This window comes from Paraburkholderia sp. 32, from assembly GCF_050435345.1.
Classification (GTDB): Bacteria; Pseudomonadota; Gammaproteobacteria; order Burkholderiales; family Burkholderiaceae; genus Paraburkholderia; species Paraburkholderia tuberum.
In genome coordinates, this window is record NZ_JBNDKD010000001.1 from 2,696,128 (window position 1) to 2,926,813 (window position 230,686).

Consider the following 230,686-nt stretch of genomic DNA (forward strand, 5'->3'; position numbering starts at 1 on the left):
GGGATGTTGCGCCACGTCGGGGTGACGCGCGCGCAGATTCTCGCGATCCTCGCTTCGGAGGGCGGTCTGCTCACCGCATGCGGCATTGCGCTCGGTTTCGCGCTTGGTTTCGCGATCAGCCTGATTCTCGTGTTCGTCGTCAATCCGCAGTCGTTTCACTGGAGCATGTCGCTGCATGTACCGTGGTTCGTGCTGGGCACAGTCGCGTTGGTAATGCTGGTGCTGTCGTGTACGACGGCGGTGGTCGCGGGACGCGGCGCGGTGTCGGTGGATGCAGTGCGCGCGGTGAAGGAGGACTGGTGATGCCAGTTGCGCGGCGTGCGTGGAAAATTCGGTTGATCTGGGATAGCGCGGCCATGCGCGAGCTTTGCTCTGCGCTTGATGGCTGCGCGACGTGCATCGCGCGCCGACACGGCGGGTCACCTCCGCGGCGCCTTCAGCTTTTTTTCCGAGGGCTACTTTGGATTGGCATAGCCGCTGTGTCGCCCTCTTTCGCCGCTAGTAGCGACTCCACTGGATCCACCCCGGTCGCCTTCGCGGCAGTCACGCCAGACCATCCGATCTCGTTTCCGCGGGACAGCGGTGCTCATCCGGCTTTCCGCACCGAATGGTGGTACGCGACAGGCTGGCTCACGACGCCCGACAACCGACCGCTCGGATTCCAGATCACGTTCTTCCGTACGGCGACTGGTCACGATGCCGCCGATCCCAGCGATTTCGCCCCGTCGCAACTGATCATCGCGCACGCTGCGCTGAGCGATCCGGCCATCGGACACCTCGTTCACGATCAACGCATCGCTCGGCAGGGTCTCGGGCTCGCCTACGCGAAGACCGCCAACACCGACGTCAAACTCGACGCCTGGAAAATGATTCGCGCCGCGGACGGCCACTACGACGTCACCGCCGATGCAAGTGGATTCTCGCTACACCTCCAACTCACGCCAACGCAGCCTCCGCTGATTCAGGGCGAGCGCGGCTACTCGCGCAAAGGACCGCGGCCCGAACAGGCGAGCTATTACTACAGCGAACCGCAACTCCGCGTGACGGGCACTGTGGTGCGCCCAGCCGGAGGTGAAAACGACACGATGCGCGATGCAGCAGTGACGGGGACCGCATGGCTCGATCACGAGTGGTCGAGCACGTTGCTCGACGCCAATGCGGTCGGATGGGATTGGCTCGGCGCCAATTTGACGGACGGCTCGGCGCTAATGGCATTCAAGATCCGCAACCGCGACGGACATGCAATATGGGCCCACGCGACGCTTCGCAGACCCGATGGTCAGGTAACGAATTTCAACCCCGGTGAAGTCGACTTCACGCCGCGTCGCATGTGGCGCTCGCCGCACACGAATACTTCGTATCCGGTCTCGGTGACGGTTAGAGCGGGAACGCTGACATGGCAACTCGATCCGCTGATGGACGATCAGGAACTCGACTCACGACAGTCGACCGGTGCCGTGTATTGGGAAGGCGCGGTACGGGTGAGTCAACAGAATGCGGATGTAGGGCGAGCCTATCTGGAACTGACGGGTTACGCGGATGCGTTGCGGATCGGAAAGTAGTGAAGCGCGCAAAGTTGGCCGCGTAAACGCAAAAACCCCACCGCGGCGGGTGGGGTTTCTGACTGGGGGGGAGCCTGACGATTACCTACTTTCACACGGGCAATCCGCACTATCATCGGCGTGGAGTCGTTTCACGGTCCTGTTCGGGATGGGAAGGGGTGGGACCGACTCGCTATGGTCATCAGGCATGACGGGTTGCTGCGTCGCAGGGCTGGAGTCAACCGGTTGCGCCACAGCCAATCGGGAAGAAGCGTAAAGGATTCGAGTGGGGAGGGTTGTGTTGTTTCTGGCACAACACTGAATCCCAACCGGGCGTTTCTGTGAGCTCCCGCGGGAGTTCACACCAATCCCCTTCGGGGATCGGACCCGCGTAAGTGCTGAAGCACTACCGCGGGTCGAGACACACCTGTTATAGGATCAAGCCTTACGGGCAATTAGTATCAGTTAGCTCAGTACATTACTGTACGTGCACACCTGACCTATCAACGTCCTGGTCTTGAACGACCCTTCAAGGGGCTCGAAGCCCCGGGGATATCTCATCTTAAGGCGAGTTTCCCGCTTAGATGCTTTCAGCGGTTATCTCTTCCGAACATAGCTACCCGGCGATGCCACTGGCGTGACAACCGGTACACCAGAGGTTCGTCCACTCCGGTCCTCTCGTACTAGGAGCAGCCCCCTTCAAATATCCAGCGCCCACGGCAGATAGGGACCAAACTGTCTCACGACGTTTTAAACCCAGCTCACGTACCTCTTTAAATGGCGAACAGCCATACCCTTGGGACCGGCTACAGCCCCAGGATGAGATGAGCCGACATCGAGGTGCCAAACACCGCCGTCGATATGAACTCTTGGGCGGTATCAGCCTGTTATCCCCAGAGTACCTTTTATCCGTTGAGCGATGGCCCTTCCATACAGAACCACCGGATCACTATGACCTGCTTTCGCACCTGTTCGACTTGTCAGTCTCACAGTCAAGCACGCTTATGCCATTGCACTATCAGCACGATTTCCGACCGTACCTAGCGTACCTTCGTACTCCTCCGTTACACTTTGGGAGGAGACCGCCCCAGTCAAACTGCCTACCATGCACTGTCCCCGACCCGGATCACGGGCCAAGGTTAGAACCTCAAACAGATCAGGGTGGTATTTCAAGGACGGCTCCATTGAGACTGGCGTCCCAACTTCATAGCCTCCCACCTATCCTACACAGACCGGTTCAAAGTCCAATGCAAAGCTGCAGTAAAGGTTCATGGGGTCTTTCCGTCTAGCCGCGGGGAGATTGCATCATCACAAACACTTCAACTTCGCTGAGTCTCGGGAGGAGACAGTGTGGCCATCGTTACGCCATTCGTGCAGGTCGGAACTTACCCGACAAGGAATTTCGCTACCTTAGGACCGTTATAGTTACGGCCGCCGTTTACCGGGACTTCAATCAGGAGCTTGCACCCCATCATTTAATCTTCCGGCACCGGGCAGGCGTCACACCCTATACGTCCACTTTCGTGTTTGCAGAGTGCTGTGTTTTTATTAAACAGTCGCAGCCACCAGTTTATTGCAACCCTTTCACCCTTCTGGCGCAGGCCAGTCAGGCTATGAGGGCGTACCTTATCCCGAAGTTACGGTACCAATTTGCCGAGTTCCTTCTCCCGAGTTCTCTCAAGCGCCTTAGAATACTCATCTCGCCCACCTGTGTCGGTTTGCGGTACGGTCACTGTGAAACTGAAGCTTAGAGGCTTTTCCTGGAACCCCTTCCAGTTGCTTCGCCACCGAAGTGGCTCGCCTCGCACCCTTGAATTCTGCGCCCGGATTTGCCAAAGCGCCTTCTCCAATGCAAGGACCGGGACTTCCAACACCCGGACAACCTTCCGCGATCCGTCCCCCCATCGCATTTCACAATGGTGCAGAAATATTAATCTGCTTCCCATCAGCTACGCATTTCTGCCTCGCCTTAGGGGCCGACTCACCCTACGCCGATGAACGTTGCGTAGGAAACCTTGGGCTTACGGCGAGGGGGCCTTTCACCCCCTTTATCGCTACTCATGTCAGCATTCGCACTTCCGATACCTCCAGCACACTTTCCAGTGCACCTTCGCAGGCTTACGGAACGCTCTCCTACCATGCACATTACTGTGCATCCGCAGCTTCGGTATATGGCTTAGCCCCGTTACATCTTCCGCGCAGGACGACTCGATCAGTGAGCTATTACGCTTTCTTTAAAGGGTGGCTGCTTCTAAGCCAACCTCCTGACTGTTTTAGCCTTCCCACTTCGTTTCCCACTTAGCCATATTTGGGGACCTTAGCTGGCGGTCTGGGTTGTTTCCCTCTTGACACCGGACGTTAGCACCCGATGTCTGTCTCCCGTGATTGCACTCTTCGGTATTCGGAGTTTGCTATGGCGTAGTAATCCGCAATGGACCCCACAACCATGACAGTGCTCTACCCCCGAAGGTGAGACACGAGGCACTACCTAAATAGTTTTCGGAGAGAACCAGCTATTTCCAGGTTTGTTTAGCCTTTCACCCCTATCCACAGCTCATCCCCTAACTTTTCAACGTTAGTGGGTTCGGTCCTCCAGCACGTGTTACCGTGCCTTCAACCTGGCCATGGATAGATCACCTGGTTTCGGGTCTACACCCAGCGACTGGACGCCCTGTTCGGACTCGCTTTCGCTACGCCTGCCCTAATCGGTTAAGCTCGCCACTGAATGTAAGTCGCTGACCCATTATACAAAAGGTACGCCGTCACCCCTTCGCAGAGGCTCCGACTGTTTGTATGCATGCGGTTTCAGGATCTGTTTCACTCCCCTCCCGGGGTTCTTTTCGCCTTTCCCTCACGGTACTGGTTCACTATCGGTCGATCACGAGTATTTAGCCTTGGAGGATGGTCCCCCCATCTTCAGACAGGATTTCACGTGTCCCGCCCTACTTCTCGTACACCCAGTTCTTCCATGCTGTTTTCGTCTACAGGGCTATCACCTGCTATGGCCGCACTTTCCAGAGCGTTCGACTAACAATACAGATAACGTGTACCGGCTGATCCCATTTCGCTCGCCACTACTCTGGGAATCTCGGTTGATTTCTTTTCCTGCGGTTACTTAGATGTTTCAGTTCACCGCGTTCGCCTCACGCAGCCTATGGATTCAGCTACGGATACTCCATTAGGAGTGGGTTTCCCCATTCGGACATCTCCGGATCAATGCTCGTTTGCCAGCTCCCCGGAGCTTTTCGCAGGCTACCGCGTCCTTCATCGCCTGTGATCGCCAAGGCATCCACCACATGCACTTGTTCGCTTGACCCTATAACGGGTGTGTCTCTGTGTCGACCCACGTTAGCGCTTTAGCGCTTACGTGGGTCCCATCCCCGGAGGGGATAGACGCACTCGCTACAGGTTGAGTATTCGTGTTGCGCCGTATTCCAAAGCGATCTCTCGATCACCTTTAAAATACATCGATACAATCACAACCCTGATTCACCTACTCACACACCCATCTCCAGGTATGCTTTCGTGAATCTCTTTACTACTTCTTCCTGATTGTTAAAGAACGGCAGCCGGTATGAAGCCTGTGCCTCATACCGCTCTGACTGGCTCAATCGCCAATGCGCAACGCTCTGCCTTCATGCAGAACCCTGCGCATTGAGGATTGGTGGAGGATGACGGGATCGAACCGACGACCCCCTGCTTGCAAAGCAGGTGCTCTCCCAGCTGAGCTAATCCCCCAGTCCCACAGATACTCCAGCGGCCCCAGCCCTTCAGCTCACCAGACAAGACACTGGTGGGTCTGGATGGATTCGAACCATCGACCCCCGCCTTATCAAGACGGTGCTCTAACCGGCTGAGCTACAGACCCCTGAGCCTGTCTGCGTTTCTTCTAACCACAGCCGATAAGCGTGAGCACTTGAGTGCAATGAATGCACAGCTCTGGAAAGGAGGTGATCCAGCCGCACCTTCCGATACGGCTACCTTGTTACGACTTCACCCCAGTCATGAATCCTACCGTGGTGACCGTCCTCCTTGCGGTTAGACTAGCCACTTCTGGTAAAACCCACTCCCATGGTGTGACGGGCGGTGTGTACAAGACCCGGGAACGTATTCACCGCGGCATGCTGATCCGCGATTACTAGCGATTCCAGCTTCACGCACCCGAGTTGCAGAGTGCGATCCGGACTACGATCGGTTTTCTGGGATTGGCTCCACCTCGCGGCTTGGCAACCCTCTGTTCCGACCATTGTATGACGTGTGAAGCCCTACCCATAAGGGCCATGAGGACTTGACGTCATCCCCACCTTCCTCCGGTTTGTCACCGGCAGTCTCCCTGGAGTGCTCTTGCGTAGCAACTAGGGACAAGGGTTGCGCTCGTTGCGGGACTTAACCCAACATCTCACGACACGAGCTGACGACAGCCATGCAGCACCTGTGTTATGGCTCCCTTTCGGGCACTCCCGCCTCTCGGCAGGATTCCATACATGTCAAGGGTAGGTAAGGTTTTTCGCGTTGCATCGAATTAATCCACATCATCCACCGCTTGTGCGGGTCCCCGTCAATTCCTTTGAGTTTTAATCTTGCGACCGTACTCCCCAGGCGGTCAACTTCACGCGTTAGCTACGTTACCAAGCCAATGAAGGCCCGACAACCAGTTGACATCGTTTAGGGCGTGGACTACCAGGGTATCTAATCCTGTTTGCTCCCCACGCTTTCGTGCATGAGCGTCAGTATTGGCCCAGGGGGCTGCCTTCGCCATCGGTGTTCCTCCACATCTCTACGCATTTCACTGCTACACGTGGAATTCCACCCCCCTCTGCCATACTCCAGCGCTGCAGTCACCAATGCAGTTCCCAGGTTAAGCCCGGGGATTTCACATCGGTCTTACAGCACCGCCTGCGCACGCTTTACGCCCAGTAATTCCGATTAACGCTCGCACCCTACGTATTACCGCGGCTGCTGGCACGTAGTTAGCCGGTGCTTATTCTTCCGGTACCGTCATCCCTCACGGATATTAGCCACGAGGTTTTCTTTCCGGACAAAAGTGCTTTACAACCCGAAGGCCTTCTTCACACACGCGGCATTGCTGGATCAGGCTTGCGCCCATTGTCCAAAATTCCCCACTGCTGCCTCCCGTAGGAGTCTGGGCCGTGTCTCAGTCCCAGTGTGGCTGGTCGTCCTCTCAGACCAGCTACAGATCGTCGGCTTGGTAGGCCTTTACCCCACCAACTACCTAATCTGCCATCGGCCGCCCCTTGAGCGCGAGGTCCCGAAAGATCCCCCGCTTTCCTCTCCCGAGCGTATGCGGTATTAATCCGGCTTTCGCCGGGCTATCCCCCACTCCAGGACACGTTCCGATGTATTACTCACCCGTTCGCCACTCGCCACCAGACCGAAGTCCGTGCTGCCGTTCGACTTGCATGTGTAAGGCATGCCGCCAGCGTTCAATCTGAGCCAGGATCAAACTCTTCAGTTCAAACCTGTTACTGTGTTCGGGCTCTCTCGAACCCGGTCGCTCACTCAACGTACTGACGATGATTGATCCGTCTTTCGACAGACAAACCTTCCTCCAATACTGTGTGAGGCTTCTGATACTTCTGCCTGACAGCAGATTCCGGAGAATCCGCCGCCGCATTCCGCATCAAGCGCCCACACTTATCGACTGTTAGTTTTTAAAGATCGGTCCGCCAAACCCGCCGCGCCTGAACCACCACTACCCGGCACCGCTTCGTTTGCGTCGCTGCGTCTGCAGCAGAGAAACGAGATTATGGAGAGCGGTCGACAACACGTCAATACCCTTCTGCGAATTTCTTTGTGAGCAAAGACTGCCATCTCCATCGCATTGCCGCCAGCCCTAAAAAAGAGTCAACTCTGGCCAGACCGAAAATCAGCGGAAATAGTTAGTCATCCGATTCAACCCGCCGAAGTCCCAATACCGACAAAACAAAGTAGTCCGAGCACGACTCGAACTCACCAACGCTCCCCAAATTAAAGTTCTACCCTTCCCCGCCGTCAATCAGATCATCCCGCCACTTAAATTAGCTGCCGACTATGGACAATCTCGTCGACGCACACGTCGAGGACACCCAGCCCGCCGCGGCATCCCCGATGCTCGAGCCTGGTACGGTGCCGGTAGGCACGCCGCTCCCATGGCCGATCGTCGATGCCGACGGCACGCTGCTCTTCGCAAGCGCGACGACGCTCGCGACCACCGACGAGCGCGCCTTTCTGTTTCAACACTTCCGCCCGCAACGCGGCGACCTGTTCGACCTCGGCGCACAACAACCGCCGGCGCCAACCGCCCAGCCTGACCACGCCGGTGAGTTGACGCTGAAGGACATGCACCTCGAGATCGGCACATTGATCGGCATGCGTTCGCAACCCGGCAGCGGCGCGCCGATGCAACCTTGCGGCATCATCGGTTTCGCGCCGAATCATGCGCTGTTCGTCACGCCGCCGATGCTGCAGGGCCAACCGCTGCCGCTCACGCCCGGCGAGAACGTCGAGGTCGTCGCGATCGCGAGTCAGGCCGTGTTCCGTTTCGTCTGCACGGTCGAAGCGGTCTGCCGCGTGCCGTTCGACTATGCCGTGTTGTCGAGGCCCGGTATGGTCCGCCGGCTCCGTGAGCGCAAATCGATCCGCGTCCATGCGCACCTGCCCGTGCGGTTTGGCATCGGTGGGAGCGGTGACACTTACGAAGGCCTTGGACTCGCCAAGGGCATCAGCGCGCTCGGCATGTCGTTGAGTGCGTCATGGACACTGGGCGAAGTCGGCGAGCGACTGCGCATCGCGTTCCGGCTGAAGTCGGCCGAATACGATTCACAGATCGAGACGACGGCGGTGATCCGCAACGTTCAGAAGGGCAAAACGCCTGGCGAGCCGTCCATGCATGGGCTCGAACTGGATCAACTCGATTCCGTTCAACAGATGGCGATGAAGGTGTTCGTGTTCGATCGTCAGGAGGATGTTCAGCACTGGTCCAACGGACTGAAATAAGCGGTACGGCCACAAAAGCAACGCGCGTGCGGACACAGCAGCGTCGACCTCGCTGCGCACACATCGATCAGCCGAGCAACTCTTCCGGCGTCAACCGCCGCGCTCCCCAGGCATTGGCGAGCACCTCGCAACGACCGAGCCGTATCGCACCACGCTCGAAATCGACGAACACGACTTCATCGACGTCGGCCGGCCGCGCGGGTTCGTCGCTCGTGCGGCCGTCGGTCAGAATCCATAACCAGCGCTGCTGGGCCGGCCGTCGCCGCGCGCAGCGTTCGAGCAGTTGCGCGGCGCGGCGCACGCCCGACGCGAGCGGCGAACCGCCGCCTCCGCCCACGGGCGCGAGCCATCGCTCGTTCCACCAGCGCGGCACGGCCGGGCCGAAGCGCACATCCGCTCCCGCACCGCCGAAGCAGATCAGCGCAGCCTCGGCGCGCATTCCACTCGCACGGTCGAACAAGGCAGTCAGTAGACCCTTCGCCAACGCGAGGCGTTGGCCCGCCAGCATCGACCCGGAGCAATCGAGCACGAAACAATGCAGCACACCGCCACGCGGCACTTCCCGTACGAAGCGCAGATGCTCACGACGCAGCGTGTGCTCGCGCATCGCGGCGAGCGTCGGTGGCCATGCAATGCGCCTGCCCGGTTCGCCGCGCGACGTGTGGCGCGAATCCGCCCCCACGCCTCGTCGCCATCGAAAACCGCTGCGCGAGTCAGCGGCGGCGCCTTTCCGATGGCTCAGCGTTTTTTTGCGTCGAGCGCAATGACGCCTTTGACAGGCAAAGCCGCCGTCGGCTCGGGCGGCAGGTAGCCCCAGTCGGAGTCGGCGGAAGGTGTCGTGGATCCAGCCGTATCGCCAGACGCACCCGCAGCGACGTCCCGTGTCGGCGCCTCGCTTTCTGGCCGGCGCTGATTCGCATGTTGCGAATCATGCTGACGCCGCCGATGAAGCAGCACCGGATCGGCAACGCGCTCCACATGCCGCACCGTCACCGCACCTGCCCGTTCGAATGCGGCCAGCGCGCGCGCCGCGCGCAGCATCACGAGGTCGGCGCGCAAACCGTCGACGGCCGCGTCGATGCATAGCGCGCTCACGCGCGCATGGACGGCGTCATCGAACGACAGCAGCGGCAGCGCCGCACGCGCCGAGCGAATTCGCTGCACGTATGAAGCCTGCTGCTCCGCGTAGACGGTACGAAACCCAGCGGGATCGAGATCGAACGCGAACCGCGCTTTGACGATCGCCTGCCGCACCTGCGGCTCGAACGCGTTCTGCAACTCCACCATCAGACCGAAGCGGTCGATCAATTGCGGCCGCAACTCGCCCTCTTCGGGATTCATCGTGCCGATCAGCACGAAGCTCGCGTCATGACTATGCGACACGCCATCGCGTTCGACGGTATTCACGCCGCTCGCCGCCGCATCGAGCAACGCATCGACGAGCGCATCGGGCAGCAGATTGACTTCGTCGACGTACAGCACGCCGCGATGCGCCTTCGCGAGCAGCCCCGGCGAGAAGCGCACCGAGCCGTCGCGCAGCACGCTTTCGATATCGAGCGTGCCGATCAGACGATCCTCGCTCGCGCCAAGCGGCAGATTCACGAGCTCTCCCTCCGGCAGCAGTTCCGCAAGCGCGCGCGCGGCAGTCGACTTCGCGGTGCCACGCGGTCCGCTGATCAATACGCCGCCCAAGCCCGGGTCGATCGCCGCGAGCACCAGCGCCTGCTGCAACGAGGCCTGGCCGATCAGCGCCGCAAACGGAAAAACGGGCCGCGCCGCCGTACCCGATACACAGGCGGAGCTACCTGCGTCGCCCGCTCCTCGCATCGCTCCATTCATGTTTGTCTTCCTTCGATCTGCTGTTCGCTCGCAAGCAGATGCGTTTCCACCTGCGCGCGATAGTCACCCGGCTGCTGCCACAGCCCCCGCTGCATCGCCTCGAGCAAACGCTCGCAGATCGAATGCAGCGCATGCGGATTGTGCCGTTGCATGAACGCGCGCGTATCGGCGTCATTCAGATAAGCATCGGCGACGAGCGCGTATTGATGATCTGCGATCACGCGCGCGGTCGCGTCGTAGCCATACAGATAATCGACGGTCGCGGCGATCTCGGCCGCGCCCTTGTAGCCGTGGCGCTTCACGCCGTCGAGCCATTTCGGATTGACCACGCGCGAGCGGATCACGCGCGCGATCTCCTCCTGCAACGTCCGCACGCGCGGCGCGGCCGGATTGCTGTGATCCGCGTGATAGACGCGCGGCTGCCGACCTGCCAGATGCCGCACCGCCGCGACCATGCCGCCCTGAAACTGGTAGTAGTCGTTCGAATCGAGCACGTCGTGCTCGCGGTTGTCCTGGTTCTGCAGCACGAGGTCCATCACTGCGAGGCGCGTGCCAAACGCTTGATGCGCCTCCTCGCCCGCGCTCTTCTGCGCGTACGCATATCCGCCCCATGCCTGATACGCGTTCGCGAGATCGGCGTCGGTCTGCCATTGGCGCGAGTCGATCATCTGCTGCAGACCCGCGCCGTACGTGCCCGGCCGCGCGCTGAACACGCGCCAGCCGGCGCGCTTGCGCGCTTCGACCGGGTCCATGCCGCGCGCGATCAACGCATCGCGTTCGCGCTGCACGCGCGCGCGAATCGGATTCAGCTCCGCGGGCTCGTCGAGTTCGGCAACCGCTTGCACGGCCGCATCGAACAGATGCATCACGTTCGCGAACGCATCGCGAAAGAAACCGGATACGCGCAACGTGACGTCGATACGCGGCCGATCGAACGCGTCGATCGGCATGATCTCGAAGTCCGTCACACGGTGGCTGCCTGGCGCCCATTTCGGCCGCACGCCGAGCAGCGCGAGCGCCTGCGCGATATCGTCGCCGCCGGTGCGCATCGTCGCGGTGCCCCAGACCGACAGGCCGATCGCGCGGGGATAATCGCCGTGCTCCTGCAGATGCCGCTCGATCAGTTGCTGCGCCGATTTCAGGCCGAGTGCCCACGCGGCTTGCGTCGGCACCGCGCGCGTGTCGACCGAATAGAAGTTGCGGCCGGTTGGCAGCACGTCGGGCCGACCGCGCGACGGCGAACCGCTCGGACCTGGCGGCACGAAACGTCCTTCGAGGCCGCGCTTTAGCTGCGTCATTTCCTGCGGGCCGCAGGCGTCGAGACGCGGCAGCACGTCGTCGCGCAGGCGTGCGATCACCTGTGCCGCTTGCGGCAGACTTTCGTCAGCTACGGGGACGGCCTGCGAACGATCCGCATCATCGCAATCGACACCGCAGACGCCGCGCAACAGCTCGCCCGCGAGCAATTCCAACCGCTCGCGCGTATCGCCGTAATGTCGCCACGGCGCATCGCTGACCCGCTGCAATACCTCGGGTTGCGGACCGTCCCATGCGGCGGCCCAATCCACCGTCAACGGGTCGAACCGATGATCGATGCGCAGATCGCGCGCCAGCGCGTCGACGAGCCCCGCCTTGCCGCCCTGCCCATCGCCGACCGGAAAGCGCCCGAGCGCGAGCAGCGTGTCGCGCCGCTGCACGCCGCGCGGCGACTGCCCGAACGTATGCAGGCCATCGCGAATCTGCGCTTCCTTCAGCTCGCACAGCCACGCATCGACGCGAGTGAGCAGCGCGTCTTCATCGTCCTGTCGGTTCGGCGCCGCGAGACTCAGCTCTTCGTGCAACCGATGCTCGACGATCGTCGTCAGAATCGTGCGACGCAAGAGCTTCGCGCGACGCGAATCGACCATCAATGCTTCGTAGTATTCGTCGACCTGGCGTTCGAGGTCCTGCAGCGGCCCATAGTTTTCGGCGCGTGTAAGCGGTGGCATCAGATGATCGATGATCACCGCCTGCGCGCGCCGCTTCGCCTGGCTGCCCTCGCCCGGATCGTTGACGATGAACGGATACAGATGCGGCATCGGTCCGAGAATCAGATCGGGCCAGCACGCGTCGCTCAAGGCGACGCTTTTGCCCGGCAGCCATTCCAGGTTGCCGTGCTTGCCGACGTGCACGACCGCGTCGATGCCGAACTGATGGCGCAGCCAGAAATAGAACGCGAGGTATGCGTGCGGCGGTACGAGCTCCGCATCGTGATAGCTCGCGTAGTCGCCGTGCTCGCGCGAACGCGCAGGCTGAATGCCGACGAACACCTGGCCGCAGCGCCAGCCGGCGATCATGAAGCGGCCGCGCCGCAGCGTGGGGTCCTGCTCGGGCTTGCCCCAGCGAGCGTTCAACGCGTCGCGCACGCTCGCCGGCAACGCGTTGAAATGCGCGAGATAGTCGTCGAGTGCGAGGCTTTGCAGGGCCGGACGCAGATCGCGTACGACCGGATCGTTGGTCACGCCTTCGGTCAGCCTGTTCAACAACGCGTCGCCGTTTTCGGGTAGTTCGCCGACACGATAACCTTCATCGCGCAGCATCGACAGAATGCCGACCACCGACGCCGGCGTATCGAGCCCGACGCCATTGCCGATGCGCCCTTCGCTCATCGGATAGTTGGCGAGAATCAACGCGACTTTCTTGTCGGCGTTATCGAGCGAACGCAAACGGCACCAGCGCCGGCTCAGCTCGGCGAGAAAGCCCACCCGTTCGAGGTCGGGCTGATAGCGGACCACGTCGACCTGCGTATGCGCACAGCGATACGCGAGCCCCTTGAAGCTGATCGCGCGCGTGATGATGCGCCCGTCCACTTCGGGCAGCGCGATATGCATCGCGATGTCGCGCGAATTGAGGCCGTGGTTGTCCTTCAGCCAGTCTTCGCGATTGCCGCCGCTCAGGATCACCTGAAACACCGGCGCGTCGCCGGCGAGCGCGAGCGGCTCCGGGTCGTCGATCGCGGAAGCGGCGAACGCGGTCGTGTTCAGCACGAGCGCGACACCATGTTGCGCGCACAGCGACTGCACGACATCGCGGCTCACCGCATCCTTCAGCGACGTGATCGCGAGCGGCAGCGGATTGAGCCCTTGCGCTTCGAGCGCGTCGATCAGCGCATCGAACACCGCGGTATTGGCGGCCTGCAGATGCGCCTTGTAGAACAGAATCGCGACGACCGGCGCGTCTTGCCGCCAACGCGCCTGCCAGTCGGCGACGATGGGGGTATCGCGCTCGGGGTGATACAGCGACGCGGCCGGCAACGCGCGCGGCGGATCGGGTTCGCGCCCCCAGTCGAGCGCGCGATACGCGATGCAGCGCAAAAACGCCTCGGCGTTCTGCGGACCGCCCTCGCGCAGATAGCGCCACAGCTGCTGACACAACTCGGCGCTCGCGGTGCTGCGCGCGAGCAGGTTCGGGTCTTCCTGCAGATCGCCGGAAAACATCGCGAGTGTTTGCTGTTTGCGCTGCGCGAGCGCGACCACCTGCTCGATGCCGTACGGCCAATACGTTTCGCCGCCGAGATGATCGACGACGACCACGCGCGCATGCTGCAACACGTCGTCCAGATAGAAGTCGACCGAGGCAGGCTGACGCAGATACGTGACGTTCGCGAGCCGCACGCTCGGAAAGCCGTCGCCGAGACGCGGCACTACGCTCGCGAGCAGCGACAGCGTGGTGTCGGCGGAACTGAGCACGACGATCTCGGCGGGCTGCTGATCGATGCGGATCACGCCCTGCGTATCGTCGACGAAGCCGCCCGGCGTCGTGCGCAGCAGATGCATGCTGGTGCGCCCGTTTATGCCGTCGCGTTCGACGTCGCGCCGAGCGCCGCGTCGAACGCCTGTTGCAGCGCGTGCTGGTCGAGGTCTGCGCCGATCAGCACGAAGCGGCTCAACGCGCCGTCGCCATTTTCACCCGCTTGCCAGCGCCGGTCGAAGTAGCTGTCGAAGCGCCGGCCCACGCCCTGGATCACGAGACGCATCGCCGCGCCCTGCAGTGCCGCGAAGCCTTTGACACGGTAAATCGTGTGGGTTTCGACGAGCGTCTGCAAGGCGGCGAGGGCCGCGTCGCGCGACGGTACGGATGCCTGCACGACGACCGAATCGAATTCATCGTGGTGGTGATTGGGGTCGTCGGCGGAACCGTGGTGGTCATGACGCAGGTGGATCGTCTCTTCCGACGCCGCTTCGAGGCCCAGCAGCGTATGCAGGTCGAGCCGCCCCTGCTGCGCGCGCACGATCTTCACCTGCGGCGGAATCTCCGCGCGGATCGCGGCTTCGACCTCGTGCTGCCGCGCGTCGTCGATCAGATCGGTCTTGTTCAGAATCACCAGATCGGCCGCCGACAACTGGTCTTCGAACAGCTCGTGTAGCGGCGACTCGTGATCGAGATTCGGATCGGCCTTGCGCTGTGCATCGACGGCGAGCGGGTTATCGGCGAACTGGCCGCTCGCGGCGGCCGGGCCGTCCACCACCGTCACCACCGCGTCGACCGTGAAGCCATTGCGGATCTGCGGCCAGTTGAACGCCTGCACGAGCGGCTTCGGCAACGCGAGCCCCGACGTTTCGATCAGCACGTGATCGAGTTCATCGCGGCGCTCCGCGAGCTTTTCCATCACCGGGAAAAATTCTTCCTGCACTGTGCAGCACAAACAACCGTTCGCGAGTTCATACAATTGCCCTTCGGTCTCGACGCCGTTTTCATCGCAACCGATGCCGCAGCCCCTGAGGATTTCGCCGTCGATGCCGAGCTCGCCGAACTCGTTGACGATCACCGCAATGCGCTTGCCGCCCGCATGCTGAAGAATGTGCCGCAGCAGCGTGGTTTTGCCGCTGCCGAGAAAGCCCGTGACGATCGTGACGGGGATCTTGCGCAATTGAGTTTGCATCGTGAGGTCCATCCCTTGGCGTTGATCGGTATGCCGGAAAGTCCGCGCGTGGGTCCGCGTCGGCTGGCGAATGGAGCGAATGAAGCACGCGCAGCAGTACCAGCGATCACCAGACACGGGGACGAACGACGGCATTGCCGCGACAACGGAAATACAGAAAGCGGAACTGAGGTCATGAACGCGCCGCCGCATCCCCGCGGCGGTCGTTCTGCTTCTTTGGGCCGGTATCCGGGCTGGCGAAAGCGCCGCTTCCCCTTCCCGGCCGAGTGGTTTCTCGTCCAGTGGTGAAATGTCCACGCGAGCTTGCGCGAGGACATCGAAGCCGGCACTGCGGTGCCCGGCTATCAAGCCGGAACCGCTTTTCGCTTACCGTTGCGGGGACAGCACAGGTTAGCCGCTCCAGAGCAGGTGGCTCCCTGTTTCCCGTTTAACTGCATGCGCACGAGCGCGCACGCGAGCACCCAAAGTGCGTGCGAGTGTAGGCCCGCGGCGTTGCGCAGTCAAGCAACGCACAGAGCCGGAAAGCGCCGCCGAGGCTTATCCGGCAAGGCGCCATGTGCTATCGTATGCGCGCGTTTGGTGCCCGCACATGCGCTCGCGTGTGCAGTTAAACGGGAAACAGGCAGCGCCTCGCGCGTTCAACCTGTGCTGTCCCCGCAACGGTAAGCGACCTGCGGCGCGCGATTCGATTCGCCTTCGATTCCGACGTGCCGCGCATGCGTTTTTTGATGCCACTGTCCCGCGAATCCACAAACCGGGACGGGAAGGCGAAGCGCATGAGGCCGCCAGCCCGGATACCGGCCAGACGCGGAGGCGGTGCCGCATTGCATCCGTGCATCACGTGGCGCCGCCGGCCGCCGGAATCCGCGGGGAACGGATGTGAAGGCGTAGCAGCGCGGCATCGCGCGTGCCCGGATTCGCAGTTGCGCATGACCTCTATATTCACCGCCGCGCGCGCTGTCGCACGCCGCTTCTCTTCTTCCATCACCGCATGGCGCGCGCCATGCACGCCGCGATGACGCGCGCCTGGCTGATCGGCGCCGGTCCCGGCGACGTCGAACTGATCACGCTGAAGGCCACCCGTGCGCTCGCGCAGGCCGATGTCGTGCTCGTCGACGATCTGGTGAATCCCGACGTGCTGCAGTTCGCGCGCACCGACGCGCAAGTCGTGTACGTCGGCAAGCGCGGCGGCCATCCGTCGACGCCGCAAGCCGACATCGTCGCGCAAATGCTCGGGCATCTGCGCGCGGGGCGCAGCGTCGCGCGGCTCAAGGGCGGCGATCCGTTCGTGTTCGGCCGCGGCGGCGAAGAGTTGCAGGCGCTACAGGCCGCGGGTATCGAAGTCGACGTGATCAACGGCATCACGGCCGGCATCGCGGCGCCCGCGGCGCTCGGTATCGCGGTCACGCATCGTGATCTCGCGCAGGGCGTCGTGTTCGTCACCGGCCACGGCGCCGGCAGTGGCGAACCGGACTGGGCCGCGCTCGCTGCGACGCGCATGACGCTGGTGATCTACATGGGCATGCGCCGGCTCGGCGAGATCGCCCGCGCATTGCTCGCGGCCGGCATGTCCGCCGACACGCCGTGCGCGGCGATCGAGTCGGCGACGCGGCCTGAGCATCGTCATGTGCTCGCGCCGCTTCGCGAGTTCGCCGAGGCGGTGGCGCGCGCGGGGCTCGGCTCGCCGGCGATCGTCGTGATCGGCGGTGTGGCGTCGCTCGCACTGGCGCGTGATGCGGCCAAACGCGACGCCGGCGTTGCTCACGAACTGGCAGCGAGCGCGACACGACACGGACTCGGACGCGCGATCAAAACGCTGAGCGTCGGCATCGGTTGCCGCTTGCACAGCGAAGCCGCTGAGATCGAAGCCGCCGTGCGCGCAGCGCTCGGATCGAATGCCTTCGAGCAGATCCGCGCGATCGCGACGATCGACACCAAAGCCAACGAAGCCGGTCTGCTCGAATTCTGCTCACGTCATCAACTGCCGCTGCAACTGTTCAGCCGCGAGCAGATCGCCGCGGTACCGGTCGCGTCGCCGTCGGCGGCGGCACACGCGCATCTCGGTGTCGATGGTGTGTGCGAGCCGTGCGCGCTGCTGGCGGCAACGGCGCCGGACTCCACCACAACCGCACAAAACGCCCGTCTAATCGTACGCAAGACCGCGCACGCCGGCATCACGGTGGCGATCGCAGCGGCGAACAACGCTGCCCTTAGCGACGCGCCCCCATCCCATCCCGCCTCTCAAAACCAGGACCCTCGATGAAAACCGATCCGGAATCGCATCAACGCATGACCGAACGCCGCCGCGAAGGCCACGAAAAGAAGCAGGCCGGCGCGACCGTCGAAAAAGGCCTGCTGATCGTCAACACCGGCACCGGCAAGGGCAAGAGCACGGCCGCGTTCGGCATGGCCGTGCGGGTGCTCGGCCACGGCATGCGGCTCGGCGTCGTGCAGTTCATCAAGGGCGCGCTGCATACGTCGGAGCGCGATTTCCTCGGCGCGATCGCGCAATGCGATTTCGTCACGATGGGCGACGGCTACACGTGGAACACGCAGAACCGCGAGGCCGACATGGCGACCGCGCGCAAAGGCTGGAACGAAGCGCGGCGGATGATCGAAAGCGGCGACTACCAGATGGTGATCCTCGACGAGCTGAACACCGTGCTGAAGTACGAATACCTGCCGCTCGACGAAGTGCTCGCGGTGATCAACGCGCGTGCGCCGATGTTGCACGTCGTCGTGACCGGACGCCATGCGCCGGACGCGCTGATCGAAGCTGCCGACCTCGTCACCGAAATGCGCGCGATCAAGCATCCGTATCGCGAGCAAGGTGTGAAGGCGCAGCGCGGCGTGGAGTTCTGAGCGATGTCGACGTCCCCCAACGGGGCTTCGTCCGGGGCGCCCCCCCAGGGGACTTCCTTCGGGGCGTGCCCCGCGCTGTTCATCAGCGCGCCCGCGTCGGGACAAGGCAAAACCACGATCACCGCCGGTCTCGCGCGCTATCACCGGCGGCTCGGACGTCGCGTGCGCGTGTTCAAGACCGGGCCGGATTTTCTCGATCCGATGATCCTCGCGCGCGCGAGCGGCGCGCCGGTGCTGTCGCTCGATCTGTGGATGGTCGGCGAAAGCGCATGCCGCAACCTGCTCGCGCGGGCGGCGCAAGAAGCCGATCTGATCCTGATCGAAGGCGTGATGGGCCTGTTCGACGGCACGCCGAGCAGCGCCGATCTGGCGACCACGTTCGGCGTGCCGGTGCTCGCGGTGATTTCCGCGCAGGCGATGGCGCAGACCTTCGGCGCGCTCGCGTTCGGCCTTGCGCGCTTCAGGCCGCAACTGCCGTTCCACGGCGTGCTCGCGAATCGCGTCGGCTCCGCTCGGCACGCGCAGATGTTGCAGGAAGCACTGCCGCCCGAGTTGCGCTGGTGCGGCCACCTCGCCGCGAGCGACGAGATCACGCTGCCCGACCGCCACCTCGGCCTACACCAGGCCGATGAAATCGACGATCTCGAAGCGCGCCTGGAACGCGCGGCGGATACGCTCGCGTCGACCGCGCTCGCCGAACTGCCGCCGCCGGTCGATTTCGGCGTGCCCTCGCCCGAAGTGCTGCCGCGTCTGCTCGAAGGCAAGCACATCGCGATCGCGCGCGACGCCGCGTTCTCGTTCATCTATCCGGCCAACGTCGCGCTGCTCGAAGCGCTCGGCGCGCGGCTCAGCTATTTCTCGCCGCTTGCCGACGAAGCGTTGCCCGCCGGCACGCACGCGCTCTATCTGCCGGGCGGCTATCCCGAGCTGCATCTGGCGACGCTCGCGGGCAACTCGACCAGCGCGGCATCGATCCGCGCGCACGTCGAGGCGGACAAACCGGTGGTCGCCGAGTGCGGCGGCATGCTCTATCTGCTCGACACGCTGACCGACGCGCAAGGCACTAGCACGCCGATGCTGGGCCTGCTGCCCGGTCACGCGACGATGCAAACGCGCTTCACGTCGCTCGGCATGCAGCAGATCGATGGCGTCCACGGCACGCTGACCGGCCACACGTTCCACTACTCGAAGCTCGCGACGCCGCTCGCGCCGCAGCGCTTCGCCACGCGCGCGCACAGCGACACGCCCGGCGAAGCGGTGTTCCGCGTGGGCCCGATTGTGGCAACCTATATGCACGCTTACTGGCCCTCCAACCCGGCTTTCACGGCCGCCCTCTTTCATGGCGAAGCCTTTTGACGACTCCGAGCGCGAAGCGGTCTATCGCGCGATTTACGAACGCCGCGACATGCGCCACTTCGTGCCCGATCCGGTCGATCCGGCGGTGCTGCGGCGTCTGCTCGACGCGGCGCATCACGCGCCGAGCGTCGGCTACATGCAGCCGTGGCGCATCGTGCGCATCACCGACGCGGCGCTGCGCACGGGCTTGCGCGACATCGTCGAGCGCGAACGGCTCGCCACCGCCGATGCGCTCGGCAAGCGCCGCGACGAGTTCATGAAGCTGAAGGTGGAAGGCATGCGCGAATGCGCGGAGCTGCTGGTGATCGCGTTGATGGACGGGCGCGAGCGACACGTCTTCGGCCGCCGCACGCTGCCGGAGATGGATCTCGCGTCGGTCGCGTGCGCGATCCAGAACATGTGGCTCGCCGCGCGCGCGGAAGGACTCGGGCTTGGTTGGGTGTCGCTATTCGATGTCGACGCGGTGCACCAGCTACTGGGGATGCCGGAAGGCGCGCGGCCGGTCGCGATTCTGTGCCTCGGCCACGTCGCTGCCTTCTATAGCGAGCCGATGCTCGAAACGCAGCGCTGGGCGAGCCGTCTGCCGCTCGCCGATTGCGTGTTCGAAAACCGCTGGCCGCAAGACGAGCCGGCGCAGGAATAACTGATACTCGCGGCCCCGGCGACCTGAGGCTGCGTTTTAACGCTGCAGCGGCTCCATCGAGTCGACGTTAGGCACACCGCTCGTCTTGTCGATGCTGAGCTTCACACGCCAGTCGGCCGGCGCGTCGAACGGCAGCTTCGCGAGCGCGGTTTTCACGAGCAACGGCAGTGCATGCAGCGGGTCCGCGTCGCGATCCATGAACACCGCGCCGACCTTGTAGCGCTCGGCGCCGCTCGCGTAGTCGAAAAAGCGCAGCGTCAGCGCGTGCTGATACTTGCGCCCAAACAACAGCGCGCCTGGACCGTCGCTGCCCGCGCCGCAATCGGCGGGCGCGCAATCCTCACCGCCGATGCCGATCGACGCCGGCCGCGTGCTATACGCCATCGACAGCAGATAATGCGCGGGCTTGCCCGCCGTATCGACGAACCCGTGTTTCGCCAACTCGTCGCGCAACAGCTTTTCGACTTGCGGATGATCGACGCTGTCGTCCTGAGGCTGCGTGCGAGCGAGCGAATAGGTCTGCTCGCCTTGCAGCGCAACGGCGTGGTCGGCGCCGTTAGCGGAGACGGTGTGCACGTCGGCGCTCAGGCCCGCGCAAGCGGTGAGGCTCGCCGCGGCCAGCGCGGCACAGAGGTGAGCGATCTTTGCCATTGTTTGTTTTCTCTCTAGTACATCGAATACATCAAAGGCGCATCAGACGCGCGGTGCGATCGATTCGTCGAGGGGCGCGTCGTCGAGCGCGGGCAGCCAGATCGTGAAGGCCGTCCCCTCGCCGGGCGCGCTGACGACTTCGACGCTGCCACCGTGGCGCGTGACGACGGTTTTGACGAACGCCATGCCGAGTCCCGCCCCGCCCACTTCCGGCCGCTCCGCCTCGTGAAAACGGCGAAAGCGCTCGAACAATCCCGCTTGCTGCTCCTCAGGAATGCCATAGCCCTGGTCGCGGATCGTGCACGACACGCGCGGCGCCTCGCTGCCCGCGCGCTTTGCCGCCGGCTGGCCAGCGAAGCTGCATACGATGCGCGTGTCGGGCGGACTGTACTTGACCGCATTGTTCAGGATATTGACGAGCGCGCGTGTCATCAGCGAGCGGTCGGCGCAGATCCAGGGATCGTCGTCGGCGTCGTCGGCGGATTCCGTATGCAGCGCGATGCGCTTCGCATGCGCCTGCGGCCAGACCTCGTCGCTCGCATCGATGACGAGTTCGGTCAGACTCAGCGGCTCGAGCACATAGGCCTGCGATTCGGCGCGCGCCAGTTGCACGAAGTCGTCGGCAAGCGTGAGCGCGCGTTGCGCGTAGCGTTCGATGCGCTCCAGCACGCTGCGCGCGAGCGCAGGCTCGGTCCGCGCGCGCTCGATCTCGACCAGCGCAATGATCGACGCCTGCGGCGAGCGCATGTCGTGCGACAGCAGCCGCAGCGCGTCTTCGCGCTGACGCTCGGCCGCATGGAGCGCCGACACGTCGACGAGACCGGCGATCCAGCCGGTCGTCTCGCCCTGCGCGTTGGTGCAGGTCGCATAGCGCAGCAGATGGTCGCGCTCGTTCGCGTCGCGCACCTCGACGCCCTGCGCCATCAGCGCCGCGAACTCGCCGCGCGTCGGATCGAGGAGCGCCGGCCAGTGCGCGTGCGCGGACAGACTGCGCTCGTTGTCCGTGGCCGCGCCGGTATCGATCGTCTTCACGAGCGTGAGACCGCCGAGCACGCTCTGCATCGGCTGGCCTTCGGGCATCGGCGCGCCTAGCCGAGCGAAATGCGCTTTCGCCGCGTGATTCGCGATCAGCACGACGCCGGCCACGTCGCTGACGAGAATCGGCTCCGGCACGCTATCGAGGCTGCCCCACACGAAGCGCTTCATGTCCTGCACCCGTTGCGCGGCCTGCGCCATCAGCGCCATGTGCTGCGCGAGCACGTCGCCGCCGAACTCGCGGCGGCGCTTCGGCGTCTCGGGCAGCAGATGCGGCTCGTCGGCGAGACGTTGCAGTTCGCCGCGCAGATACGCCATCGTCATTTCGAGGCGTCGCCAGTTCCAGATCGGATAGACGATCACGACGCCGAGGATCGCCGGCACCGGCGAGATCCACAGCCTGCCGCCGTACAGCAGCAGCGCGCTGCCGGTCGCGGCGAGCAGCACCAGCGCGCCGGTCAGCAACAACGAGCGGCGCGGCGACAGTACGAGGAAGCCGGCGAGCAGCGCGGCGAGCGGCCCGAGCGCCGCCGCGAACACGACCCACAGCGCGACCGGCTGGATCTCGCGGCCCCTCAGCAGCGTGTCGAGCACGTTCGCGTGGATGTAGACGCCGGGCAGCGGACCGAGCTCGCCCGATACCGGTGTCGCGAAGCGGTCGTACAGACCCGACGCCGTCACGCCGATCACGACGATGCGCCCGCGCAACTGATCGGCCGGCACCTTGCCGGCGAGCACGTCGGCGAAACTGAGCTTTGGGTAGTTCGCGGCGTTCGGGCCGAACGGAATCAGGAAGCGCTCTTCGCCGCCGCCGTCGCTGCCGCGTGCGGGCTCGTTCGAGGGGCGCGGCGGCAGGCCGCCGCGCAGATGCAGCTTGCCGTGTTCGACCGCGTCGGCGACGAGCACCGTCAGTTGCGGCCAGCGCGAGCGCTCGTCGCCCTGGAAGCGCGCGACGCTGCGCACGATGCCGTCGCTGTCCACTTCGAAATTGATATGACCGAGCCCGGCAGCAGCCTGCGCGAGCGGCGCGACGGGTTCATCGACGGTGCGCTTGCCGCTCGCATCGGGCGGCGTCAGCAGCACGGGCAGATAGGTCGGGCTCAGCGCAATTGCGTGGGCGAGCTGGGCGTCGTCGACATTGGGCTCGGTGAACAGCACGTCGTAGATCACCGCGGCAGGTCTGGCCGCGGCGATCTGCTCGAGCAGCCGCGCGTGCACGCTGCGCGGCCACGGCCAGCGGCCGAGTGCGTCGATGCTCGCGTTGTCGATCTCGACGACGACGATGTCGGACAGCCGCGGCTGCTCGCGCAGCTTCAGAAACTGGTCGTACACCAGCAGATCGATGCCGGCGCCGACGCGCCCGAACGACGTCAGCAGGATCACCACGAGACCGAGACAGCCAACGCTGACCCATTCGATCAGAAAGCGCCGGCCGGCGCGCCGTCCGAGACGGGCGCGCGGATCGAGGCTCATTCGCGTAGAAGTGGCGGGCACGGGACGATGTAGTCGGGAACGGAAGGACGGACCGGCCAGCAGGCCGGCCCCGAGAATCTACCAGCGTCAGCGCGCAAGCGTAAAGGAGCGGACCGGACTGCTCTTTTCGTAGAAGCGGCCGTTGTCGGACTGCTCGGCGACGATCGTCCAGTAGTAGACGCCCGGAGGCAGATCGCTGATCACGAGTTCGCCGCCCGGCAGATCGGGGCGATCGATTACCGGATGGCTCAGTTCGGCCGTGTTCGCGAGCAGGAAGCGGAAACGGGTCGGCACGTTGCTGCGGCTGACGAACCAGCGGAACTCGTAGTCGCGGCTACCCGCGCGCTGCGCGGCCGAAGCGTCCAGCCCCAGCTGGCGGCGCTCGAACGCGTACACGTTCGGCAGGCCGTCGAGACCGTTGCTATCGGTCGACGCGACGCGCACGAAGTACGTGCCGTCGGGCAGATCGCCGAAGTCGGCATGCGGCGCGCTCACGCGCAGGTCTCGCACCAGGTCCAGTTGATCGGCGTCGTGCGAAATCTGCAGCCGATAGCCGACCGCGTGCTCGGCCGGGTTGACGTCGAACGCGACGCTCTTGCCGTCCTGCACGCGCGCCGGCCGCGCGAGCGCGGGTGCGGGCAACAGCTGGACCGGACTGCCGACCGCGCCGCCCGAGTGCGTGACGTTGCCGAAGCTTGCCTCGACTAGCTGCTCGGACGCCTGCAACGGCCTGCCTGGCGCCGGCGCGGCGCTCTGGCCATGCTGCGTGGCCGGATCGACGCCGACCGCGCCGTCGAGCACCGCCACCGCGGTGGTTTGCGTGTCGCCGTCGTAATCGACGCGAAAACGCGTGCCGCGCACTCCGGCGACCACCGAAGGTGAACGGATCTGGAAGCGATCATCGCGTCGCTTCGCATGCGTGACCTGGCTCTCGACCTCGCCGGCGCGCAGCTCAAAGACGCGATCGGCGACGCCGGTCAGCGTGACGTGCCGCAGTCTCTCGATATTGAGTTCGCCGTTCTGCGCGACCGTCACGTATGAGCCGCCGGGCAGCTCGAGCGTCGCGAACCCGTTCGCGCCGGTGCGCAAGCGATCGCCTTCGGCAAGCGTTTCACCGGTTTTCAGCGGCAGATAGGGGCTTGAGTCGAACGCGTGCTCGACTGGACCGCTGGTCGCGATCACGCGAGCCGTGTCCCGATCCTGGCGCAGCCTTCGGGACGGCAAACGCAGCACGATGCCGGCCGCCATGCGGCGCGGCGCGGGCACGTGATTGAGGCTGCTCAACAGCGCCCAGTCGGTCGGATCGGCCATGTAGCGGGCGGCTATGTCATACAGCGTGTCGCCCTCGTGCGTCGTGTACGAAGCGTAGACCGGCGACGCCTTCGCTCCGGTCTTGCCGCGCGCGGGCTGCGCGTGCGCGAGCGCGCTCCAGCCGGTCGCGCCCGTTGCCATCAGACAGGCCGCGGCAAGCCACGCGGCGGCGCGGCGGCCGGGCATGGCGGCGCTGCCCGATGCCGCCCCATCCACGCAGACCGTCACGCTTGCCCCGCTTCTTCAGTGGGTTCGTCGTCGGCGGCCGGTGGTGTGCCGGTTTCGATCCGTTCGAGGCGGTAGCCATAGCCGTAGATCGGCGTGAGCCGATAACCGTGCTCGGGGCGCAGACCGAGCTTGCTGCGCAACATCGACACATGAGTGTCCATCGTGCGCGACGGGATGTCCGTGGCCTGCTTCCAGATCACGTCGAGAATGTGTGCGCGCGACAACGGCCGGCTCATATGCTGGAACAGCAGCAGCGCGAGTTCGAACTCTTTCTGCGTGACGGAGACCGGGGTGCCGCGGACCACGACGTGCTTGACGCTCAGGTCGAACTCGAAGTCGCCGAATACTTCCCTCGTTGCCGGCGGCTTCAGGTAATACGCGCGCCGCAGCAGCGAACCAACCCGCGCGAGCAGTACGGCGCCCGACACGGGCTTGACGAGATAGTCGTCGGCACCGGTATTCAGAATCGAAGTGATGTCGGTTTCGCGGCCGCGGCTCGTCATGAACAGCACCGGCAGGCGCTCGGACAGGCTTTCGCGCACCCAGCGAAGCACTTCTTCGCCGGACATGTCGGGAACGTTCCAGTCGAGCACGAGCAGATCGAACGTCTGACGACGCAACTGGCGCACGAGTTCGCGCCCTGCGCCATACGCGTGACAGACGTGTCCAGCGGCGGACAGCGTTTGACACACAAGGTCGGCCTGAGCCGAATCATCATCGAGGACTGCAATTCTCATAACACCCCACAACGCAACAGCGCCTTCATGGCTGACGGCCGGTATACCGGCTGACGACCGGGATGACGGCGCAGCACCGCCGATCCGGCTTCCCAAAAAATTCCGGCTGTTACTTTCTGATTAATGGTCCCTCGCCGTCCCCCGCCATGACGCTGCTTTCATGAAGCGGAAATCAGCGCATAAATGTAATTTCCATAGCGATTATGCAGGGCAGATCATGATAATCGAAAACCTTCTTTCTTCCCGTTTGCCGTGTACCGGCAATCCGTCGCGAAAAACCCTAATCAGGAATGGCTGACGCGCTTTTCAGGTTTTTCTGGTCTGCCACCACTAGCCGGCGCCGGAAGGAAGCGACACTGTGGACGGAAGATCCTTGCTGGAGCGGCTTTTTGACCATGCTCGCTTATCGGCTTTAAGATTCCTTTCAGGTACTCTTATTTAACAATTGCGCGTTCAGTATAAGAATAATCTCAAAATAAATCGTTTAAACATTGTTAGATTTTGTCCCGGTCGAGTTGTCATTCGAGGCAGTCGGCCTGGTCGGGCGAGCGACTCAAAGCCCTCGTTTTGCATGAGGCATTCGACTGCTTCACATTGTTGGCCGACGCGATCACGCGCCGCGAGACGGGCCGTCAGCGGGTGATGCGCAGCGTTAGGGTCGCCGGCAAAAAAATGCGGCGCTGCCCCTGTCGAAGCAACGCCGCCCACAAACACTACACACGCTCGCCGGGGTCTAACCGCACGAGTAACGTCACGTTAGCTGGAAGAACAGCCGTGCTCAAGATGAAAGAACTTCCTTTGTAACCGTTGGCGAAGTAGTTATTACGCGCCGCACCAGCGCGCGCGACGCGCAAGCCTTACACAGCGCGAGTTCGAAATTGGTATGAGTTTGAAGTCCCATCGACGGTAATTTACATACACAGACGCTTTGTTACAGTGTGGCCCCGATTGTCGTTGCCGCGGCGCGTCAGATTTCCCCCTTGCGTGTCTGCGTGGCCCGTCTGCGTTGCCTCGTTCGGTCGCTTGCCCACGCGTTCAACGCGCGCCTTCGAGGTCCGGCATAGGCGCGAACAGCGCGTCGAGATCGTCGTCCGAGAACTTTGCGGCGCCGGCCGCATCTTCCGCGAGAATGCTGTCGGCGAGCCCGGCCTTGTGCTCCTGCAACGCGACGATCTTTTCCTCGATGCTGCCGGCCGCGATCAACTTGTACACGAATACCGGCTTGTCCTGTCCCAGCCGATGCGCGCGGTCGGTCGCCTGGTTCTCGGCGGCCGGGTTCCACCACGGGTCGTAGTGGATCACCGTGTCGGCGGCGGTCAGGTTCAGCCCCACGCCGCCGGCCTTCAGGCTGATCAGGAACAGCGGCACCTCGCCCTGCTGGAACCGCTCGACCGGGCTCACGCGATCGGCCGTGTCGCCCGTCAGCATGACGTACGGGATCGCGGCTTCGTCGAGCGCCTCGGCGATCAACGCGAGCATGCCGGTGAACTGCGAGAACAGCAGCACGCGGCGTCCCTCCTCGATCAGCTCGGGCAGCATCGACAGCAGCAGATCGAGCTTGGCCGAGCGTATCGCGCGCTCGCCGCCGCCCGTGGCAGCGCCGTCCGCGATACCGCTGGCGGTGCGCACGAGCCGTGGATCGCAGCACACCTGGCGCAGCTTCAGCAACGCATCGAGCACGATGATGTGGCTGCGCGCGAGCCCCTGCGCGCTGACCGCCGCGCGCACCTTCTGCTGCATCGCGGTGCGCACGGTTTCGTACAGGTCGCGCTGCGCGCCTTCGAGATCGACCGGACACACGATCGTCGTCTTCGGCGGCAGCTCCTTCGCGACCTCGTCCTTGCGACGGCGCAGCATGAACGGCCGGATGCGGCGCGCGAGCAACGCGCGGCGCACGTCGTCGCCGTTCTTTTCGATCGGATTGCGCCAGCGTCGCGTGAAGTCCTTCTGGCTGCCGAGAAAGCCCGGCAGCAGAAAATCGAATTGCGACCACAGCTCGCCGAGATGATTCTCGAGCGGCGTGCCCGTCAGGCACAGCCGATGCCGCGCCCGCAAGCCGCGAATCGCCTGGGCGGCTTTGGTGGTCGCGTTCTTCACGTACTGCGCCTCATCGAGAATCAGCAGATGATAGTCGTGCTCGGCGAGCACCTTCTGATCGCGCCACAACAGCGCATAAGTGGTCAGGATCAGCTCGGCTTCGCCGATCTGCTCGAAACGCTCCTTTCTCTGCGGCCCGTTCAGCACCAGCACTTTCAGCTCCGGCGCAAAGCGGCGCGCTTCCTCGCGCCAGTTGTGCACGAGCGTGGTCGGCACGACGATCAGCGCGGGATGCGTGAGCCGCCCCGCTTCCTTCTCGGCGAGAACGTGCGCGAGCGTCTGCACGGTTTTGCCGAGGCCCATGTCGTCGGCGAGCACGCCGGCCAGATCCTGTTCGCGCAGGAACTGCATCCAGTTCAGGCCCTGGTGCTGGTACCCGCGCAGCTCGGCCTTCAGCCCGCGCGGCACCGGCACTTCGCGCAGGCCCGGACCGGCTTGCAGACGGCGCGCGAGCTCGCGGATCGAATCGTCGCCGCTGAACTGCCAGCGGCCGGTGTCGTGCAGCGCATCGAGGCGACCTGCATCGACCGCGGGCACGCGCAGAGGCGCGCCTTCGGCAAGCGCGCCGCCGAGCGAATCGAACAGATCGACCAGCACGCGCACCACCGGCTTCAGACGATCGGCGCGCAACCGCAGGCGCTTGTTCTCCTCGGTCTTCAGCTCGATCGGCTCGTCGTCTCGAATACGCTCCAGCGCGCCGGAGAGCCAGCGCCGGTCGCGCCGGAACAGATCGGCCAGCAGCGGTTCGAGCCGCACGTTGCGCTCGCCGACGCGGATGCCCATCTCCAGATCGAACCAGCCGTCGCCGGCCTGCTGCGCGGTGCCGTCGATCGCGTCGATCTCGATCACGTTGTAGCGGAACTCGGGCGCCATCGTCACGCGCCAGCCCTTCGCGACCAGATCCGGCACCGCGTCGTTGACGAACTCGGACCACGCGTCGGTGTCGGGCAGTCCGAGCATCGTGTCGGGCAACAGACGCGACGCATGCAGGTTGCGCGTCGGCACCTTTTGCAGACCGGTCTTGCGCAATTCCAGCAGACGCTTTTTCTCGGCGTCGTAGCGCCGGCGGATGTGAATCACATCGCCGCCCGGCAACGGCACCAGCGTCACGCTGCTGTCGGCGTTGATGCTGACACCGTCGTAGTCGAAGCTCGCGGCGGCCAGTTCTACCGCGGCGGACTTGCGCTCCGCGGCCTTCGCGGCCTTCGCCGTTTTCGCCGTTTTGATGCCCTTCCCCGAGCCGGGCAGCGCATGGCTGTTCAGCGTCAGCACCGGCACCGGTTCGACGTCGATCACCCGAATCGCGGGCGCGTCGTGGGTCGGCGGCAGCGGCAGCTCGGGAGCGATCTCGCGCAGCACCGACGCGACGAGCGGCGCCTCGGCGAGCGAGATCGGCGGCATCGCGAGGTAGTCGGGCAGTTGCTGGAACGGCAGCGACAGTGGCACGACGCCCGCCTCGTTGGCGACGCCGTCCACGTACCAGACCGGCTCGGTCGGCAGCACCATGCTCGCGCGCGGTTCGGTGCGCAGTACCGGGCGCAGGCGCTCGTCGGCGAGCGGCTCCCATTCGATGCGCCCGAGGCGGTCGGCGGCGCGCGTGAGCGGCGTCGGTCCGGCCTGGCCCGGCGCGATCCCGAAGTCGAAGAACAGGCGCCCGGTCGCGATCAGCTTCTGCAGCGTTTCCGCGCCACTCGTGCCTCGCAGCACGAACTGGCCCAGGTCCTCGCGCGAGCGACCGAGCCATAGGCCGCGGAGGATCGACAGGTCTTCGTCGGACACGAAGCGCGGCTGCCTGAGCAGCGCGCCTTCGACGTCGCCCCAGCTGTCGCCGACTTCGACGATCACGCCGTCCGCGTCGCAACGCGCGCGATGCAGCACGACTTCGTGGCGCATATGAAAACGCGACCAGTTGAGCTGATAGGCGAGCGTTTCCTTGCGCGTGGCGTCGAGCTGCCGGGCGGCGTCTTTTCCGGCGGCGTCGGCCACGCGGGCGCGCGCGCGAAAACGCTCGAGCCAGCTGACCAGTTCGGGTCGCACACCTTGAGATGAAGATGGAGACGGTGACGGCGCCGGCGGCGCGCCCGGCACCGTAATCCGTCGCGCGATGAACACCTCCGACCTCGCCGGGTCACTGCCGTCCTCGACCTGCGTGATGTGATCCATCTCGTCGTGGTAGTGGAGTTCCGCGAGCAGTAGCGCCGCGACGTGCTTGCAATTGCGGCCGACCGGGCACGTGCATTTGCCTTCGGCCGACGGCGACCCGCCATCGGTACGAAAGCGAACCCGCGTCAGGTACGGCCCCGGCTGCGAGCCCTGCACGTCGCCCGACAGCGTGTCTCCCTGCCATTTGACGTTGCTGACCGCGCCCACCGAGCGCGCCTTGGCGACGGTGCGCTCACCGAGCCATTCCGCAATCCTTTCCCGATCGAAGAAAACTGATGACATCCGCGTGCATTCCTGTTCAAACCGGCGAAGGCAAGCGCGCGTGGACCATGACGGGGCGCCGCGCGACGCCCGGCCGATTCTGTCCAGTTGCGATTTGCCAGTGATAACCGGCCATTTTACGCGTTGGACGAAAATCGCCAGGGCGGGCGATCTGGACAGTTCGGGAGCAACCCGGTCAAGCCGCGGTTCGACCCATATCAGCGTTCGCCGCGGGCCATGCTGCCCCACACTCCGTCGCGCAGGATCAGCCCATGCAACAACGCCGCCGCCAGATGCAGCAGCACCGTCGCGAACAACGCGAACGCGAGCCACGTATGTAGCGCGCGCAGCAGCGCGAACAGCGCGACGTTGTGCGGTGCGATCGGCGGCAGATGCAGCGGACCGAACAGCGTGACCGGATAGCCGGCCGCCGATAGCATCGCCCAGCCGATCAGCGGCATCGCGAGCATCAGCCCGTACAGCACGAGGTGCGACGCATGCGCCGCGATTCGTTGCGGCTTCGACATGCGCGCGGGCAATGGCGGACTGCCGCGCATCACCCGCACCGCGAGCCGCACCAGCACGAGCAGCAGCAACGCGATGCCGAGCGGCCGATGCAGCGCGACCAACGCATCATGGGCACGCGATACCGTCGCCACCATGCCCACGCCGATAAACAGCATCGCGACGATCAGCGGCGCCATCGTCCAGTGCAGCAGCCGCGCGAGCGGACTGAAATGAGTGTGGGTGCGCGTCATGAAGGCTCTCCGTTTGGCTGGGTTCGATGGATCTCGGGATGCAGCGCCTCCTCGCGCGTGCGGCGTTGGAACGACTGTGCGTAGGCCGCAGAGCGCGCGGCGAGCAGCGGATCGTCCGATGGCGCGATGCCGGCGGGCACGATCGTCGGATCGAAGTTGATGTCGCGGCAGGCGCCGTCCTCCTGCGACGTGGTGCGTTCGATCACGAGCGTCCCCGCGTCGACGCGCTGGCGGTCGTCGGGCCACTGCAGCGTCGCGTCGCTGGTCGGGTCGCCCGGTTGCGCGACGGTCAACAGCAGATGCCAGCGCAACGGTCCGTGTTGCAGACGCTCGTCGAGATCGGCGGCGAGGAAGTTCTTTTCGGCCTGCTGCGCCGCGGTGATCGGCGCGTAAGGCGTGTCGGGCACGACGGCCCAGCGCACGGCGCGCGTCGTGCCGTGGGCATCGGTAAACAGAAACGCGTCGATGCCGTAGTATGCGGCGTTCGCGAGGCTCGACGACGGCGCGTGCGACTTGACCCAGCGCTGGAACGGCTGCGTCTCGGGATTGGCCGCGTAGAACGCCTTCAGCTTCGCGGGGTCCGGTTTGCCGGTCGCAGGGTCGGGCTTCGCGGCCAGCAATTGCTGATAGAACTGCGCTGGCGTATGCACCGCGAACACCGGCGTCGAGTTCATGCCGGTACGCCACTGTTCGCCATCGCGAAGCCGGAACTGCAGCGCGAGACTGCGCACCGGCGAGCTCGTATCGGGCGCGGACGGATTGCCGCCGGGCACCGCGAAGCGACCCGACACCGGCGTGCGGCCCGGCGCGAACACTGCCGCGTGCGACAGCGCCGCGCCATTGCCGTTGCTGTCGAAATAGCCGTCGACGCACAGGCCCTTGGCGTGATTGCGTCGATAGCCGGGATGCGGGCCCGCGACCGCCTCGAACGTATCGATGACGCGCGGGGCGGTCAGACGCGCGGGCGTCAGCCACCCCGCGGTGTAGGCGAAGCCGCCCGCGAGCGCGAGCGCGACCGCGCCGATCGCGGCGAGCCGGCATGGCACGCAGATCGGCCGCGGGTCGGAGCCGGCGGGGTTGGGTTTGGGTGCGAAGGGTGGTGTCACGGAAACTCCTTGCCTGATGGATCGATGATTCGATCGATGGGTCGATCGACTCATCGACCAACGTACGGGCGAACACGCCTCGCTACGGTCTATTCCATCCGGCCCTGGCGCGCACATTCAAACCCATTCGCGCGCCAGTGGCCGATGCTGCTTCAATGGGTGCCAACAGCCGGCGCTCCCGAGTTCGCGACGTGGCTCGCGGCGAGCGCCGCTTGCGCGGCGAGCGCCTGCTTGCGCTGCTCGACCTGACGTGCGAACACGGGACTGACATCGGGATACGACGCGTCGGTGATGTAGTCGAGACCGTTCTGCTGCGCCTCGATCAGTTCCTGGTACACCTGAGCGCGTGTCTTGCCCTGCGCAAACGCGCTCGACGAAGCGGCGAGAACGACGAACGACAAAGCAACCAACGAAAGCTTTTTCATGATCGACTCCTTGGAGAGTTGTGCGGGTTCGCACCAGGGAGAACCACGGGTGGGCAGCGTTTATTCCTGTATTCGCGGCGTGAAAAAAACATCGCCGGCGCGGGGAATAAATGTCTCCGCCGCCGTGTTTGCCGTCCGATAGCATCAATCAAGACCGCGCGTCATCATGACCTCGACTCACCGCCCCTCCGGCGCTCCGCTCTCCGAAGACGACATCCAGGCCTATGCGGACGGCACGCTGACGCCCGAGCGCGCCGCGTCGCTGCGCGACTATCTCGGCAAGCATCCGGCGGAAGCACGGCGTGTCGCCTTTTACGACCGCTTGAACGCACAGATCCAGGCCACGTTTCAGACCGCCGAGGAGCCCGCGCCTGGGCGCCTCGGCGGATCGCGCCCGCTGCGCATGCGCCCGCAACCGGGTGGTCGCGCACGCCGAACGCTTGTCGCGCTCGTCGCGCTCGCGCTGATGCTGAGCGCCATCAGCGGTTGGCTCCTGGCGACTCAGGTGTCGGCACGAGCGCTCGATAATGCCGCCGTGATGGCGCTCGCCGAAGCCACCGCACGGCCCTTTTCCTCGGCATCGCCGACGCGCGTCGATCCAGCCGCGCCGGATCTCGGCGCGATCGGCCTGCGCCTCGTCGAGCAACGCGTGCTGCGGCTCGGGCCATTGCAGCGCGCGGACGAACTCGTCTATCTGAACGGCGATCAGCAACCGGTGGTCGTGCTGTCGGCCGCGGCGCCGTTTGCGCGGGAAGAGCCGCAGTGGGCCGCGCGCCGCATCGGCGAGCTGCGGCTGTTGACGTGGACCGCGCAGCGGCAGCGTTTCGTCGTCGCGGGCAATGCGCGCACCCACGGCCTGATGCGCGCCGCCGACGTGATGAGCGCGCGCTGACGCCGGTGGGCGCGGCCCTCGCGGAATAAAATGCGCTGACAGGTGTTTGCAGTTCGAACGCATCGTGCGACGGAAGCCTCCGCGACCGGCCCGGCGCGTATCGATACCGACGCGAGTGAAGCCGATGCCACCCCCACGCCCCTTGACCGGGATCAACCATGGATGTCCGTGACGAGTTGATCGAGCATGTGCCGCGTCTGCGGCGCTATGCGCGGGCGCTGATCAACAATCGGGAGCTCGCCGACGACCTCGTGCAGGACACGCTCGAGCGCGCGCTCGGCCGCACCCGTCTGTTCCAGCCGGGCACCGATCTGCGCGCGTGGCTGTTCACGATCATGCACAACGTCTTCGCGAATCAGGCGCGCAAGGCGTCGGCACGCGCAGTCCACGTCGCGGTCGACGACGACAGCATCGCCGAAAGCGAGCTCGCGGTGCCGTCGGGCCAGACGCGTTCGCTCGAAATGCGCGACCTCGACTACGCGTTGCAGCGGCTGCCGGTCGAACAGCGCGAGGTGGTGCTGCTGGTCGGTCTCGAGGAGATGAGCTATGCCGATGTCGCGCTCGCGCTGAACGTTCCGATCGGCACGGTGATGTCGCGGCTCTCGCGCGGACGCGAACGGCTGCGGGCTTTGATGGCGGGCGCCCAGCCCGGTGCGAAATTACAGGTGGTGCGATGAGCGAGCCGCAAATGCCGATCGGCGAAGAAGACTTGCACGCGTACGTGGACGGCACGCTGTCCGGCGAGCGGCGCGACGAGGTGGAGCGCGCGCTCGAACAGAATCCGGAGCTGGCCGCGCGCGTCAGCGATTACTTTTCGCTCAATGGTCTGCTTCACGAGCGCTACGACCGCGTGCTCAGCGAGCCCGTGCCGAAGCGTCTGCAGACCGGTGTGCCGCGCCGCGCGCGAGCGGCCGCGAACTGGCCGCGTTTTGCCGCGCAGTTCGCGGGCATGGCCGCGGCGCTCGTGCTCGGCGTGGGCATCGGCATGCACAGGAACGATCTGATTGCACCGGTTGCGATCGATCGAACCGACCCTGGGGCCGAAACGCAAGCCGGAAATCGTCCGGTCAGCGCGGACAGCGCCGAGGGCTTCGCGCGGCAGGCGGCGCTCGCGCACGTCGTCTACATGCCGGCGATCGACCGGCCGGGCGACATGAGCGCCGATCGCGAGCAGGACTTCGTCCAATGGCTCGCGAACCGGCTCGGCACCGAGGTCCATCCGCCGATGCTGTCGAAGAGCGGATTCATGCTGTCGGGCGGCCGCCTGCTGCCCGGCGACGACGGTCCGACCGCGCAGTTCATGTATCGCGGACCGAACGGCGAGCGCGTCACGCTGTGCATCTCGCATCGTCGCGAGAACGCGAATACGACCGCGTTCAAGCTGTATCAGGCGGGGCCCGTCAACGTGTTCTATTGGGTCGACGGCGATTTTGGCTATGCGGTGTCGGGTGGGATCGATCGCAAGGAGCTGCTGCAGCTCGCGCATGATGTCTATGCGCAGTTGACGGGGGCCGCGCCCGGTTGAAGCGGATGGGTTCCGCGCCGCGCGGTTCGCGCATCAACGTCGTGTCCTCTCCTGCCCCGACATGGCCGCGTCATCGCGCGCGGCGCCGCGCAGTTCACGCGGCGTTGCACCGAGCAAACGCAACATCCAGTGCGCCATATGGCTCTGATGCGCAAAGCCCGTTTCGAGCGCGATCTGGCTTGCGCTGAGGCGTCCCTGCAGCAGCAGCGTTCGCGCGCGCTCGACCCTGCGCTGTACCACGTACTGATGCACGGGCACACCGAGCGTGTCGCGAAACAGCGCCTTGAAATGCGGCACGCTCAGTTGCGCCTGCGCGGCGAGCTCGTCGAGCGTCAGACGCTGATCGAGATGCGCGTCGATAAACTCGATCACACGTGCGGCCGTGCGCGGCGCGAGCGTACGCCGCCGGTTGCCCGGCATGGGTTCGACGCCGATCAGACGCACCAGCATCGCCGTACACAGACTTTCGGCGTAGAGCGGATCGGACGCATCCTCCGCTTCGAGCTCCGCGCGCAGCGCCCAGGCGAGATGCTGAAAGCGCGGATCGCGCATCTGGAAGCGCGGGCGCAGCTGCGCGTCGGCCGAGTTCAACGCGAGTTGCTCGACCGTCCGTCGCGCGAAGTCCTCGGCAAACCAGACGCTGAAAATCGTGCAGGCGGCGTCATCGTTCCACTGACCTTCGAGCCCCGCGGGGATCACGTCGGCGTCGCCGTGCGCCTGAATCCGCGTGTGGCGGCGCGCATCGCACAGACAGCGCGCAGTCACCGGCGCACCAACGTGCACGCCCACGCGATGATGGCGAAACGCGGGCATCCGATGCAAACCGGCCGACACGTTGAGCAGCTCCGCACCGAAGCCTTGCCAGCCAAGCGCCCTGCTCGTGCGCACGGCGATGCGCGAGCCGCTGTGCGGCGCAGGCGCGGGCATCGGGGTGACGGCGTTCATCGCTTGTCTCCTGAGTGAGCTGAATGACGGCGAGATGCCTGCATTGTGCGGCGTTTTTGGCAGGTTCGCCGGCGTGACGGAATTTCGTAGCTCGCGAACAGCCAACGCGACTCGCGCGACCTGGGCGACCTGCGCGGCATCGGCGTAAAAAATCATCCAGATCTGCGCAAAGTCATCCAGATCTGAGCGCCTCGCGAGCACCGCGTCCCTACCATCACGTCATAGCGATCCTCAAAAGGAGCACAACGTGTTCGTCATTTTCGGAGCGACCGGTCACGTGGGACACGCGAGCGCAACCGCCTTGCGTCGCGCGGGCCGCCAGGTACGCGCGGTGGTGCGCGACGCCACGCAAGCCGAAGCGCTCGCGGCAATCGGCTGCGAGATCGCGATCGCCGACCTGAACGACCCACAGCTGGTCGCGCGCGCGATCGACGGCGCGCAGGCAGTGCAATGGCTCTGTCCGGTGCCGCGAGCGCATGACGATCCCGCGGCCGCGATGCGGCGCATCATCGACGCGGGCGTCGTGGCTTTGCGCATCAGCGCGCCACCGCGGCTCCTCGCGCTGTCCGACTACGGCGCCGAGCACGCGGATGGCACCGGCATCACGACGCTGTTCCACTACCTCGAAACGCGGTTGCGCACCGTCGCGTCGTCGCTGATCTTGTTGCGCGCCGCCGAGCACATGCAGAACTGGGCACGCGTGCTGCCGGTCGCGCTCGGCCGGGGCGCGCTGCCGAGTCTGCATGATCCGCTCGACAAGCTGTTTCCGACCGTCGCGGCGCAGGACGTCGGCGAGCTTGCCGCGCAGTTGCTGCTCGATGAAGGGCCTTCGCGCGCGACGCCACGGGTGGTCAGTATCGAAGGGAAAGAGCGGGTAAGCGCGCTCGACGTCGCGCGTACCTTGGCGGAACTGTCCGGGCGGCCGGTTATCGCCCACCGGGTGCCGCGCGACGAATGGAGTGCCGTGCTGCGCGGCGCCGGGCTCGGCGAGCGGCACGCCCAACTGATCGTCGATCTGTACGACGCGCACAACGCTGGACGCATCGACGTCGAGGCGAATATCAGCGAGCGACGCTTCGGCGCCACCACGTTGCGACAGGTGTTGAGGGCGCTGCTATCGGGCGTGGCCGGTACGGCAGCGGCGGCGCGGTGATCCGCGTGGATGTAGGGCAAGCGGACGGCGTGGCGCGGCGCGAACAGCGTCGAAGGCGTTCAACACTGGAGAGACAGCATGCAGACCTGCCCGTTGCTTCGCGCATCGATCGACGCCAGATCAACGAAAAACGCAATGCGACGGATGCAGTGCGTAGCGTCAACACCGTCAACGCACCCGAGCTCACACGCCGAGCGCTGGCTGCGCATAGCGATAAGGCTATCGAGCTTCATGGGCTGGCGCGCGCTTGCCAACCTGCTCGCCGCGATTCCCGACAGCAATGACGATTTCGGCGTGTTCCAGGTTCTCAGTCATGAGCCGCGGGCGGGTCAAGCGGCGCTGAAGGTGCCGGGCTGGTGGCAAGCACCGCGCCGCAAGCCGCCACCAACCCTCTTATCGAGCCGGTTTACTCGTTCTCGTCGAAATAGTGACCCGGGCGAGCTTTCTCGTACAAACCTACGCCAACGCTTACGCCGGACCACTGACTGAGAGGTTGATACCGTCAGCGATACAGTCGGGTCACGGCCTTTTTCAACGCGATCAACCCTGAGCCACGGTTCGAGCTTCTCTGACCACAACGACGACTTTTAAGGTACAACCACGCCACTTGCCTAACTGAGTCGGCCGGCGGGTGGTCTTGAGGTTTGTTCGACGCCTGCCCGTCTCCGCGGACTCACGAGCGCGTGAAGTCGCACGTTGGTTGTATTGGGGGTGAGGTCCAGATTACTACGGTCATCCGGCATCCATCACAATGCACGTTTTGTCCGGGTGAACGCGTTTGGGACGCAGCTAGTATCCAATCGCCGCACATCCTGTGGGACCGCCTTCACGTCAGTTGCGATTTTGCCTGTCGCCATCAGCGCCCTTTTCGCTGAGGGTTTGGTCTACATCTTCTCCTTCACACCGGAACGAATCAGCCACCAGTTCACAGGGTAGCTCGTTACGAAGCCCGCGAGCATGGCGATCTGCATGGCGAACCAGAACTCCCAACTTGTAACGTTCGCGATGCCGCCAAAAACCGGCTTGAACCATAGGAACTGAATGATCGCCATTGCTCCATACATGCCAATCTGCCACGCGGTTATCGAGGCAATATCCGCTTTGACTGCAGCGATCACGCCCTGTCCAATTGACAGGTCGCGCATCGGCTTGATGGTGAAGTACTGAAAACCGATTCCTAGCAGAAAGGCGATCATGAAGTCCGGGATCCAGACGGCAAAAGTTTTCTCGTTGAATACGCTGTGCCATCCGAACCACACCGCCAACCCTGGAAACGCAAACGCTGACCATTCGACAACAATGTCGCCGAGTGTGCAACCAGCGCCGCAATGACTAGTGCCTTTCATCACGATCACTGTGAACGGTTGCGTTTTATCGCCAGCTTCGGCGGCGAGCACGTTGCGTCCCCATGCATAATAGGCAGCAAGCCAGAGAACTGTGCCGAATAGCGTGGTCAGCGGCCAAACCAGGCTCATGATCCACATCTTCTGCGGATGTCTTACCTCGTCAGTCACAATGATGGCGGCACACACCACGCCTAACACAATCCAGGTGATTGACAGACTATGGAGCCAGGCTGGAAAAGTACCGTAAGTCATCGTTGGTCTTGAAAGGCTTTGCACCGATAGCGCACAGAAGAGCAACTGCCGTTCCGGCTCTGCAAGATTGGCTGATGAACAACGGCTCGATTCGGGCAGACGCCCGGGTTACGGGTCTCCTGATGACCAAGCGAGATTCCACGTCAACCGAACGGTCGCGATGCATCGTTAAGCACGTCGTTTGTCGTGGACCGTTTGTCGTGAACACTTGTAACGTCGACCGATGTAGGCTTAACGCATGGGAAACGTGCCGATCCTGGGCAGCTCGGACAATATTTCGCCGCGCGCGAAAAAGACGATCAGAGAGTAGCGACGATGACAGCGCTCTGACCACGTAACGTCAATCAGATAGCCCTCCGCAATTGCCCATCGGGTTTTTCCAATCGTTTCTGTGAAACCGACCTTCTCTGAACCCTGCGTCGCACGACGTGCCCATTGCGGTGCTGCGACGCGCATGCCAGCGTCGCCGCCCGAAGCTAACGGCTGCAGACCTGTAAGTTGTGCGAGCTTCGCGATGCGGACCTGGACCCTTATCTACCCAGGGACTGCTCTGTCGATAGGCTCCTGTTCGCAGTGATCTCCCGCTCGGCACGTTGCCCGGGCCATCGGTCAGAATCGCAAGAAGTGAGTTTGGCCTCGCGTTGGCGCGGCCTCCGAAACGCGCCGACAGATCAAACCAGCAGGTCGAGCGATCGACTCTGCCGTCAGAAGAGCGACTGCGCCACCTGTCTCGACTTTAATCCGGCGTTCGTCTCCGGCCCGCGCTGTGCGAGTGGCGAGAGGTCGCGCCGGTTCAGAACAGCTGGTGCAACAGAAAACACCTTACATCGGCATCCCATCACAAGTCGCGCCAGCTCATTCCTGTCTTTTCACCGCGCTATTACGCGTATTGCGTTCGATCGCTGTGAGCAGTAGCAGCAAAGTCAGGAAACCTGTCAACGCGAGAAGAATTCCCAGCGACGAACCGAACTGAGCGTTTTTGCCCTCTGCCGCCTGAACGGCGCTTTGGGCCGCATCAATCCGCCCAATCTTGACACGGGCATACTGATCCATGGCCGCTGCAACATACCGCTCGCGGTTGTCCCATTCCCACGTAGCAGCGTGCTGCCCGGCAGCCGCAACGACGTCGGACAGTTCATCCAGGAACTGCTGTCGGTCGGCTTGGGGAATACGCTCGAGCCACGCCTTGAGCAGCGGTTGGCTTGCATTATTCTGGTTCAACAAGGCATTAAGCGGAGCGGGGATAATTAATCCCGCGGCGCCAGCGACATCCGCCATGGCGTTGCCGTTCGCGCTGCCGATCTTCAGACCGTCGTTGGCCGCCTCCGAACCCGCTATCGAAGAGAGTACCTCGCTCGCGCTGACGGGCGGATCTGTGATAACAGCTGCCGTCCTCGGAACGCCAAGCGCAAACATTAATGCGATCATCGCCAGGATGGCGCCAACTAGCGCGATGAGAGATAGCACGCGCGCCATGCCCAATAGACGCTTTTCGATTCTGTCTGCGATCCCCATATGAACTCCGTCGATGTCTGTTCGACCTACCGTCGCCTTTGCCTCACGGCTTGCGCAGATAACGCTCCGAGAGCGCCTCGTACAGCGGTGGCGCAAAAAAGCGCGAGACCCGACTCGCGATGAGCGCCGTGGCCATCAGCGAGATAACGAGCGCGTGCCCGTTGATCATCTCGATGACGATCACGAACGCCGTGATTGGGCTCTGGGTGACCGCCGCCAGATAGCCGACCATGCCGAGCGCGATGAGCATCGGAAGCTGGATCTGCGAGAACGCCATGTGAACCGTATTGCCGATGCCAGCCCCGATCGCGAGCGACGGGGCGAACAGGCCTCCGGGCGCGCCTGGCAGATACGACCCCACCATCGAGACCATCTTCAGGAGCGGGTATGCCGCGCTGACATGCGCGCTGCCTTCCAGCATGCTCCGCGCTTCGGCATAGCCGCTGCCAAATGTATGGCCATTGGCGCTCACGCCGACGACCGCAATGACCAGGCCGCATAGCGCGCCGAATAGCACAGGCCGCTTCACGCGCAGTTCGAGCAGAACTTCGGGCATCCAGCGCTTCGTGTTGAGCAACAGCCAGCAGAAGCATCCCCCTAGCGCGCCCGCAAGGACACCGATCAGCACTACGGCGAGGCTAATCCATCGGGGCAATCCCGACCCGATATCGATCGTGCCGAAATACACATAGTTTCCCTGAAGCCCAAGTGAAACGACGCCAGCGAAGATGATTGCCGTGATCAGCACGCCGCTCGCGCGCTCCTCGAAGCTGCGCATGAGTTCCTCAATGGCGAACACCACGCCTGCGAGCGGAGCATTGAATGCCGCCGACAAACCGGCGGCCGCACCCGCGAGCGCGAGTCTGCGCTCCAGCACGCCCGGCCGGATCGCCAGAAAACGCCTCGGGTAAAAGCGCCTCAGGCTGAACATCAGGGCGGCGCCAACATGAATGGTCGGACCTTCGCGGCCGATGGTAAAGCCACCGAGCAGGGCCTGGAACGAGACCAGAATCTTTCCAACGAGAATACGCAGTGTAAGCAGCCGTGGCCCGAGTTCGTTCGGCCCGTGCAGCATGGCGATCACCTGGGGGATACCGCTGCCCTCGGAACCGTCAAAGAAGCGCCGTGTAAGCCACACCGTAACGGCGCCGGTTGCGGGCGCCACGATCAGAGGCAGCCAGAACCGGTCAGCCGCATAGCGAAGGAATACCGCGTAGCCGAAATCGATCAGCTTCGCGTAAAGCACCGCGACCAGGCCTACGGCGATCGCCCCCAACCAGAACACGCCATAGTGGAGCCATAACCGGTTGATGCGCTGCAGCTTTCGACGGTCCATCAGCGCGAGAATGCGCACGATCTGTTCCCCTGTTTTTCTTCTGGGTTTTCTCCGGCGACGCCCTCACCGGCTGCATTTCGCGCCAGAAGCGCGACTCAGGCTTTCCGCGGTGACGGAACCTTCATATTGAACGCGATTGCGAGCCAGCACAATACGAGCCCGGAGCACGCGTAAAACACCGCGTTCGCGCCATTGTGTTTTAGAAGCCAGCCGCCAACCACGCCGCCGAGGGCAAGGCCGATCGACTGCGTGGTGTTGTATACGCCCGTGGCCGCACCCTTCCGATCGCCCGGCGCGAGCTTCGAGACGAGCGAGGGCTGCGACGCTTCGAGGATGTTAAAGCCGAGGAAATACACGAACAGGACGGCGGGCACGATAACGAGTGTATGTTCGAGCGAGCCAAGCAATAGCTGGCCAATGAGGATCAGACCGATTGCAGAGACGACCACGGCCTTCATTTTCCCCCGCTTCTCCGCGGCAATGATGGCCGGCACCATCATGACGAACGCAATACCCATGACCGGCAGATAGACCTTCCAGTGCAACGAGACCGGCAGCCCTGCGTCGACGAGCAGGCGAGGCACCACAAGGAACAGCGCCGTTTGCGTGGCGTGCAGTACGAGCACGCCGAAGTTCAGGCGCAGCAGCTCGACGTTGTGGAGCACTTCGGCAAATGGCGCCCGCAAGTGGACGGGCCGGTTCGGCGAATCCGGCACGACCCAGATCACGACGCCCACCGCGAGAATCGAGAGCGCGCCGACCAGCGAGAACAGGCCGCTCATCCCGAGCCAGTGGAACACCAGAGGCGCACCCACGATCGCCACCGCAAAAGAAATGCCGATCGAGGCACCCACCATCGCCATTGCTTTTGTGCGGTGCTGCTCGGCAGTGAGGTCGGCAATAAAAGCGAGCACCGCGGAGGAAACGGCGCCCATTCCCTGGATCACGCGACCGACGATTATCCACACAATATCGTGCGCCCCCGCGGCGACGAAGCTGCCGATCGCAAATATTACGAGACCCGTCGCGATAACTGGCTTGCGGCCAACCTTGTCGGAAACCCAGCCGTAGAAGATATAGAAAAGCGATTGAGTGACGCCGTACGCCCCCAGCGCGATGCCGACCAGCAGGAGATTGTCGCCGCCGGGAATGGTTTTCGCATACACCGAAAACACCGGCATGATCATGAAGAGACCGAGCATGCGCAGTGCAAAGATCGCTGCGAGCGACAGCGTCGCTCGCAGCTCGAGCGCACTCATGCGCGAGCGGGAAGTGGCCGATGTGGAAGTTGCGCTCATATCGTGTAAAAAAAAACCCAGCAGTCGCTGGGTGAAGATAGCTGCCGATGCTGCAGTCGGACGTGCTTGACCGGCAAGCTGAGGACACGTCGAAGTCACGCGATTCCGCGCCGCACCCGCTGAAAGCCTGGTGCAATATTATGGCACGACATGACATTTTTCAGAATTTAGACGCGAAAACTTAAACGAAACTTAAAACCCGGCCCGTGAGCCCGCCGGCGTGCTGCTTGAGACCCTGGTGATCTGGGACGGCGTGCTCTTTTATGCGGCCTTCAACGATCCCCAGGCGGTCATTGGAACCCTGAGCGCCGCGAGGGCTCCCGCTCCCGGAAGCGGTTCGGATGCGGCCAGACCTCTCGTCCTACGGCCGCACGACGAAGGGCACGCGCGATTTACCGCTCGCGCAGATTACGTCGGATCGCAATCATTTAGCTTCGCGACATGTCGAGAATTATTGGTCCGATGCGGCAGGTCGCTAATAAATGATGCGTCGGCGCTGGGTTCGATGCGCGTGGCGACGATGATCCTTTGAACGTCAGGTCGCATCTGCAGACTTATCGCGTCTATCCCCTGGAACGCCCTTGCGCTGACAACGGCATCGGCGCTGTCTCGCGATAACGAGAAGACATGCGCCTGCGCCGCAGCGCTCCAACGGTCTAAATACCCCAGAGAATATCGTCGCCATGGCGATGGGCCTCGCGCATCATGTCGAGCAATGGCCAGGCGCGATGTTCGACGGTCGCGGCCGCACTGTTTGAACTATGGTCGTTCGGCACGTGATGGAGGACGTTGAGGGCTAATTCAGTGCGTGCCTGATCTTCGATAGCGCGTTCAAGCCGCGTTATCACCGTACCCAGTTCATCGTGGCTGATGACGCCACGAGTGGCGACTTGCTTACCAATGGCTGCGAGGAGATATTCCGCGAGGTTCCGCAGCATGACGACGTCCGGAGTTGAACGGCACTTGAACGTAACAAGCATACAGACCTCTCCGCGAAGGACAACTGTGCCGTTGCGACGGCCGCCGAGACGGCCGCCTGATGCAATCGACGCTTATAAGCAGCAACGAGGCTTGCGCCAATCTCGATATCCAAAGTGTAGGCCAATATGTCACATTGTGCTATATAAAGATCAGATGCGCGGACCATACCTTACCGGCGCGCAGGCAGGTCGACATGAATCTAACTGCGGGCAGCGCTCATTAGCTGCGCACGACGTTCGTCGTGTCGTGGCATAAGCGGAGGCAATAAATGCCATGATCGACTGCTCTTTGGGGGCGTGATGACCCTTCAGAATAAGCTAACGCTAAATTGTCCCTCTGTACCGCCAGGGACGCTTTGGCATCGCGGACAGATTCATCGTGCGCTCGCGGACGAGGCGGGATGCTCGGCAGGCTTCGAAGCCATTTGTGCGGTTTGTGCGTGCTGAGGAATGGCGTCCAGGTCGACCCAGTCATACCGCACGCTCGCCACCGCCTGCCGGAGGGCGTCATTTGCTTGATAGTACTGGTGATGAGAGATCAGCCTCGCAGCGTCATTGACGTCCGCGATCACCAGTTTTAGCGGAACGAGTTCCATGGTGTAGGCAACGTTAATATTCGCGACCTTCAGGGCGTTGAGCGCCTGATCCCGCTGACCTTGCTTGATGTGCTCATTCGCGGATGCCACCGCTTTGGATTTCTCGGAAGACTGCGCGAGATTGTCGGTGATAGTTACGTCAGCGCCAACTGGAAGCCACATCAACTCCTGCGAAGCGCGAGCGACGTCCGCTTGGACATGCGGCGCGCTGGAAGCCGTGGGTGGAAGTTTCAAGTCTTTTTCAGCCTTGGTAAAAGCAGTATTGTCAGCCTGCGCTTCCTGCAGTGATTTCTGGGCGGCTTTTACAAGCGTGGCGGCCTCCGAACCGTTACCGTTGAAGATTGCGAGCCGCGCAAGTTCGATCTGCTGGAAGGCCTCGTTTCCTTTCCCCGAGACTTTGCCCATGTCCGACGCGACGGCCCGCGGGGACTCGGCGGCCTGCACGGCCGCACCACAATAGGCGGCGGAGAGCAACGCGCACATGACAGCGATAACCTGATGCCTTTTCATGGTTCATTCTCCTCAGCGAGTGTCCAGTTCCAGACGTCGCATGCGGCCTTGCGCGCTCACATCGGCGGCGCATATGGCATGCGAGACTTTCACAGGGCTTGAACTTCGAACAGTTGACGCTTTAAAGCTAGGCCGTGGTGCTTAAAGGACGCTTAAGAAGGAGCCATCCGGACGCAAGGCGGCAGCAGTGGGTAGTGCGAAGAACCGGACCTCGCCAGTTAGCGTTCGCATGATGTGGTAGCAGCGCGAAGCGACCACTGCCGCTTCTGATGCGCAATGACGTCAGGTTCATCGCACATACTCGTGATCATCGGCGTTAGAGGGCGCTCATTCTGCCCTTCGCTTCCGGTTAGACAAGTCTTGCTCGATCTCCGCTCATTACATGAGCGCGACTCCCTGACCAGATCTCACCGTTGGAAGTCTGGCTTGCAGTTCAGGCGGGTACTCGGGTTGTCCCTTCAAGCGCCCCGCTAACGGATAGAGCTTCCGTTGACTCCTCCCTCGCTGAACGATGGCGTTGCCAGTCAACTCGTCGCGTCCATTCGCTCCATCATTGCTCGCGTCTGCTCGACGCCCAACGCGCAGCGCATTGCGAGCCTCATCACGATCACGCTCCAGAGCGCCACTAGAAGAATGTCCCAACCGAATCCGATCACACCGAGTCCGCCACCGACGCCGCCGAGCCACGACAATAACCAGATGCCCCCAAACCACGGCAACAGCCACGCAATGTTGTTCCAGCCGAAGTCTTTCGCCGCTTTGCGCAAGACGATGTGGTAGTACGCCGCGTAGAGTACGAAACCGATCGCCACCAGCGCAAACAGAAAGGTGTTCGTTGCAAAGCCAGTCCAATATATTACGAGGTTGCTGCAGATAAATGCGACTGGCGCCAGCACGGGCGCGGCCCACATGCGAAATGGACGATGCAGTTCCGGAAGGTTACGGCGCAACACCAGCAACGCGACCGGACCAAGACCATATGTCAGCACCGTAACCGACGTAATGTAGTCGACCATCTTCTGCCATGCAGGAAACGGCAGCAGGAAAATGGTGCCAACCACCCACATCACGAGAACCGCCAGCCATGGCACCTTGTTGCGGTTCAGCCTTGTCAGCACGCGGGGACCTGCCTCCATTTCGCCCGTAGCAAAGAGTACGCGCGATCCGCCGGTTACATACATCAGCCCCGTGCCGCCAGGCGATATATAGGCGTCGATATAGAGAAGCGTCGCCATCCAGCCGAGCCCGAGCGTCGCGGCAAGTCCAGCGAACGGTCCCATTTCCCCCTTGAAGCTGAGGCGTGCCCATCCGTGCGCGAGATCGACCGGCGACAGCGCCCAGATAAAGGCCACTTGCAACATGATGTAAACCACTGCAGCGAGCACGACCGAGCCAATCACGGCTAGCGGAATGTCGCGATGTGGATTGGCCGTTTCGCCGCCGAGGTCGATCGCAGTACGGAAGCCCAAATAGCTGAAAACGATACCTGCTGCGGGAAGTGCCGTGAACATGCCGGAGAGCTTGTAGGTGTCAGGCGCCGCACGCACGACATCCCAGTGGGTGCTCGCTGCCATCAAGCCGACGATGGTCAGTATCGGCACCAGAATTTTCCACCACGTAATGGTTGAATTGACGTTGAGCAGCCATCTGATCACCATCAGATTCAGCAGCGCGGTTATTCCGAGCAAACCGGCGCACACGAAGAAGCCCGCCAAACTCAGCACCCCGGCGGAGCCAGGACGGATCAGCCATGGCAGATAGTTGCTTGCATAAGTGACGATTGCTTCGGCTTCGACTGCAGGCACCGGGACATAGGCGAGGAAGAGCAGCCAGCACCACAACCTTCCAAGTCCGTCGCCATGGCTCGCGTGGCTCATATGAACCAGCGCCCCACTACGAGGAAAAACGGCGGCAAGCTCCGCGAAACATAGCGCAATCAGCATGATGATGACAGCGCCAAGCGCCCAACTGCCTATGCTCAACGGACCGGCTATTCTCGATGCATGGTAGGCGCCGAACAGCCACCCTGAACCAATCATGCTAGTGGTGCTTGCGAACAGCAACCCCACTATCCCAGCATCGCGACGCAGTTTGCCCGATAGCGTCAGGTCGGAAATCGTGCTCATTTCTGGTCTCCTTGCGCCTGCCCCGAAGTTCGGCTTTGAACCGGCGTTGCGCGAAAGAGGCGGTGCGCATCCGCGCACCGTCATACATGAACGGCTCACCCTGAACGCTTCGACCGCAAAGACGGCGATAAAATTCCCGCCGTGAGCCGAAGCAACAATTAAAGGGCTTGGAAATGCCTGTGCGCTTCGACGAGCGTTAGTTCACACTGTGCCATTTCATATTCGTGGCATGGCTTCATGCGATTCAAGCATCGTCGAGCATGCGCCAATCGCTCGCACTGGCCCCGGCCAGAGTACGCACACGAGCTTCGTCGCGCGCAAGTTCTCGCGCGGATCCGGAAAAAACGACCCGACCATCGTCCAGCACGCAAGCCGCGTCGGCAATCTCGACAGCCGCTCGAACGTTCTGCTCAACCAGAAGCACCGACATGCCTTCGGCGCGCATTCTGACGATAACATCAAACACTTCCCGCACCATCAGCGGTGCGAGACCTTGAGACGGCTCATCGAGAAGCAGTACGCGTGGGTTGAGCAGCAGGCCGCGTGCGATCGCGAGCATTTCCTGCTCCCCTCCGGAGAGTTGCCGGCCCTTGCTGTTCCGACGCTCGCGTAACCGGGGAAAAAGCTCAAACACACGTGCGATCGTCCAGGGACCGGTGCGCCCGTTGGGCACAAGCAGATTTTCTTCCACGCTGAGACCCGCGAATATGCGCCTACCCTCCGGCACATATCCGACACCGAGCGCCGCGACCCGGTCTGGCGGCCAGCCGGTCGTTTCGCGGCCTAGAATGTTCACCCTTCCCGCGCGTGGCCGGGTCAACCCCATCAGGCTTCGCATGGTTGTCGTCTTGCCGGCGCCGTTGCGCCCTACCAGGGCGACAATCTGGCCGTCGTCAACGTCCACCGATACGCCATGCAGAATGTGGCTCTTGCCGTACCAGGTCTGCAGTCCCTCGGCAATCAGGGCACTCATTTTGCTGTTCCCAGATAGGCTGCTTGCACGGCTTGATTGCCGGAGATTTCTTCGGGCGTTCCTTCTGCCAGAATCCTGCCTTCGGCGAGCACCATGATGCGCTGTGCCAGCTGGAAGATGACGCGCATGTCGTGCTCGATCAGAATCATCGTCAGCGATCGATCGCGGTGCAGGCGTCGTATCAGTTGCGTCACGTCGTAGGTTTCCTGATCTCCCATCCCCGCGGTCGGTTCGTCGAGGAGCAGGAGCCTGGGTTCGAGTGCGAGCGACATGATGATTTCCGTGGCTCGCTGGTCGCCAAGCGACAATTCACCCACCAACCGGCGCGCACGCTGCTCGAGTCCGCCGAGCACGAGCAATTCTTCCAGCCGCTGGTTGACGGTCGCGCGCGCCGCCCTCGATAGCCACGGCGAGAGCCTGTGCCCGGCCCGAAGTTCGACCGGAATCCGCAGATTATCGCGAACGGACAACTCAGGAAAAACTTCCGTAATCTGGAAAGTCCGCGCCATTCCCATGGCAACGCGGCGATGAGGCGCAAGCCGGGTCACGTCGCGTCCGTCGAACACGATACGCCCCGACGTAGGCGGAAAGAACCCACTGATCAGATTGAAGAACGTCGTCTTTCCTGCACCGTTAGGTCCAATTACCGCGCGAAGCTCACCGGCTTCCACAGTCAGGCAAACATCGCTAACCGCGCGAAGATTGCCGAACCGGTGAGATACGTGATCGACTACGAGCAGGCTCATGACCGCCCCCCGCCCGTCCGGATGCCCAGCACGCCACGGGGAAAGAACAGAACGACGAGGATGAACAGCAGGCCGATAAACGACATCCAGTTCTCAGTCCGTGTGGAGATGTAATCCTGAACCAGCACGAAGACGGCCGCGCCGATCAGCGGTCCCCACAACGAGCGCATTCCCCCCAGCACGGCCATGATCACAAAATCGCCTGACTGGTCCCACCGCAGATCATGCGGATCGGCGAAGTTGTTGAGCAGCGCGTACAAGGTACCGGCAAAACTCACGAAAAAGCAGGAGATCACGAACGACAGCCAGATATGCTGCTCCACCGGCAGCCCCAGGAAGCGCGCCCGTTTTTCGTTCTCGCGTATCGCCAGAAGCGTACGGCCAAACGGAGAGCGCAACAGCGCAGTCATGACGCCAACCGACACGGCAAAGCAAAGCAGAACGAAATAGTAAAACACGGTGCTGTTGCCAAGAATGTCGATTCTCTGCTGGCCAAAGTGGAGAGGCATGCGATGCCATCCGGAGAGTCCATCGTCGCCGCCAGTCACGGCGTTCCAGCGAAAGGCGACGAAGTAGAACACCTGGCCGAATGCGATCGTCGCCATCGCGAAATAGACGCCCCGAAGCCTGGCAATCAGCGCGCCGATGAGCGCCGCCGCCAGCGTGCCGGCCGCGACCCCAATGACGATACCAAGCGGCGTATTCGGCACCAGATAACGGATCGTCATACCAACGCCATACGCGCCGAGACCAAAATATGCCGCGTGACCGAACGACAACACGCCAGTAAAACCGAGTAGAAAATTGAGCGCCATCGCCGCCAATGCCATTACTACTACGCGTGTACCAAGTGCCGTATAGCCGCCGAGCCAGGTGATCCAGTACGGCATGGCTGCGAGCGCCAGCCAGACCGCCGCATCCCCCGCGAGTTGCAGTGATGATCTCACTGGACCCTCCCTTCCTCACCCAGCAGTCCGCGCGGACGTACGAGCAGCACTAGACCCATCAGGACGTAAATCACCGCTTCGGTCGCGGACGGGAAAAAGACAGAAGTCAGGCCAGAAGCGACGCCAATGAGAATGCCGCCGAGCAGCGTACCCGGCAGGCTGCCCAGTCCCCCGACGATGATCGCAACGAAACTCGGCATGATGAGCGAATCCCCGATTGTCGGTTGCAGTCCGAGCATGCCGGCTGCCAGTACGCCAGCCAGCCCCGCGAGAAAGATGCCGAGGCCGAAATTCATGCTGCGAAGCCACCGTACATTCACGCCCAGTGTCGCGACCGTTTCGAGGTCTCCGACACCAGCGCGGATACGAATGCCGGATCGAGTGAACTTCAGGAACATGAAGAGCGCCGCCACGACGATCACAACCAGAACGACCATGAACACACGATAGCCCGTTAGAAAGAAGAACGAGGACGTCAATGGCTGGTTCAGCGCGTCCGGAATCTGGTATGGCAATGTCTGAGGCCCCCAGATATAGCGGCTACCGTCCTGCAGCAGAAACGCGAGCCCGAACGTGAGCAGCAGACTGTATAGGGGATCTCTTCCATACAGCCGGCGAATCAGTACCCGCTCGATCAGCAGTCCGAGAGCAGCCGTCAGCAAGGGTGCAATAACAAGCGCCGCCCAAAAGCCGACATACGGCATGATCGTGTAGGCGAGGTAAGCGCCGATTGCCAGGAATCCGCCGTGCGCGAAGTTGATGACACCGCTCAGATTCAGGATCAGCGACAGGCCAAGCGCCATCAGCGCGTAAAACGCGCCAATGACGATACCGTTGAAAACGTTGAACAGGATCAGTTGCGTCATACCGTTACCTGTGCTGCCGACGTCCGCTTCCGATGTCCCGGCTCATCGGTCGCGCGGCCGTTGCGGCAGCGCGACATCATTAGGCACTCAGCCCCCTGTCTGGCTCCCCGAACCGGTCATGCCCATGTGAGACGGCAGCCGGTTTCGCCGACCGGCAGCGCCGCGTCGATGCCCTTTACCAGTTGATCGACGTGGAATAGATCATCAGGTCTAGGTCCCTGCGCTACCGCATGTCCCACATAGAGATCCGGCATGAGCTGATGGTTGCCGGCCCGATAGAACGGTGTGTCCGGCATCAGCCCTACGTCCGGCGGCAACTTGAAGCCTTCGAGCGCCCGTGCCAGTTTCACCGCGTCAAGCGTCTTCTCCTGATTAGCGACGAGTGCAACGCTATTGACAGCGACGTGCCCGAACCAGTGTCTGGCAGTCGGCACTCTCCCGGCCTTCTTACGGATGCCGGCCACGTATTCCGCTACGTGGGGTACGTTGGGCTGGTCCCAGTACCATTCGAATACCCACGTACCGATTCGCGCATCCGGCGGCAAGCCCTCGAGCACCTCCAGTTCCTGCTGCGCCCCGGCGATGTGGAAACGCTTGTTAAGGCCGAACTGCACCGCCTGCTTAAGCGAATTGACAGCATCCTGACCTGCGGTAAGAAACAGGATGACGTCAGGATCGGCAGCCTGCGCCTTGATCAAATATGACGAATAGTCGGTGGTGCCAAGCGGCGCCAACGCGGCTCCAGCCTCCACCCCTCCGAACTTCTTCAGGCTCGCCTCGAAGCCGAGTTGCAAGGTGTGGCCAAATGCGTAATCGGGGGTGATGAAAAACCATTTTTTTCCGTACCGGTCGAACAGGACCTTCGATACCGAGTTGGTTTCCATCCTCGTCGTATTGCAGACCCGAAAGACGTTCCAGTGACAATCTGTACCGGTCACGGCGTCGGTATGCCCACCCGTCACAATATGCAGTGTTTTCAATTCGTTTGAAACCTGCCCGATCGCAAGCGCCATAGCCGAGTTGACATTGCCAAGCAGGAAGTCCACCTTGTCACGTTCGATCAGCTTGCGCGCCTTCTGTACAGCAGCGCCAGTATCCGCGCTGGTGGAATCCTCCACGATGAGCTGAACCGGACGACCCAATATGCCCCCGCGCGCATTGATCTGATCGATCGCGTATTCGCAACCCATTTGCTCGTTCTTGCCGAGTTCGGCATAGGTACCTGTCAACGGATCGTCGAGCCCGAATTTGATTGGAACCTCTCCGCGCGCCTTGATGATGAAGGGTGCGCCGATCTGCGCAATTCCGGCTGCGGCAGCAGCCTTCAGTACGAGCCGGCGATGCCGTCGGCCCGCGGTCGATAGTCTTCCCATTTCGGTCTCCCACAGAATGGACACGTCCGAGCAATGCTCGCGCTCTCCTCCTGGGAAAGCTGGGTCCGATTTCTACGCTTCGGATTTCCAACGCATATCAAATGTTAGTGCACGATATGACATAATTCCATGAGAGGTAACGAAACCTCTGAGTGCCAGCCGGTCTATCGCGGTGATTCAACGCACACCGGCGCGGTGCGCGGGTAAAGCGCTTCAGTAAATGTCCCGGGATGCGCATGAAAGAGACTCGGGAAAACCTCCACTCTGAAGAACCCTTCCTCCATTGAGGCATCTGGAACAACCCCGATGCTCGCGCCGGGTGTTGGGAGATCTGGCAGCATCGTAGGCAGTGGTCGCGCTCGCAACCGATTCGCTTGTCAAAGATTGCGCCAAAGCGAAGGCAAAATTGTGGGACCACATCGGCGTTTCGTGCGCGGCGTCCGTTACAGAGATGGCCGATTTCGAATGGGTGAGCTCCCCTCCGCAATCAGGCAAGACGAGCCACGGCCCTCGCTACCGCGATTGAGTTGATTAATCGAGGCTCGAAGCCCCGAAACCCAACGCGCTGAGTGCGAAACTTCCTGCGCCAAACGCATTACGTGACGGCGTGTACGCATCGTCAAACGCCAGGATTTCGCCGTGCGCTGCCAGCGATATGTCCGCCAAAGAAGACCGGGAATACGGATCGGCGCGCTCCGGATACCATGGTGTCGTTGGAGAGGATACTGCCTCAGAGGTCGAGCCTCTGCTCGAAGACCTCATCTTGGCCCATGGACCAGAGGAATCCAGCGGCACTAACTCGTCCAGCATACGATCACCTGTCATCGCGTTCACGCTGCCGCAAATGGCTGTCGCGACCAACAGCACGGCCTTGGTGAGCTTGCGAAGGAGTTTTGATGAGTCTGGCGCAGACTTCATGAATGATCGCTGTGTCACTTCAGAATTCAGACGTTTGGAACTTGCCGCGTCACGGCACAGTCGCTGCATGATAGCGGGTGGCCTCTGCCAAATAAATCTATGTTTACTCCCTATCTGCGAGTGCAGCGCACCGATGGATCCCGCACCCGGTGCTCCCTATTGATCATCGCGATGACAATCACGAAGGCCTTGCCAACCCGGAGATGACGCCGATCAGCAGCACCGCGACGGCGAGCAGACCGGGCATGTAATTGCCTACTTCGATTGCGCCGTAATGATCACGCCGCTCATGCGTGCGTCGAAGCTGCGGGTCAATTCCTTGATGGCAAAGACCGCGTTCACAAGCGGCGCATTGAACGCCGCCGACAGACCTGCGGGGGCGCCGGCGAACGCGAGCCTGTGCTCGAGATCGACGCCGCGGATGGTCCGAAATCGCGCGCGATGGAAGTGCCGCAGGTTAAGCATCAGCGATGCGCCGACGTGGATCGTCGGCACGCCGCAATGTGTCACAATCTGCATCAATCAGATGCGCTTCCAGCACTGCGACGAGAGCGGTGACCAACGGCCCCACCCAGAAGATTCCATAGTGGAACCAAAGCCGCCGAACATCTTGCAGCGTTCTTCTGTCCAGGACGCGGAAGAAAGTGGCAGACGGTTTCAACGTCAGATAGGGATCAACGCAAAAAAAGCCCAGCCGTGAAGCTGGGCGGAGGGGAATCGCCTTCTGTCGCCTGAAAACGAGTGGGCTTGCTGCCGGACCATACGCCATAACATGCAATATCGGCACGCCAGATCCCACACCACTAGCCCCTAGAATAAGCACGTTGTGACATTTATTCAAGCGATTCCTGCACCTTTTTCGTAAAGCCAGGAAGGGGGAACACGGCAGAAGTTCATTCAGATGACCTTCGCGAGATAACGGCGGCTGCTCCGATGGCGGCATCGCCTGGGAAAATACGGAGGCACACCACGCAAACGCCACATAGACTTCAAGACGTCGCTTCCCTCAACGTACTGCCCTGCTCCACGTCGTCACTTTTCTGGGAGATGGTATGGACGCCTCCCTCCCGCGTCGGATAGGAGAGGCAGTAGGAACGGCGGAGCCCTCGCTATACCCGACGGCATCAGAGTGCCAAAGTGGTGGTGTCAAAACGACCAGGAAGGGTAAGGAGGGCTCGAAATGAAGACTACGACATTTGGCGTGGACCTGGCAAAGCGGGTCTTTCAGGTGCACTGGGTAGACATGGACACAGGCGAGATCAACCGTCGTCAGCTCAAGCGCGAACAGCTCGTGACGTTCTTCGCGAAGCAGGCGCCCGCGCTCATCGCGATGGAAGCGTGCGGCAGCGCCCATTACTGGGCACGCCGCTTCGCGAGCTTCGGTCATCAAGTCCGGCTCATTGCGCCGTCATTCGTCCGACCGTTTGTGAAGCGCAACAAGACCGATGTGGCAGACGCGCAGGCGATCTGGGAAGCTGCACAACGGCCGGAGATGCGTTTCGTCGCTGTGAAGAGCGAAGCGCAGCAAGCGGTGCTGACGCTGCACCGCGTGCGCGCACAACTGCTCAAGATGCGTCGCATGCAGATTAACCAGACGCACGGCTTGCTGTACGAGTTTGGCGCGGCAGTGCATCGCGGCTCGCACAGCATGAACGACGCGGCCCGCATGCTTGGCGAGCTGGCCGACGCTTTGCCCGCCATGGTCATCGACACGCTTCGCGAACAACTGCAGCGTATCGAAGCGCTCACGCGCGACATCCGTGCCATTGAACACCGGCTCGCAGCATGGTTGCGCCAGGACGAAGGGGCCACGCGGCTCGCCGCCATTCCGGGTGTGGGCCTGCTCACGGCGACTGCCGCCATTGCCACCATCGGCGAGGCGAGTACGTTTCGCTCCGGGCGCGAGTTCGCCGCGTTCCTCGGTCTGGTGCCACGGCAAAGCGGCACGGGAGGTCGTGTCAAGCTGCTGGGCATCAGCAAAAGAGGCGACGTGTACTTGCGTACCTTGCTGATTCACGGCGCGCGCGCAGTGCTCTCGCATCCGAAGCGCCTGAGCGACGCGCTGCAACGTTTGCTCGCGCGACGACCGTTCAATGTAGTGGTCGTCGCGCTCGCAAACAAAACGGCACGCACGATCTGGGCGCTGCTTGCCCACGCTCGAACGTACCAATCTGGTTACGTGGCTCACGCTGCGTAGAAGATCAACTAACTATGGAGACGTGGTCGCTAATAGGTTGCGCAGGTTGATATACATGTGATGGCGAAACAGGTCGGACCGCGGGGAAGCAAACCTGAATTCTGTCTTGTCCTTCGAGGACTCGCAGGAGATGAGGACTTCCCCGGCAGATTCCATCAGGGCCAGCGGATCACCATCCGCACCACAGGCCGGATATAAGTCTGCAACCTCATCCTGTCCGTCACACACCGAATATCACCTGGCAAACCGGGAGGCGTCCATATAAGACAGAATGAAAAAATGCACGATCCGGCTCACGTTCGTGATGCTCGCGCTGCTCGCCGGATGTCATGAAACGAAAACGCCGCAAACGGTCACATCGAGCGGCCAGGCTGCCAATGCGTCGGCGCTCAGTACCAGTCCCTCGACGATCGACGAACTGAACAATCCCAACAGTCCGCTTGCAAAGCGAAGCATCTATTTCGATTTCGACAGCTATACGGTCAGGGATGACTATCAGGCGCTACTCCAGGCACATGCGGACTATCTGCGCCGGCATCCGTCCCAGCATGTGCTGATACAGGGCAACACCGACGAGCGCGGCACCACCGAATACAATCTCGCCCTGGGCGAGCGGCGCTCGCAGGCCGTCATGCGTGAGTTGGAAACGCTTGGCGTGCCCGGGACGCAACTGGAAGCCGTCAGCCTGGGCAAAGAAAAACCGGTTGCGCTGGGGCACGACGAGGCGTCGTGGTCGCAGAATCGCCGCGCCGACCTGGTGTACCGCTAATCGCGCGGCGCACGACGCGCGGACCAGTTCAAAGCCCGAAGTACCAGAGCCGCACGTCCTCTTCCTCCGACCATATCTGCACGTCCAGCATCTCGTCGAATTCGACCGGCTCGCCGCGGTACATGCAGCAGAACCCGCGCTCGGTGCGATAGACGATCACCCACTCGCGCGGGTCGCGGGTTGCGTCGGGCGAACGGTCTTCCCGTGTGCTCCCGGAATCCGCAAGGTGCGCCGCGGCCTTGAGCCGCTCGCGCAACGTCCGCCACTCAGTTTTCAGCTTCACGGTCGCTCACCTTGAGACCCCTGCCGTGCACGGCATACGAAGCGTCGTTGACGCGCACGGATTGCATCGACGTGGAGGTCCTTCCGCGAGCCCGGGGCTGGAAAATATCGATACTGCGGGCGACGGCGTCCGCAATATGCTCCTTCGCAATCACGCCGGACACGTCGAACGCGCCATCGACAGCGGCATCGACGAGGACCACGGCCATCACCGCGCGGCGCTGCCGGAGTTCGCTGATCACTTCGAACGCCGCATCGGATCGCTTCACGACGATGAAGTTGCGATGCGCGAGTTGCCCGATCGTGACCGTCGGATTGTCATGGCTGACCGCGCGGCGCAGGCCGGTGTTGATGCGCAGCACGCCGTACAGCATGCCTGCCTTCGTGACGACGATGTGCCGGAACGGCGCGACGCCCATGCGATCGAGGAGATCGCGAAACGGGACGTCCGCGTCGAGCACCAGTATGTCGGCCTCCATGATCGCCCCCGCGTTCTGCACGAGAAACATATTGGCGTGCAACGCATCTGGAATGACATGACCGCGCCTGACGAGTTTCATCGTGTAGATCGTCTCGCGCGAGAGGAGCCGGCGGGTGCCGATGCTGAACGCAACCGCAAGTATCATCGGCAGCACGATGTCGTAATCGCGCGTCATTTCGAAGATCATCGCCACTGCCGTCATCGCGGCACCCGTGCCGCCCGCGACCACCGCCCCCATGCCGACCATCGCGAATGCAGGCACGCTGACCGGAGCGGCCGGCACCAGCAGATGGAACAGGGACGCCAGTGCGGCGCCCAACGTCGCGCCGATGAACAGCGACGGCGAGAACACGCCGCCCGACGAGCCGGAGCCGAGGCTAACCGACGTCGCGGCCATCTTGCACAGCGCAAGCAGCAGCAGGAATAGGCCACCTTGCAACTGTTCATTGAGCGTCGCCTGGATCGTGGCGTAGCCCACGCCTTCCACGTAGTAGTGGCCTGCGTAGCGCATCAGCAGATACATCATTACGCCGACGAACAGCATGCCGAGCGCGTGGCGCGCAAAACGCCCCGGAACGCGATCGAAGGCGTCCTCCGCCCAGTGCAATCCGCGAATCAGAAACGCGGCCGCCACGCCGGCCACGACCCCGAGCAGCGCGTAAAGCAGCAGCGTGAAGCCGCTCGCGAGATGGTTATCGAGCGCTCCGAGTTGAGGGGGAACCAGGAAAGCCGCTGCTCCGCCAAGGAACAGCCGTCCCACGAACGTGGCAGTGCCCGTTGCCAGTGCGACGGGCAGAAAAGTCCCCACGCTGATTTCCGGCATCATCAGCTCGGTCGCGAACAGTACGCCGCCGATCGGCGTATTGAACGTCGCGGCAATGCCGGCCCCCGCGCCGCTCGCAACGAGAATGATCCGCTGACTGGCGGGCATCCGCAGCCACTGACCCAGCGTCGAGCCCAGTGCCGAACCGATCTGGATGATCGGACCTTCCCGGCCCACCGCCGCACCGGTGCCGATCGCGATGGCCGATGCGAGCGACTTGACGACCGCCACGACCGGACGGATCACGCCGCCCCCGAAATAGATCGCGTCCATCACTTCTGGCACGCCATGCCCTTTTGCTTCCGGCGCGAAGCGGCTTACCAGCCACGTGACCACGAAGCCGCCTGCTACCGGCACGAGAATCACCCATGCGCCCCACGGCGACGGCGGGGTAAACTGGCTCGCGTCGTAGAGCGGCGAAAGGCGTCCGAGAAACGCCGCATTATGGATAGTGCCGATCAGCATCCTGAACACGACCGCGCCAAAACCGGTCACGATCCCGAGGCAGAACCCCAGCATGCTCATGCGATAGAGGTCGAGCGGCTTCACGACTTCTTGCGCGTTTTCAGGAGGCGCCGAATCTCCTTCCTTGCCGTCGAGCTTCGTGGGGGCCATATCCCGCTTCTCCTCGCATGACAACACCGCGTCATCGTTCGGCGCGGGGGCCTCGATCGGTCCCATGCACGCAATACAAGGTCCACGCAGAAAGAAGCCGAGCGGTCTTGGGGGGATGATCGAACATCGCACCGCCCGCCTGAATCGGTCGGTGCGACCGGGTAGACAGGCCTCGGCAATCATGTCATGCCGTGCCATGCACTATAGTCCTATCAACGCGTGTTCACCAACCTTGACGCTCGTGGCGATACGGAACACCCACCGTTCACCGCATCCAGATCCGGCGCGGGCACGCAATCCATCTGATACGATTTTGCGCTGTCACCCCGTCACGCCGCATTGCCGGTGCGCCTTGCGATAGAGCAACAGGATTTCAGCAAGGCTGCAGAGAATCCGGTTTCAGGCGCCTGGTCCATGTTCCGAACGAGACAGGTAGCAAAGTGAAGCAAACATCACCGCACATCCGGGTCGGCATGCCCAACAAGCAGGATCTCGAAGCCATGTCGGCATTCCGTTACCAGTTACGCAGGTTCCTGCGGTATTCGGAAGAAATTACTCACGCGGAAGGAGTCACGCCTCTGCAATATCAGATGCTCCTTCACGTCAGGGGATTTTCCGAGCGCTCCTGGGCCAGTATCGGCGAACTGGCTGAACGGTTGCAGGCAGCGCCCAACGGCACCGCGGCGCTCGTGTCCCGCTGCGAAGCCGCCGGGCTCGTCGAGCGTCGCCCCGACGCTTCCGACCGGCGACTCGTGCAGGTCCACCTGACGGAAAAAGGCGAGCGGTGCCTGTTGAAGCTCGCGATGCTGCACAAGCGGGAAATCGAGTCATTCGGTTGGGCGCTGGGGCGGTTTCAGGTTCAACAGACACCATTGGTTGGCGGAGCGGCCAAATCGCCAGATTGGTGATCATGCAGCGGCGCCAGGGATGAGCATTCGTCGACGGCCGGCGCGCCAGCGACGATCTCCGCGTGCCAGCCCTTTGGCCCGTGTCCGTACGACCCATTCTCAAGACATCCAAGACCGCTTGGGCTAATGGGTGATTACCCTCGCACGGACGCGCCAGAAGCTTTCAGGCCTGCCTTAATTGGGGCGATCGTACTTGTCACGCCAGGAGCGGCGCCTGTGGCGCGAAGTCCGCTGGATGACATTTTCCGATGGACGCGAGTGGTTCGACGCCCCTCAGCGGCCACCGCTCGCCGCTTCGTGCGCAGCCGCACTGGACGCGCCTTACGATTCGGCGGCACGTTCGACAGGTGGCCGAAGTGCCTTGCTAAATGCCCTATCGTGCGCTAAAAAATATTTACTTCCTTCGCGTGTCTACTGGCCGTCCGGCCAATGCCATGGACGCCCCCACTCCAGCGAGCACGACTGTCCATGAGTCTTCTTGAGCTCAGAGGCGTTTCCAGGCATTTCGGCGCCATTCAGGCCCTGACCGACGTGACGCTCAGTCTGGAGTCAGGTCAGGTCGTGGGGCTCATGGGCGATAACGGGGCCGGGAAATCGACTTTGGTGAAGGTCGTCGCCGGCAACTTTCCACCTTCGCACGGCGAAATTCTCATCGATGGAAATCCCGTGCATTTCAACAAGCCGGTCGACGCGCGCGCGCGCGGCATCGAAGTCGTCTATCAGGATCTCGCGCTCTGCGACAACCTGACGGCAGCCGCCAACGTTTTCCTTGGCCGCGAACCGCGGGTCGGGTTCGGGCCTATCCGCGTGCTCGATCACGCGACCATGTATCGGCGTGCGGGTGAACTGTTCAAGGCACTGAAGTCCGAGACGCGTCCGCGCGACCTCGTCAGGCAAATGTCAGGGGGGCAGCGGCAGGCGGTGGCCATCGCCCGCACGCGCCTCTCGGAAGCGAGGCTCGTTCTCATGGACGAGCCGACCGCCTCGATCAGTGTGCGCCAGGTCGTCGAGGTGCTCGATCTCATCAGACGCCTGTCCGAACACGGTATCGCCGTCATCCTCATCAGCCACCGCATGCCTGACGTATTCGCCGTCGCCCACCGGGTGGTTGTCATGCGGCGCGGGCGCAAGGTCGCCGACAAGAAGACCGAAGAGTCCTCCCCGGAAGAAGTGACCGGACTGATCACCGGCGCCATCGCCGCTGCCTGAAACTGCCTCGCATCGGAGCCACCACATTGAACGACGCGCCGCGAAGGCCCCCTACAACCCCGCCATTGCTCGATGATCCACAGTCCGCGAGGACGCATACTCGCTGGTCGGGAATGCTCGCAAGCCAGGTGTTCTGGGTCGTGCTGGCAACGATCGTCGCCTGTATCGCCCTGTCTTTCGCGACCTCGACCTTCGCGACCTCCGAGAATCTTTTCAACGTTACGCGAAACTTCGCCTTCGTCGCCATCGTGGCGCTGGGAATGATGGCGGTGATCGTCACGGGCGGCATCGACATTTCGGTTGGCTCGACGATCGGCATCAGCGGTATCGTGCTCTCGGTCGTCATGAACGCGGGCTACCCGATCTGGGCCGGTATCGGCATGGGACTACTGACCGCCGGGCTGGTCGGCCTCGTCAACGGCTTGCTCATCGCGTATCTCGGCATGCAGCCTTTCGTCGTGACGCTCGCCATGCTGAGCGTCGGCCGCAGCCTCGCACTCGTGATCTCCCGCAGCCGGACCATTTTCGATTTCGGCCCCGACGGGAGCAAGCTCCTCGCGCTCGGCGGCGGCGCGACGCTCGGCGTCGCCAATCCGGTGTGGTTCCTGATCCTGCTTGGGCTGTTGTTCTGGTTCGCGTTCGGCTGGACCCGCTGGGGCCGCTATGTGTTCGCGATCGGCGGCAACCGTCATGCGGCGACTCTCACCGGCGTACCGGTGCGCCGCATCGTTTGTTCCGTCTACATGCTCTGCGGCCTCATGGCGGGCGTCGCGGCGATTCTCGAAGTCGGCTGGCTAGGCGCGGTGACGACAGGCCTCGGCACGGGGGACGAACTGCGCGTGATCGCTGCTACCGTGGTCGGCGGGACCAATCTGATTGGCGGGGTTGGCAGCGCCTTCGGCACGATCGTCGGCGCGGCGCTCATCGAGGTCATCCGCAACAGCCTGATCCTGCTCGGCGTCGACGCGTTCTGGCAGGGCACGGTCGTCGGCAGCTTCATCGTCGTCGCGGTGCTTTTTAACAGGCTCGGTGGCGAGCGGCAAGGAGATTGAAATGTCGTTGGACGCGCCGGCCGCTTCCCGGCCGGTGCCGCGGGAAGCGGGTGCGGCCGGATCAGGCGCGGAACTGCCGCACGCATGGGTTCACAAGACCGCGAGGATCCGCTCCAAGGCCGAGTTCCGATTTCGGGCCTGTCGTTCGATCGTTAAAGACTGTGTAGGCCCACATGGGCACCGTAGAGCCGGCGCCGAACAGGAGGAAGCAATGAAGAAACTGTGGATGTGTCTTGCCGCGGCTGGAGGACTCGCGATGCTGGCGTCCTCTGGCTTCGCGGCCGATAAGACCCTTGCGCTGGTGGTGAAGGGTCTCGACAACCCGTACTTCGACCTCATGCATCAAGGATGCGAACGGGCGAACAAGGAACTCAACAAGCAAGGCTACAACTGCTACTACACCGGTCCCGCGACCGCCGCGGACGAGAGCGCGCAAGTGCAGATCATCGACGATCTGCTGACCAAGGGCGTCGCGAGCATGGCGATCTCGCCCGCGAACGCGCCGGCTGTGGCGGAGGTGCTGCGCCGCCGCGGCGGATCGGTCCCGGTCATCACCGCGGATGCCGATCTGCTGCCGAAGGATGCGTCACTGCGCAAGGCCTATGTCGGCACCGACAACTACGAACTGGGCGCCAAGCTTGGCGAGCAGTTGAAGATGCTGATGCCGAAAGGCGGCAATGTCTGCCTGGTGATGGGCAATCCGGCAGCGGAGAACATCAACCAGCGGGCCCAGGGCGCGCGCGATGTGCTCTCCGGGAAGAAAGGGATCACGAAGCTCGCTGGCGAGAACGGCTGGCATGAGATCAGTGGCTGTCCGCTCTACGTGAACGACGACGCCGCCAAGGCGAACCAGATGATGCAGGACACGCTGACCGCCCACCCTACCGGTCTCGACGCCTTTCTGCTAGCGGGCGGCTGGCCTCTCTTTGCGCCGCAGGCCTTTTCGCAGGTTGTCGCGCCGATAATGGACAAGATCAAGAACGGCAAGTTCGTGATCGTCTCGGCGGATACGCTCGGGCCCGAACTGCAAGCGCTCAAGGAACACAAGGTGAATGTGCTCGTCGGCCAGCGGCCCGAGGAAATGGGCTACCGCGCCGCGATGGTCATGCGTGACCTCGCGGAAGGGAAGTCGGTACCTCCGGTCATTCACACCGGACTCGACGTCTGCACATGGAAGAACGCCGACACTTGCCTGAAGCATTGAAGGCCGGCGGCCCACATCATCACGATAACGCGGGAGCCGGATCGACACCGAGCCGACTCTGCGCTGCCTCAATGCATCGACGACACCATTTGCCTGCTCTTCCTGAAAGAGGCCGGGCGCGGCATTGAACACCAATAGCGCGCCGACAATGCACGCTTCGACACGTTCGCCGTTGATGCGCATCGTTAACCTCGCCTTAAGTTGCCCAGGAGTACGCTGATTACATGAGAAATCCCATGGCTCGAAGCATCGCTCCGGTTTGTTCAGTCATCCCAAACATGACTTCGCCAAGCATCAGATAAGCTTCGCATCCTGGACTTCTCTCACGTTCTTCTCATTGCACCGCAGGGTTTTGACGTTGGTCAAATGACCCGGCGTCTCCGCATTCGAGCAACCACAGGCCAGCTCGCCTGAGCGAATCCTGCACGGCGAGAACCGAGTCCCAAGGAAATTCATGGACCGAACCTCCTTATGAGCGCCAGTAGCCCATCGTTCGTCTCCTGCAAATCACAGCTTTTGAGCCAAATGTCGCTGGGTCGCGATAACTAAACAGAGCGTCTTGAATAATGCAGCATAATCTTCGCAAAATCTCGTTTGACCTGATCCAGTGTCGGAAACAGGCCTCGACGACCTCAAGCCCTTCGACGAGCGTGGAAAAGTAGCGGTTGCGCAATTCGCCAGTGGCGTGCCGCGATCGCGGCGCGGCTGACAGAATGGCACCGGCCATTTCGTACAGCAGGAGATTGTCTGAGTGAGACCCATCTCCTTCCGATAAAGTAGGCGTCTAGCATGAGTGAATCCTTCACACCTCTGTCATGCATTTGCGCGCCCAAAACGACGTTCGCGCGCCCGATATGATGCGAGTGCGGCATCAAGCGCGGCGTCGTCAAAATCTGGCCAGAATATGTCGGTGAAGTAGAGTTCAGTGTACGCGAGCTGCCATAGCAGGAAGTTGCTGATGCGCTGCTCACCTCCGGTCCGGATCAGCAGATCGGGTTCCGGCGCGTACGCCATCGCCAGATATTGCGCGAAGCTGGCTTCGTCGACCGGCACGGCGTGACCATCGACGGCACTCCGTGCGGGTAGCTCGCTTATAGCGTGAAGGATATCCCAGCGACCGCCGTAATTCGCCGCAATGGTCAGCGTCATACGTGTATTGTGGGCGGTTCTGATTTCCCCTCGCTTCACGAGCGCCCGAAGGTGCGCATCGAACGCCGATAGATCACCAACGACGCGCAAGCGGATGCCATTCTTGTGCAACCGTGCCGTTTCACGCTGTAGCGTCGCCCCGAACAGACGCATCAGGAACGACACTTCGTCCTCCGGCCGGCGCCAGTTCTCCGAACTGAATGCAAACAGCGTCAGGAATTCGACGCCGCGCCGCGCGCAGCCCTCGACGATCGCGCGGACCGCTTCGACACCCTTGACGTGACCGGCCACTCGGGGCAGCCTGCGCTGCGCCGCCCAGCGGCCATTGCCGTCCATAATGATTGCAATGTGCCGCGGCACATCGGTCACGGCCGGTACGCTAACGGTCGAACTTTTATGGATCATGGGAACCGCCGCGAGTCAGGCGGAACACGAAAGTCCCCGAAGGTCATGAAGGTGCCCCTGGACTCTTTTCCTGGTGATCAACTCGACCGCCACCAAATCACGTGGACATCGGCTGGGCCACCGGACGAAATGGACAATCGTATGGTATGCAGACGAAACTGAAAGGATGCTTAAGACGGAGATACTCTCCAGGCTTTGTTCACGTATTGGCAGGTTTAAGGGGGCCCGGCGATGATTTCGTTCATGAAAGCAGCCGCCCAACAGAACGATACCGCCGTCGACAACCCGCTCTCCTATGTTGGCTATCGATTTCCACCCGACGTGATCAGCTACGCGGTGTAGTGGTATACCGTTTCCCGCTAAGAGTCGTTAATACAACCTGGACAGCGCGGCTGGGCCCAGACGCCATATCCTGGCAGGATGACAAGACGAAAAATAAGCAACGAGATCTGGGCGGCGCTGGAGCCGCCAGGCGATGCGACAGCTGCGTGAGCCACTCACGCCTTTCCCTGTGATAAGTATCGCGGTTGTAGACGCCGATGATTCCGGGCTGTACGTGGCCGAGGACTGCCTCGGCAATATCGTTGGGACATCCCAGCGTTGCAAGAAGCGTCCGAGTTGCGCGTCGAAGGTCGTGGGCGGACCAATGCGTGACGGGCAAGCGCGGGGGGTGTCCGGAATTTTGTGTAAACGGGTTGAGGCTTAACCCGGCACCAGCCGCTCTTCGAACTGGATCGTGAAGCGGTTCAGTGCGGCCTTCCAGTCGCGGATCGGCATCGTCCACTTCTTGCTGATGTTGTTCAGGAAGACGACCAGCATCAAGCGCGTAATGCCAGGCGCTACCCAGTTCCATGCGAAGGCGCGAGGCGAGCACCGGCGTCGACCGGTACGACTCGAGGAAATCGAAAGCCTGGGCGCGTGTGACGGCTGTGACGCGCATATCCCCTATAGGCCCCAGCTTCGCCTTGAATATACGTGCGACCTCGACCGCTCCCTTTGTCTTCCGATTTACTTCTACATACCCTTCCAGATAGTCGCGGCACCGCTGTCTGACGGTGTAATCGCCTGGGTGCGCAGCCGCTGATTCCCGTTCTCCGCAGTGTCGAAGGTTCGGCTCCGGAATCGCGTTCGACGCGCTTCGTTTGCCACGCAGCGATCGCTGCGGCAAATGAGGTCGACGGCCACTCACGAGCTTCACCTGTCGCATGCGACCGTCGATCGGCGACTTATAGCGATACCTCCATGACTTGCGGCTCGTTGAAGCATGGTAGGCGTAGGCCTGGAAATCCCTCAAACGTCATGTGCTTGCCGCTCGGCAGCTTGGCCACGGCACGTGCATCAAAGCGCATTCTTCCCTCGGCGCAGGTTTTCTGCATAACGGCACAAAAACCTATGCCAGCATCACAAGTTTGGGTAAGCGGAGACACGCATCGACACACGAACCGACGGGCCTGAGCCGCTAATATTTTTCTTAAAATTCAGTTACTTGCAGTATATCCCGGGAAGGCTTTGGGCTTGCCGAGACAAGCCTGAAAACATGGCTATTCATTCTCGTCGAAGTAATGCCCGAACTTCAGCTGCTTCGTGCGGATATACCGCTCGTTTTCCTCGCGCATCGGAATCGCGAGCGCGACACGCTCGCACACCGGAATGCCGTGCTTCGACAGCGTGTCGAACTTTTCGGGATTGTTACTCATCAGCCGCACCGACGTGACCTTCAGCGTGCGCAGGATGCCCGCGGCCGAATCGTATTCGCGTGAATCGTCGGGCAGGCCGAGATCGAGGTTGGCTTCGACGGTATCGCGCCCCTGCTCCTGCAGCGCATACGCGCGGATCTTGTTGGACAGACCGATGCCGCGTCCTTCGTGGCCGCGCAGATACAGCAGTACGCCGCAACCCTCTGCTGCGATATAGCGCAGCGCGAGATCGAGCTGCTCGCCGCAGTCGCAGCGATAGGAGCCGAGCACGTCGCCCGTCAGACATTCCGAATGCAGGCGCGTCAGCACCGACGACTGGTTGGCGACATCGCCCATCACGAGCGCGAGATGTTCGGCGCCGCTGTCGACCACGCGAAACACATAGGAAGTGAACGTGCCGTAGCGCGTGGGCAGCGTGGCGGTGGCGTCGAGCACGACGCATTCGCCGGTGACGGCGCCGTCCGCTGCGGGCGATGGATCCTGAGACGTGAGCATGGCGTTGAACAATGGTGCTGGCATGAACCCGGTCGAGCCGGGGATAAGGTGTGGACTGCGAGTTTACCGCTAATCCGCATGCAGCACGTGGATGCCCCTTCGCTTGCACGGGACGCTGCCCCGCGACAAGCCGCACCCGGCACACGCGCATCACGCGAAACACGAGCCCGAGACCCGAAACAAGCCCGCGCGGACCGCGTCAATCCAGCGCGCATCGTCCGGCGCGCCCGAGGTATTCCCGGTGTACCGCGGGCGCACGTCGCGCCTATACTGGTATCGCCTGTCCCTCACGACAGTGCGCCACTTCGGCGTGCTGCATTGCGAAACGGAGCCGCTCCATGACAAGCGTTGCACAGCTTCTTAAAACGAAACCGAACCCCTCCGAGGTCTACACGATCGGCGCCGACGATTCCGTCTACGAGGCGATCCGGTTGATGGCCGAGAAAAGCATCGGCGCGCTGGTGGTGACGGACGGCGACAGCATCGCCGGCATCATCACGGAGCGCGACTACGCGCGCAAGATCGTGCTGATGGACCGGTCGTCGAAGGCGACGCCGGTGCGCGACATCATGAGCAAGGCGGTGCGCTTCGTTCGTCCGGACCAGACGACCGAAGACTGCATGGCGCTGATGACCGAGCGGCGCATGCGTCACCTGCCTGTCATCGACAACGAGAGGCTGGTCGGCATGGTGTCGATTGGCGACCTCGTGAAGGACATCATCGCGGAACAGCAGTTCACGATTCAGCAACTCGAGTTCTATATTCACGGCGAACGGCTCTGACAGGCAGCACGGTTTTAGCTGAGCGACACCGCATCGATCATCCGCGCGGGACCAGGCGCAAAAAAAGCCCAAACCTCTAAGAGCTTGGGCCAAGCTACCTTGCGGCAGCGGAGGTTCCTTCGGAAAGAGGAACGCTACGCGCGCGGATCACACGCTCTCGGGCGCATGAGTGCGGCGCGCTCGTTTGAAACAGTACCGGGTATGAAACGCTGTGTGCGCCGTCAAACGACGCGCACACAGATTCTGCTGCCTGCTTAGTTACCGAAATTAGTTACCGAAATTAGTTACCGAAATAGACGCTCTTCGGGCCGCTCATCGGCTGCTTCATGCCGCCCGCCTGGGTCGATCCGCTCATCGGCGCGCCGTAACCGCTGGTATCAGCGCTCGGCTGGGTTTGCGCGACGGTCGGATTTTGCGCCTGCACGCGCTGCTCGGCGGCCTGGATGTCGGCCGGATATTTCGGGTCGCTCGAGGTCGCCGGGTTGTAGCCCGCGTGCTCCAGCTGGATCAGTTCGCTGCGGACTTCCGCGCGGGTGACCGGCTGCTGGCTCGACTGCGCGAACGATACGACTGGCGCGGCGACAAGGGCCGCAATGGCAACTGCCTTGATCAGCGATTTCATGGTGACTTCCCTCCAATGTGGTTTTATCTGCATCGCCGACACCTCGGTGTCCAGCGAATGACTTGAGTCTAGTCACCGCAGCGCCAAGGGAAAACCCTTAATTTCGAGATAGAAAATTGCTCGGTTCGCAACGATCTCGGGAAATATCGTGGAACCGCCTCCGTTAGCATGATCTTCGGGGTAACAATTGCCCGGATCGTCACCTTTGCGTCTGATGTTTCCGAAATACGTCTGATCGAAGAAAAAATTCGCCCGCACGCACGCCGAAACGTCTGAATCGATGTACGCGCGTAGCTGCGACGTCATGCGCCCGAATGCGGAATCGTCAGTAGCTTGCGCGGGCCGCTGACGAACGCGCTGCCCGGCTCGAAAAATCGCAACGGACGGTGCATCTCGCGCGACAGGCCGATGCGCGTCGTCACGCCGATCGGCGCGTCGCCAGTCTCGATCACGCCGATCCATAGCCCCCGCCCCGTACACAAATCGCGGCCGTCGAGCGCCTGGCCGATGCCGAACGCCACCGTCAGCCGGCCGGGTCCGCGCGCAAGATCGCGCAGCGGCACGCCGGGACGGCGCGCTTCCATCAGCGCGAGTCCTTCGAGCGGTTCGATCGCGCGCAGCAGGATGCCGGCGCCGACCTCCTCCGCTTCGGACGACATGTTGAGCATGTAAGACACGCCGTAGGTGAGCCGCACATAAGCATGACCGCGCGCGAGGAACATCGACCCGTTGTACGGACGACGTCCGATGAACGCATGGCTCGTCGAGTCGCCGAGCGGATACGCCTCGGTCTCGACGATGCGTCCGCTCAGGCGTCCTTCGGGCAGATCGTGCACGAGATATTTGCCGACCATGAAGCGCGCGAGTTCCACGGTATCGATCGGCAGATCCTCGCGGCGCAACGGTCGGATCGGAAGAGCTTCGTTTCGCATGCGCTGGGTGTCCTTGAGTCGGTGCTGAAATCGGTGCTGAAACCTACGGCCTCGCGACAAGCGCGCAGTCGCCCCACTCCCACGTCATCGACCGGTTGCGCTCGACAAATTCGTTGTACCGAAGCCTCATTTTCTGCGCCATGGAAGTCAACATGGCACCAATTGTTGTATTGTGTTCATCCGGCCGGTCACACGGCCGTTTGCATGTTTCGGCGCGCGCTTCGCGGCTCGCTGAAACCGCGTGTCGGCTGAAAGCGTTCGCAGACTGCTGTACCTGTTCCATTGGCATTGAATCCCGCCGTACCCGCTGGTGTAAAAAAATCGACCCCATCCGGGGATCGACGTTCTACGACAACAGGAGATGGTTGAATGAAAGCATTCTCGGCAATCAAGATGATCGGCGGCGCGCTAGTCGTTCTCGCTTCCCTCAACGCGTACGCGCAAAGCAGCGAGGCGGCCGCGACCGCAGCGCCGGCGGCAACGGCACCGACCACCAAGCAGACTCGCGCGGCTAATCGCGCGCTGCAGAAGAAGGTCCGCGCGACGCTCGCACGTACGAAGGGCCTGACCGTCGGCAACATCACCGTGCGCGCACGCGAAGGCGCCGTCACGCTGGAAGGCTCGGTGCCGGAACAGGCTCAGATCGAACTCGCGACGAACGCCGCTCAAGGCGTGGCAGGCGTGACGTCGGTGAAGAGCGCACTGTCGATCCGCGCCATGGGCCAGTAATCCGGTCGAACGGCCGAAGAAGTTGCGGTAACAGCAGCAAGCTGGCGTCGACGGCGGAAAGCTCCGCCGCGACGCCAATTCCCCCTCCGATGCAGCGCTCGACACCATTGCCTCACGGTGCGGCCATCGCACCATCCGACGCGGCGATTCCCCGCGCCCCCGAAACCGCGATATTTTCAATGCGCTACGCGCGTCGCGATGACGACCCGACCGCGTGGCGACGGCTTCTCGTAACGAGTTATCCCCGATAATTTAATAGCTTAACGTCACTTGTTAAGATATTACTTCAGGTTCACATACGCACCGAAAGGAAGGCCGCATGACTTCGTCCGCGACCGTCTTGCCTCGTTGGACCCTCGTCGCGCCGATCGTTAGCTGGATCGTGCTCGCCGCCGCCTACGCGATGCCGGGCAACACGCTGCTGCTCGCACTGGCCGGCATGTCGCTATGCGCGGCCGTGTTTGCCGCCGTGCATCATGCCGAAGTGGTCGCGCATCGCGTCGGCGAGCCGTTTGGCACGCTGGTGCTCGCGGTCGCCGTCACGGTGATCGAGGTGGCGCTGATCGTCTCGGTGATGCTGACGTCCGGTCCCGAGAAAGCCGGCCTCGCGCGCGATACGGTATTCGCGGCCGTGATGATCGTCTGCAACGGGCTCGTCGGGCTGTGTCTGCTGGTGGGCGGCATCCGCCATCTGGAACAGGACTTCCAGAGCCGCGGCGCGGCGGCCGCGCTGGCGGTGCTCGCATCGCTGTCGGTACTGACGCTCGTGATGCCGAATTTCACGACCACCAGCCCCGGGCCTGTCCTGTCGCCGTCGCAGCTCGCGTTTGCCGGCGTGTCGTCGCTGGTGCTGTACTGCGTGTTCGTGTTCGTGCAGACGGTGCGCCATCGCGACTACTTCCTCGCCGGCGTGCCCGACGAAGACGTCCATGCCGAGCCGCCCGGCGCGCGCCTCGCAGCCATCAGCGGCGCGCTGCTGCTCGTGAGCCTCGTCGCGGTCGTGCTGCTCGCGAAAGTGCTGTCGCCGGTGGTCGAGTCAGCGGTGCTGAGCGTGGGCGCGCCGCCAGCGGTGGTCGGTATCGTGATTGCGTCGCTGGTGCTGTTGCCGGAAGGACTCGCGGCGCTGCGCGCGGCGCGCGCCGACCGTCTGCAGACCAGCCTGAACCTCGCGCTCGGCTCGTCACTGGCGAGTATCGGCCTGACCATTCCCACCGTCGCCGGCGTGTTCCTGTACATCGGTCAGCCCATCGTGCTCGGCATCGATGGCAAGGACATGGTGCTGCTCGCGCTCACGCTGGTGGTCGCGACGCTGACGCTCAGCACCGGGCGCACGACGATTCTGCAAGGCGCCGTGCATCTGTCGCTGTTCGCGGCTTATCTGTTTCTGTCGTTCGCGCCGTGACGCGATGCCTTATCCGGCACGGGCGGACGGCAACCTCACTCTTCCCAATGCTCGGCGATCCAGTCGCGGAACAGATTCAGCTTCTGCTGTTGCGCGACTGAGTCCGGATACACGAAGTAATAGCGCCAGCCGGTCTTCAGCACGGTATCGAACGGCCGCACGAGGCGCCGGGCGGCGACGTCCTCGTCGATTAGCGCGAGGTCGCTGATCGCGACACCGAAACCCTGCGCGGCGGCGTTGGTCGCCATGTCGAGCGTATCGAAGCTCGGGCCGAGCTCCGCGTCGATCGTCGCGGCGCCCGCCGAATCGGCTTCCGCGACTTTCGCGAGCCACATCTTCCAGTCGCGGTGATCGCGCGTCGGATGCAGCAGCGTGTGGCGCCCGAGATCGGCGACCTGCGCGAGCGGCTTGTCCTTCAGCAGCTCGGGCGTGCAGACCGGCGTCAGACGCTCCTCGAACAGCGACACCGCCTGCACGTCCGCACCGGGCGACGAACCATAGATGATCGCCGCGTCGAACGGCTCGCTCTGGAAATCGACGTCGTGCTGCCAGGTGGTCGTGATCTGCACGTGCAGATCGGGATAGTCGGACTGGAAGCGCATGATCTTCGGCAGCATCCAGCGCATCACGCAGGTCGGCACCTTGAGCGCGAGATCGGTGCGCTGCCTCGTCAAGCGCAGCGACATTTCCTCGATCCGCGCGAAGCTCTCCTTGACCGCCGGCAGCAGCATTTCGCCCTCGGCGGTCAGCGTCAGCCCCTTTGCGTGACGCTTGAACAGCGGAAACTTGTAGTACTCCTCGAGCGCGATGATCTGCCGGCTGACCGCGCCTTGCGTCAGGCACAGATGATCGGCGGCACGCGTGAAGCTGCGATGGCGCGCGACGGTTTCGAAAATCTGCAGCGCGTTGAGCGGCGGTAGGCGTCGCATCGAATGTCCAGGATCAGAAAAAATCATTGCGTGGCTGCGGCAGCGCCCCTCGCCGCCCTGCCCGTCAAGCCCACAGCATACGCGATCGGCTATGCGCGCACGAGTGGGCGCGCAGGCAAACCCGCATGCGTTCGACTCATGGCATGCGTGAAAAACGCCCGTACCGAGGAATGTCGCACCGGCGCGGTGCAAAGAAGCCTTCGGCAATCGCACCAGAACCGAGCTTTCCTCATACCTCGACGCACCCTGGGATTCCTCAGCCAGATCTGGACGTTAACCCGCATAAGCCATCGCCCGTAGCTTCCCGGCGCGTCGCCAAATCGCTCGCCACTGCGTTCGCCGGCGGCGAGCCATGAGCGTACGTCATGCGATCCATGCGCATATTTCGATTGTTGCGTGATTTTGGCAAACCTACAGTGCATCCACGCACGGTATATCCGGCAGCGGTCACGGCGAATCATGGGCAACGGGCGTTCAACACAGGAGACCGCCATGCAGCAGATCAAACGGGGTAGAAGGCAGGCCATCAAGACGATCGGTACGGCGCTCGCGGCATCCGCGCTGCCGATGCCGTTCCTCAATCTGCGCGCACAGGAGCACAACTTCAGCGGCAAGACGCTGCGCATCCTGACGTGGTCGGACGATACCGGCACGGCCGCGCTGCGCAACATCGCCGCGACCTTCACCGCGAAGACCGGCGCGAAGGTCATCGCCGATCGCGCCGACGGCACCTCCGGCATGGTCGCCAAAGTCAAGGCAGCGGGCGAGCGCCCCACCTATGACGTGATCACGCTCGCCGGCGTCGGCGCCTCCGGCCTCGCCGACGCGGGCCTGCTGATGAAGCCCGACCTCGAGCGCCTGCCGAACCTGAAAGAAGTCGCGCCGCCATACCGCACCGGCGCGAACGGTTTCGGCGTCGGCTATCTGCTGTGGTCCGACGGCCTCATCTACAACACCGCGACGGTCAAGACGCCGCCTTCGTCGTACGAGGCGCTGTGGGACCCGAAATACGCCGGCCGCGTTTTCCTGCCGCCGCCCGAGTGGGCCGAAGCGGTCGATCTCGCGATCATCGCCGCGAAGATGAACGGCGGCTTCTATGGGGACTTGTATGTCAAGCCGTTTTTGATCACGTGAAGGGCTTGGATTTCATGGTGGCTCCTGTAGGTTGTTGAGCGCGTGATGCCTTGGCGCGACATGGCTGTGCCATCCTGGTCCGGGGTCGGGGTGTGATGAGCGTTCGAGCCAGTGCCCGAACGAACTTCTATCCGTGCAGGGCGCCAACACCCTGCACCTCATGCAGCATGCGCGCAAGGCGCGCTGGCAAACCCCGGTTATGGGCGCGCCCCATCTCTGCGAGACGGTCACGGGGTGCCGTGACCCGCCGACGTTCCGGGCGCGTCGACCCTGGATCATGATGACGTGTTGCGTGCGAAGGCGTTGCGTGGTACCCGTGCTGCCCGGAATTTCAGGCAGCTGCCGGCTTGAGCGAGGCGCCGGCCGGAATCTCGCCGTGCTCGAGGTAGTGCCACAGCGCGATAGCCAGGCGCCGCGCCAACGCCACGATGCCCACGCGCCGCATGCGCTTGCCGCCGCCGGCAAAGCGCCGGTTGAACCACTGGGTCAGGAGGCTGTCGGGCTGCAGCTGCAGCCAGCGCCAGGCGAGTTCGACCAGCATCGTGCGCGCTCGCTTGTTGCCCGCCTTGCTGATGCCTTGCTCGATCTGACTGCCGCCACTGTCGTAGGGTGTCGGCGTGAGCCCCAGGCTGCCGGCCAGCTCGCGCCGGTTGGCGAAACGTCGCCAGCCAAACACTTCCTTGACCAGCACCCAGGCGCCCTTGGGGCCGATCGCGCGCAGCCGTGCCAGTTGCGCCACCAGCGGATGCTTGCCCTCGGCCAGTTCCTGGCGCCGCGCCGCTTCCAGCACCTTGAGCTGCTGCCTGACCAGCGCCAGCCGCGCGCTCTCGCGCTCGATCTCGCCGCGCAACACCGGCGGCACCTGCTCGCGATGGCGCTCCCACCACGCCGCCCAGTCGCGCCCGCCGACGATGACCGGCACACGCAGGTTGTGCAGCACCAGCAGGGAGCGGATGCGGTTCGTGTGGGCGGTACGCTCCTGGCTCAGCCGGGCCAGTTCACGGTGCGTGCGGCGCGCGTCTTCCTGCTCGGGCGTGGGCTCGTGCACCACCGACCAGATGCGCTCGCCAGCGTGGTGGCGCCTGAGCATCACCAGCAGCTTATCGCCGTCGAGCCGGTCGGTCTTGGCCCGTCTGGCGCGTCGGTTCACTTCGATGCTCGCCGGGTCGACCACGAGGTTGTCAATGCCTTGCCCGCTCAACCAGCGATGCAGCCACCAGCCATCGCGGCCGGCCTCATAGCACGAATGCACCGGGGCCTGCGGTTCGAGCTGGCAGCGCTCCTTGGCGCGGCGCACGCAGTCGAGCACCGCAGCCGTGTCGCCGGCGTGCACGCTGAAACGGCTCGGGCCGCGCCGGCCATCGCTGGCCGTCAACTTCCACGACTTGTCGCCGAGTTCGAAGCTCATGTAGAGCTGGACTTGGATCGCCGTATCATTGCCTTGTGGGACTGTCTGGGTCGCCGACATTTCCGTCTCCTTTGCACAGGGTTGGAAATTCCGTTTTAGCTAAACGGGTCTGGCTTGGGTAGTCCCACATAGCATCTCGCAGCAGAACATCGAGCCCGGCTTCAAGAAGCTCGCGCAGCTCAAAGACCACGTGATGACGCTCGGCGAGAACCCGAACCAGGTGGCCGACCTGTTCCGCACGGGCTCGCTCGACATCGGCGGCATCTACTCGCCCGCGTTTTTCCCGGATCAGATCCGCAAGCCCGAATACAAGATGGGCGTGACCTACGGCATGAAGGAAGGCTTCGCGACGCAACTGATGTTCACGGTGATTCCGAAAGCGCATCCGGGCGACACCGACCTGATCCACGCGTTCATCAATCACTCGCTCGACGCCGGCGTGCAAGGCCGCATGGCCGCCGATGTGCTGAACGGCCCAGTCAATTCGAAAGCGATGATTCCGGCCGAGAGCCGCGCGTTCGTGCCGAGCCCGCAGCAGATCGCCGAGAAAGCCGTGCTGCATGACGACAAGGCGCTCGCCGCCGTGCAGCCGGCATGGATCAAGCGCTACACCGAAATCTTCTCGGCGTAACCACGATGCTCGCGCGCTTCCCGCGGCGTGCCGCGATGATGCCGGACGAAGCCGCGCCGGGCCCAGCGCCCGGCGGCGGCGCCTCCGCTTCCGCAGTGGTTGCGACGGCCGTGACCGACCCCGCTGCCGGCGCAACGACGCTCGCGAAAGCGCGCCCGTGGCTGCTGCTCGCGCCGATCCTTTTGTTTCTGGCGATACTCGGCGCGGCCGCGCTGGTCGTGCTGCGCATGAGCTTCGGCACGTCCGGCAACGAATGGCGCAGCTTCACGCTGCAGAACTACGCGGACCTGCTCGACGGCTACTTCCTGAAATCGTTGTGGCTAACGCTGCGGCTCGCGTTCCAGAGCATGCTGTGCGCGGTCGTGCTCGCGATTCCGGTCGCGCTCGCGATGGCGCGCACGACATCGCGGCTCGCGCGCCGGCTGCTGCTCGCGGGTGTGCTGCTGCCGCTGCTCGTCAATCTGCTGCTGCAAGGCTATGGCTGGCTCGTGATCCTCGGCCCGGCGGGTCTGCTCAATCACGCGCTGCTCGCGAGCGGACTGGTCGAGCGTCCGGTGATGTGGCTGTATCGCGAGCATGGCGTGTTGCTCGGGCTGATCCAGACCGCGTTTCCGCTCGCCGTGCTGCCGCTGTCCAGCGCGATGCGCGCGGTGTCGCTCTCGTACGAGGAAGCCGCCGCGACTCTCGGCGCGACACGCTGGCAAACGCTGCGTCACGTGCTGCTGCCGCTCGCGATGCCGGGCCTCGTGTCGGGCGCGCTGCTGGTGTTCGCGTACAACGCGAGCGCGTTCGCGGTGCCGCTGCTGCTCGGCGGCCGGCGTGTGCCGATGCTCGCGGTGCTGGTGCACGATCAGGTCGCGCCGCTCTTGAACTGGCCGGCCGCCTCCGCTTCCGGCGTGGTGCTGATGATCGCGACGCTCGCCGTGATGGCGCTGTCGCAACGGCTCGTGCGCCGCACCCAACGCCTGACCGGGGAGCCTCACGCATGAGCACGCCGCTGCCGACCTCGCACCTGCCGCGCACCGAACCTCGTTCACCGCGCTTCCCGCGCCTGCCGCAGACGATGCCCGGCCAGCTCGGCCGCGCGACCGCGCTCGTCGCCGGCGTGGTGCTGTTTCTCGCCGCGCTGCCGATCCTGACGATGATCGCGATGTCGTTCAGCGCGGCCGACACGCTCGAATTCCCGCCTCACGCGTACAGCCTGCACTGGTACCGCGCGGCGTGGCACAGCTTCGTGTCACCGGACGCGACCGATACGCTGTCGATGGGCGCCGCGCTGAGCACGAGTCTCGTCGTCGCGCTATCGACGATGCTGATCGCGACGCTGGTCTCCGTGCCCGCCGCGTACGCGCTGTCGCGCTACCGTTTTCACGGCAAGCCGGTGGTCGAGCAACTGGTCGCGCTGCCGCTCGTCTATCCGCTCGTGATGCTCGGCCTGTCGCTGCTGCTGGTGTTCAACGTGCTGCCGGTCGAGCTTGGCGTCGGCCGGCTGATCATCGCGCATGTGATCCTGGCGCTGCCGTTCACGGTGAAGAACTGCGCGGCGTCGGTCGCGTCGATCGGCCCCGAGTTCGAGGAAGCCGCGCTCGTGATGGGCGCGAGCCCCGGCCGCGCGCTCATCGACGTGGTGCTGCCGCTGATGCGCCCCGGCATTCTCGCCGGCATGCTGTTCGCCTTCATCGTGTCGTTCAACGAGTTCACGGTGACGTTCTTCCTGTACAGCATCGATACGATCACGCTGCCGGTGTGGCTCTATAGCCGCACGGTGTCGTCGCTCGATCCGACCGTGTTCTGTTTCGCGGTGGTCATCGTCGCGATCGACTTCGCGCTGATCTGGCTGCTCGAAAAGCTGATCGGCGACGAAGGCGTCGCGCTGTGAACCCGCCACCTTGCTGGAGCCTCCGATGACCCCTCTGACCTTGCAGGCCGTCACGCGGCGCTTCGGCGCCGTGCATGCCGTCGACGACGTCGACCTGAGCGTGCCCGACGGCAAGCTCGTGTGCTTTCTCGGCCCGTCCGGCTGCGGCAAGACCACGCTGCTGCGGATGATCGCAGGCCTCGAAACGCCGACCGAGGGCAGCATCCATTTCGCCGGCCGCGACATCACTCGGCTGCCGGCCAATCGGCGCGACTTCGGCATGGTGTTCCAGTCGCTCGCGCTGTTTCCGCATATGACGGTCGCGCAGAACGTCGCGTATCCGCTGAAGCTGCGCAAGGTCGCGAAAGACCGGCAAACGCGCCGCGTCGCCGAACTGCTCGAACTGATCCAGCTGCCGCACATGGCGAACCGGCCGGTCACGCAACTGTCGGGCGGTCAGCGCCAACGCGTCGCGATCGCGCGCGCGATCGCTTCGGAGCCGCAACTGCTGCTGCTCGACGAACCGCTGTCCGCGCTCGACGCGAAGCTGCGCGAAGCGATGCAGGTCGAAATCCGCCTGCTGCAGCAACGCCTCGGCATCACGACGATCATGGTCACGCACGACCAGCGCGAAGCGATGACGATGGCCGACGAGATCGTCGTGATGGAGAAAGGCCGCATCGCGCAGGTCGGCAAGCCGCTCGACATCTACCGCGATCCGGTCAGCGAGTTCGTCGCCGACTTCATCGGGCTCGGCAACATTCTGCCGGTGAGGTACGACGGCGCGGGCGTCGTGAGCCTGCCGGGCGGACGGCGCATCGCGGTGACGCCGCACCCGAGCGCGCCGCTCGCCGATGCGCGGCAGCCGGGTGCGGCCGGCGACGCGATCCGCCTGCTGATTCGCCCCGAGGACATCTGCGTGAAGGCGGCCACGGAAGCACCGAACCCGAACCGGCTGCCCGGTACCGTCACGTTCATTCGCGACGTCGGCGCCTCGCTCGAAGCGACGATCGATTGCGTGGGCTTCACGCTGACCGCCGCAACCACGCCGCGCGAAACGCCCGGGCTCGCGCTCGGCATGCCGGTGCTCGCCGAGCTGCCGCCGCACGCGTGCAAGCTGATCGCCGCGCGCGCCGCCTGATACCCGAATCCATCACACGGCTTTGCCTGAATAACTACCGTATTACGACAGAGGAACCCATCATGAACCAGCGCCCCGCTCTCCAATCGACCCGCCGCGTGTTCGCGACGCTCGCCGCGACACTCGCGATGACCGCGCTCGGCGCGCTGTGCGCGCTGCCGTCGGCCGCGCATGCCGACGCGCTCGACGACATCGCGAAGTCGGGCACCGTGCGCATCGGCGTATTCGAGGACTATCCGCCGTTCGGCTCGATCGGTCCGGACATGAAACCGGTCGGCTACGACATCGACGTCGCCAATCTGATCGGCAAGGCGCTCAACGCGAAGGTCGAACTGGTGCCGGTCACCGGCGACAACCGCATGGCCTTTCTCGCCGACCACAAGGCCGACATGTTGCTGTCGGTCGGCCAGACGCCCGAGCGCGAAAAAGTGATCGACTTCTCGCAACCCTACGCGCCGTACTACCTCGCGGTGTTCGGCCCGAAGTCGCTGCCGGTGAAGACCGCCGCCGACCTCGGCGGCAAGTCGATCTCGGTCGCGCGCGGCACGCTCGAAGACCTGAGCGTGACGAAGATCGCCCCGCCGTCGGCGAACATCAAACGTTTCGACGATCCGAACGGCGCTATTTCGGCGTTTCTTTCTGGTCAGGTACAGTTGATGGTGGTCGGCAACGACGTCGGCGCGACGATTCTCGCGCGGCATCCGGCGAACGATCCGGAGCAGAAGTTCGCGCTGTTCAGCTCGCCCGATCACGTCGGTCTGAACAAGAACGAGCCGCGCCTGAAGGCGAAGGTCGACGAAACGATTGCCAAGGCCCGCAAGGACGGCACGATGAACGCGATTTCGCAGAAGTGGCTGCGCGCGCCGCTGCCGGCCGATTTTTGAAACCTGTGGCGTGGCGCCGTGAAGGCCGCGCCGCGATCTGATCCTACGATGGGCACGAGGCCATGACTTACGCGTTCGATTTCAGCGGCTTCGGCCTGTATGCGGGGATGCTCGCGCGCGGCGCCGCCGTGACGCTCGGCCTCACGGCCGTGTCGACCCTGGCGGGCGGGATGGTGGGGATCGCCGGCGCGAGCATCGCGGCGGCCGGGCCGAAGTGGGCGCGCTGGCTGGTCGCGAGCTACGTCGAGCTGATCCGCAACACGCCGTTTCTGGTGCAGTTGTTCTTCGTGTTTTTCGGCCTGCCGAGCCTCGGCATTCATATCGACGAGATACAGGCCGCGATTCTTGCGATGACCGTCAATCTCGGCGCGTACGCGATCGAGATCGTGCGCGCCGGCATCGATTCGATTTCGCGCGGCCAGGTGCAGGCCGCCCAGGCGCTCGGCCTGCATGGGCGCCAGGTGTTCCGCTACGTCGTGCTGCCGCAGGCGCTCGCCAACGTGTTTCCCGCGCTGCTCGGCCAGGTGCTGATCGTGATGCTCGGCTCGGCCGTCGTGTCGCAGATCTCGGTGCCCGACCTGACCTATGCGGCGAACTTCATCCAGTCTCGCAACTTCCGCTCGTTCGAGAGCTACGTGATCATCACGGCTGCCTATCTGCTGATGTCGATCGTGTTGCGGCAGCTGTTGAACCGCTTCGGCCGCGGGCTGTTCGCGGGCCGCGCGGCGCGAGGTAACAACCGCAGTAGTAGCGGCAACGACGGCTTGCCGCGCAACTGGCGCAGCCGCCTGATGTGGCGCGGCGCGCGCACCCTGCCGACGGAGCGCTGATCATGGTCGAATTCACGCTGTGGGACATCGCCCGCAACCTGCTGCTCGCCGCGCGCTGGACCGTGCTGCTGTCGCTGATCGCGTTCGTCGGCGGCGGGATCGTCGGGCTCGTGCTGCTCGCGATGCGAGTGTCGCCGATCGCGTGGCTGCGCCGCATCGTCGTGCTGTACGTCGAGGTGTTTCAGGGCACGCCGCTCTTGATGCAGCTTTTTCTCGCCTTCTTCGGCTTGCCGCTCATCGGCATCGACGTGTCGCCGTGGGCCGCCGCGACCGTCACGCTGACGCTCTATACGAGCGCGTATCTGGTCGACATCTGGCGCGGCTGCGTCGAAGCGGTGCCGCGCGGTCAGTGGGCCGCGGGTGCGAGCCTCGGCATGACGTTCGGCCAGCAGTTGCGCTACATCGTGTGGCCGCAGGCGCTGAAGATCGCGGTCGCGCCGAGCGTCGGTTTTCTCGTGCAGGTGGTCAAGAGCACCGCGCTCGCGTCGATCATCGGCTTCGCCGAACTGACGAAGACCGGCACGATGATCACGAATGCCGCGTTCCGGCCGTTTCCGATCTACGGCATGGTCGCGATGATCTACTTCGCGATGTGTTTTCCGCTGACCTGGTATGCTCGCGTGCTCGAAAAGCGGCAGAAGGTGGGACAGCATCGGTGAGGTGATTCGCGCTCTGTAGTTCAAGTCACGGATACGTGCTGCCGGGAAGCAATCTTGATGCGCGAGACGAACCACGCCGCGAGCACGAACCACCCTGCTGCGACGACGAACGCGACGACATAGGCGGGTCCGGCACCGGCAAACGCCTTGACCCATGACAGCATCCACCCGGTCGCGGCAGGGCCGAGGATCTGCGGTAGCACCATCGACACTTGCCAGATGCCCATGTCCTTGCCGCTGGACGCATCGTCGGGCAACACTTGCAGCGCGAGTGCCCAGTCGACGGCTTGATAGGTTCCGTAAGCGGCGCAGAAAACCAGCCCGACTGCGATCACCAGCAACAGGTTTGGATGCAACGCCAGCAGGACAAAGCCAATCGCAGCTCCGGCCATGATCCAGCTGGTCAGGCGGACAACGGGAACGACGCCGTGCCGGTCGGCGAGCCGTGCGCCCAGCAGGCTGGCCGGGATCGCTAGCACCACGCCGACGCCAAGCAGCCCATTCAGGAGACTGGTCGGATGACGAATGCCGATCACGTCCTGCAGGTAGTACAACATGAAGGCGAAGATCGACCAGATTCCCATGTTGCCGAACAGACGGGTTACCAGCACCCAGTAAAAGTTTCGGTGCAGGCGTGGATCGAGATAGAACGAGCGCATGAACGTGACGAGCTCGAACCGTTCTCGGGATCTGACAGGTGTCGGCTCGCGCGAGCCGCGAATCGTCAGCCAAAGGCAGAGCAACATGATCGCAATGAACGCGGCAACCGTAGGATACAGGTGGCCCGGCGAATAGAGGGCAACGAGCACCACGTTGCCAGTGATCGTGCCGAGCACGGTCATCACGTTGAGCCACGCGCTCGCGCGGTTGGTTTCCTGTTTTGGCACGACATCGGGCACCAGCCCGGCGTACGGCCCCGCCGCCCAGTTCCACCAGAACTGGAGATGCAGGAACGCGAGTGTATACATCCCTACGCTCCCCCCGCCGTTGAATGAACCAAGCCATACCAGTGCAACCGCAATGCCGAACACGCCGGTGACGAGAAACGGTCGCCGACGTCCATGTTTTGCAGAGCAGCGATCTGAAAGCGCGCCGGCCAGTGGCGCCACGATCATCGCAATGAATGCGCCGGACGCAATGACGGAGCCGGCCACGCCTTCTTTCAACGCGGCATCGCGTCCGAGCATATCGGCGACCTGTGCCGGCACGAGCACCGGAACGACCGTCATCCATTGGGTAAAGAGCGCAAACCACAGCGACGCGATCTGTATGTGACTGAGCGTCGACAGGCGAGAAGCCGACGGTGTGACCGACACGTTTCGGGCTTGACTGGATAGGGTCATGTCGGAAGACCATAAGCTTCGCGCAGAGACTTCGACGCCGCACGGCGGACGAAGGTCGTGGCCAATTCCGAGAGCCGTTCGAACACGACGGGGACTCCCATAGGACCAATGCGCCTGTATCGGTCGTGGTGCAAATGTCGGCATTGGCCGACGGCGAGTCATCGACGAAGGCGCGGTGTGGCCGCCCCACTATGATAGCTGCCGTCGGTTGGCCCACAACCTGAAACGGCGCGAGGTCGGCAAGCGCGCTTCTGCGCCGCACTTAGCGACCGATCAACGCCCCGCCTGCGTCGACTGCCGCAACTTCGCCACCTCCGCCGCACCGACCGCCGGCGCGCCGTTGTTCCAGCCAGCCCGCACGAAGCTCAGCACATCGGCGATCTGCTGATCGTCGAGCACCGCGGCGAAGCCGGGCATCGGAAACGGCGACGGCACGCCGTCGATCACGAGATCGCCGGTGCCGTTCAACGTGACGTTGATCAGCGACGACGCGTCCTTCGCGAGCACGTTCGGATTGCCGGCGAGAGGCGCGAGCATCGGCGCGAAGCCGTGCCCGTCGACGCCGTGGCAATGCATGCAATACGCCGTATAGACGCGTGCGCCGGCATCGTTCGCGGGGCGATCGAGCGACACCTTCGTCGCCTGCGGATCGTACGTATAGGCCGCCGCGCCGGTGCCGCCGACCGGCGGCAGCGACTTCAGATACGTCGAGACTGCCGCGACGTCCTGATCGCTCATCGCTTGCGTGCTGTTGTTGATCACGCTCGTCATCGCGCCGAACGCCGATGCATGGCGATTCGCGCCGGTCTTCAGGAACGTGCGCAGATCCTCGTCGCTCCAGCGGCCGAGCCCGGTGTTGTGCTCGCCCGTGAGGTTCGACGCGAACCAGCCGTCGAGCAGCGCGCCGCTCAGGAATGCGCTGCCGCTTTCGTCGAGCGCACTTTCCTGGAACGCAACACCGCGCGGCGTGTGACACGACCCGCAATGTCCGAGCCCTTGCACCAGATACGCGCCGCGATTCCACGCGACGTCCTTGCCCGACTTGTCGCGATACGCACCCTTCTCGAGAAACGCCATGTTCCAGAACATCAGCGGCCAGCGCATGTTCAACGGCCACTTGATGTCGGACTCGCGATTCGCCTGCTGCACTGGCGCGACGCCGTGCATGAAGAATGCGTACAGCGCCTTCACGTCGTCGTCGTCGACCTTCGCGTAGGACGGATACGGCATCGCCGGATACAGGTTGTGGCCGTCTTTCGCGACGCCCTCACGCAGCGCCCGCGCGAAGTCGGCTTCGGTGTAGCCACCGATGCCGGTCCGTGCGTCGGGCGTGATATTGGTCACGTAGATGCGGCCCATCGGCGTGTTCATCGGCAGGCCGCCGGCGAACGGCTTGCCTTTCGGCGCGGTGTGGCAAGCGGCGCAATCGCCGAGTTGAGCGAGGTAAGCGCCGCGTTGCACGAGGGTTTGATCGGCTGCGCCGGTGGCTGACGCAGTTGCGGCATCAGCAGGCGCCTGGGCGATAAACGGCAATGCGACGCATAGCGCCGCGCCAAGACCCTTCAGCATTTTTTTCATGTCGGGCTCCTTTCGCGTCAGGCGTTGTGCAGTTGGCGGCCAACCGGCAATTGCCGCAGCCGCGTGCCGGTGGCCGCATAGATCGCGTTGGTCAGCGCGGGCGCGAGCGCCGCGGTGCCGGGTTCGCCGATGCCGCCGGGCGCCTCGCCGCTCTTCACGATGTGCACGTCGATCGGCGGCGTCTGGTCGATGCGCAGCATCCGGTAGTCGGTGAAGTTGTTCTGCTCGACGCGACCGTCCTTGATCGTGATCTCGCTATAAAGCGCCGCCGTGATGCCGAAGATGATGCCGCCCTGCACCTGCGCTTCGATCGTGTTCGGGTTGACGAACATCCCGCAATCGACCGCGCAGTTGACGCGCTTGACCGTCACTTCGCCCTGCTCGACCGCGGCCTCGACGACGATCGCGAAGAAGCTGCCGAACGCGTGCATCACCGAGATGCCGCGCCCTTGCCCCTTGGGCAGCGCGCTGCCCCAGTTGCCCGCTTGCGCGGCCAGGTTGAGTACGTTCAACGCGCGCGGCGATTTGCCGAGCAGATCGCGCCGGTACTGCACCGGATCGATCTTCGCGTGCGCGGCGAGTTCATCGATGAAACTCTCGACGACGAACGTGCCGCGCGTCGGCCCGACGCCGCGCCAGAACGCGGTGGGCACCGCGTGCGGTTCCACGCGCACGTAGTCGACCAGCTGGTTCGGCAGGTCGTACGGCAGATCGGCGGCGACCTCCACCGCATCGGGGTCGAGCCCGTTCTTGAACGCGGGCGGCGCGAAGCGCGCCATGATCGACGACCCGGCGATGCGATGCTGCCACGCGATCGGTTTGCCGTTCGCGTCGAGCCCGGCGGAGATCGTGTCGTAGTAGTACGGTCGGTACATGTCGTGCTGGATGTCCTCCTCGCGCGTCCACAGCACCTTGACCGGCGTCGACACCTGTTTGCCGACCTTCACGGCCTGCGTGACCATGTCGGTTTCGAGCCGCCGTCCGAAGCCGCCGCCGATCAGATGGTTATGCACGATGATCTTGTCGGCGGGCAAGCCCGTGACCGCGACCGCCGCATCGACGACACGCGTCGGCACCTGCGAGCCGAGCCAGATTTCGCAGGCGTCGCCGCGCACGTGGACCGTGGCGTTGACCGGCTCCATCGTCGCGTGCGCGAGGAACGGCTGCTGGTAGACCGCGTCGACGCGCGACTTCGCATCGCCGAACGCGCGGCCGACGTCGCCGTCCTTGCGCGCCACCGCGCCGCCATGTTGCGAGGCCGCCGCGAGATCGTCGACGATGCGCTTCATCGATACCTGCGCGCCCGCGCCTTCGTTCCACTTGATGTCGAGCGCCTGCAGGCCGCGCTTCGCGGCCCACGTGTGAGCGCCGATCACCGCGACCGCGTTGTCGAGCTTGATGACCTCGCGCACGCCGGGGATCGTCTTCGCATGCGTATCGTCGACGCTCGCGAGCGTGCCGCCGAACACCGGACAGTTCGCGATCGCCGCGTAAACCATCTCGGGCAAGCGCACGTCGAGGCCGAACTGCGCGGTACCGTCGACTTTCTCCGGCGAATCGAGACGCTTCGCCGGCGTGCCGATCAGCTTGAAGTCCTTCGGGTCTTTCAACGGCACGTTCTGCGGCGCGGGCAGCGCGGAGGCGGCCTGCGCGAGCTGACCATAGCTCGCGCTGCGATTGCTGGCCGGGTGGATCACCTGACCGGCCTGCGCATGACAACTCGCCGGATCGACCTGCCACTGCTGCGCGGCCGCGTTGATCAGCATCACGCGCGCAGTCGCGCCCGCGCGGCGCATCGGCTCCCACGCGAAGCGGATCGACGTCGAGCCGCCGGTCAACTGGCCGCCGAGCAGCGGGTCCATGAAGAGCTTTTCGTTGGGCGGCGCGTGATCGAGCGTGACCGTGCCGAGCGGCACTTCGAGTTCCTCGGCGATCAGCATCGGAATCGACGTATAGACGCCCTGACCCATCTCGACCTTCGGTATCACGAGCGTGACCTTGCCGGCGTTGTCGATCTGGATGAACGCGTTCGGCGCGAACACGCCGCTTTGCGGCGCCTCGTTCGCATCGCCGCCGATCACGCTCTTGCCCGCCTTCTGATCCTGGCTCGCGGCCGGCATGCTGAAGCCGAGCAGCAGACCGCCGCCGGCCGCGGCGCCGACCGTCACGCCGAATTTGAGGAAGCCGCGCCGCGAGATGCCGCGTGCATGCCGCGTGTCGGTGTCAGCCGGCTGCGCGCCGTTCTGCGCATCGAGCAATCCCTGGGACATGTCAGGCCCCCTTCGCGGCGTGCTTGATCGCCGCGCGCACGCGGTGATAGGTTCCGCAGCGGCAGATGTTGCCCGCCATCGCGGCGTCGATGTCGGCGTCGCTCGGATTGGGATTGCGCGCGAGCAGCGACGCCGCCGACATCACCTGCCCCGACTGACAGTAGCCGCATTGCACGACGTCGAGCTCACGCCAGGCCTGCTGCACTTTCTGGCCCGTGGGCGTGGCGCCGAGCGCTTCGATCGTGACGATCTTGCGGTCGCCGACCGCCGCCGCCGGGAACACGCACGAGCGCACCGCGACGCCATCGAGATGCACGGTGCATGCGCCGCATTGCGCGATGCCGCAGCCGAACTTGGTGCCGGTCAGCCCGACGAGATCACGCAGCACCCACAGCAGGGGCATGTCGGGCGGGGCATCGACGGTATGGGTTTCGCCGTTGATATTGAGCGTTGTCATGAGCGGCTCCGGGTGGGGACGTTGTTGTGGTCACGCGGTTTAGATCGCGACACCGCACCAGACCGCGGACATGCACCGGTTTTGTTCGGCGTGTCGCGCTAATAAGCCATGAAATGCGGCCTGTGAGCGAGCGGGTGTCGCAAGAAAACCGGCCGATTGTAGTCGTGTCGAAAGAAGTTCGCTTTGGCGGTGTCAGGCGGCACATCGCATGCTGTGCGCGGTGGATCGCATGTGTGGGCTGGAGCGATGCGTTACCATCGACGGATCGATCCGTTAGCGTGATCGCGCGACCCGCTGCATCGCACTGCGTGGTGTTGCGACGCACGATTCCGTCGAATCACCTCAGCCGCTGGAGCCGCCGATGAACGACCCGCAATGCACTCAATTCCTCACGGACATTCGCCGACCATTGCTTGCGCTGCACAAGGCGATTCTCGATCACGAACGCGCCGCGTACGAAAAGGAGTTCGGCCCGGTAACGCCGGCGGCATTCCTGCAGGTGCTGATCAACGGCTCGGGGTTTCGTTGGCTGACGCCGCTGTCGACGGTGATCGCGAGCGTCGACGAAGTTCTCGACGACGCGGAAGCCGAGGCCGGCGACCGTCTCGCGACCGCCGAGGCCGTGGTCGGACTGTTCTCGCCCGATCAACCGCACAATCACTTCCTGCCGCGTTATCTGCCGCTCTTGCAGGCCGATCCCGCGATCCTGCATTACCACGGTGAGGTATCGCGGCTGCTGCGCGGAGGGCAAACGACGTAACGGCGATTCGCACCAGGCACGGCGGCGGCGCGTGCGCTGCCTGCCGGCTCCTGCATTGCCTCACCGTTCATAAACGGCTGCGGGTCGTGGCCGCATGGTTGATCGTCGGTATTCTTGCGCAGATCGAGCGGAATGCTCTGACGTGAAGGTACTTTTGCAACGATTCGTCGACCGCCGGAATGCGCGGTCGATCAAATTACCTGGTTTAGCTGAATAAATTCAAGGTGAGCTTTTCCGGGAACGTGGAAGCTCAGCCGCGCCCCTGCGGCAGATAAGGCAGCGGATCGACCGGCTTGCCGTCGCGCCGCACTTCGAACCCCACCGACACACGCGAGTTGTTCTCGTCGCCCATCTCCGCGATCTGCTGTCCCTTGCGGACAATGTCGCCCATCTTGACCATCAGCTTGCGGTTGTGCGAATACGCGGTCAGAAAATCCTTGTTGTGCTGGACGATGATCAGACTGCCGTAGCTGTTCAGTCCGGTGCCCGCGTACATCACCTTGCCGTCGGCGGCGGCTCGCACTGGATCGCCCGCGTTGCCGCCGATTTCGATGCCGCGTGTTTCGCCGGGCTGGAACGCTTCGACGACGCCGCCCGCGGCAGGCCATGCGAGCGTCACGCTGCTCGCGTGCCGGCGGGTTTCCTGCGTGACTTCGCGCACTGCGGTGGCATCCGCAGCCGGCGCGGCGGACTGTGTCGAAGCTTGCGCAGACGTTTGCGCTGTCGCTTGTGACGCACGCTGCGCCGCGGATTGCGCCGCCGCCTTCGCGGCGGCCGCCGCATTGGCCGCCTTCACCGCGCGCACCGTTTCCGGCGACGCAACGTGCAGCACCTGCCCCGGCTTCAGCCGCGCCGACGCCTTCAACCCGTTCCATGCCTGCAACTGCTTGACGCTGATGTGATGATGCTGCGCAACCCGCGCGAGCGTGTCGCCGCGCCTGACCCGATACACGAGCGGCGGCGATTTTTTCAGCGGCGCGTTATCGCTGGCGTCGATCGACAGCGGCGCGGCTCCCGCCGGGTCGCCGGACGCCGCTCCCGTCGCATTCGCCGCCGGCACGCCGGACGCCGCGTTGGCGCTGGTTGCCGCACCGTTCTGCGCATTGGGCTGCCCGACGTTCGCACAACCGCTGACGGCCAGCGCGACCCACGCGCCAGCGAGACTTGCCAATAACGTTCTGTCGAAACGCTTTCTCATCCTGTTCGACTCCTGCTCTATGAATGCGCAAGCCGGATAGCCCGATGCCGCGGACGAGGTGCGCGATCTTCGGCCGCGCGGCCTTCCCGACGGCACGGCGAAGCCGCCTCGTATGGCGCTCATTTCCTGCCTGCTTGCCGATTGAATTTCTCGCGGAATTCTAAAGTGTCGTTTAACAAAAACGCCCTGCCCCACACACTCTGATACAGACGTTACGAGCCGTATTTCCGCGTTACGACCGCACGTGTATTGGGACGCCAACGACGCACACATCACCGCTTCGCCGCGGCGCGTTCAGACTTGTTGACATTCGACATATCGGCAGGCGCGAGGGGAACTTGAATAGCCATGCGTCGCGTCGGAGGGCGCAAAAAAGGCCAGCCTTCGAAATCCGAAGGCTGGCCGATCTGTGTTTGAAGGGCAGCGAACTAGAACTTATGCCGGATCGCCGCGCGCACGACGACCTGCTTCGACGTCGACGACGGCGACTGCGTGCCGGGGATGAATGCGAAATCGAGGATCGATAGCGTGGAATCGCCGGTGACCTGTTGATAGGCGCCCTGCAGATAGAGGTCGGTGCGCTTGGACAGGTTGTAGTCGGCCATCAGGCCGAACGTATGGATGCGCGGCTTCACGCCGCCGTTCGATGCGTCGTAGGTTTCCATCGTGTACACGTACTGCGCGCCGACGAACAGCACCGGCGAAATCTGATATTTGCCGTTGATCTCGAAGTTCTGATACTTGAGCGAATTCAGCAGCACGCCCGGCGGTGTGACGGGCACGAGCGGCACCAGCGGCTCGATGCCGAGATAGCCGTTTGCGGTCGGCTCCAGGTAGTTCGAGTTGCTATAGACGAAGCCCGCCGTCGCCGGTCCGAACGTATAGGTGATGCCGCCGCCGAACACGCGCAGGCGCGTCGCGACGAAGCCGGCGTCGTTCGCGGTGATCGCCCCGTTCGAGCCGTTGCCCGGATTGTCGGCCTGCAGATAGGCGGCCGCGACCAGCAGCCCGCCGTACGTGTACTGGCCGCCGAAGCTGTAGGCGCGATTGTTGGCGAAGTTCGTGTCGTTGCTGAAGCTGTAGGTGCCGCCGAACTGGAAGCCCGAGATCGACGGGGTCGTGTACTTGACGGTGTTGTCGAGGCGGAACGTGTTGTCGGTGTTGTCGTTGTCGTACGGATGCGAGAACAGCTCGCCGCCCCAGTTGCCGTTGGCCGTGGTCTGCGCGAGATAATCGACGACCGAGTCGTATTGCCGGCCGAACGTCAGCGTGCCGTACGCCTCTGAACTGAGTCCGACGAAAGCCTGCCTGCCGAACAGGCGGCCGCCCTGCCCGAGCCGCCCGGAATTCAGATCGAAACCATTCTCGAGCTGGAAGATCGCCTTCAGGCCGCCGCCGAGATCTTCGGAGCCCTTCAGGCCCCAGCGGCTTCCCTGCGCAAGACCGCTGGCGAGTTCATAAACATGGCCGTGGCCGACATTGTTCGTGTAGTTGATGCCTTCGTCGATCACGCCGTACAGCGTGACGCTAGTCTGCGCGGCGGCAGGCGCGGCAAGAACGGCAGACGCAGCAATGGAGACAGCCAGCGCGAACACTTGCTTGTTCATGATGATCTCCCTGCACCGCGAGTGATAGGACAACTCGATCCGGCCGCTTTGTTCTCTTTGCTCTTTATTCTCGTCACTTTTCCAGCAGTTCTGAAGACTGCTCCAATGGCTGCGCTTTTCCGGAAATCCTCACATGACATCGTCCGGGCGTCCATGAGTGGATGCGCCAAGCATCGAGAATGTTGCTAATTCTCCACTGCGTGTTGCTGCCTCTTTTTTCGTAACGGCGCTTCAGGTAAACAGCAGCCGCTGCTGCCCGTCTCGCTGCGTCATTGTCATGAAAAGAAATATAATCCTGCGCCTTGCTGCGATGCAACGGAACTCGGCGTCACAGCGAAGGTCATCTTCACAGCCCGCTGACACGGCCGCCTTGCGATACCGGTCGAGCGTGGCGAGATGGGCCGCAGGCGACGCCAGCACGGATCACCTCACCGCCGCAGCACCCAATCCCATATTAAAAAGCCTTGTGAGACGCCCGCCGCGCTGGATCAGCGCGCCGTCGCACGGGGCTGCTTTTGACGCAAACAATGGCCAAGTCATCTTCCCGCCTGATCGAGCTCGACTTTTTCCGCGGACTGGTTCTGCTGATCATCGTCGTCGATCACATCGGCGGCAGCATTCTGTCGCGCGTGACGCTGCACGCGTACGCGCTGTGCGATGCCGCCGAAGTATTCGTGTTCCTCGGCGGCTTCGCGACCGCCACCGCCTATGCGACGCTCGCCGAGCGGCGCAATGAGACGATCGCGCGCGGCCGCTTCCTGCGCCGCTCGTTCGAGATCTATCGCGCGTTTCTCGTCACCGCCGGGCTGATGTTGCTGGTCAGCGCGGTGCTAACCGCATTCAGCATCGACGGGCCGAATCTCGCCACGACCGATCTCGACGACCTGATCGACACGCCGCTTGCCGCGCTGCGCGACATCGTGCTGCTACGCCGCCAGCCGTACCTCGCGTCCGTGCTGCCGATGTACGCGTTCTTCGCGCTGCTGGTGCCCGCGATCCTGCCGCTCGCGCGCAGCAAGCCTTGGCTGCTGGTCGCCGGCAGCGTCGCGCTGTGGGCCGGCGCACCGGCGGTCAGCCAGTACCTTCCCGCCGCGCCCGACATGCACTGGGACTTCAACCCGTTCGCGTGGCAACTGATGTTCGTGCTCGGCGTGCTCGCGCGCTGCCAGCCGGTGTATCAGCGCACCAGCGCGCATCGATCCGGATGGCTCGTCAGCGTGCTGGCGTTCGTGGTGGTCGTGGGCGCCGCGTACTACAAGCTCGTTCTGCTGCATGCGCCACTTGCCGCGAGCCTCAAGCAGAACCTGTCCTACCTGCGCGCTGGGAACTTCCTCGCGATCGCGTGGCTCGTCGCCAATCTGGTCGAGCTCGGCTGGGCGAAGAAGGTCGCGCGGCGGCTGCCGTGGGTCGGCGCGATCGGGCGTCAGGGTTTGCTGTGCTTCATTGCCGGCGCGGTGATTTCGCTGGTGATCGACTCGGTGCTCTACGCGGCGACCGATGGTTACCTGAACTATCCGCTCGGACTGCTCGCCGATGCGGCCGCGGTCGGCGCGCTGTTTGCCGTCGCGTTGGCCGTGGAACCGCTGAAGCGGGTCGTCGGGCGGCTCGTGGACGGGCGGCTGCGGACGTCGGGCTGAAGAACTTTTCGGCAACGTTTCGAGCGCCCTTCGAGCGCGTCCCTGACGCGTCGCGATTTTCGGGGCACTTGACGTCCCCTTGGCGCCCGAAGAACTTTGCGCGCATAAAGCGCCGTCCTTCTCTGCGCCACTTTCCATCTCAAATCTGGCGCCAATGCTGATAGCATGACGGCCGCGCGCGAGTCCCGCGCCCGCCGTCCTTCCCTACTGACATGCGTCGATTCCTCAGTTTCGCCCTCGCACTGCTTGCCTGCGCCGTCGGCGCGCCCGCATTCGCGAGCACGGTCGCGAGCCGCAGCTTCCATTCCGATGCGCTCGGCCGCGACTGGAACTACACGATCTACCTGCCGGGCGGCTATCGCGCGGACGGTCCGCGCCTGCCGGTGCTCTACCTGCTGCACGGCAATAACGGCGACGCCAACGACTGGCTCACGCAAGGTCATTTGCAGAACGCCGCGGACACGCTGATCGAGCGCAAGGAGATTGCCCCGGTCGTCATCGTGATGCCCCAAGGCGGCACGGACTGGTACGTCGACCGCAAGGAAAAGATGGAGAGCGCGTTCTTCGACGATCTGCTGCCCGAGATCGAAACGCACTACGCGGTCGCGACGCAGCGCGGAGGCCGGATGATCGGCGGTGTGTCGATGGGCGGCTTCGGCGCGCTGCGCTACGCGCTGACGCAGCCCGAGATGTTTTGCGGCGCGCTGCTGCTCAGTCCGGCGATCTACGCGAACGAGCCGCCGCGCGCGTCGGCGGCGCGGCGGGTCGGCGTGTTCGGCGAGCGCCAGTTCGATCCGCGCGTGTGGCACGAGCTCAACTATCCGGCGCAGTGGGACCGCTACATGAGCCAGGCGTATCGCCTACCGATGTTCATCGCATCCGGCGACGACGACCTCGACATCCAGGCCGACGCCTCGCTGCTGTACACGCATCTGCGGCTCGCGGGCAATCCGGCGGCGCTGCGCATCATCGACGGCGGCCACACGTGGGACGTGTGGAGCGCGCTGTTGCCCGCCGCGCTCAAATACACGCTCGGCTGCGTGAAGCCGCCGGCGCAGGAGCATCCGTCGAATCAGCGCCCTTGAGTCGGCGCGGCACGCGAGGCGCACGGCCGCCCAGCCCCGCGGCCCTCGACGCCCGCGCTACTCCACGAGATCGGTCCACAGCACCATCAGCACCGTCATCAACGCGGGGCCGATGAAAATCCCTAGCAGCCCGAACGTCTCCGCGCCGCCGAGAATGCCGAACAGCACGAGCAGAAACGGCAGGCGCGTCGAGTTGCCGATCAGCACCGGCCGCACGAAGTGCTCGGCGACGAACACGACGACCGCGCCGAATACCAGCAGCCCGGCCGCCGCGACCATCGAGCCCTGCACGAGCAGCCACAGTGCCGCGAGACCGAACACGATCGGCGCGCAGAACGGCAGCATCGCGGCGATCGCCGTGACGAAGCCGAGCAGCGCCGCATGCGGCAGCCCGGTCACGAAGTAGGCGACGCCAAGCAACAGGCCTTCGCCGACGCCGACCACGATCAACCCTGACACAGTGCCGCGCACCGCGGTACCCATATGCGCGACGAGGTCCGCGCCGCTATCGCCGAAACCGCGTCGCGCGGCCTTCAGCAGCGAGCCGGACAGCCGCGGCCCCGCCTGAAAAATCACGAACAGCGTGACCAGCATGAACGCGAACACCATTGCCGCATGCGCGGCGCGCGCGCCGAAATGCCGGCCGAGCGTCATCACCGTATTGCTGTGCAAGCCTTTCATCGCGGCCGAGTCGCGCAGCGGCTGAGCAAGATTGGCCTGCCACCAGGAAGTGATCTGCTGCACGCCGAAAGGCAGACGGTTGATGAAGTCCGGCAGCGCGATGCCGTTCTCCTGCACGCTGCGGAACCAGTCGTTCAGATCGTGCGCCTCGCGCAGCGCCTGGGCGATGCCGAGCCCGACCGGCAGCAGCACGAGCACGGCGATCACCAGCGTGAAGACCGTCGCGAGCAAGGTCGCGCGCCCCTTGAACCAGTGGCTGCCCGCCACCTTGTGCAGCAGCGGCCACAGCGCGATCGCGACGACCCCGGCCCACGCCACCACCACGATGAAATCGCGCACCACCCACAATGCGAGCAGCGCGAGACCGATATAGAGCACGATCGATGCGGCCTTCTGCTTTTTCAGGCGCTCGGCGGCGACGGACGACGCTTCGGGAGAGTTGGGAGGGGCTGGAGGGCGTGGAATCATGTGAACTCTTGTGTTTTTGAACGGTGTGCGCGCGAGCCGACCTGAAAAATTCAAACCCGCTACACTGACGGCTCAGTTCGCCGCCCGACATTCGACATCTTAAAGGAAGCGTTGCCGCCTCTTTCCCGGCCGCCCTCCCCGTCGCGCCACAGGCAACACAGCGTTGCAAAAATATGCCTTATTAAAAAATCACATAAAAAATGCTTGCAACGCCTGTCATTTCGGCGAATCGCTAATGTCAAGTCTGATTATTGCTAATTCCGGAACGGTGTTTCAACGGTGACACAATAGCTATCCGGCGCGCGCGGGACTACATTCGGCACTCCACAACACGGAGCCGATGATGACCCTGGAGTCCATCCCCCTCGACGGTAGCAATGGCGTACGCATCGAAATTCTCGAGAGCTCCGACACGACGCTGGTGATCCGCTGGGTCGAGCCGGGCCGCTGCCACTACGGTGAGCAGCGCTGGCGCCGTCGCTCGGCGCATTCTTCCGGCACCTGCGCGGTGTCGCGCCGCAAGATCCGTCGCGGTGACCCGGTGTTCAAGCCGGCCGAGCGCCCGGCGCCGTCGAATGCGTCCGCCATGATCTGCGCGGAAATCCTCGAACCGCTGCTTGAAGCGGCCTGACGCACGGAACGTTCCCGAGTCCCGCGCACTAAGCGCGGTTTTCAACCCGTTGTTCCGGGGGCGATCTCCCTACTGCCCACGTGCCCTTAGCGAGCGCGTGCCCGGCGGCCGCGGCATCGCACGATGCGGCGCCGCGCCGGCCCCGCTGCCGGTTGCCGCCCCGCGCCTCGTGCGTTAAGGTGGACTCGTTGCGCCCGCCCGACCGCCGGCTCGCTATCCGGTGCCGGCCGCGCGCCTTCCACCACCGCGCCGCGCCCGCCGCGACGCCGTTTGAGGGCCGATCATGGCAGAAGACACGCCGCAAACCCGCGCGGCCAACGCCGCTTCCACGCCTCCCGCCTCCTCCGCTCCTCCCGCTTTGCTAATCCCGCCGCAGCAGTTCTCTCTCGACGTGCTGCTCGAAAAGTATGCGAAAGGCGACGAGCAATCGGCCGACGATGTATATCGCCGCGTCGCGCGCGGCGTCGCCGAGGCCGAGCAGCCCGAGATGCGCGCGTCGGTCGAGGAACAGTTCGTCGACAACATGCGCCACGGCGCGCTCGGCGCGGGCCGCATCATGAGCGCGGCGGGCAGCGGCATCGCCGCGACGCTGATCAACTGCTTCGTGCAGCCGGTTGGCGATTCGATCCAGGGCGTCGATGAACAGGGCTTGCCCGGCATCTACGTGGCGCTGCTGCAGGCGGCCGAAACGATGCGGCGCGGCGGCGGCGTCGGCTACAACTTCTCCGCGATCCGGCCGAAGGGCGCGCGCGTTCACACCACGAGTTCGGCCGCCTCGGGTCCGTGCAGCTACATGGACGTGTTCGACGCGTCGTGCCGTACCGTCGAAAGCGCGGGCTCGCGGCGCGGCGCGCAGATGGCGGTGCTCGACTGCGACCACCCCGACCTGCTCGAATTCATCGAGGCCAAGCATTCGAAGGGACGCTGGAACAACTTCAACGTGTCGGTCAGCGTCACCGACGAGTTCATGCGCGCGGTCGAAAACGACGAGCCGTGGCAACTGGTCCATCGCGCCGAGCCGTCGCCGGCGCTGCGCGCGGCCGGCGACGTGCGGCAGCGCGAAGACGGCCTGTGGGTCTACAGCGAACACCCGGCGCGCGCGATCTGGGACCGCATCATGCGCTCGACGTACGACGTCGCCGAGCCCGGCATCGTGTTCATCTCGCGGATGAACGAGGACAACAATCTGCGCGCCGTCGAAACGATCCGCGCCACCAATCCGTGCGGCGAGCAGCCGCTGCCCGCGTACGGCTGCTGCAATCTGGGGCCGCTCAATCTGACGCGCTTCGTCGTCGATCCGTTTGCGCAGTTGCAGGGCCGCCAGCCGTCGTTCGACTGGGACGGCCTCGCGCGGCGCACCCGCACGCAGGTGCGTTTTCTCGACGACGTGCTCGACGTCACGCTGTGGCCGCTGCCGCAGCAATACGACGAATCGCGCGCGAAGCGGCGCATCGGCGTCGGCTTCACCGGCCTCGGCGATACGCTCGTGATGATGGGCCTGCGCTACAACTCGCAGGAAGGCCGCGATTTCGCGGTGCGCATCGCGCGGCTGATGCGTGACGAGGCGTATCGCGCATCGGTCGAACTCGCGAAGGAGCGCGGCGCGTTCGAGCTGTTCGACGCCGCGCGCTATCTGGAAGCCGGCACGTTCGCGTCGCGCCTGCCCGATGACATTCAGCAGGCGATCCGCCGCGACGGCATTCGCAACAGCCACCTGCTGTCGATCGCGCCGACCGGCACCGTGAGCCTCGCGTTCGCCGACAACGCGTCGAACGGCATCGAGCCGGCGTTCTCGTGGACTTATACGCGCGTGAAAGTGATGGCCGACGGCGGCCGCGAATCGTTCGACGTCGAGGACTACGCGTACCGGCTCTATCGCGAGCTCGGCGGCGACGTGAGCCGGCTACCCGACTATTTCGTCAGCGCGCTGCAGATGTCGGCGCGCGACCATCTCGACATGATGGCGGCGGTCCAGCCATACGTCGACACGTCGATCTCGAAGACCGTCAACGTGCCAGCCGACTATCCGTTCGACGCGTTCGAAAGCCTCTACTTCGATGCATGGAAAAGCGGGCTGAAGGGCCTTGCCACCTATCGCCCCAACGACACGCTCGGCGCGGTGCTGAGCGTGACGCCCGCGCAGGCCGACGACACGCTCGCCGAGATGGACCAGGACCCGCTGCGTATCGCGATCGATCATCGGCCCAGAGGCGAGTTGCCGGCGATCATCGAGAAGGTCGAGTATCTGACCCAGGCGGGCAAGAAGTCGCTGTATGTCGCGGCGTCCTTCATCGAGGTGACGGGGCGGCTCGGCGGCGAGGACGTGACGATCGAGCGGCCGATCGAGTTCTTCATTCCGACCGGTCAGCGCGACGAGTCGCAGCAGTGGATCACCGCGACGATGCGTTCGCTGTCGCTGGCCGCGCGCGGCGGCTTCGTTGCGCGCAATCTGCAGGATATGCGCAAGGTGTCATGGGATCGCGGACAGGTGCGGCTTGGCGACGTGCAGCGTCTCGACGGTCATCGCGCGCCGCGCTGGCACGATTCCGAAGTGGCGGCGCTCGCGTTCGCGATCCAGCAAATCCTGTATCGACGCGGCTTTCTCGACGCCGAGGGCAATCAGGTCGCGTCGCGGATGCTCGCGCGTTTGCCGCGCGGGCACATGAAAACCGACATGGCGCTGTCCGCCGATTTCGGCATCCGTCCGAATCCAGCGGATAGCGGCGACACCTTGCTGCAGCCGAACGGCACGCAAGGACTGCACACGATGCTCGGACGCAAATGCGCTTCGTGCGGCGCGAATGCGGTGATTCGCAAGGACGGCTGCGATTTTTGTACTGCGTGTGGGGAGGTGGGGGCGTGCGGGTAGTGTGAGGCGACGAGCGCGCTGGCACCCAGGCCGAACGCGCTCGTTGAAGGCTATGCCTCACCCCACCCTCGCGTAGTAAAGATTCTGCGGATGCTTCGCCTCCGCGAAGAAAAACCAGCGCTCCGCCACGAGCCCCGCATACTGCACGAGACAAGCCGCGGCCAGCAAGCCGAACGACCCGCCAGGCGAACGCAGCCCCGCGCCCAGCACGATCAACACGACCGGCACGACGAACGCACCCACGAGAAAGCCCCATTTGACGCCACGCAACGTCCGCGCCGATTTGCCGTGAAAGAACTCGCGCAAATTGAACGCACCGGCGGTGAAGCCTCGTGACACCTGCACGAGCTTCGGATTGCGGATGCCCGTTGCGCTCTGCACCGTCGATTTCGGCCGCAAGCGCGCATTGCGCATGAGCGACGCGTAGCGGCTCGCGCAACCGGCGAGCGTCAGCAGGCACGCGCAGACCGCCAGTCCCGCCGTCAGCGCGGGCGCGAACCATGCGCTCAGTGCGGTCGCGAGCGTCAAGCCCGATGCGCAGCCGAGCAGCACGAAGTTCACCAGCGTCAGCGGCGTCGCCCACTCCTGCAGAAAGCGCAGGCACGCATAGATCATCGCGGAGCAGACGAACAGCGCGGCGCTCGCGAGCACACCGAGCCAGCCGAGCGCGAGCGACCACGGCGAGCCGAGCCAGTGCGCGACGCCATACAGGAACGCGCACGCCAGAAACGCCGGCAGGCACAGGCATTCGCGCGACAGCCACGAGGTGCGCCACATCGCGATCGCGCGCCACGCGCGTTCCGGATGGCCCAGATGGAAGAACGACGCGATCAGACCAAGACCGCCCAGCAGCACCGCGAGCGCTGCGCCGCTCACGTAGAACGCGGTGGCGGCGGGTTGCGCAACGACGCCCAGGCACGCCGCACTCTCGACGCCGACGAGCGCGATCAACAGCCCCTGCGCCGCGCCGCTCAGCGTGGTCAGGAAGACTACGGAAAAAGCCGGATTCATCGTATGGCCTCGTTGTCGTTCAAATGCGCTTCGCGATCGACGCGAGATGCACTTCGCCATGCGCGAGCTGCCCCTCGAGCTGCGAGTCGGGCGAGCCCGGCGTGTGCGTGGCATCGCCGGTGGTCGTTCCTGACGATTTGCACGAGCACCCGTCGCCGCCGCAACTCGCGGACGTGATCGGCACGCGCGGCAAATAGTGATTCGCGGGGCGCGTGCCCCACTCCGGCATCAACTGATAGCCGCCGCGCTCGCGGATCGCTTGCGACACCACCGACTCCGGATCGTGGATATCGCCGAACAGCCGCGCGGATGTCGGACATGCGAGCACGCAGGCCGGCTTGCGATCGCGCTCGGACAGATGCTCGTCATGAATGCGATCGACGCACAGCGTGCACTTGGTCATCTCCTTGCGCGCTTCGTCGAGTTCGCGCGCGCCGTACGGGCACGCCCACGCGCAATACTTGCAGCCGATGCAGCGATCGAAATCGACCAGCACGAGACCGTCTTCCTTGCGCTTGTAGCTCGCGCCCGTGGGACACACCGGCACGCACGGCGGGTCCTCGCAATGCAGGCACGACTTCGGGAAATGGATCATCTCCGTATCGGGGAAACTGCCCGCTTCGAAACTCTGCACGCGGTTGAAGAACGTGCCGGACGGGTCCGCGTCGTACGGATTGAAATCGGCGAGGCTGCCCGATTCGCCTGACGTGTTCCACTCCTTGCAGCTCGTCACGCACGCCTGGCATCCCACGCATACGTTCAGATCGATCACCAGCGCCATCTGGGTCATTGCAAGCTCCTTGCCGTGGCTTTAGCGGTCGTCGCCGTTATGTTCGGCGCGGCGCAACGTCCCGCGCAGGCGAGCCGCGAATTCTCCGCGTCCCGCGAAATAGGTCTGGACGATGCGCGACACCACACTCTTCTGTGCAACCGCGCCGGGCAATTCGGGCATCGCCTCGAACTGCGGCAGCGTGTGCCGCGCGTCGGCTTCGGCCGGATAGATGCGCACGCGCACGTCGTACCAGGCGGCCTGGCCCGTCACCGGATCGGAGTTCGACATGCGCGCGGGTGCCTCGTCGCAGCCCGGCAGTTCGTCGGTGATCAGGTGATTGAGCAGGAAGCCGCGCTGCGATTCGTTCGCGTCCGGACCGAGATTCCATGCGCCCGCCGCTTTGCCGATCGCGTTCCACGTCCATACGGTGCCCGGTTCGACGGTCTCGCTGTAGCGCGCCATACAGCGAACGCGGCCCCATTGCGATTCGACGTAGATCCAGCTGCCGTCGGCGATGCCGTTCGCGCTCGCCGTTTTCGGATTCACATAAAGGTAGTTTTCCCCATGAATCTGCCGCAGCCACGCGTTCTGCGAATCCCACGAGTGATACATCGCCATCGGCCGCTGGGTGACCGCGGCGAGCGGGAATCGCGCGAGATCCGTCGCCGCGCTTTCGAGCGGTGCGTACCAGAACGGCAGCGGATCGAAGTACCTGTCGACGCGCGCGCGCAGATGGTCGGGCGGCTGCCGGCCGCTCGTGCGTCCTTGCGCGGCGAGCCTGAACTTCTGCATCACGTCCGAGTAAAGCTGGATCAGAATCGGTTCGCTGAATTTGCGGAAACCGTTTTTGACCGCCCAGTCGAGATACGGTCCGTTGCAGTTGCGCATGTACTGCAAGGTCTCGGGCAAGCGGTAATGGAATACGCAGTTGTTCTTCGCGTACTGCTCCCATTGATTCGGATTCGGCTCGCCGACGAGCGCCTTGTCGCCATCCTTGCCGCGCCAGCCGATCAGAAAGCCGACGCCGGAATCGGGCGACGTGGTGTGATTGACGATGAAGTCCGGATAGTCGCGAAAGCGCCGGCCGCCATCCGCATTGGTGAACGCCGGAAACCTCAGGCGCGACGCCAGTTCGATCAGCACTTCCTGGAACGGCTTGCATTCGCCGGTCGGCGGCACGACCGGTACACGCACCGAATCGACGGGGCCGTCGAACTCGGAGATCGGCCGGTCGAGCATCGACATCGCGTCGTAACGTTCGAGGTAAGTCGTGTCCGGCAGGATCAGATCGGCGAACGCGGTCATCTCCGACTGGAACGCGTCGCACACGACGAGAAACGGAATCTTGTAGTCGCCGTTCGCGTGTTTGTCGGCGAGCATCTCGCGCACCTTCATCGTGTTCATCGACGAATTCCACGCCATGTTGGCCATGAAAATCATCAGCGTGTCGATGGGATACGGATCGCCGCGCCACGCGTTGGTGATCACGCTGTGCATGACGCCGTGCACCGCGAGCGGATATTCCCACGAGAACGCCCGGTCGATGCGCACCGGAGCGCCGTGTTCGTCGATGAACAGATCCTCGGGCGCGGCGGGCCAGCCTAGCGGGCCCGTCGCAAGCGGTGTATTGGGCTTCACCGCGGCGGGGTCGTTCGGTGGTTTCGCCGATGGCGGCACCGCGCGCGGAAACGGCGACTTGTGACGAAAGCCGCCGGGCCGGTCGATCGTGCCCAGGAGCGACATCAGCACGGCGAGCGCGCGGATCGACTGAAAGCCGTTCGAATGCGCGGCGAGCCCGCGCATCGCATGAAAAGCGACCGGGTTGCCCGTGACCGTCTCGTGCGTTTCGCCCCACGCGTCGGTCCAGCGGATCGGCAGCGTGATGCGGTGCCGGCGGCCCGTCTCGATCATCTCGCCGGCGAGCCGCCGGATCGTCTCGGCCGCGATGCCGGTGATCGCCGCCGCCCATTCGGGCGTGCACTCGGCGACGCGCTCGCGCAGCAATGCAAACGACGGCGTGACCGGCTTGCCGTTGTCGAGCGTGTAACGGCCATCGAGCGCGGGCCTCACGCCGCTCGCATGATGCGGCACCGCGCGCTGGGTGGCCGGGTCCCACCACAGATGATTCTGCGGAAACAGCGGATTGCCTTCGGCCCGTTCGGGATCGCGCACGAACAAACCGAAGTTTTCGCTCGCTTCGTCGAGATCGATCAGCTCCGCCGCGTTCGTGTAGCGCTGCACGAACTCGTGATCCCACGCGTCGGCGGCGATCAGTTCGTGCAGGAACGCCATGAACAGCGCGCCGTCGGTGCCCGGCTTGATCGGCACCCATTCGTCGGCGATCGCCGCATAGCCGGTGCGGATCGGATTGATCGCGATGAAGCGGCCACCCGCGCGCTTGAACTTCGCAATCGCGATCTTCAGCGGATTCGAATGATGATCTTCCGCGGTGCCGATCATGAAGAACAGCTTCGCGCTGTCGAGATCCGGTCCGCCGAATTCCCAGAACGAACCGCCGATCGTATAGATCATGCCGGCCGCCATGTTCGACGAGCAAAAGCCGCCGTGCGCCGCATAGTTCGGCGTACCGAACTGTTTGGCGAACAGGCCGGTCAGCGCCTGCATCTGGTCGCGGCCCGTGAACAGCGCGAACTTCTTCGGATCGCTCGAGCGAATCGCGGCGAGACGCTTTTCGAGCACGTCGAACGCGGTGTCCCACGAGACCGGCTCGAACTGCGCGCTGCCGCGCTGCGCGCCGGCCTTGCGCATCAAAGGCTGCGTAAGGCGCGCGGGCGAGTACTGCTTCATGATGCCGGAGGCACCCTTCGCGCAGATGACGCCCTGATTGAGCGGATGCTCCGGATTGCCGTCGATATAGCGCACCTCGCCGTCGCGCAGATGCACGCGGATGCCGCAGCGGCACGCGCACATGTAGCAGGTGGTGGTCTTGACATCGAGCCGTTCGTTCTGCGTGCGGGCGTGGTGCTCCATGGCCATCTCCGTCGTTGCTTCTGGTGGGCCGAAGCGCGCGTCATACGCGCTGCTCATACGATACCGACCATCGTATTCGCACCTGCCTCACAAGGGAAATCGCGATTTGCGAGCAAAACTATCCGGCGCACCGATAGTTTCGGTTTCGCTTTCAGCTATGCGCTTTTTTCGACGGCGTGTCCAGTCGGGTGAGATGGGTCGGGTGCGCTGGGACGCTCGTTTAAGCGCGGCCCTCCAGTTGCGCGATCAGCGCATCCGGAATTTCGACGCCCTCCTCGTACGCCGCCTGCGCAAGCTGCTCCCGGCGATAACCGGGCAGGCGCACGTCGTCATCCATCAGCATCATCTCGATCAGCGCCTCGACACGCGACAGATACGCGTCGTCGCCGGCCAGCGCGCCCGGGTCGATCACCCAGAACAGGTGGCCGATGCGCGAGCGCTCGCCCTCCTCGGTCAGGAACGAGCCCGCTTCGTAGCCGAAGTTCGCGCCGCTCAGCGCGCGCGGCCAGCAGTTCGACCACCAGCGCCAGCATCGCGCCTTTCGCGCCGCCGAACGGCAGCATCATGCCGTCGAGCGCGGCGCTGCTCGGCCTACCAGCGCTTCGTCTTGATGTTGTGCACGTGGGCGTGCTCGCCGGCCTTGATCGGCGCGACCACCTTGCCGATGTCGACGCCGTACTTGAACACCGTGTCGCCAACGGCCATGTCCTTCAGCGCGATCTTGTGACCGATCGGAATGTCCTGCTTCGCCGGCACGGTGACGATTTCGTCGTCGTCCATGATCCATGCGTTGAGCAGCGTGCCCGCCTTGATGCCCTCGACCACCGCCACGCCGACCGTGTCTTTCGCCTCGTGCAGCACGATGTGGATCGTTCTGCGCGGCGCCGACGCGCCCGCTGCGGTGTCGTTGATGTCTGCCGTGGGATTGCTCATGAGCGTCTCCATTCGTAGTTTGAATGCGGTGAGGGTGCCGCCCGGGCAGCGCAGCCAGGTGCGCCGCGGTGAATCGATATTAGGCGGCGACTTACCCAATGTCAACTAGGTCATATATATGTGTTAGACGACTGGGCGAGAACCGGGCTGTTGTCGCGATTCACCGACAACATACGATTCATCCAGATGGATTAGATGACCTGGTCGTTTAGAATCAGGGCAGGTTCAACCCCGGCGAGCGGCACGACTCGCGTATCCCAGAGGTTTTCATGAGCACGCTCGCGATCAATGCGCCCGCAGTGGGAGGCACACGGTACAAGGAGGTCAAGAGCGCGATTCTCGCGGCGCTCGCGGCCGGCGAATGGAAAGGCGGCGAATGCATTCCTTCGGAAAAGCGCCTCGCCGAACGCTTCGGCGTGTCGATCGGCACGCTGCGCAAAGCCATCGACGAACTGTGCGCCGAGAACATTCTGATCCGTCATCAGGGGCTCGGAACGTTCGTGGCGATGCATCAGCGCGACCGGCACTTCTTCCGCTTCTTTCGCATCGTGCGGCGCGACGGCGACAAGGCCTACCCGATCGTCACGCTGATCGGGTTCAGGAAGGCGCGTGCCTCGCGCGAGGCGGCCGCCGCGCTCGGCATCGACACCGGCGCGCGCGTTCTGCAGTTCGTCAACGGGCTCGCGCTGCACGGCAAGACCGTGCTGATCGAACATATCACCGTGCCCGAAGCGCTGTTTCCCGGCTTGACGGAAAGCAAGCTGCGCAACCGGCCGAACACACTGTACAACTTCTATCAGGACGGTTTCGGCATCAACGTGGTCGAGACCGATGAGCATGTGAGCGTTGCGCTCGCCAATGAGCTCGAAAGCACTCAACTAGGCGTCGAAGTCGGCGCGCCGCTGCTCGAGATCCGGCGCATCGCGTACTCGTATCACCGCAGCGCGGTCGAACTGCGCATGTCGCGGCTCAATACCGAGGAGTACGAGTACATCGGCACGCGCGCGGCGCGCGACGATCAGAAATAGCGGACCTCGGTCGCCGCCTGCGCTTCACCGGCGTGACCGATCTGCGCGCCCATTTCGCCGAAGACCCGCGCCGCGTCGCCGAATGCGCTCATCGCATCCGCGTGATCAAGGTCAATCGCCAGACGCTCACGCAATTCGAGGCCGCCGATTTCGACACGCTGACGAGCAATCTCGCCTCGGTGTTGCGCGACGACATGCTGAAAACGCACCTCGAAGAGCTGTGCCAGCTGTGGGCCGGACAGTCGAACTTCACGAGCCACACGGTCAACTACACGCTCGATGGACGGCGCCTCGACGTACTGCTGAAAGGCGCGGTGCTGCCCGCTCACGAGGAACGCTGGGACCGCGTGCTGGTGTCGACCGAAGACATCACCGAGCTCGAAGGTGCGCGGCGCCGCGTCGCGCAAGCGGAAGAATACGCGCGCGGGCTCTTCGAGCATTCGCCGGTATCGCTGTGGGAGCTTCTCGATGGGCGCGGCAACCTGCCAGCGCGGCGATCGGCTGGAAGCGGGCGTGCAGCACGCCGACCTGCTGATGTACGAGGAAAAGCGCGCGCACTACGAGGCGCAGCCGGGGGCGGACGCGGCGGCGAAGTAACGCTCGCCGGCGTCAGGCGTTCACCACGCCAACGCAACGCTCAACCTCAGCCCGGCAGTTTGGCCGCGAGCACATCCAGCTTGACGATGCTCGGTGGCGACGCGAACAGCTCGCCCGCCTTCTCCATCAACGCGGCCGCGACCTTGCCGTTCAGATGCGCGTCGCGGCCGGCTTCGTCTTCGAACGCATCGAAAATGGCGTACGTCGACGGACCGAGCTTCAGACCGAACCACGCGGCGGTGGCCGGCTCCTGCTCGACGAGCGGCAGGCCGCCGAGCAGAAACGCCTCGACTTCCTTTTCCTTACCGGGCTTGGCTTCCAGACGGACATACAAAGCGAGCTTGACCATGATGCGACTCCTGGTGAGTTCGGCAGCGAACGGTCCTTTCAAAGCGCTTTGAAAAGTATAGGCGGCGTCGGCTGAGGCTGCGCCGGACCTACCCCGCTAGCAAGTCACGCACCCGGAAAGCGCAGCTCGAAGCGCACGACGCCTGGCAGCGGACACACCACGCGCGCACTGCCGCCATGCAGATGCATGATCGCCTTCACGATCGCGAGCCCGAGTCCGTTCGATTCGGTGAGCGCGCTGCGCGCCGCGTCGCCGCGATAGAAGCGGTCGAACAGCCGGTCGAGTTGCACGGCGGGAATCGGCTCGCCCTCGTTTTCGACCGTCACCAGCGCGCCTGCTTCGTCCTGCGCGCCGCGCAGGCGCACGATCGTGTCGCCCGCGCCGTAACGCACCGCGTTGACGACCAGATTGTTGATGGCGCGGCGGCACAGCATCGGATTCGCAGACGCGACGCCCGCCGCGTCGACTTCGAAACGCATCCCGCGTTCGTCGGCCAGGCCTTCGAAATAGTCGGCGATCCTGATGAGCTCGCCATGCAGATCGACCGGCTGCCGCTCGATCGACAACGCCGCATGATCCGCATGCGCGAGAAACAGGATGTTCTCCGCGATATGGCTCAGGCGATTCAACTCCTCGAGATTCGATTCGAGCAGTTGCTGATATTCGTCGGCTTCGCGCGGCTGGGCGAGCGCCACCTGGGTTTGGCCGACCAGCGCGCCGACCGGCGTGCGAATCTCGTGCGCGAGATCGGCGGAAAACTGCTGCAGGCGTTGATAGCCGTCGGCGAGACGATCGAGCATCGCGTTGAACGCGTGTGTGAGTTGACGCAGTTCCACCGGCGCCGCTTCGTCGTCGAGCCGGACCGCCAGGTTCGTCGGACTGATTTGCGCGGCCCGCGTGGCGATCTCGCGAACCGGTCGCAGCGCGCGGCGCAGCACGCCGTAAGCGAGCAGCGTCGCGGCCAGCATGCCGCTCAGCGTCGCCAGCACGATGCGGTTGCGGTATTCGGCCAGCATGCGCATTTCGTGCGTCATCGGATGGCCTGCGATCACCTCGACTTCGGCGCCATCCTCGCGCGCTGTCGCGGTCGCAAACGCCCAATGCACCGGCACGCCGTCGGAGAGGCGCGTCTGACGCATGTCGGCGGCACCCGGCGGATTGCCCGCCGGGCCGGCCGGTAGATCAGGCACCGCGAACCTGCCCGGATTCACGTCGACGAACGGCGCTTCGCCCGGCCGCCGGAAGATCAGCACGTCCTCTTCCGCGCCGAGCATCGTCTCGAACAGCAGCGGGCGCTTTTTTAATTCGCTAACCGAATAAAGGTCGTGCACGATGCGGCTGAAATGCTCGACACGGCCGCTCAGCACGACGTCGGCGCGGCGTTGCAGCGAGACTTCGGCGGAATGATAGAAATACGCGCCGAGCGAGCCGATCACCGCGCAGGCGATCAGCGCGAACAGCAACGTGGTGCGCGCGATCAGCGAGCGTTCGGTCCAGCGTTTCATGCGCCGTCGCCGAACGTGTAGCCGATGCTGCGCACCGTGTGAATCAGCTTCTTCCCGAACGGGTGATCGACCTTCGCGCGCAAGCGCTTGATCGCCACGTCGACCACGTTGGTGTCGCTATCGAAGTTCATGTCCCACACCTCCGATGCGATCTGCGAGCGTGACAGCGCTTCGCCCTCGCGGCGCACCAGCAGATGCAGCAGCATGAACTCCTTGTTGGTCAGCGCAATGTCGACGCCCTCGCGCGTGACCCGGCGGCGTAATACGTCGAGCTTGAGGTCGGCGACTTCGAACACGTCGCTCTCGCGGATCACGCCACGGCGCAACAGCGTGCGAACGCGCAGCACCAGCTCGGTAAACGAAAACGGTTTGACCAGGTAGTCGTCGGCGCCGAGTTCGAGACCGCGAATGCGGTCGCTGACCTGATCGCGCGCGGTCAGGAAAATCACCCGCAGATCGCACCGCGCACGCAACGCCCGCATGATTTCCCAACCGTCGATGCCGGGCAGCATCACGTCGAGAACGACCAGTTCGTATTCATGCTCGAGCGCCAGATGCAGGCCGTCCGTGCCGGTGCGCGCGAGGTCGACCGCGTAGCCATTCTCGCGCAGGCCCTTCTTCAGATAGTCGCCGGTTTTCGGATCGTCTTCGATGACCAGAATGCTCATGATGCTCGCTGCTCCTCTCGCGCGATGCGACCGTAAAGGCCGCGCTCGCACGCGCAAAAAAGCCTGATGACAGCGCTCGAGAACAACCGCAGCGCTCCCGGCGGCCATTCTACGTGGCCGCCATCGACCCTTGATGACGTTTTTGTCATCCTCCCGTCACTCTGATGAGCCGATGCGACGGCTAGTCTGAACGCACCGTCCACCACGCTGCATCCCTTCCTGGAGTTGCCTCATGAAGACCCGAATCAAGATCGCCCGCGCACGAACGCTGCGCGCCCTCGCCGTCCCCGCACTCGCCGCCGTGCTGCTCGCGACGACGTTCGCGGCTTCGGCCCAGACCGCCGCGCCGACCGGCGTGCGCGGCACGGTGACGTCGCTGTCGGGCGATCTGCTCAAAGTCCACACTCGCAATGGTCAGGACGTCGACGTGAAGCTCGCCGCCGACACGCCGATTCGCGGCGTCACGCTCGCCAACGTCAGCGACATCAAGCAGGACAGCTACGTCGGCACCGCCGCGATTCCGCAGCCCGACGGCACGTTGAAGGCGCTCGAAGTGCATGTATTCCCGCCGAGCATGCGCGGTTCGGGCGAAGGTCATCGGCCGTGGGATCTCGGCGCGAACAGCACGATGACGAACGGCACGGTCGGCTCGCTCTTGGTCAGCAACGGCCGCACGATTACCGTCAAGTACAAGGATGGCGAAAAGAAGATCGTGATTCCGCAGGACGTACCCATCGTCAGTCTGGAGCCGGGCAGTCGCGCGTTGCTCACGCCCGGCACGAAGGTCGTGCTGTTCGCGCACAAGGAAGCGGACGGCGCGATGGCGGCGAATTTCATTTCGGCCGGCGAGCATGGCGTGACGCCGCCGATGTAAAGCGGCGCGTCGTTCGTCTTCATCCCTCTCGTCTTTGAAGCCAATGCCCGACTCGCAAGCGTTTCTGGTCGTTCATCCCCTCGTCGTTCGCGTGACGCACTGGATCAATGCGTTCGCGATGGTCTGCATGGTGATGAGCGGCTGGGCGATCTATAACGCGTCGCCGATCTTTCCGTTCCGGTTCCCCGTGTGGGCGACGGTCGGCGGATGGCTCGGCGGCTCGATCGCATGGCACTTCGCGGCGATGTGGCTGCTGTGCGCGAACGGCCTGCTGTATCTCGCGCATGGCGTCGCGAGCGGCCATTTGCGTCGCAAGCTGCTGCCGGTGCGTGCCCGCGAGCTGGCGCGCGACGCGGCGCTGGCGTTGCACCTCAGACTGCCGCACGAAACCGGCAAGTACAACGCCGTGCAGCGCGCGTTGTATCTGCTGGTACTGCTGCTCGGCTTGCTGCTGGTCGCATCGGGACTATCGATCTGGAAGCCGGTGCAATTGTCGTGGCTGACCGCGCTGTTCGGCGGCTTCGATTTTGCGCGCCGCGTGCATTTCGTCGCGATGGCCGGCGTGGTCGGCTTTGTCGTCGTGCATCTGCTGCTGGTGCTGCTGGTGCCGCGCACGTTGCCGCCGATGGTCACCGGACGCGCCCGGCGCAACGCGCAGCGCATCGATCAAGCCTCCCAGAGGACTCGCGCATGAGCGCCCCGCAACGAACCGACACGGCGAACGATACGCACGCCAATACAGAAGACGCGCGCCGCTCACGCATCGTGCTTGCCGAGCACCGGCCGCGGATCGAGCAGTTGCAACGCCGCTTGTTTCTGCGCTCCTCGCTATCGATCGGCGCGCTCGCGATGCTGTCCGGCTGCAACCTGCAGGACAACGATTCCGTCGACAAGGTGCTATGGGCGATGTCGCGCTGGAACGACCGCGTGCAGGCGTGGCTGTTCAATCGCAACAAACTCGCGCCGACCTATTCGGCGCGCGATATCACCGATCCGTTTCCGTTCAACGCGTTCTATCCCGAGTTCGACGCGCCCGATATCGACGGCTCGACCTATCGGCTCGAAGTATCGGGGCTCGTCGCGGATAAACGCGGCTGGAGTCTCGAGCAGCTGCGCAGGTTGCCGCAGGTCTCGCAGATCACGCGTCACGTGTGCATCGAAGGATGGAGCGCGATCGGACAATGGAGCGGCGTGCCGTTTCGCACGTTTCTCGAACTGATCGGTGCCGATCTGAGCGCGCGCTACGTCGGTTTCAAATGCGCGGACCGCTATTACTCGAGCCTCGACATGGCGAGCGCGCTGCATCCGCAAACGCAATTGACGCTCGATTTCCGCAACGCGCCGCTGCCGGCCAGATACGGCTATCCGCTGAAGCTGCGCGTGCCGACCAAGCTTGGCTTCAAGAACCCGAAGCACATCGCCGCGATCTTCGTGACCAACACGAACCCGGGCGGCTACTGGGAAGATCAGGGCTACAACTGGTTCAGCGGGCTTTAGACCGCGGTCACATAACGCGGCACCGGCTTGTGCGCGCGCGGCGGCGGCGCATCGTGAGCGACGCGCATGCGCTTGACCTCGTCGACGGGACTCAGGCCGAACAGCCGCTTGAACTCGCGGCTGAACTGCGACGCGCTTTCGTAACCGACCCGCACGGCGGCCGCGCCCGCATTCAAACCATCCTGCACCATCAACAGACGCGCGTGATGCAGACGCGTGGTCTTCACGTACTGCATCGGCGAGGTCGCGGTGACCGCCTTGAATTGCGCATGAAACACCGCGAGGCTCATGCCGGCCTCGGCCGCGAGCGTATCGACGTCGAGCGACGCGTGGTAGTCCGCATGAATGCGCCGCAGCGCCTTCGCGATGCGGCCAAAGTGATTCTGATGCGTGAGCGCCGCGCGAATCGCGCCGCCCTGCTCGCCGGTCAACACGCGATAACAGATTTCCCGGACGATGCCAGGCGCCAGGATTTGCGCGTCGAGCGGCGACGCGAGCGCCTCCAGCAGACGCTGCACCGCGCTGCTCAGTGCGGCATCGAGCGGCGTCGAATACATGCCGGCCGGTTCGTATTGCGCGAGGCCCTGGGTTTCGTTGAGCGCCATCAGCAGTTCGGCGACCATCGTCAGATCGACGCGCACCGACATGCCGAGAAACGGCTCCTGTTCGCTTGCCTCGGTCTCGCATTCGAACGGCAACGGCACCGACAGCACCAGGTACTGCTGCGCGTCGTACTGGAACACCTGATCGCCGAGATAGCCGCGCTTGCGCCCCTGACAGACGATCACGATGCTCGGCTCGTACATGACCGGCATGCGCGGCATCGGACGATTCGCGCGCAGCAGGCTGACGCCTTCGAGGCTCGAGCGCGTCATGCCGGCATTCGGCGCGAGCAGGTTGAACAGTTCGAGCAAGCGGCGTTGCGCGGGGTCTTCCGGAATGGAACCGACAGCTTGAGTGGACATGACGATATGGCGACGGCCAGGAGAATAATGCTTGAAATTTAGCATCAAACAGCCTGTCGCGCTGCCCCTCCAGAGTTTTAGGCAAACCTTCAAGACGATCAGGTATTCCCCGGGCGGCGCCGGGTCCCTAAGATGGGAACCCTGCCGGATCGCCTTTTTCGACGCGCGCAGCGTGCGCGGTCATCGACCGCCATGCGCCGACTGCTTGCCAATGGCGGCCCCCAACGCTCGCGCCCCGATCCCGGTTCATGCTGCGGCCCGCCGCATCCGCAACCCCGTGTTGCGCATCGTCGGCGCGTCGCATGTTGCGCCATCACCCTCTTTGCTGGAGCTATCCATGAGCACGACGTATGCCTATGCAGCGACCGACGCCACCGCGCCGCTCGCCCCATTTGAAATCCAGCGCCGCGCACCCCGCGCCCATGACGTGCAGATGGAAGTGCTGTACTGCGGCGTGTGCCATTCCGACCTGCATCAGGCGCGCAACGAATGGAAGAACACGATCTACCCGGTCGTGCCGGGCCACGAGATCGTAGGCCGTGTGACCGCGGTTGGTCCGAACGTGACGAAGTACAAGGTCGGTGAACTGGTCGCGGTCGGCTGTCTGGTCGATTCGTGCCGCACCTGTTCGAGCTGCGCGGAAGGTCTCGAGCAGTATTGCGAGAACGGTTGGGTGGGCACGTATAACGGTGTCGATCGCGTCGACGGACAGGTCACTTACGGTGGCTATTCGACGCAACTGGTCGTCGATGAGGCTTTCACGCTGCGCGTGCCGCAGAATCTCGACCCCGCGGGTGTCGCGCCGCTGCTGTGCGCGGGCATCACCACGTATTCGCCGCTACGCACGTGGGGCGTGGGCCCGGGCAAGAAGGTCGGGATTGTCGGCCTCGGTGGACTCGGCCATATGGGTGTGAAGCTCGCTCGGGCGATGGGCGCGCAGGTCGTGCTGTTTACGACTTCGCCGTCGAAGATCGAGGATGCGAAGCGGCTTGGCGCGCATGAAGTCGTGGTTTCGAAGAATCCGCAGGAGATGGAAGCGCATGTGAATAGCTTCGATTTCATTCTCAATACGGTGGCTGCGCAGCATGATCTGAATCCGTTCTTGAATCTGCTCAAGCGTGACGCGACGATGACGTTGGTGGGTGCTCCGGAGCACGATCATCCGTCGCCGCAGGTGTTCAATCTGATCTTCAAGCGGCGGCGCCTTGCCGGTTCGCTGATTGGCGGTATTGCCGAGACGCAGGAGATGCTCGATTTCTGTGGCGAGCATGGCATTACTTCTGATATTGAAATGATTCCGATGCAGAAGATTAATGAAGCTTATGAGCGCATGCTCAAGAGCGATGTGAAGTATCGGTTTGTGGTTGATATGGATTCGATGCGGAAGTAATAGCAACTTTTTTGGCCGCGCAGCGGGTGGTTTTTTTGCGCCTGCGGCGCGGGGTTCTGTTTTGTTGTTGTGTTTTTTTTGCCTTCGCACTTTTTTCTGTGTTCTTAGGGCGTTGGCCTTTCCTTGATTTCTTGTCGGTCTATTGGCGTTGCCCTTGTGCGGGGCGGCACCTACTTTCTTTGCTGCTGCAAAGAAAGTAGGCAAAGAAGACAGCTTTAAACCGCTAACTCTTAAGCGGGTCCCTCTGTATACCGCGGGTAGTGGTGCATCTGGAATCTGTGTTGCCGCACACTCCGCGTTAGTGACAAGGCCGTCATTCTTCCGGCGGCGCTGCGCGCGCCGAAGCGCTGTTCTCAAACCATTGGTTGTTTCGGCGCGTCGCCGAGGCGCAGCCGATGGCCTCACCAACCTAAAAAAACACTCTGGTTTTCCTTGCATACCCGTCCGCGACGCACGTAGTGCGGAGCGGGATGGATGACGGCTTTGTCACTGCCGTGGAATGTGCGGGGGCACGGATTCCAGATGCACCACTACCATTCGTGGAGCACGGTGCCCGCTTAAGAATTAGCGGTTTGAGCTGTCTTCTTTGCCTACTTTCTTTGCAGCAGCAAAGAAAGTAGGTGCCGCCCCGCACAGGGGCAACGCTAATAGACCGATAAGTCAGCAAGGAAAGGCCAACACCACAAGAACAAAGACAAATCCGCCGCAGGCAAAAAAACAGAAAACCATTTGGAGCATCCCAGTGATCGACAGAATAACTGCAATGCGCACATTCATCCGAATTGTGGACACCAACAGCTTCACCCGCGCAGCGGAGTCATTAAACATTCCGCGTGCAACGGCGACGACGATCGTCCAGAACCTGGAAGCCCTGCTGGGCACAGCGCTGTTAGTCCGTACGACGCGCCGCCTGAGCATCACGCCAGAAGGCGCCGCCTACTACGAACGCTGCGCGCAAATCCTGGCCGACATCGACGAAATGGAAGCCAGCCTCCGTAATTCGACCGACAACCTCACCGGCCGCCTCCGCATCGAAATGCCCAGCGCGGTAGCGAGTGCAATCGTGCTGCCGTCGCTAGACGAGTTCCACACCCGTTACCCGAACCTCGACCTCGCGATCGGCGTCAGCAGCCGCACCGTCGATCTGGTCGCCGAAGCAATCGACTGCAGCATCCAGCTCGGTGAATTGCCCGATTCCAATCTCGTCGCGCGGCAACTCGGCACGCTCGATCAGGTCACCTGCGCGAGTCCGGCCTACCTGGCCCGCCACGGCACGCCCGCCGATCTCGATGATCTGCGCGCGCACGTCGCGGTCAACTGCGTGTCGCCGCATAGCGGCCGCGAATGCGACTTCGATTTCGAAGTGGGCGGCGAAGCGCGCAAGGTCAAGCTCAACGGCTTCGTACAGGTCAGCGACGAACAGGCGTACCTGACCTGCGGACTGCAAGGCCTCGGCATGATCCAGCCCGCGCGCATCGCCGCACAGCCTTACCTCGATTCGGGCTTGCTGCATGAAGTGCTGCCGCAATGGAAACCCGTGCCCATGCCGGTCTCGGTCGCGTATGTGAAGAACCGCCGCGTGTCGCCGCGCGTGCGCGCGTTCGTCGATTGGCTCGCGGAACTGTTCGAGAAAGCCGGGCACGTCGAGCAGGATCTGTCGCGCGTGCGTCAGTTGCTGCGCGGCCTGCATCCCGCGTGAAGCGGGTGCGGGCGCGCGGCGCTCGCGCGTTGACTAGTCCAACGGCCGCACCGGCACCGGCCGCGTCAGCAGATCGACATAGAAATTAAAAAACGCCGGATTATCAAATCGTTTGACGACCGTCATCTTCTGCAAACCCGGCGGCGGCGAACTCGTGTAGCCCGTGGCCTTGCCATCGTTGGCGCCGAAGCCCGTATCCACCTCCACCCACTCCTCGACGGTCTGCGTCGCGAACGACGGATGCATCAGATAAGCGAGCGTCAGCGTGTCCCAGATGTTCGTCGTGTAGTTCGGATTGGTCTCGAAGCCGTTCTTGCCGTCGTATCCGTAGCCGTTCAGCGTCCTGAACAGTTGCGTGATGATGGTCTGCTTCGCCGGATCGTGCGCGACGCGATCGTACAGTGCCTTGTCCATTTTCACGGTATCGGTCACGTCGAGCGGAATCACCGTCTGTTTGATCGGCAGACGCAGCACCGCTTTCGCCGCTGCGGGATCGAACCACCAGTTGAATTCGGCGGCGGGCGTGGTATTGCCCCGCACGTCGATCGCGCCGCCCATGTAAATGATCTGCTTGATCAGCGGCACGATCTCGGGATGCTCGCGCGTGGCCAACGCGATGTTGGTCAGCGGGCCGATCGCGAGGATCGTCACCTCGCCCGGGTACCGCTTGACCGATTCGGCGATGAAGTCGATCGCGCTCTGGCTCTGCACCTTCGTGTGCGTCGCGAAGCCGTCCGGCGGCGCGACGAGGTCGCTAGCCGAGTTCGGCTCGGGCTTGCTCCATGCGCCAACATAGCCATCGCCGCCGGGGAATTCCTTCAGTTCCCGCTGGATCGTTTTGAAGTCGTGCGTCAGTGCGTAGTTGGCGCCCGCATAGACGCCGATCTGTTGTTCGACGCCGAGTCGTTCGACCGATTTCAGCGCATCGGCAACACCTTGCTTCAGCCACTGATTGCCCGACACCACGGTAATGCCAAGCACTTTCAGCGAGCCCTGCGCCTGCAATTGCGCGGCCATCACCCCGAGCTGGCCGTCATCGCCGAGCGTGTTGTAGTCGCTGTCGATGATCACCTTCGGCGGATCGCTCCGGGCATCGAGACCGCTGCTGGCGCAAGCCGTGAGATCGAGTGTGATTGCCACGCTTGCCGCCCAGATCAATGCCACGAGAATTCGCCCCATCGATGCCCCGTTTGGAATGCCGCTGAGTGACGCGGACAAGGAAACCATCATAGGCGCAAGCCGTATGAATGACGAATGATCAGCGCGGCAACGACAGCACACGCAAAAGCGGCTCGCGACGCCACTGCCACGTCGCGAGCCGCTTCGAATAGCGCGCTGTCAAAAGCCCGTTACTGCGATTCCTCCGCCCACACGGCGTTCTCCCGCGTCATCAACGCGGTCGATGCCGCCGGTCCGAACGTGCCCGCCGAATATGAGCGCGGCCGCTCGCCCGACTTCGCCCAGCCTTCGAGAATCGGCTCGGCCCACGCCCATGCCGCTTCGAGTTCGTCGCGGCGCATGAAGTGCGTCAGACGTCCGCGGATCACGTCGATCAGAAGCCGCTCATAGGCTTCCGCGCGACGCTCGGTGAACGCCTGCTGCAGGTCGAGGTTCAGGCTCACCGGCAGCATGTGCATGCCGCTGCCCGGCTCTTTCGCGAGCACCTGTAGCTGAATCGACTCTTCGGGCTGTAACTGGATCACCAGACGATTGCCGTAGGTTCGTCCACCGCTCGGGATGATCGAGAACGGCAGATCGGAGAATTCGATGACGATCTCCGACAGCTTCTTCTGCATCCGCTTGCCGGTGCGCAGGAAGAACGGCACGTTGGCCCAGCGCCAGTTGTTGATCCGCGCGCGCAACGCGACAAAGGTTTCGGCGCGGCTGCCCGCCGGCACGTTGTCTTCCTCGAGGTAGCCCTTGACCGCCTCGCCATCCACCGCGCCCGCCGTGTACTGGCCGCGCACCGTGTCGCGCGCGATGTCCTCGGGCGTCATCGGCCGCAGCGAGCGCAGCACCTTCAGCTTTTCGTCGCGCACCGCGTCGGGATCGAGCGACACCGGCGGCTCCATCGCGACGATGCACAGCAGTTGCAGCAGGTGGTTCTGCACCATGTCGCGCAGCGCCCCGGTCTTGTCGTAGAACCCCGCGCGGCTGCCCACGCCGACCGTTTCGGCCACTGTGATCTGCACGCTCTTGATGTACGGCGCCTGCCACAGCGGCCCGAAAATCGGATTGCCGAAGCGCAGCACCATCAGGTTCTGCACGGTTTCCTTGCCGAGGTAGTGGTCGATCCGGTAGATCTGCGCTTCTTCGAAATGCTTGCCGACCGCGTTGTTGATCTCCTGAGCGGACGCGAGATCGTGGCCGAGCGGCTTTTCGAGCACCACCCGCGAATTGCCGTCGACGAGCCCGGCCGACGACAGGTTGTCGCAGATATGGGTGAACAGATCCGGCGAGGTCGCCAGATAGAACACGCGGTTCACGCCCTCGCGCGACGCTTCCTTCAGGCGCAGGTAGTCCTCGGCCGCATCGACGTCCATCCGCACGTATTCGAAAATCGCGAGGAATTTGTCCCACGCCGACGCGTCGAACGCTTTTTCGTCGATGAAGGGCTTGGCCTTCTGCTCCATGAATTCGCTGATGTATTCCTCGCGCGACCAGGGCTTGCGCCCGATCGTCAGAATGCGGGTGTCGGGCGGCAGGTTGCAGTGCAGATGCGCCATGTACAGCGCGGGCAGCAGCTTGCGGAACGACAGGTCGCCGGTGCCGCCGAAGATGATCATGTCGAGCGGCAGGTCGGGAGTGGCAGGAGCTTGTTGGGTCGTCATGGCACGGTCGCAGCGTCTAGGGGGAAGGCGTCGATCAGGAATCGGCGGCGGGCGGACGGGCTACGGCTCACGTCCGCTATGGCGCTTTTTCCGGCAAACATCTATGGTGCAACGTTTTGAGATAGTTTGCACGGCAGCATCTGCCGCAGGTTAGCGCAAGTTGCCAACCTTGCGCGCCAGACAGTCGTTTTTTCGGGATATTTTGCGCGATATTTGCCGGTTGGGCCGCTGACGGTCAGCCGCGCGCCAGCGCGTCACGCGCGACCCGGCATGCGGCCAGATCCCACGCCGCACAGCCGACGCTCTTGAACACCACCGGCCCCGCCGGCAAGGGCTGCGTCTGCTCGAGCACCGCGGCGATCCCGCCCACCCGCGCCCAATCGACACCGGCCTGGATGAAATCGCCGGCCTCGTGCATTGCGCCAGCCTGATCGTCGACGAACAGCGCGCTGCCCGCGATCGTAGTCGCGCCGATCTCGACCATCTGCGGCGTGAAAGCGCCGACGCCGATCACGAGCCGCTCGGCGCGTGCCGTCTCGTCGTAGACCGGCTGTTTGCTCGTGGTCAACGCGATCACGACGTCAACCGAAGCGGGAATCGTCGCGCCCGCATCCGCGAGCGGCCGCAGCTCACGCACCTTGCCGCGCTGCGCCGCGCAGAACGCTTCGGCGCGCGCGGGCGCGCTGCCCTTGACCCACACGCGCGCGTCGGGAAACAGTTCGCCGATCGCCTCCAGATGATTGAGCGCCTGCGTGCCGGTGCCGATCAGCAGGAATTCACGCGGCGCGCCCGCGGCGAACGTCGCGATGCCGAGCATCGACATCGCCGCGGTCCGGCGCCCCGTCACTGTCGGACCATCGAGGATGAACAGCGTCTCGCCGGTGTCGGCATCGAAGGCCATGACCTGACCGTGGATCGTCGGCAGATGGCGCACACCGTTGCTCGCGCACACATTGACGAGCTTGTGGATCGCGAGATCGGGCGCGGTGGCGGGCATCGACAGCATGACGCCGCCGGCGTTCAGCGGCACGACGAGCCGCTCGGGGCTCACGATGCGTCGTTGCGCGTAGTCGATGCTAGCGCGCCTCAACGCGTCGACAAGCGCTGCGTAAGGCATCAGCCGCGCGGTGGCGGCGGCGTCGAAGATCTGCGTGATCGGGCGGGTCATGGGCGGAACGATCCAATGGGGGATGGAGTGGGCATGACGTCACCGTAACCGAGCGCGAAAAAATTGACCAGTCGTGTGGACGTCTACTGCCCGCCGAATCGCGAACTCCGCTTCATGCCCAGCGCGCCGGCTAGCTCGTGCCGCGGCTGAGCGTCATCCCCCGCCCTGCATGGAAACGCGAGATCGTCGCGAACGGCAGGTACACGTCGGACTGATGCGGCGCGACGCCCGACGGGTTGTGAAACCACACGCCGCCGCGATCCCGCCCGTGCAGCAGGATCAGATGACCGCCCCGCCGCTGGTTCGTCCGCTCCGGATAGCGGATCTCGGGACTCACCGACACGATCGCGAGCGTATCGTCGTCGAGCCGCGCCGCGATCTCCTCGAGCGACGCCTGCGGCAGCACCTCGATATCGAGGCCGAACGCCGGGCCCGCCCAGTCGGCGAACGGCCGGTAGATCAGACCGTCGACGCCACCATCGTCGCGCAACCGGTATACGCCGTGCCGCAGCGCGTCGTCGAGCAGTGCGGCGCGCGGCGCGTGATCGATGCTCCAGTAGTCGAGAGCCGACTCGAGGCACGTCAACCCGCACAGGCGTTGCGCCCAGAAGCGATAGCGCTCGGGGTCGGCGAAACCGCTGCGCTGCCAGTGCGGATCGTCGCACGGGTCGCGCTGCTGTTCGACGATGGCGCGCACCCACTCGGGGCTGCCCCATTGCGTGTAGTACGGGACGTCGGCGTGGCGGAGAACGGGTTCGGTCATCGGTGGTATCGGTCGGGTTGGGTGGTATCGGGCTGGGTCGCGCGGGGTTACAGCATGCTGCGCGGCCGCTTCATCGTGCCGTCGAAGAAACGCTGCAAACGGAACGCCGACAGATCGAGCGACGCCTCGCCGCCATCGTTGAGTTCAGCCAGCAGTTTGCCGACGATCGGCCCCATCGCGAAACCGTGACCGCAGAAGCCGGTCGCGATCGTCAGGCCCGGGACCTGCGGCGGCGCATCGATCACCGGAATGCCGTCGGGCAACACGTCGATCAGCCCCGCCCACGCCTCGACCACCTGGGCGTCGCGCAACGCCGGAAACAGTGCGCGCAGCTTTTTCAGCGCGCGCGGCGCGTGGCGCGCGTTCGGCTGCGGATGCGGGTCGCGCGGATAGAGCACGCGTTCGGCGTCGGGCACGCCGCCCGGCAGACGTTCGCGCAGATCGTGCAAACAGGCGCCGTTCAGATGGAAGCTGAACTTCTGGCGCTGCGTCCACAGTTCGGGCAAAAACCATTTCAGCGCGCGGAAATGACCGAGCGTCATGTCGACGTCGACCTGCATGTCGTCGGCGAGATTGATCGCGCCGTTCGCGCGCTGCCGGATGCCGAGACCGTGGCCCCAGAAGGTCGACGCCGTGATCGGCGGCAACGGATTGGTGCGCATGCAGGTACCGCGCACGGCCTGCTGCGGCAGTTCGAGACCGAGCGTTCCGAGCAGCCGCCAGCTGCCCGCGCCGGCCACGCAAATCAGACGCGAGGTACGAATCGTGCCGCGCTCGGTGACCACACCAGCGATCGCACCGCCCGCGCGTTCGACGCCGACCACGCCGCAGCCCTCGAAAAACAGCGCGCCGGCTTGGGCCGCCCGTGCCGCGAAGGCCGCGGCGACGCGGCGCGGTTCGGCCTGACCGTCGCTTGGCGTGTACAGGCCGCCGAGCGCGGGGCCCTGCATGCCGGTCACCACGGCGTCGATCTGCCTGCGCTCGAGCGTGCGGGTATCGAGGCCATACTGACGCGCGACCTCGGTCCATTGCTGAAACGATGTCCAGTCTTCGTCATGGGTGGCGACATACAGGCAACCGCCCTGGCGCCATTCGAGATCGAAATTCAGCTCACGTTCGAGTTCTTTCCACAATGGAATGCTGGCCATCATCAGCGGCACCTCCGCGGCTTCGCGACCCTGCTGACGCACGAAGCCCCACGCGCGCGATGACTGCTGCCCGGCGATCCGCGACTTGTCGAGCACCGCGACCGACAGGCCGCGCCGCGCCAGGTAATAAGCGGCCGCGCAGCCCATGATGCCGGCACCGGCGATCACGACGTCGGCGTGGCTGGGAAACGGTTGGTCGGCGGGCGTGAAGGTCGAGTGCAGCGGGTAAGTCGTGGTCATGGGTGGGCGGATTGGCGATGTGGGCGTCATCTTCGCAGTGGGAGCCATTGTCCGCAATGACGAGCGACGTCGGCACCGCGGCTGGTCGCAGCCGGGACAGCGCAGCCGGCGCCTGCCGAAATGCCCGATTATCCGTCACACGAATATTCGTCGATTATGCGTCACACAAATATTTGACAAATATTCGTCTCACGCATAAATTGCGTTTATTCGTCTCGCAGATAATCCGCCATGCTCCATCTGATCGCCACGTCGGACCAGCTCGCGCAGTTGCTAGCGGCCAGCCGCCGCCAGGCTGGCCTCACGCAGACCGAGGCCGCCGCGCGCGTCGGCGTGAGCCAAAGCCGCATTTCCGCGCTCGAAACCGATGCGAGCGGGCTCACGCTCACCCAGCTGCTCGCGCTGTGCGGCGCCTACGGCCTGCAACTGCAGTTGCGCGACAAAAATCAGCCGAGCTCCGAGCCGGCACCGAACGTCGAGTGGTGAGATGGCCCGGCAAACCGCTTCGAAGGCATTGTCGGTGTGGGCCAACGGTGAGCGCGTCGGGCTCTGGCGGCTGCCCGCGCGCGGCCCGATGGAGTTCGCCTACGACGCCGCCTGGATCGCGTCGCCCGCGGGTCGTCCGCTGTCGCTGTCGCTGCCGTTCACGCCCGGCAACATGACGCACAAAGGGCCGCGGGTGCTCAACTACTTCGACAACCTGCTGCCCGACAGCGACGTCATCCGCAAACGCATCGCGCAGCGCTACCGGACCGAAACGCTCGAAGCATTCGACCTGCTGCAGGCCATCGGCCGCGACTGCGTCGGCGCGGTCCAGCTGCTCGCCGAAGACGACGCGCCGGCCGGGGTCCAGCGCATCGAAGGCACGCCGCTTTCCGACGACGACATCGAGGCGCTGCTCGCGCAGACGGTCGGCAAACCGACGCTCGGCGCGCCCGACGAATTTGACGATTTCCGCATCTCGCTCGCCGGCGCGCAGGAGAAAACCGCGCTGCTGTGGCACGACGGCCAATGGCAACGGCCGCACGGCGCGACGCCGACCACGCATATCTTCAAGCTGCCGCTCGGGCTGGTCGGCAACCGGCTCGCCGATCTCAGCACGTCGGTCGAAAACGAGTGGCTGTGTCTGCGGATTCTGCGCGCGTTCGGCCTGCCGGTCGCGAACACCGAGGTGCTCAGGTTCGGCAAGCAGCGCGTGCTCGCCGTCGAACGCTTCGACCGGCAGATGCATTCGAGCGGCAGCTGGCTGCTGCGTCTGCCGCAGGAAGATTTCTGCCAGGTCTACGGCGTGCCGTCGCATCGCAAGTACGAAAACGAGGGCGGCCCCGGCGTGCTCGACCTCGCGCGGATTCTGCAGCAATCGGTCGAGGCGCGGCAGGACATCGAGACCCTGCTCGCGAGCCAGATCCTGTTCTGGATGCTGGCCGCGCCGGACGGCCACGCGAAGAACTTCAGCATCCGCCTGCTCGCCGGTGGCCAGTACCGTCTGACGCCGCTTTACGACGTGATGTCGATCTGGCCGGTCGAGGGCAACGGCCCGAACCAGTGGTCGTGGTACAAGGCGCGGCTTGCGATGGGTCTATGGTCGCGCAGCAAGCACGATGCGTTTCGCGACGTGCAGCGGCGACACTTCAACGCGATGGCGTTGAAGTGCTCGTACGGCGCCGACGCCGAGCCGCTGCTCCAGCGTCTGATCGAGCAGACACCTGGCGTGATCGAGCGGGTCTCGGCGGAGTTGCCCGAGCGCTTTCCGGGCAAGGTCGCCGAGCGGATTTTCAAAGGACTTCAAAATTCGGCGGCCCGGCTCGACACGATGCCGGCAAGCTGAACGCGGACCGCGCGTGCCGGCGCAAACCCGATCCCTCCGGACACACTTTTCATTGCGCCTCTCGCCTGGCTTTTCCGCAAGGGCGGACCTGCCGGGCTTTGCGGCAAGCGGCCGGATCCGTCGCCTTGCGCACTACTCATTCGTGGATTCCCTACGGTTTCGTCATCGTTTCACCGGTAGAATGCCTTTTGATGCTCAATGCATCAAAAGTCGCCGGCACGGCCATGGCGTCGCTTGCATCAGCGGACTCGGCGGCCGGTCTGACAAAATCATAAATGGTGATTTTTTTTACGGTACATTTGCTGTCCCCGCGTGACCGATTCATGCGCATAGCATGCGCAGGGTCGGCTTGCGCCTGCCGACCGCGCTCCAGATGTACCTTTTAACCCGGCGGATTTTCACCCAGCATGGCCAACGAAACACACTCACCCGACTCCATCGCGGTTGCCGAGCGCGTGCGCGAGTTGATGAGCAGGCATGGAATCGGCAAGCGACAGCAAACCACGGAGCTATGCCGCATCCTCGATCTGAGTTTTTCTCAGGGGCACCGCAAACTGCGCGGCAATAGTCCGTGGACGCTGTCGCAGATCAAGAAAGTCGCCGAGGTATTCGACGAACCCGCGGCGCAGCTGTTCGGCGCGCAGTCGCTCGATCCGGGCGTCGTCGGCGCGATCGCCCAGGAGGCAGTGTTCTGCATCGGCGCGACCGAAATCGCCTGCACCGCGTGGGTCGGCGCGGCGCTCGAACCGGGTAGCCGCCCGGAATTCGTCGCCTATTCGCGGCTCGGTCAATGGCGCGTCTCGCGTCATGATGGCGCGCTGTATCAGAGCGCGTACGAAGTCCACAAGATCGAGATCTATCCGCGCCGCGCCGAGACCGACAAGCCGGCCATCGCGGTGGTCGACGACGATCGTGCAAGCGCCGATAACCTGCGCGATTATCTGGAGCGCAGCGGCTTCACGGCGGTCGCGATCTATGGGCTCGCGGCCTTCAGCGAGCAGTTGCAGACGCAGGTGTTCGACGGCGTGATCATCGACTGGCTGTTCGGCTCGCAGACCTCGGCGGCCGCGATTCGCGCGGTGCGCGCGTCGGAGAACCCGGACGCGCCGATCTTCGTGCTGACCGGCGAACTGCTGACCGGCAAGGCCAGCGAATCGGAGATCAGCGAGGTGATCCGCGATTTCGACGTCGCGTGCTACGAGAAGCCCGCGCGCATGGCGATCCTCGTCGCCGATCTGTCGAAGCGGCTGAACCGCCCCTGAAGCGCGGGCGCCGATGCGCGCCCCGTTCGCGGCAGCGCCGCCTTCACGCGCTCACGCCTGATGCCGCGCCGCCAGCGCCCGCTGCAGGGCGTGCTTCAGATCCTCGTAATGGACTGGCTTTAACAGCGCCTCGAACACCGACGGCACACCACTCGCGCCACTTTCGCCATTCCGCACGACCTCCGGCGCGTACGCGCTGACCACGATCACCGGCACGCCCGCCGACGGTCCGTCGCGCGTCGCGAAGTCTTCGAGAAACGTGTAGCCATCGCGCTCCGGCATGTGCAGATCGAGCAGCACCACTTCGCAGCGGTGGGTGTCGAGCCACGCGAGCGCGTCGTTGGCATTGCCGAATGCGAGCGAGTCGTAGCCCATGTGCGCGACCATTTCGCAGAGCGACTCGCGGATCAGCCGGTTATCGTCGATGATCAGCACGCACGGCTGCGCGCCGTCCGGCTCGGCTTGCTCCGCGACCTCGGCCGGCTCGACGGTTGCGACCGGCACGACCGGGATCGTCACTGTGAAGCTGGTGCCCTCGCCGACCGTGCTCGCGACATCCACCGTGCCGCCGAACAGCTTCACGAGCCCTTGCACGATCGTGAGCCCCATCCCCGCGCCTTCGAAGCGGCGCGTGCGCGACGCGTCGAGCTGCGTGAACTCCTCGAAGATCAGCGGGATCTGTTCGGACGGCACGCCCGGCCCCGTATCGCTGACGACGAAAACCAGCAGCGCCGGCTCTTGCCGCAGTTCGACGCGCACCGTGCCGGTCTCGGTGTAGCGGATCGCGTTGGTGACGAGGTTGTTGACGATCTGCCGGATGCGGTGCGGGTCCGACTCGACGAGCCCGCTCGCGCCGCTCGCCTCGCTTTCGAGCTCGAGCCCGCGCGTCCTGGCGGACATCGTGTGTTCATCGACGATCGACGCCAGCAGCTCGCGCGGCTCGAAATGCTGGCGCCGCAGTTCGAGCTTGCCGGCGCCAAGGCGCGCGTAGTCGGTCAGGTCCTTCATCTGCGCCTCGAGATGGCGCGCCGCGGTTTCGAGCCGCTGGATCACGTTGCGGTCGGCCTCCGAGTGATAGTTGAAGCCGAGCAGTTCCACCGACGAGACGATCGCATGCAACGGCGTGCGCAGTTCATGGCCGATCATGCCGAGAAACGCATCCTTCGCGAGGCTCGCCTCGCGCGCCGCGCGGCTCGCCTGATGCTCGGCTTCCAGCGCCGCGCGCTGCTGGCGCATCAGCCGCGTGCGGCGCCGGCCGTTGAGCACGAGCAGCAGCGTCGCCGCCGCCGACAGCAATAGCAGCACCAGACCGCCCGCGAACAGAATGCGGCGCTTGTCGATGAAATCGCGGTTCATCGCCTCGCGGTCGGCGACATCGGCGAAACGGCGCGACAGCGCGAGATCGTTGACCTCGCTCCAGTGCTGGCGCAGCTGCGCGTCGATCCGCGCGGCACGCGCACGGTCCCGCTGCAGTACCTCGATCTCGGGCTGGATGTCGTCGAGCACAGTCTCGAGCGTCTTGATTTCGTCGAGCTGCCGTTGCAACAGAGCGAGCTGCGCGGAGAGCCGATGCGTCGAGCCGGCCATCACGCGCAGCTTCGATTGCAGCAGTTGGAAGCGCAGCTGCAACTGCTGATAATCGTCGTCGGCACCGGACTGATACAGCAGCAGCTGGTTCTCGAAGCGCGCGTACGCGATCTGCAGTTGCGCGGCGTCCCAGTAGAAACCGTCGTAGGTACCGGTCAGTTGCTCGGTCGCGCGCGGGTTCAACAGGTTCGCATAGAGCAGATAGCCGATCGCGCCGGCGGGCGCCGCGAGCGCCATCAGCCAGATCAGCACGTTCAACACGCGCCGCCACGGACGGCGCGCTATTTGACGATGAGGGCCTTGATCTGCCATACGAATTTCGAGTCGCCGACCGCGCCAGTCAGTTCATCTGGAAAAGCGTCGCGCGGATAGATCAGAAACAGCGGCCCGAAGTCGCTGAGTTTCAGGCGCTGGCCGTTCATGCTGTACGCGACGATCACGCCGTAGCGTTCGCAGTCCGACACCGGCACGGTGTAGGTGTAGTCGTCGAACGTGTGGAGTTCGATCTGGGTGCCGTACGCGCCGACGGCCTTCAGGATGTCGGCGAGCCTGGGCCCGGTGAACGTCGAGCGCGGCGTCCAGGTGGTCGAGGTCGTGATCGTATGCACGGGCAGCGCGAGCAGTTGAGCCTCGTTGAAGTGATAGCTGCGATGCGCGGCGTCGTTGGTATTGGCGATCTTGCCCTGCACGTCGAGCGCCAGCGCCGGCGACTGCCGCGCGCCCGGCTGCGCATGCGCGCAACAGACGGAAAGCCCGACGATCAGTCCCGCCAGCCCCGTCAGCCAGCGCATCCGCCAGGGCACACCGGTTCCGCTGGCTGCGTTGCACAGCGTTGCAATCAGATTGGCCATTTGCTTTTTTTATCCGATTTCGTTGATTCGCCGGACCGCGGGCGGCGCCACGGTCAGCCGATCTCATGCCACGCGAAGTGTTGCGCCGTACCGTGCCGTCAAACGCGTGCCACCCCGACACGCGACCTTTGACCCGCATGCATAATATCGCCAAAATGCGCTGACTCAAAAACGGGGACCCGCGATGTCGCGCCAGTGCGTCAGCGCGCGCCGCGCGCGCATCCCCGCGGACCATCGCCTTCCATCGCGCCACGCGGCGCCTCGATAGTCATGAACAAGCCGGTCCTGCCTCTGACGTACGAACAGCTCGATCACTGGATCGAATCGCTGCAACCCGCGTTGCTCGCCGAGCATTTCTCGATGGCGCTCGGGATTCTGCGCGGCGGCGCGCCGCTCGCGCTGATGGTGTCGCACGCGGTCGGCGCGCCGGTCGCGTTCCTGCGCTACGACCGCCAGACGCGCGCGGTCGCATGGGATTCGACGCTGCCGATCCCGCCCGCCGGATCGAAAGTGCTGTTGTGCGAGGACATCGCGGGACGCGGTTTTACGCTCGTCGATTGCATCGCGTTTCTTCAGGCGCACGGGCTCGAAGTCAAAACCCTGACCGCCGCGGTCGATGATCTGAGCCGCGCGCAGCCCGACTACGCGATCGATGCGCGCGGCTACTTCGCCCTCTTTCCATGGGAGCGCCAGGCGTACACCGAGCGCTACCGCGACGACTGGGCGCGCGTCGAAGCCGGCGCCGCGCCCGCGATGGCCAACGACCACGAGTACGCGGCCTACGCGATCGACCTCGACGGCATCTTGCTGCCCGACGTACCGCTCGCGCGCTACGACGAGGACCTCGCCGCCGCGCTCGCCGAGCGCGACGCGCTGCTGCCGTTCGAGGTGCTGCCCGGCATCGACCTGCAGCAGGTGCGCACGATCATCACGGGCCGCCCGGAGATGGATCGCGCGCGCACCGAAGCGTGGCTCGCGCGACACGGCTTCGCTCACATGCAGTTGGCGATGCGCACGCCCGGCCTGCACGACGACAGCCCCGCCGGCGCGGCCGCGCACAAGGCGAGCGCGGCGCTGCGCGCGGGTGTCACGCACTTCGTCGAAAGCGATCCGGTGCAGGCGCTGCTGATCGCGCAGCAAGCGCCGCTGCTGCGCGTGATCTGGTGGGATGCGCTGACGCGCACGGGGATTTTGGTGAGCGCAAGGGCGTGGAGTTGAGCGCAACGTTCCTTGTGGGCGCAGCGCCCGAACGCCGCCGCTATTTGTCCTTCGCCTCGCGCAACTGCAAATGCCGCGCGGCCCGCTGCGACGCGACGACGATCAGCTTCATCGTCGCGCGCGTCGCGCCGACGAACAGCTTGCGCGCGCTGCGTTCGTCGAACGCGTCGAAGTCGATCTCGGTGAAGATCACGCACGGCGCCGCCTGCCCCTTGAAGCGGTAGATCGACTCGAACAGCACGTCGCCTTCACGATACTCCGGGTTGCCGAACAGATCGTATTTGCCGGTGAAACTGCGCAGCCGATGCGGTCCGAGATGATCGAGCGCGCTCATCGCCGAGCCCTCGCGACCGCGAAACGACAGCACCGCGATGTCCTGCTTGCGAAAACCGAGCGATAGCGCCTGCGTGATGGCGCGCTTGGTTGCGTCGATACTGCTTTCGGCGCCCTGCGCTTCGTCGTAGACCGACATCGAAACCTCGGAGCCGTCGAACGGACTGCCCGACGTCAGTGCCGCGGCCAGCGGCACCGACGCGCCCAGCACGTCGCGCAGATAATCGAGGATGTCGCGAGGACTGCGGTAATTGGTGGTTTCTCTCAGCGTGGTCCAGCCGGGCAACGAGACCGGCTCACGCATGTACAGATTCTGCAATGGGTCTTCGAGCCACCACCACGCGGCGCCCGGCCGCAGCAGCCGCTCGAGCGCGGCAAACCATGGCTGCTGGAAATCCTGCCCTTCGTCGACGATCAGTACGTCGAATTGCCAGCGCGGTTCGATCGGCGTGTCGGCGAATACGGCCTCCAGTTGATCGAACACCTGCGCCGACCGGAAATCGGGCGCGCGGCCCGCGTCGCGCGCGATCCAGTCGCAAAGCTGGTGATAGTTCGCGACTTTCGCCTCCGGCGGCGCGACCCGCGCGATGTGATCGGCGAGCGGCCGGTTGAAGCACACGTACAACGGCCGCTCGCCGCGCGCGACCGCGTCCTTCATCACCTGCACCGCGAGTTGCGTCTTGCCGGAGCCCGCCGTGCCGATCACGCGCAAACGGAACGGCGCGAATTCGAGCCGCCGGGCCCATGTCGCAAGTCCGCCCGAAAGGCGCGTGACGAGCGTGCCCGCCTGCCCGACGAGCGCGCTCGTGTCGGGCGTCAACGCGAGTTCGTCGGCGAGAAAGTGGTGGATTTTCGCCGCGCAGGGAAGCCGCGGTTCATCGGCCGGCAGTGCTTCGCGGACGATCGCCGCGAGACGCTCGCGCCGCGTAGCGTCGACGATGCGCGCGGGATTCACGCCGGCGATCGCCGCATCCTTGACGATGTGATCGGGACAGTACAGCAGTTCCTCGATGAAATAGGCGCCCGCGCCGAACGCCGCGGTAAAACGCCGGTGCAGACTCTCGATCGTATGTGCAAGCGCGATCGCGACGTTGCGCTCGGTCTGCAGATACACCTTGACGAGCCCCTTCGGCGTTTCGCGCAGAAAGCCGGTCTTCTGCTCGATGATCAGCAGGCGCCCGGCGGGACTCACGATCACGAAATCGGCCTCGCCGAACACGGAGAAGTTCTGGTTCAGGCGCGTCCAATGCACGCCGTGGTAGACGGTGTAGTCGGCGGGCAGTGCCTTTTCGAGCAGCGCGAGCGTTTCACGTTCGCGCGCCGCCGCGCCGGTCGCTTCGAGGCTCTTCCAGTCGTCGGGAACAATGCGGGCCATGCGATGCCTCAATGAGTTGGGATGCGTGTTTTCAGCGGGCAATCCGGAGTGCGGTCATTGTACGCAACGCAATGTCGGCCGGGCGGCCCGTCGCGCAAAGGCGCGCGCATCGTGTATCGTTACAGGCTGAACGCCGCGCACGCCGCGCGGCTTGCCAACCGTAAGAGAAAAGGATTTACCGGATGATTACGATCTGGGGACGCGCCAATTCGGTCAACGTCCAGAAGGTCTTGTGGTGCTGCGACGAACTCGTGCTGCCGTTCGACCGCATCGACGCGGGCCTGCAATTCGGCCGCAACAACGAACCCGACTATCTCGCGATGAACCCGACCGGCAAGATACCGACGCTGGTCGACGACGACTTCGTGCTGTGGGAATCCAACTCGATCCTGCGCTATCTGGCGATGCAATACGGCGAATCGAGCCTGCTGTATCCGGGCGAGCCGAAACTGCGCGCGAGCATTGACCGCTGGCTGGACTGGTCGCTGTCGACGCTGCAGCCAGTGGAACGTCCCGTGTTCTGGACCCTCGTGCGCACGCCCGAGGCCGAGCGCGACGCCGCCAAACTCGCCGCCGACGCGAAGGCGGTCACCGTCCTGTGGCGCCTGCTCGACACGCATCTGCAGGGCCGCTTCTTTCTCGAAGGCGACAAGTTTACGCTCGCCGATATCGTGATCGGCGCGTACGCGAAGCGCTGGTTCGGCCTCGACGGTTTGCAGCGGCCGCCGCTGCCGAATCTGGAGCGCTGGTATTCGCGTCTCACGACGCGTTCCGGGTTCAAGAAGTATGTGGATTTCCCGTTGACCTGAGCATGGCGCGGGTCGGCGGAAACGGTTCAGGTATTCGCGCGACCCGCAAACTCTTCGACCTTGCTCGCGGGGCCCGACACGATCAGCAGATCCCCCGGCACAACAACCGTGTCAGGCCCCGCGTGCTGGAACTCTTCGCCAGCGCGCCTGACGGCCATGACCATCACACCGAACGCCTCCAGAACGCCGCAATCTGCGAGCGGACGGTTGTGTGTCGGCGCCGGGGCATGAATCGCGGCGACGGCAAATCCTTCTCCGAATTCAATGTAGTCCACGATTCGGCCTGCGATCAGGTGAGCGATCCGTTCACCCATTTCCGCTTCCGGATAAACCACGTGATGCGCGCCGATGCGCTGGGCAATCTGGCCGTGTTCCGCGGTCACCGCCTTCAGCCAGATGTCCTTGATCTGAAGTTCCGTTAGGGCCATCAAGGTCATCAGGCTCGCCGACAGGTCGCTTCCAATGCCCACGATCGCATGAGGGAAGTCCGCAACACCCAATTGGCGCAGGGTATTCACGTTGGTCGAATCGGCCTGGACGGCATGCGTCAACCGGTCCGCCCATAACTGCACCTGCTGCTCGTCCCGGTCGATTCCCATCACGTCATGGCCCAGCCGAAGCAGCGACTGGGCCACGGCACAGCCGAACCGCCCCAAACCGATGACGACCACACTGTCGCCTTTCGAAAAAGAGAGCGAAATCTTGAACAGGTCAGCCAACAATTGGATGCTCCTCCGGGTAGCTATATTGCGCACGCCGCTCAACCAGCATTAACGACGTCGCAAAGGTAATGGTTCCAACCCGGCCGACGTACATCAGCGCGATGATCACGAACTGTGCCGGCGCAGGCAGATCACCGGTGATACCCATTGACAGACCGACCGTACTGAACGCCGAAATAACTTCGAAGATGACCTGATCGGTGGGGAAATCGGTGATGTGCAAAATGATCACTGTGCCAACCGTGATCATCACGGCACCCAGCGCCACCACGGTAATCGCTTGCCGCTGCGCCGACGCGCTGACACGGCGCCCAAACGCTTCGATATCGCCACGCCCGCGGATCTCTGCGATCACCAGCAAGGCCAGAATGGCGATGGTGCCGATCTTGACACCCCCTGCCGTTCCCGCGCTGCCCCCGCCAACGAACATCAGGAAGAAATGCAGGGCCCAGCTTTCATGACGCATTGCGCCGACGTCGAGCGAGTTGAAACCCGCCGTGCGCACGGATACCGAGGCGAAAGCTGCCGAAAGGAGCTTCTCTCCGAACGGCATCGGACCCAGGGTTTTCGGATTGGTCCATTCGAACAGCAGCAACGCAAGAAATCCGCCGAGCAGCAGCACCCCCGTGACCACTAAAGTGAGCCTGGTGTGCAATGAAAGCCGACGGGCACCCCGAAGTTTTTCCCGCAGATCGTACAGAACCGGAAACCCGATTCCGCCGACGACAATCGCGACCATCACCGGTACCAGCATCGACGCGTCGGCGGCATAGCGCATCAGACTGTCCGGGTGAATTGAAAAGCCCGCGTTGTTGAACGCGGAGACCGCATGGAACCATCCACTCCATGCGGCCTCGCCCCATTGGATGTTGTACCCGAGATGAAGCCTGACCGTCAGCCAGAGTGCCGTGGTCAGTTCAGTGACGAGCGTCACGACGATCACGAGGCGCGCCACGCTGCCGATGTCCCCGAGACGGAGCGTGTGCGTCTCGACCTGGGTGATCAGCTTCGCTCGCAGCGGCAAGGACCGGTTGACCATGAGTCCCAGCAAGGTGGCTGCGGTCATCATGCCGAAACCGCCAATCTGAAACAGGCCAAGGATGACCCACTGTCCAAAGCTCGACCAGTAGGTGCCCGTATCGACAACGACGAGTCCAGTCACGCAGACCGCGGAGGTAGCGGTAAAAAAAGCGCTCAGCCACGGCGTTGCCTCACCTTTGGCCTGCGACAAGGGCAACCTCAAAAGGAGCGTCCCTGCGGCAATCGTAAAGAGAAAGGCTAAGGCTACTGCCCGCGATGGGTGAAGCAGTTGTCTCATCGAGATCCCATCAAAAACATTCAGAGACTGACTGACAAAGAATAGGCATTTTTTGCCAGTAAAGACCCTATTTTTCGTTTGTTGTCAGTTGTAAGCCAAATCTGGGCAATCCCGATTCTCTCGACGCTTCGACCGGCGCGGCACTTGCATCCCCCTGCCTCTATAATCGACGCATGAAAACCGCCAAGCCCGCCGCGACCGGCCGTCCGGTCGCTCCCACACCTGCCGCCCCCGCCGCCGATGCACACGATCATCAAGCGCCTCACGATGTGCACGAGCCGTCGCACGCACATGGCCCGTCGCAGGAAGCGGCTCTCGCACTCGCCGAGGAATATTGCCGCGAACGCGGCGAAAAACTCACGCCGATCCGGCGCAAGGTGCTCGAACTGCTGCTGAACTCGGGACGCGCGACCAAGGCCTATTCGCTGCTCGACGAAATGCGCCAGATCCACGCCGGCTCGGCGCCGCCGACCGTCTATCGCGCGTTGGATTTTTTACTGTCGGTGGGGCTCGTGCATCGGATCGAATCGATCAATGCGTTCACTGTCTGCCATGATCTGACGCAATGCCAGCACGGCATTCTCGTCGTATGCCAGCAATGTGGCAGTGTCACCGAATTGCATCAACCGAAGCTGCGTCAGGCCCTCGTCGCGCAGATCGAGGACGCGGGCTATCGGCTCGCGAGCGACGAAATCGAATTGAAGGGATTGTGTGCCGCCTGTCAGGCGGCCAAAGCGGCCAGCGCGGCCGCGCCGGTGGCCGCGGCGAAATAGCGGCGCGCCACATTGGGTGCGCAACGCTGTGTGACGCGCTGCAAAGCGTCGATGGCCGTGCGCTGCTTCGAGAAACGACATCTCCCCGCCGCGCGCCGGCCTGCCCTGTCTAAAACCAGCTCCCGCGAGAGCCGCTGCGAAGCGTCGATCAACCCGCCGCGCGGGCGTCGATCGCGTCGTGCAGCAGCGTCACGAGCGCTTCGGGTAACGCGGGTTTGGTCATGAAATGCTGGAAGCCTTCGCCGATGCTGCGCAGGCGGTATGCGTCGTCGGTATGGCCGGTGAGGGCCACCGCCACCGAAGGGGAATGACCGCCGCAAATCTCGTGGTCGCGCAGCCGCTGGATCAGATAGAAGCCATCCATGGCCGGCAAGTCGAGGTCGCAGACGACCGCGTCGGGAAGCAACCGCATCGCCGCCACGACGCCCTCTTCCGCATCGGCGACCGCGCAAACCTTCGCGCCTTCCGCCTCGAGTAACAAGGTCAACGATTCCCGGCTGTCCGGGTCGTCCTCCACCAGCACGATCGTGGCCTGATCGAGCCTCATTGCTGCGTTCATCGTATGTTGTTGCTCTGAAAAACCGGTTAGGCCGTCCGAGGGGGCGGAGGTTTCACTTTGTATTTCACTTTGCTGATTGCCGCCGATTCGCGCGGCCAGGGTGTTGCTGTCCATGATTCCGACCCGATTTCGCACGCCGAGTTGCAGACTGGTCCGCGCTTGTAAAACATTGCGCAACATCTTCCCGAGTACAACGCTTGCGCACGGTAACGCGCCAAAATTGCACGTCGATGAAAAAACGGCGCTCGACGCGCACCGCGATTTAGCTGCTCAGTGTCCGCAGTTTTTCCGCGGCTCGCCGATCACCGGCACCCGATGTTCCGGCGCGGTTCGTACGAACCCCGTTCGTACGGCCTTCCCCGCCCGGTATCGATTCTGCCCTTCGTATTGTTTGCACAACGCGGCGCTGCCGTTCGTTTTGAGTCGCTCGCATCCGACGACACTGCAAGCACGTCGCATGCCTCGTTGCAGCGGTTCGCGTCACGTAAAGAAGGGCTCGGTCGCGGTTGCCGATGTCGCGCGATGAATGGCGCTGGCCTGCTAACCGGTGGTGTCGCGGCGCTATCATCGTGGGCGCGCATGCGCGCCTACCGATGCCCCCTCATCTCAACCCGAGGTCAACCGACACCATGTCCGCCACATCGCCCGCGCTTTCCGCCGCGACGCTCGACATCCTTCGTCACGTCAGCACCGCCACGCTGACCACGCAGCTATTCAAGCGCGGTCTGCGCAACACCTTCATGCAGGGCGTCGCGCCGCTCGGTCCGCGGCGCGGCGCGAATCTGGTCGGGCCGGCGTTCACGCTGCGCAACATCCCATCGCGCGAAGACATCGACGTACTGGAGCTATTCGCGGACCCTGAATACGCGCAACGCAAATGCGTCGAGACCATTGCGCCGGGCCACGTGCTCGTGCAGGATTGCCGCGGCGAGCGCGGCAGCGCGTCGTTCGGTTCGATTCTGTCGCTTCGTTTGCAGGTGCGCGGTGTTGCCGGGATGGTGTCCGACGGCCCGGTGCGCGACAGCGCGACGATCGCCGCGCTCGACATGCCGGTGTTTTGCGCCGGCGCGAGCGCGCCGCCCAATCTGATCCGCCATCACGCGGTCGATATCAACGTGCCGATCGGCTGTGGTGGAGTCGCGGTGTTTCCGGGCGACGTGATCGTCGGCGATGTGGATGGAGTTGTGGTAATTCCGCTGAAGATGGCCAGCGACGTCGCGCAAGCCGCCGCCGGACAAGAACAGCTCGAGGCGTTTCTCACCGAAAGGATTCGCGCCGGCGTCGCGCTGCCCGGCACCTATCCGCCGAACGACGAGACGAAGGCGGCGTTCGACGAGTGGAAGAAAAATCGCAAAATCTAGGGCCCTTTCAAACGACGCGGCGACCGGTGCGCCACACGGGCGCCAGTTCAATCGCCCTTGCCGGGCCCGATACCCTGCAACAGCAACGCCACCGCGTGCCGCGCAATCTCCGCACCGCCGATACTGTGGCGCAACGGATCGTTGCGCCACAGCTTCGAGGTGGCAAGCGGCAGAATCGTCATGCCGAGCAGCGTGACGAACACGAGCGCGGGTTCGAGCGATGCATTCAGGCGCCCCTCCTTCTGCCAGCGCGCGATCGCCAGCAGCGACGCCTTCTGATGCACGAAACCAAAGCGCTCATGCATGCGCTGGCGCAGCAGCCCGCCGTCGCTGATCACTTCGCGCACCCACAGCGACGCGAACCACGGGTTGTCGCTCGCGATCTGCACGAGCCGCTCCGTGAGTTGCGTGATTGCCGCGACCGGATCGTCGGGATTCTCCTGAAACGGCAGCCCGAGGCTCGCGCGCAACGGTACGAAACACTCGTCGATCAGCACATCGAGCAGTTGATCGCGCGTCTTGAAGTAGTAGTGCACCATCGCGGGCGTGAAGCCGGCCTCGCGGGCGATCTCACCCAGCGATGTCTCGACGATGCCCTGCCTCGCGAACAGCGTCAGCGCGGCGTCGAGCAAGCGCGCACGCTGCGCGGGACCGCGCGCGGCGCCCGACGGCCGGCCGGGGCGGCGGGCGGCCGATCCAGCCGGCGCGCTGCTGCCGATATTCGCGGCATGAATATCCGTTGGCGCTGCCGTGAGTTTGGGCTTCGACGCGTCGCGCTCTTTCGCGGCAATTCGCGCGGGCGGCCCCGTATCTGCCACGGCATTGTGCGCCGCGGCGTCGTCAGGCGAGATCCTTGTCATTGCATTGAATTTGACGTGAGAGGCGATGTCACATATATTAATCTCTCAGTTAATTAATTTCAACGCGTTGCCGCCATGGAACAACCCGCTACGACCCTGTCAGTCAACCCCGCGCCCGCGGCCGACCATCCGCCGATCCGGCTGCTGTTTCCGGCGCTGCTGCTGGTCATGCTGCTCGCCGCCCTGGACCAGACGATTGTCTCGACCGCGCTCCCGACCATCGTCGGCGAACTGGGCGGGCTCAATAACCTGTCGTGGGTCGTGACCGCCTACCTGCTCAGTTCGACGATCGTCGTGCCGCTGTACGGCAAGTTCGGCGACCTGTTCGGCCGCAAGATCGTGCTGCAGACGGCGATCGTCATCTTTCTCGTCGGCTCGGCGCTGTGTGGCATCGCGCAGAACATGAGCCAGCTGATCGTGCTGCGCGCGCTGCAAGGGCTCGGCGGCGGCGGCCTGCTCGTCGTGACGATGGCGGCGATCGCGGACGTGATTCCGCCCGCTGAGCGTGGCCGCTACCAGGGCGTGTTCGGCGGCATCTTCGGTCTTGCCACCGTCATCGGTCCGCTGCTCGGCGGCTTTCTGGTCGAGCACCTGACGTGGCGCTGGATCTTCTACATCAACCTGCCGCTCGGCATCCTGTCGCTCATCGTGATCGGCGCGGTGTTCAAGCCGCACGTGCGCCACGTGAAGCACACGATCGATTACATGGGTGCCGCGTTTCTCGCCGGCGCGCTGACCTGCATCATCCTGTTCACGAGTCAGGGCGGCACGATCCTGCCGTGGTCGTCGCCGCAACTGTGGTTCACGCTCGGCATGGGCCTCGCAGCGATCTGGGGATTCATTCACGAAGAACGCAGCGCGGTCGAACCGATCATGCCGCTCGGACTGTTCAAACAGCGCACGTTTCTGATCAGCAGCCTCGTGAGCTTCATCATCGGCGTATCGCTGTTCGGCTCCGTGACGTTCATTCCGCTCTATCTGCAGGTCGTGAAGGGCTCCACGCCGACGCAAGCCGGCATGCAGATGCTGCCGATGATGGGCGGCCTGTTCATCCTGTCGATGGTGACGGGCCGCGTGATCAGCAAGATCGGCAAGTACCGGCTGTTCCCGATCATGGGCACGTTCCTCGTCTCCGTGGCGATGCTGCTGCTCGCGCGCCTGCAGATCGATACGCCGATTCATGTGATGTATCTGTACATGGGTCTGCTCGGCTGCGGCCTCGGCATGGTGATGCAGGTGCTGGTCCTCGCGGTCCAGAACACCGTAGAGTTCAAGCATATGGGTGTAGCGACATCGGGCGTCACGCTGTTTCGCTCGATCGGCGGCTCGATCGGCGTGGCCGGCTTCGGCGCGGTATTCTCGAACGGCCTCGCCGGACGCCTCGAAAAGCTGATCCCGCCCGACACCGAACTTCCGCAGGCATTGGGTCCCGCAGCGATTCATCAGCTGCCCGAAGCATTGCGCAACGACTATCTGCATGCGTTCGCGGGTGCGTTGCACACCGTGTATCTGTCGGCCGCATGCGTCGTGGTGCTCGCCTTCGTGCTCGCATGGCTGCTGAAGGATCATCCGTTGCGCAAGCACTGAGCGTACTTCGACGCCTGATCGGGAAGCTGATGTAAACGCGTACCGGCAAGCGCCAGATAGCAGCTTGATCACGAGGCCGCACGCACGACGCGTCGGCCTCGTTGTTTTTTTGTCGCGCTCGCTTCATGCAGCGCGATGCTTCCGGGTACCTTCCATTTGTCGTGAAACAACAGACACATACACTCGTTTCGAATGTATGGCCAGGGTTTCTTCATACCTCCGAATGAGCGGTAGCGCACACAATCCAGGGGCCAACCGCGTTGACGTCCCCCGTGAAACGCCACATATTGGAACCCGTGGAAACGCAGCCGCTGCCTACGTCTCCACGACTTCCGGCGCATGTGGATCGTGATTCCGCGGACAAGGCTCCTGCCTCTACACGATCCGAAGCATGCCTTTACGGCATCGTTTTCCAAAGGTGGGTCCACGGCATGTCCACCCAGACAGCAACCGGCCAAACTTTCCCCACGCCCTGCAAACGCTGCGGTGGCGCACTGTACCGACAAGTCGACGCCTGCCCCTACTGTGGCGCTGCGCATCCGTTCGACCAGGACGATCCGCACATCCGCACCGGTATTCCAGGCAGCCGTGCGAGCGCCACGCACAAGCCCCTGCCCCGTTTCGACGACGAACTCGGCAGACGGGACGAGCCCGCCATCGCCGCTGCCGCGATGGCGTCCGAACCCCTGTTGCAGACCGAGCCGGTCATGCACACGGCGCTCGTGTCGACCGACACCACTATCCCACCTTACGAAGATCCGATGTATGCGCCGCCCAACACTGCGCAGACGATTTGGCGCGTGCTGTACGTGATCGGCGCGGTTGTCGCAATCGGCCTGACGTATGTCGCTTATACGCTATTCAGCGACGGCGGCGAATCGGAGGATCAAGGCGTGGAGCAGATTACGCCGGATGCCAGAACAACGACCGGCATGATCGCGCCGCTTGTGTCCGCCCCGGTGATTGCTCAAGCACAGACCATGCACGCGCCGGCCGCGGCCAAGCCTGCGCCACCGCCCGTGACCGCACTGGCGGCGAAGCCCGCGCCCGTCGTGCCCGCGGCTCCTGTCGTTCCAGCGACACCAGCCGCGCCGCCTGCCGCGCCGCCGATGGCCGCGACGCCCATGCGGCCCGCGCCGCAATTCCACGACGCCGGACAAGCATTGCAGGTCGCGAAGACAGCGTTCCGCGCGAACGATCTGTCCGCCGCCCAGGCCGCTCTCGCCGCCGCGCAAACGTTACAACCCGGAAACAGCGACGCGCAGGGTCTGGCCGATCAGATGCGGCCGCTCGTCCAGCGTCGCGATACTGCGCTACAGGCCGCGCAGGCCTGCGTCGCGCAGCAGTCGTGGCCGTGCGCGCGTCAGCATGCGAACGAGGCGCTCGCGATCGACAGCGGCAACGACGCGGCGAAAGTGATCCTCGAGCGCGTCATTCGCGAGACCGGCTGGGCGCCGCTGACTCCGCCGCATGCGGCGACGACGGATGCCGCGCCGGGCGCGCCGCTCGCGCAAGCGCAAGCGCAGGCACCGCTGCCCGTCGGCATGCAAGCGCACGGCGAACGGGTCGTGACTGCAACGAACGTCGGCGTCGTGAGAACCGCGACGCCGCGGAGCAACTAGCGCTCACGCGCGACGCGACGGTCCGAACCGGGTCCCGGAGACGCAAACTGCTGCGCCGTCGCGCAAAAACATTGCTTCGCATACCAGATCAAATGGCCGCCGTCTGTGCCGATTCGCACATTATCGTGTGTGCTCTGAGCGGAAACAGACGGAGCGACCCTGGCAGCAGTTTGAACATGACAGGGCAACCGGATCACTGGTGCTTCCACGCGCCACGCGTGAAGCGGGATCAACCTGACCGATAGGTAGAAAGATCATGCTGAAGAGACTCCTCGCGGGCTGGCTGGGCCTGGTGGTACTGGTCGTATGTTCGCTGGCCGGCGCGGAACCGGCGCACTACAAGATCGTCACCGGGCCGGAGCGCGGCACATATATCCAGATCGGCAATGACCTGTCGAAATGGGTGGCCCAGCCGGTTGGCATCGACCTCGAAGTGGTGGCGTCGAAAGGCTCGGCCGAAAACGTGCAGCGCATGCGTTTCGAGCCCGGCGTGAAGCTCGCGCTCGTGCAGTCCGACGTGTACCAGGCGTTCATCGACATGGCCAACTCGGGCAACCCCGATGCGGGCACGACGATCCGGCCGCTGCGACTGATCATGCCGCTCTACGACGAGGAAATTAACGTCGTCGTACGGGCGGATTCGCCGCTGAAAACGCTCGCCGACATCAAGGATAAGACCATCAGCGTCGGCCTGCTAGGCAGCGGCACCGCGCAGTCGGCGACGACGCTCTATCGCCTGATGTTCGGCCAGCCGATTCCGGAGCAGAACGTCGTGCATCTGAGCAACGAGGACGCGCTCGCCGCGCTGATCGTGAAGAAGATCGACGTCGCGATCATCGTGGTCGGGCAGCCGGCAAAGCTGTTCAACGACATGAAACCCGACCTGCTGTCACAGTTGCGTCTGTTGCCCGTCGATCCCAACGCGCCGGAGACGAACCGCGCGAAGCAGACCTACTTTCCGACTACGATCCACCAAAGCAGCTACCCAGGCTGGTTGAAGGAAGACGTGCCGGGTCTGACCGTCAAAGCGTTTCTGGTCACCTACGATTACGGCTTGCGCGACACAGTCAGCAATCTGAATCATTTCGCCGACTCGTTGTGCGCGAACTTCGACAATCTGCAGGAGCATGGCCATCCGAAATGGAAACAGGTGAAGCTCGAATTGCCGACGCTCGTTCGTGGGTGGAAGTACTACGGTCCGGTCGAGAAGCATCTGCGCGCGTGTCTCGCGAACCGCAGCGCGGCGATCAGCGCGGCGGCCGCGCAACCCGCGCCGAAACCGCACACGCCTTGCTCGGAAGAAGAACGGATGCTTCTGCTGTGCAAATAACGCTGTAGCGGGCGACCGCGAACGCCTGCTTCGCCTGAGTTCGTCTCAGACCCGCTCGCGCCCCGCGCCGGCCGACACCGTGCACGCTTGCATCGCCCGTTGCAATGCCTCGTACACCTTCGGGCGATTGCATTGCGACACGTTGAAACGCAGAAAGCCCGCCGCCGCTTGCGACGCGCTGAACACGTTGCCCGGCGCGAACACGACGCCCGCCGTCAGCGCATGACGGGCGATGTCGGCGGCATCGAGCGCCCCGGGCAAGCGCGCCCACACGAACAAGCCCGCGCGCGGCCGTGTCCAGATATCGAGGCCCGCATAGCCGAGACGCCTGATGGTCTCTCCCATCGCATCGGCCAGCTTCGCGCGCATCGCCTCGAGATGACGCCGATAGGTACCGTCGACGAGCATCCGATGCACGACGCTCGCCGCGAGCTGACCATTGCCGAACGATGTCGCGAGCTTCAGATCGATCAACGGCTCGACCCATTCGGCGCGTGCCGCAATATAGCCGCAGCGCACCGCCGCCGACAGCGTCTTCGAAAAGCTGCCGATCGACACGACGCGCGCGAGGCCGTCGAATGCGGCAAGGCGCGGCGCGGCTTCGTCTTCGAAGTCCGCGAAGATGTCGTCCTCGACGATCAGCAGATCGTGCTCGCCGGCGAGCTTCAGCAGCCGGTGCGCGACGGCCGGCGCGAGCGTCGCGCCGGTCGGATTGTGGATCGCCGAGTTCGTCACGTAGAGCCGCGGACGCTGCTCGACCAGAACGCGCTCGAACGCCGCGAGATCCGGTCCCTGCGGCGTGTACGGCACGCTCGCGATCCGCACGCGATGCGCGCGCAACAACGCCTGAAAATTGAAATAGCAAGGATCGTCGATCAGCACCGTGTCGCCGGGTTCGAGCAGGAAGCGGCACACGAGATCGAGCGCATGGGTGCCGCCGTCGGTCAGCAGGATCTGCTCGGGCGGCGCATCGACCCCGTGCGCGGAAAGCCGCCACGCAAGCTGCTGACGCAGCGCGGGCAAGCCCGCCGGGCTCGCGTAATCCGCGAGCAGCGATTGCGGATCACGGGCAACCGCGCGCAGCGCGCGCCGCACGCCATCTTCCGGCAACCACGAAGCCGGCATCCAGCCGCAGCCGGGCTTCAGCGCTTTCGAGCCGGTCTCCAGCGACTGCCGCGTGAGCCACAGCGGATCGACCTCGCGATCGAGCCGCGGCCCGAGATCGGCGAGCGCGAGCGGCGGCGCATGGCCCGACACGAAGAAGCCCGAGCCGCGCCGCGCGATGATCACCCCTTCCGCAACGAGACGGTCGTAGCCTTCCACCACGGTCGACTTGGACACGCCGAGCGTGTCGGTCATCGCGCGAATCGACGGCATGCGGGCGCCCGGCATCAGCGAGCGGCTCGCGATACGCTCCCGCAGATTGTTCATCACGAGGCCGACACGCGTGCCCGGCACCGTCTCGTTGTTCTCGTTTTCCGCCATCTGTACTGCTCCCATGTTCGGTACAGTTTGTACGAACTGTACTGATCTGTAGCTTAACGTTTACGGCCGCGGCGCGCACCATGAGACTCTTTCAGCGCAGGGATGTTTGCCATGGACAAAACCACCAACGGCTGGCTCAGCGGTTTCGCGGGCGTGCTGATTTTCAGCGGCTCGCTGCCGGCCACGCGGCTTGCCGTGCAGGGCCTCGATCCGGTGTTTCTGACCGTGGCGCGCGCGACGATCGCGGGCATCCTTGGTCTGCTGCTGTTGCTGGTGTTCCGCGAGACCCGCCCGGCGCGGCGCGATCTGCTGCCGCTCGTCGTGGTCGCGCTCGGCGTCGTGGTCGGCTTTCCTTTGCTGACCGCGCTCGCGCTGCGTCATGTGAGCGCCGCGCATGCGGTCGTGTTCATCGGCCTGCTGCCGCTCGCCACCGCGATCTTCGCCGTGTTGCGCGGCGGCGAGCGGCCGCAGCCGGCGTTCTGGCTGTTCTCGGCGCTCGGCAGCGCGGCGGTGGCCGCGTTCGCGCTGCGTCACGGCATCGACGCCTCGCCGCTCGGCGACGCGCTGATGCTCGCGGCGATCGTCGTGTGCGGGCTGGGCTACGCGGAAGGCGCGCGGTTGTCGCGTCATCTCGGCGGCTGGCAGGTGATTTCGTGGGCGCTCGTGCTGTCGCTGCCGTTGATGCTGCCGCTCGCATGGTGGACGCGGCCCGTGTCGTTCGACGGTGTCGGCGCCGCCGCGCTGTGGGGACTCGCGTACGTGTCGCTGTTCAGCATGCTGATCGGCTTCGTGTTCTGGTATCGCGGGCTCGCGCTCGGCGGCATCGCGGCGGTCGGCCAACTGCAGCTGCTGCAGCCGTTTTTCGGGCTGCTGCTCGCCGGCGTGCTGCTGCACGAGCAGGTACCGCCAACGATGATCATCGTCACCGTGATCGTGGTCGCCTGCGTGGCTGGCGCACGGCATTTTTCGCGCGCCGCGCCGGTGCGGCGGCCGGTCTGACGCGGCTCGACCGTCGCACGGCGAACAGACTTTTTCAGGATCGAATTGCGCGAACCGTGGATCGATCTGTCATCATTTCGCAGATTGGCACAACCAGCGCCCCGCGCTGCGTTCCGTCGTGGCCCGAGCGACTGCGCGCAAACCGGTGAGCTTCATGAACCGAGCGTCGCTGACGGCTCCTCGCCGCGCGACGCCGCGCTCGCCCAATCGCTCGAACTCGAGATCGGCGCGATCCAGCACTTGTATGAACTCGCGCGCTCGCCGGCCTTCGCGCGCGTCGCCGAGCGCATGGCGAACGCCGATGCGGTCTACATCCTCGGCATCCAATCGACGCGCGGCATCAGCAACGCGTTCTACAGCTATCTCGAATACATCCGCCCGCGCGTGTTCTATTCGGACGGCATGTCGGGTTCCTACGTCGATTCGCTGATCTCGGCGGTCGTCGAACGGCGTGGACCGGCTATCGACGAACGCGTGGCGCGTAATCGCGAGCTGCAGAGCGAGTTCGATCAATGCGATCTTTGACCCGCTTCAAATCCGCCCCGGCGACAGGCATAGTGAAGACTTCCGCCAAACTGCGCCCGCCACGACAGGACCCCGCATGAGTTCACCCCGCCCTCCGCTCGGCGCCCCGCTGATCCGCGACGCCAGCGAAGCCGACCTCCCCGCGATCCAGGCGATCTACGCGCATCACGTGCTGACCGGTGTCGCGTCGTTCGAAGAAACCCCGCCGTCCGTCGACGATCTGCGCGCGCGGCTCGCAAGCGTGCGCAGCCACGGACTGCCATATATGGTCGCGGAGATCGACGGCGACGTGGCCGGCTATTGCTATGCGACGCCGTATCGCCCGCGCGCCGCCTATCGCAACACGATCGAAGACTCGATCTACGTCAACGACGCGTATCGCGGACGCGGCATCGGACGCGTGCTGCTGCAGGCGCTGATCGAACGTTGCGAGACCGGACCGTGGCGTCAGATGATCGCGGTGATCGCCGATGGCGGCAGCGGCGGCTCACTGTCGTTGCACGCGCAACTCGGCTTCGAGCTGACCGGCACGTTGAAGGCTGTCGGCTACAAGCACGGCCGCTGGCTCGACACGACGCTGATGCAACGCCCGCTCGGCCGCGGCGCATCGACTGGGCCCGACGACGACTCGAACGCAGCAGGCGACGCCGAACGCACAACCTAACGCGCGCGCGGCAAACGCGTGAACAAGGTCGGATAGTCGATCACGAGACCATCGCTATCCACGCGCAAATTGGCGGTGAATTCGCGAAAAATGCCTTCGTAGCGGTACTCGCCATTCAACTCGATGCACGTGTAGGCCTGCTCGGCGCGCGTGACCTGCAAGTCCGGCGTCGAGATATACGCGACTTCGATCGGCTGACGTTCGCCTTGCGCCAGTTGCAGCCGACGGATCGGCAACGTATTGGTGTACGGCGTCGCCGCGATATCGATGTCGATACAGCCTTCGATCGCGCTGAGCGCGAGGCCGTGCCCGTCGTGCCAGTGGCCGTCGCCATCGCCATGCAGCTCCAGTTCGCCACCGCCGACGATCTTCAGCCGCGCGTAGCGCGTGCGCCAGCGCGCGTCGCAGCGCACCGCGTAATGCAGCCCGTACGCCTTGCCGTAGCGCTGCCCGACCACGACGCTTTCAACGGCGAAGCCATCGTCGCGCGCATCGAATACCAGATGTTCGATGCCATCGCCCTCTTCCGAAGCCCATCGTAATTCACGCATCGGCGTCTCCTCGCCAAACGGCGCAGGAAAGCGCGCCGGGCTCTCATCGTAACGCGAAAGCCCGCGCGCGAGGCAATCCCAACCCAGATCTGGCACCGCTGGCGAGACCAGCGCCTGCGATGCATCAAAATGAAGCATCCAAAAAAAAGCTGCGCACGTAATGTGCGCAGCTTTGCGAGACTGACGACGCGAAAAAAAACGCGTCGATGTGGCGGCAAAACAACGTGCCGCCACGTATTCAGTAACTGTTTAGAACTTGTGGATGATACCCACGCCAACCGCGGTCTGGCTGCGCGACGAGGACGGCGAACCGTTCTGGCCGTCACCGATGCTTGCCACTGCGTTGATGATGGACTTGCCGTTGCCCGACAGCGTCTGGCCGCTAGCGCGCTGATACGCTTCGAGTGCGTACAGGCCGGTGCGTTTGGACAGCGAGTAGTACTGCGACAGGTTGAACTGGCTGTAGCTAGCCGTGCTCTGAATGCCGTTCGACGACGTTGCACGGGTGTAGCTATAGCCAGCGGCCAGGTCCAGCACCGAGATCGGCTTCCAGTGCAGCACTGCGCCACCGGTATTCCAGATCTGCGTGTCGTGGAACAGCGAAGCCTGGCCCGCAGCGTATTGAACGTTCGAGTATGCGAACGAAACGTCCCACTGCGAGTTGAACGCGTAACCACCCGTCACCGCAATGCGCTGCTGCTTCGCTGCGGTCTGGAAGCCGTTGTTGATTGCCGAGACGGACGGCTGCGAGCCGTTGTTCGACGCCGTGGAATTCCACGCGGGGGTGCCAACGGTCGCCGCGTTGTCAATGCGCTGGATACCTGCCGCGAGACCGATCGGGCCGTTCAGGTACTGTGCCGCAACGCTCCAGGTTTGGCCGGCTGCGAAGCTGCCCGCGTTGCCGCCCAGTGCGTACGAACCGCTAACCGTCAGACCGGCAAAGCTCGGCGACGTATAAACCAGTTGGTTGTTCACCCGGAACGTCGTATCCAGCGAGTCGATATCACCCGGATGCGCACCGTATGCACCGGTCAGCCACGTGGTCGGGCTATACGGCGAGAGCAGCGTGTAGTACGAGGTGTACCCGCGGCCTGCCGTCACCGTACCGAACTGAGCGTTCGTCAGACCGACCCATGCCTGGCGGTTGAATGCCAGACCCGACACACTTTGCGCGCCAGTTGCGCTGTTAAAGCCTTCTTCCAACTGGAAAATCGTCTTCGTGCCGCCACCCAGATCTTCCGAGCCCTTCAAACCGAAACGGCTGCCTGCCCAGATGCCGTTGATCATCTTGACCTGCGAGTTGCCAGCGACGGTCTGCGGTTTCGCCGCCGTGGTCAGCGACGCCGAGCTGTTCTGCCAACCCAGGCCCGTATCGACGATACCGTAAAGCGTCACGCTGCTTTGCGCATGTGCGCCCAGGGCGACCAACCCCAAGGCAGAAGCTAAGAGAGTCTTTTTCATTGTTACTCCTCTGTTAAAAACTTTCTAATGCGGCCTATGCGAGCGCCGCTGAGTGTGGGTAAGACGTTTTATTTGGATCAGAACACCGGGTGACCGTTGATGATGCTCGGCAACCAGGTCGAGAACCACGGGACATAGGTGACAATATTGATGGCCGAGAAGATAGCGAGGTAATACGGCCAAGCCACCTTAGTAGTTTCCCCTATCGACACATTGCCAATTGCGCAACCAATGAACTGCACCGAGCCAATCGGCGGATGCACGAGACCCAATGCGCAGTTCAGCAGAATCATGATGCCGAACTGAACCGGGCCCACCCCGTTGTGCATGGCCATCGGCAGGAACAGCGGGGTCGTGATCAGGATGTGCGCCGCCATGTCGACGAACGTACCGAGGAACACCTGAATCACGTTGATGTACAACAACATCAGCCACGGCAGCGAGGTCGCGCCGTCGAGCATGCGCTCGATCGCCTCCGGGATCTCCAGATAGGCCATCTGGTAGCGCAGCATGTTCGACACACCGATCAGCAGCAGCACCACGCCGGTCGTTTTCGCGGCCTTGCCGAGCGCATGGCCGAGCTTCTTCATCGACAGCGAGCGATACACGACGATGGTCAATATCAGCGAATAACCCACGGCGATTGCGGCCGCCTCCGTCGCGGTGGCGATACCGCGCGCCACGCAGAACAGAATGATCGCGATGACCATCAGACCCGGCACCGCGCCGATGAACGTGCGCAGCACCGCCATCCAGCCCGGGAAACGCTGCAGTTCGGTCGAACCGTCGGGACGGCGCGGGTAGCCGAACTTGACGGCCTGCCAGTAAGCGGCGATCAGCACGAGGCCCATCACCCACAGCACCGGCAACAGACCCGAGAACAGCAGATCGCCGATCGACACGCCGCTCATCTGCTTGCCGTTCAGCACGCCGCTCACGCCTTGCGCGGCGAACGCGTAGATGATCATGTTGGTCGACGTCGGCATCAGCGCGCCGGCGAGCGACGAGTGCGTGGTCACGTTGACCGCGTATGCGGCGCTATAACCTTCGCGCTTCATCAGCGGGATCACGACGCCGCCCATGGCCGACGTATCCGCGGTCGGCGAACCCGACACGCCGCCGAACAGCGTACAGGCGACCACGTTGGCCATGCCGAGGCCACCGCGGAAATGGCCGACCGAGGCCTGCGCGAAACGCAGGATGCGGTCAGCGATGCCGCCGTGGAGCATCAGCTCGCCGGAGAAGATGAAGAACGGGACCGCGAGGAACGAGAAACCGTTCATGCCCGAGATCATCGACTGCATCGCGGTCGCGGTCGGCAAGCCTTCGAACAGGTACGTCAGAACGCAGGACAGGCCCAACGCGAATGAAACCGGAACCCCGAGGAAGAGGAAGATTAGAAAACTGGCGGTAAGAAGGGCAAGTTCCATGATGGTTCTACTTTTATTCCGTGGCGGAGAGTTCGAGCGCCGGCTCTTCCCGTTTCCCCGCGAAGAGTTCGAGCAGATGCTCGATCGAGAACAACGCGATGCACACACTCGCGAAGATCGGGATGCAGTAGCGCACGCCTTCCGGCACGCCGATGATCGGAATGCGGTCGCCCATCGTGGTTTCCGCCATCTCGAGGCAACCGACGAAGACCGCCACCGCGAAAGCGACCAGACACAGGTGCTGAATCCCTTTCGCGATCACCTGGCCTTTCTCGGGCAATTTCTTGACGAGCGAGTCGAGTCCGATGTGACCGCCCTCGCGAACCTTCAGCGCGGCGCCGAACATCGCGATCAGGATCACCAGCAGCAATGCGATGGGCTCAACGAAATCGGGCGCGTCGCTAAACACGTAGCGCATCACCACGCTATAAATCACGAGCAGGCAAAGCACGGCGAGGCTAAGCGACGCCACGACCAGCAGCACGCGAAAAAGAAAATCATTTGGGCGTTTCAGGAAACTCATGACCCTGTCCTTGCTTACGACCGACCTATGCTTGAGATTCAGCCGTCCCGATGCGACACGATCCGCACGCGCGCGCGAAATCGCGCGGCGGAAGGTCTCGCGAGTTTCCTCGCGGGACCATTCACGCCGCTGTTGCGACAAGCGTTGCTATTGCTGATTGCGTCCGGGACGCGTGACTTACTTGATTGCTTCGATCTCGTCGACGATCTGCTTCATTTGCGGGGTCTTTTCATACTTCGCCCACACAGGCTGCATCACCTTCACGAAAGCCGCGCGGTCGATCTGCGAAGCCGCGATGACCGTTGCGCCACCCTTCGTGACGGCCTTCTGTGCGTCGGCTTCGCGCGCGGTCCACAGCTTCTCGTAGTAAGGCACCGAGTCAGCCGCGGCCTTCTTGATGATCTGCTGCTCTTGCGGCGACAGCGTGTCCCACACCTTCTTCGAGAACACCAGCACTTCAGGCGTCATCGAATGCTGGGTCTCCGAGTAGATCTGAGCGACTTCGAAGTGTTTGGTTTCTTCGTACGACGGCAGGTTGTTTTCGGCGCCGTCGACGAGGCCGGTCTTCAGGCCCGTATAGACTTCCGAGAACGGCATCGGGGTCGGCGTGCCGCCCATTGCCTTGATTTCGTCGACCATCAGGTCGGACGGCTGCACGCGGACCTTCAGCCCCTTCATGTCAGCCGGCGACTTGATCGCCTTCTTCGCGTACATCGAGCGTGCGCCGCTCTCGTAGAACGTCAGTGCGATCATGCCCTTCGCGGTGAAGGCGTCGAGGATCTTCTGGCCTTCCGGACCGTACATGACCTTGCGGAAATGGTCGACGTCGCGGAACAGGAACGGCAGCGACGGGATCATCGATTCCGGCACGATTTCGTTGAACGCAGCACCGTTGGCACGGGCCATGTCGAGCGCGCCGATACGGACCTGGTCGATCGTGTCGTTTTCCGAACCGAGCGCGCTGTTGCCGAACACCTTCACGGAGTCCTTGCCGCCGGTCGCCTTGCTGATCTCCTCGCCCATGTACTTCACGGCCATGTTGGTCGGGAAGGTGTCGCCGTGCACATCGGCGACGCGGAACACGCGCGCTTCAGCCGACATCGTGCTGAACGCCAACGCCGCGGCCGCGACGATCATCGAAACATGGGAAGAGGCAAACTTCTTGTTCATCGTGACATTCCTTGAAAAATAGACCATCCCAGCAACAGCGGATGTGACATGGTTTTGACGCGTCTCCGGCTTCACGCTCACTGCCTTCGCAGGTGCGGGCGTTGGCCGTACTGGCTGTGCGACTTCCCCGGCACAGTTGACCCAGCACTCCAGTCGACAACTCGACTACTTACTTCAATCACGCCGGCCGGCTTCGGACATGCATGCCGCATCGACCGCGGCGGCATGAATGCCTTGAAAACCCACCGAATTGCACTGTCACACGAACACAGAAAGCCATTTGTTTGGACTTATATGTTGTACGACAACATACGAAGTCTATAAAAGGGGTTTTATCTTGTACAGACGGTATTTACCCGCATCAAGAAAAGCGCCGGTACGGATGACCGGCGTGGCATGCCACAAGGTCCCGCGCCGTCCGGCATTGGCTGGGGACGGAATCGGTACAGTCTGCGGAGCTGTGGTATTTTTGCTGAAGAAATACGTGGCGGCGTGGTCTTCACACAACACGTTGTACGACGAGTGACAAATAAAGGGCCATACGAATGGTCCTGAAAAATGAAAACGCCGGGAGAAAAACTTCGTCCCGGCGCATGCTTCCTGCAAGCAACGTTACAGTTGCCCTGCGAATTCGGGCTCAGGCAGCCCGCTCACGCCGGGCCGCAGCGCGAACACGTGGCCGTCGTGCTCGCTCGCGCCGTTGGCGGGACGAATCGAGGTGACGAACAGCGTATCGAGATCGCGGCCGCCGAACGCGCACATGGCAGGCTTGATGGCCGGCACCGGAACCTGCCGGTCGAGCTTACCCTGCGGCGTAAAACGCAGCAGCAGACCGGCGTCGTTCGCGCAGATCCAGTAGCAGCCGTCGGCATCGACCGCCGCGCCGTCCGGACGGCCCGAATAGTGATGCAGGTCGGCGAACACGCGGCGGTTGCGCGGCTCACCGCTGTCGACGTCGTAGTCGAACGCCCAGATCAGCCGGCGCAGCGGATGCGAGTCGGACAGATACATCGTCGTGCCGTCCGGCGACCAGCCCAGGCCGTTCTGCGTGATCAGCGAATCGACGACCGGCGCGGACAGCACGCCCTTCTCGTCGAAGCGGTACAGCGCGCCGCCCGGGATCGCCGCGGCCATGTCCATCACCATCGTGCCGGCCCAGAAACGCCCTTGCCGGTCGCAGCGGCCGTCGTTGAAACGCATTCCGCCGTGCGGGAATTCAGGCGCCGCGAGCTCGCGCAGCGACGCTGTCAGCGGCTCGCCGCTCGCCGCTTTCGACGCGTCCGCGAGCGAGACCGCGAACAAGCCGGTCTCGCAGCCGGCGAGCACGGTGCCGGTGTGATCGAACGCGATGCAGGCAACCTGCTCCGGCAGCAGCCATTCGGTGCGCTTGCCTGTATCGAGCGAACCGCGCACGATCTTTTTCGCCGGAATGTCGACCCAGTACAGCGCCTGCTCGGCCGCGCGCCAGACCGGGCTTTCACCAGTGGCCGCGGGCAACGGACCGGCCGCGTCGAAGCGCTCCACTTGCGGATTCGCGCTCATTGCTCAGGCTCCCGCTTAGGCTCCCGCTTCGGCTCCCGCTTCGGCTCCATCGGACCGGCTAGCACGAACGGGCCGCCCTGGTACAGCTGGGTCGGGTCGTCGAAGCGCGTGTCGGGGGCGCTCGGCGGGAACAGGTGTTCGAACTGCGCCGAGCTGTCTTGCGGACGGTAGCCGAGAAACGCGGCGTTCGTGTTGTCGACCCACGAGATGCGGTTGTTCGACACGCCGTAGACGATCGCGTGACCGACGCGGTTCGTGAACAGCGAGCAGCGCACGAGCTCGATGAAATCGCGGTAGCTCAGATACGTGATGAGCATGCGCGCGGTCTTCGGCTGCTCGAACGACGAGCCGATCCGCAAACACACGGTCTCGAGACCGAAGCGGTCGAAGTAGTAGCGCGACAGCGATTCGCCGAAACACTTCGTCACGCCGTACATGCCGTCCGGACGCAGCGGCACTTCGGTATCGAGAACCGACGTGACCGGATGGAAACCCACCGCGTGATTCGAGCTCGCGTAGATGATGCGCTTCACGCCATGCTTTTGCGCCGACGAGTACACGTTGTAGAGGCCGCGGATGTTCGCTTCGAGCAGGTCTTCGAACGGCGCTTCGACGGAGATGCCGCCGAGATGCACCACCGCGTCCACGCCTTCGAGCAGCGCGTGCACGGCTGCTTCATCGGCGAGATTGACGACGGCCGCTTCCTCGTGCGCGGCGACTTCGCCGAGCGCAGCGATATCGGACACGCGCACGATGTCGGCCCATTGCGCGAGCGCGGGACGCAGTTGCTTGCCGAGGTTGCCCGCGGCGCCGGTGAGCAGCAGACGGCGGAAGGGTTTCTTTGCCGCGGAGCGGTCAACGTTCAAATCGGTCATGTCTCTTGGATGTTGTGATTGCGAGCGGGTCTTCTGAATGGAAAAGCGAGCGCCGGCTGGACCGGCGCTCGCCTGAGTATTGACGGGGCACGGTGCCTGCTCAGGTCACCGGCGCCGGGTTGAACAGCGTCAACGCATTGTGCAGTCCCAGCTTCTCCGCGCAGGTTTCCTTGCGGCCGCTCGCGACTTCGAGCATCAGGCGGAACAGTTCCCAGCCCACCTCCTCGATGCTGGACTGGCCGGTCGCGATCGTGCCGGCGTTGATGTCCATCAGATCGTGCCAGCGACGCGCGAGGTCCGAACGCGTCGCGACCTTGATGACCGGTACTTCGGCGAGGCTGTACGGCGTGCCGCGGCCGGTCGTGAACACGTGCAGCGTGATGCCCGAGGCGACCTGCAGCGTGCCGCAGATGAAGTCGCTGGCCGGCGTGGCCGCGTAGATCAGGCCCTTCTGGTTGACCTTCTCACCCGGCGACAGCACGCCGGAGATCGCCGAGTTGCCCGACTTGATGATCGAGCCCATCGCCTTTTCGACGATGTTCGACAGGCCGCCCTTTTTGTTGCCGGGCGTCGTGTTCGCGCTGCGGTCCGCGCCGCCGCGCTTCAGGTAATCGTCGTACCACTGCATCTCGCGGATGATCGCCTGTGCGACGTCCGCATTGGCCGCGCGCGCGGTCAGTTGATCGACGCCGTCGCGCACTTCGGTGACTTCCGAGAACATCACGGTCGCGCCGGCGCGCACCAGCAGATCCGTTGCGAATCCGACGGCCGGGTTCGCGGTCAGGCCCGAGAACGCGTCGCTACCGCCGCACTGCACGCCGATCACCAGATCCGACGCCGGACAGGTTTCGCGACGGCGGTTGTTCAGGCGCTTCAGATGCCCTTCGGCCATCCTCATGATCGACGTGATCATCGACTGGAAGCCGACGTGCGATTCGTCCTGCAACACCACGACGTCGCCGTTCTGCTCCAGCGCGACATCACCGATGTCCGCGACGTCGTCGACGACCGCCGCCGCCGCGATCGGAATCGTTCCCGGCGGCATCAGACGCTCGGGCTGCAGCTTCTCGCAGCCGAGGCTCACCATCATCACTTCGCCGCCGAAGTTCGGGTTCAGCGCGATGTTGCGCACGGTGCGGATGGGCACCATCGCGTCGGGCGCGTCGATCGCGACGCCGCAGCCGTAGGTGTGACCGAGGCTGACGACATCGTCGACATTCGGATATTTCGGCAGCAACTCGGCCTTGATGCGCGTGACCGCGTGTTGCACGACGTCGGCGACGCACTGCACGGTGGTCGTGATCGCGAGGATGTTGCGCGTGCCCACCGAGCCGTCCGAGTTACGGTAGCCCTCGAACGTATAGCCTTCGAGCGGCGGCATGTCCGGCGCTTTGGTGGTGGCGATCGGCAGGTCTTCGAGTCCCGGCGGGCTCGGCATGCGGATCACGTGTTCGTTGATCCAGCTGCCCTTCGGCAGCGGCTTCAGCGCATAACCGATCACGACGTTATAGCGGATGACCTCGTCGCCCTCGGCGAGATCGGCCACCGCGACCTTGTGGCCCTGCGGCACACGCTCGCGCAGCCTGAGGCCATCGGCAAATACCGCGCCCTCGCCCAGACCGCCGTCGTTGACGACGATCGCGACATTGTCATTGGGATGAACGCGGATGTAGAGCGGAGTTTGTTCCATTGATCGATCCTTGAGGCGTGATAGACCTGCTTCGCCATTAATCATACGTCATCCTACAACGTGAAGTTTCGCCCGGATGTTCCGTATTTACCCTATAGCGTGAATTATGCCGTGAAAACCCCGTTGAGTTACCGGATTTGTTGTTGTACGATGACGTATAAGAAATCTGATTTCCAAAGATTTTCTACTAGTACGACGTCCGTTGTACTGGTTGGAACCAACAACGACCCAATCCGACGCCTGGATACTTTGATCATGACGACACCGCAGGAACTCAAGCAGATCGTTTCGGAAGGCCTCCTGTCCTTCCCCGTCACCGACTTCGACGCTAAAGGCGACTTCCGCGCCGACACCTACGCAGAGCGTCTCGAATGGCTCGCTCCGTACGGCGCATCGGCGCTGTTCGTCGCCGGCGGCACGGGCGAATTCTTCTCGCTGACGCAAGACGACTACACGCAAGTAGTCAAGACCGCGGTCGAGGTCTGCAAGGGCAAGGTACCGATCCTCGCCGGCGCCGGCGGCCCGACCCGCGTGGCGATCGCCTACGCGAAGGAAGCGCAGCGCCTCGGCGCGCACGGCATCCTGCTGATGCCGCACTACCTGACCGAAGCAAGCCAGGACGGTATCGCCGAGCACGCCGAAGAGGTCTGCAAGGCTGTTCCGGGCATGGGCATGATCATCTACAACCGCGCGAACTCGAAGCTCAACGCCGACATGCTCGAACGTCTGGCAGACCGTTGCCCGAACCTGATCGGCTTCAAGGACGGCGTGGGCGAGATCGAAAACATGGTGACGATCCGCCGCCGCCTCGGCGAGCGCTTCTCGTACCTCGGCGGCCTGCCGACCGCGGAAGTCTACGCTGCCGCCTACAAGGCGCTGGGCGTGCCTGTGTACTCGTCGGCGGTGTTCAACTTCATTCCGAAGACCGCGATGGACTTCTACCGCGCGATCGCCGCTGACGACCACGCGACGGTCGGCAAGCTGATCGACGAATTCTTCCTGCCGTACCTGAAGATCCGCAACCGCCGTGCCGGCTACGCGGTCAGCATCGTCAAGGCTGGCGCGAAGCTGGTCGGCCACGACGCAGGTCCGGTGCGCGCACCGCTGACCGATCTGACGCCGGAAGAAATGGAACAGCTCGACGCGCTGATCAAGAAGCTCGGACCGCAGTAAGGCACCGGCGTCAGGGCTTCGAGCGAAGTAGCTCGCGAGCCTCATCGATGAGGGCCGCCTAGACGGCCGCGTGGCGAACGCCCGGCACAGCAACGTTGCCGGGCGTTCGTGTGTTTGCCCGACAGGCAGGTGGTCTGCGGGCCACCCGTTGTGCAGACTACACCTCGCCCGACAATACAGGAGATGACCATGGACTTGAGCCGCTCGGCCAGTTCCACCGACGCCGCTGCTAGCGCGGCACGCACCAAGGTCCGCTACGGGATCCTGCTGCTGATCTTTGTGATCACCACCCTCAACTACGCCGACCGCGCGACGCTGTCCGTCACCGGTTCCGCAATGCGCACCGCGTTCAGCCTCGACGCGATCCGCATGGGCTATATCTTTTCCGCATTCAGCTGGGCTTACGTGCTGTCGCAACTGCCGGCCGGCTGGCTGCTCGACCGTTTCGGCGCGCGCCGCGTGTACGCGGCGAGCATCTTCTCGTGGTCGCTATTCACGCTGCTGCAGAGCTCGGTCGGCCTGCTCGGCAGCGCCGGTGCGGCGATTACCGGCCTGTTCGCGCTGCGCTTCGTGATGGGCGCGGCCGAGTCGCCGGCGTTCCCGGCGAACGCGAAGGTCGTCGCGAGCTGGTTCCCGACCAACGAGCGCGGCACCGCGTCGGCGATCTTCAACGCCGCGCAATACTTCGCCGCGGTGGTGTTCACGCCGCTGATGGCGTGGCTCACGCACGCGTTCGGGTGGGAAATGGTCTACGTCGTACTGGGCGTGGCCGGGCTGCTGCTCGCGCTGACGTGGCTGAAGGTCATGAAGAATCCCGCCGACCATCCGCGCGTGTCGCGCGCCGAGCTCGAGTACATCGAGCAAGGCGGCGGCCTCGTCAGCGGTGCGCGCAAGACGCACCCGGACGATGTTTCGAAGGCCGGCGGCTGGACGCTCGTGCGTCAGTTGCTCAGCAACCGCATGCTGCTCGGCGTCTATCTCGCGCAGTACTGCATCAACGTGCTGACCTACTTCTTCCTGACGTGGTTTCCGATCTACCTCGTGCAGGCGCGCGGCATGACGATCCTGCATGCGGGCCTCGTGGCCTCGCTGCCGGCGATCTGCGGCTTTCTCGGCGGGGTGCTCGGCGGCGTGCTGTCGGACGGAATGATCCGCCGCGGCTGTTCGCTGACCGTCGCGCGCAAGGTGCCGATCGTCGGCGGCATGCTGCTGTCGACCTGCATCATCGGCTGCAACTACGTGTCGACCGACTGGGTCGTCGTCGCGCTGATGTCGCTCGCGTTCTTCGGCAAGGGCATCGGCGCGCTCGGCTGGGCGGTCGTCGCCGATACGTCGCCGAAGGAAGCGCTCGGCTTGTCCGGCGGGATCTTCAACATGTTCGGCAACATCGCCGGCATCGTGACGCCGATCGTGATCGGTTATCTCGTCGCGCGCACGGGCTCGTTCAATGGCGCGCTGGTGTTCGTCGGCGCGAACGCGCTGCTGACCGTGATCAGCTATCTGGTGATCGTCAAGGACATCCGGCGGGTCGAGTTGCGCCCGGGGTGAGCCCGTTATAGGCTTGGTTATCGTCGCGGTTATCGTACTTCCGGCCGACCGACCCGGCGCCTCGCGCGATCTATCCGCGCCGAGGCGCCAAACTTCGGGCCTGCGCCGATATACGTGACATTTGCGCCGGAAACGATCCGGCCTTCTATAATCAGTCGTCAGACGACGATATAATAAAAATGCACGATTCCCAGCGATCTTTCAAACAAGGAGCGTTTTCGATGGCTACACCACTAGCATCCGCGGCACCGCCACGACGCGCTCGCAATCTTGCCGAGTTCGTCGTCAACTACGTCACCGAGCAGATCGCGGCCAACTTGCTGAAGCCGGGCGACAAACTCCCCACCGAATCGCAGCTGATGAGCACACTCAGCGTGAGCCGCACGGTGATTCGCGAGGCGATCTCGCGCCTGCAGGCAGGCAAGGTCATCGAGACGCGGCACGGCATCGGCAGCTTCGTGCTCGAGCCGCAACGCGAAAAGCTCGGCATCGACATGGTGCCCGCCACCACGCTGCGCGACGTGCTGTGCATTCTGGAGCTGCGCATCAGCCTCGAAACCGAATGCGCCGGTCTCGCCGCGCAACGCGCGAAACCGGACGACCTCGCGCGCATGCGCGCCGCGCTCGACGCGATCGAGGCCACGCGCCACAACGGGCTCGACAGCGTCCAGGCCGACCTGCAGTTCCACATCTCGGTCGCACGCGCAACCGGCAACCGCTATTTCGTCGACATACTGTCGCAAATGGGCAGCGCGCTGATTCCGCGCAACCGGCTCGACTCGGCCGGCATCGCGCGCGCCGATCCTGATGCGTATCTGTCGCTCGTGAACCTCGAGCATGAAAGCATCCTCGAGGCGATCAGCCGGCACGACGCCGAAGGCGCACGCGCGGCGATGCGCATGCATCTGTCGAATAGCCGCGAGCGGCTGCGTCGCGCGAATGAAGCGAGCGAAGCGAACAGCTGATTCTCACGAAGCTCGCGGGCGAAAAAAATGGCCGGGAATCTCCCGGCCATTTTTTTATCTTGCGATTGCGTCCGCTCCTCCCTTCGATCCGCGCCCGGCCGACCGGCCCGGGCACGCATCCGTTCAGGACGGCGTCACGCGATTAACCGCGCGTGAGTTCGCCATCGCGACGACGCCACAGTTCCAGCGGATTGCCGTCAGCCAGCGTTTCCGGCAGCAGCTCGGCCGGGAAGTCCTGGTAGCAGACCGGGCGCAGGAAGCGGTCGATCGACGTGGTGCCGACCGAGGTCGCTCGGCTATCCGACGTTGCCGGGAACGGGCCGCCGTGGACCATCGCGTGGCACACTTCGACGCCGGTCGGAAAGCCGTTGACCAGAATCCGGCCGGCCTTGCGCTCGAGAATCGGCACCAGCTTCTTCGCAGCGGCCACGTCGGCGCTGTCCATCTGTAGCGTCGCGGTCAGCTGGCCGGCGAAGTGTTCGGCGACCTTCAGCATTTCCTGCTCGTCCTTGCAGCGGATGATCGTCGACACCGGGCCGAATACTTCGTCTTCGAGCACCGGGTTCGCGAGGAACGTCTGCGCGTCGGTCACGAACAGCGCCGCGCAAGCCTGGGTCGGGCCGGTCGCGGCGACGCCGCGTGCCACGACTTCGACGCCCTTCGTCGCGGCCAGCTTGCCTTCGCCGTCTTCATACGCGGCGTGAATGCCCGAGGTCAGCATGGTCTGCGCCGGCTTCGCCGCGAGCGCTTCCGATGCCGTCGCGACGAAGCCCTTCAGCGCGTCGCTGTCGATCGCGATGGCGAGGCCCGGGTTGGTGCAGAACTGGCCCGCGCCGAGCACGAGCGAGTCGACGAAACCGCGCGCGATGCTGTCGCCGCGTGCCGCAAGAGCGTTGGGCAGCAGGAACACCGGGTTGATGCTGCTCATTTCCGCGTACACCGGGATCGGCTCCGGACGCGCCGCCGCGACGCGCATCAGCGAAGTGCCGCCCGCGCGCGAACCGGTGAAGCCGACCGCCTTGATGGCCGGGTGCGCAACCAGTGCCTCGCCGACCGAGTTACCCGCGCCGACGATCATCGAGAACACGCCTTCGGGCAGATCCATTTCCTGCGCGACGCGCTGGATCACGCGACCGACCAGCTCCGACGTGCCGAGGTGAGCGCGATGCGCCTTCACGACGACCGGGCAGCCAGCAGCCAGCGCCGCGGCGGTGTCGCCGCCCGCTACCGAGAACGCGAGCGGGAAGTTGCTCGCGCCGAACACCGCGACCGGACCGAGCGCGATCTTCTGCATGCGCAGATCCGAGCGCGGCAGCGGCTTGCGCTCCGGCAGCGGCGAATCGAGCGTGGCGTTGAGCCACTGGCCCGCGCGCACGGTCTGCGCGAACAGCTTCAACTGGCCGGTGGTGCGGCCGCGCTCGCCTTCCAGACGCGCCTTCGGCAGTCCCGATTCAGCCTGCGCGCGCTCGATCAGTTCGTCGCCGAGCGCGGTGATGCCGTCAGCGATACGGTCCAGGAACTCGGCGCGCACTGCGAGCGGCAGTTGACGGTAGGCGTCGAACGCCTGTTGCGCGAGCGCGCAGGCCTGCGCGACGTTCTCGACGGTGCCGCTGCCGAACACCGGCTCGGCAATCTCGGAACCCGTGGCAGGATTGAACGCGCGCAGCGGTTTTTCTTCGCCGCGCACGGCTTTGCGACCGATCAGCATTTCGCCGGTAATAGGCATTTTTGACTTTCCTTTAATGAAGGCTAAAGATATAGGTCATCCTACAACATCGCGGGGGCCCTACGCAACCCGAAACGCTTGTCTGACAGGCGACTACGGGTATACTCGCCCATTACAACCGGGCCGTGCGGTGCTAATCTACAGCTGGTCATACGACGACTTATAACTCGCATTTCGCGGTTTAGCATTGTCGCAGCTTTTCCCGATCCATCGCAGTTCGAGGAGACACCGCATGCCCGCCGTCACGCCTTACGAATCCTTGCCAAACCGCTTCCGGCGCGCGGTGTGCGAGGGAAAAACCCAGATCGGCTGCTGGGCGTCCCTCGCCAGCCCGATCGCCACTGAACTGCTGGGCACGGTCGGCTTCGACTGGATGCTGCTGGACGCCGAACACGCGCCCAACGACGTGCTCACGCTGATCCCGCAGTTGATGGCGCTCAAGGACAGCGGCAGCGCACCGGTCGTCCGACCACCGGCCAACGACAGCGTCGTGATCAAACGTTTTCTCGACAGCGGCTTCTCGAACTTCCTCGTGCCCTTCGTCGACAGCGCCGACGACGCCGCCCGCGCGGTCGCGTCGACGCGCTATCCGCCGCAGGGCATTCGCGGCGTATCGGTCGGCCATCGCGGCAATCGCTATGGCACCGTGTCCGACTACTTCGCGATCGCCAACGACAACGTCTGCGTGATCGCGCAGATCGAAAGCCGCAAGGCGGTCGAGAATATCGACAGCATCCTCGCGGTGGACGGCATCGACGCGGTCTTCATCGGTCCGTCCGACCTCGCGGCGTCGTATGGCCACCTCGGCAATGCGAGCCATCCGGACGTGCAGCAGGCGATCGCGCATGTGTTCGCGCGCGCGCAGGCGGCCGGCAAGTCGAGCGGCATTCTCGCGCCGGTGCAGGCCGACGCGGAACGATATCTGTCGATGGGCGCGCGCGTCGTCGCGGTCTGCGCGGATCTCGGGTTGCTCAAGGGCGCCGCGCAGGCGGCACAGAAACACTTCATGCAGAAACCGGCGGGTGAGGCTTGAACGCGGCCGCCACGACATCTTCGGAGCATTCCATGCAAACAGCAGGCTTTATCGGACTCGGCATCATGGGCAAGCCCATGGCCGCCAACCTTCTGAAAAACGGCGTGTCACTCGCCGCCTTTACGCGTAGCGGCGTGCCCGCCGAGCTGACGCAGGCCGGCGCCGTCGCATGCGAGAACCCCGCCGCGGTCGCCGCCAACGCGGACGTGATCTTCATCATGGTGCCTGACACGCCGGACGTCGAACGCGTGCTGTTCGGCGAGAACGGCCTCGCGAGCGCGCTGCGCGCCGGCCAGACGGTCGTCGACATGAGCTCGATCTCGCCGATGGCGACCCGCGATTTCGCGGCGCGCGTGCGCGAATCCGGTGCCGATTATCTCGACGCGCCGGTGTCCGGTGGCGAAGTCGGCGCGAAGGCCGGCTCGCTGACCATCATGGTCGGGGGCGAACAGGCCACGTTCGACAGCGTGAAGCCCCTGTTCGACATGATGGGCAAGAACGTCACGCTGATCGGCGCGGTCGGCGCGGGCCAGGTGTGCAAGGTCGCCAACCAGGTGATCGTCGCGGCGACCATCGAGGCGGTCGGCGAAGCGCTGCTGCTCGCGTCGAAGGCGGGTGTCGATGCGGCGCGCGTGCGTGAGGCGCTGATGGGCGGCTTCGCATCGTCGCGCATTCTCGAAGTGCACGGCGAGCGCATGACCAGCCGCACGTTCGATCCGGGCTTCCGCATCGAACTGCACCAGAAGGACCTGAACCTCGCGCTGTCGACCGCGCAGGCGCTCGGCGTGTCGCTGCCGAACACCGCCACCTGCCAGGCGCTGTTCAACGCGTGCGTCGCGCACGGCGGCAAGGCGTGGGACCACTCGGCGATGGTGCGCGCGCTCGAAGTGCTCGCGAATCACGAGATCGGTCAGAAGAGCGCGTAAGCGCGCTGTTGCACGGCGCCACTTCACAGTTGCGATCGGGTTTTCCGTCTGTCCGCATGTGACCGATGGCCGGCTCGATCGCAATTCGTCGTCTGATCAAGAGCGACGCTCATTTCGCGGCATCGCTCTGAATTGCCGCCTGATCCAGCGCTTCGGACCAGCGTAGGACCATCAACGCGTGAGCATGGCTCGCGACCTTTAGTCTCCCCTCAGTAACGGCAGTTGCTTTCGCAATTCCATTGCGAGCTACTCGCCGATCTTACGTCTGTGCGCAGCACACGGCTTAGGTAGTGGCCGCGCTGCCATGGCATTCGCCTCCATGCCCTTGCACCATCCAATCCGACTAACGTCCGATCGGGCGAACCATCGGGGACGCAAGAATCATCCTTCGCCCATTCCCTCTCTCTGTACCCGGCAAACTGGCGACATGCCCTACGTCCGAAGCGACTGGCCGCATTTCGGAGATGATTTTCTGGTATACGAACACCTTCTGAAGCGTGTCGGGGCTGGACTGTTCGGAGATACGCGCCAAATTACCCTCATATGCCTGAACGGAGCGAATCGCGACAATGGAGTTGTCGTCCGCACCCGGGACATCGACGCAGATCAGGCGGCAACACTCGGCTGATCGGTCAGCTGGTATGGCTTCTCGCGGACATGCGCACCCGACGATACGCCATCCATGCCAGCCGTTGGTCTGACGGGTTGGCTTGCCCACACACCGCACTGGCCCTTCGACGTTGAACTTGGTGGCTGGCGGGAGCAGATGTTCGTCTGGCTATCGGGAGACCTGGTGACATCGGCTTGGGCATGGTCACGCATAGCGCTATTCATGCAAGCCAAAGGAAAATATCTGCTGAACGGACGACTCGCACGCCCTTCTGAACTGGCGCAGTTGCGTTGGCATCCGGACAAGCTTACAAAGGCATAGCTGGCGTACTCGGCCGCTATGCCAACCGAATGCGGTGCATACGTGACCCGTGATGCCCTTGGCCGATCGATACGGCGGGATCTGTAGGAACGCGTTTTTCAAACACCTCGTTAAGCACTGCTTCGGCCAATACAGGTCGTTGCGCAGCTTCCGGTGGTGGGTCAAGATCACGGATAGACTACCGTCGTCGTCCCGTCTTCGACCAGCTCCGTCAAGCGCCCTCGCGCCGACGATGGGCTTGGTCTGGCAGTTGCGCTAGCACGACCCTGCACGTTTCGTGATTTGCCGGCGCGCTGCGCATTTCGTCTGCCCGTCCGCAAGCGAGGCTCGACGCCGTCTGACGTCTCGCAGCACGATCATCCATCACAGCCCATTTTTCACACGCCATTCTCCATCGATCATCACGTGATGCGGCCGCCGTGCCGCGATCAGATCGAGCTCAGTCCGCAGCACGCTCGCTGCCGTATCCATAGTCTCGCGCCACCCGGCAGATCCGTGCCCGGTCTATGCTGTACCGGACGTCGCGTCCAAGCCACTGTGCCACCAGATGTGCGGCATCCGCCTTCCACGCTGCGACGGCCCTGGGGCTCGTCCGGCACGCTACGATATTGCCGAAATCCTCCCCTACCAATTCGACAACGAGATACCCAAGCTGTCGTGTCGCGAGACCGGACATCGACGATCATCGCCTGACAGCCCAGATCGCCTTCCGTACCCACCGAGGTGAAAATAACGGCGTAGTACCGAACCGCGCCTGTTTCCGCAAACGACATGGCGCCTCCGGTCAGGCCGCGATCTGGGCGACCATCCCGCTGACGATTCGGCAGAACCCCTCGGGCTCCTCGAGCATCATCATGTGGCCGACTTCCGGCTGGACCACGTAGGACAGCGCCGCAGCGTGCGCCCAGTCCGGCGCGTCCCATCCAGCCGCCGACCTTTCGCCAGCGAGCATGAAGAGGGGAGTGCCCCGCTCGACGACCATGCGAATGCGCGAAAGGAAATCGGGCGCGCCGGTTTCCGCCACCACCGCGCGCGCCATTGCCTGAATCGTTTCGCGCGGTTGGTTCGCGAGTGCGGTGCGTGCCCACTTGAGACGCTGCTGCGTGACGGCAATGCCGCCGTTCTTCAGCCAGCCCTCCGGATCGGCGACGAGGCGCGCGTGCTCCGCCTGCCACGCGGTGGCGTCCAGACCGGCGATTTTCCGACACCAGAATGCGTCGTTGAGCGTGAAATTCCCTTCGACATTTATCACCCCGCACACAAGGTCGGGCGCGGACGCGGCAACGAGCATTGCGACTGCGCCGCCTACACTGTGTCCAAGCAGGACACTCGGCGCGCCGACGTGCTCTTGCACATAGCGGATCACATGCGCCGCCTGGCCTGCCAGTGTGATCGGCTCGACCGCGCTGTCTCTCAGCGCGCCGTAGCCAACCAGATCGGGGGTATGAACATCGACGGCGGCAATGCGCCGGTTCGGCGCATAAAAGCTTTGTGACCCAAACAGGCCGTGAATCATGACCAGCGGCATAGCTTTACTCATGGTGTTTCACCTGGCAATGGGAATGCAGCAATGTCCCCTGCAACGCCGACGACGTTGTCCACTTCAGCGGCTATAAGCCGATTCGCGCACGGCGCCGATGTCCCGCACTGCGTTCCACGTCATGCTCGCCACGTAGAACACGACGAACCCAAGCGCCGCGACGAACAAACCGTACCCCTGCGCGACCCAACTGCCCGCGAAGCCAGCGACGATCATCCCAAGATAGACGCTCGCGTACTGGAACGTGGCGACGAGCGCCATATGCTCGGGCGGTGTCGCTGCGACGACGTCCGCCTGATGCTTGAAGAACAGCACCTCCCAGAAAAACATGTAGACGAAATAGAGCGTGTAGCTGACCGTTACGTCCCGGAACGCCGCTGATCCCGCCATCGCGCCGAGACATATCACGTTCATCGCGAGCATGGCCACCTTGCCGGGAGTGACACCACGCCGGCTCGCGAACGCAAAGAGCAATGCCGCGATCAGCGCTGACGTTGCGCTGACGATCTGCAGATAGCCGACATAGGTCTGCGACAGGCCAAGCACCGACGATGGCAGCGTCACCCGCGACACGTTGAAGAAGCCCTGGTAGACCGACACCAACAGGAAGAACGCGAAGAAGTGACGCTGCAACGCGGGCGATGTCCGCAGCACCTGCACAAGCGTACCGAAAGCGCTGGCCGACACAGCGGGGGTGGGCTGGGCCGGCGCGCCGGGCAACAACACCGCCGCCAGTGCGCCTAGACCATATGCCGCGATCGTGATCGCTCCCGCCATCTCCGACGTGATTTCGCTCTTGTAAAACGACAACGCGACACCCGCAATCGCGCCTGCGATGAACTGCGCGGTCAGCGTGATCGGCAATGCATAACGAATGTCGTCGGTCGAGAAATAGCGTTTGATCGCGACGGTTCGCGCGATTCGCTGCGTCGCGTCGAGGAAACCGATCACTAGGGTGCCGACAACCGCCGCAGCGACAAAGTGGTCGACCAGCGCGTAGGTCGCCGCCGCGACCAGCACGCCCGCGAGGTTGAACCAGACCAGGATAGCCTTCGGGGAGTGCCGGCCTGCTGCCGCGTTGATGACAAGACACAGCAAGACCGGAATCACCATCGGTGCCAGAAGAACCGCCTCGGACAGCAACATCGAGCCGGTCTTCTGATACACAATGTACGACAGATAGACATAACTAAAGACGCTCGCCGCGATGGACGAAAGATTGACAATCCAGAGCAGCAGGCTGACTCGCGAGCGGGTCGGGTTCATTGTGTGGATACTCCGCTCGGTGCTCACGTGTGGTCGGCCAGGCGCGCCTCGAGCCCGTCGATCAGGCTATAGGCTGCACGTTTGAGATCGGCCGGCGTGGCGCTGACGAGGAACGCCTGTCCGGCATAGTTCAGCAATCCGCCTGCACCGTCGTAGGGCGTCATGCGGCTGCCCGGTTCCACCGACTGAGCGGCTTCTATCCTCACGTTGGCGCGCTCGTCGACGAGTGCGCGCCAGTCCACCTGTTCCGGCTTGAAGGTCTTCGCGCCACGCCATGGCGTGCCATTGCTGTCGCAGCCGATCAGCGCGACTGACGCCGCCGCGCAGCGCGGCGGGTTCTGCTCGAATGAAGGAATTGGCCCCCGCTCGCCGAGCATGACGTCGAGGAACAGGTTGATGTAATCGATGCCGAACACCTCATCCACTTCCTTTGCGATCGCGACGCCGCCCATCCGCGCCGCAGTTTCGAGGAACGATACACCGCCGTTCGCCATCAGCTTCATCTCAGTGTGCGTCGCGCAGTTCTCGAAACCGAGCGCGTCGACCGCAGTCCGGACCAGCGCGACGATCTGCTCCTTCCTGTCGCGACTCAGCACGCATGGCGCTACGTTTCCCAGTTCGGTAAACGGCTCGATGGTACGCAGACGGCCTGTCATCGCAAGCGGAAAATACTCGCCGTCGCGCACCAGCCCCTCAACGCTGAGATAATCGCCGTATCCGTCTTCGGCGTACCACGACTCGGTAGTCGACTCGATGATCTCCTCAGCGACCAATTGCGGAAAGCCGGACTGCTCCGAGAACTCATGCTTTCCGGCGCGACGCGCCGCTTCGGTGGCCTCGAGCAGACGCGCGACGGCGCTGTCGAGTTCATACATGCCATGGACGATTTGCTGGCCGATCGAACCTGCGCCATAGGCGAGCTTGATTAGCACCGGAAAGCGCAATTCCGCGACCCGATGCAGGTCGTCGTGCCGCCGGATCGCGCGGAACGCCGGCTGCGGCAGACCAGCTTCCTGCCAGCGCTGGCGCATCAGTGTTTTGTTGCGCGCGAGGTTGATATTCGGGCCTACGCCGCGCACGCCCAGCTGCACCGCGAGTTCCGACACGGACTTTAGCAGGAACTCGGAAAACGTGAACACGACGTCCGGCTTCAGCGCATGCGCGATTTCGGCAACGCGCGCGAAACCGTCGTCCGGCCGCAGCCCGCTGAAATCGTGCAGCATGGCGCTGTGCTCGCACAGGATCTCGTGGTTGTAGGAGGACGGCTTGCTGACGATGCAGGTATGCACGTCGCCGCGGCTCGCGACTTTCGGGAAGAAGTAATCGAGCGGCGGCCCAGCCGGCGCGTATACGTAGAGAATCTTCTTGGTCATGGTTGCGGAATGCCTCAGGCAAAACGTATGCGATTCGGGAACCCGGTCGGGCGACCGTCTGGCCGCCCGATGGGAGCTTACTTGCGGATCACACAGAACCGCTCGTCGTAGACGAAGCCGTCGATCCCCGTGGTTTTGCAGTACTGGTAGAGGTCGCTCGTGCGGTTGATGAAGCCAGTGCCGTTGAAGTTCAGCGACGTGTTGCACAGCACGCCCGAACCGGTCTGAGCACGGAACTGCGTGAGCAGCTCGTGCATCCGTGGGTTCTGCTGCGCGTTCACGGTCTGCGCACGCGCGGTGCCGTCGACGTGCGTGATAGCAGCTAGTTCGGGATTGCGCACTTTCTGAAAGTACAGCATGTGCGGCGAAGGACCGGTCCAGTCAAAGTGACGCGACACCTCTTCTTCCAGGCAGATCGGTGCCACGGGACGGAACCCTTCGCGCTTCTTGATGCGGTTCAGGCGATCGCAAGTCGATCGCGCGAACGGCGCGGCGAGAATCGAGCGGTTGCCGAGCGCGCGAGGGCCGATCTCGCACCGTCCCTGGGTCCACGCGACGATGTTGTCCTGTGCGAGAAAGCCGGCGACGTGCCCAAGATCCAGCGGATAGGTATCGACGTCCGGCATGTCCGGCTGATCATCAATGAACGCACGGTCGCTATAGACGGACCACTCAAGCTTCGCGCGGCCTGTGAACTCCCTCATCGCGTCGACGGCGGTGCCGATCGCGGAGCCCGTGTCGTTCGTGCACGGTGGTACAAATACGTCCTCGAACAGTCCGCTGCTGCGCCACATCGTGTTCCAGTCGCAATTGAGCCCGCATCCTCCGGAAATCAACAGCGGATAGCCATCGGTCAGATGCTCTTTTGCGTACAAATAGAAGCGGTTGAAGATCTCATCAGAGTAACGCTTCGCGAGTCGGGTGAAATCCGGATGCTGCAAGCCGATGTTGTAATACTTCGATTTGCGTAGATCGTCCTTCGACAGCGTCGCGAGGATGCTGTCGCGCTCCAGCAGGAAATCTGTGATCTCGCGCTCATCGGGCGTCATTTCGCCAGATTTCCCGTACGCACACAGCGCCATCAGTTTGCCCGGGTCCTCGTTGCGCAGCTTGCCCTTCGGCAACGTGAACGTGGGGTCCGCGAGCGCGTACAGAAACGCGTACTTGTTGCCCGGCGTGATCATTACGCGGCCGACGTGATGCACGTTCAGCTTTTCGTCGACCAGATAGAAGTCGCCGAGCGCGCCTTCCCATGCGAGTACATAGCACGGCTTGCCCTGCTCGAAAGGCGACAGGCCATACGCGCACCAGATGTGCGAGCGTTCATGGCTGCTGGTGAAATAGTTTACGTTCGCACCGAACATCGTCGTACGGTGATGTTGGACCGCTCCGCTGCCGTGTCCGTAGTAGCCGGCGCCGATGGGCGCGTTCGCGGCCATCGAGCCCTTGCCCCAACCGCTCACGGCAAATACATCCGGCATCGCGCCAAGTTGCTCGGCAGCAAACACGAACTGCGACGGATTGAACACCTCATAGCGCGGAAAGCTGTCCTTCTCCGGCTCGAACGACCATTCCAGCTTGCCGCTCGCAGCATCGACCAGCGCGATGGCGCCATCATGGCCTGGCTTCATAGCAAAAATCTTCACGGGACTCCTGTCCTTGTTGACATGGGGCGCTCACTGTCCCCGGATGAAATGAGCATCGCGGCGCCCCGTCGGTCGCGGAGGCGCCTCGCCAGCCTGTTCTGTGCGCTCAGCGAAGCGGATAGATCGAACTTTCCTGCTTCTTCTTTCTCTTCCGGAACAGCTTGCGGAACAACGCGGCAATGATCGCGAGCGGGCCAGCTTTCTTCGTCTGCTGTTTCATGAATTCCTCCAGTTGCAACTTCAGGCAAGCCGTTAAAGCACCTTGTTGGCGATCAGGCGCGCTACTTCGTCGTAGCCTTTGTCGTTGAAATGCACGCGGTCGACGAACAGGTAGTCGTCGATGACCGGCGAGTCGCGCAGCAGCACGTTCATGTCCGCAAAACCGATCTTCCGCGTCTCGCAGACCTCGTGTATGCCGTCGGCAAACGGGGCGTGAATCTCCTTGCCGAGGATCCTCGCAAAGAGTCGCCAGAAATTGTTCGGGCAACTGTCAATCGCGTGAAAGATGTCCGCCTCGTCCAACGTCAGGTGATCACGGGTCCAGGACGACATCGGTTGTAAAACGAAACTCAGCTTCGTGCCCGTTCCGGCCAGTAACTGCTGCCACTGCTTCATCGCGTTCGACACGACCCAAGCCGCACGTTTGACCCGCGCATCGGTGTCGGTACCGTCGTCGGTGATCACGACGTCCGCAGGGTTGTCCTCCGACAGCAACCGGTTGATATATCGGGAGATGAAGTTCTTCTCGCGGCCGTCCAGCGTCGACGCGTAAGTTCGCGCGCGCCGTTTCAGGTCATCGTTGTACCGGTTCATGTAGTGCTGGTACTCGAACGAGTAGTAGTAACGTCCGTGGTCGGTGGCGAGTTCGTCGGGCTGCCCTTCGAGCGCGAGTGTATTGATGCCGCTCAACACCACGATGTGATTGATCTGCTCGAAGCGGTGCTGATGCATCATGTACATCAGCACCTCCTGGACCGCGTTATAGCCCCGTCCGCTGAAATTCAACCATGGCTCGCCGGTCCACGCCGCGAGCCGTGAGGCGACGGTATGCGAATCTGCCGTCGCGCCCGTGCCCAGCGCGGTCGAGCCACCGACCAGCAGGTTGACCGATCGCCCCTTCGATAGATTGGCCACACTCACATCGCGGACGTCGCCGAATGTGCTGAGCCGGAAGCCCAGATCGTCCGTGTTGATCACGTCGGACCGGTAGTTCTTGTGATGAAAGAACATCGTGTACGGCAACCAGCGCACGCCGAGATACATAAACTCGTCATACTCGCGGATCTGCGGCGTCAACCGGTACACCTCGCGAACCGCCTCATCGTGCGTCAAGACGCGCCTGTCCATTCAGCCTCCTCGTCTCGATGTCAGGAATTGCGGCTCGTGAACTGCCCTACGCTGCCTTGGTGAAGGCGCGCACCGTTCGTCCGGGCGGTCGGAAACAGATGAAAGTAGGTTGACGCCCGTTCGTGCTTGCGCAAACGGAGCTTGTCCGAGACCAGCCGCGACCATGCTCCGACCGGAACGACGAAGATAAAAAACGACAACGTGAGAACGACAAGCAACACAACTCTGAAGACCATTTTCATGGACGACCCAAAGAATAAAAGTGTGTGAATACAGGGCGACGATGCCCCGGTTCAGTCAAGTGCGAATTCGGTGCGCCAGTCGCCCTCCTCCACCAGTTCCGGCTGATCGACCTTGCGCAGCACGTAGTTGCCCACCACGAGGTAATCCATCTGGGTGCGCATGAAGCAAAGATAAGCATTCGACGGTGTCTCGACGATCGGCTCCCCGCGCACGTTGAACGACGTGTTGACGAGGACCGGACAGTTCGTTTGTTGATGGAACGCTTCGAGAAGCTGCCTGAAGCGTGGATTCGCGTCCTTGCCCACCGTCTGAACGCGCGCCGAGAAATCGACGTGCGTGACGGCGGGAATCGACGAGCGCACGCAGTTAAGCAGATCAATGCCAGTCAGCGTTTGCTGCGCCGCGCTGACCGGCTTGCGATGCGTGGGCTGGACATCGACGACGAACAACATGTACGGGCTCGCGCTGTCCAGACTGAACCACTCTTTCGCGTGTTCCTCCAGCACGGCCGGCGCGAACGGCCGGAACGACTCGCGGTTCTTGATTTTGAGATTCATCACGCTTTGCATCGTCTGGTTGCGCGGATCGCCGAGAATCGAGCGCGCGCCCAGTGCCCGCGGCCCAAATTCCATGCGGCCCTGAAACCAGCCGACCACATTGCCCTCCGCGAGCAATCCGGCGACATGAGCCGGCAGAGCTTCGTCGGAGAGCCGCTCGAACACCGCACCGTGGCCGTTGAGAACGACCTCGATCTCCGCATTGCTATAGGACGTGCCGAGCAACGTCGCTTTCATCCGGTCCGTCGATCCGAGCGTACGAGCGTGCCCCATCTGCACATGCCAGCCCGCAAGCGCCGCGCCAAGCGCGCCACCTGCATCGCCGGCGGCGGGCTGCACCCAGATTCGGTCGAAGACCTGCGCTTCGAGCAGCTTGCCGTTCGCGACGCAATTCAGCGCGACGCCGCCCGCAAGACACAGATTGCGCTGGCCCGTCTGCTTGCGTATCGTGCGGCCGATGCGCAACATCGCTTCCTCGAGCACGCGCTGCACCGACGCGGCGAGGTCGAACTCACGCTTCGTGATGCGGCTCTCGGATTCGCGGCGAGGCCCGCCGAATAGCGTCGCGAACTCGTCGGTGACCATGCAGTTGCCGACTGCGTAGTCAAAGTACTTCATGTTCAGCCAGAAACTGCCGTCCGGCTTCAGGTCGATCAGGTTGTCGAGGATCATGTCGTAGTAGACTGGCTTTCCATACGGCGCGAGCCCCATCAACTTGTATTCGCCCGAATCGACCTTAAACCCACAGAAGTAGGTCATCGCCGAGTACAACAGGCCGAGCGAATGGGGAAAGCGGATCTCCCAGACCGGGTGCAGTGTGTTCCGCTCACCAACCCACGTGCTGGTGGTCGCCCATTCGCCGACGCCGTCCACGCACAGCACGGCTGCTTCCGGGAACGGACCGGGGAAGAACGCCGCCGATGCATGCGACACATGGTGATCGATGTAATGGACCGCGGGAATACGCGAGGACGTCCCAAAGCCGTTCTCCAGTTCCCGGCGAATCAGCTGTTTGACGAATACCTTGCCGGTAAGCCAGTCCGGCACGTCCAAAATGAACGACCCGAAGCCGCGCGTACCGAAGGCGAAGTAGGTCGACACTATGCGACCAAGCTTCTTGACCGGATTCTCGTAGTAGAAGATCGCAGAGACATCCGCGAGCGTGACGCCGGCCTCGCGCAGACAGTAGCGCAGCGCATTCAGCGGAAAGCCCGGATCGTGCCGGATCCGCGTGAAGCGCTCCTCCTGCGCCGCGGCGACGATCTCGCCGTCGCGGACAATCGCAGCCGCGCTATCGTGATAACCGAACGAAACGCCAATGACATATGAACTCACTCTCAGATCCCTTTTTCAATGTGCGGCGCGTGAATCGTCAAACGGTATACGTCGGCTTCGCGAACACTTCCTTCCAGCTGCGTCGCGGAATCGCGAGCGCACGGAAGCCGGTCCATACACGTCGCCACTGCGTGCTCGATGCTGCCAGGCTGGCCGTGGCCAGCGCTGCGTCCATATATAGTTCGATCGCTTGTAGTGCCATGGCGGAGTGCCCGGTGGAAACGTTGTCGATCGTGTTGTGCAGATCGACGAAGCGGGTATCGAACTGGTAGTGGCGAAGTTCGTCGCGCGCGGTGCGGTACGCGCCTCCGACGCCCGACAGCTCCATCGCCAGATTCAGCCCGAGCGTTTCCGGCAAAAAGCGGCGTGGAAACTGAGAGATCGACAGCCAGAACGCAGGCACTTCGAAAGCAGCCTCGCTGAACAGCTCGCTCATTGCGAATGCGCGGCTCCTGAAATCAGGCAGATCGATACCCATCTGCCGCATCAAGTCGCGATAAATATTCGGATGATTCAGTTGCGTGTCGCCGTTGCCGATCTCGTCAGAAAAGATCTTGTAGAGCAACGTGCCGATGCCAGTCTCCACATGCCCGGCGTTGGTCCAACGCTGCACCCAGCCGCCGTCGACAAAGATCATCGGGCAGAGCTGTACGGCCTCCTCAACCACCTGTTCGCGCGGCTTGTGGATGTCCTGTCCGGGGCCTGCATACGACTGCGCCTGATGAAGCGCCCGGTCCTCGAACCAATGCCGCAGACGTTCATGCGTGTAGTCCGCGAATGGCAGCGCATCCCGACCGCGCTCGGCGATCCCGGCTGCACGCGCGAGCCAAGTTTCCGCGAATGCTCGAGCGTCGTCGAAGACTGTCGAGTTGTTCTCGTGATTAAGCAGCCGGTGATACAGCTCGCGCGGACCCACCTTCCCACTCGCGGCGCGCACGGGTTCGCTTTCGGCGATGCGATGCTCGCGCGGCACAGATTGGGCGTATGGAGTTGATGTCGTAACTCGCGAGCTATTCGTGGAGGGCCCTGCCGACGCGCCGACAGGCAGCGATGCGATCCACGCGCGCATCACATCAAGTTCTTCGCCGGAAAACACACGAAACATCGAGCCGCCAAATGCGACCAGCCTGGTCAGCAACAGGCTCTGTTCGGGATGGCCGCGCACAATCCAGCGCGAGTGTGCGAGATCGCGGACAAAATGCTCGGGATCCTGCACTACGTAGTCGTCGAATGGACGATCCGCGAGTTTGAGCCGATTGTGGTAACCCACCGCGAAGCGGGATTTTCGGCGGATCAGTTCGACCATCGCGACCGTCGGATCGAGCAGACGCTCGCGCACGTGGCGAGCGATTGCGGCGTGCCACGCGCCCTGCAGATGCATCGACATGCGGTGTCCGCGTTCGATGCGCGCCACCGCGGCTGACGAGTCGATGCCCGGCTCGCCGAGCATCCGGCCTATCGCATGCTCGATGTGGCGTTGCGCGGCCTGCCTGGATGCATCATGCCGCGCCGTTAGGTACGGGTGTCCACGTGTGGCGTCGCAGGCGCGAAGCAATGCGTCGACGACCGGCGAAATCGGGACTTGCAACTCAAACAGCGCCGCGCCGAGAATTTCAGGACCATATGCGCTGGGGCTCAGCGACAACGCCAGCCAGCAAGCCGCTAGGTCCGTCGATGTCGACAGCAGTTCGGCCTGCTCCGCGAACATCGGCGAATCGATCGTCGGCAGATACTGGCCGGTATGTTCGAGCAATTGACGGTAAAGGCAAGCATGATTGCGCGCGAGGGAAAAATCGCCGGCATGCCACAGGTGCGCCGCATGCACATGCGCAGGCAACGGCTCATGACAGTTTGCTACGTGCACCACGTTCTGCAGCACGCAGCCCGGTGCGAGTCCCACTGGCGCATATTGCGCTGAGACGAAGCGAACAGTAGCAGACGTGCACGCGATCGGATGGCGGGCCAGTTGATCGGACTGCCAGTGCGCAGCGCGCGCGTTCAGCCGCGCGATCAGATCGCTTGCATCCACGCAGGGAATTGTTGTGTCGCGAGAACCGGACCGCAGCGCTGCATCGTCATCCTCAAAAATCGATTCGATATATGCTTTTGCTGCGCCGCGCACCTCGATATGCGCCTGCTCCAGATTTACTATTTGATAATAGAGGCGTGCACTCATCATAGTTCCATTTTATCGCAAACGAGCTTGTTATTCATCAAGCTTTCACGCAACAAAAAGACCGCTTCGATTTTATCGATGCCCTGTTAAATTGAAATGCGCCAGGTTCATTCAATTCAAAAGGAAATATCTATCCCGCCTAGCCGACGATTCTCGGGCGCCATCAACACAATCAATCCATGAATGCAGCAAACCCGCTAAACGGATGAACATCGCAGAATTCGTCGCCCTCACTAAACGCGGGATTAACACCTGCCGTGGAGATACTTGCTAAATCCAGTTCTGATTCCACTGGGGATTCGCCTCCAGCGTCCACTCGATTATTGGATCGAAAAAACTTGCTTTCTACGAAGTGCTCGGGACAACCCACAAGCTGCTTTCCAAAATTCACATTCTTCTCCGTCGCCTTAAGAGCAAATCCCATCTCTTTGCGTCATCGCACCACACAGAATATCTACAGAGACCTTAAACATGTGCCGCCGGTAGGTTTCACTAAAATTGGGTGCATCTATTTATTAATCGAATATAGCAAGATATAACACCATTTATTTTCGTATGAAGTTTTGACCTCGTCAAGCGTTATGTATCAGCTAAGAAAAATTTAACGATTATTTACAATTCCGGATTTACCAAAACGTCGTCACCTCTCGAAATTCTTATGTGTATCCATGCGCTTTACATATAAAATCTCGACGCAAACAAAGTAATTTTATGAAAAATGCATGAAATGGTGCCGTCATTTTTTGAGTGGCAGTTCGATAATGAGAAGGGAGACCACCTCGGGACTTGCAGGATAAAGATGTCGACAAAGGTGCTACGAGAATCTTGGTACTAAGATAGTCCGTCCTGAACAAACCGAAGTGCCTTGTACAGCAAGGGCTTGACGCAGAAAGCGGTTGATGCAATTGCAGGAACCTGGCAGATTGATGGTTGTTTCCTGCAAATTCTGTCGAGGTCTGGATGGGTCCGAAGACGCCGATGAACGAAGGTGACTTTTTCCGTCAACCGCTTCGTGAGCAGATCAACCTGAAGCATCCGTTGATCAGGCTGGCCGATCTGATTCGGTGGGAGCACTTGCAGGAAGTGATGAGCGCAAGCTTTCGCTCGCGTCGCAGGCGCCCCGCAACGGACACGCGGCTGATCGCGGGACTACGGTACCTGCAGCATGCCTTCGGCTTGTCCGATGAAGAGGTCATCTGGCAATGGGTAGAAAACCCGAACTGGCAGGTTTTTACTGGCGAGACGTACCTGCAGACGAAGCCGCCTCTTGATCCTTCGAGTCTGACGCGCTGGCGCACGAGGCCGGGTGAAGCTGGCGTGGAGGAGTTGCTGGCCGAGACGATCGAGGCGGCCAAACGGGCGGGCGTGCTCAAGCCCAGCAGCGCGAAGCGGGTGATTGTCGATACAACGGTCATGGAGAAGGCGATCGCGCACCCGACCGACTCACGCCTGTTTGAGCGTTGCCGGCAGCACCTGTTGAAGGCCGCTGCGCGCCACGGGCTGAAGCTGAGGCAGAACTACAACGGCGAAGCACCGCGGCTGGCCGCTCAGATTGGCCGCTACGCGCATGCGAAGCAGTTTCGCCGCATGAAGAAGTCACTGCGCACGTTGCGTTCGCGCGTGGGACGTGTGATGCGTGATGTTGAGCGGCAACTGGATCAGGTTGGTGAAAGTGCTCGCGCTGCACTGGACGAGCTGATCCACCGTGCGAAGCGCATCCTCACGCAAAAGCCCCAAAGACAGCAACAAGCTGTACCCGTTACATGCGCCAGAAGTCGAATGCATATCGAAGGGCAAGGCGCGCAAGCCGTACGAGTTTGACGTCAAGGTGTCGATCGTCACGACCCACCGCGAAGGACTGGTGATCGGTATTCGCTCGATGCCGGGCAATCCCTACGATGGCCATACCTTGGCCGAAGCGCTTGAACAAAGCCGCATGCTGAGCGAGGTGAAGCCCGAGACGGTCTTCTTTGATCGCGGCTACCGGGGTGTCGAGATCGATTGTGTGAAGATCTGGCATCCGGGATTGCGTCGCGGCGTGACGCGTGCGTTGCGTGCAATGATCCGGCGGCGCAGCACTATCGAGCCGGCCATCGGGCACATGAAGAGCGACGGCAAGCTCGGGCGTAACTGGTTAAAGGGCGCCGTGGGCGATGCGCTGCATGCCGTGCTGTGCGGCGCTGGTCGCAACCTGCGCATGATCCTCAGGAAGCTGAGCGTTTTTTGCGCTCTCATTCTTGCGATGCTCTATTGCGCTTCTGAAACGAAGAGTTGAACCGGTTAGACATTCCGTCAACACGGCCTCATCGCCTCATCTGAGAGCGGCATTACTCGTCGCATCGCCTGACCGCGTAGCAAAACGAATTGTTCAGCGCCGACTAATCTGCTTGCCGGCTGCAACGCTCGCGGCGCAACACCGCCATCCTGCAAACGGCCGAAAACCGACAAAAAACGGTGCCTACTCACGGGGCACCGCTTCTTTCACCGGATCGGCCCACCAGAGCCGACCGCATCTCACATTACTTCGCCGTCACCGCATCCGGCAACGCCCACTTCGGCTCCGGCATCTTTTCCGAACTCCTGGCCATCAGGCAGACCACGACCGCGGCAATCAGATCGAACACCGCCAGCACGACGAACAGCGGGCTATAGCCGATCTGCGTGACGAGCACACCGAACAGCGCGGTGAACGCCGCGGCGCCCAGATATCCAGCCATGCCGCCCATGCCCGTCGCGGTCGCGACCTCGTGCCTGCCGAACATGTCCGAGGTGATCGCGTACAGCGCGCCCGACAACGTCTGGTGCGCGAAGCCGCCGACGCACAGCAGCGCCACCGCCATGTACGGGCTCTCGACGAGACCGACGCACGCCGGCCCGATCATCAACAACGCACCGACCACGAACACCATCTTGCGCGACGTGAACAGCGACACCTTCGCGTACTTGTGGAACAGCGGGCTCAGATAACCGCCGAGCACGCAGCCGATGTCGGCGGCGAGGAACGGCATCCAAGCGAACATCGCGACTTCCTTCAGGTTCATGTGACGCTCGGTCATCATGTACAACGGAATCCACGCGTTGAACGTTTGCCAGGCCGGCTCGGACAGAATTCGCGGAATACCGATCGCCCAGAAATCGCGGCTCGCCAGCATCGCGCGCCAGTTGCGCTTCGGCGCGTTGATGTCATCGTGATGCTTCGCTTCCTGGCCGCTCAGAATGTAGTCGCGCTCCGCGTTGGCCAGCAGCTTCTGGTTGCGCGGATGCTTGTAGATGGTCATCCACAGCACGCTCCATACGATACCCGCCGCGCCGACGATCACGAACGCGAGTTGCCAGCGGCCGTGAAACAGTGCCCACACGACGAGCGGCGGCGCAAGCACCGCGCCAATCGACGAGCCAATGTTGAACCAGCCGATCGCAACCGACCGCTCTTTCGCCGGGAACCACTCGCTGGTTGCCTTCACGCCAGCCGGAATCCCGGCCGATTCGGCGAGACCCAGGATCCCGCGGAACACTGCGAGGCTGCGCCAGCCCGTCGCCCATGCCGCCGCCGCGCACGCCACCGACCACGCCAGCGCGAACACCGCGAAGCCGACCTTGGTGCCGATCGTGTCGAGCACGAAACCGGCGACCGGCTGCATGAACGCATAGCAGAGCTGCCACGCCACGACCACGTGCGAATACTGCTCGGTCGTGATGTTCAGCTCCTTCATCATCGTCGGAGCCGCAACCGACAACGTGTTACGCGCCAGGTAATTGATGATCAGGCCGGCCGCGACCAGCGCGACCATCCACCAGCGAATACCCTTGATCTTCATTGCTGCTACTCCTCGTGTTGCAATGCCCGTCAAACCGAACGGGACTCAAGCCTTGCGCGAATAGTCGATGCCGACGAAGCTACCGCCCTGGTAGCGCTGGCATAGCTCATCGAGCGGATTCGGGCGCGACAGGATGTCTTGCGCGTAGTCCTCGGCGTTCTGCTTCGGCTCGTAGCCAAGGCGTGCGGCGCCGCTGTTGTCCCACCAGCTGCGCGTATTGGCCGACACGCCCCAGATGGTCAGGAAGCCGACGTCTTCCGCTTCGATGCAGCGCTCGAGGAAATGCATCAGGTCCTTGTGGCCGAACCAGGTGCTCAGATGGCGCTGCTCGGTCGGACGCTCGAGGCAGCTGCCGATCCGCACGCACACGCTTTCGATGCCGTGCTTGTCCCAGTACATGCGCGCGAGCGCTTCGCCCCACACCTTCGACAGGCCGTAGAAGCCGTCCGGGCGCAGTTCGCAGTCGAGGCTCAGATGCTCGGTGACCGGATACATGCCGATCGCGTGGTTCGAGCTCGCGAACACGATGCGCTTCACGCCGTTGCGGCGCGCGCCTTCGTAGACTTCGACGAGGCCGCGCAGGTTGTTCTCGATGATCTCGGGCAGCGGACGCTCGACGCTCGTGCCGGCGAAATGGATGAGCACGTCCACGCCGTTCAGCAGACGGTCGACCACCGCCGGATCGCGCAGGTCGCCGTTCATCACGTCTTCGCCGTCGACGAGCGGCGTCAGTACTTTGGAGCCCGCGGCCGAGCGCAACGGCACGCCACGCGCGACGAATTCAGCACGTACCACGGAGCCGAGCTGGCCGCCGGCGCCACTCAGGGCAATCTTCTTCATAGGGGTTCCTTTTACTGCGCCGCGCGCGAGGTCTTCAGAGAACAGACAGAGGATCTGAGCGGCCGGCGAAATCGCGCTGCGCGCGTCGCATAACACACTCAAGTTGTACGATAACGTACTATCGACGATGGACAAACGGATTTCAACTCCGCATTTACCCTTAAATTACTGCGCGGCAGTTTCGTACCTCTTTTAAAAACAAAGGCATAGGAACGTCGCGTTCGTGCGACATCGTATAACTTGAAGTGGATTTTTGTTCCAGGAGTGGATTTACCCGACGCCAGCGGGCGCGTGGCGTCCGACGCGAGCGGCGTCCGTATGCCGCCCGCGCCCTCAACGGATCACTTCGTTACGTTCGCTCAGGCGCCGATGAATTCGAGCAGATCGGCATTGACCTTGTCGGCCTCCACCGTGCACATGCCGTGCTGGCCGCCCGGATAAACCTTCAGCGTTGCGTTCTTGACGATCTCCGCGGTGCGTCGGCCGGCTGCGTCGATCGGCACGATCTGGTCGTCGTCGCCGTGCAGCACCAGGGTCGGCACGTCGATCTTCTTCAGATCTTCGGTGTAGTCGACTTCGGAGAACTGCTCGATGCAGTCATATAGCCCCTTGATCGAACCGGCCATGCCCTGGCGCCAGAATGAATCGATCACGCCCTGCGACACCTTCGCGCCCTCCCGGTTGTAGCCGTAGAACGGTACGGCCAGATCCTTGAAGAACTGCGAGCGATCGTCCGCGACGCCCTTGCGGATGCCGTCGAACACGTCGATCGGCAGGCCGAGCGGATTATCGGCGGTCTTCAGCATCAGCGGCGGCACCGCGCCGATCAGCACAGCCTTCGCGAGGCGCCCCGTGCCATGCCGGCCGATGTAATGCGCAACTTCGCCACCGCCTGTCGAATGGCCGACCAGCGTCGCGTCCTGCAGATCGAGATGTTCGATCAGCGCGGCGAGATCGTCGGCGTAGGAGTCCATCTCGTTGCCGTCCCACGGCTGCTCCGAGCGGCCGTGACCGCGCCGGTCGTGCGCGATCACGCGCAAGCCCTTGCTGCCGAGAAACAGCATCTGCGCATCCCACGCATCGGCGGTCAGCGGCCAGCCGTGCGAAAACACGACCGGGCGTCCATGGCCCCAGTCCTTGTAGAAAATCGAGGTACCGTCTTTCGTCCTGATCGTGCTCATCTGCTGACTCCTTGTCGATGAAGTCTGCCGTCGCCGGCAGGTGGATGAAGCGCAAGCTGCTCACGAAGTATGCGCGCGACGCATGACAGAACGCCGTGCGAATGCGGCAATGAGTCATGACCTATTGAGAAATTCCGCCGCGAAATAACATCAACACCAAACGAATGGCGAACGGATAATGCGCAACGAATACTGAAGAGAAAAAGCTGAAACGGCCACGCGGCAGCGTGCATCGTAGAAGTAAAAAAATCGCCTGACCAGCACGCCCACCGACGAAGTCGGTTTGGATGGATCGATTGTCGGCTGGCGACAGACACCGCCCGCGACCTTGCAGCTCAAGGCTGCGCGAAACGCATTGCTGCAGCGCGGTCGATTGACGCAGCTCACGCGCCGAGGCACACACGGCCACGTATCAGCCGCCAAAAGAAACTTGATATTCAACAACGGCTTGCCTCATCGATAAGCGTATTTCGCATAAAATAAGGCGGTTTTTTGACGCACATCGCATCGCAACACTTTTTGTTTCGATCCCCTACTCTTGCGCCATCTGCCCAGCGCAGTGCGCACCGACATCGGTCGACGCGCGTAAGTCCGCTCACGCGGGCCATCACGCACAACAGGATCATGAACTCCGCACTATCGGCATTCGATCTCGCGCGCATTCAATTCGCGTTCACCGTTTCTTTTCACATCGTTTTCCCCGCGCTCAGCATCGGTCTCGCCAGTTTCATCGCCGTTCTCGAATGGCGTTGGCTGAAAACCGGCAAGGCCTACTACAAAGATCTTTGTCTGTTCTGGTCGAAGATCTTCGCGGTGGCCTTCGGCATGGGCGTCGTCTCCGGTGTCGTGATGAGCTATCAGTTCGGCACCAACTGGTCGGGCTTCTCGAGTTTCGCCGGGCCGATCACCGGTCCGCTGCTGATGTACGAGGTGATGACCGCATTCTTTCTCGAAGCGGGCTTCCTCGGCATCATGCTGTTCGGCTGGCAGCGCGTGCGTCCGCGCGCGCACTTCGGCGCAACGCTGATGGTCGCGATCGGCACGCTGATCTCGACCTTCTGGATTCTCGCGTCCAATAGCTGGATGCAGACGCCGCAGGGCTTCGAAGTCGTCGACGGTCATGTCGTGCCGCTCGACTGGTTCAAGATCATCTTCAATCCGTCGTTCCCCTACCGGCTCGCGCATATGGCGCTCGCGGCGTTCATCGTCGCGGGGCTGGTGGTCGCGGCGGTCGGCGCGTGGCATCTGCTGCGCGGCCGGCGCGATCCCGCCGTCAAGAAGATGTTCTCGATGGCGCTGTGGCTGCTGTTGATCCTCACGCCGATCCAGGCATTCGTCGGCGATCAGCACGGCCTCAATACGCGCAAGTATCAGCCGGCGAAGATCGCGGCGATCGAAGGCTTGTGGGATACCGAAAAAGGCGGTACCGCGCTGAACCTGTTCGGCATCCCCGACATGAAGGCGGAGACCACGCGCTACGCGGTGTCGGTGCCGCACCTCGGCAGCCTGATCCTCACGCATAGCTGGGACGGCGAAATCCGCGGTCTGAAGGAATTTCCGCCTCAGGACCGGCCGGATTCGACCGTCGTGTTCTGGAGCTTCCGCATCATGGCCGGCCTCGGCGTGCTGATGATCGCGATGTCGATCGCGGCCTGGGTGCTGCGCCGGCGCGGGCGCCTGTTCGAAGCGAAGTGGTTCCAGCGGCTGTGCGTCGCGATGGGACCGAGCGGCTTCATCACGCTGCTGGCCGGCTGGGTCACCACCGAAGCGGGCCGTCAACCGTGGGTCGTGTACGGCGTGATGCGCACGTCGCAGGCGGTGTCGCCGCTGACCACGCAGCAGGTCGGTCTGTCGTTGATGACGTTCGTGGCCGTCTACTTCCTCGTGTTCGGCACCGGCATCTACTACATGCTGAAGCTGATGCGCTCCGGTCCCGCGCTGCCTGGCGGCGAGTCGCACGACATGTCCCACGGCCTGCCGCAGCCGACGCCCGCGCAGACCGCGCGCCGCCCGCTGTCCGCCGCCGATCGGATGATCGACGCCGTCTAACCTACGCTTCGAGAGAAAGAAAAAATGGACGTAACCGTCGTATGGGCCGCGATCATCGCGCTGGGCCTTTTCATGTACGTGGTGCTGGACGGCTTCGACCTCGGCATCGGCATCGTCTTTCCGTTCTTCCCCGACGAAAAGGAACGCGACCTGATGATGAACACGGTCGCGCCAGTGTGGGACGGCAACGAAACCTGGCTCGTGCTCGGCGGCGCCGCGCTGTTCGCGGTGTTTCCTGTCGTCTACTCGACCGTGCTGTCGGCGCTCTATCTGCCGCTCGTGTTCATGCTCGTGTGCCTGATCTTTCGCGGCGTGTCGTTCGAGATCCGCGCGAAGTCGCGGCGCACGAAGCATCTGTGGGATCTCGCGTTCATCGGCGGCTCGGCGGGCGCGGCGTTCTTCCAGGGCATCGTGCTCGGCGCGTTCCTGCAAGGCATTCCGGTCGCCGATGGCGCCTATGCCGGCGACGCGTTCGGCTGGCTCACGCCGTTCAGCCTGCTGACGGGCCTCGGACTCGTCGCGACCTACGCGCTGCTCGGCTGCTGCTGGCTCGTCGCGAAGACCGAGGGCGATCTGCAGCGACGGCTGCATCGCGTGGTCTGGCCGCTGACGCTGGTGCTGCTCGGCTTCGTCGCGCTCGTGAGCCTGTGGACGCCGCTGATGGACGCGGGCATCGCGCAACGCTGGTTCCATGACGGGATCTTCTACCGTCTGCTGCCGGTGCCGTTCCTCGTCGCGATCTGCGCGTTCTTCATGCATCGCGCGGTGCGCGCGCGCCATCACAACACGCCGTTCGTGCTCGCGCTGGCGATCGTGCTGCTCGGCTATCTCGGGCTGCTCGTGAGTCTGTGGCCGTATGCGATTCCGTCGAGCATCACGCTATGGGAAGCCGCCGCGCCACGCTCGAGCCAGACGTTCACGCTGGCCGGCGCGGCGGTGATCCTGCCGATCATCGTCGCCTATACGACGATGGGTTACTGGGTCTTTCGAGGCAAGGTGCGTCATGGCGACCAACATCACTATCACTGAAACGCGGGGTGCCAGTGCGTCGGCTCCCACCGCCACTGCCGCAACGCCCAGCCGCAAACTGCCGGGCTGGCTCTGGTTCATCGCGCTATGGTGCTTCGGCGTGACCGCGGCGATGTCGCTCGGCTTCGCCTTCAAGCTTCTGATGAATGCGACGCTGTTCGCGGTCAGATAGCGGCGCGCGAACCCGTGTCGATCCGGCGGGCATAACCTTCCGGATCGTGCGCGTCAGCGCTTCAAAAACGGGGCGCGCGGCTCGTCTACGTAGCAAGCCGGAACCTATGCGCGGGAGACCTGCCTTAACATCACGAAGCGCATCGAACGATGCCGGCAGCCGGCCACGCGCGTCGCAGCTGCGCAGCCTGCAACTGCGGCATGCGCAACGGCGGCAGCCCTCAACGGACAGGCTCGACTCGCGGAGACATCATGAAGTTTCTTGTAGCCGACGACCATGAACTGATCCGGCAAGGCGTCAAAGGCATGCTGCGCGGCTTCGATCCCGACGCCCAGTTCGACGAAGCCGACAGCTGGGAAACCCTTGCGACCGCCGCGCGCCCCGACGCGAATCACGATCTGGCGATCGTCGATCTGCATATGCCGGGCATGAGCGGCGCGACATCGCTCGAAACGCTGCTGAAGGCGAATCCGGCGCTGCCGGTCGTGGTGCTGTCCGCCGAGGAATCGCCCGACGAGATGCGCGCGGTGCTCGCGGCCGGGGCGCTCGGCTTCGTCCCCAAGCGCCAGCCCGCCAGCGTGATGCTGAAGGCGATCGAACTGGTGCTATCCGGCGGTGCCTATGTGCCGATGGAGGCGCTGAGTCTGCTCGGCTCGCGCGAGACGCGGGCGGGCACCGATGCGGATGGATCGGCACGTGTGCCGGCCCCGGGCGCCGCCGCGCAAGCCGTCCGCGGGCCGGGCCCCGGCACCGTCCCGCAGCTCGAACCGGTCACGCAGGTACCGTCGCTGCAGCCGCATCAGCAGCATCTGCTGGAGAACCTGTCACCACGTCAGCAGGACATCATGCGGCTCGTGCATCGCGGCTGGACCAACAAGATGATCGCGCGCGATCTCGGCGTCGCCGAAGGCACGGTGAAGGTGCATCTGTCGGTGATCTTTCGGGCGCTTGGTGTGCATAACCGGTCGACGGCGATCGCCGTAATCAATGGATGGCTGGAGGCCGGGAAGACGTTGTAGCGCTTTGTGCTGCACCGCAAGCCCAACCCGTCTTGGTTTCCAGCCTCTAAGGCTGCGTTTCGCTTTGCGCGCCTGAGCCCGCTTCGGCTTGCGGCGAGCCGGCCGCGGCGGGCGACGGCGGTGGGTCGTCCGGCGCTCCGCCCCGCAACACCACTGCACCCGCCGGCCGCCCCTGATCGAGCTCCGCCTGCTGCCACAGCATTTCCAGCGTGCGCCGCAAGCGCGCCGGCGTCACCGGCTTGTGCAGCACCGGAATCCCCTGCAACGCGAGCGCCGTCAGCTCCGCCGAGGCCATATCGCCGGTGATCAGCAGCGTCACCACATTGCCGTGCCCCTCCCGCGCAAGCACGCCCCGTATCGCGCTCAGCGCCTGCGCGCCGGTGCGGTGATTGGCGAGCTGGTAGTCGCACAGCACCGCGTCGGGCACGAAGCCGTCCGCGAGCGCGGCGAGCGCGCCGGCTTCGTCGCGCGCGCCGCGCACGTCGCAGCCCCAGCGCTCGAGCAGACTCGCGAGGCCTTCGAGTATCGACGGCTCGTCGTCGATGCACAGCACGCGCCACCCCTGCGCGGCCGGGCCGCCCGCGACCGAATCGTTCAGACTCGCGACGATGCCGCTCGCGTCACCCGCCTGCACCGCAAAGCGGAACACCGAGCCGCGCCCCGGCGCCGAGCGCAGCTGCAACTCGCCGCCGAGCAGGCCGACGAGCCGCCTGACGGTCGGCAGCCCGAGCCCATGCCCCTGACGCGCGTCGCGCTGCGGATTCTCGACCTGGTAAAACTCCTCGAAAATGCGCTCGTGCTCTTGCGGCGCCATGCCGACGCCCGAATCGCGCACCTCGATATAGCCGCCCTTCTGTCGCCCCGCGCGCCGGAAGCCGAGCCAGATCGCGCCTTGCTCCGTATAACGCACCGCGTTCGACAGCAGATTGCTCAACACGCGTTCGAGCAGCACCGGATCGTCGTAGACGACCATCGTCGTAGGCGCGATGCGCAGCGCGAGCCCCTTCGCCGCGGCCTGCGGACGATACTGGCTACCGACCCGTTCGAACAGTTCGGAGAGCCGGAAGTGCAACCGGATCACCTGGGTCACGCCGCTTTCGAGTCGCGCGAGATCGAGCACCTGGTTGAACAGCTGATTGAGCGCCTCGACGTTATAGACGATGTGCCCGGCCGTCTTCGCGTGCTGCGCGGGCGTCGCCGCCGGATCGTTCAGAGATGCCGCAAGCAGGCCGATCGCATGCAGCGGCTGACGCAGATCGTGGCTTGCCGCCGCGAAAAAGCGCGTCTTCGCGAGGCTCGCTTCTTCGGCGACGCGCTTTTGCGCGGCCAGCGATTCCGCGAGGTATTGCTGATCGACACGCGCCTGCACGACCTGGCGAAACAGCTTGCGATAGCTCATCGCGTAGACGTTGATCGCGCAGAAGAAGAACGCGAGCACGATCGCGAGAATCGTGCGATCGAACGTATGCGAGCCGAAATGCAGCACGATCGACGGCAGCAGCAGAAACGGAATCGAGGTCGAAAAATTGAGGAGATCGAACCCATTCGACATGAACACGCCGGCCGCGAGCGTCACCAGCAGTACGGTATGCAATAACGGCAGATCGGTTTGCGGACTCTGGAACGCGAACCACACCGCGAAGCCCGGCCCGCTATAGAGGAGCACGCCGCGCAGCGCGTGCAGATAGATCCAGTCGCGCGGCGAGACGAGCTGCGGATAGCGGCGATTGCAAATCCACAGCGCCAGGCCCGCGCAATTGGCGAGCGCATAAAAAACGAAGCACGCGATAAACAGCGGCGGGGCCGGCACATGCGGCCAGTAGATCGCCACCAGCACCGCGATCGAAAACCAGTGCGAAAAGAACGCGATCGGATCCTGCGCGTAGAGCACGCGCACGAGGTCTTCGTCGATGGCACGCTGGATCGGGTCGGCCCGCATGGGGCGGTCTCCTCTGTCGATCGGCGTGAGCGCTTTAGCGCTTACGCCGATCCCACGCAGCTTTATCGCGCGGGCATGGCAACTTCGTTGAGACGAAACACTGACGAAGCGGCGGCGCTCCGGCACTTCGTGGCAACCGCGGGTCGAATCGGGCGACCGAATGCGCCGCCCGCGCGGTCTATTCTACGGCGAATGCGCGCTCTTCAGACGAATCGTCAGCAATCCACCGGAAGGTTTACCCGGGAGTTTACCATCGCGAGTTTTTATGTCGCGTCGCACCAATTTTAAAGACACTAAGCTGTTGATTAAAAACAAATAACATGTTTACCGTTTTACTCCTGCCTTCTATACACTGCCCCGACATAACGGTTCGCTGTGGGGGAATGCTGTGGGGGAATTGACCGAAAAATCTACTGGCCGTACTCACGCCGATAGACCAAGGACGCGTCCTCCGGGATGGCAATGGAGTCGCAGGAAAGGTTCACGTGTCCGCAACCGGCGCGATTAGTGTGCACTTCCGCTATCGCTATCGGTTCGACGGGCAACAGAAGGAAGTGGCGCTGGGTGCCTGGCCCCGTGACACATTGAACGCCATTCGCGAAAAACATCAAGCCATCAAGCTTCGTGTCTCACTTGGCGCTGATCCCAACGGCCAAAAACAAGCAGTACGCCAGCAGATCACGCTCGAGCGGGCATTGGAAAAACGGCTGCTTGCAGAGCATACGGCCCGCGTCGAACAGGAACAGATTACGAGGTCCACCTTCCGCCAGCTCTGCGACGCATGGCTGGAACACGGGGTCAACCGGAAATGCAAGAAGCGGCTCAAGCTCACGTTCGAGAAAAACATCCTGCCGTCACTCGGGGAGAAACGTGTACACGATGTAAGTGATTCGATCCTCCTTGAAGTGCTGCAAGCGATCATCTCATCGGGTCGTAAGCCGACCGCACTCGCTCACTTTGGCGAGCTGCACCACATGTTCAAATGGGGCAAGCGCCGCAAGCCGTGGCGTGACCTCATCGATGTGCTGCCTACCGAACTGATCGATCTGGACCGCCTCTTCGGCAAGGGGTACGTCTCCTTGCGGACCCGAACCCTTTCCGAAAACGAAGTGCGTGACCTCAATTTGAAGATCGCGGCAACCCGGGAGACTCCCGACCGGGAAACGTGGGGTCGCGTGCGGCACACTCCGCTGGGCGAGGACACTGAGGCTGCAATATGGATCTATCGACGCGCAAGCGGAACATGGATCGCAAACCATCTCCACTGTGGGATTCGCTCGTACTCTCCGGGGTGGCTGGACACCTCACGATCTGCGACGCACCGGCGCAACTTTCATGCAATCGCTCGGCATCTCCCCTGTCGTGATCGAGCGGTGTCTAAACCACGTCGCGCCACAGCGGGATCGACAGGAGGTCAATCCGAAACTGGTGCGCGTCTACCAGCAGTACGGCTACGCCAACGAAATGTGCGATGCCTGGCAACGCCTGGGGCACTACCTCGGCACACTACTGTCAACGCTCTGTTGATAGCTTCGACGTCGAAGCGCTGCTACTCGATCACACCCTGTGATTTCTGGTTACCGATTGGCTTCCAGCCAAGGCGAAGCGACATCCAAGGTAATCAGGTAACGCTCTAAGTCCGGATGAGAATCTGTCCGGAAACAACGGACGTTCAGGCCAAGCTGATATTTGTCGCCCGCCTGCCAATAGCCAGTAGGGGCCGCGCATCCGCGTATCTTAGCTCGCACAGTCGGCGTGTCCTCAAGGGGCGGGGAGTCTTCAACCAGAATCTGCCGCCAGCCGCCTCGACGAAACTGCTCCTGCAAGTCCAAGACAATCGCCATCGTCTCGTCGAGCGGCAAGATCGTGACCTGTGGTGACATCCGAACGGAATCGACCTTACCGTGCTCGTCGTAGCTCACAGCCATGAACTTTGCAACAGGGGTCGAGAACCCGTACTGAGGATCGGTAAAACGCAGCCTAGCCGGACGGTTGATTACGCCGCCCCAATTCGCGCCCGGCTCGGCGGCCGGCAGGGTCGAGCGCGATTGCTGGCGCACCTGTTCGTAAGGCTCCCCGATCGTCAGTAGAACTTCATCAGCAGGTCTAGTCACCGCGTAGATACCCCCTACGATAGTGCAGCCAATCACCAAGCACCCCAGATACACGAGCCGTCTGATTTTTTTACGCGACATAGCTATCTCGGATGCGCAACTAGAAAGATGGAATTCTCGACCATGTGCTTCTCTGTCGGGTTGCGCAATAGGTCGTCAAACCGCTGGGCTGCGCGCATTACGAACGCCATCCGCTGACCAGGATCGGCAAGGTTGGCGAGCGGCTGCTGACTGAAAATTTCAATTTGGGCGTTCGCTCCCGTTACAGTGCACTGGTTCGCAAGCGTCAACTGAATCTCGCGTGCCGAGCTAGTCGGAATGTTTAACGCCCATGCGAACTGATTAGCCCGCATCAGCATCGCAAACATCGGATCGTTGTACATAGCCGGCTGCAAGATATTGACCTGTTCATGCCATGCCAGCCGTTCAACACCTTTCGTGATGTTACCGGCATCAATTGCCTCAAAGCCCTGAACGGTTTCAAGTTGCGGCTCGCCGAAAGGCACTTTATCCGCAATCGGCCATACGACCGAGCCACGCAGCGCCGCGCGCTCCTTGAGACACCGCTTGAACCGCTGGAGCCCAAATCGTTTATAGAACATGTGCAGCGGCCAGATGTCGAGGAACAAGGCCGTATTGCCCTTGGCGAGCATCTGATACACCTTGGTCGCGCCTTCGCCGGTTGCCTGATCCGGCACAGGCATGCGCGGCGATCCATATGGCGACAGCCTTTCCAGAGGCGAGCTTTGCCGTTCCCATTGTTGATAGGCGTTGCGCTGCTGATTGGACTTGTGAATCAACTCGGCAGCGTTCAACAACCCGCAACCTACCTGCTTCGACGCGAACGCAGCAAGCCCGGCCCACTGGAAGCGATGATCATCAAGCCACAACTGTGCATAGGCGGCGTTGATACGGCGGTTGCGTGCAATCGGATCGTCTACGGCGACGATAGCTTCGGCCTGCTTCTGATAGAAGCGCCAGCAGTCGATACAGCCTGCTTGTCATCTTCCGCTCGCTTTTTTGCGGCGGCCTCTTCCTCCTTCCAGTTGGGGTAACAGATCGGACATCTCGGGTTTTCACATCCCTGTCTAGCCATGCTCGCCAGCCTTTCCTTTTGTTATTTGAGTCGTACAACGAACATTCATGCGAATACCCTACAACAAGTTACTTGTCTACAAGACCGGTTCGACTTAACGAAAAATCACAATTAAGTTGTCAGTGACGGCAGTCAGGGCAGTCATCCCAATCCTCGCCGTGAGAACAGGTTTCCGGTTGCATGGCAAGCAATCCCCGGATTCTGTACACGATCCGGTTTGGCTCGTATTCGTTCATCGTGCTCGCGTAACACACAACCGCGTCGAGATGCGGCTCGATGGCGCGCAGCAGTTCCAGCGCTATTTACTGAGAAATTCAGGTTCTTCGCCTGACTAGCTATCGCCGTAAGCGCCTGATGTCCAAGGGTTTTCTGCGCGCGCTTAAAAATCAGGCTGGTTTACCCGGCAGTTTACCCATCGGCTAACACTTAATCCATATAGGCGACGGCCTTGCCGCGAACCATACTGCATTCACGTTTCAGCGCGGCATTTCAGCCACCTTCCCTCGACTCGCGGCCCACGCGCCGCGGCTCGCCGCGCTCCCTGCCAACCGACGGAGGTTTTCCATGGGCGCAGTCCCGAGCTACGAGTTCGCCCGCCAACTCGACGACGCGATCCTCCCCGATCTGTGGCGCAGGCGCACCCGGCTCTCAGCGGACGAAATAGTGTCGATGGTCGACCTGGTCAAGCGCGCGTTGCGGACCTACCACCCGCTCGAATTGCAGGCGCTCGGCGAGGACAAGGAAGAACTGGTCGCTCAGTTCATCTACGCGAAGGTGTTGCGCCTCGCGCCTGGCCACACCGAAACTAACGCGCGCGCCGACAGCGCACCGTCCAACAGCTACGCGGTATGCGCGTATTTCCGCCGCTATCTGATCGACTGCCTGCGCAGCGCGTGCCATCAGCGCAATGTGTCGATGGAGACCGAGGGCGTCGCGCAGGAAATCGATCTGCACGCGCACGCGCTCGAAGACCCGGTGGAAAGCGTGCTGCTGCAATACGGCCTCGACGAACAGCGCGTGCGGCGCGCGGCGCGCGAGTTCATCGAAGGGCTCGACGAACCCGAGCGGATCGTGCTGGCCGGCAGCCTCGGCTGGTGCTCCGAAGGCAAAGGCGGGCTTTCGGCGGTCGCGGCTCGGCATCGGGTGCCCTCTTATCACTATCGCGCCGTCAAACTCGGCGTCACCATGAAAAAGACGGCCGGCGCCGAGGAATTTTCCAACACCAAGCTCGGCCGCTGGCTCACCGACGCGCTCGGCATCGAGATCGACGTCGACAATCGCGCGGCGATTCTGGTTGCGCTGAATCTGCTCGCGGCGGAATCGAGCGATAGCGAATTCAATGAAGTGGCCGCGTAATAGTTCGGATAACCAACAGGCCACATAAGAAGCGCGATAAGTGCGCATGCCCGTACGGCCGGGTACACCCGGCAACGGCCGGCCGGGCGTGCCGCCCTGAACCTCGCACGCTACGACTTCGGCGCGCCCTCCACGGCGCGCTTTTTTTGCGCCGATATTCCGCCTACGATAAAAAAGCTCCCGCAGCACGCCGTCTTTGTTCCGAAGTCGAGCTTCCGTTCCCGCATCCGATTACAGACGAGGTGGTCCTGATGAACCGCTTATCGAGCGCGCCGACGGCGCTGCAACGGCATTACGAGGTGGTCGTGATCGGCTCGGGCTACGGCGGCGCGATCGCCGCGAGCCGCATGGCGCGCGCGGGCCGTCGCGTGTGCGTGCTCGAGCGCGGCCGCGAATTCATGGCCGGCGAGTATCCGCGCACGCCCGTGCAGGGCGCCGAGCAGATCCAGTACAACACGGCCGCGGCGCAGATCGGTTCGCCGCTCGCGCTGATCGAAGTGCACGTGAACGAAGACGTCAACGCGGTGGTGGGCTGTGGGCTCGGCGGGACGTCGCTGATCAATGCGAACGTCGCGCTCGAGGCCGATCCGCGCCTGTGGGACGACCCGCGCTGGCCGGCCGCGCTGCGCGCCGACCAAGCCGGACGCGACGACGGCTATGCGCTCGCCTGGAAAATGCTGTCACCGTCGCCGGTGCCCGACGACTTCCCGCCGCTGCCGAAGCTGCAGGCGCTCGAAAAATCGGCGCAGGCGCTCGGCATGGCCGACCGCTTCAGCCGTCCGCCGATCACGGTCACGTTCAAGGACGGCCCGAACGCGGCGGGCGTCGAGCAGCAGCGCTGCGTCGGTTGCGGCGATTGCAACTCCGGTTGCAACTACGACGCGAAGAATTCGACCCACATGAACTATCTGCCGGACGCGGTCGCCCACGGCGCGCAGATTTTCACCGGCACGGCCGTGCATTCGGTGCTGCGCGATCCCGACACGCAGCAATGGAAGGTCAACTTCCAGCTCGTGAAGCTCGGCCGCGAAAGCTACGACGCGCCCGATCTGTTCGTGCTGGCCGATATCGTCATCGTCGCGGCGGGCACGATCGGCTCGACCGCGCTGCTGCTGCGCTCGCGCGACGCGGGCTTGAGCACGTCGGAGATGCTCGGCCAGCATTTCACCGGCAACGGCGACGTGCTCGCCTTCGCGTACAACACCAGGGACACGATCAACGGCGTCGGCTGGGGCGAGCACAAGCCGGGGCAGATTCCGCCGGTCGGGCCGACCATCACCGGCCTGATCGACAATCGCGCCGACGAGAAAAACGTCAAGGACGGCTATGTGATCGAGGAAGGCTCGCTGGCCGGTGCGGTCGGCGAGGCGCTCGTCGGCATGCTCGGCGCGCTCGCGCCGCTGGAAGGCGTGGATGCGGCTGGGGCCGCGTCGCTGCTCGAGCGCATGAGTTATGACGCGCGTGCGCTCGAAAGCCTGATCCGCGGCCCGTACCACGGTGCGCTGAATCACACGCAAAGCTACCTCGTGATGGCGCACGACGACGAAAGCGGCCGCATCACGGTCGGCGACAAAGGCCGTGCGCGCATCGAATGGAAAAACGCGGGACGCCAGCCGATCTTCCAGAGCATCGAGAACGTGCTGATCGAGGCGACCAAACCGCTCGGCGGCAAATATCTGCGCAACCCGATTTCGACGAAGATCGCCGGCCGGCACACCGTCACCGTGCATCCGCTCGGCGGCTGCGGCATGGGCGAGGACGCCGCGCATGGCGTGGTCGATCATCTGGGCCGCGTGTTCAGCGGCACGGCTGGCGTCGCGGTGCACGACGGCCTCTACGTGATGGACGGCGCGGTGATGCCGATGTCGCTCGGCGTCAATCCGCTCCTGACCATCTCCGCGCTCGCAGAGCGCAATTGCGCGCTGCTGGCCAAAGCGCGCGACTGGTCGATCGACTACATGTCGAAGGGCACCGCCGCCGCGCCGCCCGCACAGAAGATCGGCCTGCGCTTCACCGAGACGATGGTCGGCACCTACACGCCCAGCGTGGCGGGCGAAGCCGCGAAGAGCGCGATCGAATTCACGCTGACGGTCGAGTCCGACGATCTCGCCGACATGCTGAGCAACCCGAATCACCTCGCGCGCACCGCCGGCACACTGACCTGCCCCGCCCTGTCCGCCCAACCGCTGACGATCAGCGACGGCACCTTCAACCTCTTCGTCGTCGACGAATCCGACGTCGACGAACGCAACATGAACTACCGGATGACGCTCGACGCGGTCGAAGGCAACACCTGGTATCTGACCGGCAAGAAGATCATCACGCGCACGTCGCCGATCAACCTGTGGGAGCAGACCAACACGCTGTATGCGGAGATTCGCGCCGCGGCGCAGGACGATGCGCCCGTCGTCGGCACCGCGACGCTGATCATCACGCCCGAAAACTTCCTGAAGCAGCAGCGCACGCTCGAAGTCACACACGCGCCCGACCTGAAGACGCGCCTCGAATGGACGCTTAAGTTCGGCAAGTTCTTCGCGGGCGTGCTGTTCACCGAATACGGCGGCGTGGCCGCGCCGCTGCAGTTCTACGATCCATACATACCGCCGCGCGCGAAACGCACGCTGCGCGCGCCGGCGCCGCAGGTCACGTACTTCGACACACCCGACCGCACGCGGCTCAAGCTCACGCGCTACTGCGATCCGGCCGCGGGCAAAGCCGCGAAGCCGATCCTGCTGATCCACGGCTCGGGCGTATCGAGCCGCATCTTCTCGACCGATCTGATACCGACCAACCTCGTCGAATATCTGTACGCGTCGGGCTACGACGTGTGGCTCGTCGATCTGCGCGTCAGCATCGAACTGCCGAGCGTGCTCGTGCCGACCAACGTCGACAAAGTCGCGCGCGAGGACATTCCCACCGCCGTCGCGAAGATTCGCGAAGTGACCGGCGCGCCGAACATTCAGGTACTCGGCCACTGCCTGGGCGGCCTCGCGCTCAGCATGTCGCTTCTCCATGGACTCGACGGCGTGCGCTCGGCGGTGATTTCGCAGGTGTCCGCGCATCCGGTGCCGGGCACGTTGCAACGGATCAAGGCCGGCTTGCATATTCCCGACCTGATGCAGCATCTGCGCATACGCGACCTCACCGCCTATACGCAGGAAGATTCGTGGCCCGCGAACCTGTTCGACGAAGCGCTGCGTCTCTATCCGCTCGATCACGGCGAGGGCTGCGGCAATCCGATCTGTCATCGCGCGACGTTCCTGTATGGCCTGCTCTACGAGCACGACAAGCTGAACGAGGCGCTGCATGCGAACCTGCAGGAACTGTTCGGCATTCACGACATGGCCGTGTTCCAGCATCTGGCCACGATGGTGCGCGCGGGCCAGGTCGTCGATGTGCGCGGCGACGACGTGTATCTGACCGGCGCGGACGGCATGAAAGGACTCGAGGGCATGCGTTTGCCGATCGGCTTCATTCACGGCGAGAAGAACGAAACCTATCTGCCGGTCAGCACCGCGCGCACTTACGACCTGCTGCGCGGGCGCTTCCCCGAGCAACCGTACGAGCGGCATCTGATCCCGGGGTATGGGCATATCGACTGCATCTTCGGCAAGAACGCGGCGGTCGATGTTTATCCGTTGATCGTCGGCTATCTGAATGCGCATTGACACGGCTGCATTGCCGATGCGCCACGCATTCGGACAATAAAGCCAGGCATAAAACAAGAGATTTTGATGGAAGCCGGCGTGTCGCAATATTGCGTGGATTTGTTCGACCATTATCTCAAAATCACGAGGCGCGATTAATACGTTAGTATCGACCCTCTTGTAAAGGCGAGGCGCAAAGTTCAGGGCTACACGCTTACGGATGGATCGAGGTAACGACAATTGGCGACACTTGCCCGTAGACTTTGCAAGCTGTTTCTTTTTTTGGCTTTGTTTTTGTTATCGGTGCGGTATGTCCACACGTACCCATCACCCATGACGCTGGAGCAGCAGCATATATTGATCGAAATCTCCGATAAGCTCGAAGTGGCCGATTATGAACTGCTTTACATCGGCGCAATGACGGCCATAGATCTGATTGTGGCGATCGTTCTTTATGTGCTGATCGTGAAAATATGGCGGACTTGCACGCGAGGGAGAGGTCGTTGATTTGCTTCTCATCGAAACTCAGAACAGCTTGCCCGGATTCAAAATGCCGTTCGGATCGAGCGCACGCTTGATCGCGACCATCGCCGCAAGCTCGGCCGGTGAGCGCGAAATCGGCAGGAACTCGCGCTTCAGCGAACCGATGCCATGTTCCGCCGACACCGACCCGCGCAACGGCCTCAGCATCTCGTAGACGAACGCATAGACCGCGTGATGTTCGACGCCCGGAATCGAATGACCATCCACGGTCAGATGCAGATTCGAATCGCCGATATGCCCGAAAAAATACGATCGGTTGCCGGGCCAGCGCTGATCGAGCGCCGCGCGGCAACGGTCGACGAACGTGCCGATCTCGCCGATCGGCAGACTCACGTCGAAGTTGATCGGATCGAGCTTGAGCGGAAACTCCGCGGTGCACTCGCGGATCGCCCATAGCGCGCGCGCATCGGCGACCGATTGCGCGATCACCGCGTCGCGCAGCGCGCCCGCTTGCAGCGCATCGGTCAGCGCCTGGGCGAAACGTTCCCCAGCGTCGTCGGCATCGAAGCCCGCGTGTTCGATCAGCGCATAGAGCGGATGCGCGGCGTCGAACGGCGAGCGCGCGCCGGTCAGCTTCACGCCGAAATCGTAGAAGTCCGGCCACATGATCTCGAACGCGCCGATGTCGTTGCCGAAGCGCGTCGCGAGACGGCGCAACAGGCTCACCGCGGCATCGTAATCGTCGAGCGCGACGAGCGCCGTATGGCGCGCCGCACGTCGCGGATGCAGCCGCAGCACCGCGCGCGTGATCACGCCGAGCGTGCCCTCCGAACCGATGAACCAGTGCTTCAGGTCATAGCCGGTGTTGTTCTTGACCATCTTGCCGAGCGAACTGAGCACGTCGCCATTGGCGAGTACCACTTCGAGCCCGAGCACCTGGTCGCGCGCGGTGCCGGACTGGATCACGCGATTGCCGCCCGCGTTGGTCGCGAGATTGCCGCCGATCTGGCATGAGCCGCGCGCGCCGAGGTCGAGCGCGAGTTCGAAGCCCGCTGCTTCGGCGGCTTCCTGCGCGGCCTGTAACGTGGTGCCGGCACGTACGGTCAGCGTGGCCGACGCGGTGTCGAGTTCTTCGACGCCGCTCAGGCGTTCCAGCGACAACGCGATATCGTCGGCGCGCGCGATCGCGCCGCCCGCGAGTCCGGTCATACCGCCTTGCGGTACCACCGGCTGATGCGCGGCGTGGCAGATCGCGAGCGCACGCGATACTTCGTCGGTCGTGCGCGGCATCAGCAGCGCCGCCGGACGCGTCGGCTCGTGGCGCGTCCAGTCGGTCAGCGCGCGTTCGCCGATCTGCTCGCCGACGCGCACCGCGTCGACGCCGAGCGCGGCGCGCAAGGCCTCGAGTGTCGTCGCGAGCGGTGCGGTTGCGGTTGCGGTCGGAGTTGCGGTCTGGGTCGTCTTGTCGTCGGTGATGCTCGGTTCTGTCATGCAGGAGGTCCTTACTGTGCGGTAGCGGCGAGTTTCTTGCGATAGCCCATCGAATCGTTGATGCGGCCGAGGATATAGTCGCCCGCGGCGACCGGCTGATATTTGCTTTGCGCGTCGCTCGCGCCGAGCTCGCGCGGATCGACGAGCGCGCCGTAGGTCGGATCGTAGAACGTCGCGATCGAATAGCGCTCGCGCCCCGATGCATTGATCACGCGATGCAGCGTCGAGCGGAAGCGGTCGTTGGTCCAGCGCGCGAGCAGATCGCCGACGTTCACGACGAAGCTGCCTTCGACGGGCGGCGCCTCGACCCACGTATCGTTGGCGATTTCGCGCACCTGCAGGCCGCCGACCTGATCCTGCCACAGCAATGTGATGCAGCCGTAGTCGGTGTGCGGCGCGACGCCGAACTGATCTTCGCCCGACTGCGGCGGCTGCGGCGGGTAGTAGACCATTTGCGTGCGCTGCATGCGCTTCGTGTAGCGCGGCGCGAAGAAATTTTCTTCGATGCCGAGACTCACCGCGACCGCGCGCAGCAGATCGGCCCCGCACGCGCCGACCGCCTCGTAATAGTCATACAGCACCGGCCGCAACCCGGGCATGAAGTCCGGCCAATTGTTCGGCCCGCGTAGTGCCTGGCCCGCCAGCACGTCGGGATCGTCTTCCGGCAGTTCGAGGCCGATGCTGAAGAACTCCTTGTAATCGGGCCGCTTCGCCTGATACATCGTCGCGTCGCCAAGCGCATTGAAGCCGCGATGCCGATGATTGACCGCCGCGCGTCGTTTCGTGTCGACCGGAAACGCGAAGAAAGTGCGCGCGGCCTGCGCGGCGGCATCGATCTTCGCTTGCGGCACGCCGTGATTGACGATGTAGAAAAAACCGATCGTCGTACAGGCTTCATGAATTTCCTTCGCGACGCGTCGGAGCGCTTGCTGATCGCCCGCGCGCACGCCGGCGACATCGATGATCGGAATGCGGGTCACGGGCATCGCGCAGCTCCTTCGAGGATCGGTATTGCAGTGGTATATACCGCCAAAAGCAGCGCCGCAAGTTGCTTCACACGCATCGAGATCAGGGCTTTTCTCTACTCAAGCGAGCATTTATTTTTCGCCGGAAACGCGGTATATACTGCCGAGCGAGGCCCGCATCGCGCCGCCGGCGCGGCGGGTCCTAACGAAGACTTCGACACGCCGGCGACCCAACACCAATTCGCCCCCGGAGAACCCCATGCGTATTCTTGCAGGCTGGAAATGTCGTCTGGTCATGCTGGCGCTGTGCGCGGCAAGCGTCGCCGCGCACGCCGAAGACCAGCTCGCCAAAGTGAAGAAAGCCGGCGAACTGGTGGTCGGCACCGAAATGCAGTTCGCGCCATTCGACTTTCTCGAGAACGGTCAGCAAGCCGGCTTCAACAAGGAGCTGTTCGCGGAGATCGGCAAGGAAATCGGCGTCAAGGTGCGCTTCATCGATCTGCCGTGGCCGAGTGTGCTGCCCGGTCTCGAAGCGGGCAAGTTCGATATGGTCGGTGGCCCGCTGACGGTCACGAAGGCGCGCATGGAACGCTACACGTACACGCTGCCCGTCGCCGATGCGACCGACGCGCTGCTCAAGCGCGCGAACGATGCGTCGATCAAGCAATCGTCGGATATCGCGGGCAAGACGGTCGGCGCGGGCAAAGGCACCGCGCAGCTGGACCAGCTGAAGAGCTACGCGGCCACGCTGCCGAAGCAGCCTGAAATCCGCGAGTACGTCGACAACAATCAGGCTTATGCGGACCTCGCGGCGGGCCGCATCGCCGCGGCAGCGAACTCGATGACCAACATCGCGTATGTCGCGAAGCAGCGCCCCGAGATGTTCGCGGTCGTGCAGCCGCCGTTCGGCGCGAAGGTGTACTTCGCGTATGCATTGCGTAAGGACGCCGACAGCAAACCGCTCGCCGACGCGTTCAACGCAGCGCTCGTGAAGATGCAGAAGGATGGCCGCCTCGCCGCGTTGCAGAAAAAGTGGTTCGGTGTCGCGATGGAGATGCCGTCCACGATGCCCACGCCGAACTACTGAGCGTCTTCAACGTGGGCGTCCCGCATCGTGCAATCGTTTCGCCGTAGCGCGGCGCGCGTCGCCCTTCCCCTTCCATCGGCCGCGACCCATGTTCAACACGACCGTCTTCGTTCAGGGCCTGCCGCTGCTGCTGCATGCGGCGCTCGCCACCGTCGGCATTTCGCTGACGGGGCTCGTGATCGGATTCTTCGTCGGCATCGGCGTGTGCACCGCGCGGCTGTCGCGGCATCGCGCCGCGCGCCTCGCGGGCGGCGCCTACGTGTTCTTCTTTCGCGGCGTGCCGATGCTCGTGCAGTTGCTGCTCGTGTACTACCTGTTGCCGTTCGCCGGCATCAACGTGTCGCCGATCGTCGCCGCGATCAGCACGGTGTCGCTGTGCTCGGCCTCGTATATCGCGGAGATTCTGCGCGGCGGTTTTCTGAGCATTCCGCCCGGACATCTCGAAGCCGCGCGCATGCTCGGGCTTTCCCCGCTCGATACGCTGCGGCGCATTCTGGTGCCGCAAGCATTCCGTTTGACGCTGCCGTCGCTCGTCAACGAAATGGTGCTGCTGATCAAGGCTTCTTCGCTGATCTCGGTGGTCGGCGTCGCCGAGTTGACGCGCACCGCGCAGAACATCGCCGCGAGCACTTACCGGCCGCTCGAAGCGTATGTCGCGGCCGGGCTCATCTACTTCGTGATCTGCGGTTCGCTCGCGCTCGTCGCGCATGCGGCCGAACACCGTTTGCAGCACGCCTGAATCGACTCACGTTTAAGCGAACCTCGCCATGCAAACGTTCGACCCGACCGTCATCACGCACAACCTGCAGCCGATCGCCGCCGGCCTCGCCACGACGCTCGCCAGCTGGGCAGCGGGCGTCGCAATCGGTCTCGCGATCGGCTTCCTGATCGCGGTGCTGCAACTGTTCTGCGGACGCTGGCTGCGCGCCATGTTGCGTGTCTACATCGAGTTGCTGCGCGGCACGCCGTTTCTCGTGCAGCTGTTTCTGCTGTACTACGCTGGCCCGTCCATCGGTCTCACGCTCGAACCGATGACGGCCGGCATCGTCGGCCTCGGTCTCTACGGCAGCGCGTATTTCGCCGAGGCGTTCCGCTCCGGCTTCCAGTCGGTGCCCAAAGGCCATCTCGAAGCGGCGGCGTGTCTCGGACTCACGCGCTGGCAGGCGATCCTGCGCATCCAGGCGCCGCAGATGCTGGTGCTGATCGTGCCCGCGCTGACCAATCTGATCATCGTGTTGAGCAAGGAAACGGCAGTGCTGTCGATCGTCACGGTGCCCGAACTGACGTTCGTGCTGACCGGCATCGGCTCGGCCACCTTCGCTTTCGTCGAAACCCTGCTGGTGCTGTGCGTGTGCTATCTCGCTCTAGTCGAGCTGACCTCGCGCGCGGGCATGTGGGCCGAAGCCCGCCTCGCACGCTTCATGGCATGATTCCGGAACACCTATGAACGCCATCGCCGACATGTCCTCCCCCGCGCGATCTTCCGCGCCGTCCGCCTGCGCAACGGCGAACGCATCGAATGCCGCGCCGCTGATCGAGGTGCGCGATCTGCGCAAACGCTTCGGCGATGTCGAGGTGCTGCGCGGCGTCGATCTCGAGATCGCGCGCTCGGAAGTGGTCTGCATCATCGGGCCGTCGGGCTCGGGCAAGAGCACGCTGCTGCGCTGCCTCGCCGCGCTCGAAACCTACGATCACGGCGACGTGCGCATCGAAGGCGAACTGCTCGGCTATACCGAGCGCAACGGCAAACGCGTGCGCGCCTCGCAGGGCGAGATCAACCGCGTGCGCCGCAACGTCGGCATGGTGTTCCAGCAGTTCAACCTGTGGCCGCACATGACCGCGCTCGGCAACGTGATGGAAGCGCTGCTGCGCGTGCGGCGCCTGTCGCACGACGAAGCGCGCCGCCGCGCGAGCGCGATGCTGGAGACGGTCGGCCTCTCGCACAAGGGCGACGCGTATCCGGCGAAACTGTCGGGCGGTCAACAGCAACGCGTCGCGATTGCGCGCGCACTCGCGATGGAGCCGCACATCATGCTGTTCGACGAACCGACCTCGGCGCTCGATCCGGAGCTGGTCGGCGAGGTGCTGCAGGTGATGAAGCAGCTCGCGCGCGACGGCATGACGATGGCCGTGGTCACGCACGAAATGGGTTTTGCCGCGCAGGTCGCCGACAAGGTCGTGTTCATCGATCAAGGCCGCATCGCCGTGCAGGGCAAACCGCGCGACGTGTTTCACGATGCCGCGCAGCCGCGTCTGCGGCAGTTTCTGCAAAACTACTTCGACCGCAATGCGTTCTGGACGCGCGGCCCCGACGACACCCCGCCCCTATGAGCGCCACCGTTCGCAACAAGCCTCATGGCAAATCGTCCGCCAGCGCGGCCAGCGCCGCGGCCAAAATCGTGCGCGGCAGCGACGAAGCGCCGGCCGCGCGCTACGAGCAGGTCAAACAGCACGTTCGCCAGATCATCGGCTCGGGCGAACGCCAGGCGGGCGACCGTCTGCCTTCGGAGCTCGACCTCGTCGCGACGCTCGGCGTCTCGCGCATGACGGTCAACCGCGCGCTGCGCGAACTCGCCGACGCGGGGCTCGTCACGCGCCTATCGGGCGTCGGTACTTTCGTCGCGCCGAACAAGCCGCAGTCCACGCTATTGATGATCGCCCATATCGGCGACGAGATCCGCTCGCGCGGCCACGCTTATCGCTGCGATATGGTGCTGTTGCAGCGCGAGACCGCGTCGGTCACGGTGTCGAACGCCTTGGGGCTGGCGCCGGGCGCTTCGGTGTTTCATGTGATCTGCGTGCATCGCGAGAACGGTCTGCCGGTGCAGCTCGAAGATCGCTATGTGAATCCGGCCGTCGCGCCGGATTTTCTGCAGCACGATTTCTCGGCGCTGAAGCCGTCCGAGTATCTGCTGACGGTCGTGCCGATGCACGATCTCGAACACGTGGTCGACGCGGCGCTGCCGACGCCTGCCGAAGCAGAGCTGCTCGAAATTCACGCCGAAGAACCGTGCCTGACGCTGACGCGCCGCACATGGACGGGCGGCGTCGCCGTGACGTTCGCGCGTTTCGTGCATCCGGGTTCGCGCTATCGGCTCGGCTGCCGCTTTTCGCCGAATACCTCGCAGCGCCAGGGATAACGCGCGCTTCAGGCCCTAGACGGTCCCCGCCAGATGAAAACGCGACGCCGGATGCCATAGCCGCACCGACGTCGCGACGTTCTCGCCGACCCACGTGCGCCGCCACAGCAGCAGACACGGCTCGCCGATATCCATCATCAGATGACGCCGCACATGGGCGTCGGGCTTTTGCGCGTAGATGCGAAACTCGGCGCGCTGCACGGGCGCGAGCCGCACCATGTAGTGATTCGGCGTTTCGACCGAGAAGTCCTGCTGCAGATATTCAGGGAACACCTTCGGATTGACGAAGCGGTCCTCGTACTGGATCGGCTCGCCCTCCTCGCTGTGCACGATGCACGAATGAAACGCGGGACCGTTCGCGAGACCGAGCGCTTCGAGCGCGTCGGCGTCGTCGCTCGGTTCGAGCGTCAGCACGCGCGCCGAATGACGATGACCGCGCGCGGCGATTTCATCGGCGATATTGCGGATCTCCAGCACCGTCGATTCATACCGCTGCGGCGCGACGAAGGTGCCCGAGCCTTGCACGCGCGTGAGCACGCGCTCGGCGGTCAGCTCGCGCAGCGCGCGCGACACCGTCATGCGCGCGACGCCGAACTCCTTGACCAGTTCCGTTTCGGAAGGGATCAGCCCGCCCGGCTTCCATGCGCCTTCGCTGATGCGCTGAAGCACGTAGCGTTTGATCTGCTCGTAGGCGGGCATCGCCTTGACCGGCGTATCGCGATCGCGATCGCGTTCGGCGGAATGCTGTTTCTGCCCGGCCTGTGCGGCGGGCGCTATACGCGCCTGTGTCGTTGTTTTCACTCCAAACCTCATCGGTGGTTCGCCGGTGGTACATGAGGTACACCGTGGCCGGTTCTCCGACGGCCGGGCCCAATCTTACCCGGTTCGACGGTGGGGAGACGGCTGGAACGCGCTACCAGATATACGGCACGAAACGGTAACGCACACGAGCCATGTATTGGGTGTAGCCGTCGAGCTGCCCGGCGAGCAGCCGCTCCTCGCGCACCGCGCGCCAGCCCATCCCGTACCCCATCACGGGCAGCGCCACGAGCCCCCACCACGAGCCGAGCATCAGCGGCGTGCCGACGAAGAACACCAGCGCGGCCGCGTACATCGGATGACGGACGTATGCGTAGGGCCCGGTGTCGGCGACCTTGTGCCCGCGGCTCGACTGAATCTTGACCACCGGTGCGGCATAGCTGTTCGCGCGAAACACGAACCGGCACGTGAAGATGCACAGGAACACGCACAACGCGCCGAGGCCCATGAGCCACGACGGCAGCGGCGCGGACCAGCGAAACCGCATCGCGTCGAAACCCATCAGGATCAGCCAGCCGCACCACGCGGCCCCGATCGCGGCCATGAACACACGATCCCAGCGGCTCTGCTGCGCCTGCACGAACGGCGCGAGCCGCTCCGCGAGCAGCGCGGGATCATGACGCGCGAGCCACAAGCCGAGCCACAGGCTCAATACCGCCAGCTCGAACAGATACCACCATGCTGCCGGCCACGCGAGCGTGCCGGCCGCGCCGAACAGCAGCACGCCCATGAAAACCAGCCACGCCAGCGATTGCAGGATCAGACGTGCGACCATCGCGGCTCCCTCGAGCGGTCGGCTCATGCGGCCTCATCGCGCGTGCGCACGCGCTCGAACACGTCGGCGATATCGATGTCCTCCAGATTCAAGCCGAAACGCTCACGCAGACAGTCGGCGAGTTCGGCGGCGCTCGCGAGGCGCCGTTCGTTGACGATCTGCCCTCGTGCGTCGCGCTCGTCGAACTGATCGTTGAATAGCGCCAGTCGCAGTTCGGGCAACACGCGGCACGCCAGCAGGTTATGAACGAACTTCGAATCCGGTGACGTCGAGGTGTACCAGTTCGAGGTTTCGTAGTCGATCCACTCGACTGCGCGCAGATCGACGTGATAAACGCGGGTCCAGCTCTCGTCCGGCGCCAGCACCTCGAGATAGACGGTGTCGCGCCCCGCGTCGGCGAGACGGAACGTGCCGAGCGGAATCGGCTGCGCGAGGCCGGCGGTCAGCCGCAGCGGCGCGGTCAGCGTCACGGCGCCGAAGCCGACGTCGGCGATCCATGCGTCGCCGTCGATATCGACGCGCAGCACCATATGCGTGCGCGGCGCAATCGTGCCGGGCTCGCGGCCCCACACGACGCGCGCAAGCAGCGGCGTGACCCTGAAGCCGAGTTGCATCAGCACGTTCGCGAACAGAATGTTCTGCTCGAAGCAGTAGCCACCGCGCTTTTCGGTCACGAGCTTGCGTTCCACGGCTTCGAGCTCGAGCCTGACGGGCCGGCGCGTCAACGGGTTCAGGTTCTCGAACGGGATCGCGGCCGGATGGAGCCGGTGAATCGCCCGCAGCACCTCGAGCGTGGCGGCGCGCGGGCCCTGATAGCCGATCCGGGCGAAGTAGTTTTCCAGATTGATGGTGTGGGACATCGGCGGAATTCCGGTTGGATTGCGGGTTCGACGCGGTCATAGCGGCTTTCGGCGCTGACTCGACCGCGCGCGGGACGAAGCGAAAACGCGCCTACAACCCCTTCAACGCCGACGTCGCGATCGACGGCACCGTGATGCCGTGGCTCGATGCGAACTGCACGGCCGAGCCCAGCGTCGACATCAGCGACTGCAACTGCCCCGGCGCCGATTGCGCGATATACGAAGCGCTTTGCGCGGTCTGCGGATTGAGGCCCGATTGCAGCAGCGACGACGGACTCATCTGACCGAGGCTGCCGAGCCCCGACTGCAAGCTCGAATACTGGCTCACACCCTTGCCGAGCGACGACAGACCCTGCGTGAACGCTTCCTTGCTGACCGGCGTCGCAGACGCGCCGCCACTTGCATGATTCGCGAACGCATCGGTCAGCTTCTGCGACAGCGACTGCTGGGTGCTGCCGACCTGCGTCAACTGACTGACCGACGGCGTGCCGCCGCTGAGCAGCCCCGCCGCCTGCTGCGCCTGGCCGGCGGCACTCGTCATGCCCATCGCCGACGCGAGGCTCGACTGTCCGCTCAGCACCTGCTGGTTCGCGCCCACGTAACTCTGCAGCAACTGCGACACGCCGCCCGACGACGCCCCGGCACCCGCCGCGCTATCGCCGCCCCCGCCGATGCCGAACTGCTTCAGATTCAACTGCGCGTGCGCTGCGCCGCCCAGCAACAGACCACCACTCACCAGCAACGAAACCAGCAGAATGCGCTTGCCCATCTCTACCTCCTTACTTTGACTTTCGGGGTGACTCGTGCGCTTCGACACCTCGCCGTTTCGCACGTTCGGCCTGACTACATCAATACGTTTTCATTACGCGCCAATGAATATCTGTTTACGTCCTCATAAAGTTTAGACGCAGTCCGTAAATCCGGGAATTACATGCCAGTAATATTGTTGCGAATCGTTCTCATTTGTGTTGACTGCCGCAATACGCCTGCGTACGATCACGCCATCAGCCGCTTTGGCAGCCTGGGACAACACGCAATGTCGCGCCAGGCAGTCGCAGATTGATCACATCGATCGAAACAACACTCATAAGGATTTCGATGAAGTTCGCCCAACTCAATGGATCGCGTGCGAATGCGCGTGCGGTTTGCGACGCTTGCGCAGGTCCCGGCGCAACTCATCGTACGCGTTTGCCTTCGATGCGGCGCGTCGCACTGTGCACGGCCTTCGCGTGTGCCTCGTTGACCGGCCACGCGGCGCTGGCCGAAGCCAATCCCGATGCGAACCCGGAAGCGCCCGAGGCTGACCTGAACATTCAGGCGACGCAAACCGACCAGTGGACGGGCCTCTGGAACCGCCAGCAATTGCTCGGCGACATGGGCGGCCTGCGTCCGTGGCTCGGCAAGTACGGCATGACCTTCACGCTGACCGAAACCAGCGAAGTGCTGGCCAATCTGCGCGGCGGTCTCGCGCGCGGCGTCGACTACGACGGCCTGACCACCGCGACCTTGCAGATGGATACGCAAAAGGCGTTCGGCCTGCCGGGCGGCCTCTTCAACGCCAGCGCACTGCAAATTCACGGCGCGAACCTGAGCGCGAACAAGCTCGGCACGTTGAATACCGCGAGCGGCATCGAGGCCGACGACGCGACGCGTCTGTGGGAGCTCTGGTATCAGCAGTCGTTCCTGAACAAACGCGTGGACGTGAAGATCGGTCAGCAGAGTCTCGACCAGGAATTCATCACGAGCACGTATGCGGCCCTGTTCCTCAACACGATGTTCGGCTGGCCCGCGCTGCCCTCGTACGACATGCCGTCGGGCGGTCCCGCCTATCCGCTCGCGGGTCTCGGCGTGCGCGTGCGCGGCCAGATCACCCCTTCGTTGACCGCGCTTGCCGGCGTGTATTCGGGCGACCCGCTCGGCAACGACCCGGACAACATGAGCGGCACGAACTTCAACCTGCATAACGGCGCGTTGTGGATCGGCGAGTTGCAGTACTCGATCAACCAGCCGGCCGAAGGCGAAATGGTCGGCTCGGTCGGCGGCGGTCTGCCGGGCACCTACAAGCTCGGCGTCTGGTACAACACCAACAAGTTCGCCGATCAGCGCTACGACAACATGGGGCTGTCGCTCGCGAATCCGGCGTCGACCGGCATTCCGGTGAATCACAGCGGCAACTACAGCTTCTATGCGGTCGCCGATCAGATGGTGTGGCGCCCCGACTCCGACGAACCACGCAGTCTCGGCGTGTTCGCACGCGTGATGGGCGCGCCGGGCGACCGCAACCTCGTGCAAGTCGCGGCCAACCTCGGCGTCGTGCTGAAGGCGCCGTTCAAGGGCCGTGACAACGACAGCGCCGGTCTCGCGCTGACCTACATCAAGGTCGGCAGTCACGTGAACGGACTCGACAAGGACTTCCTGGCATTCAACGGCAGCCCCTACGGCGTGCGCACCAGCGAAACCACGCTCGAGGCGACATACCAGTACCAGGTCAATCCGTGGTGGCAGTTGCAGGCCGACGCGCAATACACGTTCAACGCCGGTGCGGGCCAGAACCCGAACGACCCGACGCAGCCGCTGCGCAACACCTTCGTCGTCGGCATGCGGACCAATATCAACTTCTGACGCCGCCCGCCGCGCGCTTTCATCCTCACAAGCACACGCCACCCCACGCAACCGGACCAGCACTTCCCATGCTTTCTATCGTCGCCGCCACTCCCGCTTTGTGCACCCGTACGGAGGCCCAATCGTGAATCAACTCACGCGCAAGCCTGCGGCGCGCGCCGCGCGAGCCCTGCTCGCCGCGATGGCCGGCGCCGCCGCTCTCACGATGGCCGCCAGCGCGCAGGCCGAGCCGCAAGGCTTCCTTGAAACGATCAAGCATCACACGACGCTGATCAACACCGTGCCGGATAACGGCGACCAGAATCCGTACGCGCTCGTGGTCGCGCCGGTCAGCGCGGGCACCGTGAAGAAAGGCGACGTGCTGGTCGGCAACTTCAACAACTCGACGAACCTGCAGGGCACCGGCAGCACGATCATCAACTATCACCCGGACACCAGACAGATGACGGTGTTCGCGACCGTGCCGCGCGATCTGAAGGAATGCCCGGGCGGCATCGGCCTGTCGACCGCGATGACGATGCTGAAGTCGGGCTGGGTGATCGTCGGCAGCACGCCGAGCAACGACGGCACGACCGGCACCAAGGGCGCTGGCTGCCTGATCGTGATCGACCCGCAAGGCAAGATCGCGTCGACGATCTCGACGCCGAACATCAACGATCCGTGGGGCAACATGGCGGTCGTCGACAACGGCACGAGCGCAACGCTGTTCGTCAGCAACGCGGGCTTCGGCGTCGGCGACGCGCAAGGCAATCCGCCCGTGTTCAAGCAGGCCACCGTGCTGCGCCTCGACCTCGACGTGCCGGCAGGCAAGCCGCCCGTCGTGAAGCAGGAAACCGTGATCGGCAGCGGCTTCGGCGCGCAGGCCGACAAGGGCGTGTTCCTCGTCGGGCCGACCGGCCTCGCGCTGTCGGCCGATCAGAAACTGCTGTACGTGTCCGACGCGATCGGCAACCGCATCACCGAGATCGACGATCCGCTCACGCGCGACAGCAGCGCGGGCGTCGGCCGCCAGTTGACCGCCGACGGCCTGCTGCATCGTCCGCTCGCGATGGTCACCGCGCCCAATGGCCACCTGCTGGTGACCAACGCGTTGAACGGCCAGGTCGTCGAGATCGATCCGGCGACCGGCAAGCAGCTGTACGCACGCTGGATCGATACCGACAAGGCGCAATCGCCCCCCGGCAACGGCGACCTGTTCGGTATCGCGATGACGCCGGAAGGCGACGGCTTCTACTACGTCGAAGACGACGTGAACACACTGGTGCTCGCGAAGTAGGCGGCACCCAGGTTTCAGGAAGGTGAACTGACCATGACAAACGATCACCCCCCACGGCCGTCACGACGCGGCTTCCTGAAGGCGGGGGGCGCGGCGGTCGCCGCCGGCGCGAGTCTCGGCGCGAGTCTCGGCGCAGGCCTCGCGACCTCGCCGCCCGCGCTAGCGAAGGCGCCCGCGCATAGTGCCCAGAACGCCGATCCGCAGTTCGCGGCCGAGCCGTTCTACGGTCCGCATCAAGGCGGCATCGTCACGCCGCAGCAGAGCCACATCTACGTCGCCGCGCTCGATCTGACCACCGACAAGCGCGACGACGTAATCGCCCTGTTGCGCACGTGGACCGAAGCAGCCGCGCGCCTGACGCAAGGCGGCACGGCCTTCGCGCTGCCCGCCGGCGACGACGGCGGCGACCAGGCCGCCCCCGATTCCGGCGACGTGCTGGGCCTCGGCCCGAACGGTCTGACGATCACGTTCGGCTTCGGCCCCGGTCTCTTCACGAAGGACGGCAAGGACCGCTACGGGCTCGCGTCGCGCCGCCCCGCCGCGCTCGTCGATTTGCCGCGCTTCAACGGCGATCAGCTGATCAAGGAGAAGACCGGCGGCGACCTGTTCATCCAGGCGTGCGCGAACGACGCGCAGGTTGCGTTTCACGCGGTACGCCAACTGACGCGCCGTGCCTACGGCGTCGCCGCGATGCGCTGGGGCCAGGCCGGTTTCCTGTCCGGTCCGCGCGCTCAGACGCCGCGCAACCTGATGGGCTTCAAGGACGGCACCAACAATCCGGCGACCGCGAAGCCTCAGCTGATGAACCAGTTCGTGTGGGCTCGCGCCACCGAAGACGCGCCGTGGATGGAAGGCGGCACCTACACGGTCGTGCGCCGCATCCGCATCACGCTCGAACACTGGGACAACACCGAGCTCGGTTTCCAGGAACAGGTGTTCGGCCGCCACAAATACAGCGGCGCGCCGATCGGCAGCAAGCATGAATTCGACGCGGTGGATCTGAAGGCCGAGGACAAGGACGGTAACCCGCTGATCCCCGAGAACTCGCACGTGCGTCTGTCGAATCAGGCGAGCAACAACGGCGCGCAGATTCTGCGCCGCTCGTATTCGTACAACGAAGGCACGAACTTCTATATCGAGCGCTGGCCGCCGTGGCGCCAGGAAACCGAGTACGACGCGGGGCTGATTTTCATCGCGCACCAGAGCGACCCGCGCACCGGCTTCATCCCGATCAACGACCGGCTCGCGAAGTTCGACATGATGAACCAGTTCACGACTCACGTCGGCAGCGCGATTTTCGTCGTGCCGCCGGGCGCGAAGCCGGGTTCGTATGTCGGCGCGGGGCTGTTCGAGACGTGATGCAGCAAATGAAGCACGCCGGGCGTGCAGCGCCTGGCTCACTCAACACAATCAAAACGGACTTCTGCAACATGGCTCATTCCTGGTTTGCCACCCGTCTGCGCGCGCTCGGCAGCATGGCCGCGCTGTCGCTCACCGCGCTCGCGACGATGCCGTCGGCGGCTCACTCGGCGTCGATCACGCTGTACAACGCGCAGCACGAGCAGGTCGTCAATCTGCTCGCAAAGGACTTCGAAAAGCAGTCGGGCATCTCGGTGAAAGTGCGCAACGGCGAAGGCCCGGCGCTCGCCGCGCAGATCGTCGCGGAAGGCGCGGCCTCGCCCGCCGACGTGTACTTCACGGAGAACTCGCCGGAGCTGATGCTGCTCGAGGAAAAGGGGCTGCTCGCGAAGGTCGACGAAGCGACGCTCCGCGCGGTGCCGGCACGTTTCAATTCGCCGAGCGGTGTATGGGTCGCCGTGACCGCGCGCGAGAGCGTGCTCGCATACAACACGACGAAGCTGCAGCCGTCCCAACTGCCGCAATCGGTGTTCGACCTCGCGAAGCCTGAATGGAAAGGCAAGGTCGGCATCGCGCCGAGCGACGCCGACTTCCTGCCACTCGTGAGCGCGGTGCTGGCCCTGAAGGGTGAAGAGCAGACGCTCGCGTGGCTGAAGGGTCTCAAAGCCAACTCGCAGATCTTCGACGATGACGAAGGCGTGGTCGCCGCGGTCAATCGCGGCGGGGTCGCGGCCGGTCTGATCAACAACTATTACTGGTCGCGTCTGCATGCGGAAATCGGCGATGCGAAAACCCGCAGCGCGATCTATCACTTCGGCCACGGCGACGCCGGCGCGCTCGTCAACGTATCGGGGGCGGGCGTGCTGAAGTCCGCGCACAACGCGGACGGCGCGCAGAAGTTTCTCGCCTATCTGGTCAGCGAACGCGCACAGCAGCTGATGGCCAACAGCCACGTGATGTTCGAATATCCGCTGCACGCGGGTGTCGCGCCGGACCCGATCCTCAAGCCGTTTGCCGAACTGACTCCGCCCACGCTGACGATCCAGCAGCTCGGCGACGATAGCCAGGCCGGCAAGCTGCTACGTCAGGCAGGCCTGCTGTAAATGAGCGAAGCACTGTCAGCCGGTCCGCCGGCTGTCCCCCCAGCCCCGGCGCGCGGCCGGACGCGCGCGCCTCGCGGCCTTTTTGCGGCGGCAGCACTCAGCGCTTTGCTGGTGCTGCTGCCGATTGCGTTTACGTTCTGGCGCGCGGCGAGCTTCGGCATCGGCGACGCGCTCGATCTGATCTGGCGGCCCCTCGTTGGCGAGCTGCTCGTCAATACGGCGTTGATCACCGTCACGACTACCCTCGTTTGCGCGGTGATCGGCACGGCCGCCGCGTGGTTCGTCGAGCGCACGCATCTTCCCGGACGGCGCGCGTGGGCCGTGCTGTGCGCCGCGCCGCTCGCGATGCCGGCCTTCATTTCGAGCTATGCGTGGGTGTCCTTGAGCGAGGACTTGCAGGACTTCAACGGCGCGTTGCTGGTCTTGACCTGCGCGTATTTTCCGCTCGTCTATCTGCCGGTCGCCGCCGCGCTGCGCGGCATGGACCCGGCACTCGAAGAAAGCGCGCGCGCACTCGGCTGCAACCGCTGGACGAGTTTCGCGCGCGTCGTGCTGCCGCAACTGCGGCCGGCGCTGCTGGGCGGCATGCTGCTCGTCGCGCTCGGCGTGCTATCGGAATTCGGCGCGTTCACGCTGCTGCGCTTTCATACGTTCACCACGCAGATCTACGCGGAATATCGCACCAGCTTCGACGGCGGCGGTGCATCGCTGCTCGCGTGTCTGCTGATCGTGATCTGCCTCGTCGTGCTTGCGTTCGAGTTTCGCGTGCGCGGTGCAGCGCGCTATGAGCGCGTCGATCGCGGCACGCGCCGCGCGGTGTTGCGCTACGAGCTCGGCGGGTGGCGCTGGCTCGTCGTCGCGGGCTTTGCGCTGCTGACGCTTGCGACGCTCGGCGTACCGCTCGGCATGATCGGCTTCTGGCTCACGCAGCCGGGCGCGGCCGCCGTGACGCCGGCCGACGTATCGCCCGAACTGCTGTGGAACGCGACGTGTTCGTCGCTGGGTCTCGGCCTCGCGGCCGCCGCGCTGACCACGTTGCTCGTGGTGCCGCTCGCGTTTCTGCTGGTGCGTTATCCGACGCGTTTCGCGACGCTGTTCGAGCGCACCGTGTTTCTCGCGCAGGGCGTGCCGGGGCTCGTGATTGCGCTCGCGATCGTCTCGCTCGCCGTGCATGCGCTGCAGCCGCTCTATCAAAGCGCGACGCTGCTGATCGTCGCCTACGCGATCCTGTTCATGCCGGTCGCGCTCGTCAGCGTGCGCGCGGCATTCATGCAGGCGCAGCCGCGCCTCGAGGAAACCGCGCGCGCGCTCGGCCTTGACTGGACGCAGACGCTCGTGCGCGTCGTGCTGCCGCTCGCGGGCCCCGGGCTCGGCGCTGCCGCGGCGATGGTGTTCATCTCGGTCGTCACCGAACTGAACGCGACGCTGCTGCTGTCGCCGCTCGACACGCAAACGCTGGCGACGCAGGTGTGGGCCGACACGTCGACGATGGCGTTCGCCGCGGCCGCGCCATATGCGGCGCTGCTGACCGGCATCTCGCTGTGCGCGTCGGGGCTGCTGTTCGCGCTGCTCGGCCGCTCGGCGTTGCTCGGCGAGCGCGGCTGACACGCGCCGGCTTTTTCATCGCTGCTTTTGTTCGACTACTTCGGATTTTCATGAGCGAACTTCGTATCCGCGGACTGCAGAAATCGTTCGACGGTCACCCGGTGCTGCACGGCCTCGATCTCTCGGTCGAGCGCGGCACGCTGCTCGCGCTGCTGGGGCCCTCGGGCAGCGGCAAGACCACGCTGCTGCGCCTGTTGTGCGGCTTCGAGCGCGCGGACGGCGGCAGCGTCGAGATCGATGGCCGGCGCGTCGTCGGCGACAACCTGCACGTACCGTCGGAGCAACGCCGCATCGGCTACGTGCCGCAGGAAGGCGCGCTGTTTCCGCATCTGTCGGTCGCGGACAACATCGTGTTCGGTCTGCCACGCACGCAGCGCCGCGCGCGCCATCGCGTCGCTGAGTTGCTGGAGCTGGTCGGCCTGCCCGCGCATTTTGGCGAGCGCGCGCCGCAGCAACTGTCGGGCGGTCAACAGCAACGTGTCGCGCTCGCCCGTGCGCTCGCACCCACGCCGACGCTGATCATGCTCGACGAGCCGTTCTCCTCGCTCGACGCCGCGCTGCGCGTCGAAACGCGCCAGGCGGTCGCAAGTGCGCTGGCCGCGGCCGGCGCGACTGCCGTGCTGGTCACGCACGATCAGTCCGAGGCGTTGTCGCTCGGGCATGAGGTCGCGGTGCTGTGGAACGGGAGGCTGATCCAGACAGCGACGCCCGAAGTGCTATACCGCCGGCCGGTGACGCGCGAGCTTGCGTCGTTCATTGGCGAGGCGGTGTTGTTGCCGGGCATCGCGCAACAGGATCGCGCGAGTTGCGAGCTCGGCGAACTCGCACTGGTCGCGCCCGTCGGCCACGGTGCGGTCGACGTGATGGTGCGTCCCGAGCAGATCCGCCTGCTGCGCGCCGATGAAACCGCGCGCACAGGCGCCGCGCACGACGCGCTCGTCACTGACGTGATCTTCCAGGGGCAGGACGCAAGCGTCGCGCTGCAATTGCAGTCCGCGACGCGGGCGATGGTGCGCGCGCGCGTGCCCGGTTATCTGTGCCCGCGTCCGGGTGAGCGCGTGCGGCTCGCGGTCGAGGGTGAAGTGACCGCCTATTCGCGCGCCTGAACGGCTAAGGCTGGCACGCTCGGCTACCGCAGCGACAGATCCTGCACCATCTGCTGCGCCAGATAATCGCAGGTCGGCCGATCCGATTTCGCGCTGCGCGCGACCACGATTTCGAGCGGCGCGATTCTCGGCAGCCCTTGCGCGTCGCCGAGTATCGCGAGCCGCGGCGGCACGCTGCACCGCGTCAGCGCAATCACCGACAAACCGGCATCCACGGTCGCGACGAGCCCCATCAGGCTCGCGCTGCTGAACGCCGCGCGATAACGGATGCGCGCGCCATCCAGCGCAGCCAGCGTGTGCTGGCGCGCGACGCAGCCCGGCTCGTACAACCCCACCGGCAACGGCGAGGCCTTCAGCACCGGGGTATCGACCGACGCCCCCACCCACACCATCGGTTCGCTGCGCACGAATTCGCCGCGCATCCTGCGGTCGCGCGTGACGAATGCGAGGTCGATCTTGTTGTCCGCGAGCATTGGCGCGAGTGCCGTGCTCTGCGCGCAGACGATCTCGATCTCGACGCGCGGATACAGCGTCGCGAAACGCCGCAACACCGGCGATAGCAGCGACGACACATAGTCGTCCGGCGCGCCGAGCACCACCCGCCCGGTCACCTCGGGCCGCACGATCGCCGACCACGCCTCCTCCTGCAACGCAAGCGCGCGCCGCGCGTATTCGAGCAGCGTACTGCCGGGCCGCGTCAGCGACAGGTTGCGCGTGTTGCGTGCGAACAGCGTCGTGCCGAGCATCGTTTCGAGCCGCTTGATCTGCATGCTGACCGCCGCCTGCGAGCGATGCACGCTCGCCGCCGCCTTCGTGAAGCTGCCCGCCTCCACGACCGCGACGAAGCTGCGCAACAGATCGACGTCGAATTCAGGGTTCACGATTTATCAACCGGGCTTATGGAATTGCTCAATTTAATTCGTTTGTGAACAGGTCGCAAGCGGCGCAATACTCGCAAGCATCATGTTTCGGAGTCGTTGCGCATGTCCCTCACCTCACGTCAACAAGGCGCGATCACGCTGGCGAGCGGCGGCCTGCTGATGGGCACGATCGGCGTTTTCGTCGAGGAGGCGCGGCTCGATGCGCTGACGCTCGTGTTCTTCCGCTGCCTGTTCGGCTTTCTCTCGCTCGCCGCCTATTGCGCGTGGAAGGGCTTTTTCACGCGCGCGCAGTTCACGCGCCGCACGGTCGCGCTCGCGCTGATTTCCGGCGTGCTGATGGTCACGCAATGGGTCGGCTTTTTCGATGCGATTCATCGCACCAGCATCGCGGTCGCGACCGTCGTGTTTCATGTGCAGCCGTTCTGGGTCGTGCTGATCGGCGCGGCGCTCTTTAACGAGCGGCTCGGCGCGGACCGGCTCGGCTGGATCGCGACGGCGTTCGTCGGGCTCGTGCTCGCGTCGGGCGTGATCGCGGCCGGAAACCTGCAAGGCCACAGCAGCTATCTGATCGGCTTGAGCGAAGCGCTGCTCGGCTCGCTGCTGTATGCGAGCGTCACGCTGATCGCGAAGAGTCTCGGCGAAATGCGCCCGCATCTGCTGACGCTCACGCAATGCGCGGTCGGCGTGATCTGCCTGCCGCTGATCGCGCCGCTCATCGCGCCTTTGACGCTCACGCATATCGGTCCGATGCAGTGGTTCTGGCTGATCGGCATGGGCGTGCTGCACACGGGATTGTCGTATGTGCTGATTTACGGCGCGCTGCCCAAGCTCAGCACGCCAGTGATCGCGGTGCTGTTGTTCGTTTATCCGCTGACCGCGATCGTCGTGGATGCGCTCGTGTATGGCCGTGCGCTGTCGCTCTCGCAACTGGCGGGCATGGCGCTGATCGTCGCCGCGAGTCTCGGCGTCAATCTCGGCTGGCCGTTGCTGACGCTGCTGCATCCGGGTGGGCGGGCACGCAGTCACGCGAAGTAAAGCGCGCCGCCCGCCCGGTTCTTACTGCGGCAGCGTCTCGCCCTTCGTCTCCGGCGCGAACGGAATCACGAACAGGCCGAGCACGAACACGAGCGCGGTCAACGCGATCGGCACGCCGAGCGTCTGCATATGCAGCACCGCCGCGCCGAGCAGAAAGTTGACGCCGGCGCCGACGAAGCGTCCAAACGACGTGCAGAACGCAAACGCCGTCGCGCGTACGCGGGTTTCGAACTGCTCGGGCAGCCACAGGCTGAACAACGCGAAGTTGCCGCCGAAAAAGCCCAGCACGAACAGCCACGCGATGAACGGCGCGAGCCCGTTCGGCAGATAGAACGCCCAACCGAAGCTCGCCGCGATCGACACCGCCATCCCCGCGAAGTACACCGCGAGCGTCATCTTGCGGCCGATGCGCTCGGCCAGTGGCGGCAGCGCGAGACAACCGAGGATCGTGCCGATCGACAGCAAGCCGGTCGCGAGCGACGCGGTGCGAATCGAATCGCCCTTGGACATGCCGGCGCGCGCCGCCAGTTGGATCACCGCGGACGGCTCGTAGACGGCGCCCGCCCACAGCCCGATGATCGCGATCGTCAGCAGAATGCACGCGACCCACGTGCGACGCCGGTAAGCCGGCCCCATGATCTCGCGCAACGGCTTCACGCGCACCGTCTTTGCGTCGGCTTTCTGCCACTTCTCCGGCTCCTTCACGCGCAGCAGAATCAGAATCGCGACGACGACCGGTACCGCGCCGGTCAGGAACATCGCGCGCCAGCCGAAATGCACGCCGACCGTGTAATTGAGCGCAGCCGCGAGGAAGAAGCCCGCGTAGTAGCCGGTCTGCAGATAACCGGCGCCCATTTTGCGACGATCCTCCGGCCACGCCTCGGCAACGTAGGTGCCCGCCAGCGCCCATTCCCCGCCGATCCCGACGCCCGCGATGAAGCGAAAAATACCGAGCTGCCACACATTGGTCGAGGTCGCGGCGAGCCCGGTGAAAATCGCGAACGTGAAGATGGTGGCGGCGAGCACCTTGGTGCGGCCGAAGCGATCGGCGAGCGGTCCCCAGATGAACGACAGTCCCCAACCGACCAGAAACAGCGCGAACAGGATCGATCCCGCGAGGCCGACATTCGACGGCGTCGCCGCGAAGCCCGAACGCGGCAACAGCTCGGTCAGCGCGGGCGTGAGCACCAGCGCGTAAATGAACGAGTCCATGCCGTCGAGCGTCCAGCCGGCCCACGCTCCCCAGAACCCTGCGATCTGCGAACGATTGAGCGGTGTGCGCTGACGCGCGACCGCTCGTCGGTCGGTTACTGTATTCATCATGCTCCTCCGGCCTACGATAGTTGAACGTAACGAAGAAAGGGACGGGCGCGCTTGGGGATGGCTCGACGACGTTGATTGATCGGCGATGTCCTCGTACAACTCATTCGGAGGACGGCGCGAGCACCTGCCTGGAATGTGGTTCAAGACTTCCGGGTTTGCCCGCGCTGAAATGCGCGTCTTTTTATATATAATATTTGATACTATGACCGACGCAACTGAAGGTTTTCCCCTGGACGCCGCCATGTCCGGTTCGTTTCTTCCGGCCGCCGCGCCGCGCGAAAGCACCTCGCACATGATTGCTGAGGCGCTGCGCGCGGCGATCGTCGACGGCACGCTCGCGCCTGGCGCCCCGTTGCGCCAGGACGCGATTGCCCGGCATTTCTCGGTCAGCGCGATTCCCGTGCGTGAGGCGCTGCGCCAGCTCGAAAGCGAAGGCTGGGCACGCGCGGCGGTCCATAAAGGCGCGAGCGTCGCGCCGCTGTCCGCCAACGAAGCGCGCGAGATCTACGAGATCCGCTCGGCGCTCGAAAGTCTCGCGCTCGGCCTTGCGATTCCGAATCACACCGCCGCGACGCTGCGCGAAGCCAGGGACTTGTGCCGCGCTGCCGAGCGCGAAGAGGATCCGTCGCTATACGTCACGCGCAATGCCGCGTTCCATATGTGTCTCTATGCGCCCGCCGGCCGGCCGCAGCTCGAGGACATGATCGGCTTGCTGCACCGGCGCGGCGAACGCTATCTGCGCCTGAAGTTCGGCTTGCCGTCGTACAAGGGCGAGTCCGACAGTGAGCACGCCGCGCTGCTCGATGCCGTCGAGCGCCGCGATATCGCGACCGCGCAGTCGCTGGTGGTCGCGCATCTGCTCGGCACCGGCGAGCTTCTGCATCGTTTCCTGACCGAGCGCGCGCGCGAAGAAGCGCTTGCGCATCAACCGAAGCCGCGCGGCCGACGCCCGCGCGTCACCACCGGGAGCTGATCGAACCGATGACCGAGCCGATGAAACACCCCGCCGAAGCCGCCGCATCGCGGTCCACTGTCCGCTCGTGGACGACCCGGCGCGACGAAAAGAACCGCCGCCTCGCGGCCATCGCGCCGTGGCTCGAAGACGGCGTGCTGCCCACGCACCGCATCGTCGATGCGCTCGAAACGCTGATCCAGCCCGGCGAGCGCGTCGCGCTCGAAGGCGACAACCAGAAGCAGGCCGACTTCCTGTCGCGCTCGCTCGCCACGGTCGATCCGCACAAGCTGCACGACGTGCATCTGCTGATTTCGAGCATCAGTCGTCCTGAGCACTTGACGCTGTTCGAGCGCGGCATCGCGCACAAGGTCGATTTCTCGTTCGCGGGGCCGCAGAGTCTGCGCGTCGCGCAACTGCTCGAAGACGGCCAGCTCGAAATCGGCGCGATCTATACGTATGTCGAGCTGTATGCGCGCATGTTCGTCGACCTGACGCCGCACGTTGCACTGCTGTGCGCGGACAAGGCCGACCGTCATGGCAATCTGTACACCGGCCCGAATACCGAGGACACGCCGACGATCGCCGAGGCCGCCGCGTTCCGTCACGGCATCGTGATCGTGCAGGTCAACGAGATCGTCGACGAATTGCCGCGCGTCGACATTCCGGGCTCGTGGGTCGACGTGGTCGTGCAGGCGGACCGGCCGTTCGCGGTCGAGCCGCTGTTCACGCGCGATCCGCGTCATATCGGCGACTTGCAGGTGCTGACCGCGATGATGGTGATACGCGGCATCTACGAGCCGTATGGCGTCACGTCGCTGAATCACGGCATAGGCTTCGATACCGCGGCGATCGAACTGCTGCTGCCCACCTACGGCGAATCGCTCGGTCTGAAGGGCAGGATCTGCCGCAACTGGACACTCAATCCGCACCCGACGATGATCCCCGCGATCGAATCGGGCTGGGTCGACAGCATCCATTGCTTCGGCAGCGAGGTCGGCATGGAGGCGTATATCGAGGCGCGTCCCGATGTGTTCTTCACCGGCAACGACGGCAGCCTGCGCTCGAACCGCGTGCTGTGCCAGTTGGCCGGGCAATACGGCGTCGACCTGTTCATCGGCTCGACGCTGCAGATCGATGCGGACGCGAATTCGTCGACGGTCACGCGCGGACGCCTCGCCGGTTTTGGCGGCGCGCCGAACATGGGCCACGATCCGCGCGGCCGGCGTCATTCGAGCGAGGCGTGGCTGAAGCTGTTGAAGGGCGACGGCGCGGTGTCGCGTGGCCAGAAGCTCGTGGTGCAACTCGCGGAAACGTACAAGAAAGGCGGCGAGCCGACCTTCGTCGATGAACTCGACGCGGTCGCGGTCGGCGCGAAAAACGGCATGCCGATCGCGCCGGTGATGATCTACGGCGACGACGTGAGCCATGTGGTCACCGAGGAAGGCATCGCGCATCTGCACAAGGCCGAAGGCATCGACGAGCGGCGCGCGGCGGTCGCGGCGGTGGCCGGTGTCACGCCGATCGGTCTGCGCGCGAAGCCCGAGAAAACCGCGGAATTGCGCCGGCGCGGCATCGTCGCGTATCCGGAAGATCTCGGCATCCGGCGCGGCGACGCGAAGCGTTCGCTGCTCGCGGCGCGCAGCATCGACGATCTGGTCACGTGGTCGGGCGGACTGTACGCGCCGCCCGCGCGCTTCCGGAGCTGGTGACGATGGCGTCCGCTGCTGTTCTTCCTGAACGGTTGGACGCGCCGCATGCTTCGGTCCTACGCGATGCATGTGGCAGGTCGCCGGTCGCGCCGTTTTCCGACGCGCAACTCGCGCGCGACGCGATCACCGCGCTGATCGACGAGGCGGAGCTCACGCCGAAGCCCGCGCTCGTCGATCGGCGCGGCAGCGGCGCGCATCGCGACCTCGATCTCGCGATCATGCGGCGCTCCGCGCACGCGCTCGAACCGACCTTCGCGGCGCTGGCGCGCACGGCGCGCCGCCGCGGCGAACCCTCGGCGCTGCTGCGCGCCGAGCTCGCGCAGATCGGCCGCGCGGGCGAACAGGAGATGATGCAGGCGACGGGAGGGAGCAATGCGCACCGCGGCGCGATCTGGATCATCGGCTTGCTGGTTGCGGGCGTCGCGCTCGAAACGGCTTCGAGTTCCTCCATGCGTGCGCACAGACCTGGCGGTCCCAACCGTGTCGATACCTCGCGCATATGCACGCTGGCCGCGCAGATCGCCTGCTTCCCGGACCGCTTCGCCGCTTCGTCCGATAGCCACGGCGAACGCGCGCGTCGACGCTATCAGGTCGGCGGCGCGCGGCGCGAAGCGCAGGACGGCTTTCCGCACGCGCTCGACGTCGGTCTGCCGGCATTGCACGCGGCCCGCGCGCGCGGCCTCGACGAAAACGCCGCGCGCATCGATGCGTTGCTCGCGATCATGAGCACGCTCGACGATACCTGCCTGCTGCATCGCGCGGGACTCGCCGGCTTGCATGCGGGGCAGCGCGGCGCGCGACGCGTGCTCGACGCGGGCGGCAGTTCGACAGCCGCGGGCCGCGTCGCGCTCGACGCGCTCGAACGCGAACTGCTGTCGCTGAACGCATCGCCGGGCGGCGCGGCCGATCTGCTCGCCGCCACCCTCTTTCTCGACATGCTGGCGCATCGCGACGCCAGCCGGAGCTGAGCCTCATGGAACATCTGACCTTCGACTATCCGGCGCAACGCGCCGTCACGACCCGCGCGCACGTCGGCGTGGTCGGCTCGGGCGATCTGGAAGTGCTGCTGTCGCCTGCCGCCGCCGATCCAGGCGGTTCGGCGCTCGCCGCGCACGTGGTGGTGCGCACCAGCGTCGACGGCTATAGCAACATCTGGAAGAGCGTGCTCGACCGCTTCTTCACGCGCTACGACGGCGCCGCGCACATCGAGATCAACGACTTCGGCGCGACGCCGGGCGTGGTCGCGTTGCGGCTCGCCGAAGCGGTCGAAGCGGCCGAGGAAGGAGACAGCGTATGAGCACGAGCGCCAGCGTACATAGCGCGCCGCTGCTGCGCGAAAGCTTCATCGAACTGCCCGCGCGCGAGCGCGCCCGCTCGGTGCTCGACGCGGGCAGCTTCCGCGAACTGCTCGGACCGTTCGATCGCATCGGGTCGCCTTGGCTGCCCTTGCAGGGTATCGTCTGCCAGGCCGACGACGGCTGCGTGATCGCGCGCGGCACGATCGACGGCGAACCGGCCGTAGTCGCCGCGATCGAATCGGCGTTCCAGGGCGGCAGCATCGGCGAAGTGTCGGGCAGCAAGATCGCCGCGGCGCTCGAGATGGCGCTACGCGACTGCGAGCGTGGCAAGCTCGTGCGCCCGGTCGTGCTGTTCGAGACCGGCGGCGTGCGGTTGCAGGAAGCGAACCTTGGGCTTGCGGTCATCGCCGAGATTCAGGCGGCGATCGTCGCGCTGCGCCGGCGCGTGCCGGTGGTCGGCGTGATCGCGGGCATGGTCGGCTGCTTTGGCGGCATGTCGCTCGCGGCCGCGCTGTGCTCGTATCTGATCGTGACGAAGCAGGGACGGCTCGGCATGAACGGACCTGAAGTAATCGAACAGGAAGCCGGTATCGAAGAACTCGATGCGAGCGATCGCCGTCGCGTATGGCAACTGATCGGCGGCGAGCAGCGCGTCGCGAGCGCGCTCGCCGACACACTCGTCGACGACGATGCCGAGGCCGTGCGCGCCGCCGTACGCGCCGCGTTCGCGCAAGGCGTGCCGGCCACGCATCGCAGCGAGCAGGTCGACATGTTCTTGCAGAGGCTCGCGCGGATCGATCCGGCGAGCGTCACGCCCGAGACGCTGCGTGATGTGTACAACCCGCAAGGGCGCGATGCGTCGAACAAGGAGCAGGCATGAACGACACGACACTCACGCGCGGCGCGCGCTGGTTCAATGCACTTGCCGGCGAATCGTCGAGCGCGGCGCCCGTCTGGAGCGGCGACGCGCCGCTCGGCCGCGACACCGCGCGCTTCATCACGGTCGTGCCCGATCCCGCGAACCGTTTTCCGCGCGCGACCACCAACGTGGTCGGGCTCGAACAAGGCTGGCAACTCGCGCGCGCGGTGCGTGAAGCGATCGAAGCGGATGCGGGTGTGGACGCCGGCACGCGCCGCCCGATCGTCGCGATCGTCGACGTGAAGAGCCAGGCGTACGGCTATCGCGAGGAAATGCTCGGCATCCACCTCGCCTGCGCGGCCGCCGTCGACGCCTATGCGAGCGCGCGCGACGCCGGCCATCCGGTGATCGCGCTGATAGTCGGTCCGGCGATGTCCGGCGCGTTCCTCGCGCATGGCTATCAGGCGAACCGCATCGTCGCGCTCGACGCGCCCGGCACGATGGTCCACGCGATGGGCAAGGAAGCGGCCGCGCGCGTCACGCGCCGCACGGTCGAAGAACTCGACGAACTCGGCGACACGATCGTGCCGATGTCGTATTCGATGGCGTCGTTCGCGAAGTTGGGGCTGCTCGATCAGTTGATCGAAGGCATCGACGCGGACGCGCCCGACACGGCACAGATCGAGCGCGTGCGCACGGTGCTGGTCGAGCAGATTCGCAGCGCGCGCGAGGGGGATCGTACGCTCGCGCGTCGGCTGGAATCGGCGGCGGCGCGGCAGACTCGCGCGGCGTCGATCGAGGTGCGGCGGCGTCTTGCCGAACAATGGGATGCCGTGTGATGCGCGTGTGTGCGGCTGCGCCCTTCTCCACCGTGCACGCCACGTCGTGCGACGCGCGGTGGCGGCCGCATGATCTGCTGGGCTTGCGGCGGCTGGACTCGCCCGATGACGAACCAGCGTGGGTTCGCGACGCGTTCGAGCGCGCGCCGTATGCGGTCGTCCGACGCGCGCTCGCCGCTGACGGTTTCGTCGCGATCGGCGTACGCGGTGCGAAGCGAGCGCAACGCTACGGCACATGGGTGCATGCGGACGATATCGTCGGTGCCGTGCCGCCGGAATCGCTCGCGCAGACGCAAGCCGATGCTGGGCGTGATGCATTGCCCTCGTTCGTTACACTGCTTTCGTTGCAACGTGATTCGGGCGGTCCGCTTGGTGGATTCGCTTGGGGACCTATTGGCAGCACCGGCTTTGAACTGGCGACGCACGTGCCGACTGTCAACGAAACCAGCGACCTCGATCTGTTGATCCGCGTGCCGCAACCGCTGGCGCTGAATGTCGCGAGTGCTTTGCTGGAGCAACTGCAAACGCTCGCGGCGCATATCGGTATCCGCATCGATGCGCAACTCGAAACGCCCGCGGGTGGCGTGGCGCTCGCTGAATGGGCCGCGGGCAAGGCGCGCGTGCTTGCCCGCGATGCGAGCGGCCCCCGCTTGATCGCCGATCCGTGGGCAGCGGTTGCTCACAATGGCATTGCCTGATGCTCGCGCTTCTGTTCCCCGGCCAGGGTGCGCAGAGCGAAGGCTTTCTGCATCGACTGCCGCAGCATCGCGCGGTACAGGACACGCTCGCTGAAGCCTCCGACACACTTGGCATCGACGTGCTGACGCTCGACTCAGCCGACGCTTTCGATTCGACGGTCGCGGTGCAACTGGGCTTGACCGTCGCGGGCGTCGCGATCATGCGCGCGCTCGCCGATGAAGGATTGGCGGCGGAGATCAGCGCGGGACTGTCGATCGGCGCGTATGCGGCGGCGGTCAGTTGTGGCGCGGTGGCGTTCCGCGACGCGCTGAAGATGGTGCAGCGACGCGCCGAGCTGATGGAAACCGCTTATCCGGCGGGCTATGGTCTCGCGGCCGTCTCCGGCTTGAGCGAGCAGCAGGCGGAAACGCTCGTTGCACAGCAGGCCGCGGAGCAACGGCAACGCGTGTATATCGGCAACGTCAATGCACCGCGCCAGATCGTGATGGCCGGCGCGGACGATGCGCTCGACGGGTTCATCGAACGCGCACTCGCGGCCGGCGCGCGCAAGGCCACGCGGCTCGCGGTCAGCGTGCCCTCGCATTGCGAATTGCTCGCGCGTGCGAGCGACGAACTGCTGGCGTACTCGCGCACGTTGCATGTTGAAAGACCGCGCGGGGTTTATATCGGCAATCGCGGTGGACGCCCGTTATATACGGCCGATGCGATTCGCGAGGATCTTGCGACCAATATGCGTTACACCGTGCGCTGGTTCGATGCGCTCACCGTGATGCAGGAAATGGGCGCGCAGGTGCTGGTCGAGGCGCCGCCGGGGCAGGTGTTGACAGATATCGTGAGGGAGAATTTTTCTGCGGTCAGTGCGTTGGCTGCGAGTACATTGCCGTTCGACAGGTTGGTGGGGACGGTACGCAGGCGGTTGGAGCGTGGCTGACGGGGTGTGCTTTGCGGTGTGCGAATGCGGCAGGGCCAGGGGCGTCTGGGAGCTTCGGCCAGACGCCGCTCGCAAGCCGGCGTCGGCGAATGGTCGCTCTTGCTGATTCGCGGAAGCTACCTCGACGGCTCGGACACGCTGCCGGGCAGTTGCCGCACCAGCTCGATGAATGCCCGCAACCCGGCGGGAATATGTCGGCTTCCGGGAAAATAGAGAAACAGTCCGGGAATGAGCGGGCACCAATCACTCAGCACCGCAACGAGCCGCTTGCGTGCCATCGCGTCGCGCGCATACGGCTCGGGTACGTATGCAATACCGAGTCCCCGCAGTGCCGCTTCGATCATCAACGCATTGCTGTCCATCGTGAGCGCGCCGGGCGGATCTATCGTGAAGGCCTGACCGTGACGCGCAAACTCCCATCGATAGCGTTTGCCACTGGGCAGACGTTGCCGGACGCAGTGATGGGCCTGCAATTCGTCCGGCACGGCAGGCCGGCCATGCTTGCGCAGATAACGCGGCGACGCCACTGCAACAAAGCGTGAATCCTCGCTGACCCGTACCGCGATCATGTCCTTGGGTACCGCTTCACCGAGCCTTACGCCTGCATCAAAGCCTTCCGCGACGATATCGACGAAACGTCCGTCCGAGACGAGATCCAGCTCCATCCGCGGATACATCGCCAGAAAGCGCGGCACGACAGTCTGGAGCAGTTGACGGATCGCCCCGTCGCTTCCATTGATGCGCAGCGTGCCGCGAAGCGCCTCATCTTCCCGCGCGACATCGTCGAGCACGTGATCGAGATCGCTCAGCACAGGGCGCAGACGTGCAAGCAGACGCTCCCCCGCTTCTGTCAGGGATACGCTGCGCGTGGTCCGGTGCAGCAAGCGCACATCCAGATCGTTCTCGAGTCCGCGCATCGCATGGCTCAGCGCCGAACGCGACACGCCCAGTTCGCCTGCGGCCTGCACGAAGCTCCGCCGCGCGGCGACGAGCATGAACGCCTGCAAATCGTTGAGAGTCGGTTTGCCCATTGGTGAATTTCCTTCAACACATCATGCCGATCGGCCTGGCTTCTCCGACGAATTCCATTGTTCTAGCATGAACTCCTGATCCTTCCAACGGAGCATGAGCATGACGAAGAACTGGCTGATCACGGGCGCATCGAGCGGGCTGGGGCGTGGGCTGACGGAGAAGCTGCTGGCACGCGGCGACGGCGTTGTCGCGACGCTGCGCAGACCCGGCGCATTGGACGATCTGCGCAAGCAACACGGCGATCGACTGGAGGTCGTCACTTGCGACCTGACGAACGTCGATGCAATCAGAGCCGCTGTAGCGCAGGCATTTGCTGCGCTCGCGCGCATCGACGTCGTCGTCAGCAACGCGGGCTACGGGCTGTTCGGCGCGGCCGAAGAGCTCGACGACACCCAGATTGCACGGCAGATCGAGACGAATCTGACTGGGTCGATCCAGTTGATACGCGCGGTCATTCCGCGTCTGCGGGAACAGGGCGGCGGACGGATCGTGCAGGTGTCGTCGGAAGGCGGCCGAATCGGCTATCCGGCTTTTAGCATTTATCACGCGACGAAATGGGGAATCGAGGGTTTCGTCGAAGCTGCCGCGCAAGAAGTCGGACCGTTCGGCATCGACTTCGTGATCATGGAGCCCGGTCCTACGCGCACCAACTTTGGCGCGGGTCTCGACCGCGCGGCGCCGATGCGCGTGTACGACGACACGCCCGTCGGTGAAATCCGGTGCGCACTCGACGCTGGCTATTTCGATTTTGCGGATGCGGCGAAAACTGTCGACGCAATGATCAGCGCGATCGACAGCCCGTCCCCTCCGCTACGGCTTGCGCTGGGCAAGTCTGCGTACGAATCGATACGTGCGTCGCTGACAAAGCAACTCGCGAGTCTCGAGGCGCAGAAGGAGATCGCGTTGTCGGTGATGGAGCGTGGATAGCCAGATGGCGAGCCACTCGATGGCCCCGAAACGTAGCGCAAGCGACGTTTCTGAAGGATGACTTCCAAGGGATGAAGAGATTCGAACAGCCGAACACTTCGTCAACCAAGGGAGCAGATGTGGCCGGTCCGTAGTTGACGCGAACGCCCCAGATCGACACGCAAGTGCCCTCTGAATCCCGCGTGTCCTTTACGCCGGCTTTCGACCCGCAGCGGTCACTGGAACTGTTCCATCGTAAATGACCGCTACCGAGGCGACTACGGCCGGCCGCGTCGTTGTATCCCGCTCTGCGACTCGGCTATGTAACTCGGGCCGACCAATCGGGCCTTGGGTGTGAAAGCCAGTTCGCAAGCGCAACCGCCGTATCCGCCTTATTGCAAGCCTCTCATACAGTTCAGCGACCGCCGGAAGAAGAGCCATCCGCCTCGTCCGACCTGTTATGGAGGGTCAAGCCCATCACGGCAAGGTCGCAACTTCGCGGACAGCGGACGTTGCCTGATAAGTCGCCTGTTGAATGCGCCAGTCGTTTGAATACGCCAATCCGTAGAGTGTTTTCGACGATCCGGCAATCTTGTCTGACCTATCGTCTTATCCTTGGGTGAGCTTCTTTGAATCCCTCGGTCGGATCGCCCGCAAACAATAAAACAAGGGCATGCTATGTGGAGGCTAGGCCCTGCCTATGACTAACGCCGTCGTGTCAGTCCGTCCCGCCAATGCGCGGAAGAATATCGAAGTGTTCACTTCGTTGCGCGGTATCGCATGCCTGATTGTTGTTATGGCGCACGTGTGGAGCATCCTTGACTGGCCGCACCTTTTTGCCAACGATCCTTCAGTCCTCTCGTCGTATCGATTCATTGGCGGCTTGTTCAATGCGTCGGGCGCCGTTCAGATGTTTTTCGTGTTGAGCGCGTGCGTGCTTGCTGTGTCGCTGTCAAATGAACCAACGCATCAAGGGCTGCCGGTTAAAAAGTTCTATGTGCGGCGCTTTTTCAGAATCTACCCAGCCTTATGGGCTTCAATTGTACTGACGCTATGTCTCTGGCATTTGATTCGATCACCCCAGGCGTTGGACTCTGGGCTTTATAGCGGGTGGGGAGCATGGCAAGCTTACCCTTCCCCACCTACCGCAAAACTCATCGCGCTCTCCATGCTGGGGCTCTACGTACACCTGAACGGGCCGCTTTGGACCTTGCGCGTCGAGTTGTTCTACTCTTTTGCATTTCCAGTTATCTATCTGCTTGCCCGGCATCCACGCAAGCGGTTGGCGTTGCTCGCTTGTGTTTCCCTATTGGCCCTGTTACCGATCCCGCGGGTGTTTTGTATGCATTATGCGTTAGCCTTCGGAGTCGGCGCCGCCATTCCCTTCCTGCCGCGCGCGGGCGATGTTCCATACCGCATCACAGCTACCATCGCATTGATTGCGCTGTTGTTCTCGCAGATGGCCGCGAACCGGCTCGGTATAGACATGAAAGCCGCCGAGAACGTCGAGATGCTGGTTGCGTTCGTTGCCGTATATTGCCTGTATCACAGCGGCAGGTCGATGCAGGCACTTGAAGCCGGGCCGTTCGCATTTATCGGCGACATCTCCTACAGCATCTATGTGCTGCATTTCCCAATTCTGTTCGCGTTAACGCCGCTAGTCGTCGAGGGTTTCGGAACGACACAGGTACGCGCGCATCCGTTGGCGTCTCTGCTCGTTCTCACCGTTTTCGCCCTTTGCACAACGATCTTCGTGGCAGCGCTCTCGCGCCGTTATGTCGAACGGCCCGGGGAACGCCTCGGCCGAATCCTCTACGCAGCGGGCAAGGAACGGTCTTCGCGCGCGTCTACCACTGGCAACTCACCAAGCGTCGCAAGCAGGCGCCCGTCTGAGCGGGACTGACAGAGAAGCCCCGGCTTGTGGATGTCTTGCTGAAAGCTATATATCTGCGGGTTGAAAGCCTCATCTTGCCCAATCGCGCGACAGTCCGAGCAACGTGAATCGTCGGCGCACGAGCGACCGGTTAATGGCGGCGGATTCAACCGGAAGTGATTCATCGGGCAGCCTTTATATGCAGTTGAGCAAGCGGACTTGCTCTACATGCACAGCGGACGCCACTCCGTCGCAATCATAGTAACCACATGAGAGGCCTGCACTATTGTCGTTGCGGATGATCAAGAAAGAAGTGCAGCATTTCGGCACTCGCATCCGGACCAGTAGCGTCCGTATAACTGCCTCGTGCATTGCCGCCTGCCCAAGCGTGCCCTGCGCCATGAATGGTCCACAACTCGGCGTCGATACCGTCGCCGGAAACCAGCCGCGAGACGGTACAGGCGCGCCGGCCCGCGTCGACCCGACGCCGTTCGCTGCCGGCGTCCGGCCGCGCGTCGAACCTCTGCACGAGCCGCGTGGCATTCGCTACGTGCACGGTGGCATCCGCGTCACCATGAAAGACGATCATGGGCCGTCTCGGTGACAAGTCTGTATCGCCTTGCACGCGCCGTGCGTTTCGGGGGTGCTTGCCGCCTTTCATCGCCGCGAGCGCGGAGGGTAAATTGTGCGCGCACCGTGCCGGAAGACCGGAATGCACGCCGACCGCGGCATACAGTTCGGGATACTCGGCGATCATGATCGCCGCCATCGCGCCCCCCGCGGACATCCCCGCGACGTACACGCGCGCAGGATCGACGTTGTGGGCCGAGATGATTTCGCGCGTGATGCCTGCGATCAGCGACGGCTCGCCGCGCTCGCGATGCTGATCGTCAGGTTTGAACCAGTTCCAGCACTTCGACGGATTCGCCTGCCGCGGTTGCACCGGATAAGCTACAAGACATCGATGCCGCTCGGCAAGCGCGTTCATCTGCGTGCCTGCTGCGAAATCGTCGGCGTCCTGCGTGCAGCCGTGCAGCATCACAATCAGTGGCAGCGGCTCGCCGGCGCCCCCCGCCGGCACATACAGCCGATATTGACGGCGACCGGCGGCATTCGCATACGCAAGCGTGATGAAATGTCCTCGTTCCTCCACGTCAAGGCAGTCTTCTCGCGCCTTGTGCGCGGTCGCTTCCTTTGTCTTTGCAAACGGGAAGACAACGGGCTCTGGCGTCTTGTCCCGCGACGCAGTTTCGTTCACTGCACCGACGCTTTCCCCTCGCAGTGCGCGTTGTATCGCTTCTGTCGCTTCGGCAACGCCGCGGGTACGCAGCAAAGTCATCGCTTCGTGCATTGAGTTCAGAAAGCCTTCGTTGAGTTTCATCACGTTTGTCCGATTACCGGTGTTGAGGGGGTGGGCCTCGCGCGGCTAGTGGATTCTGCCGGCAAGCGCCGTCTTGACTGCGGGCGAAGCGTGAAAGGCTCCCAGCACCACGACGCTTTCGATAGTCGCGAGCGCGAGTTCCGGGGAGACATCGGCGGCAATGCTGGCCAATCCCAGGACCTGAATGTTGAGACGCTCGCGCGCGGCTCGAATCGCCTCGAGATCCTGCCTGGAAAAATGCTGCAGCCCGAGCACGAGCGAACGACGCGCAACCGTTTCCTGGACGACCCGCGCATGTAGCGCGAGCTGGTTGCGAATCGCCGTTCGGATCAGGTCGGTCCGGTTCGCATAGAAGCCTTCTTCAACCAGCAGGTCGATCTGCCCGAGGTCGACCGGTCCGAGGTTGATCGTGATTTTTTCCGAGTCGCCGCCTTTCGAGCGGGGGGTGTCCACTACCGCGGGTTTCTTCATCGCACCATCCTTGCACCATCCATGTGGATGGTTATAGGATGGTTTTAGATGCGCCGCAACATAAAAATTTGGGGTCGAGACGCCTTCTGGGCTCGCCGCATCGCTGGTCGTGGGGGCTAGATAGAGCGCTATCGCCGGTCGATGCGCACAGGGATAGCTACGACGTACTGGCCGGTTGGAGGACGCACATCGCGCTGTTCGACCGCATTGTTAAGTTAACGCTGAATAAGACAGCCGAGCAACGGGAGGTTGGCACTGATGTTCGCTCGAACACAACGGATGAGCGTCAAGGCGCAAAACCATCAGAATAAGGCGCGAAATGGAGAGGTTCCCCGACCAGTTTTGACAAATTCAACTGCTATCCTTCAAAACTTGAACCCGTTCACCATCTCGGCTTTTTCCAGGTAAGTTGCTGCCGCAGGTCTCGCCAAACGCAGTCCATCAGCGCTCAAAATCGGAGTGGTCAACATCCCGCGAACCTCTCAACCCCGATGTCACTCGGGCAGCGAAAGCCGGTACTGCGGAAACGGATTGCGCAGACCTCAACATGGACCAAGGATTCCCAGCATACTGGCCCGGTAGAGCCTGAAATTCGTCGTATCGTTCGCACCGCCATGAGGGAGATATGCATAAACCCATCGACACTGAAACGATCCCGAGCAATGAATTGCAGCAGGTCAAGGCGACTTATGCCAAGCTTTGCGAGGACTACATTGCACATCGTAGCGATGGTGAATACCGGGACTATGTGCAATCGGTCATTGCCAACAACGCGAGTCTCGATCGCCACGTGCGCGCGTTCGAAATTTACGCACCGTATATCAAGCGTGGCATGAAAGTGCTCGACTGGGGATGCCGGCACGCGCCGGATTCGTGCATGCTTCGCACGCTCTACCATGACATCGATATATATGGCTGCGACATCTGCAAGGATGGGCAATTCGCGGAATTCCATGAGTACGCCGGGTTATCTTTCGCATCGCTCGATCATGAATTTCTGCTGCCCTACGAAGACAATCAATTCGATGTGGTGATCGGAAGCGGTGTACTCGAGCACGTGGCCCGCGAGCAAAAGAGCCTCGATGAGCTATGGCGCGTGCTGAAAAACGACGGTTTGCTGATAATCACATTTTTACCTAACCGCTTATCGGTGACCGAAAACGCGTGCAGAGTCATGAAAAAGTACACGGGCCATAATCGGCTGTACAGTCTCAGCGACGCGAAGCGCCTGTTTCTCAGGTCGGGATTCGTACTGGAAGAATGCGGCTATCACCAGGTCTTTCCCACCTTCGCAAAAGGCATAAAGGGCGGCGGAGCGCTCAACGCCCTGGCCAATATCGGCATGAAGCTGAACCGGCCTTTCGAGCGGATACCGATCGTGAATGCAGTCTCGGCTAATCTGTTTTTCATCCTCCGCCGCGTGCATGAGATGTAGCAGGCGGCCGCCAAGGCGGCCTACCTCGCGGGATCATTGGGCAAGGCCGCGCCCTCCTGTTGCGACGTCACAAATCCTCTCAATGCAGGGGTGAGCCGGAAAACGAGCTTCTCGATCTCCACCACGAGGAAAAACAGGACGCCACCACCTACGAGCCACCCCCACGCCGACAAGGGCAGAGCCTCGGTGTGGAAAACGGCATGGAACGGGAACGTATAGGTGAACAGAAGCTGCAAGACCACGACGCCGGCTATTCCGTACCAGAGATAGCGATTGCCTGTATGGGCGCGCACGGACAGCGACGAATCGAGCAGATACCGGATGTTGAGCAGATAGAACACCTGGCCCAGCGTAATGGCGTTGACCGCGGCCGTGCGCGCCATCTGATCCGACGCCCCTTGCGACTTCATCCAGAAGAAGGTGGACAGCGTATAGATCACGAGCGCCGCGCCGACGAACAGGATGCGCCAGATGCCGAAGCGCGTGACGATCGGCCGGTCGATTGCGCGTGGCGAGCGGCGCATCACGTCTGCCTCGTGCGGCTCGAACGAAATGGTCAGGCCGAGCGCGACGGAAGTAACCATGTTGACCCACAGGATCTGCGGCGCCGTGATCGGCAGCGTGAAGGAGAACAGGATCGCCACCGCGATCACCGCGCCTTGCGCGACATTGGTCGGCAGCATGAACAGCATCGCTTTCTCGATGTTGTTGTAGACCGTGCGCCCTTCCTTCACCGCCGCGGAGATCGACGCGAAATTGTCGTCGGCGAGGATCATGCCCGCCGCCTCCTTCGTCACCTCGGTGCCCTTGATCCCCATCGCGACACCGATGTCGGCTTTCTTGAGCGCCGGCGCATCGTTGACGCCGTCGCCCGTCATCGCGACGATCTGCCGGTTCGCCTGGATCGCCTTGACGAGCCGCAGCTTGTGCTCGGGACTCGCGCGCGCGAACACGTCGACGCCGCGCACGCATTCCTGCAGCGCCGCATCGTTCATCGCCTCGATCTCGGTGCCGGACACGGCGGTCTTGCCGTCGCCGATGCCCAGCATTCTTGCGATTGCCGCCGCCGTGATCTTGTGGTCGCCCGTAATCATCGTCACGCGAATGCCGCCGCCGTGGCATTCGCGCACGGCGTCGATCGCCTCTTTGCGCGGCGGGTCCATCAGGCCCACGAGGCCGAGCAGTACGAGGGTACGCGGCAGGTCCTGCGGCCCGAGGCCGCCCGTACGCAGGCCCGGGGCCGACAGCCACGCGAGCCCGAGCACGCGCTCGCCTTGCGCGGCGAGCCGGTCGCCCTCCCTCGCGAAGTGCTCGCGATCGAGCGGCGCCGGGCCTTGCGCCGTCTGCTGCCGGTCGCAGTGGTCGAGGATCACCTCTGGCGCGCCCTTGACCAGCAGCATCTCGCCGTCCGTCGAACGGTTCAGCGTCGCCATGAACTTGTGCTCGGACTCGAAGGGGATCGCGTCGATCCTCGGCGCGGCAGCCGTCTCGGCGGCACGGTCCATGCCCAGCTTGGAAGCGAACGGATACAGCGCGCCCTCGGTCGGGTCACCCTCCACTTTCCATTTGCCGTCTTCCTCGAAGAGCTCGGCGTCGTTGCACAACAGCGACACGCGGCCCATCAGCTTGAGCACGTCCGGCGCGGCGCCGAGCGGCTTGCCATCGGCACTGACCTCTCCTTCGCTGGCGTAGCCGTCGCCCGTAACGGCATAGGCCGCTTCGGCCGTTACGACGGAGGTCACCATCATCTCCATCAGGGTCAGCGTGCCCGTTTTATCCGAGCAGATGCGCGAGACGGCGCCCAGTGTTTCGACCGCCGGCAGGCGGCGAATAATGGCGTTGCGCTGGGCCATGCGCTGCACGCCGATGGCGAGCGTGATGGTGATGAGCGCCGGCAGGCCTTCCGGGATGACCGATACCGCAATCCCCACGATGGCCTGGAACAGCTCGACGAAAGTCATGTGTCCGAGCCAGTGCCCCCAGGAGAAGAGCAGCACGCTGACAACGGCGATCACTGCCGTGATGACGTAGCCGAACTTCTTGATCTGGCGCAGCAGCGGCGTCTCGAGCGCGCTGACCTCGGCGAGCATCTGGTTGATCCGGCCGAGTTCCGTCTGGCTCCCGGTCGTCACCACGACGCCGGTTGCCCGGCCCGACAAGACCATCGTGCCGCAGAACGCCATGTTCTCGCGGTCGCCGACCGTGGCTTTGGCGGGTACCGGCGCGGTGCCCTTCTCGGCCGGGAGGGATTCCCCCGTAAGAGCCGCTTCTTCCGTGCGCAGGTTCCTGGCGTCGACGAGACGCATGTCCGCCGGGATTTTGTCGCCCGATTCCAGTAGCACGATGTCGCCAGGAACGAGTTCCTCGGCGGGGATCAAGCGAACCGCTCCGCCACGCATCACGCGCGCTTCCGCGGACAGCATGTTGCGAATCGAGTCGAGCGCCTTCTCGGCGCGTCCTTCCTGCAGGAAGCCGAGCAGCGAGTTGAGGATGACGACGGCCAGAATGACCGAGCCATCGAGCCACAGGCCCAGCATCAACTTGACGAAACCGGCCGCGAGCAGCACGTAGATCAGAACGTTGTGGAGCTGCATCAGGAAGCGTACGACCGGCCCCCTCTTCTTGCCCTGCGGGAGGCGGTTCGGCCCATAGGTGGCCAGCCGCCCGGTCGCTTCCGATGCATCGAGGCCCTGCGCGGGATCGACGTTGAACTGCCGTTCGATGTCACCGGCCGGCATCGCATGCCACGGCGTCGCACTCTCAACTGAGCTCATCCTCGTGTCTCCCGGTTCCAGTGATTTCGGGTCAGGGGGCCGCTCTCAATGGTCTGGATCGTCCCCGGGTTGATCGGGTCTCGTCGCGTCCACCGCTTCAGCGTCGAATTCCTCCCTCGCGGCGGCGAGATCCTTCATCTGCTCTTGCGTGGCTTTCGGATATTCGAGGTCGAGCTTCTCGACGGCCTCGACGATCGCGGCCGCGACGATGAGGCGCGTGAAAGGTTTGTTGTCGGCGGGCACGACGAACCACGGAGCCGCTTCGGAGGCCGTCGCGCGGATCGCCTCTTCATAGGCGT

188 protein-coding genes, 2 tRNA genes, 3 rRNA genes, 7 pseudogenes and 2 riboswitches (2 of these 202 running past the window's edge) are annotated in these 230,686 nt (G+C 63.7%); of the genes and pseudogenes, 95 read left to right on the forward strand and 105 right to left on the reverse strand.

All coding sequences use genetic code 11. The features are described 5' to 3' along the window. A protein-coding gene (locus OKW26_RS12505) for an FtsX-like permease family protein (protein WP_429353806.1) crosses the window boundary here: on the forward strand, window positions 1–303 show its 3' portion. 2,277 nt of this gene lie to the left of the window's left edge; only the last 303 of its 2,580 coding nucleotides appear in the window; its start codon lies beyond the left edge, outside the window; the stop codon is at window positions 301–303. A gap of 53 nt (window positions 304–356) precedes the next feature. Further along, window positions 357–1,562: a lipocalin-like domain-containing protein gene (locus OKW26_RS12510; protein ID WP_429354228.1), complete on the forward strand. Its 1,206-nt coding sequence runs from the start codon at window positions 357–359 to the stop codon at window positions 1,560–1,562. 72 nt (window positions 1,563–1,634) lie between these two features. Here the strand turns inward: OKW26_RS12510 and rrf are convergent. From rrf to OKW26_RS12535, 5 genes are all read right to left on the reverse strand, one after another. Then, window positions 1,635–1,748, reverse strand: a 5S ribosomal RNA gene (rrf, locus tag OKW26_RS12515). A 227-nt stretch (window positions 1,749–1,975) separates the two neighbouring features. Continuing rightward, window positions 1,976–4,857 (reverse strand): 23S ribosomal RNA (locus OKW26_RS12520). Window positions 4,858–5,203: 346 nt separating this feature from the next. Next, window positions 5,204–5,279, reverse strand: a tRNA-Ala gene (locus tag OKW26_RS12525). A gap of 53 nt (window positions 5,280–5,332) precedes the next feature. Next, a tRNA-Ile gene (locus OKW26_RS12530) sits at window positions 5,333–5,409 on the reverse strand. Between the two features lie 75 nt (window positions 5,410–5,484). Next, a 16S ribosomal RNA gene (locus tag OKW26_RS12535) occupies window positions 5,485–7,017 on the reverse strand. Together the 16S, 23S and 5S rRNA genes with 2 tRNA genes alongside form the textbook arrangement of a ribosomal RNA operon. 575 nt (window positions 7,018–7,592) lie before the next feature. Between OKW26_RS12535 and OKW26_RS12540 the strand changes: the two genes are divergently transcribed. Beyond that, complete coding sequence (locus OKW26_RS12540) at window positions 7,593–8,537, forward strand: flagellar brake protein (RefSeq protein WP_429353807.1); 945 nt, start codon at window positions 7,593–7,595, stop codon at window positions 8,535–8,537. 67 nt (window positions 8,538–8,604) lie between these two features. Here the strand turns inward: OKW26_RS12540 and OKW26_RS12545 are convergent, their stop codons facing one another. The 4 genes from OKW26_RS12545 to cobW are packed head-to-tail and all read right to left on the reverse strand — an operon-like array spanning window position 8,605 to window position 15,297. Continuing rightward, a complete protein-coding gene (locus OKW26_RS12545; protein WP_429353808.1) occupies window positions 8,605–9,219 on the reverse strand; it encodes a vWA domain-containing protein in 615 nt (204 codons plus the stop codon). Between the two features lie 56 nt (window positions 9,220–9,275). Next, window positions 9,276–10,376, reverse strand: a complete 1,101-nt coding sequence (locus tag OKW26_RS12550; protein WP_429353809.1) for an ATP-binding protein — start codon at window positions 10,374–10,376, stop codon at window positions 9,276–9,278. After that, complete coding sequence (cobN, locus tag OKW26_RS12555) at window positions 10,373–14,191, reverse strand: cobaltochelatase subunit CobN (RefSeq protein WP_429353810.1); 3,819 nt, start codon at window positions 14,189–14,191, stop codon at window positions 10,373–10,375. Before cobN ends, OKW26_RS12550 begins: the two co-directional genes overlap by 4 nt. A 14-nt stretch (window positions 14,192–14,205) precedes the next feature. Continuing rightward, entirely contained in the window at window positions 14,206–15,297 is a 1,092-nt protein-coding gene (cobW, locus tag OKW26_RS12560) for a cobalamin biosynthesis protein CobW (protein WP_429353811.1), read from the reverse strand. A gap of 202 nt (window positions 15,298–15,499) precedes the next feature. After that, a riboswitch (cobalamin riboswitch) is annotated at window positions 15,500–15,777 on the reverse strand. Window positions 15,778–15,857: 80 nt separating this feature from the next. Continuing rightward, window positions 15,858–16,117, forward strand: a riboswitch (cobalamin riboswitch). A 195-nt stretch (window positions 16,118–16,312) separates the two neighbouring features. On the opposite strand from cobW, the pseudogene cobA reads away from it, so the two are divergent. From cobA to bluB, 5 genes and pseudogenes are all read left to right on the forward strand, one after another. Further along, window positions 16,313–17,050: pseudogene (cobA, locus tag OKW26_RS12565) on the forward strand (uroporphyrinogen-III C-methyltransferase); the annotation flags it as partial. Window positions 17,051–17,125: 75 nt separating this feature from the next. Beyond that, window positions 17,126–17,560, forward strand: coding sequence for a cobalamin biosynthesis protein (locus tag OKW26_RS12570; RefSeq protein WP_429354229.1), 435 nt, complete (start codon window positions 17,126–17,128; stop codon window positions 17,558–17,560). Continuing rightward, entirely contained in the window at window positions 17,557–18,159 is a 603-nt protein-coding gene (cobO, locus tag OKW26_RS12575) for a cob(I)yrinic acid a,c-diamide adenosyltransferase (RefSeq protein WP_090805916.1), read from the forward strand. The genes OKW26_RS12570 and cobO overlap by 4 nt, the downstream gene beginning before the upstream one ends. A gap of 3 nt (window positions 18,160–18,162) precedes the next feature. Continuing rightward, window positions 18,163–19,515: a cobyrinate a,c-diamide synthase gene (locus tag OKW26_RS12580; RefSeq protein ID WP_429353812.1), complete on the forward strand. Its 1,353-nt coding sequence runs from the start codon at window positions 18,163–18,165 to the stop codon at window positions 19,513–19,515. Continuing rightward, window positions 19,499–20,158, forward strand: coding sequence for a 5,6-dimethylbenzimidazole synthase (bluB, locus tag OKW26_RS12585; RefSeq protein WP_429353813.1), 660 nt, complete (start codon window positions 19,499–19,501; stop codon window positions 20,156–20,158). Before OKW26_RS12580 ends, bluB begins: the two co-directional genes overlap by 17 nt. A 36-nt stretch (window positions 20,159–20,194) precedes the next feature. Here bluB and OKW26_RS12590 read toward each other — a convergent pair whose 3' ends face one another. The 8 genes from OKW26_RS12590 to OKW26_RS12625 all read right to left on the reverse strand — a co-directional run bounded on the left by OKW26_RS12590 (window position 20,195) and on the right by OKW26_RS12625 (window position 32,403). Then, a complete protein-coding gene (locus OKW26_RS12590; RefSeq protein WP_429353814.1) occupies window positions 20,195–20,809 on the reverse strand; it encodes a DUF4136 domain-containing protein in 615 nt (204 codons plus the stop codon). Window positions 20,810–20,851: 42 nt separating this feature from the next. Beyond that, window positions 20,852–23,338, reverse strand: a complete 2,487-nt coding sequence (locus OKW26_RS12595) for a CHASE2 domain-containing protein (protein WP_429353815.1) — start codon at window positions 23,336–23,338, stop codon at window positions 20,852–20,854. A 66-nt stretch (window positions 23,339–23,404) separates the two neighbouring features. Next, window positions 23,405–24,856, reverse strand: coding sequence for a FecR domain-containing protein (locus OKW26_RS12600; RefSeq protein WP_429353816.1), 1,452 nt, complete (start codon window positions 24,854–24,856; stop codon window positions 23,405–23,407). Further along, complete coding sequence (locus OKW26_RS12605) at window positions 24,853–25,593, reverse strand: response regulator transcription factor (RefSeq protein WP_429353817.1); 741 nt, start codon at window positions 25,591–25,593, stop codon at window positions 24,853–24,855. The genes OKW26_RS12600 and OKW26_RS12605 overlap by 4 nt, the downstream gene beginning before the upstream one ends. 1,035 nt (window positions 25,594–26,628) lie before the next feature. Continuing rightward, a complete protein-coding gene (locus tag OKW26_RS12610) occupies window positions 26,629–30,135 on the reverse strand; it encodes an SNF2-related protein (RefSeq protein WP_429353818.1) in 3,507 nt (1,168 codons plus the stop codon). A gap of 197 nt (window positions 30,136–30,332) precedes the next feature. Next, a complete protein-coding gene (locus OKW26_RS12615) occupies window positions 30,333–30,872 on the reverse strand; it encodes a cytochrome b (RefSeq protein WP_429353819.1) in 540 nt (179 codons plus the stop codon). Continuing rightward, entirely contained in the window at window positions 30,869–31,924 is a 1,056-nt protein-coding gene (locus OKW26_RS12620; RefSeq protein ID WP_429354230.1) for a catalase family peroxidase, read from the reverse strand. The genes OKW26_RS12615 and OKW26_RS12620 overlap by 4 nt, the downstream gene beginning before the upstream one ends. 206 nt (window positions 31,925–32,130) lie before the next feature. Further along, window positions 32,131–32,403, reverse strand: coding sequence for a DUF4148 domain-containing protein (locus tag OKW26_RS12625; RefSeq protein WP_429353820.1), 273 nt, complete (start codon window positions 32,401–32,403; stop codon window positions 32,131–32,133). A gap of 166 nt (window positions 32,404–32,569) precedes the next feature. Here OKW26_RS12625 and OKW26_RS12630 point away from each other — a divergent pair, with 166 nt between their 5' ends. From OKW26_RS12630 to OKW26_RS12640, 3 genes are all read left to right on the forward strand, one after another. Beyond that, entirely contained in the window at window positions 32,570–33,295 is a 726-nt protein-coding gene (locus OKW26_RS12630) for an anti-sigma factor family protein (RefSeq protein ID WP_429353821.1), read from the forward strand. A 158-nt stretch (window positions 33,296–33,453) separates the two neighbouring features. Next, the gene (locus OKW26_RS12635; protein ID WP_018421072.1) at window positions 33,454–33,972 is read left to right on the forward strand and encodes a sigma-70 family RNA polymerase sigma factor; all 519 of its coding nucleotides are present in this window, start codon (window positions 33,454–33,456) and stop codon (window positions 33,970–33,972) included. Then, a complete protein-coding gene (locus tag OKW26_RS12640) occupies window positions 33,969–34,820 on the forward strand; it encodes an anti-sigma factor family protein (RefSeq protein ID WP_429353822.1) in 852 nt (283 codons plus the stop codon). Before OKW26_RS12635 ends, OKW26_RS12640 begins: the two co-directional genes overlap by 4 nt. 33 nt (window positions 34,821–34,853) lie before the next feature. Here the strand turns inward: OKW26_RS12640 and OKW26_RS12645 are convergent, their stop codons facing one another. Further along, window positions 34,854–35,765 (reverse strand): helix-turn-helix domain-containing protein, encoded by a 912-nt coding sequence (locus tag OKW26_RS12645; RefSeq protein WP_429353823.1) that lies wholly within the window; start codon window positions 35,763–35,765, stop codon window positions 34,854–34,856. Window positions 35,766–36,012: 247 nt separating this feature from the next. Here OKW26_RS12645 and OKW26_RS12650 point away from each other — a divergent pair, with 247 nt between their 5' ends. Then, entirely contained in the window at window positions 36,013–36,918 is a 906-nt protein-coding gene (locus OKW26_RS12650; RefSeq protein WP_184068905.1) for an NmrA family NAD(P)-binding protein, read from the forward strand. Between the two features lie 78 nt (window positions 36,919–36,996). Next, window positions 36,997–37,407, forward strand: coding sequence for a hypothetical protein (locus OKW26_RS12655; protein WP_429353824.1), 411 nt, complete (start codon window positions 36,997–36,999; stop codon window positions 37,405–37,407). A 395-nt stretch (window positions 37,408–37,802) separates the two neighbouring features. Here the strand turns inward: OKW26_RS12655 and OKW26_RS12660 are convergent, their stop codons facing one another. The 14 genes from OKW26_RS12660 to OKW26_RS12725 form a co-directional block, all read right to left on the reverse strand. Further along, the gene (locus tag OKW26_RS12660; RefSeq protein ID WP_429353825.1) at window positions 37,803–38,516 is read right to left on the reverse strand and encodes a DUF4396 domain-containing protein; all 714 of its coding nucleotides are present in this window, start codon (window positions 38,514–38,516) and stop codon (window positions 37,803–37,805) included. Between the two features lie 855 nt (window positions 38,517–39,371). Further along, window positions 39,372–40,031, reverse strand: a complete 660-nt coding sequence (locus OKW26_RS12665) for a hypothetical protein (RefSeq protein ID WP_429353826.1) — start codon at window positions 40,029–40,031, stop codon at window positions 39,372–39,374. A 43-nt stretch (window positions 40,032–40,074) separates the two neighbouring features. Beyond that, complete coding sequence (locus OKW26_RS12670) at window positions 40,075–41,367, reverse strand: chloride channel protein (protein WP_429354231.1); 1,293 nt, start codon at window positions 41,365–41,367, stop codon at window positions 40,075–40,077. 95 nt (window positions 41,368–41,462) lie between these two features. Continuing rightward, the gene (locus tag OKW26_RS12675; RefSeq protein ID WP_429353827.1) at window positions 41,463–42,626 is read right to left on the reverse strand and encodes an MFS transporter; all 1,164 of its coding nucleotides are present in this window, start codon (window positions 42,624–42,626) and stop codon (window positions 41,463–41,465) included. A gap of 695 nt (window positions 42,627–43,321) precedes the next feature. After that, window positions 43,322–43,645, reverse strand: a complete 324-nt coding sequence (locus OKW26_RS12680; protein ID WP_090805945.1) for a DUF1840 domain-containing protein — start codon at window positions 43,643–43,645, stop codon at window positions 43,322–43,324. A gap of 374 nt (window positions 43,646–44,019) precedes the next feature. After that, window positions 44,020–44,751, reverse strand: a complete 732-nt coding sequence (locus OKW26_RS12685) for a YfdX family protein (RefSeq protein WP_187610278.1) — start codon at window positions 44,749–44,751, stop codon at window positions 44,020–44,022. A gap of 524 nt (window positions 44,752–45,275) precedes the next feature. Then, window positions 45,276–46,961 carry an APC family permease gene (locus OKW26_RS12690; RefSeq protein WP_429353828.1) on the reverse strand — a complete coding sequence of 562 codons (1,686 nt, stop codon included), beginning with the start codon at window positions 46,959–46,961 and terminating at the stop codon, window positions 45,276–45,278. A 160-nt stretch (window positions 46,962–47,121) separates the two neighbouring features. Further along, a complete protein-coding gene (locus OKW26_RS12695; RefSeq protein WP_429353829.1) occupies window positions 47,122–47,850 on the reverse strand; it encodes an ABC transporter ATP-binding protein in 729 nt (242 codons plus the stop codon). Further along, window positions 47,847–48,596, reverse strand: a complete 750-nt coding sequence (locus tag OKW26_RS12700; RefSeq protein ID WP_429353830.1) for an ABC transporter ATP-binding protein — start codon at window positions 48,594–48,596, stop codon at window positions 47,847–47,849. The genes OKW26_RS12695 and OKW26_RS12700 overlap by 4 nt, the downstream gene beginning before the upstream one ends. Next, window positions 48,593–49,486 carry a branched-chain amino acid ABC transporter permease gene (locus OKW26_RS12705; protein ID WP_260321477.1) on the reverse strand — a complete coding sequence of 298 codons (894 nt, stop codon included), beginning with the start codon at window positions 49,484–49,486 and terminating at the stop codon, window positions 48,593–48,595. The genes OKW26_RS12700 and OKW26_RS12705 overlap by 4 nt, the downstream gene beginning before the upstream one ends. Window positions 49,487–49,539: 53 nt before the next feature. Further along, on the reverse strand, window positions 49,540–50,409 hold the full coding sequence (locus tag OKW26_RS12710) for a branched-chain amino acid ABC transporter permease (protein ID WP_429353831.1): 870 nt from the start codon (window positions 50,407–50,409) through the stop codon (window positions 49,540–49,542). A 116-nt stretch (window positions 50,410–50,525) separates the two neighbouring features. Then, a complete protein-coding gene (locus OKW26_RS12715) occupies window positions 50,526–51,782 on the reverse strand; it encodes an ABC transporter substrate-binding protein (RefSeq protein WP_184069005.1) in 1,257 nt (418 codons plus the stop codon). 531 nt (window positions 51,783–52,313) lie between these two features. Then, window positions 52,314–52,700 (reverse strand): hypothetical protein, encoded by a 387-nt coding sequence (locus OKW26_RS12720; protein ID WP_184069008.1) that lies wholly within the window; start codon window positions 52,698–52,700, stop codon window positions 52,314–52,316. A gap of 255 nt (window positions 52,701–52,955) precedes the next feature. Beyond that, window positions 52,956–53,219, reverse strand: a complete 264-nt coding sequence (locus OKW26_RS12725) for a chloride channel protein (protein WP_429353832.1) — start codon at window positions 53,217–53,219, stop codon at window positions 52,956–52,958. Window positions 53,220–53,880: 661 nt separating this feature from the next. Between OKW26_RS12725 and OKW26_RS12730 the strand changes: the two genes are divergently transcribed. Together OKW26_RS12730 and pal are read left to right on the forward strand one after the other, a co-directional pair. After that, window positions 53,881–54,897: an IS110 family transposase gene (locus OKW26_RS12730; RefSeq protein ID WP_429353833.1), complete on the forward strand. Its 1,017-nt coding sequence runs from the start codon at window positions 53,881–53,883 to the stop codon at window positions 54,895–54,897. 271 nt (window positions 54,898–55,168) lie between these two features. Then, entirely contained in the window at window positions 55,169–55,666 is a 498-nt protein-coding gene (gene pal, locus OKW26_RS12735; RefSeq protein ID WP_184067238.1) for a peptidoglycan-associated lipoprotein Pal, read from the forward strand. 28 nt (window positions 55,667–55,694) lie between these two features. Here pal and OKW26_RS12740 read toward each other — a convergent pair whose 3' ends face one another. Then, a complete protein-coding gene (locus OKW26_RS12740; protein WP_429353834.1) occupies window positions 55,695–55,949 on the reverse strand; it encodes a hypothetical protein in 255 nt (84 codons plus the stop codon). Beyond that, on the reverse strand, window positions 55,933–57,867 hold the full coding sequence (locus tag OKW26_RS12745; RefSeq protein WP_429353835.1) for a chloride channel protein: 1,935 nt from the start codon (window positions 57,865–57,867) through the stop codon (window positions 55,933–55,935). The genes OKW26_RS12740 and OKW26_RS12745 overlap by 17 nt, the downstream gene beginning before the upstream one ends. 473 nt (window positions 57,868–58,340) lie before the next feature. On the opposite strand from OKW26_RS12745, the gene OKW26_RS12750 reads away from it, so the two are divergent. The 4 genes from OKW26_RS12750 (at window position 58,341) to OKW26_RS12765 (ending at window position 62,240) form a co-directional block, all read left to right on the forward strand. Further along, window positions 58,341–58,775 carry a MarR family winged helix-turn-helix transcriptional regulator gene (locus tag OKW26_RS12750; RefSeq protein ID WP_429354232.1) on the forward strand — a complete coding sequence of 145 codons (435 nt, stop codon included), beginning with the start codon at window positions 58,341–58,343 and terminating at the stop codon, window positions 58,773–58,775. 468 nt (window positions 58,776–59,243) lie between these two features. Beyond that, window positions 59,244–59,984, forward strand: coding sequence for an ATP-binding cassette domain-containing protein (locus OKW26_RS12755; protein ID WP_184067230.1), 741 nt, complete (start codon window positions 59,244–59,246; stop codon window positions 59,982–59,984). Between the two features lie 113 nt (window positions 59,985–60,097). After that, on the forward strand, window positions 60,098–61,036 hold the full coding sequence (locus OKW26_RS12760; protein WP_090805964.1) for an ABC transporter permease: 939 nt from the start codon (window positions 60,098–60,100) through the stop codon (window positions 61,034–61,036). Window positions 61,037–61,043: 7 nt separating this feature from the next. Then, on the forward strand, window positions 61,044–62,240 hold the full coding sequence (locus OKW26_RS12765) for a sugar-binding protein (RefSeq protein WP_429353836.1): 1,197 nt from the start codon (window positions 61,044–61,046) through the stop codon (window positions 62,238–62,240). Window positions 62,241–63,053: 813 nt separating this feature from the next. Here OKW26_RS12765 and uppS read toward each other — a convergent pair. Both uppS and ribA read right to left on the reverse strand, forming a co-directional pair. Further along, window positions 63,054–63,794: a polyprenyl diphosphate synthase gene (uppS, locus tag OKW26_RS12770; protein ID WP_184067224.1), complete on the reverse strand. Its 741-nt coding sequence runs from the start codon at window positions 63,792–63,794 to the stop codon at window positions 63,054–63,056. A 1,541-nt stretch (window positions 63,795–65,335) separates the two neighbouring features. Then, entirely contained in the window at window positions 65,336–65,986 is a 651-nt protein-coding gene (ribA, locus tag OKW26_RS12775; RefSeq protein ID WP_090805969.1) for a GTP cyclohydrolase II, read from the reverse strand. Window positions 65,987–66,324: 338 nt separating this feature from the next. Here ribA and OKW26_RS12780 point away from each other — a divergent pair, with 338 nt between their 5' ends. Further along, on the forward strand, window positions 66,325–66,768 hold the full coding sequence (locus OKW26_RS12780) for a CBS domain-containing protein (RefSeq protein ID WP_184033976.1): 444 nt from the start codon (window positions 66,325–66,327) through the stop codon (window positions 66,766–66,768). A 280-nt stretch (window positions 66,769–67,048) separates the two neighbouring features. On the opposite strand, the gene OKW26_RS12785 is transcribed toward OKW26_RS12780, so the two are convergent. Both OKW26_RS12785 and OKW26_RS12790 read right to left on the reverse strand, forming a co-directional pair. Then, window positions 67,049–67,390, reverse strand: coding sequence for a DUF4148 domain-containing protein (locus tag OKW26_RS12785; RefSeq protein WP_184067221.1), 342 nt, complete (start codon window positions 67,388–67,390; stop codon window positions 67,049–67,051). A gap of 302 nt (window positions 67,391–67,692) precedes the next feature. Further along, window positions 67,693–68,322 carry a DNA-3-methyladenine glycosylase gene (locus tag OKW26_RS12790; RefSeq protein WP_184067218.1) on the reverse strand — a complete coding sequence of 210 codons (630 nt, stop codon included), beginning with the start codon at window positions 68,320–68,322 and terminating at the stop codon, window positions 67,693–67,695. A gap of 369 nt (window positions 68,323–68,691) precedes the next feature. Here OKW26_RS12790 and OKW26_RS12795 point away from each other — a divergent pair, with 369 nt between their 5' ends. Both OKW26_RS12795 and OKW26_RS12800 read left to right on the forward strand, forming a co-directional pair. Further along, window positions 68,692–69,051, forward strand: coding sequence for a BON domain-containing protein (locus tag OKW26_RS12795; protein WP_429333972.1), 360 nt, complete (start codon window positions 68,692–68,694; stop codon window positions 69,049–69,051). 319 nt (window positions 69,052–69,370) lie between these two features. Beyond that, the gene (locus tag OKW26_RS12800; protein WP_429353837.1) at window positions 69,371–70,453 is read left to right on the forward strand and encodes a calcium:proton antiporter; all 1,083 of its coding nucleotides are present in this window, start codon (window positions 69,371–69,373) and stop codon (window positions 70,451–70,453) included. A gap of 35 nt (window positions 70,454–70,488) precedes the next feature. Here OKW26_RS12800 and OKW26_RS12805 read toward each other — a convergent pair whose 3' ends face one another. Next, a complete protein-coding gene (locus OKW26_RS12805; protein WP_090805978.1) occupies window positions 70,489–71,382 on the reverse strand; it encodes a LysR substrate-binding domain-containing protein in 894 nt (297 codons plus the stop codon). A gap of 492 nt (window positions 71,383–71,874) precedes the next feature. Between OKW26_RS12805 and OKW26_RS12810 the strand changes: the two are divergent. Beyond that, window positions 71,875–72,474, forward strand: a pseudogene (locus OKW26_RS12810) (ABC transporter substrate-binding protein); the annotation flags it as partial. 373 nt (window positions 72,475–72,847) lie between these two features. Here the strand turns inward: OKW26_RS12810 and OKW26_RS12815 are convergent. Beyond that, complete coding sequence (locus OKW26_RS12815) at window positions 72,848–73,984, reverse strand: IS110 family transposase (protein ID WP_090812128.1); 1,137 nt, start codon at window positions 73,982–73,984, stop codon at window positions 72,848–72,850. A 76-nt stretch (window positions 73,985–74,060) separates the two neighbouring features. Between OKW26_RS12815 and OKW26_RS12820 the strand changes: the two are divergent. From OKW26_RS12820 to OKW26_RS12850, 7 genes and pseudogenes are all read left to right on the forward strand, one after another. Beyond that, window positions 74,061–74,555 (forward strand): annotated as a pseudogene (locus tag OKW26_RS12820) (ABC transporter substrate-binding protein); the annotation flags it as partial. Between the two features lie 5 nt (window positions 74,556–74,560). Further along, window positions 74,561–75,544 (forward strand): ABC transporter permease, encoded by a 984-nt coding sequence (locus OKW26_RS12825; RefSeq protein ID WP_429354233.1) that lies wholly within the window; start codon window positions 74,561–74,563, stop codon window positions 75,542–75,544. Beyond that, window positions 75,541–76,434 (forward strand): ABC transporter permease, encoded by an 894-nt coding sequence (locus OKW26_RS12830; protein ID WP_429353838.1) that lies wholly within the window; start codon window positions 75,541–75,543, stop codon window positions 76,432–76,434. Before OKW26_RS12825 ends, OKW26_RS12830 begins: the two co-directional genes overlap by 4 nt. A 25-nt stretch (window positions 76,435–76,459) precedes the next feature. Beyond that, entirely contained in the window at window positions 76,460–77,554 is a 1,095-nt protein-coding gene (locus OKW26_RS12835) for an ABC transporter ATP-binding protein (RefSeq protein WP_429353839.1), read from the forward strand. A 62-nt stretch (window positions 77,555–77,616) separates the two neighbouring features. After that, entirely contained in the window at window positions 77,617–78,438 is an 822-nt protein-coding gene (locus OKW26_RS12840; RefSeq protein ID WP_090805986.1) for a transporter substrate-binding domain-containing protein, read from the forward strand. Between the two features lie 62 nt (window positions 78,439–78,500). Beyond that, window positions 78,501–79,268, forward strand: a complete 768-nt coding sequence (locus tag OKW26_RS12845) for an amino acid ABC transporter permease (RefSeq protein WP_184067205.1) — start codon at window positions 78,501–78,503, stop codon at window positions 79,266–79,268. Between the two features lie 2 nt (window positions 79,269–79,270). Further along, window positions 79,271–79,927, forward strand: a complete 657-nt coding sequence (locus OKW26_RS12850) for an amino acid ABC transporter permease (protein ID WP_184034006.1) — start codon at window positions 79,271–79,273, stop codon at window positions 79,925–79,927. A 20-nt stretch (window positions 79,928–79,947) separates the two neighbouring features. On the opposite strand, the gene OKW26_RS12855 is transcribed toward OKW26_RS12850, so the two are convergent. The 4 genes from OKW26_RS12855 to OKW26_RS12870 all read right to left on the reverse strand — a co-directional run bounded on the left by OKW26_RS12855 (window position 79,948) and on the right by OKW26_RS12870 (window position 85,575). Next, on the reverse strand, window positions 79,948–81,270 hold the full coding sequence (locus tag OKW26_RS12855) for an MFS transporter (protein ID WP_429354234.1): 1,323 nt from the start codon (window positions 81,268–81,270) through the stop codon (window positions 79,948–79,950). A gap of 273 nt (window positions 81,271–81,543) precedes the next feature. Beyond that, window positions 81,544–82,848 (reverse strand): c-type cytochrome, encoded by a 1,305-nt coding sequence (locus tag OKW26_RS12860; RefSeq protein WP_429353840.1) that lies wholly within the window; start codon window positions 82,846–82,848, stop codon window positions 81,544–81,546. A 17-nt stretch (window positions 82,849–82,865) separates the two neighbouring features. Beyond that, window positions 82,866–85,118: a molybdopterin cofactor-binding domain-containing protein gene (locus OKW26_RS12865; protein WP_429353841.1), complete on the reverse strand. Its 2,253-nt coding sequence runs from the start codon at window positions 85,116–85,118 to the stop codon at window positions 82,866–82,868. A 1-nt stretch (window position 85,119) separates the two neighbouring features. After that, window positions 85,120–85,575 carry a (2Fe-2S)-binding protein gene (locus OKW26_RS12870; protein ID WP_018420878.1) on the reverse strand — a complete coding sequence of 152 codons (456 nt, stop codon included), beginning with the start codon at window positions 85,573–85,575 and terminating at the stop codon, window positions 85,120–85,122. A gap of 361 nt (window positions 85,576–85,936) precedes the next feature. Here OKW26_RS12870 and OKW26_RS12875 point away from each other — a divergent pair, with 361 nt between their 5' ends. Beyond that, window positions 85,937–86,335, forward strand: a complete 399-nt coding sequence (locus OKW26_RS12875) for a hypothetical protein (protein ID WP_184034018.1) — start codon at window positions 85,937–85,939, stop codon at window positions 86,333–86,335. Window positions 86,336–86,585: 250 nt separating this feature from the next. Here the strand turns inward: OKW26_RS12875 and OKW26_RS12880 are convergent, their stop codons facing one another. From OKW26_RS12880 to OKW26_RS12890, 3 genes are all read right to left on the reverse strand, one after another. Then, window positions 86,586–87,533: a peptidoglycan DD-metalloendopeptidase family protein gene (locus OKW26_RS12880; RefSeq protein WP_429353842.1), complete on the reverse strand. Its 948-nt coding sequence runs from the start codon at window positions 87,531–87,533 to the stop codon at window positions 86,586–86,588. 428 nt (window positions 87,534–87,961) lie between these two features. Then, the gene (locus tag OKW26_RS12885; protein WP_184067193.1) at window positions 87,962–89,140 is read right to left on the reverse strand and encodes a porin; all 1,179 of its coding nucleotides are present in this window, start codon (window positions 89,138–89,140) and stop codon (window positions 87,962–87,964) included. Window positions 89,141–89,213: 73 nt separating this feature from the next. Next, the gene (locus OKW26_RS12890; RefSeq protein WP_143037192.1) at window positions 89,214–89,456 is read right to left on the reverse strand and encodes a hypothetical protein; all 243 of its coding nucleotides are present in this window, start codon (window positions 89,454–89,456) and stop codon (window positions 89,214–89,216) included. 211 nt (window positions 89,457–89,667) lie between these two features. Between OKW26_RS12890 and OKW26_RS12895 the strand changes: the two genes are divergently transcribed. Further along, the gene (locus tag OKW26_RS12895; protein ID WP_429353843.1) at window positions 89,668–90,777 is read left to right on the forward strand and encodes an OpgC domain-containing protein; all 1,110 of its coding nucleotides are present in this window, start codon (window positions 89,668–89,670) and stop codon (window positions 90,775–90,777) included. Between the two features lie 212 nt (window positions 90,778–90,989). Then, entirely contained in the window at window positions 90,990–91,862 is an 873-nt protein-coding gene (locus tag OKW26_RS12900) for an alpha/beta hydrolase (protein ID WP_429353844.1), read from the forward strand. A gap of 57 nt (window positions 91,863–91,919) precedes the next feature. On the opposite strand, the gene OKW26_RS12905 is transcribed toward OKW26_RS12900, so the two are convergent. Beyond that, window positions 91,920–93,011, reverse strand: a complete 1,092-nt coding sequence (locus OKW26_RS12905; protein ID WP_429353845.1) for an AI-2E family transporter — start codon at window positions 93,009–93,011, stop codon at window positions 91,920–91,922. Window positions 93,012–93,354: 343 nt separating this feature from the next. On the opposite strand from OKW26_RS12905, the gene OKW26_RS12910 reads away from it, so the two are divergent. Continuing rightward, window positions 93,355–93,642 carry a DUF3331 domain-containing protein gene (locus tag OKW26_RS12910; RefSeq protein ID WP_013091570.1) on the forward strand — a complete coding sequence of 96 codons (288 nt, stop codon included), beginning with the start codon at window positions 93,355–93,357 and terminating at the stop codon, window positions 93,640–93,642. Between the two features lie 283 nt (window positions 93,643–93,925). Beyond that, complete coding sequence (locus OKW26_RS12915) at window positions 93,926–96,511, forward strand: adenosylcobalamin-dependent ribonucleoside-diphosphate reductase (RefSeq protein ID WP_429353846.1); 2,586 nt, start codon at window positions 93,926–93,928, stop codon at window positions 96,509–96,511. Between the two features lie 57 nt (window positions 96,512–96,568). Here OKW26_RS12915 and OKW26_RS12920 read toward each other — a convergent pair whose 3' ends face one another. The 5 genes and pseudogenes from OKW26_RS12920 to OKW26_RS12940 form a co-directional block, all read right to left on the reverse strand. Beyond that, complete coding sequence (locus OKW26_RS12920) at window positions 96,569–97,522, reverse strand: dimethyl sulfoxide reductase anchor subunit family protein (protein WP_184067176.1); 954 nt, start codon at window positions 97,520–97,522, stop codon at window positions 96,569–96,571. Between the two features lie 19 nt (window positions 97,523–97,541). Beyond that, window positions 97,542–98,312 (reverse strand): 4Fe-4S dicluster domain-containing protein, encoded by a 771-nt coding sequence (locus OKW26_RS12925; RefSeq protein WP_429353847.1) that lies wholly within the window; start codon window positions 98,310–98,312, stop codon window positions 97,542–97,544. Window positions 98,313–98,333: 21 nt separating this feature from the next. Next, window positions 98,334–101,285 carry a molybdopterin-dependent oxidoreductase gene (locus tag OKW26_RS12930; protein ID WP_429353848.1) on the reverse strand — a complete coding sequence of 984 codons (2,952 nt, stop codon included), beginning with the start codon at window positions 101,283–101,285 and terminating at the stop codon, window positions 98,334–98,336. A 220-nt stretch (window positions 101,286–101,505) separates the two neighbouring features. Beyond that, window positions 101,506–101,866 (reverse strand): annotated as a pseudogene (locus tag OKW26_RS12935) (Ldh family oxidoreductase); the annotation flags it as partial. Between the two features lie 10 nt (window positions 101,867–101,876). After that, window positions 101,877–102,218 carry a UxaA family hydrolase gene (locus tag OKW26_RS12940; RefSeq protein ID WP_187610244.1) on the reverse strand — a complete coding sequence of 114 codons (342 nt, stop codon included), beginning with the start codon at window positions 102,216–102,218 and terminating at the stop codon, window positions 101,877–101,879. A 269-nt stretch (window positions 102,219–102,487) separates the two neighbouring features. Here OKW26_RS12940 and OKW26_RS12945 point away from each other — a divergent pair, with 269 nt between their 5' ends. The 3 genes and pseudogenes from OKW26_RS12945 (at window position 102,488) to OKW26_RS12955 (ending at window position 103,843) form a co-directional block, all read left to right on the forward strand. Further along, window positions 102,488–103,246, forward strand: a complete 759-nt coding sequence (locus tag OKW26_RS12945) for a GntR family transcriptional regulator (RefSeq protein ID WP_429353849.1) — start codon at window positions 102,488–102,490, stop codon at window positions 103,244–103,246. A gap of 20 nt (window positions 103,247–103,266) precedes the next feature. Then, window positions 103,267–103,719 (forward strand): annotated as a pseudogene (locus tag OKW26_RS12950) (histidine kinase); the annotation flags it as partial. Then, window positions 103,715–103,843, forward strand: coding sequence for a hypothetical protein (locus OKW26_RS12955; protein WP_429353850.1), 129 nt, complete (start codon window positions 103,715–103,717; stop codon window positions 103,841–103,843). The pseudogene OKW26_RS12950 and the gene OKW26_RS12955, both read left to right, overlap by 5 nt. 46 nt (window positions 103,844–103,889) lie before the next feature. Here OKW26_RS12955 and OKW26_RS12960 read toward each other — a convergent pair whose 3' ends face one another. From OKW26_RS12960 to OKW26_RS12970, 3 genes are all read right to left on the reverse strand, one after another. Continuing rightward, window positions 103,890–104,192 carry a putative quinol monooxygenase gene (locus tag OKW26_RS12960; protein ID WP_090806017.1) on the reverse strand — a complete coding sequence of 101 codons (303 nt, stop codon included), beginning with the start codon at window positions 104,190–104,192 and terminating at the stop codon, window positions 103,890–103,892. A 104-nt stretch (window positions 104,193–104,296) separates the two neighbouring features. Next, window positions 104,297–105,697, reverse strand: coding sequence for a heavy metal sensor histidine kinase (locus OKW26_RS12965; RefSeq protein WP_429353851.1), 1,401 nt, complete (start codon window positions 105,695–105,697; stop codon window positions 104,297–104,299). Beyond that, the gene (locus OKW26_RS12970) at window positions 105,694–106,365 is read right to left on the reverse strand and encodes a heavy metal response regulator transcription factor (RefSeq protein ID WP_429353852.1); all 672 of its coding nucleotides are present in this window, start codon (window positions 106,363–106,365) and stop codon (window positions 105,694–105,696) included. Before OKW26_RS12970 ends, OKW26_RS12965 begins: the two co-directional genes overlap by 4 nt. A gap of 232 nt (window positions 106,366–106,597) precedes the next feature. On the opposite strand from OKW26_RS12970, the gene OKW26_RS12975 reads away from it, so the two are divergent. From OKW26_RS12975 to OKW26_RS12985, 3 genes are read left to right on the forward strand one after another with little or no spacing between them, the layout of a single operon-like run. After that, window positions 106,598–107,239 (forward strand): hypothetical protein, encoded by a 642-nt coding sequence (locus OKW26_RS12975; protein ID WP_429353853.1) that lies wholly within the window; start codon window positions 106,598–106,600, stop codon window positions 107,237–107,239. 43 nt (window positions 107,240–107,282) lie between these two features. Continuing rightward, window positions 107,283–107,933: a cytochrome b/b6 domain-containing protein gene (locus OKW26_RS12980; RefSeq protein WP_429353854.1), complete on the forward strand. Its 651-nt coding sequence runs from the start codon at window positions 107,283–107,285 to the stop codon at window positions 107,931–107,933. Next, window positions 107,930–108,736 carry a molybdopterin-dependent oxidoreductase gene (locus OKW26_RS12985; RefSeq protein ID WP_429353855.1) on the forward strand — a complete coding sequence of 269 codons (807 nt, stop codon included), beginning with the start codon at window positions 107,930–107,932 and terminating at the stop codon, window positions 108,734–108,736. Before OKW26_RS12980 ends, OKW26_RS12985 begins: the two co-directional genes overlap by 4 nt. Here OKW26_RS12985 and OKW26_RS12990 read toward each other — a convergent pair. Beyond that, complete coding sequence (locus OKW26_RS12990) at window positions 108,733–109,701, reverse strand: AraC family transcriptional regulator (RefSeq protein WP_026225869.1); 969 nt, start codon at window positions 109,699–109,701, stop codon at window positions 108,733–108,735. The two genes, OKW26_RS12985 and OKW26_RS12990, sit on opposite strands and share 4 nt — an antisense overlap. A gap of 337 nt (window positions 109,702–110,038) precedes the next feature. Between OKW26_RS12990 and OKW26_RS12995 the strand changes: the two genes are divergently transcribed. Then, window positions 110,039–111,091: an NAD(P)-dependent alcohol dehydrogenase gene (locus OKW26_RS12995; RefSeq protein WP_429353856.1), complete on the forward strand. Its 1,053-nt coding sequence runs from the start codon at window positions 110,039–110,041 to the stop codon at window positions 111,089–111,091. 742 nt (window positions 111,092–111,833) lie between these two features. Further along, window positions 111,834–112,790, forward strand: coding sequence for a LysR family transcriptional regulator (locus tag OKW26_RS13000; protein WP_429353857.1), 957 nt, complete (start codon window positions 111,834–111,836; stop codon window positions 112,788–112,790). 33 nt (window positions 112,791–112,823) lie between these two features. On the opposite strand, the gene OKW26_RS13005 is transcribed toward OKW26_RS13000, so the two are convergent. The 5 genes from OKW26_RS13005 to OKW26_RS13025 form a co-directional block, all read right to left on the reverse strand. Further along, entirely contained in the window at window positions 112,824–113,969 is a 1,146-nt protein-coding gene (locus tag OKW26_RS13005; RefSeq protein ID WP_429353858.1) for a nucleoside hydrolase, read from the reverse strand. Window positions 113,970–114,139: 170 nt separating this feature from the next. Continuing rightward, window positions 114,140–115,621 carry a glucose-6-phosphate dehydrogenase gene (gene zwf, locus OKW26_RS13010; protein ID WP_429353859.1) on the reverse strand — a complete coding sequence of 494 codons (1,482 nt, stop codon included), beginning with the start codon at window positions 115,619–115,621 and terminating at the stop codon, window positions 114,140–114,142. Between the two features lie 235 nt (window positions 115,622–115,856). Continuing rightward, window positions 115,857–116,789 carry a bifunctional Delta(1)-pyrroline-2-carboxylate/Delta(1)-piperideine-2-carboxylate reductase gene (gene lhpI / locus OKW26_RS13015; RefSeq protein ID WP_429353860.1) on the reverse strand — a complete coding sequence of 311 codons (933 nt, stop codon included), beginning with the start codon at window positions 116,787–116,789 and terminating at the stop codon, window positions 115,857–115,859. 130 nt (window positions 116,790–116,919) lie between these two features. After that, a complete protein-coding gene (locus OKW26_RS13020; protein WP_184067135.1) occupies window positions 116,920–117,552 on the reverse strand; it encodes a C39 family peptidase in 633 nt (210 codons plus the stop codon). Window positions 117,553–117,599: 47 nt separating this feature from the next. Then, window positions 117,600–118,940, reverse strand: a complete 1,341-nt coding sequence (locus tag OKW26_RS13025) for an NAD(P)/FAD-dependent oxidoreductase (protein WP_429353861.1) — start codon at window positions 118,938–118,940, stop codon at window positions 117,600–117,602. A gap of 231 nt (window positions 118,941–119,171) precedes the next feature. Here OKW26_RS13025 and OKW26_RS13030 point away from each other — a divergent pair, with 231 nt between their 5' ends. The 3 genes from OKW26_RS13030 to OKW26_RS13040 all read left to right on the forward strand — a co-directional run bounded on the left by OKW26_RS13030 (window position 119,172) and on the right by OKW26_RS13040 (window position 122,030). Then, on the forward strand, window positions 119,172–119,426 hold the full coding sequence (locus tag OKW26_RS13030; protein WP_090806037.1) for a helix-turn-helix domain-containing protein: 255 nt from the start codon (window positions 119,172–119,174) through the stop codon (window positions 119,424–119,426). 1 nt (window position 119,427) lies between these two features. After that, the gene (locus OKW26_RS13035) at window positions 119,428–120,768 is read left to right on the forward strand and encodes a type II toxin-antitoxin system HipA family toxin (protein WP_090806039.1); all 1,341 of its coding nucleotides are present in this window, start codon (window positions 119,428–119,430) and stop codon (window positions 120,766–120,768) included. Window positions 120,769–121,175: 407 nt separating this feature from the next. Further along, complete coding sequence (locus tag OKW26_RS13040; RefSeq protein ID WP_184067124.1) at window positions 121,176–122,030, forward strand: helix-turn-helix domain-containing protein; 855 nt, start codon at window positions 121,176–121,178, stop codon at window positions 122,028–122,030. Window positions 122,031–122,081: 51 nt separating this feature from the next. Here the strand turns inward: OKW26_RS13040 and OKW26_RS13045 are convergent, their stop codons facing one another. Both OKW26_RS13045 and OKW26_RS13050 read right to left on the reverse strand, forming a co-directional pair. After that, window positions 122,082–123,929, reverse strand: a complete 1,848-nt coding sequence (locus OKW26_RS13045) for an ATP-binding response regulator (protein ID WP_429353862.1) — start codon at window positions 123,927–123,929, stop codon at window positions 122,082–122,084. After that, on the reverse strand, window positions 123,899–124,468 hold the full coding sequence (locus OKW26_RS13050; protein WP_429353863.1) for a molybdopterin-dependent oxidoreductase: 570 nt from the start codon (window positions 124,466–124,468) through the stop codon (window positions 123,899–123,901). The genes OKW26_RS13045 and OKW26_RS13050 overlap by 31 nt, the downstream gene beginning before the upstream one ends. 270 nt (window positions 124,469–124,738) lie before the next feature. Between OKW26_RS13050 and OKW26_RS13055 the strand changes: the two genes are divergently transcribed. Continuing rightward, window positions 124,739–125,686 carry a phosphoribosyltransferase gene (locus OKW26_RS13055; RefSeq protein ID WP_429353864.1) on the forward strand — a complete coding sequence of 316 codons (948 nt, stop codon included), beginning with the start codon at window positions 124,739–124,741 and terminating at the stop codon, window positions 125,684–125,686. Window positions 125,687–125,726: 40 nt separating this feature from the next. Here OKW26_RS13055 and OKW26_RS13060 read toward each other — a convergent pair whose 3' ends face one another. Further along, the gene (locus tag OKW26_RS13060) at window positions 125,727–127,394 is read right to left on the reverse strand and encodes an ATP-binding domain-containing protein (RefSeq protein ID WP_429353865.1); all 1,668 of its coding nucleotides are present in this window, start codon (window positions 127,392–127,394) and stop codon (window positions 125,727–125,729) included. A gap of 182 nt (window positions 127,395–127,576) precedes the next feature. On the opposite strand from OKW26_RS13060, the gene OKW26_RS13065 reads away from it, so the two are divergent. Beyond that, window positions 127,577–128,203 carry a glutathione S-transferase family protein gene (locus tag OKW26_RS13065; RefSeq protein ID WP_429353866.1) on the forward strand — a complete coding sequence of 209 codons (627 nt, stop codon included), beginning with the start codon at window positions 127,577–127,579 and terminating at the stop codon, window positions 128,201–128,203. A 26-nt stretch (window positions 128,204–128,229) separates the two neighbouring features. Here OKW26_RS13065 and OKW26_RS13070 read toward each other — a convergent pair whose 3' ends face one another. Beyond that, entirely contained in the window at window positions 128,230–128,925 is a 696-nt protein-coding gene (locus tag OKW26_RS13070; protein ID WP_429353867.1) for a potassium channel family protein, read from the reverse strand. Further along, window positions 128,915–130,156 (reverse strand): TrkH family potassium uptake protein, encoded by a 1,242-nt coding sequence (locus OKW26_RS13075; RefSeq protein ID WP_429353868.1) that lies wholly within the window; start codon window positions 130,154–130,156, stop codon window positions 128,915–128,917. The genes OKW26_RS13070 and OKW26_RS13075 overlap by 11 nt, the downstream gene beginning before the upstream one ends. Window positions 130,157–130,416: 260 nt before the next feature. Between OKW26_RS13075 and OKW26_RS13080 the strand changes: the two genes are divergently transcribed. Next, complete coding sequence (locus OKW26_RS13080) at window positions 130,417–131,016, forward strand: Fur family transcriptional regulator (RefSeq protein ID WP_429353869.1); 600 nt, start codon at window positions 130,417–130,419, stop codon at window positions 131,014–131,016. Between the two features lie 148 nt (window positions 131,017–131,164). Here the strand turns inward: OKW26_RS13080 and OKW26_RS13085 are convergent, their stop codons facing one another. Further along, a complete protein-coding gene (locus OKW26_RS13085; RefSeq protein WP_184067100.1) occupies window positions 131,165–131,689 on the reverse strand; it encodes a response regulator in 525 nt (174 codons plus the stop codon). Window positions 131,690–132,204: 515 nt separating this feature from the next. Between OKW26_RS13085 and OKW26_RS13090 the strand changes: the two genes are divergently transcribed. Continuing rightward, window positions 132,205–132,936 carry a ribonuclease activity regulator RraA gene (locus OKW26_RS13090; RefSeq protein ID WP_429353870.1) on the forward strand — a complete coding sequence of 244 codons (732 nt, stop codon included), beginning with the start codon at window positions 132,205–132,207 and terminating at the stop codon, window positions 132,934–132,936. Between the two features lie 47 nt (window positions 132,937–132,983). Here the strand turns inward: OKW26_RS13090 and OKW26_RS13095 are convergent, their stop codons facing one another. Beyond that, window positions 132,984–133,796 carry a TetR/AcrR family transcriptional regulator gene (locus OKW26_RS13095; protein WP_429353871.1) on the reverse strand — a complete coding sequence of 271 codons (813 nt, stop codon included), beginning with the start codon at window positions 133,794–133,796 and terminating at the stop codon, window positions 132,984–132,986. Window positions 133,797–133,871: 75 nt separating this feature from the next. Here OKW26_RS13095 and OKW26_RS13100 point away from each other — a divergent pair, with 75 nt between their 5' ends. The 3 genes from OKW26_RS13100 (at window position 133,872) to OKW26_RS13110 (ending at window position 138,335) form a co-directional block, all read left to right on the forward strand. Continuing rightward, window positions 133,872–135,383: an MDR family MFS transporter gene (locus tag OKW26_RS13100; protein ID WP_429353872.1), complete on the forward strand. Its 1,512-nt coding sequence runs from the start codon at window positions 133,872–133,874 to the stop codon at window positions 135,381–135,383. Between the two features lie 431 nt (window positions 135,384–135,814). Continuing rightward, window positions 135,815–137,005, forward strand: coding sequence for a hypothetical protein (locus OKW26_RS13105; protein ID WP_429353873.1), 1,191 nt, complete (start codon window positions 135,815–135,817; stop codon window positions 137,003–137,005). A 256-nt stretch (window positions 137,006–137,261) separates the two neighbouring features. Then, window positions 137,262–138,335, forward strand: coding sequence for a TAXI family TRAP transporter solute-binding subunit (locus tag OKW26_RS13110; RefSeq protein WP_184067085.1), 1,074 nt, complete (start codon window positions 137,262–137,264; stop codon window positions 138,333–138,335). A 45-nt stretch (window positions 138,336–138,380) separates the two neighbouring features. Here the strand turns inward: OKW26_RS13110 and OKW26_RS13115 are convergent, their stop codons facing one another. Next, on the reverse strand, window positions 138,381–139,820 hold the full coding sequence (locus tag OKW26_RS13115; protein ID WP_429353874.1) for a PLP-dependent aminotransferase family protein: 1,440 nt from the start codon (window positions 139,818–139,820) through the stop codon (window positions 138,381–138,383). 111 nt (window positions 139,821–139,931) lie between these two features. Between OKW26_RS13115 and OKW26_RS13120 the strand changes: the two genes are divergently transcribed. The 3 genes and pseudogenes from OKW26_RS13120 (at window position 139,932) to OKW26_RS13130 (ending at window position 142,008) form a co-directional block, all read left to right on the forward strand. After that, on the forward strand, window positions 139,932–140,819 hold the full coding sequence (locus tag OKW26_RS13120) for a DMT family transporter (protein WP_429353875.1): 888 nt from the start codon (window positions 139,932–139,934) through the stop codon (window positions 140,817–140,819). A gap of 156 nt (window positions 140,820–140,975) precedes the next feature. After that, window positions 140,976–141,344 (forward strand): annotated as a pseudogene (locus tag OKW26_RS13125) (hypothetical protein); the annotation flags it as partial. A 76-nt stretch (window positions 141,345–141,420) separates the two neighbouring features. Further along, window positions 141,421–142,008, forward strand: a complete 588-nt coding sequence (locus tag OKW26_RS13130) for an N-acetyltransferase family protein (protein ID WP_429353876.1) — start codon at window positions 141,421–141,423, stop codon at window positions 142,006–142,008. Here the strand turns inward: OKW26_RS13130 and OKW26_RS13135 are convergent. The 8 genes from OKW26_RS13135 to garD form a co-directional block, all read right to left on the reverse strand. Then, a complete protein-coding gene (locus tag OKW26_RS13135; protein WP_026225863.1) occupies window positions 142,005–142,559 on the reverse strand; it encodes a putative glycolipid-binding domain-containing protein in 555 nt (184 codons plus the stop codon). The two genes, OKW26_RS13130 and OKW26_RS13135, sit on opposite strands and share 4 nt — an antisense overlap. A 249-nt stretch (window positions 142,560–142,808) precedes the next feature. After that, the gene (locus OKW26_RS13140; protein ID WP_184067077.1) at window positions 142,809–144,020 is read right to left on the reverse strand and encodes a porin; all 1,212 of its coding nucleotides are present in this window, start codon (window positions 144,018–144,020) and stop codon (window positions 142,809–142,811) included. A 77-nt stretch (window positions 144,021–144,097) separates the two neighbouring features. Beyond that, window positions 144,098–145,450, reverse strand: coding sequence for a TRAP transporter large permease (locus OKW26_RS13145; protein WP_429353877.1), 1,353 nt, complete (start codon window positions 145,448–145,450; stop codon window positions 144,098–144,100). 13 nt (window positions 145,451–145,463) lie between these two features. Beyond that, window positions 145,464–145,973 (reverse strand): TRAP transporter small permease, encoded by a 510-nt coding sequence (locus OKW26_RS13150; protein ID WP_035470962.1) that lies wholly within the window; start codon window positions 145,971–145,973, stop codon window positions 145,464–145,466. A gap of 177 nt (window positions 145,974–146,150) precedes the next feature. Further along, window positions 146,151–147,143 (reverse strand): TRAP transporter substrate-binding protein, encoded by a 993-nt coding sequence (locus tag OKW26_RS13155; RefSeq protein ID WP_090806078.1) that lies wholly within the window; start codon window positions 147,141–147,143, stop codon window positions 146,151–146,153. A 612-nt stretch (window positions 147,144–147,755) separates the two neighbouring features. Then, window positions 147,756–148,685, reverse strand: coding sequence for an SMP-30/gluconolactonase/LRE family protein (locus tag OKW26_RS13160; protein WP_429353878.1), 930 nt, complete (start codon window positions 148,683–148,685; stop codon window positions 147,756–147,758). Next, on the reverse strand, window positions 148,682–149,560 hold the full coding sequence (locus tag OKW26_RS13165; protein ID WP_429353879.1) for an NAD-dependent epimerase/dehydratase family protein: 879 nt from the start codon (window positions 149,558–149,560) through the stop codon (window positions 148,682–148,684). Before OKW26_RS13165 ends, OKW26_RS13160 begins: the two co-directional genes overlap by 4 nt. Window positions 149,561–149,660: 100 nt before the next feature. Beyond that, window positions 149,661–151,250, reverse strand: coding sequence for a galactarate dehydratase (gene garD / locus OKW26_RS13170; RefSeq protein ID WP_184067062.1), 1,590 nt, complete (start codon window positions 151,248–151,250; stop codon window positions 149,661–149,663). A gap of 255 nt (window positions 151,251–151,505) precedes the next feature. On the opposite strand from garD, the gene kdgD reads away from it, so the two are divergent. The 3 genes from kdgD (at window position 151,506) to OKW26_RS13185 (ending at window position 154,936) form a co-directional block, all read left to right on the forward strand. After that, entirely contained in the window at window positions 151,506–152,423 is a 918-nt protein-coding gene (kdgD, locus tag OKW26_RS13175; RefSeq protein ID WP_090806087.1) for a 5-dehydro-4-deoxyglucarate dehydratase, read from the forward strand. A gap of 189 nt (window positions 152,424–152,612) precedes the next feature. Further along, entirely contained in the window at window positions 152,613–153,971 is a 1,359-nt protein-coding gene (locus OKW26_RS13180) for an MFS transporter (RefSeq protein ID WP_429353880.1), read from the forward strand. Window positions 153,972–154,192: 221 nt separating this feature from the next. Continuing rightward, the gene (locus OKW26_RS13185) at window positions 154,193–154,936 is read left to right on the forward strand and encodes a FadR/GntR family transcriptional regulator (RefSeq protein WP_429353881.1); all 744 of its coding nucleotides are present in this window, start codon (window positions 154,193–154,195) and stop codon (window positions 154,934–154,936) included. Between the two features lie 142 nt (window positions 154,937–155,078). Here the strand turns inward: OKW26_RS13185 and OKW26_RS13190 are convergent, their stop codons facing one another. Beyond that, on the reverse strand, window positions 155,079–156,662 hold the full coding sequence (locus tag OKW26_RS13190; RefSeq protein ID WP_429353882.1) for an aldehyde dehydrogenase (NADP(+)): 1,584 nt from the start codon (window positions 156,660–156,662) through the stop codon (window positions 155,079–155,081). 232 nt (window positions 156,663–156,894) lie between these two features. On the opposite strand from OKW26_RS13190, the gene garL reads away from it, so the two are divergent. From garL to OKW26_RS13205, 3 genes are all read left to right on the forward strand, one after another. After that, window positions 156,895–157,695 (forward strand): 2-dehydro-3-deoxyglucarate aldolase, encoded by an 801-nt coding sequence (gene garL, locus OKW26_RS13195; protein ID WP_429353883.1) that lies wholly within the window; start codon window positions 156,895–156,897, stop codon window positions 157,693–157,695. Next, window positions 157,692–158,621, forward strand: a complete 930-nt coding sequence (locus OKW26_RS13200; RefSeq protein WP_429353884.1) for a 2-hydroxy-3-oxopropionate reductase — start codon at window positions 157,692–157,694, stop codon at window positions 158,619–158,621. Before garL ends, OKW26_RS13200 begins: the two co-directional genes overlap by 4 nt. Window positions 158,622–159,303: 682 nt before the next feature. Continuing rightward, window positions 159,304–159,552, forward strand: a complete 249-nt coding sequence (locus OKW26_RS13205; RefSeq protein ID WP_429353885.1) for a hypothetical protein — start codon at window positions 159,304–159,306, stop codon at window positions 159,550–159,552. Between the two features lie 784 nt (window positions 159,553–160,336). Here the strand turns inward: OKW26_RS13205 and OKW26_RS13210 are convergent. The 7 genes from OKW26_RS13210 to OKW26_RS13240 form a co-directional block, all read right to left on the reverse strand. Then, the gene (locus OKW26_RS13210; RefSeq protein WP_429353886.1) at window positions 160,337–161,080 is read right to left on the reverse strand and encodes an alpha/beta fold hydrolase; all 744 of its coding nucleotides are present in this window, start codon (window positions 161,078–161,080) and stop codon (window positions 160,337–160,339) included. A gap of 75 nt (window positions 161,081–161,155) precedes the next feature. Then, the gene (locus OKW26_RS13215) at window positions 161,156–162,358 is read right to left on the reverse strand and encodes a hypothetical protein (protein ID WP_429353887.1); all 1,203 of its coding nucleotides are present in this window, start codon (window positions 162,356–162,358) and stop codon (window positions 161,156–161,158) included. Window positions 162,359–162,381: 23 nt separating this feature from the next. Beyond that, window positions 162,382–163,731: an ATP-grasp domain-containing protein gene (locus tag OKW26_RS13220; protein WP_429353888.1), complete on the reverse strand. Its 1,350-nt coding sequence runs from the start codon at window positions 163,729–163,731 to the stop codon at window positions 162,382–162,384. 77 nt (window positions 163,732–163,808) lie between these two features. Then, window positions 163,809–165,362 carry a carbamoyltransferase C-terminal domain-containing protein gene (locus OKW26_RS13225; RefSeq protein WP_429354235.1) on the reverse strand — a complete coding sequence of 518 codons (1,554 nt, stop codon included), beginning with the start codon at window positions 165,360–165,362 and terminating at the stop codon, window positions 163,809–163,811. A gap of 267 nt (window positions 165,363–165,629) precedes the next feature. After that, entirely contained in the window at window positions 165,630–166,724 is a 1,095-nt protein-coding gene (locus tag OKW26_RS13230; RefSeq protein ID WP_429353889.1) for an SGNH/GDSL hydrolase family protein, read from the reverse strand. Window positions 166,725–167,017: 293 nt separating this feature from the next. Then, a complete protein-coding gene (locus OKW26_RS13235; protein WP_429353890.1) occupies window positions 167,018–168,859 on the reverse strand; it encodes a carbamoyltransferase family protein in 1,842 nt (613 codons plus the stop codon). A 37-nt stretch (window positions 168,860–168,896) separates the two neighbouring features. After that, entirely contained in the window at window positions 168,897–170,888 is a 1,992-nt protein-coding gene (locus OKW26_RS13240; protein WP_429353891.1) for an iron-containing redox enzyme family protein, read from the reverse strand. A 1,107-nt stretch (window positions 170,889–171,995) separates the two neighbouring features. Here OKW26_RS13240 and OKW26_RS13245 point away from each other — a divergent pair. After that, window positions 171,996–173,310, forward strand: a pseudogene (locus OKW26_RS13245) (IS5 family transposase). A 244-nt stretch (window positions 173,311–173,554) separates the two neighbouring features. Here OKW26_RS13245 and OKW26_RS13250 read toward each other — a convergent pair. The 3 genes from OKW26_RS13250 to OKW26_RS13260 all read right to left on the reverse strand — a co-directional run bounded on the left by OKW26_RS13250 (window position 173,555) and on the right by OKW26_RS13260 (window position 176,874). Further along, a complete protein-coding gene (locus tag OKW26_RS13250) occupies window positions 173,555–174,853 on the reverse strand; it encodes an MFS transporter (protein ID WP_429353892.1) in 1,299 nt (432 codons plus the stop codon). A gap of 45 nt (window positions 174,854–174,898) precedes the next feature. After that, entirely contained in the window at window positions 174,899–175,693 is a 795-nt protein-coding gene (locus tag OKW26_RS13255; protein WP_184067005.1) for an NAD-dependent epimerase/dehydratase family protein, read from the reverse strand. A 359-nt stretch (window positions 175,694–176,052) separates the two neighbouring features. Beyond that, a complete protein-coding gene (locus OKW26_RS13260; protein ID WP_429353893.1) occupies window positions 176,053–176,874 on the reverse strand; it encodes an alpha/beta fold hydrolase in 822 nt (273 codons plus the stop codon). Window positions 176,875–177,498: 624 nt separating this feature from the next. On the opposite strand from OKW26_RS13260, the gene OKW26_RS13265 reads away from it, so the two are divergent. From OKW26_RS13265 to OKW26_RS13280, 4 genes are all read left to right on the forward strand, one after another. Further along, the gene (locus OKW26_RS13265; protein ID WP_429353894.1) at window positions 177,499–178,923 is read left to right on the forward strand and encodes a cytochrome ubiquinol oxidase subunit I; all 1,425 of its coding nucleotides are present in this window, start codon (window positions 177,499–177,501) and stop codon (window positions 178,921–178,923) included. Between the two features lie 24 nt (window positions 178,924–178,947). Further along, the gene (gene cydB, locus OKW26_RS13270; protein ID WP_184066997.1) at window positions 178,948–179,952 is read left to right on the forward strand and encodes a cytochrome d ubiquinol oxidase subunit II; all 1,005 of its coding nucleotides are present in this window, start codon (window positions 178,948–178,950) and stop codon (window positions 179,950–179,952) included. Beyond that, entirely contained in the window at window positions 179,927–180,124 is a 198-nt protein-coding gene (locus OKW26_RS13275) for a hypothetical protein (RefSeq protein ID WP_184067254.1), read from the forward strand. The genes cydB and OKW26_RS13275 overlap by 26 nt, the downstream gene beginning before the upstream one ends. A 251-nt stretch (window positions 180,125–180,375) precedes the next feature. Further along, on the forward strand, window positions 180,376–181,143 hold the full coding sequence (locus tag OKW26_RS13280; RefSeq protein WP_184066994.1) for a response regulator transcription factor: 768 nt from the start codon (window positions 180,376–180,378) through the stop codon (window positions 181,141–181,143). A 46-nt stretch (window positions 181,144–181,189) separates the two neighbouring features. On the opposite strand, the gene OKW26_RS13285 is transcribed toward OKW26_RS13280, so the two are convergent. Continuing rightward, window positions 181,190–183,082: a hybrid sensor histidine kinase/response regulator gene (locus OKW26_RS13285; protein WP_429353895.1), complete on the reverse strand. Its 1,893-nt coding sequence runs from the start codon at window positions 183,080–183,082 to the stop codon at window positions 181,190–181,192. A gap of 431 nt (window positions 183,083–183,513) precedes the next feature. On the opposite strand from OKW26_RS13285, the gene OKW26_RS13290 reads away from it, so the two are divergent. After that, entirely contained in the window at window positions 183,514–184,719 is a 1,206-nt protein-coding gene (locus OKW26_RS13290; protein WP_429354236.1) for an integrase arm-type DNA-binding domain-containing protein, read from the forward strand. Here OKW26_RS13290 and OKW26_RS13295 read toward each other — a convergent pair. Both OKW26_RS13295 and OKW26_RS13300 read right to left on the reverse strand, forming a co-directional pair. Then, a complete protein-coding gene (locus tag OKW26_RS13295) occupies window positions 184,660–185,277 on the reverse strand; it encodes a flagellar biosynthesis sigma factor (RefSeq protein ID WP_429353896.1) in 618 nt (205 codons plus the stop codon). The genes OKW26_RS13290 and OKW26_RS13295 overlap by 60 nt on opposite strands. Before the next feature lie 2 nt (window positions 185,278–185,279). Then, window positions 185,280–186,086 (reverse strand): DUF2515 family protein, encoded by an 807-nt coding sequence (locus OKW26_RS13300; protein ID WP_429353897.1) that lies wholly within the window; start codon window positions 186,084–186,086, stop codon window positions 185,280–185,282. Between OKW26_RS13300 and OKW26_RS13305 the strand changes: the two genes are divergently transcribed. The 4 genes from OKW26_RS13305 to OKW26_RS13320 all read left to right on the forward strand — a co-directional run bounded on the left by OKW26_RS13305 (window position 185,988) and on the right by OKW26_RS13320 (window position 191,802). Next, complete coding sequence (locus OKW26_RS13305; protein WP_429354257.1) at window positions 185,988–186,251, forward strand: hypothetical protein; 264 nt, start codon at window positions 185,988–185,990, stop codon at window positions 186,249–186,251. The two genes, OKW26_RS13300 and OKW26_RS13305, sit on opposite strands and share 99 nt — an antisense overlap. 605 nt (window positions 186,252–186,856) lie before the next feature. After that, window positions 186,857–187,648 carry a hypothetical protein gene (locus OKW26_RS13310; protein WP_429353898.1) on the forward strand — a complete coding sequence of 264 codons (792 nt, stop codon included), beginning with the start codon at window positions 186,857–186,859 and terminating at the stop codon, window positions 187,646–187,648. Between the two features lie 251 nt (window positions 187,649–187,899). Next, window positions 187,900–191,316 (forward strand): alpha/beta fold hydrolase, encoded by a 3,417-nt coding sequence (locus OKW26_RS13315; RefSeq protein ID WP_429353899.1) that lies wholly within the window; start codon window positions 187,900–187,902, stop codon window positions 191,314–191,316. A 219-nt stretch (window positions 191,317–191,535) separates the two neighbouring features. After that, on the forward strand, window positions 191,536–191,802 hold the full coding sequence (locus OKW26_RS13320) for a hypothetical protein (protein ID WP_187610200.1): 267 nt from the start codon (window positions 191,536–191,538) through the stop codon (window positions 191,800–191,802). Between the two features lie 18 nt (window positions 191,803–191,820). Here OKW26_RS13320 and OKW26_RS13325 read toward each other — a convergent pair whose 3' ends face one another. After that, window positions 191,821–193,269: an FAD-binding oxidoreductase gene (locus OKW26_RS13325; protein WP_429353900.1), complete on the reverse strand. Its 1,449-nt coding sequence runs from the start codon at window positions 193,267–193,269 to the stop codon at window positions 191,821–191,823. An 11-nt stretch (window positions 193,270–193,280) separates the two neighbouring features. After that, entirely contained in the window at window positions 193,281–194,255 is a 975-nt protein-coding gene (locus tag OKW26_RS13330) for an isopenicillin N synthase family dioxygenase (RefSeq protein ID WP_429353901.1), read from the reverse strand. A gap of 238 nt (window positions 194,256–194,493) precedes the next feature. On the opposite strand from OKW26_RS13330, the gene OKW26_RS13335 reads away from it, so the two are divergent. The 5 genes from OKW26_RS13335 (at window position 194,494) to hutC (OKW26_RS13355) (ending at window position 198,461) form a co-directional block, all read left to right on the forward strand. After that, the gene (locus OKW26_RS13335) at window positions 194,494–195,321 is read left to right on the forward strand and encodes a transporter substrate-binding domain-containing protein (RefSeq protein ID WP_026225860.1); all 828 of its coding nucleotides are present in this window, start codon (window positions 194,494–194,496) and stop codon (window positions 195,319–195,321) included. A gap of 88 nt (window positions 195,322–195,409) precedes the next feature. Continuing rightward, on the forward strand, window positions 195,410–196,060 hold the full coding sequence (locus OKW26_RS13340; RefSeq protein WP_187610196.1) for an amino acid ABC transporter permease: 651 nt from the start codon (window positions 195,410–195,412) through the stop codon (window positions 196,058–196,060). Between the two features lie 28 nt (window positions 196,061–196,088). Beyond that, window positions 196,089–196,751: an amino acid ABC transporter permease gene (locus OKW26_RS13345; protein WP_429348440.1), complete on the forward strand. Its 663-nt coding sequence runs from the start codon at window positions 196,089–196,091 to the stop codon at window positions 196,749–196,751. A 13-nt stretch (window positions 196,752–196,764) separates the two neighbouring features. Further along, window positions 196,765–197,652, forward strand: a complete 888-nt coding sequence (locus OKW26_RS13350; RefSeq protein WP_429353902.1) for an amino acid ABC transporter ATP-binding protein — start codon at window positions 196,765–196,767, stop codon at window positions 197,650–197,652. After that, on the forward strand, window positions 197,649–198,461 hold the full coding sequence (hutC, locus tag OKW26_RS13355; protein WP_429353903.1) for a histidine utilization repressor: 813 nt from the start codon (window positions 197,649–197,651) through the stop codon (window positions 198,459–198,461). The genes OKW26_RS13350 and hutC (OKW26_RS13355) overlap by 4 nt, the downstream gene beginning before the upstream one ends. A gap of 15 nt (window positions 198,462–198,476) precedes the next feature. Here the strand turns inward: hutC (OKW26_RS13355) and hutC (OKW26_RS13360) are convergent, their stop codons facing one another. The 4 genes from hutC (OKW26_RS13360) to OKW26_RS13375 form a co-directional block, all read right to left on the reverse strand. After that, window positions 198,477–199,262: a histidine utilization repressor gene (gene hutC, locus OKW26_RS13360; RefSeq protein ID WP_429334034.1), complete on the reverse strand. Its 786-nt coding sequence runs from the start codon at window positions 199,260–199,262 to the stop codon at window positions 198,477–198,479. A gap of 112 nt (window positions 199,263–199,374) precedes the next feature. Beyond that, entirely contained in the window at window positions 199,375–200,055 is a 681-nt protein-coding gene (locus tag OKW26_RS13365; RefSeq protein ID WP_429354237.1) for a methyltransferase family protein, read from the reverse strand. 23 nt (window positions 200,056–200,078) lie between these two features. Continuing rightward, entirely contained in the window at window positions 200,079–200,915 is an 837-nt protein-coding gene (locus OKW26_RS13370) for an arylamine N-acetyltransferase family protein (protein WP_429353904.1), read from the reverse strand. 91 nt (window positions 200,916–201,006) lie between these two features. Continuing rightward, the gene (locus OKW26_RS13375; protein WP_429353905.1) at window positions 201,007–201,684 is read right to left on the reverse strand and encodes a hypothetical protein; all 678 of its coding nucleotides are present in this window, start codon (window positions 201,682–201,684) and stop codon (window positions 201,007–201,009) included. Between the two features lie 329 nt (window positions 201,685–202,013). Between OKW26_RS13375 and OKW26_RS13380 the strand changes: the two genes are divergently transcribed. The 6 genes from OKW26_RS13380 to OKW26_RS13405 all read left to right on the forward strand — a co-directional run bounded on the left by OKW26_RS13380 (window position 202,014) and on the right by OKW26_RS13405 (window position 209,986). Then, the gene (locus OKW26_RS13380; protein ID WP_429353906.1) at window positions 202,014–203,537 is read left to right on the forward strand and encodes a carbohydrate porin; all 1,524 of its coding nucleotides are present in this window, start codon (window positions 202,014–202,016) and stop codon (window positions 203,535–203,537) included. 181 nt (window positions 203,538–203,718) lie between these two features. Then, window positions 203,719–204,813, forward strand: a complete 1,095-nt coding sequence (locus tag OKW26_RS13385; RefSeq protein WP_221307775.1) for a hypothetical protein — start codon at window positions 203,719–203,721, stop codon at window positions 204,811–204,813. A gap of 33 nt (window positions 204,814–204,846) precedes the next feature. Beyond that, entirely contained in the window at window positions 204,847–206,172 is a 1,326-nt protein-coding gene (efeB, locus tag OKW26_RS13390; protein ID WP_429353907.1) for an iron uptake transporter deferrochelatase/peroxidase subunit, read from the forward strand. A 71-nt stretch (window positions 206,173–206,243) separates the two neighbouring features. Beyond that, window positions 206,244–207,275, forward strand: coding sequence for an iron ABC transporter substrate-binding protein (locus OKW26_RS13395; RefSeq protein WP_429353908.1), 1,032 nt, complete (start codon window positions 206,244–206,246; stop codon window positions 207,273–207,275). Continuing rightward, a complete protein-coding gene (locus tag OKW26_RS13400) occupies window positions 207,276–208,880 on the forward strand; it encodes an ABC transporter permease (protein WP_184069136.1) in 1,605 nt (534 codons plus the stop codon). Window positions 208,881–208,930: 50 nt separating this feature from the next. Beyond that, the gene (locus OKW26_RS13405; RefSeq protein WP_429353909.1) at window positions 208,931–209,986 is read left to right on the forward strand and encodes an ABC transporter ATP-binding protein; all 1,056 of its coding nucleotides are present in this window, start codon (window positions 208,931–208,933) and stop codon (window positions 209,984–209,986) included. A gap of 23 nt (window positions 209,987–210,009) precedes the next feature. Here OKW26_RS13405 and OKW26_RS13410 read toward each other — a convergent pair whose 3' ends face one another. Then, the gene (locus OKW26_RS13410; protein ID WP_090806141.1) at window positions 210,010–210,867 is read right to left on the reverse strand and encodes a LysR family transcriptional regulator; all 858 of its coding nucleotides are present in this window, start codon (window positions 210,865–210,867) and stop codon (window positions 210,010–210,012) included. Window positions 210,868–210,969: 102 nt separating this feature from the next. On the opposite strand from OKW26_RS13410, the gene OKW26_RS13415 reads away from it, so the two are divergent. Next, the gene (locus tag OKW26_RS13415) at window positions 210,970–211,902 is read left to right on the forward strand and encodes a DMT family transporter (protein ID WP_187610185.1); all 933 of its coding nucleotides are present in this window, start codon (window positions 210,970–210,972) and stop codon (window positions 211,900–211,902) included. Window positions 211,903–211,923: 21 nt separating this feature from the next. Here the strand turns inward: OKW26_RS13415 and OKW26_RS13420 are convergent, their stop codons facing one another. Beyond that, window positions 211,924–213,222 (reverse strand): MFS transporter, encoded by a 1,299-nt coding sequence (locus OKW26_RS13420; RefSeq protein ID WP_176078874.1) that lies wholly within the window; start codon window positions 213,220–213,222, stop codon window positions 211,924–211,926. Between the two features lie 205 nt (window positions 213,223–213,427). On the opposite strand from OKW26_RS13420, the gene OKW26_RS13425 reads away from it, so the two are divergent. Genes OKW26_RS13425 through mdcH form a run of 8 tightly spaced genes read left to right on the forward strand, consistent with a single transcriptional unit; the run spans window position 213,428 to window position 220,515 of the window. Then, complete coding sequence (locus tag OKW26_RS13425; RefSeq protein ID WP_429354238.1) at window positions 213,428–214,198, forward strand: GntR family transcriptional regulator; 771 nt, start codon at window positions 213,428–213,430, stop codon at window positions 214,196–214,198. Between the two features lie 20 nt (window positions 214,199–214,218). Continuing rightward, window positions 214,219–215,889 (forward strand): malonate decarboxylase subunit alpha, encoded by a 1,671-nt coding sequence (gene mdcA / locus OKW26_RS13430; RefSeq protein ID WP_429353910.1) that lies wholly within the window; start codon window positions 214,219–214,221, stop codon window positions 215,887–215,889. 2 nt (window positions 215,890–215,891) lie between these two features. Continuing rightward, window positions 215,892–216,857: a triphosphoribosyl-dephospho-CoA synthase gene (locus tag OKW26_RS13435; RefSeq protein WP_429353911.1), complete on the forward strand. Its 966-nt coding sequence runs from the start codon at window positions 215,892–215,894 to the stop codon at window positions 216,855–216,857. 5 nt (window positions 216,858–216,862) lie between these two features. Next, the gene (locus OKW26_RS13440; RefSeq protein WP_429353912.1) at window positions 216,863–217,186 is read left to right on the forward strand and encodes a malonate decarboxylase subunit delta; all 324 of its coding nucleotides are present in this window, start codon (window positions 216,863–216,865) and stop codon (window positions 217,184–217,186) included. Beyond that, window positions 217,183–218,067 carry a biotin-independent malonate decarboxylase subunit beta gene (locus tag OKW26_RS13445; RefSeq protein WP_429353913.1) on the forward strand — a complete coding sequence of 295 codons (885 nt, stop codon included), beginning with the start codon at window positions 217,183–217,185 and terminating at the stop codon, window positions 218,065–218,067. Before OKW26_RS13440 ends, OKW26_RS13445 begins: the two co-directional genes overlap by 4 nt. Beyond that, window positions 218,064–218,885 (forward strand): biotin-independent malonate decarboxylase subunit gamma, encoded by an 822-nt coding sequence (mdcE, locus tag OKW26_RS13450; protein ID WP_429353914.1) that lies wholly within the window; start codon window positions 218,064–218,066, stop codon window positions 218,883–218,885. Before OKW26_RS13445 ends, mdcE begins: the two co-directional genes overlap by 4 nt. Then, window positions 218,885–219,583 carry a malonate decarboxylase holo-ACP synthase gene (locus OKW26_RS13455; RefSeq protein WP_429353915.1) on the forward strand — a complete coding sequence of 233 codons (699 nt, stop codon included), beginning with the start codon at window positions 218,885–218,887 and terminating at the stop codon, window positions 219,581–219,583. The genes mdcE and OKW26_RS13455 overlap by 1 nt, the downstream gene beginning before the upstream one ends. Further along, window positions 219,583–220,515 carry a malonate decarboxylase subunit epsilon gene (gene mdcH / locus OKW26_RS13460; RefSeq protein ID WP_429353916.1) on the forward strand — a complete coding sequence of 311 codons (933 nt, stop codon included), beginning with the start codon at window positions 219,583–219,585 and terminating at the stop codon, window positions 220,513–220,515. Before OKW26_RS13455 ends, mdcH begins: the two co-directional genes overlap by 1 nt. A 116-nt stretch (window positions 220,516–220,631) precedes the next feature. On the opposite strand, the gene OKW26_RS13465 is transcribed toward mdcH, so the two are convergent. Beyond that, entirely contained in the window at window positions 220,632–221,546 is a 915-nt protein-coding gene (locus OKW26_RS13465) for a LysR family transcriptional regulator (protein WP_429353917.1), read from the reverse strand. A 100-nt stretch (window positions 221,547–221,646) separates the two neighbouring features. On the opposite strand from OKW26_RS13465, the gene OKW26_RS13470 reads away from it, so the two are divergent. Beyond that, window positions 221,647–222,474: an SDR family oxidoreductase gene (locus OKW26_RS13470; protein ID WP_429353918.1), complete on the forward strand. Its 828-nt coding sequence runs from the start codon at window positions 221,647–221,649 to the stop codon at window positions 222,472–222,474. Window positions 222,475–223,153: 679 nt separating this feature from the next. Then, entirely contained in the window at window positions 223,154–224,356 is a 1,203-nt protein-coding gene (locus OKW26_RS13475) for an acyltransferase family protein (RefSeq protein ID WP_429353919.1), read from the forward strand. Window positions 224,357–224,609: 253 nt separating this feature from the next. Here OKW26_RS13475 and OKW26_RS13480 read toward each other — a convergent pair whose 3' ends face one another. Together OKW26_RS13480 and OKW26_RS13485 are read right to left on the reverse strand one after the other, a co-directional pair. Beyond that, the gene (locus OKW26_RS13480; protein WP_429353920.1) at window positions 224,610–225,707 is read right to left on the reverse strand and encodes an extracellular catalytic domain type 1 short-chain-length polyhydroxyalkanoate depolymerase; all 1,098 of its coding nucleotides are present in this window, start codon (window positions 225,705–225,707) and stop codon (window positions 224,610–224,612) included. 45 nt (window positions 225,708–225,752) lie between these two features. After that, on the reverse strand, window positions 225,753–226,178 hold the full coding sequence (locus tag OKW26_RS13485; protein WP_429353921.1) for a CopG family transcriptional regulator: 426 nt from the start codon (window positions 226,176–226,178) through the stop codon (window positions 225,753–225,755). 625 nt (window positions 226,179–226,803) lie between these two features. On the opposite strand from OKW26_RS13485, the gene OKW26_RS13490 reads away from it, so the two are divergent. Continuing rightward, complete coding sequence (locus OKW26_RS13490) at window positions 226,804–227,613, forward strand: class I SAM-dependent methyltransferase (RefSeq protein WP_090806167.1); 810 nt, start codon at window positions 226,804–226,806, stop codon at window positions 227,611–227,613. A gap of 20 nt (window positions 227,614–227,633) precedes the next feature. Here the strand turns inward: OKW26_RS13490 and OKW26_RS13495 are convergent, their stop codons facing one another. Next, on the reverse strand, window positions 227,634–230,387 hold the full coding sequence (locus OKW26_RS13495) for an HAD-IC family P-type ATPase (RefSeq protein ID WP_429353922.1): 2,754 nt from the start codon (window positions 230,385–230,387) through the stop codon (window positions 227,634–227,636). A 45-nt stretch (window positions 230,388–230,432) separates the two neighbouring features. Continuing rightward, window positions 230,433–230,686, reverse strand: the final stretch of a protein-coding gene (locus tag OKW26_RS13500) for a polyphosphate kinase 2 family protein (protein WP_429353923.1). Its footprint extends 694 nt past the window's final position; only the last 254 of its 948 coding nucleotides appear in the window; the start codon falls outside the window, past its right edge — the gene reads right to left on this strand; its stop codon occupies window positions 230,433–230,435.

Bases quoted from the DNA above. Each gene is read 5' to 3' on its own strand.
- OKW26_RS12510 (WP_429354228.1), top strand. From the start codon at position 357: ATGCGCGAGCTTTGCTCTGCGCTTGATGGCTGCGCGACGTGCATCGCG.
- OKW26_RS12540 (WP_429353807.1), top strand. From the start codon at position 7,593: ATGGACAATCTCGTCGACGCACACGTCGAGGACACCCAGCCCGCCGCG.
- OKW26_RS12550 (WP_429353809.1), bottom strand. From the start codon at position 10,376: ATGAATGGAGCGATGCGAGGAGCGGGCGACGCAGGTAGCTCCGCCTGT.
- cobN (WP_429353810.1), bottom strand. From the start codon at position 14,191: ATGCATCTGCTGCGCACGACGCCGGGCGGCTTCGTCGACGATACGCAG.
- cobW (WP_429353811.1), bottom strand. From the start codon at position 15,297: ATGCAAACTCAATTGCGCAAGATCCCCGTCACGATCGTCACGGGCTTT.
- cobO (WP_090805916.1), top strand. From the start codon at position 17,557: ATGAAAACCGATCCGGAATCGCATCAACGCATGACCGAACGCCGCCGC.
- OKW26_RS12580 (WP_429353812.1), top strand. From the start codon at position 18,163: ATGTCGACGTCCCCCAACGGGGCTTCGTCCGGGGCGCCCCCCCAGGGG.
- bluB (WP_429353813.1), top strand. From the start codon at position 19,499: ATGGCGAAGCCTTTTGACGACTCCGAGCGCGAAGCGGTCTATCGCGCG.
- OKW26_RS12590 (WP_429353814.1), bottom strand. From the start codon at position 20,809: ATGGCAAAGATCGCTCACCTCTGTGCCGCGCTGGCCGCGGCGAGCCTC.
- OKW26_RS12605 (WP_429353817.1), bottom strand. From the start codon at position 25,593: ATGAGAATTGCAGTCCTCGATGATGATTCGGCTCAGGCCGACCTTGTG.
- OKW26_RS12610 (WP_429353818.1), bottom strand. From the start codon at position 30,135: ATGTCATCAGTTTTCTTCGATCGGGAAAGGATTGCGGAATGGCTCGGT.
- OKW26_RS12615 (WP_429353819.1), bottom strand. From the start codon at position 30,872: ATGACGCGCACCCACACTCATTTCAGTCCGCTCGCGCGGCTGCTGCAC.
- OKW26_RS12625 (WP_429353820.1), bottom strand. From the start codon at position 32,403: ATGAAAAAGCTTTCGTTGGTTGCTTTGTCGTTCGTCGTTCTCGCCGCT.
- OKW26_RS12630 (WP_429353821.1), top strand. From the start codon at position 32,570: ATGACCTCGACTCACCGCCCCTCCGGCGCTCCGCTCTCCGAAGACGAC.
- OKW26_RS12635 (WP_018421072.1), top strand. From the start codon at position 33,454: ATGGATGTCCGTGACGAGTTGATCGAGCATGTGCCGCGTCTGCGGCGC.
- OKW26_RS12640 (WP_429353822.1), top strand. From the start codon at position 33,969: ATGAGCGAGCCGCAAATGCCGATCGGCGAAGAAGACTTGCACGCGTAC.
- OKW26_RS12645 (WP_429353823.1), bottom strand. From the start codon at position 35,765: ATGAACGCCGTCACCCCGATGCCCGCGCCTGCGCCGCACAGCGGCTCG.
- OKW26_RS12655 (WP_429353824.1), top strand. From the start codon at position 36,997: ATGCAGACCTGCCCGTTGCTTCGCGCATCGATCGACGCCAGATCAACG.
- OKW26_RS12660 (WP_429353825.1), bottom strand. From the start codon at position 38,516: ATGACTTACGGTACTTTTCCAGCCTGGCTCCATAGTCTGTCAATCACC.
- OKW26_RS12665 (WP_429353826.1), bottom strand. From the start codon at position 40,031: ATGGGGATCGCAGACAGAATCGAAAAGCGTCTATTGGGCATGGCGCGC.
- OKW26_RS12670 (WP_429354231.1), bottom strand. From the start codon at position 41,367: ATGGACCGTCGAAAGCTGCAGCGCATCAACCGGTTATGGCTCCACTAT.
- OKW26_RS12675 (WP_429353827.1), bottom strand. From the start codon at position 42,626: ATGAGTGCGCTCGAGCTGCGAGCGACGCTGTCGCTCGCAGCGATCTTT.
- OKW26_RS12680 (WP_090805945.1), bottom strand. From the start codon at position 43,645: ATGCTTGTTACGTTCAAGTGCCGTTCAACTCCGGACGTCGTCATGCTG.
- OKW26_RS12685 (WP_187610278.1), bottom strand. From the start codon at position 44,751: ATGAAAAGGCATCAGGTTATCGCTGTCATGTGCGCGTTGCTCTCCGCC.
- OKW26_RS12690 (WP_429353828.1), bottom strand. From the start codon at position 46,961: ATGACGGTGCGCGGATGCGCACCGCCTCTTTCGCGCAACGCCGGTTCA.
- OKW26_RS12695 (WP_429353829.1), bottom strand. From the start codon at position 47,850: ATGAGTGCCCTGATTGCCGAGGGACTGCAGACCTGGTACGGCAAGAGC.
- OKW26_RS12700 (WP_429353830.1), bottom strand. From the start codon at position 48,596: ATGAGCCTGCTCGTAGTCGATCACGTATCTCACCGGTTCGGCAATCTT.
- OKW26_RS12705 (WP_260321477.1), bottom strand. From the start codon at position 49,486: ATGCCGTACTGGATCACCTGGCTCGGCGGCTATACGGCACTTGGTACA.
- OKW26_RS12710 (WP_429353831.1), bottom strand. From the start codon at position 50,409: ATGACGCAACTGATCCTGTTCAACGTTTTCAACGGTATCGTCATTGGC.
- OKW26_RS12715 (WP_184069005.1), bottom strand. From the start codon at position 51,782: ATGGGAAGACTATCGACCGCGGGCCGACGGCATCGCCGGCTCGTACTG.
- OKW26_RS12720 (WP_184069008.1), bottom strand. From the start codon at position 52,700: ATGAAGTCTGCGCCAGACTCATCAAAACTCCTTCGCAAGCTCACCAAG.
- OKW26_RS12725 (WP_429353832.1), bottom strand. From the start codon at position 53,219: ATGCAGATTGTGACACATTGCGGCGTGCCGACGATCCACGTCGGCGCA.
- OKW26_RS12730 (WP_429353833.1), top strand. From the start codon at position 53,881: ATGAAGACTACGACATTTGGCGTGGACCTGGCAAAGCGGGTCTTTCAG.
- pal (WP_184067238.1), top strand. From the start codon at position 55,169: ATGAAAAAATGCACGATCCGGCTCACGTTCGTGATGCTCGCGCTGCTC.
- OKW26_RS12745 (WP_429353835.1), bottom strand. From the start codon at position 57,867: ATGGCCCCCACGAAGCTCGACGGCAAGGAAGGAGATTCGGCGCCTCCT.
- OKW26_RS12750 (WP_429354232.1), top strand. From the start codon at position 58,341: ATGCCCAACAAGCAGGATCTCGAAGCCATGTCGGCATTCCGTTACCAG.
- OKW26_RS12755 (WP_184067230.1), top strand. From the start codon at position 59,244: ATGAGTCTTCTTGAGCTCAGAGGCGTTTCCAGGCATTTCGGCGCCATT.
- OKW26_RS12760 (WP_090805964.1), top strand. From the start codon at position 60,098: ATGCTCGCAAGCCAGGTGTTCTGGGTCGTGCTGGCAACGATCGTCGCC.
- uppS (WP_184067224.1), bottom strand. From the start codon at position 63,794: ATGATCCATAAAAGTTCGACCGTTAGCGTACCGGCCGTGACCGATGTG.
- ribA (WP_090805969.1), bottom strand. From the start codon at position 65,986: ATGCTCACGTCTCAGGATCCATCGCCCGCAGCGGACGGCGCCGTCACC.
- OKW26_RS12780 (WP_184033976.1), top strand. From the start codon at position 66,325: ATGACAAGCGTTGCACAGCTTCTTAAAACGAAACCGAACCCCTCCGAG.
- OKW26_RS12785 (WP_184067221.1), bottom strand. From the start codon at position 67,390: ATGAAATCGCTGATCAAGGCAGTTGCCATTGCGGCCCTTGTCGCCGCG.
- OKW26_RS12790 (WP_184067218.1), bottom strand. From the start codon at position 68,322: ATGCGAAACGAAGCTCTTCCGATCCGACCGTTGCGCCGCGAGGATCTG.
- OKW26_RS12795 (WP_429333972.1), top strand. From the start codon at position 68,692: ATGAAAGCATTCTCGGCAATCAAGATGATCGGCGGCGCGCTAGTCGTT.
- OKW26_RS12800 (WP_429353837.1), top strand. From the start codon at position 69,371: ATGACTTCGTCCGCGACCGTCTTGCCTCGTTGGACCCTCGTCGCGCCG.
- OKW26_RS12805 (WP_090805978.1), bottom strand. From the start codon at position 71,382: ATGCGACGCCTACCGCCGCTCAACGCGCTGCAGATTTTCGAAACCGTC.
- OKW26_RS12815 (WP_090812128.1), bottom strand. From the start codon at position 73,984: ATGTCGGCGACCCAGACAGTCCCACAAGGCAATGATACGGCGATCCAA.
- OKW26_RS12825 (WP_429354233.1), top strand. From the start codon at position 74,561: ATGCTCGCGCGCTTCCCGCGGCGTGCCGCGATGATGCCGGACGAAGCC.
- OKW26_RS12830 (WP_429353838.1), top strand. From the start codon at position 75,541: ATGAGCACGCCGCTGCCGACCTCGCACCTGCCGCGCACCGAACCTCGT.
- OKW26_RS12835 (WP_429353839.1), top strand. From the start codon at position 76,460: ATGACCCCTCTGACCTTGCAGGCCGTCACGCGGCGCTTCGGCGCCGTG.
- OKW26_RS12840 (WP_090805986.1), top strand. From the start codon at position 77,617: ATGAACCAGCGCCCCGCTCTCCAATCGACCCGCCGCGTGTTCGCGACG.
- OKW26_RS12845 (WP_184067205.1), top strand. From the start codon at position 78,501: ATGACTTACGCGTTCGATTTCAGCGGCTTCGGCCTGTATGCGGGGATG.
- OKW26_RS12850 (WP_184034006.1), top strand. From the start codon at position 79,271: ATGGTCGAATTCACGCTGTGGGACATCGCCCGCAACCTGCTGCTCGCC.
- OKW26_RS12855 (WP_429354234.1), bottom strand. From the start codon at position 81,270: ATGACCCTATCCAGTCAAGCCCGAAACGTGTCGGTCACACCGTCGGCT.
- OKW26_RS12860 (WP_429353840.1), bottom strand. From the start codon at position 82,848: ATGAAAAAAATGCTGAAGGGTCTTGGCGCGGCGCTATGCGTCGCATTG.
- OKW26_RS12865 (WP_429353841.1), bottom strand. From the start codon at position 85,118: ATGTCCCAGGGATTGCTCGATGCGCAGAACGGCGCGCAGCCGGCTGAC.
- OKW26_RS12870 (WP_018420878.1), bottom strand. From the start codon at position 85,575: ATGACAACGCTCAATATCAACGGCGAAACCCATACCGTCGATGCCCCG.
- OKW26_RS12875 (WP_184034018.1), top strand. From the start codon at position 85,937: ATGAACGACCCGCAATGCACTCAATTCCTCACGGACATTCGCCGACCA.
- OKW26_RS12880 (WP_429353842.1), bottom strand. From the start codon at position 87,533: ATGAGAAAGCGTTTCGACAGAACGTTATTGGCAAGTCTCGCTGGCGCG.
- OKW26_RS12885 (WP_184067193.1), bottom strand. From the start codon at position 89,140: ATGAACAAGCAAGTGTTCGCGCTGGCTGTCTCCATTGCTGCGTCTGCC.
- OKW26_RS12895 (WP_429353843.1), top strand. From the start codon at position 89,668: ATGGCCAAGTCATCTTCCCGCCTGATCGAGCTCGACTTTTTCCGCGGA.
- OKW26_RS12900 (WP_429353844.1), top strand. From the start codon at position 90,990: ATGCGTCGATTCCTCAGTTTCGCCCTCGCACTGCTTGCCTGCGCCGTC.
- OKW26_RS12905 (WP_429353845.1), bottom strand. From the start codon at position 93,011: ATGATTCCACGCCCTCCAGCCCCTCCCAACTCTCCCGAAGCGTCGTCC.
- OKW26_RS12910 (WP_013091570.1), top strand. From the start codon at position 93,355: ATGACCCTGGAGTCCATCCCCCTCGACGGTAGCAATGGCGTACGCATC.
- OKW26_RS12915 (WP_429353846.1), top strand. From the start codon at position 93,926: ATGGCAGAAGACACGCCGCAAACCCGCGCGGCCAACGCCGCTTCCACG.
- OKW26_RS12920 (WP_184067176.1), bottom strand. From the start codon at position 97,522: ATGAATCCGGCTTTTTCCGTAGTCTTCCTGACCACGCTGAGCGGCGCG.
- OKW26_RS12925 (WP_429353847.1), bottom strand. From the start codon at position 98,312: ATGACCCAGATGGCGCTGGTGATCGATCTGAACGTATGCGTGGGATGC.
- OKW26_RS12930 (WP_429353848.1), bottom strand. From the start codon at position 101,285: ATGGAGCACCACGCCCGCACGCAGAACGAACGGCTCGATGTCAAGACC.
- OKW26_RS12940 (WP_187610244.1), bottom strand. From the start codon at position 102,218: ATGAGCAATCCCACGGCAGACATCAACGACACCGCAGCGGGCGCGTCG.
- OKW26_RS12945 (WP_429353849.1), top strand. From the start codon at position 102,488: ATGAGCACGCTCGCGATCAATGCGCCCGCAGTGGGAGGCACACGGTAC.
- OKW26_RS12955 (WP_429353850.1), top strand. From the start codon at position 103,715: ATGGGCGCGGCAACCTGCCAGCGCGGCGATCGGCTGGAAGCGGGCGTG.
- OKW26_RS12960 (WP_090806017.1), bottom strand. From the start codon at position 104,192: ATGGTCAAGCTCGCTTTGTATGTCCGTCTGGAAGCCAAGCCCGGTAAG.
- OKW26_RS12965 (WP_429353851.1), bottom strand. From the start codon at position 105,697: ATGAAACGCTGGACCGAACGCTCGCTGATCGCGCGCACCACGTTGCTG.
- OKW26_RS12970 (WP_429353852.1), bottom strand. From the start codon at position 106,365: ATGAGCATTCTGGTCATCGAAGACGATCCGAAAACCGGCGACTATCTG.
- OKW26_RS12975 (WP_429353853.1), top strand. From the start codon at position 106,598: ATGAAGACCCGAATCAAGATCGCCCGCGCACGAACGCTGCGCGCCCTC.
- OKW26_RS12980 (WP_429353854.1), top strand. From the start codon at position 107,283: ATGCCCGACTCGCAAGCGTTTCTGGTCGTTCATCCCCTCGTCGTTCGC.
- OKW26_RS12985 (WP_429353855.1), top strand. From the start codon at position 107,930: ATGAGCGCCCCGCAACGAACCGACACGGCGAACGATACGCACGCCAAT.
- OKW26_RS12990 (WP_026225869.1), bottom strand. From the start codon at position 109,701: ATGTCCACTCAAGCTGTCGGTTCCATTCCGGAAGACCCCGCGCAACGC.
- OKW26_RS12995 (WP_429353856.1), top strand. From the start codon at position 110,039: ATGAGCACGACGTATGCCTATGCAGCGACCGACGCCACCGCGCCGCTC.
- OKW26_RS13005 (WP_429353858.1), bottom strand. From the start codon at position 113,969: ATGGGGCGAATTCTCGTGGCATTGATCTGGGCGGCAAGCGTGGCAATC.
- zwf (WP_429353859.1), bottom strand. From the start codon at position 115,621: ATGACGACCCAACAAGCTCCTGCCACTCCCGACCTGCCGCTCGACATG.
- lhpI (WP_429353860.1), bottom strand. From the start codon at position 116,789: ATGACCCGCCCGATCACGCAGATCTTCGACGCCGCCGCCACCGCGCGG.
- OKW26_RS13020 (WP_184067135.1), bottom strand. From the start codon at position 117,552: ATGACCGAACCCGTTCTCCGCCACGCCGACGTCCCGTACTACACGCAA.
- OKW26_RS13025 (WP_429353861.1), bottom strand. From the start codon at position 118,940: ATGACCACGACTTACCCGCTGCACTCGACCTTCACGCCCGCCGACCAA.
- OKW26_RS13030 (WP_090806037.1), top strand. From the start codon at position 119,172: ATGCTCCATCTGATCGCCACGTCGGACCAGCTCGCGCAGTTGCTAGCG.
- OKW26_RS13035 (WP_090806039.1), top strand. From the start codon at position 119,428: ATGGCCCGGCAAACCGCTTCGAAGGCATTGTCGGTGTGGGCCAACGGT.
- OKW26_RS13040 (WP_184067124.1), top strand. From the start codon at position 121,176: ATGGCCAACGAAACACACTCACCCGACTCCATCGCGGTTGCCGAGCGC.
- OKW26_RS13045 (WP_429353862.1), bottom strand. From the start codon at position 123,929: ATGGCAGATCAAGGCCCTCATCGTCAAATAGCGCGCCGTCCGTGGCGG.
- OKW26_RS13050 (WP_429353863.1), bottom strand. From the start codon at position 124,468: ATGGCCAATCTGATTGCAACGCTGTGCAACGCAGCCAGCGGAACCGGT.
- OKW26_RS13055 (WP_429353864.1), top strand. From the start codon at position 124,739: ATGAACAAGCCGGTCCTGCCTCTGACGTACGAACAGCTCGATCACTGG.
- OKW26_RS13060 (WP_429353865.1), bottom strand. From the start codon at position 127,394: ATGGCCCGCATTGTTCCCGACGACTGGAAGAGCCTCGAAGCGACCGGC.
- OKW26_RS13065 (WP_429353866.1), top strand. From the start codon at position 127,577: ATGATTACGATCTGGGGACGCGCCAATTCGGTCAACGTCCAGAAGGTC.
- OKW26_RS13080 (WP_429353869.1), top strand. From the start codon at position 130,417: ATGAAAACCGCCAAGCCCGCCGCGACCGGCCGTCCGGTCGCTCCCACA.
- OKW26_RS13085 (WP_184067100.1), bottom strand. From the start codon at position 131,689: ATGGACAGCAACACCCTGGCCGCGCGAATCGGCGGCAATCAGCAAAGT.
- OKW26_RS13090 (WP_429353870.1), top strand. From the start codon at position 132,205: ATGTCCGCCACATCGCCCGCGCTTTCCGCCGCGACGCTCGACATCCTT.
- OKW26_RS13095 (WP_429353871.1), bottom strand. From the start codon at position 133,796: ATGACAAGGATCTCGCCTGACGACGCCGCGGCGCACAATGCCGTGGCA.
- OKW26_RS13100 (WP_429353872.1), top strand. From the start codon at position 133,872: ATGGAACAACCCGCTACGACCCTGTCAGTCAACCCCGCGCCCGCGGCC.
- OKW26_RS13105 (WP_429353873.1), top strand. From the start codon at position 135,815: ATGTCCACCCAGACAGCAACCGGCCAAACTTTCCCCACGCCCTGCAAA.
- OKW26_RS13110 (WP_184067085.1), top strand. From the start codon at position 137,262: ATGCTGAAGAGACTCCTCGCGGGCTGGCTGGGCCTGGTGGTACTGGTC.
- OKW26_RS13115 (WP_429353874.1), bottom strand. From the start codon at position 139,820: ATGGCGGAAAACGAGAACAACGAGACGGTGCCGGGCACGCGTGTCGGC.
- OKW26_RS13120 (WP_429353875.1), top strand. From the start codon at position 139,932: ATGGACAAAACCACCAACGGCTGGCTCAGCGGTTTCGCGGGCGTGCTG.
- OKW26_RS13130 (WP_429353876.1), top strand. From the start codon at position 141,421: ATGAGTTCACCCCGCCCTCCGCTCGGCGCCCCGCTGATCCGCGACGCC.
- OKW26_RS13135 (WP_026225863.1), bottom strand. From the start codon at position 142,559: ATGCGTGAATTACGATGGGCTTCGGAAGAGGGCGATGGCATCGAACAT.
- OKW26_RS13140 (WP_184067077.1), bottom strand. From the start codon at position 144,020: ATGAAAAAGACTCTCTTAGCTTCTGCCTTGGGGTTGGTCGCCCTGGGC.
- OKW26_RS13145 (WP_429353877.1), bottom strand. From the start codon at position 145,450: ATGGAACTTGCCCTTCTTACCGCCAGTTTTCTAATCTTCCTCTTCCTC.
- OKW26_RS13150 (WP_035470962.1), bottom strand. From the start codon at position 145,973: ATGAGTTTCCTGAAACGCCCAAATGATTTTCTTTTTCGCGTGCTGCTG.
- OKW26_RS13155 (WP_090806078.1), bottom strand. From the start codon at position 147,143: ATGAACAAGAAGTTTGCCTCTTCCCATGTTTCGATGATCGTCGCGGCC.
- OKW26_RS13160 (WP_429353878.1), bottom strand. From the start codon at position 148,685: ATGAGCGCGAATCCGCAAGTGGAGCGCTTCGACGCGGCCGGTCCGTTG.
- OKW26_RS13165 (WP_429353879.1), bottom strand. From the start codon at position 149,560: ATGACCGATTTGAACGTTGACCGCTCCGCGGCAAAGAAACCCTTCCGC.
- garD (WP_184067062.1), bottom strand. From the start codon at position 151,250: ATGGAACAAACTCCGCTCTACATCCGCGTTCATCCCAATGACAATGTC.
- kdgD (WP_090806087.1), top strand. From the start codon at position 151,506: ATGACGACACCGCAGGAACTCAAGCAGATCGTTTCGGAAGGCCTCCTG.
- OKW26_RS13180 (WP_429353880.1), top strand. From the start codon at position 152,613: ATGGACTTGAGCCGCTCGGCCAGTTCCACCGACGCCGCTGCTAGCGCG.
- OKW26_RS13185 (WP_429353881.1), top strand. From the start codon at position 154,193: ATGGCTACACCACTAGCATCCGCGGCACCGCCACGACGCGCTCGCAAT.
- OKW26_RS13190 (WP_429353882.1), bottom strand. From the start codon at position 156,662: ATGCCTATTACCGGCGAAATGCTGATCGGTCGCAAAGCCGTGCGCGGC.
- garL (WP_429353883.1), top strand. From the start codon at position 156,895: ATGCCCGCCGTCACGCCTTACGAATCCTTGCCAAACCGCTTCCGGCGC.
- OKW26_RS13205 (WP_429353885.1), top strand. From the start codon at position 159,304: ATGCCAGCCGTTGGTCTGACGGGTTGGCTTGCCCACACACCGCACTGG.
- OKW26_RS13210 (WP_429353886.1), bottom strand. From the start codon at position 161,080: ATGCCGCTGGTCATGATTCACGGCCTGTTTGGGTCACAAAGCTTTTAT.
- OKW26_RS13215 (WP_429353887.1), bottom strand. From the start codon at position 162,358: ATGAACCCGACCCGCTCGCGAGTCAGCCTGCTGCTCTGGATTGTCAAT.
- OKW26_RS13220 (WP_429353888.1), bottom strand. From the start codon at position 163,731: ATGACCAAGAAGATTCTCTACGTATACGCGCCGGCTGGGCCGCCGCTC.
- OKW26_RS13225 (WP_429354235.1), bottom strand. From the start codon at position 165,362: ATGAAGCCAGGCCATGATGGCGCCATCGCGCTGGTCGATGCTGCGAGC.
- OKW26_RS13230 (WP_429353889.1), bottom strand. From the start codon at position 166,724: ATGGACAGGCGCGTCTTGACGCACGATGAGGCGGTTCGCGAGGTGTAC.
- OKW26_RS13250 (WP_429353892.1), bottom strand. From the start codon at position 174,853: ATGAAGATCAAGGGTATTCGCTGGTGGATGGTCGCGCTGGTCGCGGCC.
- OKW26_RS13255 (WP_184067005.1), bottom strand. From the start codon at position 175,693: ATGAAGAAGATTGCCCTGAGTGGCGCCGGCGGCCAGCTCGGCTCCGTG.
- OKW26_RS13260 (WP_429353893.1), bottom strand. From the start codon at position 176,874: ATGAGCACGATCAGGACGAAAGACGGTACCTCGATTTTCTACAAGGAC.
- OKW26_RS13265 (WP_429353894.1), top strand. From the start codon at position 177,499: ATGAACTCCGCACTATCGGCATTCGATCTCGCGCGCATTCAATTCGCG.
- cydB (WP_184066997.1), top strand. From the start codon at position 178,948: ATGGACGTAACCGTCGTATGGGCCGCGATCATCGCGCTGGGCCTTTTC.
- OKW26_RS13275 (WP_184067254.1), top strand. From the start codon at position 179,927: ATGGCGACCAACATCACTATCACTGAAACGCGGGGTGCCAGTGCGTCG.
- OKW26_RS13280 (WP_184066994.1), top strand. From the start codon at position 180,376: ATGAAGTTTCTTGTAGCCGACGACCATGAACTGATCCGGCAAGGCGTC.
- OKW26_RS13285 (WP_429353895.1), bottom strand. From the start codon at position 183,082: ATGCGGGCCGACCCGATCCAGCGTGCCATCGACGAAGACCTCGTGCGC.
- OKW26_RS13295 (WP_429353896.1), bottom strand. From the start codon at position 185,277: ATGTCGCGTAAAAAAATCAGACGGCTCGTGTATCTGGGGTGCTTGGTG.
- OKW26_RS13310 (WP_429353898.1), top strand. From the start codon at position 186,857: ATGGGCGCAGTCCCGAGCTACGAGTTCGCCCGCCAACTCGACGACGCG.
- OKW26_RS13315 (WP_429353899.1), top strand. From the start codon at position 187,900: ATGAACCGCTTATCGAGCGCGCCGACGGCGCTGCAACGGCATTACGAG.
- OKW26_RS13325 (WP_429353900.1), bottom strand. From the start codon at position 193,269: ATGACAGAACCGAGCATCACCGACGACAAGACGACCCAGACCGCAACT.
- OKW26_RS13330 (WP_429353901.1), bottom strand. From the start codon at position 194,255: ATGCCCGTGACCCGCATTCCGATCATCGATGTCGCCGGCGTGCGCGCG.
- OKW26_RS13335 (WP_026225860.1), top strand. From the start codon at position 194,494: ATGCGTATTCTTGCAGGCTGGAAATGTCGTCTGGTCATGCTGGCGCTG.
- OKW26_RS13340 (WP_187610196.1), top strand. From the start codon at position 195,410: ATGTTCAACACGACCGTCTTCGTTCAGGGCCTGCCGCTGCTGCTGCAT.
- OKW26_RS13345 (WP_429348440.1), top strand. From the start codon at position 196,089: ATGCAAACGTTCGACCCGACCGTCATCACGCACAACCTGCAGCCGATC.
- OKW26_RS13350 (WP_429353902.1), top strand. From the start codon at position 196,765: ATGAACGCCATCGCCGACATGTCCTCCCCCGCGCGATCTTCCGCGCCG.
- hutC (WP_429353903.1), top strand. From the start codon at position 197,649: ATGAGCGCCACCGTTCGCAACAAGCCTCATGGCAAATCGTCCGCCAGC.
- OKW26_RS13365 (WP_429354237.1), bottom strand. From the start codon at position 200,055: ATGGTCGCACGTCTGATCCTGCAATCGCTGGCGTGGCTGGTTTTCATG.
- OKW26_RS13370 (WP_429353904.1), bottom strand. From the start codon at position 200,915: ATGTCCCACACCATCAATCTGGAAAACTACTTCGCCCGGATCGGCTAT.
- OKW26_RS13375 (WP_429353905.1), bottom strand. From the start codon at position 201,684: ATGGGCAAGCGCATTCTGCTGGTTTCGTTGCTGGTGAGTGGTGGTCTG.
- OKW26_RS13380 (WP_429353906.1), top strand. From the start codon at position 202,014: ATGAAGTTCGCCCAACTCAATGGATCGCGTGCGAATGCGCGTGCGGTT.
- OKW26_RS13385 (WP_221307775.1), top strand. From the start codon at position 203,719: ATGGCCGGCGCCGCCGCTCTCACGATGGCCGCCAGCGCGCAGGCCGAG.
- efeB (WP_429353907.1), top strand. From the start codon at position 204,847: ATGACAAACGATCACCCCCCACGGCCGTCACGACGCGGCTTCCTGAAG.
- OKW26_RS13395 (WP_429353908.1), top strand. From the start codon at position 206,244: ATGGCTCATTCCTGGTTTGCCACCCGTCTGCGCGCGCTCGGCAGCATG.
- OKW26_RS13400 (WP_184069136.1), top strand. From the start codon at position 207,276: ATGAGCGAAGCACTGTCAGCCGGTCCGCCGGCTGTCCCCCCAGCCCCG.
- OKW26_RS13405 (WP_429353909.1), top strand. From the start codon at position 208,931: ATGAGCGAACTTCGTATCCGCGGACTGCAGAAATCGTTCGACGGTCAC.
- OKW26_RS13415 (WP_187610185.1), top strand. From the start codon at position 210,970: ATGTCCCTCACCTCACGTCAACAAGGCGCGATCACGCTGGCGAGCGGC.
- OKW26_RS13420 (WP_176078874.1), bottom strand. From the start codon at position 213,222: ATGAATACAGTAACCGACCGACGAGCGGTCGCGCGTCAGCGCACACCG.
- OKW26_RS13425 (WP_429354238.1), top strand. From the start codon at position 213,428: ATGACCGACGCAACTGAAGGTTTTCCCCTGGACGCCGCCATGTCCGGT.
- mdcA (WP_429353910.1), top strand. From the start codon at position 214,219: ATGAAACACCCCGCCGAAGCCGCCGCATCGCGGTCCACTGTCCGCTCG.
- OKW26_RS13435 (WP_429353911.1), top strand. From the start codon at position 215,892: ATGGCGTCCGCTGCTGTTCTTCCTGAACGGTTGGACGCGCCGCATGCT.
- OKW26_RS13440 (WP_429353912.1), top strand. From the start codon at position 216,863: ATGGAACATCTGACCTTCGACTATCCGGCGCAACGCGCCGTCACGACC.
- OKW26_RS13445 (WP_429353913.1), top strand. From the start codon at position 217,183: ATGAGCACGAGCGCCAGCGTACATAGCGCGCCGCTGCTGCGCGAAAGC.
- mdcE (WP_429353914.1), top strand. From the start codon at position 218,064: ATGAACGACACGACACTCACGCGCGGCGCGCGCTGGTTCAATGCACTT.
- OKW26_RS13455 (WP_429353915.1), top strand. From the start codon at position 218,885: ATGCGCGTGTGTGCGGCTGCGCCCTTCTCCACCGTGCACGCCACGTCG.
- mdcH (WP_429353916.1), top strand. From the start codon at position 219,583: ATGCTCGCGCTTCTGTTCCCCGGCCAGGGTGCGCAGAGCGAAGGCTTT.
- OKW26_RS13465 (WP_429353917.1), bottom strand. From the start codon at position 221,546: ATGGGCAAACCGACTCTCAACGATTTGCAGGCGTTCATGCTCGTCGCC.
- OKW26_RS13470 (WP_429353918.1), top strand. From the start codon at position 221,647: ATGACGAAGAACTGGCTGATCACGGGCGCATCGAGCGGGCTGGGGCGT.
- OKW26_RS13475 (WP_429353919.1), top strand. From the start codon at position 223,154: ATGACTAACGCCGTCGTGTCAGTCCGTCCCGCCAATGCGCGGAAGAAT.
- OKW26_RS13480 (WP_429353920.1), bottom strand. From the start codon at position 225,707: ATGAAACTCAACGAAGGCTTTCTGAACTCAATGCACGAAGCGATGACT.
- OKW26_RS13485 (WP_429353921.1), bottom strand. From the start codon at position 226,178: ATGAAGAAACCCGCGGTAGTGGACACCCCCCGCTCGAAAGGCGGCGAC.
- OKW26_RS13490 (WP_090806167.1), top strand. From the start codon at position 226,804: ATGCATAAACCCATCGACACTGAAACGATCCCGAGCAATGAATTGCAG.
- OKW26_RS13495 (WP_429353922.1), bottom strand. From the start codon at position 230,387: ATGAGCTCAGTTGAGAGTGCGACGCCGTGGCATGCGATGCCGGCCGGT.